213 protein-coding genes, 2 tRNA genes, 1 pseudogene and 1 riboswitch (1 of these 217 only partly in view) are annotated in these 225,642 nt (G+C 55.2%); of the genes and pseudogenes, 113 read left to right on the forward strand and 103 right to left on the reverse strand.

Going from position 1 to position 225,642, the window contains the following annotated elements; genetic code table 11:
• The 5 genes and pseudogenes from Q334_RS20480 to Q334_RS0116200 form a co-directional block, all read right to left on the reverse strand.
• Positions 1–284 (reverse strand): annotated as a pseudogene (locus Q334_RS20480) (hypothetical protein); the annotation flags it as partial.
• Positions 284–1,042, reverse strand: coding sequence for an ABC transporter ATP-binding protein (locus tag Q334_RS19565; RefSeq protein ID WP_051527887.1), 759 nt, complete (start codon positions 1,040–1,042; stop codon positions 284–286). The gene Q334_RS19565 and the pseudogene Q334_RS20480, both read right to left, overlap by 1 nt.
• A complete protein-coding gene (locus tag Q334_RS0116190) occupies positions 1,042–2,016 on the reverse strand; it encodes a FecCD family ABC transporter permease (RefSeq protein ID WP_027314119.1) in 975 nt (324 codons plus the stop codon). The genes Q334_RS19565 and Q334_RS0116190 overlap by 1 nt, the downstream gene beginning before the upstream one ends.
• Positions 2,009–2,839 (reverse strand): ABC transporter substrate-binding protein, encoded by an 831-nt coding sequence (locus tag Q334_RS20185; RefSeq protein WP_211249568.1) that lies wholly within the window; start codon positions 2,837–2,839, stop codon positions 2,009–2,011. The genes Q334_RS0116190 and Q334_RS20185 overlap by 8 nt, the downstream gene beginning before the upstream one ends.
• Complete coding sequence (locus Q334_RS0116200; protein WP_027314120.1) at positions 2,814–4,679, reverse strand: TonB-dependent receptor plug domain-containing protein; 1,866 nt, start codon at positions 4,677–4,679, stop codon at positions 2,814–2,816. Before Q334_RS0116200 ends, Q334_RS20185 begins: the two co-directional genes overlap by 26 nt.
• Positions 4,680–4,763: 84 nt before the next feature.
• Positions 4,764–4,959: riboswitch (cobalamin riboswitch) on the reverse strand.
• 80 nt (positions 4,960–5,039) lie between these two features.
• Between Q334_RS0116200 and Q334_RS0116205 the strand changes: the two genes are divergently transcribed.
• The 5 genes from Q334_RS0116205 (at position 5,040) to Q334_RS0116225 (ending at position 12,394) form a co-directional block, all read left to right on the forward strand.
• A complete protein-coding gene (locus Q334_RS0116205) occupies positions 5,040–5,486 on the forward strand; it encodes a GNAT family N-acetyltransferase (RefSeq protein WP_035461859.1) in 447 nt (148 codons plus the stop codon).
• A 178-nt stretch (positions 5,487–5,664) separates the two neighbouring features.
• Entirely contained in the window at positions 5,665–6,558 is an 894-nt protein-coding gene (locus Q334_RS0116210) for a nitrilase-related carbon-nitrogen hydrolase (protein WP_027314122.1), read from the forward strand.
• 159 nt (positions 6,559–6,717) lie between these two features.
• Positions 6,718–8,220, forward strand: a complete 1,503-nt coding sequence (locus Q334_RS19575) for an NCS1 family nucleobase:cation symporter-1 (RefSeq protein ID WP_035461861.1) — start codon at positions 6,718–6,720, stop codon at positions 8,218–8,220.
• A gap of 54 nt (positions 8,221–8,274) precedes the next feature.
• Positions 8,275–9,714, forward strand: coding sequence for a dihydropyrimidinase (gene hydA / locus Q334_RS0116220; RefSeq protein ID WP_027314123.1), 1,440 nt, complete (start codon positions 8,275–8,277; stop codon positions 9,712–9,714).
• A gap of 217 nt (positions 9,715–9,931) precedes the next feature.
• Positions 9,932–12,394 (forward strand): acyl-CoA dehydrogenase, encoded by a 2,463-nt coding sequence (locus tag Q334_RS0116225; protein WP_027314124.1) that lies wholly within the window; start codon positions 9,932–9,934, stop codon positions 12,392–12,394.
• A gap of 102 nt (positions 12,395–12,496) precedes the next feature.
• Here the strand turns inward: Q334_RS0116225 and Q334_RS0116230 are convergent, their stop codons facing one another.
• Positions 12,497–13,648, reverse strand: a complete 1,152-nt coding sequence (locus Q334_RS0116230; RefSeq protein ID WP_027314125.1) for an iron-containing alcohol dehydrogenase — start codon at positions 13,646–13,648, stop codon at positions 12,497–12,499.
• Positions 13,649–13,857: 209 nt separating this feature from the next.
• Between Q334_RS0116230 and Q334_RS0116235 the strand changes: the two genes are divergently transcribed.
• The 3 genes from Q334_RS0116235 (at position 13,858) to Q334_RS0116245 (ending at position 15,992) form a co-directional block, all read left to right on the forward strand.
• Positions 13,858–14,745, forward strand: a complete 888-nt coding sequence (locus tag Q334_RS0116235) for an AraC family transcriptional regulator (protein WP_035461862.1) — start codon at positions 13,858–13,860, stop codon at positions 14,743–14,745.
• 42 nt (positions 14,746–14,787) lie between these two features.
• Positions 14,788–15,231 (forward strand): GNAT family N-acetyltransferase, encoded by a 444-nt coding sequence (locus Q334_RS0116240; protein ID WP_245593704.1) that lies wholly within the window; start codon positions 14,788–14,790, stop codon positions 15,229–15,231.
• Positions 15,232–15,374: 143 nt separating this feature from the next.
• Positions 15,375–15,992 (forward strand): LysE family translocator, encoded by a 618-nt coding sequence (locus Q334_RS0116245; RefSeq protein ID WP_027314128.1) that lies wholly within the window; start codon positions 15,375–15,377, stop codon positions 15,990–15,992.
• On the opposite strand, the gene Q334_RS0116250 is transcribed toward Q334_RS0116245, so the two are convergent.
• Positions 15,993–16,610, reverse strand: a complete 618-nt coding sequence (locus Q334_RS0116250; protein WP_027314129.1) for a nitroreductase family protein — start codon at positions 16,608–16,610, stop codon at positions 15,993–15,995.
• Position 16,611: 1 nt separating this feature from the next.
• A complete protein-coding gene (locus Q334_RS19580; RefSeq protein WP_051527889.1) occupies positions 16,612–17,523 on the reverse strand; it encodes an EamA family transporter in 912 nt (303 codons plus the stop codon).
• Between the two features lie 102 nt (positions 17,524–17,625).
• Here Q334_RS19580 and Q334_RS0116265 point away from each other — a divergent pair, with 102 nt between their 5' ends.
• Positions 17,626–18,129, forward strand: coding sequence for a MarR family winged helix-turn-helix transcriptional regulator (locus Q334_RS0116265; protein WP_027314130.1), 504 nt, complete (start codon positions 17,626–17,628; stop codon positions 18,127–18,129).
• Positions 18,130–18,148: 19 nt separating this feature from the next.
• Here Q334_RS0116265 and Q334_RS0116270 read toward each other — a convergent pair whose 3' ends face one another.
• The 3 genes from Q334_RS0116270 to Q334_RS0116285 all read right to left on the reverse strand — a co-directional run bounded on the left by Q334_RS0116270 (position 18,149) and on the right by Q334_RS0116285 (position 23,393).
• Positions 18,149–20,380, reverse strand: coding sequence for a sensor domain-containing phosphodiesterase (locus tag Q334_RS0116270; RefSeq protein WP_162157442.1), 2,232 nt, complete (start codon positions 20,378–20,380; stop codon positions 18,149–18,151).
• A gap of 469 nt (positions 20,381–20,849) precedes the next feature.
• Complete coding sequence (gene narL / locus Q334_RS0116280) at positions 20,850–21,509, reverse strand: two-component system response regulator NarL (RefSeq protein WP_027314133.1); 660 nt, start codon at positions 21,507–21,509, stop codon at positions 20,850–20,852.
• A gap of 15 nt (positions 21,510–21,524) precedes the next feature.
• The gene (locus Q334_RS0116285; RefSeq protein WP_035461863.1) at positions 21,525–23,393 is read right to left on the reverse strand and encodes a histidine kinase; all 1,869 of its coding nucleotides are present in this window, start codon (positions 23,391–23,393) and stop codon (positions 21,525–21,527) included.
• A gap of 228 nt (positions 23,394–23,621) precedes the next feature.
• Here Q334_RS0116285 and Q334_RS19585 point away from each other — a divergent pair, with 228 nt between their 5' ends.
• From Q334_RS19585 to Q334_RS0116325, 9 genes are all read left to right on the forward strand, one after another.
• Positions 23,622–24,953 carry a nitrate/nitrite transporter gene (locus tag Q334_RS19585; RefSeq protein WP_051527890.1) on the forward strand — a complete coding sequence of 444 codons (1,332 nt, stop codon included), beginning with the start codon at positions 23,622–23,624 and terminating at the stop codon, positions 24,951–24,953.
• A 3-nt stretch (positions 24,954–24,956) separates the two neighbouring features.
• The gene (locus Q334_RS0116295; protein ID WP_027314135.1) at positions 24,957–26,363 is read left to right on the forward strand and encodes a NarK family nitrate/nitrite MFS transporter; all 1,407 of its coding nucleotides are present in this window, start codon (positions 24,957–24,959) and stop codon (positions 26,361–26,363) included.
• Positions 26,364–26,480: 117 nt separating this feature from the next.
• A complete protein-coding gene (locus tag Q334_RS0116300) occupies positions 26,481–27,494 on the forward strand; it encodes an adenosine deaminase (RefSeq protein WP_027314136.1) in 1,014 nt (337 codons plus the stop codon).
• A 220-nt stretch (positions 27,495–27,714) separates the two neighbouring features.
• Positions 27,715–28,467 (forward strand): TetR/AcrR family transcriptional regulator, encoded by a 753-nt coding sequence (locus Q334_RS0116305; protein ID WP_027314137.1) that lies wholly within the window; start codon positions 27,715–27,717, stop codon positions 28,465–28,467.
• Between the two features lie 56 nt (positions 28,468–28,523).
• A complete protein-coding gene (locus Q334_RS20580; RefSeq protein ID WP_281173009.1) occupies positions 28,524–29,426 on the forward strand; it encodes an MMPL family transporter in 903 nt (300 codons plus the stop codon).
• Positions 29,368–30,852: an efflux RND transporter permease subunit gene (locus Q334_RS20635; RefSeq protein WP_281173010.1), complete on the forward strand. Its 1,485-nt coding sequence runs from the start codon at positions 29,368–29,370 to the stop codon at positions 30,850–30,852. Before Q334_RS20580 ends, Q334_RS20635 begins: the two co-directional genes overlap by 59 nt.
• Positions 30,842–31,621 (forward strand): outer membrane lipoprotein-sorting protein, encoded by a 780-nt coding sequence (locus Q334_RS0116315; RefSeq protein WP_370328867.1) that lies wholly within the window; start codon positions 30,842–30,844, stop codon positions 31,619–31,621. The genes Q334_RS20635 and Q334_RS0116315 overlap by 11 nt, the downstream gene beginning before the upstream one ends.
• Before the next feature lies 1 nt (position 31,622).
• A complete protein-coding gene (locus Q334_RS0116320; RefSeq protein WP_027314139.1) occupies positions 31,623–32,810 on the forward strand; it encodes a hypothetical protein in 1,188 nt (395 codons plus the stop codon).
• A gap of 61 nt (positions 32,811–32,871) precedes the next feature.
• Complete coding sequence (locus Q334_RS0116325; protein WP_027314140.1) at positions 32,872–33,255, forward strand: peptidase associated/transthyretin-like domain-containing protein; 384 nt, start codon at positions 32,872–32,874, stop codon at positions 33,253–33,255.
• A gap of 33 nt (positions 33,256–33,288) precedes the next feature.
• Here Q334_RS0116325 and Q334_RS0116330 read toward each other — a convergent pair whose 3' ends face one another.
• Positions 33,289–33,498, reverse strand: a complete 210-nt coding sequence (locus Q334_RS0116330; protein WP_027314141.1) for a hypothetical protein — start codon at positions 33,496–33,498, stop codon at positions 33,289–33,291.
• An 87-nt stretch (positions 33,499–33,585) separates the two neighbouring features.
• On the opposite strand from Q334_RS0116330, the gene Q334_RS19595 reads away from it, so the two are divergent.
• Positions 33,586–34,023 (forward strand): hemerythrin domain-containing protein, encoded by a 438-nt coding sequence (locus Q334_RS19595; RefSeq protein ID WP_051527891.1) that lies wholly within the window; start codon positions 33,586–33,588, stop codon positions 34,021–34,023.
• On the opposite strand, the gene Q334_RS0116340 is transcribed toward Q334_RS19595, so the two are convergent.
• Positions 34,012–34,449, reverse strand: a complete 438-nt coding sequence (locus Q334_RS0116340; RefSeq protein WP_027314142.1) for an RrF2 family transcriptional regulator — start codon at positions 34,447–34,449, stop codon at positions 34,012–34,014. The genes Q334_RS19595 and Q334_RS0116340 overlap by 12 nt on opposite strands.
• Before the next feature lie 85 nt (positions 34,450–34,534).
• Entirely contained in the window at positions 34,535–35,191 is a 657-nt protein-coding gene (locus Q334_RS0116345; RefSeq protein WP_027314143.1) for a glutathione S-transferase family protein, read from the reverse strand.
• A 127-nt stretch (positions 35,192–35,318) separates the two neighbouring features.
• Here Q334_RS0116345 and Q334_RS0116350 point away from each other — a divergent pair, with 127 nt between their 5' ends.
• The 3 genes from Q334_RS0116350 to arfB are packed head-to-tail and all read left to right on the forward strand — an operon-like array spanning position 35,319 to position 36,273.
• A complete protein-coding gene (locus tag Q334_RS0116350) occupies positions 35,319–35,651 on the forward strand; it encodes a DUF2288 domain-containing protein (protein ID WP_027314144.1) in 333 nt (110 codons plus the stop codon).
• Entirely contained in the window at positions 35,651–35,848 is a 198-nt protein-coding gene (locus Q334_RS0116355) for a YqaE/Pmp3 family membrane protein (RefSeq protein WP_027314145.1), read from the forward strand. The genes Q334_RS0116350 and Q334_RS0116355 overlap by 1 nt, the downstream gene beginning before the upstream one ends.
• An 8-nt stretch (positions 35,849–35,856) precedes the next feature.
• The gene (gene arfB / locus Q334_RS0116360) at positions 35,857–36,273 is read left to right on the forward strand and encodes an alternative ribosome rescue aminoacyl-tRNA hydrolase ArfB (protein ID WP_027314146.1); all 417 of its coding nucleotides are present in this window, start codon (positions 35,857–35,859) and stop codon (positions 36,271–36,273) included.
• Positions 36,274–36,297: 24 nt separating this feature from the next.
• Here the strand turns inward: arfB and Q334_RS0116365 are convergent, their stop codons facing one another.
• The gene (locus Q334_RS0116365; RefSeq protein WP_027314147.1) at positions 36,298–36,906 is read right to left on the reverse strand and encodes a pyridoxamine 5'-phosphate oxidase family protein; all 609 of its coding nucleotides are present in this window, start codon (positions 36,904–36,906) and stop codon (positions 36,298–36,300) included.
• Between the two features lie 221 nt (positions 36,907–37,127).
• On the opposite strand from Q334_RS0116365, the gene Q334_RS0116370 reads away from it, so the two are divergent.
• The 12 genes from Q334_RS0116370 to Q334_RS0116425 all read left to right on the forward strand — a co-directional run bounded on the left by Q334_RS0116370 (position 37,128) and on the right by Q334_RS0116425 (position 46,836).
• Positions 37,128–39,458: a methyl-accepting chemotaxis protein gene (locus Q334_RS0116370; RefSeq protein ID WP_027314148.1), complete on the forward strand. Its 2,331-nt coding sequence runs from the start codon at positions 37,128–37,130 to the stop codon at positions 39,456–39,458.
• A complete protein-coding gene (locus Q334_RS0116375; RefSeq protein WP_027314149.1) occupies positions 39,458–40,246 on the forward strand; it encodes a substrate-binding periplasmic protein in 789 nt (262 codons plus the stop codon). Before Q334_RS0116370 ends, Q334_RS0116375 begins: the two co-directional genes overlap by 1 nt.
• Before the next feature lie 175 nt (positions 40,247–40,421).
• A complete protein-coding gene (gene mobB, locus Q334_RS0116380; RefSeq protein WP_027314150.1) occupies positions 40,422–40,958 on the forward strand; it encodes a molybdopterin-guanine dinucleotide biosynthesis protein B in 537 nt (178 codons plus the stop codon).
• Positions 40,959–41,120: 162 nt separating this feature from the next.
• Positions 41,121–42,125, forward strand: coding sequence for a GTP 3',8-cyclase MoaA (gene moaA / locus Q334_RS0116385; RefSeq protein ID WP_027314151.1), 1,005 nt, complete (start codon positions 41,121–41,123; stop codon positions 42,123–42,125).
• Between the two features lie 27 nt (positions 42,126–42,152).
• Positions 42,153–42,701: a molybdenum cofactor biosynthesis protein B gene (gene moaB / locus Q334_RS19600; RefSeq protein ID WP_035461864.1), complete on the forward strand. Its 549-nt coding sequence runs from the start codon at positions 42,153–42,155 to the stop codon at positions 42,699–42,701.
• Complete coding sequence (locus Q334_RS0116395; RefSeq protein ID WP_027314152.1) at positions 42,698–43,933, forward strand: molybdopterin molybdotransferase MoeA; 1,236 nt, start codon at positions 42,698–42,700, stop codon at positions 43,931–43,933. The genes moaB and Q334_RS0116395 overlap by 4 nt, the downstream gene beginning before the upstream one ends.
• The gene (locus Q334_RS0116400; protein WP_051527892.1) at positions 43,933–44,649 is read left to right on the forward strand and encodes a Crp/Fnr family transcriptional regulator; all 717 of its coding nucleotides are present in this window, start codon (positions 43,933–43,935) and stop codon (positions 44,647–44,649) included. Before Q334_RS0116395 ends, Q334_RS0116400 begins: the two co-directional genes overlap by 1 nt.
• Positions 44,646–45,020: a putative zinc-binding protein gene (locus tag Q334_RS0116405; protein ID WP_027314154.1), complete on the forward strand. Its 375-nt coding sequence runs from the start codon at positions 44,646–44,648 to the stop codon at positions 45,018–45,020. Before Q334_RS0116400 ends, Q334_RS0116405 begins: the two co-directional genes overlap by 4 nt.
• Before the next feature lie 27 nt (positions 45,021–45,047).
• Positions 45,048–45,551, forward strand: coding sequence for a cyclic pyranopterin monophosphate synthase MoaC (moaC, locus tag Q334_RS0116410; protein WP_035461865.1), 504 nt, complete (start codon positions 45,048–45,050; stop codon positions 45,549–45,551).
• Positions 45,544–45,792 carry a molybdopterin converting factor subunit 1 gene (gene moaD, locus Q334_RS0116415; protein ID WP_027314156.1) on the forward strand — a complete coding sequence of 83 codons (249 nt, stop codon included), beginning with the start codon at positions 45,544–45,546 and terminating at the stop codon, positions 45,790–45,792. Before moaC ends, moaD begins: the two co-directional genes overlap by 8 nt.
• 2 nt (positions 45,793–45,794) lie before the next feature.
• Positions 45,795–46,253, forward strand: a complete 459-nt coding sequence (locus Q334_RS0116420; protein WP_027314157.1) for a molybdenum cofactor biosynthesis protein MoaE — start codon at positions 45,795–45,797, stop codon at positions 46,251–46,253.
• The gene (locus Q334_RS0116425; protein WP_027314158.1) at positions 46,246–46,836 is read left to right on the forward strand and encodes a molybdenum cofactor guanylyltransferase; all 591 of its coding nucleotides are present in this window, start codon (positions 46,246–46,248) and stop codon (positions 46,834–46,836) included. Before Q334_RS0116420 ends, Q334_RS0116425 begins: the two co-directional genes overlap by 8 nt.
• Before the next feature lie 21 nt (positions 46,837–46,857).
• On the opposite strand, the gene Q334_RS0116430 is transcribed toward Q334_RS0116425, so the two are convergent.
• Positions 46,858–47,292, reverse strand: a complete 435-nt coding sequence (locus tag Q334_RS0116430; RefSeq protein WP_211249571.1) for an Lrp/AsnC family transcriptional regulator — start codon at positions 47,290–47,292, stop codon at positions 46,858–46,860.
• Between the two features lie 114 nt (positions 47,293–47,406).
• Between Q334_RS0116430 and yjeH the strand changes: the two genes are divergently transcribed.
• The 6 genes from yjeH to Q334_RS0116460 all read left to right on the forward strand — a co-directional run bounded on the left by yjeH (position 47,407) and on the right by Q334_RS0116460 (position 53,121).
• A complete protein-coding gene (gene yjeH, locus Q334_RS19605) occupies positions 47,407–48,690 on the forward strand; it encodes an L-methionine/branched-chain amino acid transporter (protein ID WP_051527893.1) in 1,284 nt (427 codons plus the stop codon).
• Positions 48,691–48,833: 143 nt separating this feature from the next.
• Positions 48,834–49,742, forward strand: coding sequence for a lysine exporter LysO family protein (locus tag Q334_RS0116440; protein ID WP_027314160.1), 909 nt, complete (start codon positions 48,834–48,836; stop codon positions 49,740–49,742).
• A gap of 34 nt (positions 49,743–49,776) precedes the next feature.
• The gene (locus Q334_RS0116445) at positions 49,777–50,088 is read left to right on the forward strand and encodes a cupin domain-containing protein (RefSeq protein ID WP_027314161.1); all 312 of its coding nucleotides are present in this window, start codon (positions 49,777–49,779) and stop codon (positions 50,086–50,088) included.
• Positions 50,089–50,963: 875 nt separating this feature from the next.
• Entirely contained in the window at positions 50,964–51,218 is a 255-nt protein-coding gene (locus tag Q334_RS0116450) for a hypothetical protein (protein ID WP_027314162.1), read from the forward strand.
• Positions 51,219–51,319: 101 nt separating this feature from the next.
• Positions 51,320–52,198 carry a hypothetical protein gene (locus tag Q334_RS0116455; RefSeq protein ID WP_027314163.1) on the forward strand — a complete coding sequence of 293 codons (879 nt, stop codon included), beginning with the start codon at positions 51,320–51,322 and terminating at the stop codon, positions 52,196–52,198.
• A gap of 506 nt (positions 52,199–52,704) precedes the next feature.
• Positions 52,705–53,121: a GFA family protein gene (locus tag Q334_RS0116460; protein ID WP_027314164.1), complete on the forward strand. Its 417-nt coding sequence runs from the start codon at positions 52,705–52,707 to the stop codon at positions 53,119–53,121.
• A gap of 129 nt (positions 53,122–53,250) precedes the next feature.
• Here Q334_RS0116460 and oppF read toward each other — a convergent pair whose 3' ends face one another.
• The 6 genes from oppF to Q334_RS0116490 all read right to left on the reverse strand — a co-directional run bounded on the left by oppF (position 53,251) and on the right by Q334_RS0116490 (position 59,730).
• Positions 53,251–54,252 carry a murein tripeptide/oligopeptide ABC transporter ATP binding protein OppF gene (gene oppF / locus Q334_RS0116465; RefSeq protein ID WP_027314165.1) on the reverse strand — a complete coding sequence of 334 codons (1,002 nt, stop codon included), beginning with the start codon at positions 54,250–54,252 and terminating at the stop codon, positions 53,251–53,253.
• Positions 54,249–55,220: an ABC transporter ATP-binding protein gene (oppD, locus tag Q334_RS0116470; protein ID WP_027314166.1), complete on the reverse strand. Its 972-nt coding sequence runs from the start codon at positions 55,218–55,220 to the stop codon at positions 54,249–54,251. Before oppD ends, oppF begins: the two co-directional genes overlap by 4 nt.
• 10 nt (positions 55,221–55,230) lie before the next feature.
• Positions 55,231–56,154, reverse strand: coding sequence for an oligopeptide ABC transporter permease OppC (gene oppC, locus Q334_RS0116475; RefSeq protein ID WP_027314167.1), 924 nt, complete (start codon positions 56,152–56,154; stop codon positions 55,231–55,233).
• An 8-nt stretch (positions 56,155–56,162) separates the two neighbouring features.
• Positions 56,163–57,083, reverse strand: coding sequence for an oligopeptide ABC transporter permease OppB (gene oppB / locus Q334_RS0116480; RefSeq protein ID WP_027314168.1), 921 nt, complete (start codon positions 57,081–57,083; stop codon positions 56,163–56,165).
• 162 nt (positions 57,084–57,245) lie between these two features.
• Positions 57,246–58,874 (reverse strand): ABC transporter substrate-binding protein, encoded by a 1,629-nt coding sequence (locus Q334_RS0116485; RefSeq protein WP_027314169.1) that lies wholly within the window; start codon positions 58,872–58,874, stop codon positions 57,246–57,248.
• Between the two features lie 253 nt (positions 58,875–59,127).
• Positions 59,128–59,730, reverse strand: coding sequence for a TetR/AcrR family transcriptional regulator (locus Q334_RS0116490; protein WP_027314170.1), 603 nt, complete (start codon positions 59,728–59,730; stop codon positions 59,128–59,130).
• A gap of 114 nt (positions 59,731–59,844) precedes the next feature.
• Between Q334_RS0116490 and Q334_RS0116495 the strand changes: the two genes are divergently transcribed.
• A complete protein-coding gene (locus Q334_RS0116495; RefSeq protein WP_027314171.1) occupies positions 59,845–60,690 on the forward strand; it encodes a crotonase/enoyl-CoA hydratase family protein in 846 nt (281 codons plus the stop codon).
• 45 nt (positions 60,691–60,735) lie between these two features.
• Positions 60,736–62,799: an NADPH-dependent 2,4-dienoyl-CoA reductase gene (locus Q334_RS0116500; protein WP_035461866.1), complete on the forward strand. Its 2,064-nt coding sequence runs from the start codon at positions 60,736–60,738 to the stop codon at positions 62,797–62,799.
• A gap of 79 nt (positions 62,800–62,878) precedes the next feature.
• Here Q334_RS0116500 and Q334_RS0116505 read toward each other — a convergent pair whose 3' ends face one another.
• From Q334_RS0116505 to Q334_RS0116540, 6 genes are all read right to left on the reverse strand, one after another.
• Entirely contained in the window at positions 62,879–63,772 is an 894-nt protein-coding gene (locus tag Q334_RS0116505) for a transglutaminase family protein (RefSeq protein WP_027314173.1), read from the reverse strand.
• Entirely contained in the window at positions 63,769–66,318 is a 2,550-nt protein-coding gene (locus Q334_RS19610; RefSeq protein WP_051527894.1) for a circularly permuted type 2 ATP-grasp protein, read from the reverse strand. The genes Q334_RS0116505 and Q334_RS19610 overlap by 4 nt, the downstream gene beginning before the upstream one ends.
• 36 nt (positions 66,319–66,354) lie before the next feature.
• The gene (locus Q334_RS0116515) at positions 66,355–69,696 is read right to left on the reverse strand and encodes a transglutaminase family protein (RefSeq protein WP_027314174.1); all 3,342 of its coding nucleotides are present in this window, start codon (positions 69,694–69,696) and stop codon (positions 66,355–66,357) included.
• The gene (locus tag Q334_RS0116520; protein WP_027314175.1) at positions 69,693–70,646 is read right to left on the reverse strand and encodes an alpha-E domain-containing protein; all 954 of its coding nucleotides are present in this window, start codon (positions 70,644–70,646) and stop codon (positions 69,693–69,695) included. Before Q334_RS0116520 ends, Q334_RS0116515 begins: the two co-directional genes overlap by 4 nt.
• 2 nt (positions 70,647–70,648) lie before the next feature.
• Positions 70,649–72,100, reverse strand: coding sequence for a circularly permuted type 2 ATP-grasp protein (locus tag Q334_RS0116525; RefSeq protein WP_027314176.1), 1,452 nt, complete (start codon positions 72,098–72,100; stop codon positions 70,649–70,651).
• A 486-nt stretch (positions 72,101–72,586) separates the two neighbouring features.
• A tRNA-Ile gene (locus Q334_RS0116540) sits at positions 72,587–72,662 on the reverse strand.
• Positions 72,663–72,865: 203 nt separating this feature from the next.
• On the opposite strand from Q334_RS0116540, the gene Q334_RS0116545 reads away from it, so the two are divergent.
• Genes Q334_RS0116545 through Q334_RS19615 form a run of 3 tightly spaced genes read left to right on the forward strand, consistent with a single transcriptional unit; the run spans position 72,866 to position 78,604 of the window.
• Entirely contained in the window at positions 72,866–74,371 is a 1,506-nt protein-coding gene (locus Q334_RS0116545) for a bifunctional metallophosphatase/5'-nucleotidase (RefSeq protein ID WP_162157443.1), read from the forward strand.
• Positions 74,372–74,380: 9 nt separating this feature from the next.
• Positions 74,381–77,341, forward strand: a complete 2,961-nt coding sequence (locus Q334_RS0116550; RefSeq protein WP_081414498.1) for a hybrid sensor histidine kinase/response regulator — start codon at positions 74,381–74,383, stop codon at positions 77,339–77,341.
• A gap of 45 nt (positions 77,342–77,386) precedes the next feature.
• A complete protein-coding gene (locus Q334_RS19615) occupies positions 77,387–78,604 on the forward strand; it encodes a diguanylate cyclase (RefSeq protein WP_051527895.1) in 1,218 nt (405 codons plus the stop codon).
• Between the two features lie 65 nt (positions 78,605–78,669).
• On the opposite strand, the gene rpoD is transcribed toward Q334_RS19615, so the two are convergent.
• The 4 genes from rpoD to rpsU form a co-directional block, all read right to left on the reverse strand.
• On the reverse strand, positions 78,670–80,517 hold the full coding sequence (gene rpoD / locus Q334_RS0116560) for an RNA polymerase sigma factor RpoD (protein ID WP_027314179.1): 1,848 nt from the start codon (positions 80,515–80,517) through the stop codon (positions 78,670–78,672).
• Positions 80,518–80,678: 161 nt separating this feature from the next.
• The gene (dnaG, locus tag Q334_RS19620; RefSeq protein ID WP_051527896.1) at positions 80,679–82,667 is read right to left on the reverse strand and encodes a DNA primase; all 1,989 of its coding nucleotides are present in this window, start codon (positions 82,665–82,667) and stop codon (positions 80,679–80,681) included.
• Positions 82,668–82,712: 45 nt separating this feature from the next.
• On the reverse strand, positions 82,713–83,168 hold the full coding sequence (locus Q334_RS0116570) for a GatB/YqeY domain-containing protein (protein WP_027314180.1): 456 nt from the start codon (positions 83,166–83,168) through the stop codon (positions 82,713–82,715).
• 56 nt (positions 83,169–83,224) lie between these two features.
• Positions 83,225–83,440 (reverse strand): 30S ribosomal protein S21, encoded by a 216-nt coding sequence (gene rpsU / locus Q334_RS0116575; RefSeq protein WP_027314181.1) that lies wholly within the window; start codon positions 83,438–83,440, stop codon positions 83,225–83,227.
• A gap of 209 nt (positions 83,441–83,649) precedes the next feature.
• On the opposite strand from rpsU, the gene tsaD reads away from it, so the two are divergent.
• Positions 83,650–84,690 carry a tRNA (adenosine(37)-N6)-threonylcarbamoyltransferase complex transferase subunit TsaD gene (tsaD, locus tag Q334_RS0116580; RefSeq protein WP_027314182.1) on the forward strand — a complete coding sequence of 347 codons (1,041 nt, stop codon included), beginning with the start codon at positions 83,650–83,652 and terminating at the stop codon, positions 84,688–84,690.
• On the opposite strand, the gene plsY is transcribed toward tsaD, so the two are convergent.
• Positions 84,678–85,262, reverse strand: a complete 585-nt coding sequence (gene plsY / locus Q334_RS0116585; protein ID WP_027314183.1) for a glycerol-3-phosphate 1-O-acyltransferase PlsY — start codon at positions 85,260–85,262, stop codon at positions 84,678–84,680. The genes tsaD and plsY overlap by 13 nt on opposite strands.
• A gap of 77 nt (positions 85,263–85,339) precedes the next feature.
• Between plsY and folB the strand changes: the two genes are divergently transcribed.
• On the forward strand, positions 85,340–85,696 hold the full coding sequence (gene folB, locus Q334_RS0116590; protein WP_027314184.1) for a dihydroneopterin aldolase: 357 nt from the start codon (positions 85,340–85,342) through the stop codon (positions 85,694–85,696).
• Positions 85,696–86,235: a 2-amino-4-hydroxy-6-hydroxymethyldihydropteridine diphosphokinase gene (gene folK, locus Q334_RS19625; RefSeq protein ID WP_051527897.1), complete on the forward strand. Its 540-nt coding sequence runs from the start codon at positions 85,696–85,698 to the stop codon at positions 86,233–86,235. The genes folB and folK overlap by 1 nt, the downstream gene beginning before the upstream one ends.
• On the opposite strand, the gene Q334_RS0116600 is transcribed toward folK, so the two are convergent.
• Genes Q334_RS0116600 through lptD form a run of 8 tightly spaced genes read right to left on the reverse strand, consistent with a single transcriptional unit; the run spans position 86,216 to position 94,760 of the window.
• Positions 86,216–87,304, reverse strand: coding sequence for a CCA tRNA nucleotidyltransferase (locus tag Q334_RS0116600; RefSeq protein ID WP_027314185.1), 1,089 nt, complete (start codon positions 87,302–87,304; stop codon positions 86,216–86,218). The genes folK and Q334_RS0116600 overlap by 20 nt on opposite strands.
• A gap of 2 nt (positions 87,305–87,306) precedes the next feature.
• Entirely contained in the window at positions 87,307–87,624 is a 318-nt protein-coding gene (gene glpE / locus Q334_RS0116605; protein ID WP_027314186.1) for a thiosulfate sulfurtransferase GlpE, read from the reverse strand.
• A gap of 21 nt (positions 87,625–87,645) precedes the next feature.
• Positions 87,646–88,464, reverse strand: a complete 819-nt coding sequence (locus Q334_RS0116610; protein ID WP_027314187.1) for a symmetrical bis(5'-nucleosyl)-tetraphosphatase — start codon at positions 88,462–88,464, stop codon at positions 87,646–87,648.
• Between the two features lie 6 nt (positions 88,465–88,470).
• Positions 88,471–88,845 (reverse strand): Co2+/Mg2+ efflux protein ApaG, encoded by a 375-nt coding sequence (gene apaG, locus Q334_RS0116615; RefSeq protein ID WP_027314188.1) that lies wholly within the window; start codon positions 88,843–88,845, stop codon positions 88,471–88,473.
• A complete protein-coding gene (rsmA, locus tag Q334_RS0116620; protein ID WP_027314189.1) occupies positions 88,838–89,665 on the reverse strand; it encodes a 16S rRNA (adenine(1518)-N(6)/adenine(1519)-N(6))-dimethyltransferase RsmA in 828 nt (275 codons plus the stop codon). The genes apaG and rsmA overlap by 8 nt, the downstream gene beginning before the upstream one ends.
• The gene (gene pdxA, locus Q334_RS0116625) at positions 89,662–90,666 is read right to left on the reverse strand and encodes a 4-hydroxythreonine-4-phosphate dehydrogenase PdxA (RefSeq protein WP_035461869.1); all 1,005 of its coding nucleotides are present in this window, start codon (positions 90,664–90,666) and stop codon (positions 89,662–89,664) included. Before pdxA ends, rsmA begins: the two co-directional genes overlap by 4 nt.
• Entirely contained in the window at positions 90,641–91,927 is a 1,287-nt protein-coding gene (locus Q334_RS0116630) for a peptidylprolyl isomerase (RefSeq protein WP_162157444.1), read from the reverse strand. The genes pdxA and Q334_RS0116630 overlap by 26 nt, the downstream gene beginning before the upstream one ends.
• Positions 91,908–94,760: an LPS-assembly protein LptD gene (gene lptD / locus Q334_RS0116635; protein WP_027314192.1), complete on the reverse strand. Its 2,853-nt coding sequence runs from the start codon at positions 94,758–94,760 to the stop codon at positions 91,908–91,910. Before lptD ends, Q334_RS0116630 begins: the two co-directional genes overlap by 20 nt.
• A gap of 67 nt (positions 94,761–94,827) precedes the next feature.
• On the opposite strand from lptD, the gene Q334_RS19630 reads away from it, so the two are divergent.
• From Q334_RS19630 to djlA, 3 genes are read left to right on the forward strand one after another with little or no spacing between them, the layout of a single operon-like run.
• Positions 94,828–95,919, forward strand: a complete 1,092-nt coding sequence (locus tag Q334_RS19630; protein ID WP_051527898.1) for an aminoglycoside phosphotransferase family protein — start codon at positions 94,828–94,830, stop codon at positions 95,917–95,919.
• Positions 95,916–96,596 carry an N-acetylmuramate alpha-1-phosphate uridylyltransferase MurU gene (gene murU, locus Q334_RS0116645; RefSeq protein WP_027314193.1) on the forward strand — a complete coding sequence of 227 codons (681 nt, stop codon included), beginning with the start codon at positions 95,916–95,918 and terminating at the stop codon, positions 96,594–96,596. Before Q334_RS19630 ends, murU begins: the two co-directional genes overlap by 4 nt.
• Entirely contained in the window at positions 96,593–97,417 is an 825-nt protein-coding gene (gene djlA, locus Q334_RS0116650; protein WP_027314194.1) for a co-chaperone DjlA, read from the forward strand. The genes murU and djlA overlap by 4 nt, the downstream gene beginning before the upstream one ends.
• 129 nt (positions 97,418–97,546) lie before the next feature.
• Here the strand turns inward: djlA and Q334_RS0116655 are convergent, their stop codons facing one another.
• Positions 97,547–98,632 (reverse strand): DUF3530 family protein, encoded by a 1,086-nt coding sequence (locus Q334_RS0116655; protein WP_027314195.1) that lies wholly within the window; start codon positions 98,630–98,632, stop codon positions 97,547–97,549.
• A 46-nt stretch (positions 98,633–98,678) separates the two neighbouring features.
• Here Q334_RS0116655 and rpe point away from each other — a divergent pair, with 46 nt between their 5' ends.
• From rpe to Q334_RS0116695, 8 genes are all read left to right on the forward strand, one after another.
• Positions 98,679–99,359 carry a ribulose-phosphate 3-epimerase gene (gene rpe, locus Q334_RS0116660; RefSeq protein ID WP_027314196.1) on the forward strand — a complete coding sequence of 227 codons (681 nt, stop codon included), beginning with the start codon at positions 98,679–98,681 and terminating at the stop codon, positions 99,357–99,359.
• Positions 99,356–100,048, forward strand: coding sequence for a phosphoglycolate phosphatase (locus Q334_RS19635; RefSeq protein WP_035461925.1), 693 nt, complete (start codon positions 99,356–99,358; stop codon positions 100,046–100,048). The genes rpe and Q334_RS19635 overlap by 4 nt, the downstream gene beginning before the upstream one ends.
• Before the next feature lie 160 nt (positions 100,049–100,208).
• The gene (trpE, locus tag Q334_RS0116670; protein ID WP_027314197.1) at positions 100,209–101,690 is read left to right on the forward strand and encodes an anthranilate synthase component I; all 1,482 of its coding nucleotides are present in this window, start codon (positions 100,209–100,211) and stop codon (positions 101,688–101,690) included.
• An 8-nt stretch (positions 101,691–101,698) separates the two neighbouring features.
• Positions 101,699–102,277 (forward strand): aminodeoxychorismate/anthranilate synthase component II, encoded by a 579-nt coding sequence (locus Q334_RS0116675; protein WP_027314198.1) that lies wholly within the window; start codon positions 101,699–101,701, stop codon positions 102,275–102,277.
• Between the two features lie 10 nt (positions 102,278–102,287).
• Positions 102,288–103,322, forward strand: coding sequence for an anthranilate phosphoribosyltransferase (trpD, locus tag Q334_RS0116680; protein ID WP_027314199.1), 1,035 nt, complete (start codon positions 102,288–102,290; stop codon positions 103,320–103,322).
• Entirely contained in the window at positions 103,319–104,122 is an 804-nt protein-coding gene (trpC, locus tag Q334_RS0116685; protein WP_027314200.1) for an indole-3-glycerol phosphate synthase TrpC, read from the forward strand. The genes trpD and trpC overlap by 4 nt, the downstream gene beginning before the upstream one ends.
• 101 nt (positions 104,123–104,223) lie before the next feature.
• Positions 104,224–104,646 carry an OsmC family protein gene (locus Q334_RS0116690; protein ID WP_027314201.1) on the forward strand — a complete coding sequence of 141 codons (423 nt, stop codon included), beginning with the start codon at positions 104,224–104,226 and terminating at the stop codon, positions 104,644–104,646.
• Between the two features lie 80 nt (positions 104,647–104,726).
• Positions 104,727–104,948 carry a VF530 family protein gene (locus Q334_RS0116695; protein WP_027314202.1) on the forward strand — a complete coding sequence of 74 codons (222 nt, stop codon included), beginning with the start codon at positions 104,727–104,729 and terminating at the stop codon, positions 104,946–104,948.
• A 91-nt stretch (positions 104,949–105,039) separates the two neighbouring features.
• Here Q334_RS0116695 and Q334_RS0116700 read toward each other — a convergent pair whose 3' ends face one another.
• From Q334_RS0116700 to Q334_RS0116725, 6 genes are all read right to left on the reverse strand, one after another.
• The gene (locus tag Q334_RS0116700; protein WP_035461870.1) at positions 105,040–106,242 is read right to left on the reverse strand and encodes an MFS transporter; all 1,203 of its coding nucleotides are present in this window, start codon (positions 106,240–106,242) and stop codon (positions 105,040–105,042) included.
• Between the two features lie 213 nt (positions 106,243–106,455).
• On the reverse strand, positions 106,456–107,322 hold the full coding sequence (locus Q334_RS0116705; RefSeq protein WP_027314204.1) for a LysR family transcriptional regulator: 867 nt from the start codon (positions 107,320–107,322) through the stop codon (positions 106,456–106,458).
• A gap of 14 nt (positions 107,323–107,336) precedes the next feature.
• On the reverse strand, positions 107,337–107,888 hold the full coding sequence (locus Q334_RS0116710) for a winged helix DNA-binding protein (protein WP_051527899.1): 552 nt from the start codon (positions 107,886–107,888) through the stop codon (positions 107,337–107,339).
• A gap of 9 nt (positions 107,889–107,897) precedes the next feature.
• Positions 107,898–109,199, reverse strand: a complete 1,302-nt coding sequence (locus Q334_RS0116715; RefSeq protein ID WP_027314206.1) for a TRAP transporter large permease — start codon at positions 109,197–109,199, stop codon at positions 107,898–107,900.
• Between the two features lie 4 nt (positions 109,200–109,203).
• Entirely contained in the window at positions 109,204–109,740 is a 537-nt protein-coding gene (locus tag Q334_RS19640) for a TRAP transporter small permease (RefSeq protein ID WP_051527900.1), read from the reverse strand.
• A gap of 51 nt (positions 109,741–109,791) precedes the next feature.
• Entirely contained in the window at positions 109,792–110,787 is a 996-nt protein-coding gene (locus tag Q334_RS0116725; protein ID WP_027314207.1) for a TRAP transporter substrate-binding protein, read from the reverse strand.
• A 317-nt stretch (positions 110,788–111,104) separates the two neighbouring features.
• On the opposite strand from Q334_RS0116725, the gene Q334_RS0116730 reads away from it, so the two are divergent.
• The 3 genes from Q334_RS0116730 to Q334_RS0116740 are packed head-to-tail and all read left to right on the forward strand — an operon-like array spanning position 111,105 to position 113,472.
• Entirely contained in the window at positions 111,105–111,854 is a 750-nt protein-coding gene (locus Q334_RS0116730; protein ID WP_035461871.1) for a 5-oxoprolinase subunit PxpA, read from the forward strand.
• Positions 111,851–112,558 carry a 5-oxoprolinase subunit PxpB gene (gene pxpB / locus Q334_RS0116735; RefSeq protein WP_027314209.1) on the forward strand — a complete coding sequence of 236 codons (708 nt, stop codon included), beginning with the start codon at positions 111,851–111,853 and terminating at the stop codon, positions 112,556–112,558. Before Q334_RS0116730 ends, pxpB begins: the two co-directional genes overlap by 4 nt.
• The gene (locus Q334_RS0116740; protein ID WP_027314210.1) at positions 112,546–113,472 is read left to right on the forward strand and encodes a 5-oxoprolinase subunit C family protein; all 927 of its coding nucleotides are present in this window, start codon (positions 112,546–112,548) and stop codon (positions 113,470–113,472) included. The genes pxpB and Q334_RS0116740 overlap by 13 nt, the downstream gene beginning before the upstream one ends.
• Before the next feature lie 42 nt (positions 113,473–113,514).
• On the opposite strand, the gene Q334_RS0116745 is transcribed toward Q334_RS0116740, so the two are convergent.
• From Q334_RS0116745 to Q334_RS0116775, 7 genes are all read right to left on the reverse strand, one after another.
• Positions 113,515–115,482: a methyl-accepting chemotaxis protein gene (locus Q334_RS0116745; RefSeq protein WP_027314211.1), complete on the reverse strand. Its 1,968-nt coding sequence runs from the start codon at positions 115,480–115,482 to the stop codon at positions 113,515–113,517.
• A 146-nt stretch (positions 115,483–115,628) separates the two neighbouring features.
• A complete protein-coding gene (locus Q334_RS0116750; RefSeq protein WP_035461872.1) occupies positions 115,629–117,494 on the reverse strand; it encodes a CocE/NonD family hydrolase in 1,866 nt (621 codons plus the stop codon).
• Positions 117,495–117,547: 53 nt separating this feature from the next.
• Positions 117,548–119,104: an ABC transporter substrate-binding protein gene (locus tag Q334_RS0116755; RefSeq protein ID WP_027314213.1), complete on the reverse strand. Its 1,557-nt coding sequence runs from the start codon at positions 119,102–119,104 to the stop codon at positions 117,548–117,550.
• Positions 119,105–119,117: 13 nt separating this feature from the next.
• The gene (locus Q334_RS0116760; protein ID WP_035461873.1) at positions 119,118–120,116 is read right to left on the reverse strand and encodes an ABC transporter ATP-binding protein; all 999 of its coding nucleotides are present in this window, start codon (positions 120,114–120,116) and stop codon (positions 119,118–119,120) included.
• Entirely contained in the window at positions 120,113–121,084 is a 972-nt protein-coding gene (locus Q334_RS0116765; protein ID WP_027314215.1) for an ABC transporter ATP-binding protein, read from the reverse strand. Before Q334_RS0116765 ends, Q334_RS0116760 begins: the two co-directional genes overlap by 4 nt.
• Before the next feature lie 8 nt (positions 121,085–121,092).
• On the reverse strand, positions 121,093–122,004 hold the full coding sequence (locus Q334_RS0116770) for an ABC transporter permease (RefSeq protein WP_027314216.1): 912 nt from the start codon (positions 122,002–122,004) through the stop codon (positions 121,093–121,095).
• Positions 122,001–122,978 (reverse strand): ABC transporter permease, encoded by a 978-nt coding sequence (locus Q334_RS0116775; RefSeq protein WP_027314217.1) that lies wholly within the window; start codon positions 122,976–122,978, stop codon positions 122,001–122,003. The genes Q334_RS0116770 and Q334_RS0116775 overlap by 4 nt, the downstream gene beginning before the upstream one ends.
• 139 nt (positions 122,979–123,117) lie before the next feature.
• Here Q334_RS0116775 and Q334_RS0116780 point away from each other — a divergent pair, with 139 nt between their 5' ends.
• The 7 genes from Q334_RS0116780 (at position 123,118) to Q334_RS0116810 (ending at position 130,041) form a co-directional block, all read left to right on the forward strand.
• Positions 123,118–124,023, forward strand: a complete 906-nt coding sequence (locus Q334_RS0116780) for a LysR substrate-binding domain-containing protein (protein WP_027314218.1) — start codon at positions 123,118–123,120, stop codon at positions 124,021–124,023.
• 47 nt (positions 124,024–124,070) lie between these two features.
• Positions 124,071–124,433 (forward strand): histidine triad nucleotide-binding protein, encoded by a 363-nt coding sequence (locus Q334_RS0116785; RefSeq protein ID WP_035461874.1) that lies wholly within the window; start codon positions 124,071–124,073, stop codon positions 124,431–124,433.
• 254 nt (positions 124,434–124,687) lie between these two features.
• A complete protein-coding gene (locus Q334_RS0116790; protein WP_027314220.1) occupies positions 124,688–125,632 on the forward strand; it encodes a bifunctional enoyl-CoA hydratase/phosphate acetyltransferase in 945 nt (314 codons plus the stop codon).
• Positions 125,633–125,635: 3 nt separating this feature from the next.
• A complete protein-coding gene (locus Q334_RS0116795) occupies positions 125,636–126,829 on the forward strand; it encodes an acetate/propionate family kinase (RefSeq protein ID WP_245593706.1) in 1,194 nt (397 codons plus the stop codon).
• Positions 126,830–127,008: 179 nt separating this feature from the next.
• Complete coding sequence (locus tag Q334_RS0116800) at positions 127,009–127,995, forward strand: sensor domain-containing diguanylate cyclase (protein WP_281173014.1); 987 nt, start codon at positions 127,009–127,011, stop codon at positions 127,993–127,995.
• A gap of 90 nt (positions 127,996–128,085) precedes the next feature.
• The gene (locus tag Q334_RS0116805) at positions 128,086–129,237 is read left to right on the forward strand and encodes a methionine aminotransferase (RefSeq protein ID WP_027314223.1); all 1,152 of its coding nucleotides are present in this window, start codon (positions 128,086–128,088) and stop codon (positions 129,235–129,237) included.
• A 24-nt stretch (positions 129,238–129,261) separates the two neighbouring features.
• Complete coding sequence (locus tag Q334_RS0116810) at positions 129,262–130,041, forward strand: amidohydrolase (RefSeq protein WP_027314224.1); 780 nt, start codon at positions 129,262–129,264, stop codon at positions 130,039–130,041.
• A 105-nt stretch (positions 130,042–130,146) separates the two neighbouring features.
• Here the strand turns inward: Q334_RS0116810 and purD are convergent, their stop codons facing one another.
• From purD to aroQ, 9 genes are all read right to left on the reverse strand, one after another.
• Entirely contained in the window at positions 130,147–131,421 is a 1,275-nt protein-coding gene (gene purD / locus Q334_RS0116815) for a phosphoribosylamine--glycine ligase (RefSeq protein ID WP_027314225.1), read from the reverse strand.
• A gap of 19 nt (positions 131,422–131,440) precedes the next feature.
• Positions 131,441–133,024 (reverse strand): bifunctional phosphoribosylaminoimidazolecarboxamide formyltransferase/IMP cyclohydrolase, encoded by a 1,584-nt coding sequence (gene purH / locus Q334_RS0116820; protein WP_027314226.1) that lies wholly within the window; start codon positions 133,022–133,024, stop codon positions 131,441–131,443.
• Positions 133,025–133,137: 113 nt separating this feature from the next.
• Positions 133,138–133,446, reverse strand: coding sequence for a DNA-binding transcriptional regulator Fis (gene fis, locus Q334_RS0116825; RefSeq protein WP_051527921.1), 309 nt, complete (start codon positions 133,444–133,446; stop codon positions 133,138–133,140).
• 6 nt (positions 133,447–133,452) lie between these two features.
• Positions 133,453–134,391 carry a tRNA dihydrouridine synthase DusB gene (gene dusB / locus Q334_RS0116830; RefSeq protein ID WP_051527922.1) on the reverse strand — a complete coding sequence of 313 codons (939 nt, stop codon included), beginning with the start codon at positions 134,389–134,391 and terminating at the stop codon, positions 133,453–133,455.
• A 103-nt stretch (positions 134,392–134,494) separates the two neighbouring features.
• Complete coding sequence (locus Q334_RS20510) at positions 134,495–135,283, reverse strand: DUF3426 domain-containing protein (RefSeq protein ID WP_051527901.1); 789 nt, start codon at positions 135,281–135,283, stop codon at positions 134,495–134,497.
• Between the two features lie 2 nt (positions 135,284–135,285).
• The gene (prmA, locus tag Q334_RS0116840) at positions 135,286–136,185 is read right to left on the reverse strand and encodes a 50S ribosomal protein L11 methyltransferase (RefSeq protein ID WP_027314229.1); all 900 of its coding nucleotides are present in this window, start codon (positions 136,183–136,185) and stop codon (positions 135,286–135,288) included.
• Positions 136,186–136,250: 65 nt separating this feature from the next.
• Entirely contained in the window at positions 136,251–137,594 is a 1,344-nt protein-coding gene (accC, locus tag Q334_RS0116845; protein WP_027314230.1) for an acetyl-CoA carboxylase biotin carboxylase subunit, read from the reverse strand.
• Between the two features lie 26 nt (positions 137,595–137,620).
• Positions 137,621–138,082, reverse strand: coding sequence for an acetyl-CoA carboxylase biotin carboxyl carrier protein (gene accB / locus Q334_RS0116850; protein ID WP_027314231.1), 462 nt, complete (start codon positions 138,080–138,082; stop codon positions 137,621–137,623).
• Positions 138,083–138,108: 26 nt separating this feature from the next.
• On the reverse strand, positions 138,109–138,552 hold the full coding sequence (aroQ, locus tag Q334_RS0116855; protein ID WP_027314232.1) for a type II 3-dehydroquinate dehydratase: 444 nt from the start codon (positions 138,550–138,552) through the stop codon (positions 138,109–138,111).
• Positions 138,553–138,891: 339 nt separating this feature from the next.
• On the opposite strand from aroQ, the gene Q334_RS0116860 reads away from it, so the two are divergent.
• The 4 genes from Q334_RS0116860 to Q334_RS0116875 all read left to right on the forward strand — a co-directional run bounded on the left by Q334_RS0116860 (position 138,892) and on the right by Q334_RS0116875 (position 143,086).
• Complete coding sequence (locus Q334_RS0116860) at positions 138,892–140,844, forward strand: EAL domain-containing protein (protein WP_027314233.1); 1,953 nt, start codon at positions 138,892–138,894, stop codon at positions 140,842–140,844.
• Positions 140,845–140,909: 65 nt separating this feature from the next.
• Positions 140,910–141,935 carry a DUF2333 family protein gene (locus tag Q334_RS0116865; RefSeq protein ID WP_027314234.1) on the forward strand — a complete coding sequence of 342 codons (1,026 nt, stop codon included), beginning with the start codon at positions 140,910–140,912 and terminating at the stop codon, positions 141,933–141,935.
• Positions 141,936–141,951: 16 nt separating this feature from the next.
• Positions 141,952–142,707, forward strand: a complete 756-nt coding sequence (locus Q334_RS0116870) for a ParA family protein (RefSeq protein ID WP_027314235.1) — start codon at positions 141,952–141,954, stop codon at positions 142,705–142,707.
• 172 nt (positions 142,708–142,879) lie between these two features.
• Positions 142,880–143,086: a hypothetical protein gene (locus tag Q334_RS0116875; RefSeq protein WP_027314236.1), complete on the forward strand. Its 207-nt coding sequence runs from the start codon at positions 142,880–142,882 to the stop codon at positions 143,084–143,086.
• Positions 143,087–143,193: 107 nt separating this feature from the next.
• Here the strand turns inward: Q334_RS0116875 and ppa are convergent, their stop codons facing one another.
• Positions 143,194–143,727 (reverse strand): inorganic diphosphatase, encoded by a 534-nt coding sequence (gene ppa / locus Q334_RS0116880; RefSeq protein ID WP_027314237.1) that lies wholly within the window; start codon positions 143,725–143,727, stop codon positions 143,194–143,196.
• Positions 143,728–143,877: 150 nt separating this feature from the next.
• On the opposite strand from ppa, the gene Q334_RS0116885 reads away from it, so the two are divergent.
• The gene (locus Q334_RS0116885) at positions 143,878–144,633 is read left to right on the forward strand and encodes a hypothetical protein (RefSeq protein ID WP_027314238.1); all 756 of its coding nucleotides are present in this window, start codon (positions 143,878–143,880) and stop codon (positions 144,631–144,633) included.
• A 75-nt stretch (positions 144,634–144,708) separates the two neighbouring features.
• Here the strand turns inward: Q334_RS0116885 and Q334_RS0116890 are convergent, their stop codons facing one another.
• Positions 144,709–145,692 carry a class 1 fructose-bisphosphatase gene (locus tag Q334_RS0116890; protein WP_027314239.1) on the reverse strand — a complete coding sequence of 328 codons (984 nt, stop codon included), beginning with the start codon at positions 145,690–145,692 and terminating at the stop codon, positions 144,709–144,711.
• Positions 145,693–145,807: 115 nt separating this feature from the next.
• Here Q334_RS0116890 and mpl point away from each other — a divergent pair, with 115 nt between their 5' ends.
• The 16 genes from mpl to lipA all read left to right on the forward strand — a co-directional run bounded on the left by mpl (position 145,808) and on the right by lipA (position 160,466).
• Positions 145,808–147,220 carry a UDP-N-acetylmuramate:L-alanyl-gamma-D-glutamyl-meso-diaminopimelate ligase gene (gene mpl / locus Q334_RS19650; protein WP_035461875.1) on the forward strand — a complete coding sequence of 471 codons (1,413 nt, stop codon included), beginning with the start codon at positions 145,808–145,810 and terminating at the stop codon, positions 147,218–147,220.
• Positions 147,207–147,869 carry a flavin prenyltransferase UbiX gene (locus Q334_RS19655; protein WP_035461876.1) on the forward strand — a complete coding sequence of 221 codons (663 nt, stop codon included), beginning with the start codon at positions 147,207–147,209 and terminating at the stop codon, positions 147,867–147,869. Before mpl ends, Q334_RS19655 begins: the two co-directional genes overlap by 14 nt.
• Before the next feature lie 34 nt (positions 147,870–147,903).
• Positions 147,904–148,506, forward strand: coding sequence for an LON peptidase substrate-binding domain-containing protein (locus tag Q334_RS19660; protein WP_051527902.1), 603 nt, complete (start codon positions 147,904–147,906; stop codon positions 148,504–148,506).
• Between the two features lie 108 nt (positions 148,507–148,614).
• Positions 148,615–149,871 carry a glutamate-5-semialdehyde dehydrogenase gene (locus Q334_RS0116910; protein WP_027314240.1) on the forward strand — a complete coding sequence of 419 codons (1,257 nt, stop codon included), beginning with the start codon at positions 148,615–148,617 and terminating at the stop codon, positions 149,869–149,871.
• Entirely contained in the window at positions 149,852–150,532 is a 681-nt protein-coding gene (gene nadD / locus Q334_RS0116915; RefSeq protein ID WP_027314241.1) for a nicotinate-nucleotide adenylyltransferase, read from the forward strand. Before Q334_RS0116910 ends, nadD begins: the two co-directional genes overlap by 20 nt.
• A 16-nt stretch (positions 150,533–150,548) precedes the next feature.
• Positions 150,549–150,887 (forward strand): ribosome silencing factor, encoded by a 339-nt coding sequence (rsfS, locus tag Q334_RS0116920; RefSeq protein ID WP_027314242.1) that lies wholly within the window; start codon positions 150,549–150,551, stop codon positions 150,885–150,887.
• Complete coding sequence (rlmH, locus tag Q334_RS0116925; RefSeq protein ID WP_027314243.1) at positions 150,887–151,354, forward strand: 23S rRNA (pseudouridine(1915)-N(3))-methyltransferase RlmH; 468 nt, start codon at positions 150,887–150,889, stop codon at positions 151,352–151,354. Before rsfS ends, rlmH begins: the two co-directional genes overlap by 1 nt.
• A 2-nt stretch (positions 151,355–151,356) precedes the next feature.
• Complete coding sequence (gene mrdA, locus Q334_RS0116930; RefSeq protein ID WP_027314244.1) at positions 151,357–153,303, forward strand: penicillin-binding protein 2; 1,947 nt, start codon at positions 151,357–151,359, stop codon at positions 153,301–153,303.
• 40 nt (positions 153,304–153,343) lie between these two features.
• A complete protein-coding gene (rodA, locus tag Q334_RS0116935) occupies positions 153,344–154,489 on the forward strand; it encodes a rod shape-determining protein RodA (protein WP_027314245.1) in 1,146 nt (381 codons plus the stop codon).
• A 16-nt stretch (positions 154,490–154,505) separates the two neighbouring features.
• Positions 154,506–155,501 (forward strand): lytic murein transglycosylase B, encoded by a 996-nt coding sequence (mltB, locus tag Q334_RS0116940; RefSeq protein WP_035461877.1) that lies wholly within the window; start codon positions 154,506–154,508, stop codon positions 155,499–155,501.
• A 1-nt stretch (position 155,502) separates the two neighbouring features.
• Complete coding sequence (locus Q334_RS0116945) at positions 155,503–156,489, forward strand: septal ring lytic transglycosylase RlpA family protein (RefSeq protein ID WP_051527903.1); 987 nt, start codon at positions 155,503–155,505, stop codon at positions 156,487–156,489.
• A gap of 37 nt (positions 156,490–156,526) precedes the next feature.
• Positions 156,527–157,693 (forward strand): D-alanyl-D-alanine carboxypeptidase family protein, encoded by a 1,167-nt coding sequence (locus Q334_RS0116950; RefSeq protein ID WP_027314248.1) that lies wholly within the window; start codon positions 156,527–156,529, stop codon positions 157,691–157,693.
• 11 nt (positions 157,694–157,704) lie between these two features.
• A complete protein-coding gene (locus Q334_RS0116955) occupies positions 157,705–158,547 on the forward strand; it encodes an aminotransferase class IV (protein WP_027314249.1) in 843 nt (280 codons plus the stop codon).
• Between the two features lie 8 nt (positions 158,548–158,555).
• On the forward strand, positions 158,556–158,834 hold the full coding sequence (locus Q334_RS0116960; RefSeq protein WP_027314250.1) for a YbeD family protein: 279 nt from the start codon (positions 158,556–158,558) through the stop codon (positions 158,832–158,834).
• Entirely contained in the window at positions 158,834–159,487 is a 654-nt protein-coding gene (gene lipB, locus Q334_RS0116965) for a lipoyl(octanoyl) transferase LipB (protein WP_027314251.1), read from the forward strand. Before Q334_RS0116960 ends, lipB begins: the two co-directional genes overlap by 1 nt.
• Complete coding sequence (gene lipA, locus Q334_RS0116970) at positions 159,480–160,466, forward strand: lipoyl synthase (protein ID WP_027314252.1); 987 nt, start codon at positions 159,480–159,482, stop codon at positions 160,464–160,466. The genes lipB and lipA overlap by 8 nt, the downstream gene beginning before the upstream one ends.
• 109 nt (positions 160,467–160,575) lie before the next feature.
• On the opposite strand, the gene holA is transcribed toward lipA, so the two are convergent.
• The 3 genes from holA to leuS are packed head-to-tail and all read right to left on the reverse strand — an operon-like array spanning position 160,576 to position 164,670.
• Positions 160,576–161,601, reverse strand: coding sequence for a DNA polymerase III subunit delta (gene holA, locus Q334_RS0116975; RefSeq protein WP_027314253.1), 1,026 nt, complete (start codon positions 161,599–161,601; stop codon positions 160,576–160,578).
• 3 nt (positions 161,602–161,604) lie between these two features.
• Positions 161,605–162,069, reverse strand: coding sequence for an LPS-assembly lipoprotein LptE (locus Q334_RS0116980; RefSeq protein WP_027314254.1), 465 nt, complete (start codon positions 162,067–162,069; stop codon positions 161,605–161,607).
• 9 nt (positions 162,070–162,078) lie between these two features.
• The gene (gene leuS / locus Q334_RS0116985) at positions 162,079–164,670 is read right to left on the reverse strand and encodes a leucine--tRNA ligase (protein ID WP_027314255.1); all 2,592 of its coding nucleotides are present in this window, start codon (positions 164,668–164,670) and stop codon (positions 162,079–162,081) included.
• Positions 164,671–164,839: 169 nt separating this feature from the next.
• On the opposite strand from leuS, the gene Q334_RS0116990 reads away from it, so the two are divergent.
• The gene (locus Q334_RS0116990) at positions 164,840–165,370 is read left to right on the forward strand and encodes a zinc ribbon-containing protein (protein ID WP_035461878.1); all 531 of its coding nucleotides are present in this window, start codon (positions 164,840–164,842) and stop codon (positions 165,368–165,370) included.
• On the opposite strand, the gene Q334_RS0116995 is transcribed toward Q334_RS0116990, so the two are convergent.
• Positions 165,348–168,212 carry a bifunctional diguanylate cyclase/phosphodiesterase gene (locus Q334_RS0116995; protein WP_027314257.1) on the reverse strand — a complete coding sequence of 955 codons (2,865 nt, stop codon included), beginning with the start codon at positions 168,210–168,212 and terminating at the stop codon, positions 165,348–165,350. The genes Q334_RS0116990 and Q334_RS0116995 overlap by 23 nt on opposite strands.
• A 327-nt stretch (positions 168,213–168,539) precedes the next feature.
• Here Q334_RS0116995 and Q334_RS0117000 point away from each other — a divergent pair, with 327 nt between their 5' ends.
• Positions 168,540–169,709 (forward strand): iron-containing alcohol dehydrogenase, encoded by a 1,170-nt coding sequence (locus Q334_RS0117000; protein WP_035461879.1) that lies wholly within the window; start codon positions 168,540–168,542, stop codon positions 169,707–169,709.
• A 22-nt stretch (positions 169,710–169,731) separates the two neighbouring features.
• Here Q334_RS0117000 and Q334_RS0117005 read toward each other — a convergent pair whose 3' ends face one another.
• Complete coding sequence (locus Q334_RS0117005; RefSeq protein ID WP_027314259.1) at positions 169,732–170,901, reverse strand: cytochrome-c peroxidase; 1,170 nt, start codon at positions 170,899–170,901, stop codon at positions 169,732–169,734.
• Between the two features lie 163 nt (positions 170,902–171,064).
• Between Q334_RS0117005 and Q334_RS19665 the strand changes: the two genes are divergently transcribed.
• Positions 171,065–171,391 carry a hypothetical protein gene (locus Q334_RS19665; RefSeq protein WP_051527905.1) on the forward strand — a complete coding sequence of 109 codons (327 nt, stop codon included), beginning with the start codon at positions 171,065–171,067 and terminating at the stop codon, positions 171,389–171,391.
• The gene (locus Q334_RS0117015; RefSeq protein ID WP_027314260.1) at positions 171,388–172,116 is read left to right on the forward strand and encodes a helix-turn-helix transcriptional regulator; all 729 of its coding nucleotides are present in this window, start codon (positions 171,388–171,390) and stop codon (positions 172,114–172,116) included. The genes Q334_RS19665 and Q334_RS0117015 overlap by 4 nt, the downstream gene beginning before the upstream one ends.
• A gap of 88 nt (positions 172,117–172,204) precedes the next feature.
• Here the strand turns inward: Q334_RS0117015 and Q334_RS0117020 are convergent, their stop codons facing one another.
• From Q334_RS0117020 to Q334_RS0117035, 4 genes are read right to left on the reverse strand one after another with little or no spacing between them, the layout of a single operon-like run.
• Entirely contained in the window at positions 172,205–173,218 is a 1,014-nt protein-coding gene (locus Q334_RS0117020) for a TRAP transporter substrate-binding protein (protein WP_027314261.1), read from the reverse strand.
• 29 nt (positions 173,219–173,247) lie between these two features.
• Entirely contained in the window at positions 173,248–174,525 is a 1,278-nt protein-coding gene (locus Q334_RS0117025; protein ID WP_027314262.1) for a TRAP transporter large permease subunit, read from the reverse strand.
• Positions 174,522–175,037 (reverse strand): TRAP transporter small permease, encoded by a 516-nt coding sequence (locus Q334_RS19670; protein ID WP_035461932.1) that lies wholly within the window; start codon positions 175,035–175,037, stop codon positions 174,522–174,524. The genes Q334_RS0117025 and Q334_RS19670 overlap by 4 nt, the downstream gene beginning before the upstream one ends.
• A 35-nt stretch (positions 175,038–175,072) precedes the next feature.
• Complete coding sequence (locus tag Q334_RS0117035; RefSeq protein WP_155889024.1) at positions 175,073–175,600, reverse strand: gluconokinase; 528 nt, start codon at positions 175,598–175,600, stop codon at positions 175,073–175,075.
• Positions 175,601–175,824: 224 nt separating this feature from the next.
• Here Q334_RS0117035 and Q334_RS0117040 point away from each other — a divergent pair, with 224 nt between their 5' ends.
• On the forward strand, positions 175,825–176,847 hold the full coding sequence (locus Q334_RS0117040; protein ID WP_027314264.1) for an HTH-type transcriptional regulator GntR: 1,023 nt from the start codon (positions 175,825–175,827) through the stop codon (positions 176,845–176,847).
• Between the two features lie 32 nt (positions 176,848–176,879).
• Here the strand turns inward: Q334_RS0117040 and Q334_RS0117045 are convergent, their stop codons facing one another.
• The 9 genes from Q334_RS0117045 to Q334_RS0117085 form a co-directional block, all read right to left on the reverse strand.
• Complete coding sequence (locus tag Q334_RS0117045; RefSeq protein ID WP_027314265.1) at positions 176,880–178,214, reverse strand: HD-GYP domain-containing protein; 1,335 nt, start codon at positions 178,212–178,214, stop codon at positions 176,880–176,882.
• A gap of 112 nt (positions 178,215–178,326) precedes the next feature.
• Positions 178,327–180,177, reverse strand: a complete 1,851-nt coding sequence (locus tag Q334_RS0117050) for a nitric oxide reductase activation protein NorD (protein ID WP_027314266.1) — start codon at positions 180,175–180,177, stop codon at positions 178,327–178,329.
• Positions 180,178–180,194: 17 nt separating this feature from the next.
• Complete coding sequence (locus Q334_RS0117055) at positions 180,195–180,995, reverse strand: CbbQ/NirQ/NorQ/GpvN family protein (RefSeq protein ID WP_027314267.1); 801 nt, start codon at positions 180,993–180,995, stop codon at positions 180,195–180,197.
• A gap of 19 nt (positions 180,996–181,014) precedes the next feature.
• Positions 181,015–181,275 (reverse strand): cytochrome C oxidase subunit IV family protein, encoded by a 261-nt coding sequence (locus Q334_RS19675; RefSeq protein WP_035461880.1) that lies wholly within the window; start codon positions 181,273–181,275, stop codon positions 181,015–181,017.
• A complete protein-coding gene (locus Q334_RS0117065) occupies positions 181,272–181,856 on the reverse strand; it encodes a cytochrome c oxidase subunit 3 (protein WP_027314268.1) in 585 nt (194 codons plus the stop codon). Before Q334_RS0117065 ends, Q334_RS19675 begins: the two co-directional genes overlap by 4 nt.
• A 168-nt stretch (positions 181,857–182,024) precedes the next feature.
• Entirely contained in the window at positions 182,025–183,749 is a 1,725-nt protein-coding gene (locus Q334_RS0117070) for a cytochrome D1 domain-containing protein (RefSeq protein ID WP_027314269.1), read from the reverse strand.
• Positions 183,750–184,006: 257 nt separating this feature from the next.
• Entirely contained in the window at positions 184,007–185,398 is a 1,392-nt protein-coding gene (locus tag Q334_RS0117075) for a cbb3-type cytochrome c oxidase subunit I (RefSeq protein ID WP_027314270.1), read from the reverse strand.
• A gap of 12 nt (positions 185,399–185,410) precedes the next feature.
• Positions 185,411–185,845: a c-type cytochrome gene (locus Q334_RS0117080; RefSeq protein WP_027314271.1), complete on the reverse strand. Its 435-nt coding sequence runs from the start codon at positions 185,843–185,845 to the stop codon at positions 185,411–185,413.
• A 123-nt stretch (positions 185,846–185,968) separates the two neighbouring features.
• Positions 185,969–186,415, reverse strand: a complete 447-nt coding sequence (locus tag Q334_RS0117085) for a pseudoazurin (RefSeq protein ID WP_035461881.1) — start codon at positions 186,413–186,415, stop codon at positions 185,969–185,971.
• A gap of 225 nt (positions 186,416–186,640) precedes the next feature.
• On the opposite strand from Q334_RS0117085, the gene yjjG reads away from it, so the two are divergent.
• On the forward strand, positions 186,641–187,321 hold the full coding sequence (gene yjjG, locus Q334_RS0117090; protein ID WP_027314273.1) for a pyrimidine 5'-nucleotidase: 681 nt from the start codon (positions 186,641–186,643) through the stop codon (positions 187,319–187,321).
• Between the two features lie 4 nt (positions 187,322–187,325).
• Here yjjG and Q334_RS0117095 read toward each other — a convergent pair whose 3' ends face one another.
• Positions 187,326–187,820, reverse strand: a complete 495-nt coding sequence (locus Q334_RS0117095; protein ID WP_035461882.1) for a GNAT family N-acetyltransferase — start codon at positions 187,818–187,820, stop codon at positions 187,326–187,328.
• Positions 187,821–188,025: 205 nt separating this feature from the next.
• On the opposite strand from Q334_RS0117095, the gene aroA reads away from it, so the two are divergent.
• Positions 188,026–189,303, forward strand: a complete 1,278-nt coding sequence (gene aroA / locus Q334_RS0117100) for a 3-phosphoshikimate 1-carboxyvinyltransferase (RefSeq protein ID WP_027314275.1) — start codon at positions 188,026–188,028, stop codon at positions 189,301–189,303.
• Positions 189,304–189,363: 60 nt separating this feature from the next.
• Here the strand turns inward: aroA and Q334_RS0117105 are convergent, their stop codons facing one another.
• The 5 genes from Q334_RS0117105 to Q334_RS0117125 form a co-directional block, all read right to left on the reverse strand.
• Complete coding sequence (locus Q334_RS0117105) at positions 189,364–189,957, reverse strand: YitT family protein (RefSeq protein WP_027314276.1); 594 nt, start codon at positions 189,955–189,957, stop codon at positions 189,364–189,366.
• A gap of 65 nt (positions 189,958–190,022) precedes the next feature.
• Positions 190,023–190,511 (reverse strand): GreA/GreB family elongation factor, encoded by a 489-nt coding sequence (locus Q334_RS0117110; protein ID WP_027314277.1) that lies wholly within the window; start codon positions 190,509–190,511, stop codon positions 190,023–190,025.
• A 210-nt stretch (positions 190,512–190,721) separates the two neighbouring features.
• The gene (locus Q334_RS0117115; protein ID WP_027314278.1) at positions 190,722–191,552 is read right to left on the reverse strand and encodes a sulfite exporter TauE/SafE family protein; all 831 of its coding nucleotides are present in this window, start codon (positions 191,550–191,552) and stop codon (positions 190,722–190,724) included.
• 85 nt (positions 191,553–191,637) lie between these two features.
• On the reverse strand, positions 191,638–192,666 hold the full coding sequence (locus tag Q334_RS0117120; protein WP_027314279.1) for a methionine synthase: 1,029 nt from the start codon (positions 192,664–192,666) through the stop codon (positions 191,638–191,640).
• Positions 192,667–192,677: 11 nt separating this feature from the next.
• Positions 192,678–193,670 carry a DUF1852 domain-containing protein gene (locus Q334_RS0117125; protein ID WP_027314280.1) on the reverse strand — a complete coding sequence of 331 codons (993 nt, stop codon included), beginning with the start codon at positions 193,668–193,670 and terminating at the stop codon, positions 192,678–192,680.
• Positions 193,671–194,080: 410 nt separating this feature from the next.
• On the opposite strand from Q334_RS0117125, the gene Q334_RS0117130 reads away from it, so the two are divergent.
• Together Q334_RS0117130 and Q334_RS19680 are read left to right on the forward strand one after the other, a co-directional pair.
• The gene (locus Q334_RS0117130; protein WP_027314281.1) at positions 194,081–195,667 is read left to right on the forward strand and encodes a peptide chain release factor 3; all 1,587 of its coding nucleotides are present in this window, start codon (positions 194,081–194,083) and stop codon (positions 195,665–195,667) included.
• A 204-nt stretch (positions 195,668–195,871) separates the two neighbouring features.
• On the forward strand, positions 195,872–197,437 hold the full coding sequence (locus tag Q334_RS19680) for a methyl-accepting chemotaxis protein (protein WP_051527906.1): 1,566 nt from the start codon (positions 195,872–195,874) through the stop codon (positions 197,435–197,437).
• Between the two features lie 63 nt (positions 197,438–197,500).
• On the opposite strand, the gene Q334_RS0117140 is transcribed toward Q334_RS19680, so the two are convergent.
• On the reverse strand, positions 197,501–198,520 hold the full coding sequence (locus tag Q334_RS0117140; RefSeq protein ID WP_051527907.1) for a lipid A deacylase LpxR family protein: 1,020 nt from the start codon (positions 198,518–198,520) through the stop codon (positions 197,501–197,503).
• A 118-nt stretch (positions 198,521–198,638) separates the two neighbouring features.
• Between Q334_RS0117140 and Q334_RS0117145 the strand changes: the two genes are divergently transcribed.
• Both Q334_RS0117145 and Q334_RS19685 read left to right on the forward strand, forming a co-directional pair.
• Positions 198,639–199,424: a TatD family hydrolase gene (locus Q334_RS0117145; protein ID WP_027314283.1), complete on the forward strand. Its 786-nt coding sequence runs from the start codon at positions 198,639–198,641 to the stop codon at positions 199,422–199,424.
• A 124-nt stretch (positions 199,425–199,548) separates the two neighbouring features.
• Positions 199,549–202,173, forward strand: a complete 2,625-nt coding sequence (locus Q334_RS19685) for a putative bifunctional diguanylate cyclase/phosphodiesterase (RefSeq protein WP_051527908.1) — start codon at positions 199,549–199,551, stop codon at positions 202,171–202,173.
• Between the two features lie 73 nt (positions 202,174–202,246).
• Here Q334_RS19685 and Q334_RS0117155 read toward each other — a convergent pair whose 3' ends face one another.
• On the reverse strand, positions 202,247–204,160 hold the full coding sequence (locus Q334_RS0117155; protein WP_027314284.1) for a beta-ketoacyl synthase: 1,914 nt from the start codon (positions 204,158–204,160) through the stop codon (positions 202,247–202,249).
• Between the two features lie 124 nt (positions 204,161–204,284).
• Here Q334_RS0117155 and Q334_RS0117160 point away from each other — a divergent pair, with 124 nt between their 5' ends.
• Positions 204,285–204,941, forward strand: coding sequence for an OmpA family protein (locus Q334_RS0117160; RefSeq protein ID WP_027314285.1), 657 nt, complete (start codon positions 204,285–204,287; stop codon positions 204,939–204,941).
• A 63-nt stretch (positions 204,942–205,004) separates the two neighbouring features.
• Here Q334_RS0117160 and zapB read toward each other — a convergent pair whose 3' ends face one another.
• Complete coding sequence (gene zapB, locus Q334_RS0117165) at positions 205,005–205,190, reverse strand: cell division protein ZapB (RefSeq protein WP_027314286.1); 186 nt, start codon at positions 205,188–205,190, stop codon at positions 205,005–205,007.
• Positions 205,191–205,247: 57 nt separating this feature from the next.
• Positions 205,248–206,447 (reverse strand): flagellar assembly protein T N-terminal domain-containing protein, encoded by a 1,200-nt coding sequence (locus tag Q334_RS0117170; RefSeq protein WP_027314287.1) that lies wholly within the window; start codon positions 206,445–206,447, stop codon positions 205,248–205,250.
• A gap of 145 nt (positions 206,448–206,592) precedes the next feature.
• Here Q334_RS0117170 and Q334_RS0117175 point away from each other — a divergent pair, with 145 nt between their 5' ends.
• From Q334_RS0117175 to Q334_RS19695, 3 genes are read left to right on the forward strand one after another with little or no spacing between them, the layout of a single operon-like run.
• On the forward strand, positions 206,593–206,895 hold the full coding sequence (locus Q334_RS0117175) for a hypothetical protein (RefSeq protein WP_027314288.1): 303 nt from the start codon (positions 206,593–206,595) through the stop codon (positions 206,893–206,895).
• 11 nt (positions 206,896–206,906) lie between these two features.
• Positions 206,907–207,572, forward strand: a complete 666-nt coding sequence (locus Q334_RS19690; RefSeq protein ID WP_051527909.1) for a FlgO family outer membrane protein — start codon at positions 206,907–206,909, stop codon at positions 207,570–207,572.
• Positions 207,573–208,007 carry an LPP20 family lipoprotein gene (locus tag Q334_RS19695; protein WP_035461884.1) on the forward strand — a complete coding sequence of 145 codons (435 nt, stop codon included), beginning with the start codon at positions 207,573–207,575 and terminating at the stop codon, positions 208,005–208,007. It begins immediately after the preceding gene.
• A gap of 64 nt (positions 208,008–208,071) precedes the next feature.
• Here Q334_RS19695 and Q334_RS0117190 read toward each other — a convergent pair whose 3' ends face one another.
• The 3 genes from Q334_RS0117190 to Q334_RS19705 all read right to left on the reverse strand — a co-directional run bounded on the left by Q334_RS0117190 (position 208,072) and on the right by Q334_RS19705 (position 212,958).
• Positions 208,072–208,446, reverse strand: a complete 375-nt coding sequence (locus Q334_RS0117190) for a HopJ type III effector protein (protein ID WP_211249573.1) — start codon at positions 208,444–208,446, stop codon at positions 208,072–208,074.
• 122 nt (positions 208,447–208,568) lie between these two features.
• Positions 208,569–211,703 (reverse strand): efflux RND transporter permease subunit, encoded by a 3,135-nt coding sequence (locus tag Q334_RS19700; RefSeq protein ID WP_035461885.1) that lies wholly within the window; start codon positions 211,701–211,703, stop codon positions 208,569–208,571.
• 4 nt (positions 211,704–211,707) lie between these two features.
• Positions 211,708–212,958, reverse strand: coding sequence for an efflux RND transporter periplasmic adaptor subunit (locus Q334_RS19705; RefSeq protein ID WP_035461936.1), 1,251 nt, complete (start codon positions 212,956–212,958; stop codon positions 211,708–211,710).
• Positions 212,959–213,117: 159 nt separating this feature from the next.
• Here Q334_RS19705 and Q334_RS0117205 point away from each other — a divergent pair, with 159 nt between their 5' ends.
• On the forward strand, positions 213,118–214,104 hold the full coding sequence (locus Q334_RS0117205) for a hypothetical protein (protein ID WP_027314290.1): 987 nt from the start codon (positions 213,118–213,120) through the stop codon (positions 214,102–214,104).
• 17 nt (positions 214,105–214,121) lie between these two features.
• On the opposite strand, the gene Q334_RS0117210 is transcribed toward Q334_RS0117205, so the two are convergent.
• Positions 214,122–214,844 carry a hypothetical protein gene (locus Q334_RS0117210; RefSeq protein WP_051527910.1) on the reverse strand — a complete coding sequence of 241 codons (723 nt, stop codon included), beginning with the start codon at positions 214,842–214,844 and terminating at the stop codon, positions 214,122–214,124.
• 227 nt (positions 214,845–215,071) lie between these two features.
• Between Q334_RS0117210 and pdxH the strand changes: the two genes are divergently transcribed.
• The 3 genes from pdxH to ccoM all read left to right on the forward strand — a co-directional run bounded on the left by pdxH (position 215,072) and on the right by ccoM (position 216,609).
• A complete protein-coding gene (gene pdxH, locus Q334_RS0117215) occupies positions 215,072–215,716 on the forward strand; it encodes a pyridoxamine 5'-phosphate oxidase (RefSeq protein ID WP_027314292.1) in 645 nt (214 codons plus the stop codon).
• On the forward strand, positions 215,716–216,348 hold the full coding sequence (locus Q334_RS0117220; RefSeq protein ID WP_035461886.1) for an alpha/beta hydrolase: 633 nt from the start codon (positions 215,716–215,718) through the stop codon (positions 216,346–216,348). The genes pdxH and Q334_RS0117220 overlap by 1 nt, the downstream gene beginning before the upstream one ends.
• Before the next feature lie 153 nt (positions 216,349–216,501).
• Positions 216,502–216,609 carry a cytochrome c oxidase subunit CcoM gene (gene ccoM, locus Q334_RS20640; protein WP_281173012.1) on the forward strand — a complete coding sequence of 36 codons (108 nt, stop codon included), beginning with the start codon at positions 216,502–216,504 and terminating at the stop codon, positions 216,607–216,609.
• Between the two features lie 81 nt (positions 216,610–216,690).
• Here ccoM and Q334_RS0117230 read toward each other — a convergent pair whose 3' ends face one another.
• The 3 genes from Q334_RS0117230 to rluA all read right to left on the reverse strand — a co-directional run bounded on the left by Q334_RS0117230 (position 216,691) and on the right by rluA (position 220,869).
• The gene (locus tag Q334_RS0117230; protein WP_027314294.1) at positions 216,691–219,036 is read right to left on the reverse strand and encodes a putative bifunctional diguanylate cyclase/phosphodiesterase; all 2,346 of its coding nucleotides are present in this window, start codon (positions 219,034–219,036) and stop codon (positions 216,691–216,693) included.
• Complete coding sequence (locus Q334_RS0117235) at positions 219,023–220,072, reverse strand: polyamine ABC transporter substrate-binding protein (protein ID WP_027314295.1); 1,050 nt, start codon at positions 220,070–220,072, stop codon at positions 219,023–219,025. Before Q334_RS0117235 ends, Q334_RS0117230 begins: the two co-directional genes overlap by 14 nt.
• Positions 220,073–220,239: 167 nt before the next feature.
• Positions 220,240–220,869 (reverse strand): bifunctional tRNA pseudouridine(32) synthase/23S rRNA pseudouridine(746) synthase RluA, encoded by a 630-nt coding sequence (gene rluA / locus Q334_RS19710; RefSeq protein WP_035461937.1) that lies wholly within the window; start codon positions 220,867–220,869, stop codon positions 220,240–220,242.
• 92 nt (positions 220,870–220,961) lie between these two features.
• Between rluA and Q334_RS19715 the strand changes: the two genes are divergently transcribed.
• The 3 genes from Q334_RS19715 (at position 220,962) to Q334_RS0117260 (ending at position 222,365) form a co-directional block, all read left to right on the forward strand.
• Positions 220,962–221,558 (forward strand): gamma-glutamylcyclotransferase, encoded by a 597-nt coding sequence (locus tag Q334_RS19715; RefSeq protein WP_081414509.1) that lies wholly within the window; start codon positions 220,962–220,964, stop codon positions 221,556–221,558.
• A 163-nt stretch (positions 221,559–221,721) separates the two neighbouring features.
• Positions 221,722–222,033, forward strand: coding sequence for a Nif3-like dinuclear metal center hexameric protein (locus Q334_RS0117255; RefSeq protein ID WP_027314296.1), 312 nt, complete (start codon positions 221,722–221,724; stop codon positions 222,031–222,033).
• 119 nt (positions 222,034–222,152) lie between these two features.
• Complete coding sequence (locus Q334_RS0117260; protein WP_027314297.1) at positions 222,153–222,365, forward strand: hypothetical protein; 213 nt, start codon at positions 222,153–222,155, stop codon at positions 222,363–222,365.
• 79 nt (positions 222,366–222,444) lie between these two features.
• Here the strand turns inward: Q334_RS0117260 and Q334_RS19720 are convergent, their stop codons facing one another.
• Positions 222,445–224,721: a YgiQ family radical SAM protein gene (locus Q334_RS19720; protein WP_051527912.1), complete on the reverse strand. Its 2,277-nt coding sequence runs from the start codon at positions 224,719–224,721 to the stop codon at positions 222,445–222,447.
• Positions 224,722–224,910: 189 nt separating this feature from the next.
• Positions 224,911–224,997, reverse strand: a tRNA-Leu gene (locus Q334_RS0117270).
• 255 nt (positions 224,998–225,252) lie between these two features.
• Between Q334_RS0117270 and queA the strand changes: the two genes are divergently transcribed.
• Positions 225,253–225,642: the start of a tRNA preQ1(34) S-adenosylmethionine ribosyltransferase-isomerase QueA gene (queA, locus tag Q334_RS0117275; RefSeq protein ID WP_027314298.1), read on the forward strand. The gene runs 663 nt beyond the window's last position; the window shows 390 of its 1,053 coding nt (coding positions 1–390); the start codon lies at positions 225,253–225,255; the stop codon falls past the right edge of the window.

Genomic DNA, 225,642 nt, shown 5'->3' on the forward strand with positions numbered 1-225,642 from the left:
GGCTGTGGCTGTGGCTGTGGCTGTGGCTGTGGCTGTGGCTGTGGCTGTGATGCGCCCTGTTCGCTGCGCTGGGCTACCGAGGTGGAGGGCGTGCTTTGGCTGGGTTCCACCACGGCGGTTGCAGGCTGGGGGCTGAGGCTCAGGGTGAGTACCTGGCTGCTATTGGCAGAGGGGGTTAGCAAAGTGGGGGGCAGCAGTACCAGCCAGAGCGCCAGCAGTGCATGGGCCAGCAGCGATAGCAGCAGCCAGCGCTTGAGGCGGTGGGTATGCCAGCCCGTCGGCATCAGGGCCCCAGCATTTCCACCAGGGGTGGCTGGCGTTGCCAGTCACAGGCAAAACGGGGGCCGTATACCTGCTGCAGGCGCTCGGCGGTTAACACCTCGGCGGGTGGGCCCTGGGTAAGCTGACCCTGTTCATCCAATAGCCAGATCTGATCGGCAAAGCGGGCGGCCAGGTTCAAGTCATGGAGTACCAGCAACACCCCTTGCTCACGGCTGTAATCCTGTAGTAGTTGCATCATCTGCAATTGATGGCGGGGATCAAGGCCGGCAATGGGTTCATCCGCCAGTAGCAGCGGGGCCTGTACCGCCAGGGCGCGGGCCAGTAATACCCGTGCCTGTTCGCCGCCGGAAAGTTGATGCAGGGAGCGCTGGCGCAGACGTTGGCAGTCGGTTTGGCTCAGGATGGCTTCCACCACGTTATCCAACTGGGCCTTGCCATGGGGCAGGCGGCCAAGGGCGACTACATCCTCCACCTGCAGGCCCCAGGCGCATTGGGGCTGTTGCGGCAGGTAGGCGAGCAGACGGCTGCGGGCCTGATAGTCCAATTGTTGCAGGGGCTGGTTAAGCCAGTGTAACTGGCCCTGGTAGTTGGCCTGCAGCCCGGCCAGGGTACGCAACAGGGTGGACTTGCCTGCACCATTGGGGCCGAGCAGGACACAAAGCTGGCCGCTGCGCAGTTGCAGATTAACCGGCGCTAACATCGGGCGCGGTTGTAGCGGGTGAGGCAGGCTGAGGTGTTGGGCATCAAGCAAGATGGGCATTACCACAGCTCCCGTTTTTTCTGCAGTAGCAGTTGGAAGAACACCGGTGCGCCGATCAGCGCGGTGAGCACCCCGAGTTTTAACTCGGTGCCGGTGGGTAATAGACGCACCCCCAGATCTGCCAATAGCAATAACAGGGCGCCACCCAGGGCGCTGGCGGCGAGCAGGGCATCGGGCCGCTGGCGTAACCAGGGGCGCAGCAGATGGGGAACGACCAGGCCAACAAAGCCGATGCCGCCACTCATCGCCACGCAACTGCCGACACTGAGGCCGCAGCCAAGCAGGATCTGACGGCGCAGCCAATGGGGGTTGATGCCGAGACTGGTTGCCGCTTCTTGTCCGAGTGACCAGGCATAGAGAGAGGGGCCCAGGCGTAGCAGCATCAGGTTGCCGAGCAATACCGGCGGCAGGATTAGCAGCACCTGTTCCAGACTGCGGTCGGCGGTGGAGCCAAGTAGCCAGAAGATCACTTCAAGCGCAGCAAAGGGATTGGGGGCCAGGTTCAGCGCCAGGCTCATCAAAGCACCGCCGAGGCTGGCCAGGGCCACCCCTGCCAGAATAAACAGGCTAACACTGGGGTGGCGCCCCGCCAGCCAGCTTAGGGCAGTCAGGCTGATCAGCGCGCCAATAATGCCACCGGCGGGCAACCACCAGGCCAGGGTTGCGACGGGGCCAAAATAAAACACCAACACTGCCCCCAGGCCCGCCCAGCTGGAAATGCCGAGCAGGCCCGGTTCCGCCAGGGGATTATGCAGGTAACCCTGCAGGGCGGCACCGGCCAGCCCCAGGCTGGCACCGCATAGCAGAGTGAGCAGGGTGCGGGGCAAGCGTACTTCGAGTAGCAGTTGCCATTGCCAGCCTTGGTTGGGCCAATGCAGGGTGCCACCGGGGCTGAGCAGTAATGACAGCAGCATGGCCAAGAGCACGGCGCCGGCCAGCAGGGCCATTAAACGGATAAAGGGCCGTTCAGCCATGGGGCAGCTTCTCCAGTAACAGGTTTAAACGCTCCAGGGTGTGCAGGGCGCTGGGTTCGGCGCAGCTTAGGCCAGTGCCGGGCAGCCGTAGCAGTTGCCAGGGACCACGGCTCAGGCTGGCCAGTTGCCAATAGGGGGCTCCGAGGGAGGGCAGGGGGCTATCGTCTTCCAGCACAATAATCAGCTGTGGCTGCAAGCGCCAGATTTGCTCCAGCGTCAGGCGTTGCCAGCCATGCTGGCCTGGGCCGCGGGCATCCCGTAGCTGCAGGCGTTGTAGCAGGTCGCCACTCAGAGTATCGGTGGCGGGGGTCCAGCCGCCCTGGCTGATGAGCAGGGTCTGACGTTGCTGGCCTTGGGGCCGGAGCTGTTGCAGACGCTCTTCCAGCTGCTGGGCCTGTTGTTGCCCGGCTTGATGCTGGCCAAGTGCTTGGCCGAGGGCACGCAGGCGGGGGGCAATATCGGCAAAGTTGCTGACCCAGTTAAGGCTGTGTACTGGAATATTGAGCTGGCGGAGCAAGCTCAGGGTGTGGGGCGAGGAAAACGAATCGGCCAAAACCAAATCCGGTTGCAGCCAGGCGACTTCATCGGCACCAGCATGGAGGGTAGGCAACTGACGGGCTTTGGCTTCATCGGCACTGAGATAGGACAGCGCTTGCAACTGGGAAGGGGAGGCCAGTTGCAAGGCCAGGCGGTCACTGCACTGGTGAATGGACACCACCCGTGCAGGGGCCACGCTACTGGCACTGGCCAGTAGCGGCAACAAAAGCAGCAGGCTGGCAAGGCAGCCTGCCAGGCGCTTAGAAGCGGGCATTGACCCCGGCATAGAAGGCGCGTTTAGAGGTGCCATAACCGTAAAGTTCTTCGTAGTCACGATCGAACAGGTTATGCACCCGGGCATGAACTTGCCAGGTTTCATTCAGCTCATAACGGCCACCCAGATTCACCAGGGTGTAGCTTGGCAATACCTTGCTGCCGGTATCCAGGCGGCGGCCCTTGAAGTGCACATCCAGATTCAGCGCTGCGGGGATAAAGCCTAAGCGGTAATCCAGGTTAAGGGCGGCTTCATGCCAGGGTTGGCGAAGCAGGGAGTTGCTGTCACCGGCATCGTTATCCACATCGGTGTAGGTATAGCTGGCCTGCAGATCCAGTTGCTCGCTCAGGGCGCCACGCAGGCTGGTTTCTACCCCTTGGCTGCGGGTAATGCCTGCTACGTTGAAGTAGCCGGTGGTGTAGCCAATCAGGTTATCGACGCGGTTATCAAACCAGGTCAGATCCAGTTGCCAGTCGCCCAGTTGTTGACTGACGCCCAGATCCCAACCCCTACTGCTTTGTGCTTGCAGGTTGGCATTGCCGCCCCAGGGGCCAAACAGCTGGTTAAGACTGGGGTTTTTGACCCCGGTGCCGTAGCTGGAGTGCAGGCGGGTACCGTCCAGCACTTGCCAGGACAGGGCAATACGGCTGCTGTCTTCATCGGCAAATTCGTGGTTGTTATCGAGGCGATGACTGAGGCTGGCGCTCAGGGTGTCCTGCCAGTTGGCCACATATTCCAGGGCCAGGGAGTCGGCGCTGACGCTCTTGTTGATGGAGCCGGTGTGGGCTGATTCGTTCTCATGCTCGGCAGCAAAAATCACGCTGTTTTCCAGCCCACCAAAGAGGTCGGAGGCAAAGTGATACTGGGTCTGGTAGTCGACCACTTCGCGCTCACCATCAAAGAAACCACCAAAACTGGTGTACTGGTGACGCAGGGTATTGCTCTTGCTGTACCCCAAGCGGTGCTGCCAGTCGCCGCCGAGCAGGTCCCACTCGCTTTGCAGGCGCAGGGTATTGCGCTCGGCTTTGCTCCAGTCGCGGTTGTCGCTAACGGTGGGCCAGCTGGCATCAATGTCATAGGTGCTGAGGTTATGGCTGAGATTGGCACTGACCTTCCAGCTATCGGTCAGTTGATAGCTGACAGAACCACTGGCCTGGCGGCTTTCAATGCCGTCCGCTTCGCTGGCGCCGCGCTTTTCGTTAGCCGCGGAGAAACCATTGGAGTGCAGGTTGCTGACGTTGATGGCATAACCCAGGCGCTCATACTGGGCGCGGCGGGATAGGCTGATCTGCTGGGTACCGTGACTGCCGACTTCGGTGTCAATTTCGGTCACCGGCTTGCCCTGGCCTTTGCGGGTAATGATATGCACCACACCACCAATGGCATCGCTGCCCCAGAGGGCGCTCTGCGGGCCGCGGACGATTTCGATTCGCTCGATATCAGCCACTTGCAGGGTGCCGATGTCCATGTCGTTTTCGACGTTGGAGGGGTCATTGACCGGTACGCCATCAATCACCACCTGGGTAAAGCGCTGGTGCAGGCCACGCAGACGAATCGGTGTCAGTGAGCCCGGGGTAGAGGTGGCAAATACGTTCACGCCGGGAGCACCATGCAGGGCATCAGCCAGGGTGCGGACTTGGCGTTTTTCCAGCTCAGCACGGGTGATTACCGTGACGCTGCTGCCGACGCTGGTCTGGCTTTGCGGCAGACGGCTGGCGGTGACCAGGACATCGGCTTCACTACCATGATCATTGGCTTGAGCAGGGTTGGCCAGTAAGGCCAGGGTCAGGGGGGCAAGGGCAAATAGCGGGCGTGCAGTAGCCGCCTGCAAGAGTGATGCAGAGTGCTTCACAGCGTCAGTCTCCAATCCGGTTCAGGAAAACTTTCGCCGTCGACGATGGGCTTCACCGGCCGCAAAACACCCCGTTTGCAGCATGACGACGTGAGGCCTTGGGCAGGTCTCCTGGCTCGGTTCAACGTCTGGTACCCCTTCCCATCAGCCTGGCTGACAGTGGCTCAATACCGACTCACCTTCACAGTTGCGGGGACAGCTAGGGATTTGCACCCTATTCCCTTTTCAGCTCGGCCGCCTTTCCCTTCGCTGGCCAAGCACCCATAGGCGGCGCGCACTTTACCTGATTTTGGCGCTAAAGGCGATGGAAGCTATTCAGGTTAGAATGAGCCAGATTCAGGATTAGCGGAGGAGCAGAGGATGAGCCTGTCATTGCAGTGGTTAGCTTTTAGTGAATTAAGTGCCAGCCAGCTTTATCAGGTCTTGGCGTTGCGTCAGCAGGTGTTTGTGTTGGAGCAGCAGTGTTTGTATCCGGATATTGATGGCAATGACCCCCAGGCTTTGCATTTGCTGGCCTGGCAGGGCAATGAGCTACAGGGTTACCTGCGGGTGTTTATGCAGGATACCCCGGTGCGGATCGGCCGGGTGGTGGTGGCGCCCGCCGGGCGTGGGCAGGGGCTGGCAGCGAAGTTAATGCAGGCGGCGTTAAAGCGGATTGCGCAGGAGCGTCCGGCCACCATGGTGGAGCTGGGGGCGCAGCAGTATCTGGAAGAATTTTATCGCCGTCTGGGGTTTATGCCAGTTTCCAATGTGTATCTGGAGGATGGTATTCCACATATCGATATGCGGCGTTTGTCTGCCAGTTAAGTATTTGAATTTATTCGAGTTAAATTTTTGTTTTGCCAATTGGCAAAAATAACCTTGCAGAGGTCAGAAAGCGGTCTAGTATTTACCATCAGGTAAAAACATGACGTTTTATTGACCAATGCAAGCACGTGTTTGCGGTCATGACGTCAGCCATCCAATAACAATAAAAGGCGACACCATGACAACATTGAAGGCGCCGACACTGAAGTGCGGCCTGATCCAGATGTCCCTCAAGGGGGACACCTCCATGAGCCCTGAGCAAATCCGCCAGCATATGCTGGAGGCCCATCTGCCCCTGATTGATGAGGCCGGGCGGCAAGGTGTGCAGGTGCTGTGTTTTCAGGAGGTCTTTACCCAGCCTTACTTTTGCCCCAGCCAGGACAGCAAGTGGTACGCTGCCGCCGAGTCGATTCCGGATGGCCCCACCACCCGCCTGATGCAGGAATATGCGAAAAAGCATCAGATGGTGATTGTGGTGCCCATCTACGAGGAAGACTTGCCCGGGGTGTATTACAACACCGCCGCGGTAATTGATGCCGATGGCCGTTACCTGGGCAAATACCGCAAGACCCATATCCCCGATACCGCTCCCGGCTTCTGGGAGAAGCTCTACTTCAAGCCCGGCAACCTGGGCTACCCCGTGTTTGACACCGCCTATTGCAAGTTAGGGGTGTACATCTGCTACGACCGCCACTTCCCCGAGGGCTGGCGCGCCCTGGCCTTGAATGGGGCGGAATACATCGTCAATCCCTCTGCCACCGTTGCCGGTAAAAGCAAATACCTGTGGGAGCTGGAGCAACCAGCTGCGGCAGCGGCCAACGGCGTCTTTATCGGTGCCATCAACCGGGTAGGGCGTGAAGCTCCCTGGGATGAGCGCATGGGGGAGTTCTACGGCTCCAGCTATATCGTCAATCCACTGGGCAAAATCGAAGCCCAGGCCAGCTATGGCGAAGATGAGCTGTTGGTGCATGAGATTGATCTCAACCTGATCCGTGAGGTGCGCAAGGGCTGGCAGTTTTTCCGTGACCGCCGCCCCGACCTCTATGGCGATCTGACCGCTCCTGATCATTGAATGTTATGGCTTGCCCGACTCCCCCGTTGGACGGTGGGAGCTGGGCAGGCTGTAGCCGCGGGATGGCAAGCCGGGCGGCTTGGCCATTCTAGTGCTGATCATCTGAAGGCCTGGCAGGGCTGACAGGTACCGCAAATAAGAACAAATAGAGGAACCACGATGAGTAGCCATCAATCCGGCAGCTCCAGCGCCGTTAAGGTTGGAGAGTTCTATGAACTGGAGGTGGGCCCGGATGTCGCTGACAGCGCCCACTTTAATGAGGATATTGCGCCGACGAAGGTGCAGGAGCGCACCTGGAATACCTGGAACGTGGCAGCCCTGTGGGTGGGGATGGCGATCTGCGTGCCAACCTATACCCTGGGTGGCGTGCTGACCGCCTACTTTGGTTTGTCAGTGGGGGAGGCGCTGCTGACCATCTTGCTGGCTAACGTAGTGGTCTTGATTCCCCTGACCCTGAATGCTTTTTCCGGTACCAAATACGGTATCCCCTTTCCGGTATTGCTGCGCTCCTCCTTTGGTGTGCTGGGCTCTAACATCCCCTGTTTGATCCGTGCCCTGGTGGCCTGCGGCTGGTTTGGTATCCAAACACTGTTTGGTGGCATTGCCATCCATATTCTTTTCTCTGCCCTGATTCCCGGCTGGGCCGCCTTAGGGGGTACCGGTGAGGTGATTGGCTTCTTCCTCTTTTTAGCCTTGAACTTGATGGTGGTCATCCGTGGCTCCGAGTCGATCAAGATACTGGAGACCCTGTCCGCACCCTTATTGCTGGCGGTGGGGATCGGCCTGATGCTGTGGGCGATGCCGAAGGTGTCCATCACCGAGCTGATGGCGGTGCCGGCTAATCGTCCGGAGGAGGCGTCCTTTGCCTCTTACTTCTTTGGTGGTTTGACTGCCATGGTGGGCTTCTGGGCCACCCTGTCACTTAACATCCCCGACTTCAGCCGTTACGTGCGCTCGCAGAAAGATCAGGTGATGGGGCAGATTATCGGCCTGCCGCTGACCATGTTCTTCTTTGCTGCCCTGGGGGTGGTGATGACGGCGGCTTCCGCCAGCCTGGTTGGCGAAACCATCTCTGATCCGATTAACCTGATCGGTAAGATCGACAGCCCCTTCTGGGTAGTGATTGCGATGCTGATGATCATCATCGCCACCATCTCTACTAATACGGCGGCCAATATCGTCTCCCCCACCAATGACTTCCAGAACCTGGCGCCGAAAAAGATCAACCAGACCCGTGGCGTGCTGCTCACCGGTGCCATTGGTGTGGCGTTGATGGGCTGGGAGCTGTTGAAAAAGCTTGGCTGGATTCAGTCCGATGTCAGTGTCGAGGCAATGTACACCAACTGGCTGCTGGGTTACTCCAGCCTGCTGGGGCCGATCGCCGGGATTATGATCGTCGATTACTTCCTGATTAAACGTCAGCAACTCAACCTGGCGGAGCTGTATAAAACCAATGGCATCTATGCCGGTTTTAACAGTGCCGGCCTGATTGCCTTTGCCGTGCCGGTGGGGCTGACCCTGTTCTCCCTCAGTACCGGTACCCTGGGCTGGTTCTATCAATATGGCTGGTTCACCGGCTCGCTGCTCGGTGGCCTGGTCTACTTCATGCTGGGTAATCGTGCCAGCAGCCCTGCACTGACCGGTGCGGCGGTTAACTCCTAACCCTGCGCCCCGGTGGCGCGGCTGCCGGGGCGACTTACTCAGAAGGAAATGCCCATGTCTGTCGTGATTCGTGGCGGGACAGTGGTCACCGCCGAGCATAGCTTTGAGGCCGATGTGTACTGTGCCGATGGGGTGATTAAGGCCATTGGCCCGAACCTGGAGGTGCCTGCCAATGCGGAGGTGATTGATGCCTGTGGCCAATATGTGATGCCAGGCGGCATTGACCCCCATACCCACATGCAGCTGCCCTTTATGGGAACGGTCGCCTCGGATGACTTCTATACCGGTACCGCCGCAGGTCTGGCGGGGGGGAATACCAGCATCATCGATTTTGTCATTCCCAATCCGCAGCAGCCGTTGATGGATGCCTTCCACCAGTGGCGTGACTGGTCGGCCAAGGCCGCGGCGGATTACTCCTTCCATGTGGCTATCACTTGGTGGGATGAGTCGGTGCACCGCGATATGGGTACCCTGGTGCATGAGCATGGAGTGAACAGCTTCAAGCACTTTATGGCCTATAAAAATGCCATCATGGCGGACGATGAAGTGCTGGTGAAAAGCTTCCGCCGCTGCATGGAGTTGGGGGCGATGCCCACCGTGCATGCGGAAAACGGCGAGCTGGTGTTCCAGTTGCAGCAGGAGCTGCTGGCCCAGGGCATTACCGGGCCGGAAGGGCACCCATTGTCACGGCCACCGGCGGTGGAGGGGGAGGCTGCCAATCGCGCCATCCGTATCGCCCAGGTGATGAATGTGCCTATCTATATCGTCCATGTCTCCTGCAAGGAGTCGCTGGATGCCATTACCCGTGCCCGCAATGAAGGCCAGCGGGTGTTTGGGGAGTGTCTGGCCGGGCATTTGATTGTCGATGACTCGGTCTATCGCCATCCCGATTTTGAGTTTGCTGCAGCCCATGTGATGAGCCCGCCCTTCCGTTCCAAGGAGCATCAGGAAGCGCTTTGGCGCGGTCTGCAAGGGGGGAATCTGCAAACCACCGCCACCGATCACTGCTGCTTCTGCGCCGAGCAAAAAGCCGCCGGACGGGATAACTTCACCAAGATACCCAACGGTACCGCCGGGGTAGAGGATCGCATGGCGGTGATCTGGGATGCCGGAGTGAACACGGGCCGCCTGACTCTGAATGAGTTTGTTGCCGTGACCTCCGCCAATGCCGCCAAGATTTTTAATCTCTATCCGCGCAAGGGCAGTGTCAGCGTGGGGGCCGATGCGGATCTGGTGGTGTGGGACCCACAGGGCACACGCACCATCTCCGCCAAGACCCATCACCAGAATATCGACTTCAATATCTTTGAAGGGCGCACGGTGAAGGGCATCCCCTCTTATACCCTCAGTCAGGGCAAGGTGGTGTGGGCCAAGGGTGACCTGCGCGCCGAACGGGGCGCAGGGCGTTACCTGCATCGTCCGGCCTTTAGCCCGATGTTTGATGCCATGCATAAGCAGGGTGAGTTGGCGGCGCCGAAAGCGGTGGCCCGTTAACGATAGGTTGACACCAGATAACAGCTCGGTGGCCGTTGTCCTCTACTGCCACGCCTAAGGGCGGGAGAGGACAGCGGATTCGGGAAGCCTGCGGGCTTCCCTTTTTTATGCGCAAAGCGCAAGAGGCTTGCTCCTGCTGCGCTTTAGGGCTACAGATACAGGGCGAATAAAAAAATGCCCCCTGTAAGCGGGTGCGCATAATAAGGAGCCTTAGCGCATGAATACCCTGATTTGGTTGGTGGTTACCTGGTTAGCTCTGTTGCTGGTGGCCCGGCAGGGCTGGGGCCTGAGAGCCGCAGCTGCCGTACTGTTAATAAGTGGTGTATTAGGTTTTAGCCTCAGTTGGGCCATTCTGGCGCTGCTGGTGTTGGTGGTGGGCGGGCTGTGTGCCTTGCTCAGTGTGGACAGCCTGCGCCGTCAGTGGTTAACACCGAAAGCCTTCGCTTTGTTTAAAAAGGTCGCCCCCCGGGTGTCCCCTACCGAACAGGTGGCGCTGGATGCCGGTACCGTTGGTTGGGATGGTGAGCTGTTTAGTGGGGCGCCGAACTGGGATGAGCTGATCAAGCAGCCTTACACGGGTTTGAGTAAAGAAGAGCAGGCTTTCCTCGATCATCAGTGTGAGGTAGCGCTGGGCATGGTGAATGGCTATGACGTCGCCATTGAACGTGCCGATTTACCGGAGGAGCTGTGGGATTACCTCAAGCAGGAACGCTTCTTCGGCATGATTATTCCCAAGGCCTATGGCGGTCTGGAGTTTTCCGCCAAGGCGCAATCGGCGGTGCTGCAGAAGCTGGCGGTTAATGAAACCCTGATGAGTACTGTTGGGGTGCCTAACTCACTTGGCCCGGGGGAGCTGTTGCTGAAGTACGGCACCCAGGAGCAAAAAGATTATTACCTGCCCCGTCTGGCGGATGGGCGGGAGATCCCCTGCTTTGGCCTGACCGGCCCACGGGCTGGCTCGGATGCGACCTCGATTCCCGATACCGGTATCCTCTGTCAGGGGGAATACAACGGTCAGTCGGTACTGGGCATTCGCCTTAACTTCGAAAAACGTTGGATTACCCTCGCCCCAGTGGCCACGGTGGTAGGGTTGGCCTTCCGCCTGTTTGACCCTGAACACTTGCTCGGTGAAGAGGAAGATTTGGGGATCACCTGTGCCCTGGTGCCCCGTGACATTGCCGGCATGCAGATAGGCCGACGTCATCACCCGATCGGCGGCCCCTTTATGAATGGGCCGATATGGGGACGGGATGTGTTTATCCCGCTGGAGTTTGTGATTGGTGGCCAGACCATGGTGGGGCAGGGTTGGCGCATGCTAGTGGAGTGCCTGTCGGTAGGGCGTTGCATTACCTTGCCCTCCTCGGCGGCGGGTAGTGGTCGCTACTGTTTAGGTTGGAGTGGCGGCTTTGCCCGGGTACGGCGCCAGTTCAAGTTGCCGGTGGCGGAGATGGAGGGGGTGCAGGCGCCCCTGGCGCGTCTGGCGGCCAATGTTTATGTGGCCTCGGCGGCGGTCAATCACACAGCACAGATGATCGATAACGGTCAGAAGCCCGCCGTACCTTCGGCGATCCTCAAATACCATTTAACCGAGATGCAGCGGCAGATGGCGATGGATGCCATGGATATCCATGGTGGTAAGGCAGTGACCTTGGGGCCGCGTAACTATCTTGGCATCCTGTTTGCCGCCACCCCGGTGGCGATCACGGTGGAAGGGGCCAATATTATGACCCGCAGCCTGATGATCTTCGGCCAAGGGGTCATTCGCTGTCACCCTTGGGTATTGAAAGAGCTGGCGGCCAAGGATACGGATGATCTGGCGGGCTTTGATCAGGCGCTGATGGGGCATCTTGGGTATGTCTATCGCAATGCGGCACGGGCTTTTTGTGGTGCCTTGGGGTGGCAGGCGTCGACCCCCTTCCGCGGGGAGGCGGGGCGCTATGCCCAGGAAGTGGAGCGTTTTAGTGCGGCCCTGGGGCTGTTGTCCGATGTGGCCATGGGCTTGCTCGGCAGCAGTCTGAAAAAGCGCGAGCTGATCTCCGCCCGCCTGGGGGATATCCTCGCCAATCTTTATTTGCTCTCCCTCACCCTGAAAGCCTGGCATGAAGGGGACAAGGTGGCGGACGAGGAGGCCTTGATGGAGTACAGCTGCCAGTGGCTGTTGCACCGTCTGGAAAGTGCCATTGATGAGTTGCTGAGCAATCTGCCCAATGCGTATATCCGCTTCAAACTGCGGGCCACTATTTTGCCGCTGGGACGACGCTGGGGAATGCCTAAGGATGAGCTGACCCGTCGCATTGCCCGTGCGGTATCGGTCAACTCACCCTTGAGACGCAAGCTATTACAGGGAGCCTGGCAAAACTGGCAGTCAGGGCAGAAGGATAATCCTTTGGCCAGTTATAACCAGTTACTGGAGGACTATGCCGAGGCGGAGCCCCTGTATAAGTTGATTAATCAGGCGGCGAATGAGGGCAAGCTGCCGCTGCAGGCGCTGCACCCTGAAGAGGCGATAGAAGCGGCGTTGCAAGCGGGGGTATTAACCGCCAATCAGGCCACCTTTATGCAGTATTTTGAGGCACGGGTGCTGGAGATGCTGACGGTGGATGACTTCGCCTTCGATGCCCTGGCACGGCCGCGCAAACAGAAGGAGCGGTTGGATGAGGAAGCATCGACAGCTAGCTAGCCCCGTTTGCGGCCAATGAGGCAAAACTAAAAGGCTGGTGCGTGAAGCATCAGCCTTTTTTCTGTCCCGGATTTAGCTTAGCCGGCAGGGCAAAGTTTGCTCTTACCAGGCATGTGCCAGCAGGTTTTTGACATCCTCAGGGGTGATGTCTCCGCGTTCGCCAATGGCGGTATAGCCGTGGCGTTGCAAGGCATCGGCAACCCTCTGTTGAACCTGCTCCAGGCTGTCATGCAGGCCATAGGGTTGCAGGCGCGTGGGCACCTCGACCCGGTGATAGAGCTGCTCAATGGCGGCAATCACTATGCTGGGGGTGGCATCTTCCTCCTCCAGGCCAAACACCTGCTGCCCCAGTTGTGCCAGTTTGGCGGCCTTTTCCTGCTCGAACTCTTTCAAGAGTGCCGGCTGCACAATGGCCAGGGTACGGGCATGGTCAATGCCGTAGAAGGCGGTCAGCTCATGGCCGATCATGTGGGTAGCCCAGTCCTGGGGTACGCCCAAACCAATCACCCCGTTGAGTGCCTGGTTGGCGGCCCACATAAGATTGGCGCGCCAAGCCGGGGTGTGACGCTCGTTAAAGGTTTCCGCCAGTTGGCGCAGAACCCGTAGCAGCGCTTCTGCCTGGGCATCCTGCACCAACGCGCCGGTCGGGTAGGTCAGGTATTGCTCACAGACATGGACGAAGGCATCCACCACGCCATTGGCCAGTTGCCGGTCTGGCAGGGTGCTCATGGTTTCAGGATCGAGCACGGCAAAACGTGGGTACACCGCCGGATGCATAAAGGACAGCTTCTCACCGGTGGCTTGGTTGCTGATCACCGCGGCAGGGTTGGACTCTGATCCTGTGGCTGGCAGAGTCAATACCACCCCCAGTGGCAGAGCCTGCTGAATCTGATAGGCACCGGTCAAAATATCCCAGCCTTCCCCCTCGTAGCAGGCTGCGGCGGCGATGTATTTGCAGCCATCAGCGACGGAGCCCCCACCTACCGCCAGGATAAAGTCCAGCTTTTCCGCGCGAATCAGCGCCACCGCCTTATCCAACGTCTCACGGGTAGGGTTGGCCTCTACGCCGGCAAACTCGTACCAGCTGAAGCTGCTGAGGGCCTGTGTCACCTGCTGGTACACCCCGTTGGCTTTAATGGAGCCGCCACCGTATACCATCAGTACTCTGGCACCAGCCGGAATCAGCTCAGCCAGGCTGGCAATTTGGCCCTGACCGAACTGGATGCGGGTTGGATTGTGAAAACTGAATTTCATGGGCTTCTCCACCGTTGGCTCAACAATTTATGAGGCTGAATACTAAGGGGCGCAAGCACAGGCTTGAATACCTATTTCTGGCAAAGTTTTGCCTATTTCTGCTTTATGGCAGGCCTGTTCTCGACATGAGTGGCGATAATTTTGTCTAATCATGCTCGGTTCTGGGCTGTCATATCAGCGCTGTCATGTCTGCGAAGGAAGGGTTCTTTATGCCGATTGCACAAGCCTTGCGCGCCCTGGCTCAGCAATATCAGCCGGAGTTAAAGCAGGGAGCGGTCAGCTTTAATCTGGCCGGCGTACGCCTGTTTCAAGTGACTCAATACTGCCCGCCCACGCCATTAGTGTATGAGGCGGGGCTCATTATTATTGGTCAGGGCCATAAGATTGGTCATGTTGGTGAGCGAGTGTTGCGTTATGACGCCAACAATTACCTGATTCTGGGGGTCTCTATCCCCTTTATGTGTGAAACCTTTGCCACTGAGCAAGATCCGTTGCTGGGTCTCAGTATTGATATTGACTTGGGGCTGCTGGGGGAAATGGTAGAGCGTTTACGGCAAACCGGTCTGCTGACTTCGGCTGAGGAACAGCTACCCTGTGCGATTGATGCGGTGCCCTTGGTTGGCGAGATGGAAGATGCGGTGGTGCGTTTGGCTAAGGTGCTGGCTAACCCGTTGGAAGCAGAATTGCTTGGCCCGGCGATCCTGCAGGAGATTCTGTACCGGGTGTTGACGGGGCCCCAGGGTGGGATTCTATCGGGCTTGGCCAGCTATAACGGTAAGTATGCGCAGATTGCCAAGGCGTTACTGCGGATTCAGCGTGATTATGCTGCGCCCCTGGCGATGGAGGAGCTGGCACAGGAGGCAGGCATGAGTGAGTCGGCTTTTTATCGGGCTTTTCGCCAGGTTACCCTGGAATCACCGTTGCAGTATTTGAAAAAACTGCGTCTGGATCGCGCCCGCCAAGGCATTGAGAGCCAAGGCTGGCGCGCCAGTGTGGCGGCCCAGCAGGTGGGTTATGAAAGCCTGTCGCAGTTTAGCCGCGAATTTAAACGGCATTTTGGTTACGCTCCCAGTAAAGGGCGGCTTAAGCATGCTTAAGGGCGCGAACTTATAATCCAGCAAACCTAAGGAAGGATGAAGATGATCAGAGCCATGCACCCACAGGATGCCGCCGCAGTGAGTCGGCTCTGTCTGGCGGCGTTTCAGCAGGCGGTTGCCCCCACCCTGAGTGCCGAGGGGGTAGCTACCTTTGCCAGCATCGCCGCTGCTGAGGCTTTTCTGGCCAGAATGGCCGGTGACAATCTGCTCTGGGTGGCGGAGCAGGATGGCCAGGTGCAGGGGGTGATTGAATTAAAAGCAGGGCGGCATATCGCGATGTTATTTGTCGATCCGCAGATGCAGCGCCAGGGGGTAGGCAAGGCACTGCTGGCCACCGCCTTGCAACATGCCCGCGTGACCCAGGTGACGGTGAAGGCATCTTTATCCTCGGTGCCAGCTTATCAACACTATGGGTTTGTCTGTTCTGATGAGGTGGGGGAGTCCGCCGGACTGATTTATCAGCCCATGGTGATACAACGACCTTAGTGTGGCTTGCGAGGTCTGCCTGGAGGCCTAGCCGGTTTGTTGGCCCTGCTCCAAGAGTAGGCGTTATCGGGGGGCTTCCCATTGCCCCTCTGTTTGCCTGAGTATAGGCATTTCAATTTGGCCGTTTAGATGAGATCGCTAGCATGACAGCCCAGGCCGCACTGACCTTTTTCCTTGCTGTTTTTATTTTTGGCATCACTCCGGGCCCAGGGGTGTTCGCTATTTTAGCCCGGGCTTTAGCGCAGGGGGCCTGGGCCTGTTCCTGGCTGGCGTTGGGGATGGTGATTAGCGATATCTGCTACCTGGTGATGGCCTGTTATGGCCTGGCGATGGTGGCTACCCACTGGGAGGAAGTCTTTACCTTAATCCGCTTGCTGGGGGCGGCCTATCTGCTCTATCTGGGTTGGAAAATGTGGCGGGCGGTGCCGGAGTTAGCCCAGGGCGAGGTTGATACCAGCCGACGGGGGGCGCTGTTGAGCTTTTTGCAGGGCTTTTTGATTTCCGCTTCCAATCCCAAGGTGATTCTGTTTTATATCGCCTTTTTGCCCACCTTTATGGATTTAAGCCAACTCAGCCATGAGGATGTGTTCCTGGCAGCGGTGCTGACCCTGATCGCCTTGATGTTGGGATTGATGCTGATTGCTTGGGCGGCTGCCCGGGCGCGCCGTTATTTCCGCTCCCCGCAAGCAATGCGAGGCCTGAATCGGGTAGCGGGTTCTATCATGGCTAGCGCCGGGCTTTATCTGGGTGTGAAAGGCTAATCAGTACAGGCTCATCACCTGTTCCAGCGGTTTACGAGGTTTCTGCGGCCAGGTATTGGCCGCTGGATAACCCAGGGTAATCAGCATCACCGGAAGCTCGTCCTGGCTTAGTTCAAAGGCCTTCGCTACGCCTGCTGCATCAAAGCCCCCCATGGCACCCGTTGCCAATCCCATTGCCTCGGCGGCATGCATCAATGTCATGGCTGCCAGGGAGGCGGAGCGAATCGCTTCATCACGTTGCAATTGTGGGTCCTGCTGGTGGCTGTCGGTGGCCATTTGCACCCAGGCTTGTTGAATCTCCGTATTGAGAATATTGGCGTCAACCGCTGGTTGCAGGGTCTGCTGCAAACCGCGATAAGCGCTCAGGGTGCCGCAGATAATAAAGGTGGCGGCGGCCTCTTCTACCTGGGGTTGGCCAAAGGCCAGGGCGCGCAGGCGGGCTTTGGCCTCGACACTGCGCACCACCAGAATTTTCCAATTTTGCAGGTTAAAGGCAGAGGGCGCGAGGGTGGCCAGGCGGGTCAGTTCGCGCAGGCAGTCATCGCTGACGGTACGATTGGCTTGGTAACGGCCAACAGAACGACGCTGGGCAATCAGGTTAAGGGCGGCAGTATTCATCTTAGGCTCCTGTTATTACAGAGTGGGAAGAAGAGCGGGGTTGAGGGCGGATAGCCCCCGGACGATTGAAGTGTTGGATAAGGAGGACGCTACTGAGCACAGCAAACATGCCGAACAGGGCGAGGCCGCTGAGGCTTTGCTGCAACCAGTACCAACCGAGCATGACGGCGGTGAGCGGGCTTAATAAGCCCAAGGATGACACCGCGACCGGCGACAGGCGGCTTAGGCCACGGAACCAGAGGCTATAGGCCAGCAGTGCACCTGCCAGACTGAGGTAGGCATAGCTCCAACCTTGTACGGCGCTGAGTGCAGGGAGGGCTGGGTCCCACCACCAGGCCAGGGGAGCCAGCATGATACCCCCCAACAGTAGCTGCCAGCCGGTGAAGGTCAGCAGCGGGATACCCAGTTGCCAGCGTTGGGCCAGATAGGTACCGGCGGCCATGCTGATGGCACTGGCAAAGGCGGCCAGCACACCGAGATAGTCCCAGCTGCTTTGCGGTGAGAGTAACAGCAGCGCCATCCCCACCACCCCGAGCGCGGCGGCAGCCAGGCTGTATGCACGGGGAATGCGCTGCTCAAACAGCCAGGCCAATAGCATGATCAATAACGGTTGCAGGGCACCGACAATGGCGGCCAGGCCGCCAGGCAGCCGATAGGCACTGATAAATAACAGGGCTTGGAATAGGCCAATATTGAGCAGCGCCAGAATCAGCAGCGGACGCCATTGCTGACGTTGGGGCCAGTATCGACTAGCTAAGACCAGCAGTAGCCCGGCTGGCAGGACGCGGATCACAGCGGCAATAAAGGGGCGGTCGGGTGGCAGCAACTCACTGGTGACGATGTAGGTCGAGCCCCAAATAATCGGCGCCAGCGCGGTGCTGAGGGTTAAGTAGAGGGTGCTGAAAGAAGTCATGATGTTATTTACCTTCAATTCAAGATAAAATGAGTCTGGCAGCTATTTATCTTGAGTTCAAGTTAATTTTGTTTGATTGGGATGATGAGAGAGGGGAAGGCAATGAGTGAGCAACGACAAGAGGATGCAGTGGATCGTATCCTCGCCCAGTGGCATCAGGAACGACCGGACTTGGATGTAGGGCCAATGGCGATTATCGGACGCTTAAGCCGCTCGGCGGCGTTGATGTCACGTCAATTGGAGTTAGCCTTTAGTCAATTTGGCATGACGGCGTGGGAGTTTGATGTGCTGGCGACCTTAAGGCGCAGCGGTGCACCCTACTGCTTGGCACCAACTGCGCTGTTTTCGACCCTGATGATCACCTCAGGCACCATGACCCACCGCCTCAAAAGCCTGGAAAACAGTGGCTGGATTGAACGCCTGGCGAACCCTGAGGATGCCCGTAGTATGTTAGTGAAGCTGACCCCTGCAGGGTTGCAGTTAATTGAGCAGGCAGCAGAGGCCCATGTGGCTAATCAGCAGCGGATTCTCGCTAATCTCAGTCCCCAGCAGCGTGAGCAGATTGACGCCAGCCTGCGTTTGCTGCTGGCGCAATTAGAGCCTTAGGGACGCCGCTGTGAGGGCGTTAGGCCTGCTGGTTGGCTGGCAGTGGCAGGAGTTCATCTAACGGACAGGGGCGGGCGTGGAAGTAGCCTTGTTGGTAGTCCACCTCCAGCTCTGCCAGTTTGCGGCTGGTGGCTTCATCTTCGACAAACTCCGCCACCGTGATTTTGCCCAGTGCCTTGGCGACTCCCTGAACCAGCTTGACCAGTTGCTGATCAACCTGACTGTTGGCGAGATGCTGGATAAAGGCTCCGTCAATCTTGAGGATATGAACCGGCAGTGATTTCAGATGACTCATGGAAGACAGCCCGGTACCAAAGTCATCCAGGGCAAAACGGCAGCCACAGGCAGTCAGCACCCGGATGGTATCCAAGGCTTCTTCGTAGTTACGGATCAGGGCGGTTTCGGTGATTTCGAAACAGAGTTTGCGGGCAATCTCCGGTACCTGCTGCAGACGCTGCTGGATATGGCTGATCAGCTCCTGATCACAGAGGCTGAGGCCGGACAGATTGATCGAGCAACAGCTGACCCGTTCCAGCATGCCGGGCTGCTGTAATTTGGTCAGGGTGTGTTCAAATACCCAATGGTCGAGTTTGGGCGCCAGGCCATAGCGTTCCAGGGTGGGAATAAACTCGCCGGGTGGAATCAAGCTGCCATCTTCTCGCCGCATCCGTACCAGCACTTCAAAATAGAGCCCTTGCTCGTCTCCATGAGCCTGAATCGGTTGTGCCCACAGAGTTAAGTCCGGTTGTTTGGGGCTGGCCTTAATGGTTTGCCCAAAGAGGGTGAGGCGTTCATTTTCCAGTGCGGAATGCACATCGGATAGCCAGTTGAGATCAAGAAACTGCTGTTGAAAACGACGGTCATCGGGGTTAGCCAAGTAACTACGATTCAGCCCCATATCCTGGGCTACCTGGGCCGCGCTGCTCGCTTCGTGAATTAACTGCCGCAGGCTGACATTGGCATCGAACTGAGTGCCTCCCAGGGCGAACTGCATCGGAAAGCTGGAGTCCTGCCAATTAAAGCGGAAGCCTTGTAAACGCTGGCGCAGCTCATTCAGTCGCTGCTCTGGCGCTTGGCAGTCCGGTACGATAATGACCAGTAAGCTGGCACTGACCTGCCCCAGAATATGGCGGCCACCGAGCAAGGGCTTGGTGTAGCGCACCAACTCCTGTTGCAACTTATCACCCGCAACAAAGCCACAGACGCGATAGATGTTATTCAGTTGCAGGTTGCGTATCGCAATCAACAGATGCTGGCCGGTGGGCAGCTCCTTTAACTGTTTTTCCAAGCCGCGACGGTTAAAGCAATGGGTAAGGGAATCATGCAGTGCCAGCCATTCTTGATGGGATTGGTCGCGTCGTCGCTCTTGGGTGTAACTGGAGGTAAACAGCATCAATAAGGATAGGGAGGACAGTACCAGCAACAGGCTGCCGCTTTGCTCGGCACTGACATAGTGCTGACTCAGTTGTTGGGGGTGATTGTGCAGCAGATGATAGGCAGCACTGGCCAGATTTAGTAGAGAGGCGCTGGCGACACAGCGGGGGCTGAAACGCAGGGCATTCCACAGCAGCATGGCAAAGCCAAGAATCACAAAGAGCAGATGGCTCCAGTTGTGGGCAATATCCTTTAACGGGGTGAAGTGATGCAAGACCACACCCAGAACCAGCAGGCTGAAGAACATCAGCTGCCAGCTGACCAGCTCGCGCCGACTGCCCACTCGTCCAGGCGGTTGGGGGACAGACCAGGTCAGGATGGGGGGCAGCACAAATAACAGGCTATAGAGATCGCCCTGAATGGAGCGCAGCCAGAGGTTAAAGAAAGAGTCGGCCCCTATGCTTAAACTTAAAATCAGCGATAAACCTGTGGCATTGATCAGGGTGGTGAGGCTGATGGCCAGCAGTAGGCTGACCACGTCTTTGACTCTGGCTAAGTCGGCACGAAAGTGCTGGCGTTGTAACAAATAGGCGCCGAGGCTGGGGGCAAGCAATGAGTTGGCTGCGAGTAGCGCGGTGAGAGGTAGGCTCGGCATGCCCCCCCACAACCCCTGACTGAACAGGTGTAAGCCGAAGAGCAAGGGTAACCAGCGCAGACCCAGCAAGTAGACCCCAGCGGTGGCAATGGCCAGTGGGGGCCAAAACAAGCTGGCACCGGCAAAGGTCGGAGCCAGCGCTAAGCCCAGTCCGTAGCCGCCAATAAACAGCAGGCTCAGAATCAGCCAGGCGAGTGTGCGCTGTTTAGGAGACTGGAGCATACCGCCATAACCACTCCCCATGAGCTTTGTATTTGTTGTTTTTGACACGGGCAACCCCAGACAACCGGACCATCAGGGGCGATCCGGTAACGCCAATAACACTATGAACTATATACAAAAAACCAGTGCACTCGGGGTGACCGGTAGGGCGCTAGTTTGGATTAATCAGCTTAGTAACACAAGTATACAAATAGAGAAGCTTGGTGATCTGCGCTGGCTTGCTAGCGAGAAGGCACTGGCAAGCAGGTGCAAGAGGTCGATAACAGGCTTCTTGGTGGGCAAGGGGTAACCCGAGTGGGTTAGCCCTGTTACCGCTTCAGAGCCATAGGCAGGCTAACCTGGATTCCCTAGACTCTGCCCTGTTCATGGGTGTCTGGGTCAGTGCAGGCACCACTGTTAAGCTCATCAGGCTTGCCATAGGCCACCCCATCCCGGCCTATGGCACTTTTTTCGCTTCTTTCTTGGTTTATTAGTTCAGCCCTTCCTGTACCGCCCACACGGCCACCTCTACCCGCGAGCGTAAACGCAGCTTTTTCAATAGATGTTTGACGTGGACTTTGACTGTGGCTTCGGTGATATGGAGCTTGCGTGCAATCAGCTTATTCGGCAGACCCTGGGCAATCAGTTTGATGATCTGCCGCTCGCGAGGGGTGAGGGAGTCGATATCCGGACGATTGTCTTTGCGGTTACTCTGTAAGGCCTGTGCCAGTAGGGCGGTGAGCTTTTCGCTAATCACGATTTTGCCGTGGGCGGCCTGGCGCAAATGGGCCAGTAAGTCTTCCGGCTCCATATCCTTGAGCAGGTAACCATCGGCACCGGCTTTGAGGGCGGCGATCACATCCTCTTCATTATCGGACACAGTAAACACCACAATACGGGAGTCCACCTCCGCCTCGCGCAGGCGGCGAAGGGTCTCTAAGCCGTTGATTTCCGGCATATTCAAATCGAGTAGGATCAGATCCGGCTCAAGCTCCTGAGCCTTGGCAATCCCCTCCAACGCATGGCTGGCTTCACCAATGACTTTAAGCTCGTCATCCAGTTCGATCAGTTGGGTCACCCCTCGGCGTAACAGGGGGTGATCATCAATCAACAGGACGGTGGCAGCGCCGGTGTGTTCTTCGTTATGCATAGTGGTTCCCTACGGTTAGCCTCGGTATATGAGGCTACGTTGCGGACTGAATTCGAGGCTGACCCGTACTCCGCCACCTTCGCGGTTGGCGACATGCAGCTGTCCGTGCAGGGTGTTGGTGCGATCACGCATGATCACCAGCCCATAATGGTTGGTCAGGTCTTTGCCTGCTGGCAGCCCCTGACCATCGTCATCGATATAAACCAGGATGCGATCCTCTTCATCCTGCACACTGACTTTAGCCCAGTTGGCGCGGGCATGTTTGACCACATTGGCGAGCGCTTCCCGCACAATTTGCAGGACGTGAATCTCCTCATTGGGGTTTAGCGCCAGACGACCCAGGCCGTATTCCAGCTCGACCTCAAAGTCCAGCCGTTCCGAAAACTCCCGCACTGTGCTCTGGAGCGCAGGCTCCAGACCCGGTTCGTCCAGCTTGAGGCGGAAGGTAGTGAGGAGCTCACGTAGTTGGCGATAGGCGTTGTTTAAACCTTCACGTAGTTCATCAACAACGGCATCCAGCTTGTCTTTACCACTGTCCTTGCTGAGCAGGATATGGAGACGTGATACCTGCATTTTCAGGTATGACAGTGACTGGGCCAGCGAGTCGTGTAGTTCACGGGCGATGACGGCCCGCTCTTCCATTAGCGAGAGCTGCTGCTGTTGCTCGGTTTTGACTTCCAGTAACAGGGCACGACTTAGATGGTCGGCAATGGTTTCCAAGAGTTTGATGGTGTTGTCGTTGGGGCTGAGGTGAGGGGGGTATTCTGCGCAGATTTCTCCAAAGCTGTAGTCCTTACTCTGCACCGGCAGCATGATGGCTTTTTGTCCTGGCATGGGTTGGCGGTGTGGGGTCATGCAGTCAAAACACTGATCATCGTGGCAATAGACTGGTCGCTCCTGTAACGAGGTGGTGACCTGCCGATAAGGGCGCTGGGAGTCTGGGTCGCGCAGTGTCACGCTGATCGGGCTAAAGGGGGTGACCTCCTCCAGGCGTTTGAGCACCGGGATTAAACGGCGGCATAGGTCATCACTGGAGTTAAAGTGTTGGCTGGTTTCATACAGCAGGCGTAGAGCATCATTGCTTTGCTGTAATTGAGCGGTCTTTCGCTCTACCCGTTGTTCCAGATCGCTGTAGATTTTTTGCAGCTCGGTGGCCATCTGGTTAAAGGTTTCGCTCAGTAACCCCAGCTCATCATCATTACTATAACTGGAGCGTTGCTTGAAATTGCCTCGGCTGGCCTCCCTCGCCATGCCAACCAGTTCCCGTAGCGGGGTGATCACGTTATTGCTGATATCAAACATGGCGATAAAGATGATCACCACTGTCATAAACAGGCTGATGCCCTGTACCAGACTCAAGAGTTTGATCTTGGCCTCAGTGCTTTGCTCCAGCTGATGCACCATCAAGTCCACCTGCTCGACGAAGGCATCCAGTTCCGCTAGCCAGGCAGGGGGGGTGTCTGCAGCGGCAATGGTGGCTGTATCAATGGCCGTTGTGGCAAAAAGCTGGGGGGCGAGTTGCTCACGCCAAAGACTCAGAATGAGCTGATACTGACGGTTGAGCTCGTGCTCTGCGGCAGAGGGTATGACCGAGGCCAGGTTGGCATGCTCTAGCCTTGCTTGCATGGCTTGTAAGCGCTGCTGTAATTGCGCTTGGGAGGCGGCAGTCGGGGCCTGGCTATGGAGTACCAGATCTTTGCCAATGCGATAGGACTGCATGCGCAGGGAGCCGGCAATATTTATCCCGGTCGCGGTGCCACGGGTGCTTTCCGCCACAATCACGGAACCAAGCATGCTGACCAAGGCCATCAGGCTGATGGCAAACATGGCCGAGCCTAAACGGGCCACAATGGATTTACGCAGGGATTTTAGCGGGATTGGCATGAGCTACTCACAAAGAGCGGTAATAGGGGTAGTTTTACCGCCTTGGTTTCGATAACCCCAGAAATTATCAGGCAAAACAGGCCTTTACAAAGGGCATAAGAGCTACCCCTTCAGGGGTATAGGGGTAAAAGCCTAGCAATTTCAGCCATTTAGAAGTTGATTTGAGTCAACTTTGCACCTGCCCGGCAGGCGTAGCTTGAGCACATTCCCGTGCTTTGCAGGTGCGCCATGACCCTCAATGACACCCAACATCAAAGTTCTGCCTTGCTGATGAGCACCCTCGCTTTTGTGGTGTGCTTTGCGGTATGGACCTTGTTGGCGGTGATTGGGGTGCAGATTCGCTCGGAGTTGCAACTCAGTGAAACGGAGTTTGGTCTGCTGCTTGCCAGTCCCATGTTGTCAGGGGCGCTGGCCCGTTTACCGGTAGGGATTCTGGTCGAGCGCATAGGCGGCAGGGCACTGATGCCTGTAGTGATGTTACTGGTGGCGATGCCGGTTTACTTCCTGAGCAAAGCACAGAGCTACCAGCAATTCCTGCTTGCTGGCTTTTTACTGGGCCTGGCGGGCAGCACCTTTGCGGTGGGGATTCACTATGTGTCCGCCTGGTTTGGTCCAGCACACCAGGGCCTGGTAATGGGCATCTTTGGTGCCGGTACCCTGGGGGCGGCGATCACCAACTTAATCGCCCCCCTGATTATGTTTGCTTACGGCTGGCGCATGGTGCCGGAGGTGTTTGCCTTGGGCCTGTTGGTGATTGCTCTGCTGTTTTGGCTGGTCACCAGTGAAGACCCCTTTACCGAGGGAATGAGTCGTGAGCGTCAGCCCAGTCTCAAGGAGCAATGCCTGCCCCTGGCGGATATGCGGGTATGGCGTTTTGGCCTCTATTACTTCTTCTGTTTGGGTGGTTATGTCGCCCTGGCCCTGTGGTTGCCGGGTTATTTGGTTTCTCATTATGAGCTGGATTTGCAAACCGCCTCTTTCTACACCCTGATCTTCACCCTGCCTGGGGCGCTAATGCGTATTCTCGGCGGTTGGCTGGCCGATAAGGTTGGCGCCCGCCAAGTCAACTGGACTGTGTTTTGGGTGGCTTTGGTTTGCCTGTTCTTCCTCTCCTATCCCCCCACCACTATGACCATCCACGGGATTAACACTGAAGTCAGCATCACCTTGGTGATGCCACTGTGGCTGTTTATGGCGCTGATTCTAGTGGTGGGGATGGTTCTGGGCCTGGGTCAGGCCAGTGTGTACCGAATTATTTATGACTACTACCCCGAGCGGATGGGCGTAGTGGGCGGTGCCGTCGGCGTATTTGGCGGTATTGGTGGTTTCCTGTTGCCAGTGCTGTTTGGTCTGGCGGCGGATTGGGTGGGGGTACGCAGCTCCTGCTTCATGTTGATGTATGGTCTGCTGGCGCTATGCATGGTGGTGATGTACTACGGCATACGCTGGGAAGAGCGCAGTCAACGGTGGCAGGACGCGGTAGCCAACAATTTTCTCTGGCTGGACGAGCGCACAAGCGGTTGGTCGGGTCAGGGTGGTTCGAGCGAACGTCAGGAGTAACCTATGTCTTCTACCATGATGACCAAGCCAGCCCAGGAAGGGCATGTGCTGCACGATTGGCGCCCGGAGGATGCCCAGTTTTGGGAGGCGCAGGGCCGCAAGATTGCTCAGCGTAATCTGTGGATTTCGATTCCCTGTCTGTTGTTGGCTTTCGCCGTGTGGATGGTGTGGTCAGCGGTGGTGGTAAAAATGGAGGCCATCGGCTTTCAATTTACCGTTGGTGAGAAGTTCTGGCTGGTGGCACTGCCTGGTTTGACTGGGGCAACCTTGCGGATTTTCTATTCCTTTATGGTGCCGATTTTTGGTGGCCGTCTGTGGACCACCCTCAGCACTCTGTCACTCGCTATTCCGGCCTTCTGGATGGGATTGGCAGTACAGAATCCGGATACCCCCTATTGGCAGTTCGTTGTGATTGCGCTGCTGTGCGGCTTTGGTGGTGGTAACTTCGCCTCCTCTATGGCCAACATCTCCTTCTTTTTCCCCAAAGCTCAACAGGGTACTGCCCTGGGATTGAATGCCGGTCTCGGTAACCTCGGTGTGTCCACCATGCAGTTCATGGTGCCGCTGGTGATTACTGCCGGTATCTTCGGCGCCTTTGGTGGTGAACCTCAGACCCTGAGTAGCGGTGCACAGATCTGGTTGCAAAACGCCGGCTTTATTTGGGTGCCCTTTATTTTGATCTTCGCGGTAGCGGCCTGGTTTGGCATGAATGACCTTTCCAGCGCTAATGCTTCCTTTAAAGAGCAGGCGGTGATCTTCAAGCGTAAACACAACTGGATTATGACCTGGTTGTATATCGCTACCTTCGGCTCCTTTATCGGCTATGCCGCAGGCTTCCCGATGTTGATGAAAACCCAGTTTCCGGATGTAGACGTACTCAAGTTTGCTTGGCTTGGCCCGTTCGTAGGTGCTCTGATTCGCCCTGTGGGTGGCTGGATGTCGGATAAACTGGGCGGTGCCCGAGTGACTTTCTGGAACTTTGTGGTGATGGCCGCCGCTGTCTTTGGGGTGCTGGCCTTCCTGCCAAGCAACGGTGAAGGTGGTAACTTCGTCGGCTTCTTCCTGATGTTTATGCTGCTGTTTGTGACCACTGGGATTGGTAACGGCTCTACCTTCCGCATGATTCCGATTATCTTCCGCACCGAGCGCAGCCGTGAAGCGGCTGGTAAAGGTGAGGCTGCCATGGCTCAGGCGATGAAAGATGCCGGTAAAGAGTCTGCCGCGGTACTGGGCTTTACCTCCGCGATTGCTGCCTACGGCGCCTTCTTTATTCCCAAATCTTACGGTACTTCTATTGCCATGACTGGTGGCCCTGAAGCCGCTTTCTACGCCTTTATCGCCTACTACGTAGTGTGCATCTTCGTCACTTGGTGGTGGTATGGCCGTAAAAATGCCGAGGTGCCCTGCTAAGCCTTAACTATTCAGCATATTAGATTAGAGCTACGCCAGGCGCTTGCCTGGCGTAGTTGTTTTTGACAGTCACGTCAGGAATGCCATTATGTAAAAAAGTGAACAGGAGCCGTAGAGATGGAACGCTTTATCCAGGGCTTGCCCAAAGCAGAGCTGCATTTGCATATTGAGGGTTCGTTGGAGCCGGAGATGCTGTTTAGCTTGGCGGAGCGCAATGGTGTGCAGTTGCCCTATGCCTCGGTGGAGGAGGTACGTCAGGCTTATCAGTTCAGTAATCTGCAATCCTTTCTCGATATTTATTACCAAGGTGCTCAGGTGTTGCTGCAGGAGCAGGATTTTTATGACCTGATGATGGCTTACCTGCGGCGCTGCCATGATGAGCGTGTGATTCATGCGGAGATTTTTTTTGATCCGCAAACCCATACCGAGCGAGGCGTCGAGTTCGCCACGGTGATCAATGGCCTGCAGCGGGCCATTGTCGATGCCGAGGCAGAGTGGGGGATGTCCGCTAAATTAATAATGTGTTTTCTGCGTCACTTAAGTGCTGAGTCGGCTATGGCCACGCTGGAGCAGGCATTACCTTTTAAAGACTGGATTTTAGGCGTGGGGCTGGACTCCTCTGAGCTTGGCCATCCGCCGAGTAAGTTTATTGAGGTGTTTGCCCGTGCTAAGGCAGAAGGCTGGCATCGGGTTGCCCATGCCGGGGAAGAGGGGCCGCCTGCCTATATTTATGAGGCATTGGATTTACTCCAGGTTGAGCGCATTGACCATGGCGTGCGGGCCATGGAAGACCCTTTATTGATGCAGCGCTTAGCACAAACCCGTATGCCCTTGACGGTATGTCCTTTGTCTAACGTTAAACTCAAGGTGTTTGAGCGGATGGAGGATCATAACCTGCGAGATCTACTAAAGCAGGGAGTCGCCGTCACGCTGAATGCTGATGATCCGGCCTACTTTGGTGGTTATCTCAATCAGAATTTTATTGCTGCCTGGCAGGCACTCAATTTAACTGAAGAGGAGCTGGTGGAGTTAGCCCGTAATAGTTTCCTCGCTTCTTTTATTAGTGATGAGCGCAAACGCAGTTTTATTGCCCGCCTTGAGACCTACGCCCAGGCTGCCCCTGCTCAATAAGGGAGCCTGACAACCCAGTGTACGCTCAGTTGGTACACTGGGTTTTCTGTCACAGCGTTAGCCTTACAGCGCTTTTAGATGGCTAATGTTGTTCAATTTCAATGGTTTAAGTGAGTTTGGCATTAATGCCAACATGTTGTTCTATAAATGGAACAATTTTGCCTTGTATTGTTGTTGTTAATTGTCTATTTTGACGAAGCGTCAATAGTGTGGAAGTCGTATGTCACCTAAGGTTCTTGATGATTTTACTCAGCAGCAGCGGGAAGAAGCCATTCTGACCGAGGCCTTACAGTTGATTGAAGAGCTGGGGATCGGGGCCGTCACCATGGATAAGGTGGTTGCTCGTGTGCCCTACTCAAAGGGCACGGTCTATGGCCACTTTTCCGGTAAAGAAGACCTGCTTTTGGCGCTGTGCAACCGAGGTATGGCCATTCTGGGTGAGTTGTTCTCACGGATAGCCAAGTTTGAGGGCAATACCCGTGAGCGTATGCAGGGCTATCACTTGGCTTATTTACTCTATGCCTTGCTGTACCCGACCCACTTTATGCTGGTGGTGACCATGAAAACGCCAGGCTTCCAGGATAAGTGTACGCCGGAGCGTTGGCAGGCACATGAGTGGCTGGAAGATCGCATGATGCAAGGGGCAATCAATATTATTGAAGAGGCAATGGATTTAGGTGAGCTTACCTTGCCTCCTGGTATTCCTGCTGCGTTTCCGGCTTTTTCTGCCTGGGCCATGGGGTTTGGCACTATTGCCTTGTTAAGTTGCCACAATGACATGCCCTGTGGTGCAGCGGATATCAGTATGGAACAGGTTTATATGGCCAACAGCACAGTGGTGTTGGATGGTCTGCGTTGGAATCCAATGAGTTGGCGGCAGTCCACCGCCGAGGTATTCCGGCGTTTGGGGGAAGAGCTTTTTAGTGCGGAAATGACACTACTGCAAGAACAGGGCAAGCCGTTGCATTTTTAACGGCGAGCCATTTTTTTTTAACTATAAGGTGACGATTCGTCAAAATAGGGGGCACAATGAAAGCGCGGTTCTTCAGCGCTGTGATTCGCTACCGCTGGTGGATACTGATTAGCAGCCTGGTGCTGGTAATGGCCGCCGCGATGGGCGCACAACGGTTAGTATTTAAAGGTGATTATCGGGTGTTCTTCAGTGAAGAAAACCCGCAACTATTGGCCTTTGAGGCCATGCAGAAAATCTATTCGAAAAGCGATAACGTCGCTTTTATTTTGTCGCCAAAGGATGGCGAGGTCTTCACTGCTTCTACCCTGCAGGCGGTACAGGAATTGACCGAAGCAGCCTGGCAAACTCCCTATTCCACTCGAGTGGATTCCATCACCAATTATCAGCACACCACGGCGGTGGAAGATGATCTGACGGTGGCGGATCTGGTCGATGATCCGGCTAACCTGAGCGGCGCAGAACTGGCTGATATTAAAGCTATTGCGACCACAGAACCCTTGCTGGTGCATAAGCTGATATCGCCCCAGGGGCATGTCACTGTGGTGAACGTGACGACCCAGTTGCCTGGTATCAGCCCGGTGACGGAAGTGCCTGAGGTGGTGGAAAAAGTACGGGAAATCAAAGCGGCCTTTGAACAGGCGCATCCGGATGTTGAGGTGCGTCTGTCTGGCATGATCATGATGAATCAGACCTTCAGCGAAGCCTCGATGAGTGATAGCGCTACGCTGGTACCGCTGATGTTCTTGATGGTGATTGTGGGCATCAGCCTGCTGCTGCGTACCCTGAGCGGCACCCTGTCGACGGTGGTGATCATTATTTACTCCATTGTTGCCACCATGGGTTTGGCTGGCTGGCTGGATGGGCTTCTATATCACCGGGCCTTCTGCCTCGGCGCCTACCATGATCCTGACCTTAGCGGTGGCGGACTGTATTCATATTCTTGCCACGATGTTCCATGAAATGCGCCAAGGGGTAGAGAAGCGTCTGGCGATTATCGATAGCTTAAAGGTCAACTTGCAGCCTATTTTCCTGACCAGTGCGACTACAGCGGTGGGTTTTCTGAGTATGAATTTCTCGGATTCTCCTCCCTTCCGTGATCTGGGCAATATGGTAGCGATCGGGGTAATGCTGGCGTTTGTGTTCTCAGTGACGGTATTTCCGGCGCTGTTAGCGGTCATGCCGATTAAGGTGCGTCAGGTGGAAGAGTCCAATGATCTGATGCATAAGCTGGCTAATTTTGTGGTAACCCAGCGCCGTTGGCTGTTGCCGGCCAGCAGTGCGGTCATCATTGGCCTGGTGTTGTTCTTGCCGAAAAACGTACTTAACGATGACTTCGTCAAGTATTTCGACGAGCGGGTCGCCTTCCGTCAGGCGACGGACTACATGCAGGATAATCTGTCCGGTATGACCACCATGGAAATCTCCATCGATTCAGGTGAAAGCAGCGGTATTAATAGCCCTGCGTATCTGGCTACCGTGGAAGAGTTCAGTCAGTGGTTGCGTGCCCAGCCAGAGACCGACCATGTCACCACTCTGACAGACATCATTAAACGCCTAAATCGCAATATGCATGGCGATGATGATAGTTACTACCGCCTGCCGGATTCCCAGGAGTTAGCGGCTCAGTATCTGTTGCTGTACGAGATGTCATTGCCCTATGGCCTGGATCTGAATAACCAGCTGAATGTGGACAAATCCTCCACCCGGGTGGTGGTGACCTTCCGTAACCTGACCAGCAATGAGCAGCTCGATCTGGAGCAGCGTATCTATGGCTGGTTTACTGAGCACCCCACCTCTTACCAGGTGCAGGTGGCCAGTCCCAGTCTGATGTTCGCCCATATTGGCCAGCGCAATATCGACTCGATGTTGACAGGTACTGCTCTGGCGTTGGTATTGATCTCGGCACTGTTGGGCATCGCACTACGCTCGGTCAAGTTTGGCTTGATCAGTTTGCTGCCTAACCTGGCGCCAGCGGCGATGGGCTTTGGCCTCTGGTATTTTATCGATGGCCAGGTGGGCTTGGCCTTGTCGGTGGTGGCGGGGATGACACTGGGGATTGTGGTGGACGATACCGTGCACTTCTTAAGTAAGTATCTGCATGCCCGTCGTGACAAGGGTAAAACCACCGAGCAGGCCGTACGTTACGCCTTTGCCAGTGTTGGCCGCGCCCTGTGGATTACCACCCTGGTTCTGGTGGCAGGCTTTATGGTACTGGCCCAGTCCAGCTTTAAGGTCAATGCCGATATGGGGCTGCTGACCGCTGTTACCATTCTGATTGCACTGGCGGTGGACTTCCTGTTCTTACCCCCGCTGTTGATGCTTCTGGACAAACACAAATCTGTTGCGCAACAAGAGGATGCGACTCATGTTAAAAATGCCGCTTAAAGCCTTCGTTATCGCCGCTGGCTTGAGTGCCAGCCTGGCCTTGGCTGCCACGCCAGAAGAGCAAGGGCTGCAAATTGCCCAGGAAACCAAACAGCGCGATCTGGGCTGGGGGGACATGCAGGCGGAGATGAAGATGATCCTGCGCAACCAGCAAGGTGAGGAGTCGATTCGTGATATCCGCATGCAGTCGCTGGAAGTGGAAAATGATGGCGATAAAAGTCTGACGGTGTTCGATAACCCCAAGGATGTGAAGGGCACGGCCTTTTTGAGCTTCTCTCATCCCCTTGAGGCGGATGAACAGTGGCTTTATCTGCCGGCGTTAAAACGGGTGAAGCGGATTGCCTCGAATAACAAGTCTGGTCCCTTTATGGGCTCTGAATTTGCTTATGAAGACCTGACCTCCTTCGAGGTGGAGAAGTACAGCTACAAGTATCTGCAGGATGAAAGCCTGAACGGTGTAGATACCTTTGTGGTGGAACAGTACCCGGTGGATAAAGACTCCGGCTACACCCGTCGGGTGGTTTGGACGGATAAGGCGGAGTACCGCATCCAGAAAGTTGAGTTCTATGACCGTAAAAATGCGCTGCTGAAAACCCTGACTTTTAGTGGTTATCAGCAGTACCTGGACAAGTTTTGGCGCCCAGACAGCATGAATATGGTGAATCACCAGACCGGCAAGAGTACTGAGCTGAAGTGGAGCAACTACCAGTTCCGTACTGGTTTGTCTGAGGCTGACTTTAACCAGAACTCACTAAAGCGGGCGCGTTGAGATGAATAAATGGCTTGTTGCAGGGCTGTTGGCCCTGCCTGGCCTGGCCCAGGCCGAGTTTGAACTGAGTGGCAAGGTAGGCACGGAGTTGCGTCTGTTTACCGAGTCGGCCCAGTTTAGCGGTCAACAGGGTACGGCCAACCTGTCCGTCTTTGCCCGGCCGGAGTTGTATTGGAGCTGGAATGAGGGGGCGGATGCTCTCACCTTTGTGCCTTACGTGCGACTTGATCAGCATGATCCAGAGCGTAGTCATGTGGATATTCGTGAACTGTCCTGGGTCCATGTCGGGGACGAATGGGAGGTGCGTGCGGGATTACGCAAGGTGTTCTGGGGGGTGACGGAGTTCCAGCACCTGGTGGATACCCTCAACCAGAGTGATCAGGTGGAAGACCTGGACGGTGAGGACAAACTCGGCCAGCCGATGCTGAACCTGTCGCGGGTGACGGATTACGGCATTATTGATGCTTATCTGCTGCCCGGCTTTCGTGAGCGTACCTTCCCTGGGGTGAAGGGCCGTTTACGTACTGGCTTGTTGGTGGATACCGATCTGACCAGTTATGAGTCGGGGGCGGAGGATAAGCATGTTGATCTGGCGCTACGCTGGAGCAATAGCATTGGTCCCTTTGACTTGGGGGTGCACTGGTTTAAGGGTACCCAGCGTGATCCGCTGTTGCAGGCTAAGACTAACGGCAATGGTCAGTTAGTGCTGGCACCGCACTACCTGCAGGTTGAGCAGGTGGGAGTGGATGCCCAGGCCACCCTGGGGAGCTGGTTATGGAAGCTGGAAACCCTGTATCGCGATAGCAGTCAGGCCAACTGGTGGGCCGCACAAGCTGGTTTTGAGTACACCTTTTATGGGGTGATGGACTCAGCGGCAGATGTGGGTGTCCTATTGGAGTATGGTTGGGATCAGCGTGGTGAAAAGGGCGGCGCCCTGGCCCAGCGTGATCTTTATCTCGGCAGCCGGATTGCACTCAATGATGAAGATTCCAGTGAGTTCCTCGGTGGCGTCAGCTATGACCTGGACTATCACAGCAAGTCGTTGATGCTGGAGGCCAGTACCCGTTTGGATGCTAACTGGAAAGTCAGTCTGGAAGGGCGCTTCTTCAGTGTCTCTGATCAGGCTGATCCAGCTTACAACCTGCGTAAGGATGATCACCTGCAGTTGACGCTGGAGCGCTTCTTCTAAGCAGGTGGCGCAGAAGAGGGAAGTCGGTATGATGGCGACAGGGATTCACCAGGAGGGAAAGATGCGTGTCGCTATCCTATTACTAACAGGTACGCTACTAGGTGGCTGTAGCTGGTTGACTTCAGAGCCTGCGCCTGAAGCCTGCACCCTGTCGATGGAGCCGGGGGTCAGTATCAAGGTGTTTGATCAGAGTAATGGTAAGCCGATTACCTGCGGAGCCTATATTCGCCTCATAGATGGCGATTATGTTGAGGAAATTCGCAGCCTAGAGCAGCTCGATTGCAACCCTGCTTTCCCCTTGGTGGGGGCACTGGAGCGTCCCGGAACTTATCAGGTCATGATCGAGCAACAGCAGTACCAACCCTGGCAGGGGGAGGTGACGGTGACGGCGGGTGCCTGCCATGTGCAGACCCAGCAGCTGGACGCCCATCTCACCCCTTACTAAAGCGGTCGTGTGGGTTGCCTGGGGCTTAGGGCCTCAGGCTGCTGTGCCGAACTGACTGAGCTGATAGCTGATAAATACCTTGGCTAACAGGGCAAATACACTGAGCCCAGTGAGGATGCCCAGGAAAAGCCACTTCCCTTCACGATTCGCTTGGGCGTCTTTAGCGACGCGCCAAACTGTCCAGAATTTCAGTCCAACCATAGCAATTAAGGCGGCCCCGACTGCGGTGGTTTCCAGCATCATCATTTGGCTCCTTTAAAATGTATTTTTAATGCATGTATTTTGCTGCTATAAAGTGTGCTGTCAATACATTTTATTTGGAGAGATAAAATGCCACGTCAACAAGCTCTGCAGCCGTTCAGTCATGATCATCATCAGGCTTTGGTGATGTGCTTACGTTTAGAGCGTGCCCTGCAGCGGGCAGAGGCTCGTCCGCTCTGGGCCTGGGTGCGGGAGTCTTTCACCGAGCTGGAGTTGCACTTTATTGAAGAAGAGTTGCAGCTGCTACCCGCTTTATTAGCAGTGGGAGAGCAGGCACTGGTGAGTCAGTTGGTGGTGGAACATGCCCGTTTGCGCCTGTTGGTACGGCAGGGGGATCTGAGTGCAGCCCAGCAGTTTGCTACCCTGTTACGTGCTCATGTCCGTTTTGAGGAGCGTCAGGTGTTTCCGCGTATCGAGGAGCTGGTGCAGCAGGGACGGTTGCACTGGCAGGCGGGACAACTTTGTCAGGGCGCAGCGCCACTGGCAGAGACGGGCTCAGCCTTCTAGTGGATGCAGACGAATCAGTTCCTGTTGCATGGCCGGGGTACTAAGCAGACTGGCCAGGGTGTATTGACGCAGGGTACTGATAAAGGCTTCCTGGGCTTTGGCTAAGACTGGTTGTAAAGAGCAGCTGTAGGTGAGGCAGCAATCCTGCTTGGCACAGTCCACTAAGGGGGTGCGGCCTTCTGAGGCGAGGATAACATCACCGATATTAATTTCCTGTGCAGGCCGGGCTAAGCGAATCCCCCCATTTTTACCGCGATAGGTCGCTAAATAACCTGCTTTACTGAGGTTATGCACAACCTTACGCAGATGCTCCAGGGAGATTTGGTAGAAGTCGGCAATTTCCGCCAGGGTGGTGAGGCGATCATTGTGGGTGCCCACATAGAACAACACCCGCAGGCTGTAATCGGTAAAACGGCTTAACTGCATGCTCGAACCTGTTTTAAGCGGGGCGGCGCAATAGGCCGCCCTGGGTGCTGCTTAGGCTACTCGTTCAGCACTGAGATGCAAGGGGTTAGTCCTGCACCTCGGCTGCACTAATGACTTCGGTTTCCGCCTGGGCGGCGGCCATCCACTCCTGCAGCGCGGGCAGGCTCAGTATAGTGTCCATGTAGCCTCGTAGCGGCTGATCTAACTCAACTTCATAACTGTAAAAGCGCAGTACCACCGGGGCATAAAACGCATCGGCAATACTAAAGTCGCCGAACAGGAATGGGCCTGCCGATTGCTCCAGGCAGTCCTGCCAGATTTGCTGAATACGGCGCATATCCTCCAGCAGAAACTCATTGCAATAGCTCAGTGCCTGACGACGGCGGCAATTCATTGGCATTTGATTACGTAATTCGAAAAAGCCGGAGTGCATCTCGGCCACGATAGCCCGTGCCTGGGCGCGGGCTTTGGCATCCTGTGGCCAGGCCTGGGGGTAGCGCTCGGCCAGGGTTTCGCATATGGCAAGACTATCCCAGACCCACTGACCATCTAGATAAAGGGCAGGTACTTTGCCGCTGGGGCTGTGGCGCATAATTTGCTCGCGTGTTTCGGTTTGATAGAGCGAAACGCGCTTTTCCTGGAAAGGCAGACCGAGTTGTTTGAGCAGCAACCAGGGGCGTAATGACCAGGATGAATAGTTTTTATTGCCAATCAGCAAGCAAAGTTCAGCGGAGGAAGTCATGGTGTAATCCTAGGCGATGGGCCACTGAGCATAGCGGTAAAACGATATTCAGCTCTAGCCTCTTTTTTGGCGATCAGCGCACAAGCGGGTATCCTTGGCGCATTGCATATTTGTTTGAGCCTTAACCATGACGGATACCTCACCTCTTTCTAGTGCCGATCAGCAATTACTGCGGGCAAAACTGAATACGGAAACGGCACGCATCCACTGGCAGGAGCTGCAGCGCTACTTTGCTGCGGGCAAGCTGATTAGCGTAGCGGCGGAACTGGATTTGATTGAAGTGGCCTACCAACTGGCCTCTGATAATGCGGCGCAGTTACAGCAGTGGTTAGCCGCTGGCTTGGTGCAGCGGGTGCAGGATGATCAAGCCAGCCAGTGGCAAGCGGATGAACAGGAATTTTGGGCGGTGGTGGTGCGCCCTTGGGTGGTGATCCAGCCGATGAAAAAGGAGGCACACTAATGCGTTTACTGTTAGCCCTGTTGCTGCCCTGGTTGCAGTTCTTCACCATTGGCCGTCCCTGGGCGGGAATCTTCTGCCTGATTTTACAGATTACCTTGATTGGCTGGTTACCTGCGGCGATTTGGTCGGTGTACGCCTTAAGCCAATACAAGACCGATGAGAAAATCGCCGCCGCCCTGCAACAGCGTTCCAAGTAGGTACGGCTTTGCTGCAGATTTCACGCTCAGTACAACTGGCTGAAGCCGAAGTGGAAATGACCGCCATCCGTGCCCAGGGGGCGGGTGGTCAGCACGTCAATAAAGTCTCGACGGCGATCCAGTTGCGTTTCGATATCCATGCCTCCAGCCTGCCGGAATTCTATAAAAGTCGCTTGCTGGCCTTACAGGATCAGCGCATCAGTCAGAGCGGCGTGATTGTGATTAAGGCGCAGCAGTATCGTAGCCAGGAGCAGAATCGTGAGGATGCCCTGGCGCGTTTGCTTAGCCTGATTCGCAGTGTCGCCCAGGTGGCGGCCAAGCGGGTGGCTACCAAGCCCAGCCGTTCTTCCCAACGTAAACGGCTGGATGGCAAGAGCAAGCGGGGTCAGGTCAAGGCCGGACGTGGGCAGGTGCGGGATTATTAAGCCGCGAAGGAGCAGGGTGGCGTGTTATAGCTCCTGTTGATAGCGCGCGAGCATCTGTGCTTGGCTTTCCTGAATCTCCTGCTCGCCAATGTGATCACGCATGATCTCACCCATGCTGGGAAAGCTGCTGCGTTCGATCTGACTGCCTGGGTCCCAGAGTTTGGCCCGCATCAGTGCCTTGGCACAGTGAATGTAGGCTTCTTCCACTTCAACACAGATCACCAGCTTGGGCAGACGCCGTTCATCTTGGCATAACTCCCGCCACTCCATGCGGGTATCCAGACTGGCTCGGCCATTGACCCTGAGGGTTTCATCGACTCCTGGTAATAGGAACAGGAGACCAAGGCGGGGGTTCTCAAGCAGGTTCGCCAGGCTATCCAGACGGTTATTACCGGGCGCATCCGGAATTAACAAACGTTGTTGATCCAATATCTTACAAAAACCAGGGGCACCCCCTCGGGGGGAGGTATCCAGCCAACCGGCCTGATTGCTACTGGCTAACAGCAATAGTGGGGAGCGTTGGATAAAGTGCTGGCAGTGTGGATCCAGGTAAGCCAACTGCTTTTGTACCGAGCGGGTTTTGGCTGGGCCGTAATACGCACGTAGTTGATCCAGACTGGTCAGGGTCGTCATGACAGGGCATCCAAGGTGGCTCAAACAGTGCCCAAACTAGCATAAGCCTGTCATTTCTCCCCCATTTTTTACCAATCAGGCTTGGGATTAGGGGCAAGTGTAAGTACTAACCGGTGAAGCACGCTGCAATAGCAGCTACAGCATGGGCAGGTGAACCTGACCCGGCCAGTAGGTAGTCGACCGGTAAAGGACCTGACCAGAAAAGGAAACTGGGGGCCCCTATGAGTATTCGTTGGAAGCTACTGATCGCTTGCCTGATTATGTCGATCGTGCCTGTGACGCTGGTTGGTCTGGTAGTCGGTGGTTACTCCATCAGTACAGGTAAGGCATCACTAGAAGCCCAGGCCGAGGCGCAGTTAATCTCGATTCGGGACATCAAGAAAAACCAGATTGAGTCCTATTTCGATACCATCAATAAACAGGTGCAGACCTTATCGATTAATCTGATGACGGTGGCGGCAATTGAGGACTTTCGTCGTGCGTTTGCCGCTTATCAGCAAGAGGTGGGCAATCAGAGTGGCTTGAAAGAGTCCCTGGCCAGCTATTACCAGCAGGAGTTTCTACCCGAGTATCAGCGTCGCAATGGTGGGCAGCAGACCGATGTGCAGGCGCTTTTGAATCAGCTCGATAGTAACGGGGTGGCATTGCAGCACGCCCTGATCCGGGCCAATGAGAATCCGTTAGGCTCTAAGCATTTGCTCGATCAGCCAGCATTAGCCAGTGCTTATCAGCAGGCCCATAGCCAATATCATCCGGTGTTTCGACAGTATCTGGAACAGTTTGGTTATTACGATATCTTCCTGGTGGAGCCGGAGAACGGCTATATCGTCTATTCGGTGTTTAAAGAGCTGGATTTCGCCACCTCATTAAAAAATGGCGCTTATGCCAATACCGGTATTGGTGAAGCTTTTAAACGGGCCATGGCGATTGAACAACCGGGCCAGGCAGCCTTAACTGACTTTGCTCCTTACCTGCCTTCTTATAATGATCCTGCTTCTTTTATTGGCATGCCGATCTGGCAACAGGGTAAGAAGTTGGGGGTGTTGATCTTCCAGATGCCGATTGATCGCATTAACAGCATCATGACCCATGATCAGCGCTGGCAGGAGTCTGGCCTGGGCAGCTCCGGAGAAACCTATCTGGTCGGCGCGGATTTCACCATGCGCAGTATGAGTCGTTTCCTGATCGAGGACCCCAAAGGCTATTTACAGCTGATGCAGGAGGTGGGGCTATCGAACCCGTTGTTAACCCAGCTAGCCAATAAGTTGACTTCCATTGGCCTGCAGCCGGTTCGTACCCAGGGCACAGAGGCAGCTATCAGTGGTAAAACGGACTTTGCCATCTTCCCGGATTATCGTGGGGTGCCGGTGTTATCTGCCTATGCGCCGTTGGCGATACCCGGTTTGCAGTGGGCGATTATGAGTGAGATTGACGAAGAAGAGGCCTTCGCCCCCAGTCGTGCCCTGGTGCAGGATGTGGGGTGGCTGGTCGCTGCCAGTATTCTGGGCACCATTGTGGTGGTGGCGCTGCTCACGAGTTGGCTGGCAGGCCTGCTGACGCGCCCCATCAATACCTTTACGACCTTGATTAGTGATATCAATGCCCATTCGGATTTGCGTCAACGCCTACCTGTCGAGGGCAACGATGAAATTGGGCAGAGTGCCAAGGCAATTAATAATCTGTTAGTGAAGTTTCAGGACACCCTCAAGTACCTGGATAAAACCATCCATACCCTGAATGACACCTCCGGACAGATGGAAAACATGACGGGGGAGCTCAACCATGGCGTGGCTGAGCAGTTGCAGGAGAGCCAGTTGGTCGCCACAGCGGCGACGCAGATGAGCCAGACCATACTGTCTATTGCCGATAATGCTGAACAAGCGGCTAAAGCCACCCATGAGGCCAACCGTTTAGGCAGTGAGGGGCAACGGATTATTCATAATAGTGTTGAGTCGATTGGCACCCTGGCCGGTGAAGTCGAGCAGGTGGGGGCGTTGATCTCCAAGGTTGCGGAAGACAGCAATAACATCAGCGGTGTGCTCGGGGTGATTCAGGGGATTGCAGAGCAGACGAACCTGTTGGCACTGAATGCTGCTATTGAGGCGGCTCGCGCAGGTGAACAGGGTCGTGGTTTTGCCGTGGTGGCAGACGAAGTACGCGCCTTGGCGCAGCGTACTCAGGATTCGACTAAAGAAATCCACGCCATGGTGGAACGCTTACAGGCTGGCACCAAGGATGCGGTTGCCAAAACCCAATTAGGGCGTGATCAGGCGCGGACAACGGTGGAACAGGCTGAGCAAATGCGCACAGCCCTGGCGGATATTATCCATTACATCAGTGATATTGCGCGGATGAATGCCGAGGTGGCGCAAGCCTCAGCGGAGCAACAAAAGGTCGCGGAGGATATCAGTACCCGTATTCACCGGATTAACCGCATAGCGGAAGGAAACAATGATGCCTCCAATCAGACCGCGCAAACCGGCGGGCGTATTGCTAACCTTGCCCATGAGTTGCAGAAATATATCGGGCAGTTTAAAGGGGCGGCGGATTGATGAAGGGCGTCAGTAGGAGTCTGAGTTGGTTATTTGCGTTGGGCTTGATGTGGTCACAGTCAGTCGCTGCGGAACATATCAGTTTTGCCTTTGCCGATGATGAGCCACCGGTCAGTTACCGCACCTTCCACCATGGTGAGGTTCAAGTTGTTGGAATTTTACCTGAGCTGTTACGTTTGATTTTTAGCCTGCAACAGGAGCATGACCCAGGCCTGCATGCCTATCCCTGGGCCCGAGCGCAGTACATGGTGGAGTCGGGCCAACATGATGGGTTGTTTACTTACCCATCTGCGAAGCGCAAGGGCTATATGCAATTTACCCCAAGCCCTGCCTACTTTCTTGATTTTGGTTATCTGGTTTTTCATAAAGACAATCCTTATCGCTTACAGCTAGAGCATGCCCGCTCGTTTGAGGACTTGCGTAGCCTGACCATGATCGGTCAGCTTGGCGCGGAGTGGGAAGATGACAATGTGCCAAGCTTTATTGTTCGGGCCTACGCCCCTGAGCTCACTACGCTGATGAAGCTCCTGCTGGAGCGGCGTAGTGGTGACTTTGCCATTATGCAGCCGGAGCAGGCTCGCTATCTTGCCCAACAACTGGGCATGGAGGAGCGCCTTGCCCTACAAAAGGTCGACTTTATTCCCGACTCTCTTATTCCCTTCCATTTAGGGATACGTAGCAATCATCCCAATGCCGCTAAGTTGGTGCAGGACTTGGAGCAAGTGCTGAATTCCTCCGCATATCAGCAGCAGCGTCAACAGCTGCTGGACGCCTATCTAGGCAAGTAAGTTAGGCAAGTCAGTCCGGCAAGTCAGTGAGATAAATAATTTAGGTAAATAAGAGTCTCTCAGTCTGGCTTGCCCCATCAGGGGTATTGTCTGCTTGGCACAAAGGCGGCACTGTGGTGCATAACTTTTGCATGGGGTAAGGTTCCTATGCGCGTTATGACACAGGCCCAAGCCCATGAATCCGCCCTTTGTGTTGATCTTCGCTGCCCATAGCGGCACCGGTAAAACCACCTTGCTCAGCCAGGTTATCCCTTATTTGGTGCAGGCTGGGGTACGGGTTGGCGTGGTTAAACATTCCCATCACGATCTCGACTTAGACCAACCCGGCAAAGATAGCCAGCGCCTGCGTGCTGCCGGCAGCGTGCAGACGGTGCTGGCCACCCCCTGGCGCAGTTTTGTCTTTAAAGAGAAGGGCAGTCGCAGCGAGCCAGACTTGGCGTCGGAATTGGCACTGCTGCAATGGGATGAACTGGATATGGTATTGGTAGAGGGCTTTCGTCATGCGCCCTGGCCCAAGCTGGAGCTGTACCGGCGGGAACTTGGCCACCCGTTTCTGTTCGAACAGGATAAGCAGGTACGCGCCTTAGTGTGGAACGGTGGTGACTGGCCCGATGGCCCAGCGCCCCTGCCGCTATTGGATATTAATGACCCGGCTGCGGTGGCACGCTGGATTTACCGTCATTGGCAGCATCAGCAGGGCCATCAAGACTAACAAGAAGTACTCCCGGCTGTGTCTGGATTAACCCTTCAGGGGTAGGGCGCAGCCGCCATGGCCTGACCTGGATCAAGCGTCGTCAGCCTCAGTCTTGCCTACACTGGCAAGGCTGCAAACCGCGCCTGATCCAAGTCAGCGGGATCAAGATAGGAATGGCATATGACAGAGCCCACTCAACTCATCGATAACTTTGGCCGCCGGGTCGACTATGTGCGTCTCTCGGTCACTGATCGTTGTGATTTTCGCTGTGTCTATTGCATGAATGAAGACACCCGCTTTCTGCGGCGGGCGCAAATTCTCAGTCTGGAAGAGCTGGCATTGCTTGGCTCCACCTTTGTCGGGCTGGGGGTGAAGAAGATTCGTCTGACCGGCGGTGAGCCACTGGTGCGTCCCAATGTGCTGAGTCTGGTGCAGGAACTGGGCAGTTTAAAAAGTCAGGGTTTGCAGGAACTGACCCTGACCACCAATGGCTCCCAGCTGGTGCGCTTGGCCAAGCCGCTCCAGCAGGCCGGGGTGGATCGTCTTAATATCAGCCTGGATACCCTCGACCCCCAGCGTTTTGCCGAGCTGACCCGCCGCGACAAATTGGCGGAAGTGTTAGCCGGGATTGAAGCGGCGCGTGAAGCGGGCTTTAAGCGGATTAAGCTGAATATGGTGGTGATGCAGGGGCGCAATGTTGATGAAGTTGAATCAATGGTCAACTTTTCCCTGGATCGTGGCCTGGATATCTGTTTTATTGAGGAAATGCCGCTGGGTGAGGTGCGTACCCGTCAACTGGCGCAGACGTATGTCGGTAATGACCAGTTGCAGGCACGCCTGGGTCAGCGCTTTGGCCTGGTGGCTTCAACCGAGAGCAGCGGTGGTCCGGCGCGTTATTTCCGCATCCCAGGGCAGAGCAGCCGTATTGGTTTTATCTCGCCCCACAGCCATAACTTTTGCTCCACCTGTAATCGGGTGCGGGTCACGGTGGAAGGGCGTTTGCTGCTGTGCCTGGGGAATGAACACTCGGTGGATTTGAAAAAGGTGATTCGCCAATATCCCGGCGAACCCGCCCGCCTGCGTCAGGCGTTGCTTGATGCGATGGCGCTCAAACCTGAACGGCATCATTTTGCCCTCAACGATGAGCCGCAGATTTTACGCTTTATGAATATGACCGGTGGCTGAGCCCAGGCACCGGTTGCAGGAGCCAGTATGGGACATGTAACCAAAGAGGTGGCCTTTGAGCCGCTGAATATCGCCGTCTTAACCGTTTCTGATACCCGCAACTTCGATACCGATAGCTCCGGTGATGCCCTGGTGGAAGGGCTGACCGACGCCGGTCACTTCCTCGGTGGACGGGCGATCGTCAAAGATGACATCTACCAGATTCGTGCCCAGGTTTCCCAATGGATTGCCGATGCTGAGGTGCACGCCATCCTGATTACCGGGGGCACCGGTTTCACCGCCCGTGACTCTACCCCCGAGGCCATGCTGCCGTTGTTTGATAAGGTGGTGGAAGGCTACGGCGAACTGTTCCGCCAGATTTCCTATGAGGAGATTGGTACCTCCACCATTCAGTCCCGCGCCCTGGCCGGGATTGCTAACCGGACGGTGATTTTCTGCATGCCGGGTTCGACCCGTGCCTGTCAAACCGCCTGGCACAAAATCATTCGTGAACAGCTCGATAGCCGTCATCGCCCCTGTAACTTTGTCGAGATGGTCAAGCCTCACACCCACACCGCCTGTGGTAGCCGCTCATGAGTGGCTGCGGTTGCGAGCGGGAATGCCTGCGTCCGGTACAGGAAGTGCTGGAACAACTGCTCAGCCGTGCCCGGCGGATGACCGAGTCCGAGGTGGTACCGCTATCCGCCGCCCTGGGGCGGGTGCTGGCGCAGCCGATTGCCTCCCAGGTGGATGTGCCTCCCTATGCCAACAGTGCGATGGATGGCTACTGCCTGCGCCTGCAGGATTGGCAAGCCGGTCAGCCTTTGCCGATTTCCCAGCGGATCCCCGCAGGGGTCTGGCCCCAGCCGCTGGAAGGCGGTAGCGCAGCCCGTATCTTTACCGGTGCCGCGATGCCCGCCGGGGCGGATACCGTGGTGATGCAGGAGGACTGCGAAGAGCGCGATGGCGCGCTTTACATCAAGCTCGATAGCCTCAAGCAAGGCCAGCATATCCGTGCCGCCGGGCAGGATATCCGCGCCGGTGCGGAGTTACTGCCCGCTGGAACTCGCCTGGGCCCGGCTCATCTGGGGGTGATTGCCTCCGTTGGCCATGCCGAGGTACGGGTGGTGCAGCCCTTAAAGGCCGCTATTCTTTCCACCGGTGATGAGCTGGTGATGCCGGGCCAGCCCCTGGCGCCGGGCAAAATCTACAACTCCAATGGCTTTACCCTGATTGGCCTGTTACAGGCACTGGGCTGCGAGATTCGTAACTACGGCATTATTGCCGATACCCCTGAGGCTACCCGCGCCGCCTTATTACAGGCCGCCTCCGAGTGCGATCTGATCTTCAGCAGTGGCGGGGTTTCGGTCGGGGAGGAAGACCATGTCAAGGCGCAGGTTGAGGCCCTCGGCCAACTGCATATCTGGAAACTGGCGATCAAGCCGGGCAAACCCTTTGCCTTCGGTGAGGTACAGGGCACCCCCTTCCTCGGCTTGCCGGGCAACCCCAGCTCCGTGCTGGTGACCTTCTGTCTGCTGGCGCGGCCCTTCCTGCTGCGTTGTTTAGGAGTCGAGCAGGTGTACCCCCTGGCGCTACGGATTCGTTCCGCTTTGCCTGCGGCCAAGCCTGGCAAGCGCACCGAATACCTGCGGGTCAGTGTGGCGCAGGGTGCGGACGGTCGCCCCGAGGCCGTGGTGGCGGGTAACCAAAGCTCAGGTGTCCTCTTCAGTGCCTGTCAGGCCCAGGGCTTGCTGGTGATTCCGGCAGGCCATGCGCTGAATCCTGGCGATGAGTTGGACTTTATTCCCTTGAGCGAGGTGTTTAACTGATGGATGCCATTCTCCGGGTCGGGACGCCACGCTCCCCCCTGCAACAGGCTTTAGCCAAGGCGCGTCAGCATATGCTGTTCTCGGCCTTTAGTGAGGAGCACTTTCAGGAGCTGGGAGAGCAGGCGCGTTTGCACCGCCTGGGGAATGAGGAAATCCTGTTTCGCCAGGGGGACAAGGCTAATCGCTTTTTCTATGTGGTCAGTGGCCATATCAAGCTCAATCGCCTCTCAGCCGATGGGCAGGAAAAGGTGATTGAGGTCTTCGGCCCCCAGCAAACCTTTGCCGAAGCCATTATGTTTATGGAGCAGCAGGCCTATCCGGTTAATGCCCAGGCATTGGGGGAGACGGTACTGCTCAGCGTGCACAATGGTTTCTATAAAAGCCTGCTGACCGAGCATGCCGACTACGCCACCCGTTTGCTGGCGGATATGGCCAAGCGTCTGCACATGCGTATCAATGAGATTGAAAACCTCACTATGCAGAATGCCACCCACCGGGTGGTACGCTACCTGCTCAACCAGTTGCCCTCGTTGCAGGTGGCCCAGGCACAGATTGAGCTGCCGATGGCCAAGCGCCTGATTGCCTCTAAACTGGCGATGCAGCCGGAGACCTTCTCGCGCATCATGCATGAGCTGAAAGAGCGGCAGATTCTCAGTGTGCAGGGGCGGCAACTGCAGATTCTCGATGTGCAGGCCCTGAAGGATTTTGGCGAATGAAAGCCCCCCAGCGCCCCCTGGTGTATGCCTGCTCCGGTTGCTCCAATGTGGCCCAGCTGGCCAATGATGCTGCCCTGGCGTTGGATCAGCAGGGGCTGGCGGAAATGTCCTGTATCGCCGGAGTGGGGGGCAATGTGCCTGCCCTGGTGCGGGTCGCGCAATCAGGGCGCGCCATTATTGCCATTGATGGCTGCCCGTTGCATTGTGTGCAGGCCTGTTTGGCCGAACGAGGGGTGCAGGCCAGTCATCCGGTATTGCTCTATGAGTTGGGTTATAAGAAACGCAAAGGGCAGCTGGCCCCGCCCGAGGATCTGGAGCAGGTATTGCGTATCCTCACCCCGCTGGCCGTCTCACTACAGGCACCTGCCTGAGCTGTTTGATTGTGTAAGAGTGTCATTATGAGCCAAGAATTTACCCATCTGGATGCCCAAGGGCAGGCCCATATGGTGGACGTCACCGCCAAAGGTGTGACCGAACGTGAAGCCCGGGCCGAGGCCTGGGTCAAGATGTCAGCCCAGTGCATGCAATTGTTGGTCGATGGCCAGCATCCCAAGGGCGATGTGTTTGCCGTAGCCCGCATCGCCGGTATCCAGGCGGCCAAGCGTACCTGGGAGTTGATCCCCCTTTGTCATCCGCTGTTATTGACCTCGGTGAAGGTGGAACTCACCGCCTTGCCGGAACAGCAACGGGTGCGGATCGAAAGCCGCTGCAAACTGGCGGGGCAAACCGGGGTGGAGATGGAAGCCCTGACCGCCGCCTCTGTCGCTGCCCTGACTCTGTACGATATGTGCAAAGCGGTGGATAAAGGCATGCTGATTGAGCAGGTGCGCCTGTTGGAAAAGCTGGGGGGTAAGTCCGGCCATTGGCAGGCAGGGCAGGAAGGAGAGCACAGCGATGATTAAAGTGCTGTTTTTTGCCAGCTTCCGTGATCAATTAGGGTGTGCTGAATTACGCCTGGAATGGCCCCAGGCTGCACCGCTTTCCAGCTTATTGGCGCAGCTGCAAGGCCGCGGAGAACGCTGGCAGGAAGTCCTTGGCCAACCCAATCTGCTGATGGCCCTGAACCAGGAGCTGGTGGATGGGCAGGCAGAAGTGGTGGATGGCGATGAAGTGGCCTTCTTCCCGCCGGTCACGGGAGGCTGAAGATGGAACCTGTACAGGTTACCTTTGCCCCTCTTGATCCCCAGGCGCTCTGTGCCCCCCTGTATGGCAATCCGAAAACCGGTGCCGTGGTCAGCTTTAGTGGTCTGGTGCGGGATTTTAATGAGCGGCCGGAGGTCAGCACCCTCACCCTGGAACATTACCCTGGCATGACGGAAAAGGTGCTGGAGAAAATCCGCCAACAGGCGCTTACCCGTTGGCCTTTGCAGCAGGTGATCATCGCCCACCGCGTGGGACCGATGCAGCCCACCGAAGTCATCGTAGTGGTGGCGGTGGCTGCCAGCCATCGTGCCGATGCCTTTGCCGCCTGTGCCTATGTGATGGATATTCTGAAAACCCAGGCGCCGTTCTGGAAGAAGGAAGATACCGACCAGGGCAGCTACTGGGTGGATGCGCGGGAGTCCGATACGGAGGCAGCCAAGCGCTGGATGAAGCATGACTGAGGCCAGCGCAACGCAACGAGTGGGGCTGATATTGGCCGGTGGTGCCGGGCGCCGGGTCGGCGGTCAAGATAAGGGCCTGCTGCGTTGGCAGGGACAGCCCCTGGTGAGCTATCCGGCAACAGCAATCCGTCCATTGGTGGATGAGTTATGGATCAGCTGTAACCGCAACCCGTCGCAGTATCAGCCCTATGCTGATCGCTTGTTGCAAGATGAGGAACCTGCCGAAACCTACGCAGGCCCCCTGGCAGGCATCTGTGCTGCCTTGCCACAACTTGCTGATTCGGTACAGGTGTTGCTGCTGAGCCCCTGCGATACCCCCGGCATGAGCCCAGCCCATTGGCAGCGGTTTGTCCTGCAGGCACAGGCCAATCCCCAGCGCTGGCATTATCTACACAGCGAGGCGGGCAGCCACTACCTGCATGCCTGGATTCCGCGGGCCTATTGGCCGCTGTTACTGGACTTTTACCGCAGTGGTGAGCGGGCGATGCATCGCCTGTTGGCACAGTTGCCCGAACCCGCTTTAACCGTGGAGATGGATGAGCAGGCGCTGCTGAATCTGAACCAGATGCCCACCGAAGCCTAGCGGCTGTCTGCACCGTCAGGCTTAAAGATTGCGGATATATTCCGCCAGGGTGACATGGGTCTTGACCCGGCCTACGCCGGGTATCTTCACAATCTGTTCGCGCAGGCGCTGTAGCGCCTCCATTGAACTGGTCTGCACCAGCAGCATCATATCGGTTTCACCGGACACCCCATGGCACAGCTTGATCTCCGGCAGCTGGCGCAAGCGTGCCGCCATATCGGCACAATCAATCTCGTTATAGCTGATCTCGATATAGGCACTCACCCCTTCGCTGGCCTCCTGGCTGAGCAACACCTGATAGCCCTTGATCACCCCCTGCTGCTCCAGTTTGCGCAGGCGCTCACTCACCGCCGTGCGGGATAAATTGACCTGCTCGGCAATTGCCGACAGGCTCTGGCGCGCATTGGCACGCAGGGCGTTGATAATCAGCTGATCAAACTTATCCAGACTGGGCATGGTGTAGGCTGCAAAGTGGCGGTGAAAGCGGCATTTTGACCGGCATAAGCGTCAGTTTGCAATCCTTGCATGCAGTAAGCTTGGCAACATAATCCGATCAGCAAGGAAGTGAGCATGAGTCCGCTACAGCCTTCACTAAATTTATACCAGGGCCTAGGCACCCTGATGGCGGCCCTGCTAGGCACGGGGGTCTTTATTGTGCCGGAGCTGACCGTTAAGGCTGCCCAGGCCGGGGCACTGTGGAGCTGGGCGTTGCTGGCATTGGCGATATTGCCGGTGGCTTTCGTATTTGCCCTGTTGGGGCGCGCCTATCCCCATGCTGGCGGTGCCTCCCACTACATCAGCATGGCGTTGGGCCAACAGCAGGGACGGCTGATCGGCTGGTTATTTCTGGCGCTGCTCAGTGTTGGTATGCCCGCCGCGATGGAAATGGCGCTGTGGTTTTTACAGGTGCTGTTGCCCCTTTCCCCCCTGCAAAGCTGGTTGACCAAATTATTGCTGCTGGGCCTGATGGTGTTGATTAGCATCCAGGGTATTAGCTTGTCCGGTAATGTGCAGGCGGTGATTGCCGCCCTGGTCAGCCTGTTATTGCTGGGCTTGGTGGTTGCCAGTTGGGGGCAGCCGGTTGCCCCTGCTCGCCAACTTGATGCGTTGCCCTGGCAGGGCTGGCTGAGTATGGCGCCGGCCCTGGCGTTGGGCTTTTGGAGCTTTATCGGTATTGAGGTGATTGCCCACCTGTCCACCGAGTTTAAGCGGCCTGAGCGTGACTTTCCGCTAGCGCTGATTTTAGGGGTGACTCTGGTGGGCGGGCTGTACTGGCTTGGCTCCTGGCTGGTGTACGCCTATGCCGCGGACTATCAGGGCCAGCAACCGGCGATGATCTACCTGGTGGAATCCCTGCTCGGCGGTTGGTTGGGCCAGCATGGTGCGCAAGTGATAGGCAGCTTTGGCTTTTTATCCTGCGTGGCCACCATGAATATCTACCTTGGCAGTGCTTCCCGCCTGTTGTGGAGCCTGGCGCAAGAGGAACCACGCTTATCCCGTCTAAGCCAGCTGAACCGCTATCGGGTGCCGGCCTGGGCACTCTATAGCCTGGCCTTAATGGCGGCACTGAGCATCAGCATCCTGACCCTGCTTGGCTTAGATCTGGAGGCGATGATCAAGGCTGCTAACGGCATTATCGTGCTGGTTTACATCCTCACCATGGTGGCGGGCTGGCGCCTGCTGGCCCGGCGCTACCGGTTGCTATCTCTGCTGGGGCTACTGGTATGCCTGGCACTGGCCTGGACGCTGGGGGCGGCCATGCTCTATGTGCTGGTGCTCTATCCCCTGTTGATGCTGTTGCAAAAACGTCTGGCGGCGCCCAGTTGGGGCAAGCCTCTGAGTGAGCAAGGTTAAGGGCGGTGATAATGCGGGAAGATCGCCTTTGGCGGCCGCCCTCATATCAATCACGCTAATCTGGCTTTAATAAAATTAGCTTGGCTGATGATAGCGGGCTGCTATGCTGCCAACTTTCCTCAGTCTGTTTGGAGTAAGCAAGGATGTACGGCGGCTTCTTATTAATCCTGGCGCCTCTTTTTATTGGCTATCTGTGCAAACTGCCGGAAGGGCGGTTGCGCCAGAGCATGAATCGCCTGATCGAATATCTGGTGTACCTGATTTTGGCCCTGATGGGGCTGAGTTTGGGGGCGCTGGATAATCTCGCTCTGCAGCTCAAACAGATGTCCAGCCAGGCCCTGGTGCTGCTGCTTGGTTTGGGGCTGGCCAACCTATTGGCATTAGGGGGCTGGGCACGCTTTAGTGGCTGGCGTTTACACACAGAGGAACAGGTACAGTTTTCCCGCCTGCATATGCTCAAGGGCTCACTGCAATTGCTGGGGGTGGTCGCCGCTGGTGTGGCCCTGGGTGCCTGGCTGCCGCTGCCCCAGGGCATGGCTGAACAGGGAGCGGAATATACCCTGATGCTGTTGTTACTGTTTATCGGCTGCCAACTGCGCTCCAGCGGTATTCCCCTTAAGCAAATCCTGCTTAATCCACAGGGGCTGATCATTGCCCTGGCGGTGATTGGCAGTTCCTTGCTGGCCGGTCTGCTGATGGCGCCCTACCTGCAACTGAGCTGGAACCAAAGCCTGGCGTTGGCCTCTGGTTTTGGTTGGTACAGCCTCTCCGCCATTTTGATTGGCGAGGGCATGGGCCCGGTGTGGGGCGGTGCGGCCTTCTTTAATGACCTGGCGCGGGAGCTGGTGGCCTTGTTGCTGATCCCCATTTTGATTCGTCGCGCGCCGCCGATGGCGATTGGCTACGGTGGCGCCACCGCGATGGACTTCACCCTGCCGATTATTCAGAAAAGCGGCGGTATGAGCTGCGTGCCGGTGGCCATTGTCAGTGGTTTTATCCTGTCACTGAGTTCACCGTTGTTGATCCTGTTCTTCCTTTCCCTCGGCAGCTAAGGTTGCCGTTTTTTTAGCTGCTGCAGGAGCCATAATGAAAACCATCCGTAGCCGTGAGTTTAGTGCTGAACGCGCCTGGGGGGCGTTGGATATCGCTAATATGAACGGCATCACCACTCGCCTGCACTGGACCGACCAACCCTATCAATGGCACATCAACCAGGGTGAGGAAGTCTTTGTGGTACTCGATGGGCAGGTGCGGATGCATTACCGCCAACAGGGGCAAGAGCAACAGGTGCTGCTGCAGGCCGGGGATATTTTTTATGCCTCGCTGGGGACGGAGCATGTGGCTCATCCGCTGGGAGTGGCGCGGGTGTTGGTGATAGAGGAAGAGGGGAGTATTTAGGGGGATCGTTCTGCTTGGCTGCATAGTGGATCGTCGGTTGGCAAAGCCGCAGGCGCCTTACAACGGATGCGGTTATGTCGGATGGCGCCACGCTGTGGCTTATCCGACCTACGTTCGTGGCCAAGTATTTGTGCGAAACGCTAAAGGGGTTCACCTTGCGGGCGAGTAACTCCCCACCCTTGTACCCATGCTCCCGCGTGGGTACACATACGGATGTTAGATCACTCACCGAAGCTGCATTCACAAGGCGCTGACTCCTGGGGCCGTTAATCGTCTGCCAATTCCGAGTTTGGTTGGATAGGTGTGGTGGTTGGGTTGCATAGGGATCGTAGGTTGGAAAAGCCGCAGGCGCCTTCCAACAGGAGGCGGCTATGTCGGATGACGCCACGTTGTGCTTATTCGACATACGTTCGTGTCCAAGGATCTGTGCGAAACGCTAAAGGGTTTCACCCTACGGGCGAGTCATCCCACACTCTTGTACCCATGCTCCCGCGTGGGTACACATACGGATGTTAGATCACTAATCGAAGCTGCATTTATGGCTATAGCTGTCATAGCTTAAATCGGTTGTATTGTTTCACCCTGCGGGCGAGTGACTTTTTTCAAGCGTCCCTCTTTACCTGTTAAACAAGGTCACCAAAAAGACTGCCCCGCGTCAGCGCAACTTGCTCCCGCTTGGTCTTGGTGCGGACGCTTAGATGCGCCATCCAGGCGCGCTAAGCTGGGCTCGCGTCCTGCTCGCCCCCGCAGTCGCCCTACGCGTCCACAAGGCGCTGACTCCTGGGGCGGTTAGTCGTCTGCCAATCCGAGTTTAGTTTGGCTGCTAGCGGATGTAGGTTGGAAAAGCCGCAGGCGCCTTCCAACAGGATGCAGCTATGTCGGATGGCGCCACGTTGTGGCTTATCCGACCTACGTTCCAGGGAGAACCAACCGAGTGCTTGATAAATATCAGCGTGAGCGATTTTCTACCAAAGTCTGCTTATATCCCTCTGGAATTTTTGGAAAAACTGGACGAATATCAGCCTGTTACGGAAGGCGAGCTGCAAGATAATGTGCAATGCTTGGCAGAAAAATGCGTATACGTGCTTTTGACGGAAAAGACCAGTTCTGAAGTTGTATTTTCTGTTTGAATATCAGTTGCTTAATTTGAAAATATCCGGCTTTGTTCGGGTATGAAAAGCATGACAGGATTAAAATTTACATTTCTAATTAGAGTGTTGGGGGGTGCTGAATGAAGATTGGAGCCGCAGGATTAATGAAAATCGCGGAAATGATTTGCGGCGATGATCCATTTCGAAGCTTTCCTTACCGCAGTTCTTCCTATTTAACTCGTTTCTTTGTAGATCTCGATCTTGATTATGTACACGATGGATCAACCCGCCGTGTATGGGTAAATGACGTACTTAAAGAGTTAAATGAACGCAAAGCGCTCCAAGAGAATATGCCATCTTCGGAAATGAAGAAGGTGATTGAATATCTCTTGCACCCGGACCACTTTTTATTTAATGAAAATGTAGACCGAGAAAAGTCGATTCAGGCGGTCGAAACATGCCTGAAAACCTATGAACTAACGGTTGCACAACAATCAAATGGGGTTGTAAAGCTTTGTCCTGCGCATGGGCAATTTGTATCTTCATCTCACGAAGAGGTTCCTACGGAACAACTGATCAGTTTTAAACCAAGTGTTTTTAATGTTCCGAAAAAGTCCCAAAATGAAAAGCTAATTTCAGTGATGATGCCTTTCAATGCCAGCTTTGCTGACACCTATGAGGCAATTAAGCGTGTAGCTGAGTATATGAAGTTGGAGTGCCTTAGAGCCGATGATATATGGGATAACTCCACGTTTATGCAGGATATATTTGATTTGATTTTTTGTGCAAAGGTCATTGTTGTTGATTTCACGGGCAGAAACCCGAATGTCATGTATGAAACTGGAATCGCTCATACTCTTGGAAAAACAGTAATACCAATAACGCAATCGCTAGATGATATCCCGTCAGATCTTGGACATCATAGGGCATTGAAGTATTTGCCAAATGGACAAGGCTACAGAGATCTGAGCAACGAGTTATATAAGAGATTAAAGGTGATCTACAAGATCGAAATGTAGCAAGGTGCTGTTGTCGGACTGGTTTTCCGCTGCGCTAGCCGAAAATGCGGGCTTTATATTTCCGAGTTACCAACGAAATCCAGTCACTTTCTATTATTCGATTTACTTTAACTCCAGCTACTATTTTCTAATGGTCTAACCCCAATCTAGCCGCGCGACCCTTGCTCCCTTCGTTATCGCCTTGAGGATACGCAGGGCGGCTGCGGGGGCGAGCAGGACGCGAGCCCAGCTTAGCGCGCCTGGATGGCGCATCTAAGCGTCCGCATTAAGCACCAGTAGACTCAAGAATCAGCGATAACGGGGGAGACGTTTTTTATCCACCTTTTTAACGATTGGAAAATGCGGGGCACCGGTGAAAGGCGAAATCATTACTTTGCCCACATCGACTAAGTGGCTTGGGTGCACTGATAAAAATATTAAGAGTGAACCCTGCGACGCTGGTTAGTAAGAAAAGCCTATGCCACTCTTATCAACTCAAAACCCATATCACATTAGACGGTTCAATAATGTATCAAGGCTCCTGCTTATGCGGTGCAATTAGGGTGGAATTAGTCGGCGCAATAACCGATATCATCCATTGTCATTGTTCCCTATGTCGTAAAAATAGCGGCACCGCTTATGCCACTAATGGCTTTATCAATACCAGTGAGTTTAAGGTGGTTGACCCCCAGAATAAGCTGGGCTTTTATGAGATGAAGCCGGGTAAAAAGCGGCATTTTTGTACAGTCTGTGCGTCGCCGATCTTTAGCTCGAATGCGGATAATCCCAGCAAGTTAAGAATTCGCTTGGGTATTTTGGATTCCGCGATTACGGAAAGGCCCCTTTCACATAATTTTGTTTCTTCCAAAGCCTGTTGGGATGATTTGGATGCGCAGTTGCCCCGCTACGATGGCCATGAGCCCAGCAGGGCGCAGGCTAAATAACGGCTCAAGCGGTATGCGGTGAGGGGGCTGTCAGTTGAGCAGCAAAGGGCAGAGATAGGCTGAAACAAGCCACCCCTCGGTTGAGGCGGTGGCTTGTCGAGCCTTAACCCGCAGAAGCAGGCCGCGCACTTAGGCGGCGGCACTTTCTCCACAGGTTTTGGGGCAGGCTACTTGATGGCGGTTATCCCCAAGTAGTTGCGGTCGCTGCTGGGCACACTGGGCTTCTGCCAGTGGGCAGCGGGTGCGGAACACACAGCCGGATGGCGGGTTGATGGGGGAGGGCAGTTCACCTTCGAGCAGCTGAATCTGCTTGCCCCGCTCAATATCCGGATCGGGGATGGGCACAGCGGACATCAGGGCACGGGTGTAGGGGTGCAAGGGGTCAGCATAGAGGGCTTTGCCTTCTCCCAGTTCCACCTGGTTGCCGAGGTACATCACCATGACGCGGTCGCTGATATGTTTCACCACGGACAGGTCGTGGGCGATAAACACCAGCGACAGTCCCATTTCTTTTTGCAGCGATTTGAGCAGGTTGACCACCTGGGCTTGGATGGAAACATCCAGCGCCGAGACAGGCTCGTCACAAATCACCAGCTTGGGCTCAACAATCAGGGCGCGGGCAATGCCAATGCGCTGGCACTGGCCACCGGAGAACTCGTGGGGGTAGCGGTTGATGACGTTGGGCAGGAGCCCCACTTTCATCATCATCGCTTTCACCCGGTCTTTTACTTCTTGCTTGGACAGCTCGGGGTAAAAGGTTTTCAGCGGCTCGGCGATGATGTCACCAATGGTCATCCGTGGGTTGAGGGAGGCCAGTGGGTCCTGAAATATCATCTGGATATCTTTACGAATCTCACGCCAGCCGTTTTTATCCAGGCTGGTGAGTTCCTGCCCTTGCCACTTCACACTGCCGGAACGGGCTTTGACCAGGCCGATCAGGGCGCGGGCAAAGGTGGATTTGCCGCAACCGGATTCCCCTACCACGCCCAGGGTTTCGCCGGGGTAGATGTCGAGATTGACGCCATCTACGGCTTTCAGGGTCAGGCTCGGTTGCCAGGGCCAGGCGCGATCGTCTTTGATGCTGAAATGCACTTTCAGATCGCGGATTTCCATAATGGGTTGCTGACTCATGCGCAGGCCTCCTGTGCTTGCCAATGGCAGGCGCGTTGACGCTCGTTACCGAAGAAGGTCAGTTCCGGTTCCTGTTGACGGCACTGCTCACTGACATGCTGGCAGCGTTCCTGGAAGGGGCAGCCTATGGGCAGTTTGAGCAGGTTGGGTGGGTTGCCGGGGATGGTGGGCAGCACTTCGCCTTCGGTATCTAGACGCGGGATGGCGCTCAGCAGGCCTTGGGTGTAAGGGTGGGTGGGACGATGGAAGATGTCCTGGGCGCTGCCGTACTCCATGGTGCGGCCAGCGTACATCACCAGTACTTTGTCGCAGATACCCGCTACCACCCCAAGATCATGGGTGATCATAATGATGGCGGTGTTAAAGTCGCGCTGCAGCTCACCCAGCAGGGTCAGAATCTGTGCCTGCACGGTGACGTCGAGGGCGGTGGTGGGCTCGTCGGCAATCAGTAGTTTGGGTCGACAGAGCAGAGCCATGGCAATCATCACCCGTTGACGCATACCGCCGGAGAATTCGTGCGGGTACATCTTCATGCGGCTGCGGGCCTCAGGGATTTTGACCGCGTCGAGCATGCGCACGGATTCTTCAAAGGCTTCGCTGTTGCTCATGCCTTTGTGCAGTTTGAGTACCTCCATCAACTGCTCACCTACTTTCATGTAGGGGTTGAGGGAGGTCATCGGGTCTTGGAATATCATGGCGATCTGTTCGGCACGAATGCGGTTGAGCATTTGCTCTGGCAGGCCGAGGATGGATTTACCCTGAAACAGGGCTTCACCACTGACACGACCATTGGCGGCCAGCAATCCCATCAGGGCAAAGGCGGTTTGGCTTTTGCCGGAGCCGGATTCGCCGACGATGCCGAGGGTTTGCCCGGCTTCGAGGGCAAAGTTGAGTTTGTTGACCGCAGTGACGGTGCCATCCGGAGTGTGGAAGTGCACCTGTAAGTCTTTCACTTCAAGCAGTTTCATCGGTGCCTCCTTAGCGATCTTTCGGGTCCAGGGCGTCGCGCAGACCGTCGCCAAGGAAGTTGAAACAGAACAGGGTGGTCACCAGGAAACCGGCCGGGAACAGCAGTTGCCAGGGGGCAATGTCCATGGTTTTGGAGCCTTCCTCCAGCAGGGCACCCCAGCTGGTCATCGGCTCTTGTACGCCGAGACCAAGGTAGCTCAAGAAGGATTCAAACAGGATCATTGAGGGCACTAGCAGGGTGGCGTACACCACCACAATACCGAGGACGTTGGGCACGATGTGGCGAATGATGATCGACCAGGTGCTCACCCCACAGACGTGGGCAGCTTCGATAAATTCCTTGCTCTTCAGGCTGAGGGTTTGACCCCGCACAATACGAGCCATGTCCAGCCAGGAAACGGCGCCAATGGCGATAAAGATCAGCAGGATGTTACGGCCAAAGAAGGTCACCAGCAGGATGACGAAGAACATAAAGGGGAAGGAGTTGAGGATCTCCAGGGTGCGCATCATCAGGGAGTCAACCCGGCCACCGATAAAGCCGGAGGCGGCGCCATAGACGGTGCCGATAATGATGGCGACCAGCGCCCCCAGTACCCCAACCATCAGGGAGATCTGCCCGCCCATCAGGGTGCGGACAAAGAGGTCACGGCCCAGGGTGTCGGTGCCAAAGTAATGGCCACTTTCCATATCGGGCGGCGACTGCATGTAGTTCCAGTCAATATCATCATAGGCGTGGGGGCTGAGATAGGGGGCCGCCAGGCACAGCAGGGTGATGATAATCAGGGCAATCAGACTGGCCATAGCGGCCTTGTTGCGCATAAAGCGACGACGGGCATCCTGCCACAGGCTACGGCCTTCCACTTCCATGCTGGAGTCGGCGAGTTGATCGGCAAAGCGTTCCACAGCTTCGCCAGAGATTTTGTTCGACAGCATCGGCAACCTCAGTAGCGAATCTTGGGATCAATGTAAGCGTAGAGAATATCTACGATGGCATTAAAGGCGATGGTCAGGGCGCCAATCAGGATGGTCAGACCGAGCACCATGGAGTAGTCGCGGTTAAGTGAGCCATTAACAAACAACTGACCAATACCGGGGAGACCAAAAATGGTCTCAATGACCACTGATCCGGTAATGATGCCGACAAAGGCTGGGCCTAAGTAGGAAATCACCGGCAGCAGCGCAGGCTTGAGGGCATGCTTGAAGATGATATGACGTGCCGGCAACCCCTTGGCGCGGGCAGTACGGATAAAGTTGGAGTGCATCACTTCGATCATGCTGCCGCGCATGATACGGGCGATAGAGGAGACATAGTGGGCGGCCATGGCAATCACCGGCAGCAATAGGAACATCCATTGCCCACCTTGCCAGCCACCGGCAGGTAACCAGCGCAATTTAATGGCAAAAATCAGTACCAACAGGGGGGCAAGGACGAAGCTTGGCACCACCACACCGGTCATCGCCAGGGACATGACGCTGTAGTCGACCCAGGTGTTTTGCTTGAGGGCGGCAACAATGCCGAACAACACTCCCAGCACCACTGCGGTGACAAAGGCCCAGATGCCGATTTCCGCCGAGACGGGGAAGCTCTGGCTGACCAGTTCATTGACGGTAAAGTCTTTGTATTTGAAGGAGGGGCCTAAATCCCCCTGGATTAAATTACCCAGGTAGGTGAAATACTGCTGATACAGGGGTTTGTCCAGGCCGTATTTGGCTTCGATATTGGCCAAAATTTCCGGTGGCAGGGCGCGTTCACTGGAGAAGGGACTGCCCGGAGCCATGTGCATTAACAGAAACGAGACGGTGATGAGGACCAACAACGTCGGAATCGCCTCGAACAATCGTCGCAGAATAAAGTTCAACATAAGGGATTACCTAAAATTCACCAAAGCAGATCAGCACGGCGTAAGGCAGTCTTCCTGCGCCTGTAGCCGATGACCTGAGTCCGAACGTCATGGTTATTATTGTAGAAGCAAATACCCGACTGCCGAGGGCAGTCGGGTGGGTCTCACAGGGAGGCTGCCAACTTAGTGGGCAATGATGTACAGGTCTTTGGAGTACACCATGTCTTCCGGGTTAGCAGTGGGGTAGCCGCCGACATAGGGCTTCACCAGACGTGCAGTCACGTACTGATAAATCGGTGCGACAGGCATATCACGGGCGAGGATTTTCTCAGCCTTGTTGTAATAGCTGGCGCGTTCGTTTTCATCGACGATGGCCTTGGAGTCAGACAGCAGCTTGTCATACTCAGCGTTGGAGTATTTGCCGTCGTTGTTACCGTGGGCAGAGGTCAGCAGATCCAACATGGTGGAGGCTTCGTTGTAGTCACCGATCCAGCCGGCGCGAGCAACGGAGAACTGACCGTTCTTCTTGGTTTCCAGGTAGGTTTTCCATTCCTGGTTCACCAGATCGACATTGACACCCAGGTTCTTTTTCCACATTGAGCTGATCGCCAGGGCGACTTTTTTGTGGTTTTCGCTGGTGTTGTACAGCAGTTCAAAGCTCAGCGGTTTGCCAGGGCCAAAGCCTGCTTCTTCCAGCAGTTTCTTCGCCATTTCATTACGCTGTTCTTGGGTCATGCCTGCCCACTGAGGAGTTTCAGGGGTGAAACCGGCGGTGATGTCGGGGGTGAAGTTGTAAGCGGCGATTTGGCCTTGACCCATTACCTTGTCCACGATGATGTCACGGTCGATGGACAGTGACAGTGCCTTACGTACACGAATATCGTCGAAAGGCGCTTTCTGAGTGTTGAACTGGTAGTAATAGGTACCGATCTGGCCGGTTACTTTAACTTCATTGGGGATTTCTTTTTGCAGGGTCTTGAAGTGCTCAATGGCGATTTCGTTGGTCAGATCCACTTCACCGGCCTTGTAGCGGGCCAGTTCGGAGTTCTGCGACTCGATCGGCAGGTAGGTCACTTCATTGATAACGGTTTTGGCGTTATCCCAGTAGTTGGTGTTGCGCTCTAATACGATGCGCTCGTTGACCACCCAGTCTTTCAGCTTGAACGCGCCGTTGCCGACGAAGTTTTCCGGGCTGGTCCACTTGTCGCCATGGGCTTCGATGGTGGCTTTATGCGCCGGTACCATGGTGGTGTGCGCCAGCATGCGGATAAAGTAGGGCACAGGCTTGGACAGGGTAACTTCCAGGGTGTGGTCATCGATGGCTTTTACCCCCAGCTCAGAGGCGGGCTTTTTACCAGCGATAATGTCGGAAGCATTGGCCATGGAGGTGTATTCCACGTACCAGGCATAGGGGGAGGCGGTAGCGGGATCAACCGCACGCTGCCAGCCAAATACGAAGTCTCCGGCGGTTACGGTGTCGCCGTTAGACCACTTGGCATCTTTACGCAGATGGAAGGTGAAGACGGTGTTGTCGCCGTTAACTTCCCATTTTTCTGCTACGCCAGGCAGGATGTCGCCCTGGCCGTTTTGAATCACCAGACCTTCAAACAGATCACGGGCGATGTTGGACTCGGGATGACCTTCAATCTTATGGGGGTCCAGGGTGGCAGGCTCGGCACCGTTACCTTTAACGACTTTTTGTACTTCGGCCAATTGGGTACCAGCGGGTACTTCAGCGGCCAGAACAGAGGTAGAAGCCAATCCTGCGGCCAGCAGTACGGCGACCGCCAGCTTGTTTTTGTTATGCACCATAGATGTGTTCTCCTGAGTGGGAATAGTTGCAACTGCACCGGATGGGACAACAACTAACCGGCATTCAGTGCAAGTGACCGAAAGCTAGCAAAAGGATTTTTTGTTTAAAAGGGAAATAATTTACGCCTTGTACGGATTCGTGGAAAAAAATCCACAGCCGCTGTAAGGGCTCCTAACAGACTAGTTGCAGACTCAAATATTTGCCGTTGTTTTGGATCAAGTGGAGAAAAAATATTGGTTGGACGGGGAAGCGTTATTCGCGCAGTAGCAGCCTGATGGTGCTTTGTGCCATCTCTTCCAGTTCATGGGCATCGACATAGATGCCGTCGTTCAATAACCGGCAAAGGCCATGCAGTGTAGCCCAGCTGGTTTGGGCCACCCGCAACGGACGGTCACTGGCGGGCAGAACGCCCTGTTGCTGCAGGGCCTCCACCCAGCTTACCCACTGGCGAAAACTGGCTTTGGAGACCTGCCGCAGGGAATCGGTGGGTTGGCCGTTTTTCCAGATCTCGCGACCGAACATCAGGTCATAGGTTTCGGTATGTTCCACAGCAAAGCGGATATAAGCTTGCACATAACGAGCAAAGAGTTCACGACCACTTAGCTCGGGGAAACGCTCGGGAATGGTGCGGACTTCCTGCTCGTGATAGCGAAAACCTTCTTCCGCCAGGGCGCAAAGCAGCTCGTTTTTATCCTTAAAGTGATGATAGGGCGCCATCCGCGATACCCCTACCTGATCCGCCAACTTGCGAATACTGAGGGCTTCTACCCCGCCTTCGCGCAACAGTTTGATCGCCGCATCCAGCAGGCTTTGTTTTAAATCACCATGGTGGTAGGGCTTTTTTTCATCGGACACGGAGGCATTCTCAAACTCAGGGAGGGCTGGCGGCAATCTAACAAGCAATCTTGACACTGTCAAAATGGCGGCCTATCTTGACGCTGTCCAGATAATTACTGACCGGGGTTTGTCATGCCTTATCAGAGCTTTGATCTTCACCTGCAAGGGGCGGTCGCCCATCTGCAATTTAATCGTCCCGAGCAGTTGAACGTGATGACCGCCGATTTTTGGGCGGAATTTGGTCAGGCGGTGCTTGAGCTGGATCAATCCGGTCAGGTACGGGCGCTGGTGATCAGCTCAACTGGCAAACACTTTAGCGCTGGGATGGATTTGAAGATTTTCCAGTCGCCTGACCCGCAGTTATTTCAGGGAGAGCCAGGCCGTCGGGCCGAGGCGATGCGCCGTTTGGTGCTGCAACTGCAGGAGGTTTTTAATGCTTTGGAGCAGGTGCGGATGCCGGTGTTGACGGCGATTCAGGGGGGCTGTATTGGCGGGGCGCTGGACTTGGTTTGCGCCAGTGATATGCGTTATTGCAGCGCCGATGCTTTTTTTACCGTCAAAGAAACCGAACTGGGCATGACGGCGGACTTAGGTACCTTGCAGCGTTTGCCACGCCTGATTGCTGATGGTATGGCCCGCGAGCTGATTTACAGCGGGCGTAAATGCTATGCCGAGGAAGCCCTGCGGCTGGGACTGGTGAACCAAGTATTTGCCGACCATGGCAGCCTGCTTGAGGGAGTATTGGCGCTGGCAGAACAGATCGCCAGTCATTCGCCTTTGGCGATAACCGGCTGCAAGCAGATGCTTAATTATGGCCGCGACCACAGTGTGGCGGACAGCCTGAAAATGATGGCCACCTGGCAGGCGGGCATGTTCCACCCCAATGATATGTTGCAGGGCTTTGCCGCCAAGATGCAGGGCAAAGCGGCCAGTTATGAGGACTTGCGCCCCCTGGCGCCTGAACCTTTCAAGCGCTAAGCGCTTTATACCTATAACAACCCTTAGCTGAACGAGAGAACCACCATGACCACTCCGCTGACCAGCCAGGCTGATTTGCAAGCCAGTTACCCTCATCTGCTTAAGCCCCTGGATTTAGGCTTTACCACCCTGAAAAACCGAGTGTTGATGGGCTCTATGCACCTGGGACTGGAAGAAGCCCCCAATGGTTTTGCCCGAATGGCGAGTTTTTATGCGGAACGGGCACGCGGCGGGGTGGCTTTGATTGTCACCGGCGGTATTGGTCCTAACAAAGAAGGCGCAGTCCATGCCCATGCGGCGGTGATGGCCAGTGAGCAGGATGTGGCCAATCACCGTCAGATTACCGAGGCGGTACATGCTGAGGGTGGCAAAATCTGTATGCAGATTCTGCACACTGGCCGTTATGCCTATAGCCCTAACTTGGTGGCGCCTTCTGCTGTACAGGCACCGATTAACCCTTTCCAGCCCAAGGCACTGGAGCAGGATGAGATTGAGCAGCAGCTCAATGATTTTGTCCGCTGTGCCAGCCTGGCTAAAGAGGCCGGCTATGACGGGGTGGAAATCATGGGTTCGGAGGGCTATCTGCTCAACCAATTCATCGTCCGCCGTACCAATAAGCGTGAGGATGAGTGGGGGGGGGAATATGAGCAGCGTATTCGTTTCCCGATTGAGGTGGTTCGCCGGGTGCGGGAGGCGGTGGGGCCTAACTTTATTATTATCTACCGTCTGTCGATGCTGGATCTGGTGGAAGAGGGCAGCAGTCTGGAGGAGATCATCCTGCTTGGTAAAGCCCTTGAGCAGGCCGGCGCCACCATTATCAACACCGGCATTGGCTGGCATGAGGCGCGCATTCCGACTATTTCCACCAAGGTGCCACGCGCCGCCTTTACCTGGGTGACGGCCAAGGTGCGTGAAGCCCTGAGTATTCCCACCATTACCTCTAACCGGATCAATATGCCCCATGTGGCGGAGCAGGTGCTGGCCCGTGGTGATGCCGATATGGTGTCAATGGCGCGTCCCTTCCTGGCGGACCCGGAATTTGTCATCAAGGCCGCGCAAGGGCGGGCAGATGAAATCAACACCTGCATTGGTTGTAACCAGGCCTGCTTGGATCATGTGTTTGCTGGCAAGTTGACCTCCTGTCTGGTCAACCCCCGTGCCTGTCATGAGACGGAAATTCTGCTGACCCCTGCCACTGAGGTGAAGCGCATTGCCGTGGTGGGAGCAGGCCCAGCCGGATTAGCCGCGGCTACCACCGCTGCCAAACGTGGCCATCAGGTCACCCTGTTTGATGCCGCCAGCGAAATTGGCGGCCAGTTTAATATCGCCAAGCGTATCCCAGGCAAGGAGGAGTTCTACGAAACCCTGCGTTACTTTTCCCGCCAGATTGAGTTAACCGGCGTGCAGCTGCGCCTGAATACCCGGGTGACGGCGGAGCAACTGTTGGCTGAAGGCTATGATCATATCCTCCTGGCGACTGGTATCGTGCCCCGGACTCCGGCCATTGAGGGGGTGGAGCATCCTAAGGTGCTGAGCTATCTGCAGGTGATGCAGGGGGCAGAAGTCGGGCAGAAGGTGGCGGTGATCGGTGCCGGTGGGATTGGTTTTGATATCAGCGAATACCTCAGCCATGACCCCAGCCATGGCGATGCCCCCAAGAGCATCAGTGAGTTTATGCAGGAATGGGGGGTGGATATGCAGATGCAGGCCCGTGGTGGCATTGAAGGGATGAAGCCGAGCTTTGCCCCCTCGCCGCGGCAGATCTACCTGCTGCAGCGGAAGAAGTCCAAGGTGGGTAAAAACCTGGGTAAAACCACCGGCTGGGTGCATGTGGCGGATCTGAAAAAGAAAGGTGTGCACTTTGTGGCGGGCTGTGAATACCAGCGTATTGATGATCAGGGTCTGCACCTGTTGGTCAATGGCGAGGAGCAGGTGCTGGAGGTGGATAACATCATTATCTGTGCCGGCCAAGAGTCAGAGCGTAGCCTGGCGCAGGCCTTAGCCGGCCAGCATGATAGTGTGCATCTGATTGGCGGGGCGGATCTGGCTTCCGAGTTGGATGCCAAACGGGCCATTGACCAGGGCACTCGCCTGGCTGTAACCCTCTAACTGAGCTAGCAAGCCGGGCAGTGTTGTCCGGCTTTATTTTCTACGGCACTGCTGCTGCCCTGTTGGGGTAGGGTAGGAATCAGCTGATCCGCATGACATCCACTGCGACCTTTAACGCCTGGGTGCCGCCCCCTTCAAAAATCACCCCTCTTAAGGGAGTGACATCGGCATAATCCCGTCCCCAAGCGGTGGTGATATGTTGCTCCGAGGGCATGATGTCGTTGGTGGGGTCAAATTCAAACCAGCCTTCACCGGGTGAGTAGACCGCAAACCACGCGTGGGAGGCATCTGACCCCACTAGTTTTTCCTGCCCGGGGGGGGGCAGGGTTTCGAGATAGCCGCTGACATAGCGCGCCGGAAAACCCAGCACCCGCAGGCAGGCAATGGCCAGATGGGCGAAGTCCTGACAGACCCCTTTGCGATGTTCAAATACCTCCGCCAGTGGTGTGGCCACACTGGAAAAACCTGGATCGTACTTAAAACCTTGGAAAATATGACTGTTAAAGTCACGTACGCAGGACAGTAACGGACGCTCTGGCTGGAAAAAGGGCTCAGCAAATTCACGTAGCTGTTGGCGCAGGCTGGGGCTGAGCTCCAACATCGGCGAGTCGAGGCAGTATTCCAGCGCCTCAATTATCTCCGGCTGTTGCCGTGCCGCCAGCAATTGTTTGGCCTGGGCGCAGCTGATACCTAGATCAAGGTTAAGGGATTCGCGTCCCTGATCGGTTTCGATCTCACTGATGATCTCGATGCTGAGCAGCTGGTGCGCCTCCTGAATCGAGAAATAGTGCGCATGGTTACCAAAGTAATCCAGGCGCGCCTGTTGATAGGCCGGACGTGGGCTGATCTCCAGCCGACTGCTTAAACAGCGCTGGTAGTGGGTATCCCGTGGGGCGAGGTGGGCCAGGTTGTAGCACAGGGAAACATGGCTGTGATAGCGATACTCGGTCAGATGACGCACCCGGTAGATCATAGCTCGCCCTCCCATTGGGAATGCACCAACTGTTGCGGCCCAGCGGTGTGGTCGAAGTATTTATCGCTTAATTGGGTGGCAAAGCGCTTCAGGCGGCGATCCAGCAGCTGCGTAAAGGCCTGCAGCTTGGCACGTTTGCCGGAGGGTTCCTCACTGCTGGCGAGAATGGCCAGATCGGCCAACTGCACCTGACTAAGCGCCTCCAATACCAGACGTTTCTCTGGCGGGAGTTGGGAGGGCAAGCCCACCGGCTGGGGCAATTCATCCAGATAACGGCGCAACAGTTCCAATTGATAGAGCAATGAGCGTGGATTGCTGGGGTCGACCAGCAGCAGGTCGAGGCCATGCTCGATTTTAGCGCGGGAGCGGTAGCGACGACGGAAGGAGATCATCGCCTCCATGGTTTGCAGAACCGACTCCAGCATCTGATGCTGGGGCAGCTCATCCAGGCGTTCGGTCAGGGTGGCGTTGAGCAGGCTGACAATCTGTAGTGCCCGCTCGGTGCGGCGGCCCATTTCCTGGAATTTCCAACTCACCCCACGCAACATGCTTTCATTGTTGAGCCCCGCCAGGGCCAACAGGGAAGTCACCAGCGGATCGAGGCTTTCCTCGGCGGCAGAAGGCAATCCCTCGGCAAAGGCCTGATCCAGTTCTTTTAAGTGATCGCGCAGGTCATTGACGATGCGACGGGTATCCGCCGACAACATTTCCTTCACTTCTTCAGTGCAGTTCAGTAAGGCATTGAGGGTAGCGCGGATGGAGTTGGGTTGCTTGGCATCCAACACATATTGGATCAACTCTGCTTCACTGAATGTCGCGTCCGTCTGGGGCGCAATCTGACCGGAAAGGGCGCGATACAGCATCGCCATGCCCTGTTCCGGCAGGGGATCAAGGTTATTCAGTTGCAGCAGCAGGGTGCGCATTAACCGCAGGCTGGCCTCGGCCCGCTCAGCATAGCGACCGAGCCAGAAGAAGTTTTCCAGTACCCGGCTGGGCAGAATCACCTGTTGAGCCACGTCCTGGAAAGGCGTGCTGGCGCTGCTGGCGCCCAGTACTTGCTCATGCTCGTCCGCCAGTACCCAGGTGTCCTTACTGACCGGGCTGCCTTGGCTTTTCACCAGTGACTGTTGATCCGAGAGCCCTACTCGGGTCAGGCCTCCAGCCATCAGGGTGTAGCTGTCCTGATAGGCAACGGCAAAGGTACGCAGCAGGGCCGGGCGGGAGTGCAGCTGTTGCTCATGCCAGGTAGGCACATGGGAGGCAGCCAGGTATGGCTGGGCCACATACTGATGGGGGGCGCGCTCAATTGCTGCTAATACCCGCTGTTGGTCTTTTTCGCTGAGGCGATGGCCATAGATGCTGGGCTTATGGGAGTGGCGTACCGCCGGCTTGATGATCAGATCCTGTAGGTTGCTTTCCACATAGGCGCGGTCTTCTGCATCACCACACCACCAGGTTTGTACCGAGCCGAGCTTGGGCTCATGGCCGAGTAGAAAACGGCTGATCTGCGGCAGGAATTTCAGCAGCGCCGGGGTTTCCAGCACCCCGGATCCCAGCGGATTGCTCACTACCACATTACCCGCCCGCACCACTTCCAGCAGTCCAGGTACGCCATGCAGGGAGTTGGAGCTCAGCTCCACCTGATCGCAGTGATGATCCACCACAAAGCGCAGAATGACATCGACACGGATCAGACCGTGCAGGGATTTCAGCCAGACATGGCCATTGCGCACACTGAGATCACCCCCTTGTACCAGGGGATACCCCAGGTAGTTGGACAGGTAGGCATGCTCGAAATAGGACTCGTTATAGGCGCCGGGTGTCAGTACCACGATCAGCGGGCTTTCGGTCTTTTTCGGTGCCAGATCGCTGAGGGTGTGTTTGAGGGTCTGGAAAAAGTGCGACAGCCGGTGCACCCGCTGGTTGCGATAAAGCAGGGGCATCACCTTGGAGCAAACGATGCGGTTCTCTAGGGCGAAGCCGGAACCATTGGGGGTCTGGGTGCGGTCGCCAATCACTTGGAATTGGCCGTTTGGTGCCCGGGCCAGATCGGCGGCATGTAGCACCAATTGCGGACTTTGGCTGTTAAACAAACCCTGGCAAGCGCGTAAAAAACCGGGATGGCCGTAGAGGATTTCCGCCGGCAGGATGCCCTCCTGCAGCAGCAAACGGGGACCATAGAAGTCTTTCAGAATCAGATCGAACAGCTGTGCCCGTTCAATCAGCCCTGCCTCCAGCTGATGCCATTCCTGGCTATCAATCAGATTGGGTAGCACATCCAGCGCCCAGGGCTGCTGGGCAAAGGAATCAGCGGAGAGGTTATAGGTGGCGCCATCATCGCGCAGAATGTGCTGGGCTTTCTTCTGCCGCTCAGCCAGCACACTGTTGCCCATCTGGCTAATCGCCTCATAGAGGAACTGCCAATGCTGGCGAGGCTGGCCGCCCGCGGCGAAGGCTTCGTCGAAGCTACCCGCTACGCCAGGATACCAGCCTGGCTGGCTGGCATCCTGAGTGGGTAGATTGGGCTGGGAGGGTAACTCCGTCATGGGCATCCACTACTACATAAGATTTGAAGCTGACATTTAGCCGCCTTTATAGGGACGGCGCAAATCTAATGTATGCGGATATTCTCCAGCGGGTTCCTCTGGCGGGGGAGCCATCGGCACCGGTTGGCGTTGATGGGGGAAGAACTGGCGGATTGCGCTGAATTCCGGCGGTGGGCTGAAGTGGCCCTGGCTAAATCCGCCTTCCTCAAAGCGTTTGACCCGGCGAGCTTCGGCTTCGTTGCCATTGACCGGCAAGGTGTCGTAATTGCGTCCACCAGGGTGGGAGACATGGTAGCTGCAACCGCCAATCGACAGGCCATTCCAGCTATCCACCAGATCAAATACTAGCGGGGTATGGACGCCAATGGTGGGGTGCAGGGCAGAAGGGGGTTGCCAGGCACGATAGCGCACTGCTCCGACATATTCCCCCTGGCGTCCGGTACTGCGTAGCGGCACCCGGCGACCATTGCAGCAGAGTACGTGGCGGCCGTCGGTCAGGCCACTTAGCTTGACCTGCAAGCGCTCTACTGAGGAGTCGACATAGCGGGCGGTACCAAAGCTGGAGATTTCTTCTCCCAGCACATGCCAGGGTTCAATCGCCCAACGCAGTTCCAGCTCGATATCGTCAATCTGTACCCGGCCATAGTGGGGGAAGCGGAACTCCTCAAAGGGCGCCAGCCACTCCAGCTGGAAGGGAATGCCATGCTGCTGCAGATCCTGCACCACCTCTTTAATATCCGCCCAGACATAGTGCGGTAGCATAAAGCGGTCATGTAAATTGGTGCCCCAACGTACCAGGGGCTGGCGATAAGGGGTTTGCCAGAAGCGCGCCACCAGTGCCCGTAGTAACAGGGTTTGTACCAGTGCCATCTGTGGATGTGGCGGCATTTCAAAACCACGAAACTCCAATAATCCCTGACGACCACTGGCGCTGCCGGCGGCGTAGAGTTTGTCGATACAGAACTCAGAGCGATGGGTGTTGCCGGTAATGTCGATCAGCAGATTGCGCATTAGTCGATCCACTAACCAGGGTTGCTGGACCAGGCCCTCAGGCATTTGAGCGAAGGCGATTTCCAGCTCATACAGCATCTCATCCCGTCCCTCATCCACCCGGGGTGCCTGGGAAGTGGGGCCGATAAACATGCCGGAGAACAGGTACGACAGGCCAGGATGATGCTGCCAGAAGGTTACCAGGCTACGCAGTAAGTCCGGCCGGCGCAGTAAGGGGCTATCCGCCGGGGTGCGCCCCCCCAGGGTGATATGGTTGCCACCGCCGGTGCCACTGTGGCGGCCATCGAGCATAAATTTCTCGGTGCCGAGACGAGCCTGATGGGCCTGCTCGTACAGGGTCTGGGTATGGTGCACCAGTTCCTGCCAGTTGCTGGAGGGGTGGATATTGACCTCAATCACCCCCGGGTCCGGGGTGATCTGGAAGCGTTGCAGGCGGTCATCCTTGGGTGGCTCGTAGCCTTCCAAAATCACCGGTAAGCCCAGCTTGGCGGCGCAGGCTTCAATTTGCCCCAACAAGTGCACATAGGGCTCCAGCTGATTCAGCGGTGGTAAAAACAGGTGCAGCTTGCCCTCTCGGGGCTCAATACAGAGCGCGGTACGGATCACCTCTTTGGCGCCGATTTGTTGCGGGTCCGCTGGCGGCATCAGGGTGCGTGGGTCCTGGCCTGCCGGTTGGGATGAAGCCAGGGGCTGGTGCGGGGCAAAGGGGTCCGGCTCGGGTTCCTGTTCGCGTTCCTCCGGGCTGAGCCAGGGCAGGGAGGCAAGCGGCAGGCGATAGCCCAGCGGCGAATCACCGGGAATGAGGGTGAGCAGGTCATGGCGGGTGGGCCAGGGGGAGCTGATCCAGCGTTGTTGCTGGGGATGCCACTGTAACGGCAACACATAGCCACTGGCTTGGTTGAGGCCACGGCTGAGCAGGCGGGCCAAGCGCTTGCGCTCCAATGCATCCGCCAAATCGGCCTTGCGCGGGTCGACATTGGCGGGCAGTTGTTGCTCCTTCCACAGGTAATAGAGGCTGTCCTCGTAGGCGGGTAACAGATAGTCCGTTGCCAGTCCCAGTTGCTGGCACAGTTGTTGGCCAAATTCCAGGCCGTGCTCAATGCCGTGGCGATAATCCTGATCCACCCGTGCCAGCAGGGATTTATCCTGCCACAGCGGTTGGCCATCGGTGCGCCAGAAGCAGCTCAGGGCCCAGCGTGGCACCTCTTCACCGGGATACCATTTGCCCTGGCCGTAGTGCAGCACGCCGTTGGGGGCAAACTGCTGGCGCAGGCGTAGCAACAGGTCTTTGGCCAGTCGCAGCTTATCGGCTCCCAGGGCGTGGGTGTTCCACTGGGCGGAGTCCATATCGTCGATGGAGATAAAGGTGGGCTCACCCCCCATGGTCAGGCGTACATCCTGTTGCTCCAGGCGCTGATCCACCGCATGGCCGAGGGCAAGAATATTTTGCCACTGCTCTTCGCTGTAGGGCTTGGTGACCCTTGGATCTTCGAGGATACGGGTGACCTTGTTGGAGAACTCAAACTCGGTTTCGCATTGATCGGTAAAGCCGGTAATGGGGGCGGCGGAGATGGGGTCAGGGGTGCAGCAAAGGGGGATGTGGCCTTCCCCCGCCAGCAGGCCGGAGGTGGGGTCGAGGCCGATCCAGCCTGCCCCGGGAATGTACACCTCACACCAGGCATGCAGGTCAGTGAAGTCTTGCTCCGGGCCGGAGGGGCCATCCAGGGCCTTAACATCGGCGGACAGTTGCACCAGGTAGCCGGAGGCAAAGCGTGCCGCCAGGCCAAGGTGACGCAACAATTGCACCATTAGCCAGGCACTGTCGCGGCAGGAGCCTTTGCCCAGGCTGAGGGTTTCTTCACAGCTTTGGATACCGGGCTCCATGCGGATGCCGTACTGAATCAGTTGGCTCAGGCGGATATTGAGATCGACCAAAAAGTCGATCATGGCGCGTTTTTCCCGGCTGACACTGTCGATCAGGGCGGACATCTTTGCCCCGGCCTCTTCGCACTCCAGATAGGGAATCAGCTCTTTCCGCAGTTGGGCGTCATAGCGAAAAGGGAAGTGCTCGGCATAGCTTTCGATAAAGAAGTCGAAGGGGTTGATCACCGTCATATCGGCAATCACCTCCACCGCCACGCTCAGCTCCTTGGTTTTTTCCGGAAACACCAGGCGAGCCTGATAGTTGCCGAAGGGGTCCTGCTGCCAATTGATAAAGTGCTGTTCGGGGGTGACCTTTAATGAATAGGCATGGATATGGGTACGGGAGTGGGGCGCGGGTCGCAGGCGTAAAATATGCGGGGAGAGGTTCACCAGACGGTCAAACTTATAGGTGGTGACGTGTTGCAGTGCTACCCGAATGGTCATGCCTTGCCACCTCCATTGCGGGAGTCAAAGTTAAACCAGGTGCGGGTAATGCAGCTATGCAGGTCGGCGAGCTGCAGTTGCAGATCATTAAGGTAGTCGTGGAAGTCGGCACCAAAATCGAGCTGTTCATCCACCGCATAACGGCTGGCGGCCAGCTTTTTCAGTTCCGGCAGGACTTCCTCCCCGTGGGGTAGTTTGAGGGTGGCCTGGCGCATCATCTCGGTACAGAACTGCAGGGTCCGCGGGAAGTGCGGGTCTTCCAGCAGATAGTGGGCAACCTGGTTGCCCCGTACCGAGGTGCGTACCGCACGGCGGTAGTTGAGGTAACCACTGAGGGAGCGCAGCACATTGCCCCAGATGACCTGGGCGAGATTGGTGCTGTTGCCCTCATTGGGTTGCATCAGAATGCTGGCGCCGGCATCGAGGATACGGGTGGTCATGTCGGCTCGCTCCAGGTTGCGGCCCAGCATGACGAACTGCCAGGCCGCATCGCGGCTCATTTCGCCGCTCAGCAGGCCGTTGATCTGCTGGCAGCCTTTGATGACTTCATCAAGGTAGACATGGCGCTGACTGCGGTTGATACCGTAGTTGATATTGTTGTTGGCGTAGAGATCCAGCTCGTTAATCAGCTCCCAGGTATCCTGAGGCACCACATCGCGGGTGGTGCGGATGTTCTCGCGGATCATCTTGAGGGAGGACAGCATGGAGCTGGGGTTAGTGTCATCGGCGAGGGTGAACTTCACCACATTGCGCTCGTCCCGCACCTTGTAGCGTTCGTTAAACAAATCTTCGCCACTGTTGATGGTGACCAGGTTAAACCAGCTGATATTGATGTCCCGTGGCAGGTCGAACAACAGGTTGTCATAGACGCTGACCAGACGGGCGGTGTTCTCTACCCGTTCTAAATAACGGGCGCTCCAGTAAATACGCTCGGCTACAGTCGACAGCATGGTTATACCTCCGTTTCCACAATCCAGGTGTCTTTACTGCCCCCGCCTTGGGAGGAGTTCACCACTAAGGAGCCCTTGCGCATCGCTACCCGGGTGAGGCCGCCGGTGGTGACGTAGGTTTTGTCGCTTTGCAAAATAAAGGGGCGCAGATCAAGGTGGCGCGGCTCAAACCGGCCTTTGCCCACCAGAGTGGGGGCAGTGGAAAGGCTGAGGGTGGGCTGGGCGATATAGTTACGTGGGTTGTCCTGGATCAGTTTGGCAAACAGGTTTTGCTCTTTCTTAGTGGAGTGGGGGCCAACCAGCATGCCGTAACCGCCGGACTCGTTAGCGGGTTTGACCACCAACTCGTCCAAATGGGCTAGCACATAGGCGCGTTGCTCCGGATCATCACAGAGGAAGGTTTTGACGTTGGGCAGAATGGGCTTTTCGTTCAGATAGTATTCGATGATTTGCGGCACATAGGCGTAAATCACCTTGTCATCGGCTACCCCAGCGCCTGGGGCATTGGCCAGGGCGACATTGCCCTTGCGCCAGGCCCGCATCAGTCCTGGCACCCCTAGCATGGAGTCTTTGATAAAGGCTTCCGGATCAATGAAAAGATCATCAATGCGACGGTAGATCACATCCACCCGCTCGGGGCCTTCGATGGTTTTCATGTAGACGCAGTCATCACTGGCGACGAACAGGTCACGACCTTCCACCAGTTCGGCCCCCATCTGCTGGGCTAAGAAAGCGTGTTCAAAGTAGGCAGAGTTGAAGATACCGGGGGTGAGCACCACGATTTCCGGTTGTTCAATTTCCCTGGGCGAGAGCGCCGCCAGGGTATCAAACAGCTGGGAGGTGTAGGTGTTGACCGGCAGAATGTTGTCATTCTCAAACAACTCCGGCAGTACCCGCTTGGTAATGGCGCGGTTTTCCAGCATGTAAGACACCCCGGAAGGCACCCGCAGGTTATCCTCCAGCACATAGAATTGGCCATCCACATCCCGCACCAAGTCGGTGCCGCAGATATGCGCCCAGACGCCAAAACGGGGATTAATGCCCACGCATTCGGGGCGGAAGTTTTTCGAGTGTTCAATCAGGTGGGCCGGGAGGATGCCATCTTTGATGATCTGCTGATCATGGTAGAGATCATCAATAAAGCGATTTAATGCCGTGAGACGCTGGGTGAGACCACGCTCGGTGGTACGCCACTGGCTGGCGGCAATCACCCGGGGGACGATATCAAAGGGCCAGGCACGGTCGATATTGCCCTCTTCGGTATAGACGGTGAAGCTGATGCCCATCTCACGGATGGTGGCCTCCGCCATCAGGCGGCGTTGTTCCAGCTCTTCATTATCCAGGCTGTTAAGGTAGCTGATCAGTTTTTCGGCGGGTTGTCTGGGGGCGCCCTGGTGGTCGATCAACTCATCAAACAAGCCGTTGATCTCGTAGTCGTTCCATCTGTTGATCATGGAGGAGTGTCCTCTTTATTGGCTAGGCAACGCGGCCTGAGTAAGGGCGATATAGCGCTCACCATAGCGCTTATGCTGATAAGGAGACTGCAACCGCTGTGCCACCGTCGTGTTGAGCCAGTTGCCTGGATAAAGGGCAGCAAAGCAGGGGCAGGCTGTATCGCTAGACTGGACTGACCCAGTAAGGGGTGATCCTCTTTGTTAGTGCCAGTGTGAATACAAGTTGAACTAAGGGGTTTGCTAGTCAGTGGATGCTGGATAAATGATCAAACAGGATGCACAAGGCTCCCAAGCAAGCAGCAGACACTGTATTAAAAGTAGAAGTTGAGGTAGCAGTCGGCAAGTTGAGCTGGGTGCTAGGCTGCTTTGCGGCAGCTTAGGAGGCCAGAGTTTTAGGGTGTGGATGGAAGGTGAAAAGAGGCAAAGAAAAAAGATGGAGCAGGAAAAGAAAAAAGCCAGTGCTCACATGAACACTGGCTTTGAATCTGGTGGGCCCACTAGGACTTGAACCTAGGACCAAGGGATTATGAGTCCCCTGCTCTAACCACTGAGCTATAGGCCCGGCGGGCGCGATTATACATATCCAATATCAGTGTGCCAACCGTTGTAGCGCCCAGGTGGTTTTTATTAGCGGGTTAAGGGAGTGAGCGAAATATCCCCCTCTTTGGATGTCAAAGACCCCTCTTATCTTGCCGCTCTGATTGTGCTTGGTCTGAGCTTGAACCAATCTAATTGTAGGCGGAGCAGATCATGAGGGAGGCTGCGATGGGCAAGCACAGAATAGGAGCATGGCTGGGGAAGATCAGGAGTTGGCGAGGTTGGTTACTGGGGTTGTGGTTATTCACAGGGGCAAGTTGGGCGGTGGATCGGGTGCATTTGGTTTATGTTGCCAATATGCCGGATGTATTAGCCCCTCAACCAGGGCTGGCAGAGTTAGCGACTTGGCTGGCGGAGCTACGTCGGCAAGGGGAGCCAGTGCTGTTTTTGCACGGTGGCGATTCGCTGGGGCCGAGTACCTTGGCGTCCTTTGATAAAGGGGCGCACATGATTGATTTGTTGAACATGCTTGAGCCCGATGCGATGGCTATTGCCAAGCGTGAGTTTGCTTATTTAGAGGATGAGCTGATCCTGCGGATGCAGGAGGCAAGTTTTCCTTTGCTATCCGCTAACCTGCTGGATATGCATGCGGATGAGCCTTTGCGTGGCAGTGAACAATCTCTGTTGCTGAGCAAGGGGGGGATTAGGATTGGCATCGTGGCGGTCACCTCAGAAGAGGTAAAAGCGGAGTACCTTGCTCCCCGTACTCAGGTGCTGGAGCCATTAGAAGTGCTGCGCCAGCAGGTTGCTCAGTTAAAGCAGCAGGGTGCAGAACTGGTTGTGCTGATGGCGGATTTTGCCGATGACAATCTACGCCAACTGGCACGGGATTTGGGGGTTAGTGTGCTGCTGGAGGCACGCTCACAGCAGCTGGAATTAAGTCAGGAACCTGACTTTATCCGAGTCGCCACAGGCTCCATGCGTACCTATGGTGTTTATCTGCAGCTGTGTCGAGGTTGTTCTAAGCAGGAGTGGCAAGTTGAAGCGCATCTTCGCTATCTCGGCCATTTAGGCGCCAGCCGGGAGTTTAGCCAGCGTGTGCAGGACTACCAGCAGCGCTTAGATGCGTTGCTCAGTGTCGAGTTAGGTATCAGCTTAATGCCACTGGATACCCGTCGCAGTAGCGTTCGTTCTGGTGAAACCGCCTTTGGCAATTTAGTGGCGGATGCCATGCGTCATCATGTGCAGGCTGAGCTGGCGTTCTTTAATGCCGGTAGTATCCGCGGTGATCGTCAGTACCCCGCGAAGACCCCCATTAGCCGAGGACTGTTACAGCGGGAGTTGCCATTTGCTAATCAGGTGGTGTTGGTTGAGCTCAGTGGCGAGCAGATTTGGCAGGCACTGGAGCATAGTGTCAGTCGTGTCGACGAACTGAAGGGGCGCTTTTTGCAATTGGCGAATATGCAAGTTGAGTGGGAGCCGTTGGCACCCCAAGGACAGCGTATTCGAGCGGTGACGGTGGCGGGAAAGCCACTTGAGTTAGCCAAAAATTATCGAGTGGCGACTTACGATTATTTAATTGCTGGGGGGGATGATTTTGCCATGTTAAATGCAGCCAAAATCTTGACGCCAAGTTATGAGCGTTTGCAGGTGTGGGAGGTTGTCGCTGCCTATGTCCAGCAGCAGGCTGAAATATCTCCACGCCTGGAAGGGCGCTGGAAAGTACTGAAATAGTAGGTGCTAATGGCTACCCCAATGGTTGCTTTACCCTGGTCTAGACGTATCGCCACTAAGGTGGGGGCTGGGGTGCTGTCGATGCTACTTGCCGTGTTCCTGATGGGCGGGCTCTATCTTTACGATATGAGGCGCTACCAGCAGCAGGTCGATGAGTTAGTGTCGATCGCGATGCCGAAGATGGTCAGTGCCAGTCAATTGGCGACGGCATTGCAGCAACTGTTGCCGTTGTTAGAGCGGTTGGAAAATGTGGATAGCCCCCCTTTGCGACGTTTGGTGGTGGTGGAAATTGAGTCGCACCTTCAGCAAGTGGAAGCTCTGCAGGAAGCGTTGGTTAGTCGTGCGCCCAATTGGACGCAGGCTGCCAGTTCGGCTGGTTTGTTAGTCACGTTGCGTGGCTCCGTGGAGGCACTCGATAGACAAGTGCAGATCGCATTAGAGCTGGCGCAGGGAGTGAAAATTCAGGTGCGGGAGCTGCGTGACTGGGTGGATGAGCTAGAGCGCGCTGAACAAGCGGGTGCAGGCAGTGTGTTGCCTTGGCGTCAGCATAGTAAACAGTTGATGGTGCACTTGTTGGCTGGTTTGGGGCCAATGTCATTACGTGAGTTGAAAAGCTTCAAGCAGGCGTTGCTATTGGAGTTACAGCAAAGCACTGCATTAGCCAAGGCCGTCCCGCCACCACTCCAGGGCTGGGTGACTAAACAGCAGCACCGTTTGCAGGCCTATGTGCAGGGCGAGCAGGGGTTGCTGTTATTACTGGAGCGCCAGCAGCAGGTACTGAGCCGTGTGCAAGGTCTGGGTCAGCAGGCACGGTTGCTGGTGGAAGAAGGGGTACGGGCCAGCAGTCTGTTGCAAAACCAAACAGCAGCGGCGATTGAGGAATCGGCGGCCGCATTGTCACTGCGACGCCAGCAAAGTCTGGGGGTGATTGCTGCCAGTGTCGGCGCTGCCTCAATCTTAGTGGTGGCATTGTTTTTTTATATCCGTCGCGCACTGAGTAACCGCTTGACCCGCCTGAATACTGTCATGTTGCAACGCTTGGAAGGGGTGCAGCAGGATTTTGATTTGGGAGGAGTGGATGAGCTGAATCAGATTGCAGCCACCATTGATTACTTTCAAAAAGAGAGTGAAGAGCGGCGGCGCCAGGTTGAGCAAAGTGAGCAGCAGTACCGACGGGTGCTGGATGGTGCCTCCCAGTTAATTTTAATTACCCGGGCAGAAGAGGTGCTCTATTTTAATCGGTCGTTCGCCGATACTTTTGCTGACTTTGCCGCCCAAGCCTATGCCCCGGTGTTACTCCAGTTGCTATCCCTGAGCCATCACGCCTCCATCGAGACCGAGCGTCACAATCGCTTTGAGTTGAACTTACATGGGCAACAATGGTGGTTTGAGGTGGAGGTGCGTCCACTGGCCTGGGGCAAGATTGCCGCCGTGCAGACCTCACTTAACAATGTGACGGATGCTGTGCAGGCAGAGCAAGCACTGCAGCAGGCCAAGCGTCAGGCTGAGCAGGTGGCGAAGATGAAGACTGACTTTTTAACCTCCATGAGTCATGAGCTGCGCACGCCGATGAATGGCATTATCGCCATGACGGAAATGCTTAATCAGCAAGTGACCGCTAGTGAACCGCGTCGTTTGCTCCAAGTGATTCATAACTCCTCGCAAGTGCTGCTCAATGTTATTAACGATGTTTTGGACTTCTCCCGTTTGGAAGCAGGTAAGTTGTCGTTAGTTGAGGATGAGTTTGATCTTTATCACCTGCATGAATCTGCCTTGGAAATGGTTGCCATGGCCGCGGCGGAAAAGAGCTTACAGCTGCAGCTCTTTATTGCCCCTGAAGTGCCGGAGCGGTTATGGGGGGATGAGGGACGATTGCGTCAGGTGTTGCTTAACCTGCTGGGTAATGCAATTAAGTTTACTGAGCAAGGTGAGGTGCAGCTGCGGGTAAGCTGGCAGCAGCAAGGTGAGTTAGGTGAGTTACAGGTGGCGGTGGTGGATACGGGCATTGGGATTCCCGCTGATGCTCAGGAGCGGTTATTTCAGCCGTTCTCTCAGGCAGATAGCTCTGTTTCCCGTCGCTACGGTGGCTCGGGTTTGGGCCTCAGTATCGCTAGCCGCTTATTAGAGCTGATGGGAGGGGCGATCAGTTTACGTAGCCAGGAGGGTGTAGGAAGCGAGTTCTTCTTTAGTGTGCCGATTAAAACCTATCAGCGCCTACAACCTGGCATTTGGCAGGGTATTAATCTTGGTCTGGCGTTGCCGCCTGCAAGGGCGACAGAGCTGGCGCAGGAGCTGCGTGGGCGAGGGGCCATTGTTCGCGTATTGCCGGTGATGCCGGCAGGGGAGTGGTGGCAGGCATGGCAAAGCTGTCGTCCAGGCTATTTGTTAGTGGATCAGCAGTATTGGCAGCAGGTGCCGCGACAACAGATGGGCTTAAAAGAGGGCGAACGAATTTTTGTATTGCGTCCTTTTAACCAATTAGAAGATGAGCGTGGCGTGGGGGTTGAAGCATTAACTTGGCCGCTTAACCGCAGTGAGTTGTTAGGACGGATTAAACGCCCGCAGCAGGCACAGAAAAAAGAGGAGAGCTTTCCGCGTTTGGGTGCGGCGAAGGTACTGGTGGTGGAAGACAACCAGGTGAACCAGTTTGTGATTATGCAAATGCTCAAGCGTTTAGGGGTCGCGGCGGTTTTGAGTCCGGAGGGTAAGGATGCGCTGACGAAGCTGCAGACGGGGGATTTTGGTTTAGTCATTACTGACTTGCACATGCCCGTGATGGATGGCTTAGCTCTTGCTCAGGCTATTCGAAGTCAATCAGGTCCGCAGCGGGATGTGCCTATTATTGCGTTATCGGCAGATATCCTGCCGGAAACCTTGCAAAAGTGTGAAGAGGTAGGGATAAATTTGCATCTTGGTAAACCTGTAACCTTTGCGAGTCTGTTGCAGGCTTTGCATCGTTGCCTGGGCTAAAGAGCGAGTGCAAGTGGATATCCCCGAGCATAAAGGAGTGAGCGGATGGCGGTAACGACAGCGATTGACTTGCTGTTACCAAAAGAGGAGGCGGAAGCCCTAAGTGGCATCATGCGCCCTTATGGTTATGAAGTCAGATTGCTTGCTGACTTGCAGGACTCCGTAGCGGCAGAGGCAGGGCAGAGACTGTTGGTGGCCGACATGCAGATGTTGGCGAACTCAGCCTCTTCCGATGGCTATGGCACAGTACTGTTAGTTGCCGATGAGCAAGATGTGCAAACCCGCCTACAGGCGATCCGGATGGGAGCGGAGGGTTTTTTCTATCGTCCTATCCAAGCGTTTCGGTTATTGGACCATATTGATCGCCTCTTGGAAGAGACAGACCCTTCCCCTTACAAAGTGTTGATGATGGAGGATGATCCTGTCTCGGCGATGTTGACCACCAAGCTCCTCACCAAGTCGGGGATGGAGGTTCAGCGTGTTGAAGATCCCTTGCAGGTACTGGATGTGCTTTACCGTTTTCGTCCTGACGTTGCGCTTTTGGATCTCTATATGCCGGATTGTACTGGGGATGAGTTGGCCCAGGTCATTCGTCAGCAAGAGGCTTTCGATAGTCTGCCGATCATGTTTTTGTCGGCAGAAAAAGAGTTGGGGCGTCAGCGCCAAGCGCTGGCTACTGGCGGTGATGACTTTATCAGTAAGCCATTTAAGCCGGATCAGTTGGTGTCTTTAGTGCTATCGCGGGCGCAGCGGATGCGGCAATTACGCAACCTGGTGCAACAAGATCGTATGACCCACTTGTTGACCCATGCCAGTTTTAAAGAGGTACTGGATCAGGAGTTGCGTGCTAAACAGGAACGCCCAGTGCTGAGCCTGATTATGCTCGATATCGATCGCTTTAAGAGCATTAATGATAATTATGGCCATGCAGCTGGTGACGTGGTGATTAAGTCACTGGCGCGCTTGTTGAAACAGCGTGGACCGGCTGGAGCCTATATCAGCCGTTACGGCGGTGAGGAGTTTGCGTTGGCCTTACCGGGTTATAGCAAAGAGCAGGCTGTGGCGGTGGCTGAACTTTTGTTGGCGCTTTTTGGCAGTATCAGTATGCCAGTCACTGATCAGGATAGAGTGTTTGTCACTTTTAGTGCCGGGGTGAGTAGTCTTCAGCCCGGTCAGCGGATTGAGCAGATGTTGGCAGAGGCCGATGCAGCTTTGTATGAGGCGAAAAAACAGGGGCGTAACCGAGTTTGCGCAGCTCCCTGATAGGCTGGATGTAGATAAACAAAAAGGCGCTAAGTGCGCCTTTTTGTTGTGCTGCCCGTTACGGCTTACTCGTCGAGGAAGGAACGCAGGTGTTCTGATCGAGTCGGGTGGCGCAGCTTACGCAGTGCCTTGGCCTCAATCTGACGAATACGTTCACGAGTAACATCGAACTGCTTACCTACCTCTTCTAAGGTGTGGTCAGTGTTCATATCGATACCGAAACGCATCCGCAGCACCTTGGCTTCCCGCGCAGTCAGGCTGGAGAGTACTTCACGGGTGGCTTCTCGCAGGCCTTCAGAGGTGGCTGCCTCCATCGGTGAGGCCAGGTTGGTATCCTCAATAAAATCACCCAGTGATGAGTCTTCGTCATCCCCAATCGGGGTCTCCATGGAGATAGGCTCTTTGGCGATCTTCAATACCTTACGGATTTTATCCTCGGGCATATCCATCCGCTCACCCAGCTCTTCCGGAGTGGGCTCACGACCCATTTCCTGCAACATCTGACGGGAAATGCGATTGAGCTTGTTGATGGTCTCAATCATATGCACCGGAATACGGATGGTGCGTGCCTGGTCAGCAATGGAGCGGGTGATCGCCTGACGAATCCACCAGGTGGCGTAGGTTGAGAACTTGTAGCCACGACGGTATTCGAACTTGTCGACGGCTTTCATCAGACCAATGTTGCCTTCCTGAATCAAATCCAGGAACTGCAGACCACGGTTGGTGTATTTTTTGGCGATTGAGATAACCAGACGCAGGTTCGCCTCCACCATTTCTTTCTTGGCGCGACGAGCCCGGGCTTCACCGATAGAAATGCGGCGATTGACTTCTTTGATGTCGGCCAGGTCGAGGCCCACTTCTTCTTGAATCTGGCGCAGTTTGCGCTGACAACGCTGCAGGTCTTCACGGTACTGCTTGATCAGGGCGGAGTAAGGCTGATTCGCGTCAATCAGTTTCTCAATCCACTCTGGGTTCACTTCGTTACCGGGGAAGCTCTTAATAAAGTCCTTACGGGGCATGCGCGCTTTACGGGTGCAAATCTGCATCACGTTACGCTCTTGTTCCCGCAGGCGCTCTACAGCCAGGCGTACACGGTTTACCAGCTTGTCGAAGATGCGCGGTACCAGCTTGATTGGTGCAAAGACTTCACCCAGGCGTTGCAGCGCTTCTTCCGCTTCTTTGCTGTTGCGGCCATGACGTTCAATGGCATCCAGCACCACGCCGTATTGATTCAGCAATTCACCAAAGCGCAGACGGGCTTCTTCAGGGTCTGGGCCCTTCTCGCCTTCATCTTTGCTGTCGTCGCCATCTTCGTCCTCGTCTTCGTCCTCGTCGTCATTGCTTTCATCGTCAACGAGATCCAGGTCTTCATCACTGGCTTCGTTCGGCAAAAACTCGCTGTCATCAGGGTCAATATAGCCACTGAACAGATCGCTTAGACGGCCTTCTTCACTCTGGGCGATTTCGTATGCTGCCAGCACCTCTGCTACCGAGCCGGGGTAATAGACCAGGGCTGACATCACCTCACGTATGCCTTCTTCGATACGTTTGGCAATGACGATTTCACCTTCCCGGGTGAGCAGCTCGACTGTACCCATCTCGCGCATGTACATTCGTACTGGGTCAGTGGTGCGGCCGACATCGGTTTCAACGGAGGCTAGTACCGCAGCGGCTTCTTCGGCGGCTGCGTCATCGGTATCGCTATCGCTGAGCATGAGGGAGTCGGCATCGGGTGCTTCTTCCACTACGGCAATGCCCATGTCATTGATCATGCGGATAATGTCTTCCACCTGATCCGGATCTGAAATATCCTCAGGCAGGTGATCGTTTACCTCGGCGTAGGTGAGGTAGCCCTGCTCTTTGCCACGGGCAATAAGCTCTTTGAGACGGGACTGCTGTGAATTTCCGGCCATAGGTACCCTTCAGAAGCAAGTGACGCGAGTGAAAACAAAGCCGCGTATTATAGCTCAAGCGACCACTGGGGTGCCAGACGCATGAGCATTGACAGCTATACTTTTTTGTGTTGTGAAACAATATTCTAGCTTAATTGAGCCGGGCTGCCGCCTTTTCAAGGCTAACCCTGCATTTTCAATTGTTGCTGTAGTGCTAAACGCTTGGGTTGAAGGTCGCGATACTCTTGCATCTCTGCTTCACTAAAGCGAATTCCCTGGGTGAGTTTTAGCTGCATGCTGTCAAATTGACGTTGAATAGCATCAATTTGTAGGCGAATCAGGTTATTGCGGAAAAAGCGCGCCTCTTCACCGGGAATGGCTTGATAGCTGATGTCCGATGACTGTTGCAGGATGCGCCGAGCGGGCTGCTGATCAAAGTCAAAGTGTGCTGCTAGTTCGGCAAAATCTGCTTGGGGTTGCTGTTTCAGGTAGTCCAGCAAGCTAAGCAGCAGGTCGATTTCCTCATCTGCTAACACCTTCAGGTAATCGAGTTCGTTCTCTTGTTCAGCAGCTAAGCCTGGATCCCGTAGCAACGCAATGATGGCTGCACGAGTTGGGGAGAAGTGGATACTGGCTTTGGGTAAGGGCGGCTGAGGGGGTTCATCCTGCTCCTTGAAGCCACGCTTATCACCATATCCTTGGCGCTTCTTAAAAGGCTTGCGCGGAGCTTTGCTGGCAGTGGCTGTCTCTGGTAGATAGTAATAATCCTGCTCATCCATCTCCATCGGTTGCCAATGAGCGGTGTCATCCCACTCATTGGGCTGGCTGACGGGAGCAGGGGTGGGTGGCGTAGCCACTGGGCTATGTTCAGCTAACTGCTGAATTTGCGCTTTATCTAAGCCAGTGCGGTGCGCCAGATTGTCCAGCATCAGGGGTTTGATAAAGCTATCGGCGGGCAACAGGTTGAGCAAAGGCAGGGCGCGTTTACAGAGCAGGGCTTTGTGTTCTGCCTGGTGTAGATCCAGGCCCTGCTGGGCAAAGTCGAACAGGAAGTCTGAGCAACTGAGGGCACGGTTAATGCGTCGCTCAAATTCAGCGAGCCCTTCCTGTTGTACCAAAGTGTCAGGGTCTTCCCCTTCGGGCAGGAATAAAAAACGGGCCTGGCGGCCATCTTTTAGGAGCGGTAAAACGCTGTGCAGTGCCCGTTCTGCAGCCTTGCGCCCGGCCTGGTCGCCATCGAAACAGAAGACGATCTCTTCCACCTGGCGATAGAGGACTTCCAAGTGGGTGCTGCTAGTGGCGGTACCGAGGGTGGCAACGGCGTCATGCAGGCCATATTGGGCGAGCATGATGACATCCATATAGCCTTCGACGATCAGGAAACGCTGTTGCTTACGGCCATACTTGCGTGCTTCAAAAAAGCCGTAGAGTTCCTGGTTTTTGTGAAAAACCGGGGTTTCCGGTGAGTTGAGGTATTTGGGCTTATCATCACCGAGTACCCGTCCACCGAAGCCGATAATACGCCCGCGTTTATCGCGGATAGGAAACTGAATGCGATCACGGAAGCGGTCGTAGGTTTTGCCTTCTTCTGGTTTATCTATCACCAGGCCGGCGTCAATCAGTGCCTGACGGCGGCTAGCACTCGTGCCTAAAGCATTGAGCAAGTTGTCCCAGCCGGGTGGGGCGAAGCCGAGGCGAAAAGCTTGCGCGGCTTGGCCGCTTAATCCGCGCCCTTTGAGGTAGTTAACTGCGTTTTGACGGGCGGGGTGATGTTTAAGTTGCTGGCTATACCATTCGGCAGCTTCTTCCAGGATGTCATAGATAGCCTGGTGTTGCTCCCGTTGCTGGGCAAGTTGCACGCTGTCTTGCTGTTCACGGGGGACTTCCATGCCGGCTCGTTTGGCCAGGGCTTCTACGGCGAGAGGAAACTCCAGGCGCTCAAACTCCATCACAAAACTCAGGGCTGTGCCAGAGGCGCCACAACCAAAGCAGTAATAGAACTGTTTGTCAGGGCTTACGGAGAAGGAGGGCGTTTTTTCCTGGTGAAATGGGCAACAGGCAACGTAGTTCTTACCGGCTTTTTTTAGCGGTACGCGTTCATCAATGATATCGACGATATCCACTCGGGCGAGCAGATCATCAATAAAATGCTGGGGTATTTTACCTGCCATGGTGTGGACAAGTGCGTGCTAGCGAGGTTGGCCGAGGCTCCAAGCTTAGCCGGGTAGAGATTCTTTAGCCAATTGGCTAACTGCGGTCATGTCGGCGCGGCCCTGTACCTGCGGCTTTAACAGGGCCATCACCTTGCCCAGATCACGTACTGAGGTGGCGCCAGAGGTGGCGATCGCTTGCGTGACCAGGACTATTAATTCGTCTTTTGTAAGGGGTGCTGGAAGAAAAGATTGAATCACCTCCATTTCGGCGTTCTCTTTGTCGACTAGGTCTTGGCGGCCGGCCTGACTAAACTGGCTGGCGGCATCGCGACGCTGTTTGAGCATTTTGTCCAGCACAACAAGAATGCGGGCGTCATCTAACTCGATGCGTTCGTCGACTTCAATACGCTTTACCTCAGCCAGCACTAAACGGATGGTGCCCAGACGTTGCTGTGCACGGGCGCGCATGGCGTCCTTCATCGCTTCAGTGAGCTTGAGTTTCAGGGCTGCATCGGCCATGACAATCTCGCGTATTGAGTGGGTGTAAAAGCCTGAGTGTTGTCTAAGTGTTTGGCTTAGTACAGACGCTGCATGCGACGCTGTTCGCGCTGCAGTTTCTTCAGGTGACGCTTAACGGCGGCAGCTGCTTCACGCTTACGAACGGTGGTGGGCTTTTCATAATGCTCGCGACGGCGAACTTCAGCCAGGATACCGGCTTTTTCACAAGAGCGCTTGAAACGGCGCAGGGCTACGTCAAAGGGTTCGTTATCTTTTACTTTTACGCTAGGCATCGACAAACCTTTGCTAATTTTAAGGGTTAAAAAACAAATAAAGCCCACTACGGGGCGCGAATATTCTAGTGCTGTGCAAGAGGGATGTAAACTGCATTTGTTTAAACTGGGTGCCAGGCAGGGGAACTGCTATCATAGCCGCCTTTGTCAGCTGGGCTGAATGACGGCCTGCAGTGTTAGCAAACATTAGTGTTAGAGAGTGGTAAGGCATGCGAGTCCTGGGTATTGAAACCTCCTGTGATGAAACCGGCGTTGCCCTGTATGACAGTGAGCACGGATTGTTAGGGGATGCGCTCTATTCCCAGGTGGCGATGCACGCCGAGTATGGCGGTGTCGTTCCTGAACTCGCCTCCCGTGACCATGTGCGTAAACTGCTACCTCTGATTCGTGAGGTATTTAAGCAGGCTGATCTGGCGCTCGGACAGGTGGATGGTGTGGCCTATACGAGTGGCCCTGGTCTGATTGGTGCGTTGTTGGTGGGGGCCTCCACTGCACGTGCGTTGGCCTATGCCTGGCAGGTGCCTGCCTTGGGTGTACATCATATGGAAGGCCATTTGCTGGCACCGATGCTGGAGGAAAATCCCCCGCAATTTCCTTTTGTTGCGTTGTTGGTGTCGGGTGGGCATACCCAGTTGGTACAGGTGATGGGGATCGGTCAGTATCGTCTGTTAGGTGAGTCCTTGGATGATGCGGCGGGAGAGGCCTTTGATAAGGCCGCCAAGATGTTGGATTTGGGCTACCCCGGTGGGCCGCGTTTGGCCGCTCTGGCAGAAAAAGGGCGACCAGGGCGTTTCCAATTCCCAAGGCCGATGATTAACCGCCCTGGCCTTGAGTTTAGCTTTAGTGGTCTGAAAACCGCGGTACTCAATACGGTGACGGAGTTACAGCAAACCTCAGCCCTGGATGAACAGGCCAAAGCAGATGTCTGTTATGCCTTTCAGGAAGCTGTGGTGGAGACGTTGGTGATCAAGTGCAAACGTGCCCTGCAGGAGAGTCGTCTGAAGCGTTTGATTATTGCCGGTGGTGTCAGTGCCAATCAGCATTTGCGCCAGCGTTTACAACAGGAGCTGGCACAGATTAACGCCCAGGTGTTTTATGCGCGACCGCGTTTCTGTACGGATAATGGCGCCATGATCGCCTATGCTGGCTGCCAGCGTCTGCTGGCTGGTGAGCAGGCCGAATTAAGCGTGCAGGTGCGCCCGCGCTGGCCGCTGCATGAGTTACAGGTACCGGGCCATCAGTCAGCCTGAGCCAGCCAGCGGCGGATATTGCTGCGGTGACGCCAGATCACTATGAGGCTTAGCAAGCTGAAGATTTGCCAATAGTCTGGACTGAGCCAGTAGCTGAGGGCTGGAGTGGCGAGTGCAGCGCAGAGGGCGCCAGCGGCGGAGCGATGAAAGATGCGGTTCGCACCCAGCCAAAGTACAAGTAGGCTCAGGGCCAGGCTGAGTTCAATCAAGATCAGGGCGCCGAAGGTTGTAGCGACGCCTTTGCCGCCCTGGAATTGGAAAAAAACCGGATAAAGGTGGCCTAATACGGCTGCCAGGGCAACCAGGGCAACGGCTTCTGCGGCGAAATGCTGAGTTAAGGCCAGCCAGGTGGGGAGGGCGCCTTTGCCCACGTCGCCAAGCAGGGTGATGAGGGCTGCACCCCGTCCGCCCAGGCGCAATACATTGGTTGCTCCTGGATTGCCTGAACCCTGTTGGCGAGGATCGCCGAGCTTGAAGGCGCGACAAACCAGAATGGCGGAGTTAACCGAGCCAATCAGGTAGGCCAGCAGCATCAGCAGCAAGGCTGAGCCAAGGGTGGCGTTTACTTCCACAGGTGCATCCTGCTTGTCAGTGAAGCCTGCAAGATAGCATTTAAAGGTCGTTAATGCAGCGGCCCGATGAGAGAGCGATGGATAAGGTATTTATCAAGGGGTTGGCGATTGAGACCCTGATTGGCATCTATGACTGGGAGCGGCAAATTCGCCAGCGCTTACTGTTGGATTTGGAGCTGGCGGTCGATATTCGCCAAGCCGCTGCAGGGGATGATATTGAGCATACTCTGAGCTACAAAACGGTGGCAGATCGTCTGCAACAGTTTGTCGGAGAGAGTGAGTTCTTATTGGTAGAGACTCTGGCGGAGGAAGTGGCGCGTCTGCTACAGCAAGAGTTCCAGGTGCCCTGGCTACGGCTGCGGGTGGCTAAACCCGGTGCAGTCGTAGCGGCGGAAACGGTAGGGGTGGAAATCGAACGGGGTGAGTGGCGCTGATGGTGAAGGTATGGCTGGGGCTGGGCTCGAATCAGCAAGCTGACTATCACATTGCCGCTGGCTTACAGGCTTTGCAGCAGGTGTTTGGTCATTTGCGGGTGTCGCCGATTTATCGCTGTGCGGCGGTAGGCTTTAGTGGCCCGGCTTTCTATAACCTGGTGGTGGAGTTGCATACGGATTGGAGCCTGGACTCCCTGGCGCAGTGGTTGCGACAGCTGGAGTATCGCTATGGTCGACCGGCGCAGGCGCAAAAATACAGTGGCCGCACCCTGGATATTGATATTTTGAGCTATGCCGATTATTGCGGCAGTTATCCTTTGGCCGGGCGGCAGCGCGTGCAATTGCCACGTGAAGACTTGCTCCAGCCCTTTGTCTTGGCACCCTTGGCGGCTCTGGCACCGGAGGCTTGTGCGCCTGGCCAGGCACAGAGTTGTCAGCAGTTATGGCAGCTACATTTTCCTGCGGGTCTGGCAGGGCTCAATTATGAGGAAGTGCGGCTCGACTGGCAGGCTCCCCTGGCTATCCCCCAGGCAAGTTAAGTGTTCTGAGGGCATCCAGGCGTAACTGGCGTAAGGCCGCACCAAAGGCTTTCCCCCGCAAGCCAGCCTGCTGCAGATCGCGATAATCCAGTTGTTGTAAGCACTCAAGTGCGTGTTGCCAGTCTGTTGCTGCTAGCTGGTCGTGACTGCATTGCAGTGTGGCTAAGAGCAGAGTAAAGCGCTCCGGGCGGCGTAGGGCATCACAGCCTTCCAGGGTGGCTAAGAGATGCTCGCTGCTGGGCTGGGACTGCAGCAGTGCCGGCCCCTGTTGTTGGCAGAGTTGTGCCAGTTGCAGGCAGTCTTTTGGGGGGCGTAAGGCGTTGGCCCAGTTGGCAGGAAAGTTAGCCAGTTCGCACACTAGGGCATAACGACCTGCCAGTGGCAGGGCCTGTTGCTGTGCACGTCGCAGCACGATATCGGCTTGCGCTGACCAGGGGATTAAGTCTGGCAAAAGATGAGGCAGCGCCTGACAGGCATCCAGTACCTGGAAGAAGGTTTCTGGATGCGGCTCTAACAGTGCCCGGCTCATTTCTTTCCAGATCCGCTCAGGGGTGAGGTAGCTGAGTTCACCGCTTTGACTCAGTTGGCTCATCAAGCTCAGCGTCTCTTCGGCAACCTGAAAACCATACTCCTGATAACGGGCGGCAAAGCGGGCTACCCGCAATACGCGCAATGGATCTTCGGCAAATGCGGGGGATAAATGGCGTAAGCGACGTTGTTGCAAGTCCTGCAGACCACCATAGGGGTCATGGAGTACGCCTTGCTGATCTTTCGCCATGGCGTTGATGCTGAGATCGCGTCTGAGTAAGTCTTGCTCCAGGGTAACGCTGGGGTCACTGATGCAGGCAAAACCGGTGTAACCGTGGCCGCTTTTACGTTCGGTACGGGCCAGAGCGTATTCTTCCTGGGTTTGGGGGTGTAAAAAGACGGGAAAGTCTTTCCCCACAGGCTGGTAACCAAGCGCCAGCATTTGCTCCGGTGTGGCCCCCACCACTAACCAGTCCCGTTCGCTGACGGGGCGACCGAGCAACTCATCCCGTACCGCGCCCCCAACCAGATAAATCTGCATGCTTAGTCCTGGCTGACCAGTTCAGGATAGAGCCCGCGCCATTGTTCAAAGCCACCGTTAAGGCTAAACACCTGATCAAAACCACGCTCCGCCAGGAAGTTAGCTGCACTTTGGCTGGAGTGGCCGTGATAGCACACCACCAATAAGGGCTGATCGGGGTCCGCCTCCTGCAAAAACTGCTCTAGGTTTTGGTTACTCAGGTGAACGGCGCCGGGCAGATGGCCCTGGGCAAAGCTGGCCGGATCTCGGATGTCGGCAATCTGCAGCGGCTGCTCCAGCATGGTTTTGGCTTGGGCCGGTTCAATGCATTGATAACTCATGGTGGGCTCCTGAGGGTTAGCTTATTCGAGAGACTGAGGTTGCTGGCTGGCGACGCTAAAGCGTTGTCCGTCTTCCAGGCGCTGAGCGGTCAGGCAATTGCCCCAAACACAACCGGTATCCAGCGCAATGGCGTCATGCATGCCGGTTTTCCCCTGCAGGGCTGCCCAGTGCCCAAAGTAAATATGGGCCCCGGCCCATTCCGGGTTGGGGTAATAAAACCAGGCCTGATAACCGAGGGGGGCCTTGTCGAGTTCGCTCTTACTCTTTAATTCGAGTTCGCCATGGGGGCCGACAAAACGCATGCGGGTGAAATAGTTGGTAATCAAGCGCAGCCGTTCGATCCCTTGTAAGTCAGGGCGCCAGCAGTCTGGTTGATTGCCATACATCTGTGCCAGAAAGCTCTGATAGCGGGGGCTGCGCAGCACTTGCTGAAGTTCCTGGGCGCGGGCTTGGGCTTCATTCACTGACCAAATGGGCGGCAGTCCGGCGTGGACTAACACCTGGCGTCCCTCAACGTGCAATAACGGCTGCTGGCGTAACCAGTCGAGCAACTCTTCCCGATCTGGCGCATCCAGAATCGCTTGCAGGGTGTCGCCTTTCTTCTGATGGGCTAAGCCTGCGGCCACGGCCAACAAGTGCAGGTCATGGTTGCCGAGGACGGTGACGGCGCGTTGGCCGAGACTTTTCACCAGGCGCAGGGTTTCCAGCGAGCCAGGGCCCCGGTTGACTAAATCACCGGTCAACCAGAGCCGGTCATCCTGATTGAATTCAATCAGTTCAAGGAGTTGGCAAAGTTCGGCGTAACAGCCTTGAATATCACCGATAACGTAGGTTGCCATAGCGCCTTAATGTAATGCGTGGGGGCGGGCCAGGGTAAAAGCAGGGATCTCTGCCTGGAATTCATGGCCATCCTCGGCCTGAAAGAGGTAGTGACCGCGCATGCTGCCAACTGCGGTGGCCAGGACGCAGCCGCTGGTGTATTCATAGCTCTCGCCAGGGGCGATTAGCGGTTGTTCGCCTACCACGCCCATTCCCTGGACTTCCTGTACTTCTTCGTTGCCATCAGTAATCAACCAGTAACGGCTAAGGAGCTGGGCGCTCAATTGGCCGGTATTGCGAATGTTGATGGTATAGGTGAAGACGTAGCGGTTTTCTTCTGGTACCGATTGGTCTTCCATATAGCGGGTACGTACCTCAACGGCAATGGCGTAATCACTCATCTGCCTCTCCTTGTTGCTGGCGCAGACTCACTAACAGGTCACTCAGGCGGACATAGTCGGCCAATGTTAGGTGCTCTGGACGATCAGAGGGATTAAGGCCAAGGCTTTCAATTTGCTCACTGCTGAGGAGTGGCTTGAGGGTATTGCGTAGCGTTTTGCGGCGCTGACTGAACGCAGTGCGCACGACTTCCTCCAGGGCTTTGCGGTCCTGGGCGGGATGGGGGCGTTCGTTATGGGGAACCAGACGGACAATAGCCGAATCCACCTTGGGGGGAGGGTTAAAGGCGCCGGGGCCGACAATAAACAGTGGCTGCACGGCACAGTCGTACTGGGCCATGATGCCAAGACGGCCATAGTTGGCATCACCTGGACCGGCGGCTAAACGCTCCACTACTTCCTTCTGCAGCATAAAGTGCATATCGGCCACCAGGCCGGTGTAAGACAGCAGATGGAAGATCAGCGGGGTTGAGATGTTATAGGGCAGGTTGCCCACGATGCGTAACTTCTCGCCGGGCTGCGCCAGACTGGCAAAGTCAAACTTAAGTGCATCGGCCTCGTGCACACGTAGGCCATCAATATGGCGGAAAAGGTTAGTGCGCAAAATGGGGATCAGATCACGATCCAGCTCCACTACATCCATTTCGCCTGCGGCGGCAATAATTTCCTGGGTCAGGGCGCCCATGCCAGGGCCGATTTCCACCAGGCGTTGGCCTGGTTGTGGATGTATCGCTTTGACGATGCGGCCAATGACGCCGGCATCATGCAAAAAGTTTTGGCCAAAGCGCTTACGCGCCTGAAATGCTTGGGGTTTGTTGCTCATATTGAATCGTTCATGGCAGCCATTTCGGCTGCATAGGCTAAAGCGGTGCGGAGGCTGCCACTGTCTGCTTGGCCGGTGGCGGCAAGATCTAGGGCGGTGCCGTGGTCTACAGAAGTGCGGATGATGGGCAGTCCAAGGGTGATATTGACGGCATTGCCAAAGCCTAGATGTTTCAGCACAGGTAGGCCCTGATCATGGTACATGGCCAACACGGCATCGGCATTCTGCAGATATTTGGGGGTGAACAGGGTGTCGGCAGGTAGAGGTCCGATCAGGTTCAGCCCCTCGTCGCGTAGTTGTTCAAGGGTGGGAATGATAATGTCCAGCTCTTCCCGACCTAAGTGGCCACCTTCTCCGGCGTGGGGGTTGAGGCCCGCTACCAGAATGCGTGGTGCGGGCAAACCGAACCAGCGTTGTAAGTCCTGCTGCAGGATGCGGCTGACCTGGCTGATACGGGCAGGAGTGATGGCATCGGCTACCTGGCGTAAGGGCAAATGGGTGGTGACCAGTGCCACCTTGAGGCCGGGGCAGGCGAGCATCATCACCACCCGTTCTACCCCACAGCGCTCCTGCAGGTATTCGGTATGACCACTAAAGGCAATGCCCGCTTCATTAATGACGCCCTTGTGTACAGGTGCGGTCACCATGGCGGCAAAGTCACCGGCCAAGCAGCCATCAATGGCTGTATCCAGGGTTTGCAGCACTGCCTGGGCATTGGCAGGGTTGAGTAGGCCTGCTTGCACGGGGCTGGAAAGGGGGATGTCAAGCACGCTGAGCTGACCGGCAGCGCAATAGCTGTCTTGCCCCGTTTGCCAGGGGTGGAGCTGAATAGGCAGCTGCAGTTGGGCAGCGCGTTGCTGTAACAACTCCGCCGAAGTCACAGCAACCCATCCCTGCTGACGATTTTGTTGTGCCAGTTGCAGCAGAATATCGGGGCCAATACCTGCAGGCTCGCCGCAGGTAATTGCCAGGGGTTTAGATCTTGTAGTCAATGTAGGCATTGGCCTGGATTTCTCGTAGCCAGTTCTGCAGCTCTTCGTCATAGCGACGCTTACGCAGAATATTGCGGGCTTCCGCTTCCAGCAGAGTCTGACTCATATCGGTATCACGGCGCTCCAGCACCTGGATAATATGCCAGCCAAATTCAGAGCGAACGGGTTGGCTCATGGCGCCGACAGCGAGGTTGTTCATGGTTTGCTCGAAGACTTCGACGGTCTGGCCAGGGTTGACCCAGTTAAGATCGCCGCCGGCTAGTTTGGAGCCGGTATCATCGGTGTACTCGCGCGCCAGGTTGCCAAAATCTTCGCCTTTTTGAATGCGGCTATGGATTTGCTCGGCCAATAAGCGGGCTTGCTCGTCAGAACGAATCGCGGTGGGCTTGATCAGAATATGACGAGCATGGGTCTGTTGAATGATGGATTGCTGTGCTCCTTCCCGCGCGACCAACTTCAGCAGATGAAAACCGCTGGGGGTACGAATGGGCTGGGAAACTTCACCAATGGTCATGTCTGGCACCACATCGGCAAAGATGCTGGGAATTTCTGCCGGGGCACGCCAGCCCAGATCTCCTCCTTCGAGGGCAGTCTGTCCGCGTGAGTGAGCAACCGCTAACTGGGCAAAGTCCGCCCCCTGTTGCAGCTGCTGATACAGAGTCTCAGCGGCTTGCTGTACCTGCTGAATCTGCTCAGGGGAGGGGGCATCAGGCAGGGGGAGCAAAATATGGGAGAGACGGTAACGCAGCGTGCCCAGAATGGAGTTAGGGCTGCTCAGCAGCTGTTTTACTTCCTGATCGGAGATCCGAATCCGGCTGTTGACTGCCTGGGCTTGCAGCCGTTGGATCAGCAGGGTATTGCGGATTTCATCGCGGAAATGCTCAAAGGAATTGCCCTCGGCCTGGAGCGCATCTCGGAATTGCGCCAGCGTCATGCCATTGCTTTCTGCAGTGCGCATTAGGGTTTGGTTGAGCTCGCTATCGCTTACTCGAATTCCCCGCTCTTTAGCGAGGTTAACCTGCAAACGCTCGACGGCCAGTTGCTCCAGCACCTGGCGTTGTAGCTGCTCCATGGGTGGCAGTGGTTGTCCCCGAAAACGGTCCTGCACAATGCGGACACGCTGTTGCAGATCACTGACCAAGACCACATCGTTATCCACGATGGCAGCAATAGCGTCAATGGTTTGTGCAGCTTGCGTTTGAGGGGCAAGCAGGGCGCCCACCAAGAGCAGTGGGCACAGAAGTCGGTGTTTAACGGCTGTTAAGTTCACGTTCATTGAATCCTGTAATGCCTTCCAGTACGGATTTAGTATTGGCGCCATCTCCCTGCACGGTGTCAAAGCCGGCCAATCCCTTCAAGATAAATTGTAAAAAGACGCCATTGCGGTTGCGCTCTGCCACCGGGGCGTCGCCGTCGTACCAGTGACGATGCATGCCACGGATGCGCCAGCAGCAGTTTTCATATTCCAAACCAATCAAGGTCTCAAGTGAGCGCTTTTCTTTCAGGTCGTGATTCCAGCGCGCCAGCAGAGAGTACTGTGCTGAGAGCGGCCAAATAAACGACAGATCAGTCTGATACTCTTCGTTATTTCTGTCCAGCCCATCGGCTTCAGGGTGGTCTTTGAAGTAGCGCCGTACCCGGAAACTGGCGATGTGATCCTGATCGCTTTGATAGCGTAGCGTTAAACTGCGGTCGGTGAGCAGGTCGTATTTGCCGCTGTAGACCAGATCGCCATAGAGGCGGACATTTTCATGCAGCCCAACCTCGGCTCGCCCAGCAATAGGTGACACTTGGGTTGTGAGGTCTGGATCGCTGGCGTTGAGGCGGACTTTGCGGTCGCTGAAATAGTAAGCCTGGCCGGCTCCTAGTAGCAGACGTTGAACCCCTTCATCGTCAAAGAAACGGGTAGTCAGGCCATAGGAAACCTGGTTCATGTCAGCTAAGCGATCTTCACCGCTGAAGCGTCGATCGCGCCAGAGTTGATCATAGTTAAAGCTGAATTGGTCAGTATCAAACAGCGGCAGTTGATCCTGATCTCGGTAGGGGGTGTACACATAGAATAAGCGCGGCTCTAAAGTTTGGCGCAGGCGTTGATTGCCTAGTTGGTACTCCCGTTCGGCGGCCAGTCCGGTATCCAAACTGAAGGTTGGCAGGAAAATACTAGGCGAGGTGTCTTGCCCGGCTTGGGTGTTTTCCAGCTGATAGAAACGTTGGTTTAAGCGAACACGAGGAATGACATGGGCCCAGGGGCGAATCCACTCATAACGACTGTTCAACTCAGCCAGACTGCGCTGCCCTTCGACTTTAGTGGTGGCAGTCAGATTTTGTGGATGACGGGTAAAGTAGGTGTATTGGCCACGATAGTTGGCGGCCAGGGCCCGATTATCTTCCGGAATTGTCCCTTGTACATCTAGACGGGGCATTTCCTGGTAGGGGCCTGTGGTGGTGGCATCCAGCGTTTGATAGCGCTTGAAGCGAATCCCCGCATTCCACAGGGGCTGGTAGTAGCGCAGACTGACTTCTTGGTCGAGGTGGCTATCCGTATCCACTTTTAGCTTAGTGGATAGATCACGCAGATAGTCTTTGTCACTGACTTTGGTCGCATTAATAGTGCTATGCCAACCCTGCCAGGGGGTGCCCTGGTGAGTGATGCCAGCTAGCCATCGAGCATCACCGGTTTTGTCATCGTAAGGCAGTAAGGCGGCGTTAAAGACGTTGTAAGAGTAGTGATTGAGGTAACGGAATTCACTCTCCACCAGCAGGCCGCGCTTTTCGATGATGCGAGGGGTCAGGGTGGCGTCATAGTTGGGCGCCAGATTAAGGTAGTAGGGTAATGCGATCTCCAGACCTGAATTCTTGGTGTGGCGCACGCTGGGGTAAAGGAAGCCTGACTTACGCTCATCGGAAATCGGGAAACTGAACCAGGGCAGGTAGAACACCGGCACATTGCCCAGGCGCAGGGTGGCGTTGCGAGCCTCGCCAAAACCTTCGGCATGATAAAGGTTGATCTCAGTGCCGAGAATTGACCAGCTGTTATTACCGGGTTCGCAGCGGGTAAAAGAGGCCTGGCGTAGCTGGGTGACGGCGCCTGGATATGTCTGGATGGCAACGGCTTCACCACGCAATTGGCGCGCCTGCTGGACATATTCCACATTGTTGAGCTGATTACGGCCATTGGCCATATCCAGTTGACCACTTTGCCCCACTACCAAGAGGCCTGGCTCTCGGTAGCGAATGTTGCCCTTCAAACTGACTAGCTCTTGCGCTTGGTCATATTCGGCATAGTCGGCGCTGATGCGCTGAGCACCACGTCGCATCTGCACTGGGCCGTACAGCTGAGTGTTTTCATTCAGTCGGGTTTCTGAGCGTTCTGCCAGCAAGTAGGTCTGTTGCTGGTCGCTGGGCAGCTGCAGATCATCTGCACTGAAAGCAGGCTCAATGTATTGGCCACTGCAATGGCTGAGCGGATCGACTCCCTGCGGATTAGCGTACCAGTCCAGATATGAATGCTGACCTGCAATGGCATTGGCCGGGGGGGATTCCAACGGCCAACCTTGGACGCCGGCATATTGCCGCGGTTGTGCCAAGGTGGGCGAGGCAACGCTGTCGGTGGCGCGGTTAGTGGTGGTGGCAGAGGCTTCCGCACTGTTTGTTGCTGTTGCAGTATTTGTAGTTGCCGCTGGTTCGGCAACGGCCTCTGGCAAAATACGGCTGCTGGTTTCCGCGGCCAGGGTGCTAGTAGCAGCTTCTGCTGTGGCATCACTCGCCTGCGCGCTGGGTTGGACTGCAGCAGGGGTAGGCTCAGGTGCGCTTGGCGGTGCTTGGGTGCTAGAAGGTGCAGGAGGCGCTTGCTCCTGACTAGCAGCGCTCATCTCTGGCGCCACTGCGTCAGTTGTCACTGCTGGTGCTGCGTCAATGGCATAAGACTGAACGGCACTGCCGGCCTCAGGGTTGGGGCTGCAATTCCATTGGCCATTGGCTAGTTGGCTGCACTGCCAGTCATTGCCTTGGGCAGCAGCGACACTCTGGGACTGCTGCATTACAATGAGGGCGGTGCTGATAGCCAACATCAAGGGTGTTTTGACGAAGCGAGGGGCTGCCATGCCGGTTCCATTTGTTGATGCGCTCGGGACAAGGTGGGCATGATAAACCAGATCGTAGATCAGAGGAATGACAGGGTTGGCTAGTGTGGTGGATAAGCAGGGGCGTGAGTGGGCACTGCAAAGATGGGTGAAACAGCAGCTCGGATTACAGCAAGAGCATACGGGCGGTTGGCCTGCGGGTTGGCATTGGTCGATAGCCTCTGCGGATGCGAGCTTTCGTCGTTATTTTCGCCTGTCCGCCGACGGTGGGCGGAGTTGGATTGCGGCTGATGCGCCGCCAGCAACGGAAAATAGTCAGGCATTCGTGGCGCTGGCTCAGCACTGGCGGGTTGCGAAGCTACCTGTGCCAGAAGTATTGGGTTGGGATTATCAACAGGGCTTTTTGTTGCTCGAAGACTTAGGTGATTGTGATCTGGCCAGTCAGATTCAGCCACAGAACGCCGCTCAGCAGTATCAACGGGCGTTACAGTTGTTGCCCTTGCTGGCGGTACAAAGTGATCCGCTGGCTTATCCGTTACCTCAATACGATGCCAAGATGCTGGCTTTTGAGTTGGGGATTTTTCAAGAGTGGGTATTAGAACGGGAGCTGTGCTGGGCACCGGGTGAATGGTTGCAGACTTATCAACAGGCTCAGGATTATTTGATTGATGCTGCTCTTTCCCAGCCACAGGTTTGTGTGCATCGGGATTTTCATAGTCGCAATCTGATGCTTGATCCCCAAGGCCAGTTACGTCTGATTGATATTCAGGGGGCGGTGCGTGGGCCTCTTGCCTATGATGCGGTATCGCTACTGCGGGATTGTTATTTACGTTGGCCGGTGGCACTGGTGCAAAGTTTGCGTCAAGAGGCGGAAGCCTTGTATCGTCAGGCAGGTGTGCTGACGTCCGAGCACAGCAGTGCTGATTTTGAACGTTGGTTCGACTTGATTGGGGTGCAGCGGCATCTGAAGGCAGTGGGGCTCTTTATTCGCCTTGCTCGTCGGGATGGCAAGCCCGGCTATTTAGATGCCATTCCCCGTACCCTGAGTTATGTTGTAGAACAGTGCCAGCGTTATGCTGGTCTGCATGCCCTGGGGGCGATGCTGCAGCAACAGGTGATTCCTGCCTTGCAGCACTCAGGGATGTTCAGCTGTGAAGCCCAGAAGGACTGGATACTATGAAAGCAATGATTCTGGCCGCCGGACGCGGGGAGCGTATGCGTCCGCTGACCGATACCCAGCCCAAGCCTCTGCTGCAAGTAGGGGGGCAAGCCCTGATTGAGTACCACCTGCAGCGTTTGGCGCAGGCGGGTATTAATGAGGTTGTTATTAACCATGCCTGGTTGGGTGACCAGATTGAGCAGCTACTGGGCGACGGTAGTCGCTATGGCGTGCAGATTCAGTACTCCGTTGAAGGTGAGCAGGTGCTGGAAACTGGCGGCGGCATTTTTAAGGCACTGCCTTTGCTAGGAAATGATCCCTTTCTGGTGATCAATGGTGATGTCTGGATAGATTATGACTTCAGCCAACTCCCCAGCCTGCATGACAAAGACGTGGCCCATTTGGTGATGGTGCCTAACCCTGCCCATAACCCGGATGCAGACTTTGCTCTCTATGAAGGCCGTCTATATCTGGATAAAGAGCTGGGTACTCCCTGTACCTTTGCGGGTTTGAGCCTGCTGCACCCCTTGCTCTTCACTTACTGTGAAGGGGAGGCCGAACGCTTCCGTCTCGCTCCCCTGCTGCGCTTAGCCATGCTGGAAGGGCGGGTGAGTGGTGAGCTGTTCCAAGGGGATTGGGTCGATGTCGGCACCCCGGAACGTTTGGCTGAACTGGATGCGCGAGTTAGTGCCAAGTGAGTAGTCCCTGGTTAGCTAATTTGCGTCAGCACCGTACCGGTGTCTTGATTGGTGGCTTACTGGGACTCAGTGGTGGTCCGGTAGGAGTCATCTTCGGTGCCGGTGTGGGCTATTGGTTGGATAAAAAGCTGCGCGAGCACCTGGATCCAGGTAGCCAGCTAGAGGTGCAGCGCACTTTCTTCGAGGCCACTTTTACAGTGATGGGCCGTTTGGCCAAGGCTGATGGGCGGGTAACCGAGCATGAGATTGCCTTTGCTGAAGAAGTGATGCGGCGGATGAACCTGACCGCCAGTCTGCGTCAGGAGGCGATTGCTCTCTTTAACCGAGGTAAGAGCGCAGAGATTGAGCTAGCTGAGGTGCTGGAGCCGCTGGAGCGAGCCTTTAAGCACAGCCTTTCGCTGCGTTTAATGTTTGTTGAGGTGCAGATCCAAGCAGCTTTGGTGGATGGACAGCTCTCACAGCCGGAGCTTGAAATTCTGCAGCGAGTCTGTGTCAGTCTGGGGATTGGGTTGCCTGAGTTCCAGCTGATGGTGCGTCGAGTGCAGGCGCAACAAGAGTTTCATCGCTGGCAGCACCAAAACGGAGGCCAGGCGAGCTCCAGCCAAGGCGGCTTGCAAGAAGCTTATGGGGTGCTGGGGGTAAGCGCTGAGAACAGCGATGCAGAGGTGAAAAAAGCCTACCGCCGTCTAATGAGTCAGCATCATCCGGATAAGCTAGTGGCAAAAGGGCTGCCGGATGAAATGCTACAGTTGGCTAAAGAAAAAACTCAGGAAATCCAAGCCGCCTACGAGCGAGTGAAAAGTGCCAGAGGTATGGTATAGCTCGTGGAGCCCTTCTGTTTGCCTTTACGCTCTGCTCTCTGTCGTGTGACGCCGCTTGGCGGTAAATAAGCGGCGTTTACCTATACTGTCAGCACTTTTCAATTAGCACTCTCAGTTAGTAATGCGTGGCTAGGTTGCAGCGGCGTTTGCACTGAGATCAACAGGGCGTTCTTGCTGACGTGTCTTTAGCCAGCCACGAATACGCTGGACCAAGACTTTGCCTTCTGCAGCTGGATGGTGAGGGCGAGGGCTAAGGCGCAGTTGTTCATAGCTTAAGCGGTTATAGCGGCGGGCATTGTCACGGCGTAACTTGGCGGCCCCCTGGATTTGATTAGCCAGGTAAAGGTCTAGCACTGGATTATCCAAGCCCGCCAGGGTACTGAGCAGATCAATGGGCTCTGGATCTCCCGCCTCTTTGGCATTCACCATCACTAGCGTCAGTTCTGCATCGGCGCGTGCAGCCAGGTAACGTGCGGCCAGGCTTGCCCCTGTGCCAACACCAATAAAGACCACCTTTTCCAGACCTCGGGCTTTGAGGTAATCCTCCGCTAATTGCAAACGTTGATTAATCAGCTCGGCATAGACGACTTCTTCGCCTAGCGGTTCGCTGGGGGAAGGGGGGGCAGCCTCCGCTGTAGCTGGTTTTCCCTCGGGTAGCGCAGGGTTTGCTACAGGGGGAGCGGCGCTATCCTGGGCTGCGCTGTTTTCCTCATTGGCAGCAGGTGTGACCTCGTCTGGATTGATTAAGACGGGCAAGTCCCGTTTGGGGTGGGGGTGAACGGGTAAAGGTGGGATGGCAATGCTCAGGGTCTGCCAGCCGTAGTCGGCTAAGCCTGTACGCAATGCCTGTACTGGTCCCGGCCAGTCGGGGTGGGTGCCATCCTCCGCCACCAAAACGATACCCCCCATGGCCTGGGGAGTGTTATGCAGTACATAGAGGCCGAGGAACGCATCCTCGGCTTCACCTAAACTCAGTACCTGAGTGGGGGGATGCTGCTGTTGCGCCAGCACAGCAAGCTGCAAGGCTTGAGGGTCAAGGTGGATATGCTCAGTAGGTGCGTTTGGGGCACTCTCATCACTGCCGGAGGGAGACTCGTTGGCAGCAGCGGCTTCGCTAGCGGGTTGTTCTTCGGCATGCGCTGGGCTCAACGCCAGGATAAGAGCAAGGCCCAGGCCAGCGATCCAGTCGCGTCCTGCAATTCGGCGGCTTTTCACGTACAATGGCGCCCCTGTTGCTGGTTTGCGAAAGCGGGAAATTCTCATGGCTGATTACCTGATTGCACCTTCCATCCTTTCTGCCGATTTTGCCCGTTTGGGCGCAGAAGTCGAGGCCGTCCTGGCGGCTGGAGCGGATATTGTTCATTTCGATGTGATGGATAACCACTATGTGCCGAACTTGACCATCGGTCCGATGGTCTGCCAAGCCCTGCGTAAGTACGGCATTCAGGCTCCTATCGATGTGCATCTGATGGTGAAACCGGTTGACCGCATGATCGGTGACTTTATCGAAGCAGGGGCCAGTTACATCACCTTCCATCCCGAAGCATCCGAACATATTGACCGCTCGCTGCAGTTAATTCGCGCAGGTGGGTGCAAGAGCGGTCTGGTATTTAACCCAGCGACGCCGTTGCATTGCTTGGAGTATGTGCTGGACAAGGTCGACATGATTCTATTGATGTCGGTTAACCCGGGATTTGGTGGGCAGAAATTTATTCCAGGGACGCTGGATAAGCTGCGCCAGGCGCGCGAGCTGATCGACAAGAGTGGGCTGGATATTCGTCTGGAAATTGATGGCGGAGTCGGGGTGGCCAATATTGCCGAAATCGCGGCCGCCGGAGCAGATACCTTTGTGGCGGGTTCCGCTATTTTTAACAGCCCTGATTATGCTGCCACTTTGGCAGCGATGCGGGCAGAGCTGGCCAAGGTGTCGTCTAACGGATGAGCCAGTTGCTGCGAACACTTTTTGCTGGTGATTTACCCCGGGCTATTCTGTTTGACCTGGACGGCACCCTGATCGACTCGGTGCCGGATTTGGCCTGGGCGGTACAACAAATGCAGGCAGGGCTGGGGATGCCCCCAGCCAGTGAAGAGCAGGTGCGTGCCTGGGTGGGCAATGGCGCGGCGGTATTGGTAGCACGCGCCCTCACGGGGCAGCAAGCGATAACAGCAGAGGCTGTTGATGCTGCGTTGTTCAGCCGTGCGATGGCGGCCTTTCGCCAGGCCTACGCAGCGACTGGTGCCAGCCGCAGCCGGTTATATCCAGGGGTGATGGCAGCGCTGCAACGCGCCCGTCAACAAGGCGTGGCGCTGGGCCTGGTGACTAATAAACCCTTGGAGTTTACCTTGCCGATCTTGGCGCACTTTGCCCTCAGTGACACCTTTGCGGTGGTATTGGGGGGGGAGTGCCTGCCAGAACGGAAGCCCCATCCTCTGCCACTGCTGGTGGCCTGTCAGCGCTTAGAGGTAGAGCCGCAGCAGGCGTTGATGGTAGGGGACTCGCGTCACGATGTGGCGGCGGCCAAAGCCGCTGGGATCAAAGTGGTGGCGCTGCCTTATGGTTATAACCACGGTGAACCTATCGAACTGAGTCAGCCTGATAAGGTAGTTGCGCGCCTGGATGCGCTGTTATAGTGTAGGGCCCGGTCAATCTTAGAGTTTTATTCTTCACCATGATGAGTCTGCACCACTGCTGCGCCCTGCAGGCGCGGTTAGGCAATGAACGTTGGCGATGGCGGGCCTGAGCTGAAGCTCCGCAGTACCTTCGTTTTCCTTTTGCTAGTGAGTGGACATCATGACCCGCGATGAATTTGCGGCCCTGGCTGACCAGGGTTTTAACCGTATTCCTGTAGCCAAAGAAGTCTTGGCTGATCTCGATACCCCTCTTTCCTGTTATTTGAAACTGGCCGATGGCCCTTATTCTTATTTGCTCGAATCGGTACAGGGTGGCGAGCAATGGGGGCGCTATTCCATTATCGGTTTGCCCTGCCGTACCCGCTTGCGCATCAATGGCAGCCAGATTCAGGTAGAGCAGGATGATCAGGTGCTGGAACAGACCGAAATGGCTGATCCCCTGGTGTTTGTTGAGCAGTTCCAACAACGCTACCTTGTTCCCCAGCGCCCTGAGTTGCCGCGTTTTACCGGTGGTTTAGTGGGCTACTTTGGCTATGACAGCGTGCGCTATATTGAGCCACGACTGCTGGCGGGCCAGCCTCAAGATGAGCTGCATACTCCAGATGTGCTGTTACTGGTGTCCGATGAGGTGGTGGTATTTGATAACCTCAGCGGCAAGTTGATGGTAATCGTCCATGCGGATCCGAGTGAGGCAGATGCCCTGGCCAAGGCGCATCAGCGTCTGGATGAACTGATTGCCCGTTTGCGGCAACCGTTGACGGCACGTCCGCTGTTGGCCCATCAACGTCAGGTTGAAGAGCAGGACTTCCGCTCCGGCTTTACCGAGCAGGGGTTCAAAACGGCGGTGGATAAAATCAAGGATTACATCCTCGCCGGTGACTGCATGCAGGTCGTGCTCTCCCAGCGTATGAGTGTGCCATTCAAGGCCAAACCGCTGGAACTCTATCGCGCCCTGCGTAGCCTTAATCCCTCTCCTTATATGTATCTGTTTAATCTGGATGCCTTCCATATTGTCGGCTCGTCACCGGAAATCCTGGCCCGTCTGGAAGATGGCATGGTTACCGTGCGTCCCATTGCCGGAACCCGTAAGCGTGGCGCCACCACGGAGCAGGATAAGGCACTGGAGCAGGATCTGCTGCAGGATCCAAAAGAACTGGCGGAGCACCTGATGCTGATTGACCTGGGCCGGAATGATGTGGGTCGGGTGGCGGAGATCGGCACGGTGCAATTGACCGACAAAATGGTGGTCGAGCGTTATTCCCACGTGATGCATATCGTCTCCAATGTACAGGGCCGTCTGCGCGAAGGCTTAGGGGCAATGGATGTACTGCGGGCTGCACATCCGGCGGGCACCCTGAGCGGGGCGCCGAAAATCCGGGCAATGGAAATTATCGATGAACTGGAGCCGGTTAAACGGGGCGTCTATGGCGGTGCGGTCGGCTACCTGTCCTGGAGCGGTAATATGGATACGGCGATTGCCATTCGCACCGCTGTGATTAAAGACGACACCCTCTATCTGCAAGCGGGTGCAGGGGTGGTCGCGGATTCGGTCCCTGAGCTGGAATGGCAGGAGACCCTTAATAAGGGCCGCGCACTTTTTCGTGCGGTAGCAATGGCTGAACAGGGTCTGGATGGGATTTGAGGTGCTTTATGCTGTTAATGATCGATAACTACGACTCCTTCACCTATAACGTGGTGCAGTACTTTGGCGAGTTGGGGGCCAAGGTCAAGGTGATGCGTAATGATGAAATTACCCTGGCGGATATTGAGGCGATGCAGCCGCGTCATCTGGTGATTTCTCCTGGCCCCTGTACACCGAATGAAGCGGGCATCTCAATGGCTGCCATTCGTCACTTTGCCGGTCAGCTGCCGATCCTGGGTATTTGCCTGGGACATCAGAGTATTGGTCAGGTGTTTGGTGGCAATATTGTCCGTGCTGGCCAGGTGATGCATGGCAAGACCTCCCTGGTACATCATAAGAATCTGGGGGTATTTGCTGGCTTGAATAACCCTCTGACCGCGACCCGTTACCATTCTTTGGTGATCGACAAAGCATCCTTACCAGAATGTTTAGAGATTACCGCTTGGACTGAGCGGGAGGACGGCCATATAGAAGAGATAATGGGCGTTCGTCATACTACCCTTGATGTGGAAGGGGTACAGTTTCACCCAGAATCCATTCTGACCGAGCAGGGACATGCACTGCTGGCCAACTTTCTGAAACGCTAGGGGGCAGCTAATGAATATGCAACAGGCCATCCGCCATGTGATGCAACGCCATGACTTCAGCACTGAACAAATGCAGGAAGTGGTGGAATTAATCATGACCGGCGAGGCGACCCCCGCCCAAATAGGCGGCTTTCTGATTGGCTTGGCCATGAAAGGCGAGACGGTGGCGGAAATCACCGGTGCCGCCAGGGCCATGCGCGGGTTGGCCACCAAAGTGAATCTGGCAGGACAACATCTGGTGGATACCTGTGGTACCGGTGGTGATGGTGCCCATGTGTTTAACATCTCTACGGCTAGTGCCTTTGTGGTTGCGGCGGCAGGTGGCCAGGTGGCCAAGCATGGTAACCGCTCGGTGTCTTCGTCCAGCGGCTCTGCCGATGTGTTGGAGGCGGCAGGAGTGGCGTTGAGCTTATCACCTGAGCAGGTGGCTGCTTGCGTTGAGCAAGTGGGTGTCGGCTTTATGTTTGCCCCCGCCCATCACAGTGCAATGAAGCATGCGATTGGCCCCCGGCGGGAAATGGGAGTGCGCACGATTTTCAATCTGCTGGGTCCCTTGACTAATCCTGCCCAGGCGCCGAATCAGGTGCTGGGCGTGTTCAGCCATCGTTGGATCCGGCCAATCGCCGAAGTGTTGCAGTCTCTGGGGGCAGAGCACGTATTGGTAGTTCACGCCTCCGATGGCTTGGATGAAATCAGCGTCGCTTCGGAAACCTTCGTTGCCGAACTCAAAGACGGTCGTATTCGTGAGTATCAGATTAACCCTGAGCAGTTTGGCATTGCCCGTAGCCCCTTGAATGAACTCTGTGTGGAAACCCCTGAAGCGAGTTTAGCGATGATTAAGCTGGCGCTATCCGGTGAGGGTGGCTCCGCCACGGATATTGTTCGCTTGAATGCCGGCGCAGCTATTTATGCCTGCGGTTTAGCGGACTCACTACAGCAGGGAATTGACCAGGCCACTGATGTGATTGTCAGTGGCGCCGCCCTGGCCAAGCTCAAGCAGCTGGCCGACTTTACCCAACAACTGACGGAGAATCAGGCCGGATGAGCAGCTGCGCCCCCACCGTATTACGCCGCATTATTGAGCGCAAAGTGCAAGAGGTGCAGGAGCGCCAGGCCAGCGTCAGTATCAGTGATCTACAGGCACGTATTGCCAGCCAATTGCCCTGTCGGGGCTTTTACCAGGCGATGCAGGCCAAGCTGGCTGCCGGTCAGTCGGCAGTAATTGCCGAGGCCAAAAAGGCTTCCCCCAGTAAAGGTTTGCTGCGGGCGGATTTTCGTCCGGCGGAAATTGCCGCCTCCTATGAGCGGGGTGGTGCGGCCTGCCTGTCGGTGTTGACCGATCGTGACTTCTTTCAGGGCCACGAGGACTATCTGATTGAAGCCCGTGCTGCCTGCCAACTGCCGGTGATTCGCAAAGACTTTATTATCGACCCCTATCAGGTCTATGAGGCCCGGGCGATTGGTGCGGATTGCATCCTGCTGATTGTTTCAGCGCTGGAGGATGGCCCCATGCAAGCCTTGCACGATCTTGCCCTGGAGTTGGGGATGGATGTGCTGGTGGAGGTGCATGATGAGGCGGAGCTGGAACGTGCTCTGCGCCTGTCGACTCCTCTGATCGGCATTAATAACCGTAACTTGCATACCTTCGAAGTCAGCCTGGACAACACCTACCGTTTGCTGGAGAAGATTCCAGCGGATCGTATCGTTGTGACCGAGAGCGGTATTCACTGCCGGGACGATGTGCAGGCGATGCGTGCCCATCAGGTCAACGCTTTCCTGGTAGGTGAAGCCTTTATGCGGGCGAGTGATCCTGGTGCCCAGCTGGCTGAGTTGTTCCAACCTTAATAGGGTGCAGACTGAACATCAGTGCCTGCTTGTTGCAGGCACTGTCATTATTAGGCAGCCGGCAGAAGTCCGGCTGTACCAATGAAGGAGCCTGAGTGTCCATGAAAGCCGTTATCAACTGGCAAGACAACGTTAACTTTCTGGCCGAAACCGGTAGTGGCCATCAGATTATGATGGATGGCTCACCAGACCACGGTGGGCAAAACAAAGGGGCCCGGCCGATGGAGTTACTCTTGGTTGGCCTGGGGGGCTGTACCTCCTTTGATGTGATGCTGATGCTGAAGAAATCCCGTCAGGAGGTCACCGATTGCCGTACCGAATTAACGGCGGAGCGTGCCGATGCGGTACCGGCGGTATTCACCAAGATCCATGTGCACTTTGTGGTAACCGGCCATAATTTGAAAGAAGCCCAGGTGAAGCGTGCGGTGGAGCTGTCAGCCGAGAAGTATTGTTCAGCCTCCATTATGTTGAGCCAGGGTGGGGTGGAAATTACCCATTCTTATGAAATCATCGCAGCAGCCTAACGGGGCTGGATCGCTGCCTGAAGGGAGCCCGGCCGCTATCTTGGGCCGGCTTGCCGAGGGGCCAATAACAAGGATTGAGAATGAATAGCCAAGCCAATAATCCCCTGCATGGCATTACCCTGGAGCAGGTTGTTACCCGTCTGCAGGCACACTATGGGTGGCAAGGGCTGGCTGAGCGGGTGGCATTGAACTGCTTTAAAAATGATCCTTCGATCAAGTCCAGCTTAAAGTTCTTGCGCAAAACACCTTGGGCGCGGGACAAGGTGGAAGCCCTCTTTATCGAGACCTTTGCCGGGCGCTAAGTCAGTCTGACCTGCCTGCTCCAGCCGTTATGGGGGCCAGCTTTGACCCCCACTCCCTTTGCTTGCGATGGCAGGCTTCCTGCTCGGATGATTACTTGGCGACGGCCAGTTCGCTAAAACGATCCTGATCTTTGATTGGCAGGTGAATAAACATAGCGAACAGCCCCAGGCCAATCGACAGCCACCACATCAGATCAAAGCTACCGGTAAGTTCCATCACCCAGCCCCCTAAGAAGGCGCCAAAGAAGCCGCCGATTTGGTGCGATAGCATCACCACCCCAAACAGTGTGGCCATATACGTAGGGCCAAACAGGTTGGCAACGGTGCCACTGGTTAAGGGCACGGTGGAGAGCCATAACAAGCCCATAGCGGCAGAGAACAGCAAAATCGTGGCCTGGGTTTTTGGGGCTAACCAAAACACCAGGATCACCAGTGCCCGCAGACCATAAATCAGTGATAACAGGTTTTTCGGTCGGTAGCGGCTGCCTAAATAGCCTGCACCTAAGGTGCCGACAATATTGGCTAAACCAATCATCGCCAATCCTTGAGCAGACACCTGACTGGGTAGACCACAGAGGCTGACAAACGCAGGCAAATAGGTGGCAATAAAGGCCACATGAAAACCACAGACAAAGAAACCCATATTCAACAGCCAGTAATTACGATCCTGGCCAGCTTGGCGCAGGGCCTGGCTAATGCTTTGGCTCGGAGCTTGCACACCCAGTTGTGCCTTACCTTTCAGCAGGTAAGCAGCGGGGATAATAGTCAGGCAGAGCAGGCCGAGGAAAATATAGGCATCTTGCCAACCGAGCTCGCGGTTGAGTAGATCCAGCAAGGGGGCCATTAAAAATTGGCCAAGCGAGCCACCTGCGGACGCCAGTCCAAGCGCTTGTGCCCGCTTTTGTGGCGGGAAGGCACGCCCCACTGCACCGAGAACCAAGCCAAAGGTGGTGGCGCCTACCCCTAACCCCAGCACAATGCCAAGTAGCATGTGTAACTGCCAGTTATAACTGACCCAGGCACAACCAATCAGACTCAGGCTGTAGAGCAGGGCGCCGATTGCTAGCACTCGTCCTGTGCCGTAACGGTCAGCGAGGATGCCGGCGAAGGGGGAGGCCAGTCCCCACATCAGGTTTTGAATGGCAAAGGCGAGGCCAACACCGGTCAGGGTCAGGCTGGTGGCGGCGACCATATCCGGGATTAGCAGGCTGAGGGTTTGGCGTACCCCCAGGTTTAAGCCGAGAATCAGACAGCCCGCGGCCAAGATGGCGCGAGGGTGGGATAGTACAGACATGCTGGCTCCTTGCATCAGCGCTGCTGCGTCGCAGCGGCAACGATCATGCTCTGCATTGTATGCATGGCTTGATGTTGAGGCTAATGCATAATTTGCAGCATCTTTATGCGTTTGCAGTATGAAGTGCAGGTGGAAAGATAAGTGTGTGATTCAGTCTGCAATACCGGTGTGCAGTGCAAGGAGTCGGCCATGCAAGCCAACTGCTGACCCTATTTAGTTTGCTTGGGTATGTAGGCTGAGCCAATCGAATAGGGGCTGCAACTCCCCCAGTTGTGGCCGACTGAATAGCCAGGCCTGGGCATTGTGATCATCCTGTGCCCAGTCCAGAGCTTCTACCCCGCGGGGGGCTTGATGACGCAGCAGATTAGTAGGGATATAACCGTAACCGGCACCGGCGGCAATCCATTCCAGCTGCAAATTATAGCTACCCACCTCCAGCAGACCGCCGGGACTGGCCTGATGTTGTTGTAAGCGGTGTAACAGCAGACGACGCTGGCCACAGCCCTGGGGCAATACCACAAAACTGGCGCCATCCAGCTCGGCCCAACTTTGCGGATGCTCGCTGCCCAGTGGGCCAATCAGGCTAAGGGATTCTTTATGCAGGGGATGATGATGGATAGCGCTGGGTAGTTTGAGTCGTGGGCCAACCATGGCAAGCAGAATATCCAATTGGCCTTCCGCCACCTGCTGCAATAACTCATGGCTCCAGCCGCAGCTGATGCTTAACTCCAACTGGGGAAAATGTTGCCGCAAGCGCTGTAGTTGTGGGCCATCCAGCAAGTGGGTGGCACCATTGCTGAGACCCAGGCGGCAGCGGCTGGCCAGTTGAGGCTGAAAGAGTTGCTGTAACTGCTGCCACTCTTGCAACAGTTTGCGGCACTGGGGCAGGGCTTTGCGTCCCTGTGGGGCTAACCGTGGCGGCTTGACGCTACGATCGAGCAATGTGGTGCCCAGGAATTCTTCCAAGCGTTGTATCTGGCGCGAGACCGCGGGTTGACTCAGGTGCAGCTGCTTGGCAGCCGCCTGAATCGAACCACTATCACAGAGGGCAACGAAGGCTCGCAGCTCACTTAGGTACATGCGGTAGGCTCAGCCTAGAGGGAAGCCGCGGCACGGGCTGCCTGATCATAAATCCCCGACAGGGCGCGCAGAAAGGCTCCTGTGTTGCTGATATCCTGCGGCGCAAAACCCAAGGCTTTCACCGACTCCAGCAGGCAGTCTTCACGAATTTCACGATAACGCTGGCACATTTGCTGGCCTAGCTCGGTGGTGCGATAGAGGGCCTCTTTACCGCGTTTTTCCGAGCTGACCACCTTCAGTTTCACCAGCTTTTTCAGCGCATAGGAAACGGTATGGGTGTCTTCGATATTCAATACCAGACAGATATCCGCTACCCGTTTGGCTCGCTCGCGGTGATTGATTGAGTGCAGCACCAGAATATCCAGTGAACCCAGCTCCGGCAGGCCACTGGCCGCCATACAGCGCACCATCCAACGGTTGAAGGCATGGCTGGCCATAATCAAACCAAACTCAAATTCAGACATTTCCGCCGCCTTGGCAGAGAGATGAGCAGAAGACACGATCGGCCCCACCAGCGAGGCTTTAAAGGCCGCTGCTTGGATGTCTTTATTGTTGTCTTCGCTCATCGTGACTCCTTAATTACCCATCTGATTTGGCAGGTAGGTAACTATATCCGGAAACAGGGTGATTAAAACCACTGCACTGAAAATCAACAGGAAGTAAGGCAATGCTGCCTGGGCAACCCGCAGAATATTTTGTCCGGTGAGCCCCTGGATGACAAAAAGGTTAAAGCCAACCGGTGGAGTGATCTGTGACATTTCCACTACGATCACCAGGTAGACACCAAACCAAAGCAGATCTATCCCTGCTGCCTCAACCATCGGCAGAATCACTGAAGTGGTCAGCACCACCACAGAAATACCATCGAGAAAGCAGCCCAGCAGGATAAAGAACAGGGTCAGTGCCAACAGCAGAGCATAGGGAGAGAGCTCAAACTGGCCAATCCAGGCTGCCAGTTCGCGTGGCAGACCACTAAAGCCCATGGCGGTGGTGAGATAGGCGGCCCCCAGCAAGATAAAGGCGATCATGGTGGAGGTGCTGACAGTCCCCATCAGGGCTTCTTTAAAAGTACGCAGGCTAAGGGAGCCATAACGCCAGGACAGTAAGTGAGCCAAGGCCACCCCAACGGCGGCAGACTCGGTCGGGGAGGCGAAGCCTGCATAGATACTACCGATGACACCGATGATTAAGAGCAGCACCGGAATCAGCCGGCGGGAGCGATACAACTTTTCCCCCAGGCTTAAATGCTCGTGTTCTTGCGGGACTTTGCTCGGATTGAGCCAGGACCAGATACAAAGGTAGCCAGCAAACATGGCCATCAGCATTAAGCCAGGCAGTACCCCGGCAATAAACAGGCGGGCAATCGACTGATCGGTGGCCACCCCGTACACAATCAGAATGATGGAGGGGGGAATCAGCAAGCCCAGGGTAGCGGAGCCTGCCAGGGTGCCGAGGATCTGTTTCTGGTCATAACCGCGTTTGGTCAGCTCAGGAATCGACATCTTGCCAATGGTGGCGGCGGTGGCGGCGGAAGAGCCGGAAACCGCCGCAAAAATACCGCAGCCCAGCACGTTGGTGTGCAGTAAACGACCCGGTACCCGGCCGAGCCAGGGGGCTAAGCCAGTAAACATGTCTTCCGACAGTTTGGAGCGAAATAGCACTTCCCCCATCCAGATAAACATCGGTAGGGCGGCCAGCTCCCAGGAGCTGCTGTGGCCAAAGAGAGTGAGGGCCAGGCTGTCACCAGCGGGAATCGAGGTAAACAGAGAAAGGGTCAACCAAGCTACCCCAGTCAGGGCAAAGGCCACCCATAACCCCGCACCCAACAAGAGCAACAGGGCACAGAGTAAAAACAGGCTGATACTGAGCATATCCATCGACTTACTCCTGATGGCCGCTGAGTTCGAGGGTGTGGAAATCACCTTGCCAGACTTCAACCCAGGTGTGTGCCAGCGCCAAACTTAACAGCGCAAGGCCGAGGGTCATCAAGCTTTGTGGGATCCACAGCAGAATCGGCACCATGCCAATGGAAACATCATTAAATTGGTAACTTTCCAGGGTGAGGGTCAAGGCAAACCAGCAGGCATAGAGGCTAAGCGCCAAGGCAATGGCCAGAATCAGTAACTCCAGGCGGCGGCGCCATAGCCAGCCAAGGCGTTGAATCAGCAGAGTCACGCGAATATGGCCACCGACACGAAAGGTATAACTAAGGCCGGCAAAGGTGGCGGTTAACAGCATAAAACCGGTGATTTCAGCGAGGCCCGGGATATGTAATCCCCAGGGTTGCTGGCCGATCAGACTCAGCAACTTATCCCATACCCGGCCTAATACCTGTAACAGAATTAACCCCATGATGGCGCACAGGTTGAGCGCGGCCAGGGCGCCACTAAAGCGATAGAGATTATTTAGCGCGTGCATAGAACACTCCTGGCCCACCCTTCCCAATCCTGAGAATGGTGGGCCCCAGGCTTATTGACGGTAAGCGTCCAGCACCGCTTGACCTTCGGCACCAGCGTTTTCCAGCCAGTTCTGCTCCATCTGCGCGCCTACCTTTTTCAGATCGGAGGTCAGATCCGCATTGGGCTCGGATACTTTAATGCCATTGGCTTTCAGCTCGTCTAGCATTTTGGCGGTCTCTTGACGGCTCATTTCCCAGCCACGCTGTTCGGCGGTTTCGGCAGCCTTAAGTAGTTTGGCCTGGGTGTCGGCGTCCAGACGCTTAAAGGCCTTGGCATTCACAATCACCATATTTTTCGGTAGCCACAGCTGAGCATGGTTGAAGTCACTGAGGAAATCCCAGGCTTTGGAGTTCACCCCAGTGGAGGGAGAGGTGATCATGGCATCTACCCGGCCAGTGCTGAAGGCAGTGGGGATATCAGGCACTTCCACCTGGGTGGGCACTGAGCCGAGCAGCACCGCCAGAGTTTCACTGGACTCGTTATAGGCACGCATTTTTACCCCGGCCAGGTCTTCGATCTGGTTGACCGGGAATTTGGTGTAAATCCCCTGGGGAGGCCAGGGCACAGCAAATAGTAGTTGTAGACCTTGGGCTTCCAGCTTGGTGGACAGGGCTTGTTTGGAGGCTTGCCAGAGTTTCCAGGCTTCATCGTAGTTGGTTGCCAGGAAAGGCACGGAGTCGACCTCAAAGAGTGCATCTTCATTGGCCAGGCGCGACATGATCAGTTCGCCAATAGGAACCAAGCCCTTGCGCACGGCATTTTTAATTTCCGGATGTTTAATCAGGGAGCCGTTAGAGTGCACGGTGATTTGCAGCTCACCTGCGCTGGCCTCTGCTACTTCTTTGGCAAACTCACGGATGTTTTCGGTATGGAAGGTTTTATCGCCATAGGGAGTTGGCATATCCCAGGTGGTGGCAGCCTGCACGCTACTTGCCAGCAGGGTGGCGCTGAGGCCCAGAGCGCTGAGCATCGCGGTGAAGGTCAGGCGCGGAGTTCTGGTTTGCATCGTTGTTATCCTTGTTAGTGTTGTTGGATAACTCCCGACATGCAGGAGGGTGCGCATGCAGGAAGTGGTTAGCTTTTGTACAGAGACCCTTATCAAAGTAGACAGCTGTGAAGATGTCGTCAAACAGTTTTAAAGTATTTTTAAAAAAATATGAATATTGTTTGCCAACAATTTATTAATAAATTATTAGTTAAGTCTGGTGATTTACTAGTCAGTGCTGGGCGGCAGAATCGGATACACTGCTCGGCAGGCCTACAGCAAATAAGAACACAGCCAGGTGCCGCGGGAAGCGCTACCTGAGCGGGGGAGAGGTACCTATGTGGCTGAACTGTGATCTCGGTGAGAGCTTCGGCAACTGGCAGATGGGCTGTGATGCGGAAGTCATGCCCTTTATCGATCAGGCCAATATCGCCTGTGGTTTTCATGCGTCGGACCCGTTAACCATGCAGCAAACCGTGCGCCTGGCACTGCAGCACGGGGTAATGTTGGGAGCTCACCCTGGCTATCCGGATCTGGTGGGTTTTGGTCGCCGTTCCTTGGCCTGCAGTCATGCAGAGCTGGTGGCTTTGATTCGCTATCAAGTGGGGGCATTGCAGGCCATCGCTGCAGCGGAGGGGGGGCAGGTACGCTATGTAAAGCCTCACGGTGCGCTCTATAACGACATGATGGCGCAGCCAGAAGTATTTCGTGCCGTGTTAGAGGCGGTAGCAGGTTTACCTGGCGAATTACACCTACTGGCGATGGCGGTGCCAGATCATGCCCGTTTTCAGCAGTTAGCCGATGAGCTTGGCGTGCCACTGTGGTGGGAAGCCTTTGCCGATCGTGCCTATACCCCTGAGGGACGTCTGCAGCCACGCAATCAGGCCGGAGCGGTATACCATGACTCCAGCCGGATTCTGCAGCAGGCGCTTGATTTCGCCAGTGGCCAGGTGAAAACCACGGCAGGGACTTGGCTCAGCCTGCCGGTGCAGAGTCTCTGTGTACATGGCGATAACCCGGAGTCTGTTGCTGTGGTGCGTGGTATTCGTCAGGTGTTAAAACAGGGCCAGAGTGGAGCACAGGGATGAACTGGCGGATTGAAATTGGCGGCGTCGATACCCTGCTGATTTATGCCGATGCCCCTGTTGCAGAGCAGACCTCTGCCCGTATCCAGCAGGCTGCCCAGGCACTGCGTGCTGGCCTCGCCCAGCAGTTAGTGGAGCTGGTGCCGTCCTACACCAGTTTATTGCTGCAATATGATGTGTTGCACGCTGACTATGCTGCGATGCGCCAGGCAGTGCTGGCCATCCTGGCACAGCTGCCGGAACAGCTGCCTCAGGATGAAGGGCAGCTAATCGAAATCCCGGTTTATTACAGCGCCGAAACCGGCCCGGATTTATTGCCCCTGGCGCAGCGTACTGGCCTCAGTGTGGAGGAAGTCATCGCCTTGCACACGGCAACGATCTATCGGGTCTATGCCATCGGCTTTGCTCCTGGTTTCGCTTACTTGGGTCAGGTGGATGAGCGTTTGGCGAGTCCCCGTCTGGCGACTCCCCGTTTGCAGGTGCCTGCAGGCAGTGTCGGGATTGCCGAGCGGCAAACCGCCATTTACCCCCTTAACTCGCCTGGCGGCTGGAATTTGCTTGGCCGCACACCCCTACGCATGTTTGATGCTGGCCGTGTGCCAGCCAGCCTATTGGCAGCGGGCCAGCGGGTGCGTTTTCAGGCGATTAGCCAAGCAGAGTTTGTTGCCTTGGGTGGGCAGCTAGAGGAGGGCACATGCAAGGTTTAAAAGTACTGCAGGCCGGCCCTTTAGCCCTGGTTCAGGATGGCGGGCGCCGTGGTGTGATGCATACGGGCTTGACCCAGTCCGGGCCGCTAGACCGCCATGCCTTTGCCTGGGCTAATCGTTTACTGGGCAATCCCTGGCGTAGTCCGGCTGTTGAGATCACCCTCGGTGGACTCAAGCTGGAAGCTCAGGTTGATACCTGGGTGGCCGTCACAGGGGCGGATCTGCAACTGCGGCTGAATGGTCAGCCTCAGCCGATCTGGCAAAGCTTCATGGTTAAAGCGGGTGATGTGCTGCAGTTTGCCCAGCCACGTCAGGGTTTACGAGCCTACTTGGCGGTAGCAGGTGGACTGCAACTGGCCCCAGGCTTGGGGGGCAGCTGTGCCAGTGTCAGTCGTGAAGGCTTGGGTGGCAGCCGCAATGATGGTCAGAAACTGCAGAGTGGGGAGGTATTGCCCTGCTTGAGCGTGCGCGAAGGACAGATGCGCCGGGTGCCTGCCCAGTATGTGCCGGACTATCAGGCTGAGCATGCTTTGCCGGTGGTGTTGGCGGCGCAGTGGCAGCACTTCAGCAGCGCCGCTCTGCAGACGTTTTTTAACAGCGACTACCTGCTGTCTCCCCGATCTGACCGGATGGGGGCTCGGTTGCAGGGGCCTGCGGTGGAGGTAAAGCTGCCGGGTATGGTGTCCGAAGGGATTGCCCTTGGCAGTATTCAGATTCCGGCAGATGGTCAGCCCATCATCCTGTTACAGGATCGGCAAACCATCGGTGGCTATCCGAAGTTGGGGGTACTCACCGCCGCCGGCATTAGCGCATTGGCCCAGAGGATGCCTGGAGCCAAGCTGCGTTTCACCCCCCTGAGTTTATTTGCCGCCCAACAGCAGGAGCGGCAGTTCTTAAGCTTTTTTGCCAGCTAAGCCAGGCGCACAGGCAGGGATGCCTACCTGTGCCTGTGCGTATTAAGCGGCGGCAAGTCCGAGCATACGGCTGATTTCACTGGCCTTGGTGCTGACCTGCTGTTCCAGCTGGCTGACCTGTTGGCCGGTTTGGCTGGCTTGCTGGCGCAGGTCATGCATCGCCTGGCGGAAGCGGGCCACCTGCAGGCGTTGGGCCTGGGCCAGGTCTTTGCCTTCCTTCGACAGGGAGGCGACATTCTGCGCTTGGTTTTTGACCTCATGGGCGTTGTGACTTAAGCGACTGGCGACCTGCTGTTGTTGCTCGGAAGCAGTGCGAATCCCTTCCATGGTCTGGGTCAGGCCTGCGGCAGCATCACGTAGTTGACTTAGGTTTTGCTGGATGTCCTCCAGCGATTGCTGGGTCTTTTGCGATAATCCCCGTACTTCATCGGCGACCACGGCGAATCCCCGCCCTGCTTCACCGGCCCGTGCGGCCTCAATCGCCGCGTTCAGTGCGAGCAGGTTGGTTTGCTCGGCGATATTACGGATGGCATCCAGCATGCCGGTGGCACTCTGCACCGAGCCTTGTAAGGACTCCAGCGCTTGGCGACTATGGCTGACCCGCTCGTGGGTGAGGTCACTGACATGGCGTGCCTGCTGGGTATCCTGGTGGCTGGCCTCCATGGTGTGTTCGGTCTGCAGGGCAACTTCTTCAACCTGATTGGAGCGGGCACTGACCTGATCTGCTAGGTGATCCAAATCCTCTACCTGGGTGTAGACTTCCGCCAGGGTGAGCTCGCTTTCATCGGTAGATTGGCGGATATGGGCAAAGGCTTGCTGCATTTCTGCCAGGGCCGCCTGCACCATCTGTAGCTGTTCGGTACGGCGTTGCTGTTCGGCCTGATTATGCTCGGCAAACAGATTGAAGTACTGGGCAATCTCCCCCAACTCAGAGCGGCGGTTACGCACCTTGATTGGATGAATGATGCGGGTTTCCACCAACTCCCGGATGGCACGGCGTAATTCACGCAATCCGGACAGCACCATGCGATGCAGAAAAATATGCATACCCACGGCCACGATCACCATCAGCATGATCAACAGGGCAAAGGCCAGCATCACACTATCGATAACCTGGGCACGCTGTTGATCCAGCAGTTGCTGGGCAGTGGCAATAGCGGCACTGAGTTGGGCAATTTGCTGATTGACCTGGGTATGGCTGTCCAGGCGTAGTTGTAGCAGACGCTCGGTATTTTCCAGTTCGGCCTGGTAGCGCTTGAGTAGCGATAATAACTCCTGACGAATCTGGGGCAGCTTATCGGCGGCCTCTTGCTGCTGATTATCACGCTGGATACCGAGCAGGGCGGCAAAGTCGTCCTCTTGCTGTTTCTCTTTTACCCCCAGGGTCGGCAGTTTATTCAGACTTTCCGCCTGCTGACGTAACTGGGTCAGGGAGGCCAGCAAAATGGTACGCATGTCGCTGTTTTGTTGTTGGAAATAGCGGCTACGGTCATTGGTGAGTTTTTGCAGGCCGCCGAGTAACTCAACATTGAGATCGACAAAACGGAACAGCACCTCCTGTCTGGCATTGCTGCGTCCCGCCACAATGTAATCTTTCAACTGATCAAGGTGTTGGCGCTGCTCCCGTTCGTTCTGTGCCAGCAGGGCTTGCGGATCGCCCGCCAATTTGCCAGCGCCTCGCAGGTTAATCGCCATCTGTTGTTCCAGCGACTCAAATTGCGGCAGCAATAGTTCAACGAGCTCAAGGCGATACTGTGCCTGGAGGTCGCTGCGCAACTGTTGCAGGTTTTGTTCGGCGGCGGTGAGGGTGAGGGCATCACCCGAGCGTAGATAACTGGCCAACACATCCTTGAGTTCTAACTGAATCCGGTCTTTCAGTTGATTGAAGTGATGCAGCTCGGTGAATGCCTGTTGCAGGCGCATCAGTCCCCAACTGAGGGTGGTGGCCAGCAGAATCACCAGCAATACATTAATAAAGGTAGAAACCCGGGTGGCGGTGGAGATTCGCATAAGTGTCCTACGGCTGAAGAGAGAACGCGGGCAGCTTATGAAGGTTGGATGACAAAGGTATGACAATGAGTCTGTTTGGCGGGATAGAGTGATGGATTCGAGCGCAGCATGAGGAGCCAGCAGAGGAGCTCTGCTGGCGAGGTGGTTTAACAGTAGCGGCCCCATAGCTGCAGGCGGGAGGGGGTATGGCCCCCCAGGTGGACGCGGTTGAGGGCCACGCGCCAATGGCTGGCCTGTACCGGGTTTTCGCCGGTGTTGGGGTTGACATCAAAATGGGGAAATTTGGAGCTGGAGATTTCCAGACGCAGACGATGACCCGATTTGAACAGATTGCTGGTGGGCATCAGCTGCAGGGTGAGTGGGTAGCATTTACCGGGCTCCAGCAGGCTGGGTTGTTGCCAGGACGAATGGAAACGGGCACGCATAATGCCATCGCACAGGTTCATCGCGTAGCCCTGGGGCAGGTTGCTGCTGGAAGGATAGACATCGACTAATTTGGCGGTGAAGTCGGTATCAGGGCAGTCGGAGCTGATCCACAGTTGTACCTCGACCGGGCCGGTGACTTCCAAATCCCGCTGCAGGGGCTCGGTCTCAAAAATCAGTACATCGGCACGGGAGCTCAGCGGCAGGTAAGGTGGGGTGCAGCCATAGAGTCCTTCCCGTTCAACCTGGTTGAAGGCCCCGCCCTCCATCAAGGGGGCACCGGAGGTAATGGCGCCCCCAATAGCGGGCACCGGGTGGCTGGGGTCAAAGCGGAACTGGCGCAGGCTGGCTTGGGGCTCAGGATGATGGCTTAAGTTACCCTGACTGCTCAGGTAAAACTGTAAGGGACTCAGTTGTTCCGGTGGCCATTGTTGGCTTTGCAGCCATTCCCCGCCATGCTGCAGGTGACCTTTATCATTCAGCTGGGCTGGCCCCCCTCCCATACGGAAATACTGCACTTTGGGGGTTTGAGGACTCCAAGCGGGCTGCTCATCGAATAGCCAACGGCGGAACCAGTTAAGGCGTAGCTGGAAGTAGTCCTCGGCTAATTGGCCATCGAGGACTGCGTTGTGGCCAAAGTCCACCTCACCTGCATGTTGTTCACTGCGTGAGCCGTGAATCCAGGGGCCCATGGCCATGTAGTAAGGGCCGCGATGATGTTGGCTCAGGCCAATAAAGTTGGCTGGAATGGTGCCGGCATAGGGGTCATACCAACTGCACAGCATAAAAGTAGGCACATCGGCACACTGCTGATAATAGCCCTCCGCCCACAGTCCAAGGCGCTGCCATTGTTCATCAAAGTTAATCGACTGCCACTGTTTAAACAGATATTGCTCATATTGCGGATGCCAGCGTAGCGGCGAGTGGCCAGGCTTCCAGGGCAGGCGGCTAAACCAGGCCCGTAAGTCTTCCTGGGCCAAAGCCTGATGCAGGACAGGATCGTTTTGTGCCTCTGGGCTGGCCAGAGCATGGCGATAGGCCCAGGTGACCTGCTTGAGTTCAAAGGCACCCCCTTGGCGAATGCCCGCCTGGTAGGCATTGGCAAAGCCGCCGGAGTCCATAAACATGCAGGCCAAACCCGGTGGATTCAGGCAGGCGGCAGCCAGTTGGGTATGGGCGGCATAGGACATGCCGGTCATGCCGATTTTGCCATTGCACCAGGGTTGTTGGGTGATCCACTCGAGGGTGTCGTAGCCATCTTCCGCTTCGTTAATGTATTTGCTGAATTCGCCCTCTGACTCATAGCGGCCACGACAGTCTTGCATGACCACAGCAAAACCGGCGGCGGCAAAACGCTTGGCCAGTTGCTCCCGGGTTAAAGGAGTGGGCTGGGCACGACTGTACTCACGCTGGGAAATGGCCTGTTTGCCGTAGGGGGTACGCTCGAGGATGACGGGCCAGGGTTGCTGGTGACTGGAGCCGGGCAGATAAATGTCAGTTGCCAGGCGAATGCCGTCACGCATGGGGACCATGATGGAGCGCAGGATCTGGATATCCTGTTGAGGTGCAGTTGCATCCTGGGTGTGCATGGTATGGATTCCATTGCAAAAAGGGCGGAGGGGCTGTTGCCAGCCCCTGGGTATTACTGGCGGATGTCAGCGGCCAGGGTGGCCTCTTGGCGACCGGTTTCGAAAATCAGACCCTGACGCGCCGCCCAGGTTTGTTTTTCAAAATACAGCGGCAGAATGCCGTAATCTTCCATCGCCACCTGGGTTGCGAGCTGCAGCAGTTCTTCATGCTGAGCGGGGTCGGCCTCCTGCTCGGCGGACTCAATCACCCGGTCAAATTCGCTGTTGCTGTAGCGGCCTCGGTTAAACAGACCATGACCGAGGTCTTTGTCATAGCTATGCAGCACCTGGTTGAGGCCCCGCAGTGAGCTGCCGGTGCTGGAGCCAAAGCCCATCAGGAACATGCTGAAATCCAGTGCGGAGGCACGTTTGAAATACACGTTGGCGGGCATCACCTCAACGGCAACCTCCAGGCCACCCCGGCTCAATAATTGGGCGACGGCTTGAATCACCTGGGCATCATTCTGGTAGCGGTTATTGGAGCTATGCAGCACCATTTTGAAGCCATCACCATAACCGGCTTCCGCCAGCAGTGCCTTGGCCTGCTCGACATTGGCTTGGGGCACGGGGAAATTATCAATAAAGCCTTCTAAGCCGGCGGGGACAAACTGGCCGGTAGGTTCGGCGGCACCGCGCATAATCCGCTCACTAATGGCCTGGCGGTCGATTAGTAGGCTGAGGGCCTGACGTACTCTGGCATCACGCAGGGGGTTGTTAATGGCGCTGCCATCTTTAGCGGTAATAAAGGGCGTTTGTTCGCGGTTGGAGTCCATGTGCAGGTAGATCAGGCGGGCAGAGGCTTTTTGCCATACCTGTAGCTCGGCTTTGCTCTGCAGGTTGGGTAAGTCTTGGGTGGGGATGTCCTCAATCATGTCGACACTGCCAGACAGCAGCGAGGCTACCCTGGAGGCGCCATTAGTAATGAAGCGGAAGGTGACTTCATCAAAGTGAGGTTGTTTGCCCCAGTAGTGTGGATTGCGTACCGCTTTAACAAACTCCCCACGGCGCCACTCCACAAATTGGTAAGGGCCAGTACCGATCATCGCCGGGCCGTTATTGAAGTCATCGCTGCTGACATCCAGTGCCAGTTCGGAGGGCAGGATATAGAGGTTGCCGATTTCCTTGATAAAGCGCGGGGAGGCCTCGCTGAGTTTGATCACCAGGGTGTGGGCATCCTTGGCTTCGATACTAATAATTTTGGCGACATCGCTATCGAAGGAGGCCGGGCTATTCTGCACCTGGGGAATGCGCTTGACAGTGTAGACCACATCAGCGGCATCAAAGTCACTGCCGTCACTGAACTTGACCCCTTGGCGCAGTTTGATTTCCCAGGTGAGCAGATCCAGCTGGCGCCAGGATTCCGCCAGGTGCGGCTGCATGCGCATGTCCTGGTCATAGCGCACCAGTCGCTCAAAAAACTGTGAAGCGGTGGCCTGATTGGGGGAGGTGCGCGAGTAATGCGGGTCCATAGAGGGTTGCTCGGCGGCAATGCCCAGGGTCAGGCTGGCGGCCTGCACGCTGGTTGCCAAGATGCTGGACAGCAATAAGGATGTGGTCAGGATGCTTTTCATTGTTGTACTCCTGTTAGGCCTCGATTAAATGGCAGGCAATGCGCTGGCCGCTGCTAAGGGTGCGCAAGGGGGGGCGTTTTTGGCTGCATTCGGGCATGGCCTGAGGGCAGCGTGGGTGAAATGGACAACCCGCAGGTGGGTTGAGCGGTGAGGGGATTTCCCCCTGAATTGGTTGATAGTGTTTTTTGCCCAGGCTGATTTGCGGGATGGCGTTGAGCAAGGCCTGGGTATAGGGATGCAGGGGGCGGCTGAAGAGGGTCTCCACCGGCGCCTGCTCGACAATGCGGCCCAGGTACATGATCACCACTTCATCGCAGAGGTGTTCCACCACCCCCAGATCATGGCTGATAAACAGGTAGGTAAGCTGTCGCTGCTGGCGCAGCTCCATCAGCAGGTTGAGTACCTGAGCCTGAATGGAGACATCCAGAGCCGCCACTGACTCATCGCAGATAATCAGTTCAGGATTGACCGCCAGGGCACGGGCAATGCCAATGCGCTGGCGTTGCCCACCGGAAAACTGATGGGGGAAGCGATGGCGGATGCCCATATCCAGCCCCACCATCTGCAGCAGTTGCTCCAGCCGGGCTGGTGCCTCCTGCTTGCTGACCAAACCGTGCACCAAGGGGGCTTCCATAATGATGTCCGCCACACGGCGGCGCGGGTTCAGGGAGGCATAGGGATTCTGAAAAATCATCTGTACCGCTAACTGCACCTGGCGCTGCTGTTGTGCTGACATCTGGGCACGATCCTGGCCCTGAAAGCTGACCTGACCGCTGCTTGGGGTTAATAACTGCGCGATCAAACGGGCCAGGGTCGATTTGCCACAGCCGGACTCACCGACAATGCCCACCACCTGACCCTTGTTGATCTCCAGGTTGACCTCACTGACGGCATGCAGGGAGCGTGCTGGTTGGCTGAGGCCAATCCGGGTGAGGAGCCTGTCGGTAAAGTCCTGCGGAGGGGTGAATACCTTGCTCAGATTTTGCAGTTGCAATAAGGGGGCGTTATTCATGCCGATGCCTCCGGATGCCAGCAGCGGTATTGGTGATGTGGGGTGGCCTGGCGGATATCGGGCATCTGCTGGCACTGACTGTCAGCCTGGGGGCAGCGGCTGCGGAAGGGGCAACCCTCTTCCAAGGCAAGCAGGTTGGGGGTGCTGCCAGGAATTTGGTAAAGCGCCTGACCACGGCTGTTTTGGCTGGGCAGGGAGCGCAGCAGGCCCGAGGTATAGGGGTGATGCGGTTGCTGCAACACTTGTTGGGCGGGGCCGGACTCAATCAGTCGACCGGCGTACATCGTCAGAATACGATCCGCCAAGCTGGAAACCGCCGCCAGATCATGGCTGATCCACAACAGGGCAGTGCCCTGTTCGGCACAGAGCTGCTGGAATTGGTAGATGATCTGCCCCTGAATGGTGACGTCCAGGGCAGTGGTGGGCTCATCACAGATAATCAAGGCCGGGTTGTGCAAGAAAGCGATAGCAATGGCGACCCGTTGGCGCATGCCACCGGAAAACTGATGGGGGTAGGCGCTTAAGCGCTCATTGGCCGCCGGAATGCCGACTTGCTCAAGCACCTGCAGGGCCCGTGCCCGAGCAGCTTTGTGGCTGATCTTGTCATGGGCTTGCAGGGCTTCCACCATCTGCGTTTCGATGCTCAGCACGGGGTTGAGGGTCATCATCGGGTCTTGAAACACCATGGCGATTTGACGGCCACGCAGTTGGCGCAAAGCCTCATCCTCCAGCCCGAGCAAGGACTGGCCGCGAAAGCGGATGTCACCGGAGACGATGCGTCCTGGCTGATCGATCAACCCCAGAATAGAGAAGCCAAGGATGGACTTACCGGAGCCAGACTCCCCCACCAGACCGACCACTTCGCCGGGCTGGATTTGCAGGCTGACATCGTTAACCGCTTTGACGATCCCTGCTTCGGTAAAGAAGTGAGTGTGCAGATGCTGGATATCGAGTAATGGCGTGCTCATCGATGGCCTCACTTCTGCAGGCGTGGATTGAGGAGGTCGCGTAGGCGATCCCCAAGGATGTTGATGGAGAACAGGGTCAGCAGCAGTACCAGACCTGGGTAGAGGCTGATCCAATAGCTGCCGGACAACAGAAACTGGGAGCCATTGGCAATCAGCAAGCCTAGCGAGGGTTCGGTAATGGGCACGCCCAGGCCAAGAAAGCTTAGGGTCGCTTCGGTGCTAATCGCGCTGGCGGTTTGGATGGTGCCAATGACGATCAGGGGCGACAGACAATTGGGCAGCAGGTGGCGTAGCAGAATCCGTTGGGAGGGCAGGGCCAGACAGCGGGCAGCCTCCATGTACTCTTGGTTGGACTCCACCAGGGCACTACTGCGTACCGCGCGGGTGTAATAGGCCCACTGCACCACGACTAAGGCAAAGATGACCTTTTCTACCCCCTGACCGAGCATGGCCAGCAACAGCAGGGCTACCATGATGGTGGGGAAGCCGAGCATGATATCCACCGCCCGCATGATCAGGGTGTCAGTGCGGCCACCATAGTAAGCGGCGATCAGGCCGAGAAAGGTGCCGATAGTCATGGCGATCAAGCCGGAGAACACTCCCACAAAGAGACTGGTGCGCAGGCCGTACAGAATCGCGGAGAACATGTCACGGCCCTGGCCGTCAGTGCCCAGGTAATAGGTCAGGGTGGCGGCAAAGTTCTGGCTGCCGGGGGCCAGCTGGGCATCCATGATGTCGATGCTGGCTAAGTCATAGGGATTTAGCGGCGCCAGCCAGGGGGCAAAGAGCGCAGCCAGGATGACCAGCAGGCAGCAGAGCAAAGCTAAGGCGGACAGCGGCTTGCTCAACAGTTGGCGGACAATGCGCAGGGCAGCAGTGGAGCCCTGTAGCGAGGCGTGCGATGAAGTGGGGTGGGTCATTGTTGCGAGCCTCCCAGACGAATACGGGGATCAAACAGGGAGTAGAGGATGTCGACGATCAGGTTGATGGTGATAAACATGAACACCACCAGCATCAGATAACCCACCACCACCGGGCGATCGAGGTTGTTGATACTGTCGATGGTCAATTTGCCCATGCCGGGCCAGGCAAAGATGGTTTCCGTCACCACGCCATAGGCAATCAGCGAACCAAACTCCATGCCGATGATGGTGATCAGCGGAATCATGGTGTTCTTCATCGCGTGCACCAGCACTATGCGCCGCGGGGTTAAGCCCTTGGCACGGGCGAACTTGATGTAGTCGCTGAGCATCACCTCGCGCAGGCCGCTGCGGGTCATGCGCATGACAATGGCGATTTTGAACAGCGCCAGATTGAGGGCTGGCAGCAACAGATGGCGCAGGCCATCCCAGGTGACCAGGCTGGTTTCAATACCCAGTAAGGTGCCGGTTTCGCCACGGCCGTTGGGCGGCAGTACGCCCAAGATCACCGAGAACACCATGATCAGCATTAGCCCCTGCCAGAAGTTGGGGATACTGAAACCGAGGATCGAACCTGTCATCAGGCTGCGATCCAACCAAGTATCAGGATAGAGGCCAGCCAGCATCCCTAATGGCATGCCGATCAGCAGGGCAAGGAGCAGAGCCACCAAGGCTAACTCAAAGGAGGCGGGCATCCGTTCGATCACCAGCTCCAGGGTTGGGCGGTTATAGACGAAGGAGGTGCCCAGATCGCCCTGCAAGGCATTGCTGACAAAGGTCAGATACTGCTGCCAGATGGGTTGATCGAGCCCTAGATTGCGAATGGCTGCTTCGATTTCCGCCTGAGTCGACTCAGGGTGAATCATCAGCTCAATGGGGTCGCCAATGGCGTAGATGCCAAAGAAGACGATCATGGACACCAACCAGAGCACGACCAGACTCTGTAGGAGTCGGCGCACAATAAACACAGCCATAGTTTTTCCTCAGGCTGGCCAGAATCGCTTCTGACCTGTTGTTGTTATTTGCATGACTAATAAATAACCCCCTCTTGACGATGGGGAAATAGGATGGCTAATTCCTGTTGAGCTATCGAAAAAACCAATAGGGTCGCGTATGAAACTGGGGCAGCTTAAGGCATTCCATGCCATCCATACTTTGGGCAGTACCGTGGCAGCGACCCGGCAGCTGGGTTTATCGCAATCGAGTATCAGCAGCCTGCTGAGTCAATTCGAAAAGGAGTTAGGTTTTCCCCTCTATGAGCGGGAAAAGGGCCGTTTACAGATGCGCCCGGAGGCAGAGGAAATTTTTCAGCAGGTGCAACTGGTGTTGCAGGAAGTCGATACCCTGACCCGTTTAGCCGACAGTTTGAAGCAGCAGCAGGATGGGGTGTTACGGGTTGCGGTACCCGGCAGCTTGACCGAGCGGGCGCTAATTAGCGTATTAAAACAACTACAGCAGGAAGCCCCCAAGGCCAAGCTCAGCGTTTACGTCAAACCCTATGAAAATATTCAGGAAATGGTGGCAGAGCGGAAAATTGATGTGGGGGTGGTGAAGCTGCCATTGATTCAACGGGAGCTGCAGGCGATTCCCCTCTGCAGTGCCCAGACGGTGGTGATTCTGCCTAAAAATCATGCGTTGGCGCAGTTGGAGGTGGTCACCCCGCGTGATCTGCAAGGGCAGCGCCTGATTGTGCTGGGGGGAGCGGTGACCTTTTGGCAGGATATTGCGAACCTGCTGAAAACCCGTGAAATCGAGGTGGAGATGTCATTAGTGGTGCATGACACCCGGGCGGCCTGTGCGCTGGTGGAGGCAGGCCTGGGGATCTCCTTGGGCAATGCGCTGATGGTGTCCCAATATGAGCGGATGGATATTTGCTGGCGACCCTTTAAGCCAGCAGTGATGCATGAGTTTTGTCTGATTCACCATCCAGCCCTGGCCCGTACTCGCTTGTTTGAGCGCTTTCACCGCCTGCTTGAGCAGGAGATACAGGCCAGCTTTCAACCCACTCCCAGTGATTGACCGTCACCAGCAGCGGGGTAAGATGGCACAACAGACAAGGAGAGATTATGGCCACTATTTTTAGCAAGATTATCAGCCGCGAGATTCCAGCGGATATCGTCTATGAAGATGAACAGGTGCTGGCGTTTCGCGATATTAATCCGCAAGCGCCGATTCATGTGCTGATTATCCCCAAGAAGGAAATCCCCACCATCAATGACATTCAGCCAGAAGATGAGGCGTTGGTCGGTAAGCTCTACACCACGGCAGCCAAGTTGGCGAAGGAGTGGGGGGTCGCTGAGGATGGTTACCGGGTGGTGATGAATTGCAATCAGCAGGCGGGGCAGACGGTGTATCACATCCATCTGCATATGCTGGCGGGTAAGCCCCTGGGTTGGCCACCCTATACCGAGGTGATGAAACAAGGGTAAGTCATTGCATGAAGGGGCTGTCGCTGGGCAGGTTGCAGCGGTGGCGCCCTGCATCCCTGATATGGACAGGTGATGTAGCAGTGCCAGGTTGGAAAAATCCTCTCTGACTACCCTGATTGCGGCTTTCTTTTCCAGCCATCTGGTTAATCTTTTGATGTGGGTCAGGCAGTTCTTTGTGCGTTGCACCATGGAACTGCTTCTTTGCTAAGCTTGAGGGCATCTTTGCACTTGCGCGCAGCGCGAAGGAGCCCTCAATGCACGCCAGTATCCATAATGCCCCCGCCCATGAGCAGCTTGAATATTTTGTTCGTATGGCGGAAACCACGCCACCGATGCCGACTGCGGTGGTGCATCCGGTTGATCCTAACAGTTTGGAAGGTGCGATAGAGGCGGCCAAACATAACTTGATTGAGCCAGTGCTAGTGGGGCCTGCGCATAAAATCGAGGCCTGTGCCAAGCAGTTGGGCCTGGATCTCTCCCCCTATCGTTTGATTGATGTGGAACACAGCCATGCGGCGGCAGCGATGTCTTGCCAGCTAGTGCGCAAAGGGGAAGTGCAGGCCTTGATGAAGGGCGGGATTTCCTCCGATGAGTTTTTGTCAGCGGTAATGGATAAAGAGGCCGGCATCCGCACCGCTCGTCGTTTATCCCATGTCTTTGTGTTGGATGTACCGCTTTACCATAAGCCGCTATTTATTACCGATGCGGCGATTAATATTGCCCCTGATCTCAGTGCTAAGCGGGATATTCTGCAAAATACCATCGACTTCTGTCAGCGCCTCGGTATTCAGACCCCTAAAGTTGGCATTCTGGCGGCGATTGAAAAGGTCAATGCGCGGATGCCCAGCACCCTGGATGCCGCCGCCCTGTGCAAGATGGCGGACAGAGGGCAAATTCAAGGCGCTATTCTGGATGGCCCCTTAGCCTTCGACAACGCCATCTCCGCCGAAGCGGCACGGGATAAGCATATTGAGTCACCGGTCGCAGGGGATGTGGATATCCTGCTGGCTCCTGACTTGGAAGCAGCCAATATGCTGGGTAAACAGCTGATTTACCTCTCTGGCGCCAAGTCGGCTGGTTTGGTGTTGGGGGCACGGGTGCCGCTGATTTTGACCAGCCGTGCGGAGAAAACCTTGGGGCGCTTAGCCTCTTGCGCCTTGGCTGCACTCTTTATGCATCCCAAACAGGACGAGGAATAAATGATGCTAGTGCTCACCATTAATGCTGGTTCTTCCAGTCTTAAGACAGCGCTTTATCAGCGTCAGGGTGCGCACTGGCAGCCGTTGAGTCAGGCTCATATTAGTGGCTTGACCCAGGCGGAGCCCCAGTGCCAGTGGCAAGAACATGAAAGAGTCGTGAAGGAGCCGCTGCCCTGGCTGGGTCAGCAGCCACAGTCAGAGCGAGCCAAGGCAGCGCTGGACCATCTGTTCAGTCACTGGCGCAGTAAGGGGTGGCTTGCCCAGGTACAGGTAGTGGGACATCGGGTGGTGCACGGTGGGCAGCGCTATCAACAGCCCATACGGGTGACCAAAGCGGTGTTGGCAGAGCTGCGTACGTTTAACTCTCTGGCCCCCTTACATCAACCCTATAATCTGCAACTGCTGGAGTTGGCGGCTGAGGCGCTGCCTGGGGTGGCTCAGGTGGCTTGTTTTGACACCATGTTCCATGCAGGGATGCCTAAGGTTGCCACTCGTTTTGCTATTCCCCGCGAGTTAACGGAGCAGGGCATCCTGCGTTATGGCTTTCATGGCTTGTCTTATGCCTATGTTTATCAGCAGTTACAGCAGCTATCGCCACGGCAGGCCCAGGGCAAGGTGATCATTTGTCATCTGGGGGCAGGGGCGAGCATGTGTGCGATTAAGAATGGTCAGTCGATTGCCTCCACCATGGGGTTTACCGCGGTAGAGGGACTACCGATGGGTAGCCGCAGTGGCAGCCTGGATCCGGGGGTGTTGGTGCACCTCATGCGGGAACATGGCTGGGATGCACAGCGGTTGGAGCAGTTCCTCTACAAGGAGTGTGGTTGGTTTGGTATGTCCGGCGGGATCAGCAGTGAAATGAAAACCCTGCGCGCCAGCCAGGATCCTCGGGCAGAGGAAGCGATTGAGGTATTTATTTATCGCTGTGTGCGGGAAATTGGCAGTTTGGTGGCGGCGTTACAGGGGCTGGATGCTTTGGTCTTTACCGGCGGGGTGGGGGAGCACGATGCTCAAACCCGGGCAGAGATTTTGCAGCAGCTAGGATGGCTAGGGGTGCAAACGGATGAGTTGGCAAACCAGCAGCACCAATTACACCTGCATACCGAGTCCTCTCGGGTGGGGGTTTGGGTGATTCCCACTAATGAGGAGTTAATGTTGGTACAACATGCCAGTGCTTGTATCCCTAGTGCTGGTTAGCGGGGTTAAGCAGGCATAAGGGGTAAGCAGGGCATATATGCGGATTAGCCCTGATGTTGCGTCCCAGCTGATTTGCCGATAAGAAGGAGTGCACATGCACTCCTTTTGCGTTTGAAGAAGGTCGAAAACCCGTGGTCGCACAGGTACCCCCTCGCGTTGGTTTGAAGTTTGGCCGTCAGATGTATTTGCTCAGGTTATTAGCCTGTAGCATGCAGTCTATTGCCTGTAGCGCACTATTGTGGGAGCAGCAGTCTCCCTGGTGGATGTGGTGGGGGATTCTCGGTACAGGCGTGGTTTGGCCGCATCTGGCCAGGCGTCGTACGCTGCGCCATAGCAAGCCCTATTTAGCTGAACGACAACATGTGCTGATTGATAACCTGATTGGCGCTGTGGTGGTGGCATTATTGGGCTTTAGTCTGGTTCCCAGTGTGATTCTGTTTACCATCTTAATGATGGAATCCGGTTCCGTCGGTGGACAGCGTTTTATGCTGAAAAGCCTGGGGAGCTGGTTACTTGGTTTGCCCCTAGGGGCGCTTATCAGTGGCGGGCTGTGGTTGCCGCAGAGCAGTCTGCTGGTCTCGCTGGCGGCCTTACCGATGTTGTTAACCTGCAGTCTGGCCTCGGCCATTATCACCTATGCGCAGGCGCGGCATTTAAATGAGCAGAAAAATCAATTCAGAGAGCTGAGCCGGCGTGATGGGCTGACAGGCTTGTTCAATCGTCTGTACTGGGAAGAAATGGTCGCGATGCATTTTCTCCAGTGTGGGGGTAAGGGCGTCTTGGCGATGTTGGATATTGATCACTTCAAGAAAATTAATGACCAACATGGTCATCGCCAAGGTGATGAAGCCCTGCGGCTGTTGGCAGAGGTGCTGCAGCAACAGGTGAAAGCCGGTATCTGTGGCCGTTATGGTGGTGAGGAGTTCGGCATCCTATGGCGGGAAATCAGCAGGGAGGAGGCGATCAAGCAGATGCAAAGGGTGCGTCGAGAATATCAGCAACGAATGGCAGCCCAGGGGCTTGAGTCTACGCTTAGTGTAGGAATGGTGGCGGCGGAAGTGGGTTGGCGTCGCTACGATGACTGGATTGAGGCCGCGGACCAAATGTTATATCGAGCCAAAGATGATGGGCGTGATCGTTTGGCTTGCTGGGAAGAAGCTGCCTGATACAGGACGAAACGCCCTGAGATCTTGCTGCTGGACTAGGCTTGCAGGCACAATCCCTAATATTCGCACCTAGGCTGATGATGATTCCCCATGCGCTATCCTGCTTCTAAGCTGCCCCAGGTGGGCACGACCATCTTCACGCAGATGTCCCAGTTGGCTGCCGAACACGGAGCCATCAACCTGTCGCAAGGCTTTCCGGATTTTGATGGCCCGGCCCTGTTGAAGGCCAGGGTCAGTCATTACCTTGAGCAGGGGTTTAACCAGTACGCGCCGATGACCGGTGTGCCCGCGTTACGCCAGGCGCTGGCGCTGAAGACCGAGCAGCTGTATGGCCGTAAGACTTGCCCAGATACTGAGGTCACCATTACCTCGGGGGCGACGGAGGCGATTTTTGCGGTGATCAGTGCGTTGGTGCGCACGGGGGATGAGGTCATCGTGTTTGATCCTGCCTATGACTGCTATGAGCCGGCGATCAGCCTCAATGGGGGCTTGACCCATCATCTCCCCTTGATGCCGCCTGATTTCAGCATTGACTGGCAGCGTTTGGCCGAAGCGATTCATGCGGGCACCCGGCTGATCATTCTGAATAACCCCCATAACCCCACTGGTGCGTTGCTCAGCGCTGCTGACTTGCAGCAGTTGGCGGAGTTACTGCGGGATACGGACGTGTTGCTGCTGGGGGATGAGGTGTATGAGCACATTGTCTTTGATGGGCAGCCCCATGCCAGTCTACTTAGCCACCCAGAGTTGGCGCAGCGCTCACTGGTGGTATCTTCGTTTGGCAAAACCTATCACACCACTGGCTGGAAGGTGGGTTATTGCATTGCCCCAGCGCCCTTAACCGCCGAGGTACGCAAGGTTCACCAGTACCTGACCTTTAGCACCATTACTCCGGTACAGCTGGCCCTGGCGGACTTTGTGCAGCAACAGCCGCAGCATTATCAACAGCTACCGGCTTTTTATCAGACCAAGCGTGACGAGTTTTGTCAGTTAGTCAGTGGCGGACGTTTCCATTATCGCCCCGCCCAGGGCACCTATTTCCAGTTGCTGGATTACAGCGAAATCAGTGATAAGGGCGATGTGGAAATGGCACGTTGGTTAACCACTGAGATCGGGGTAGCGGCGATACCCATATCGGTGTTTTATGCCGAGCCGCCACAGGAGCTGCGTTATTTGCGTTTCTGTTTTGCCAAAAATACTGACACCTTGCAGCAGGCGGCGGCACGCCTGAACGCCATTTAGGCCTGAGACGAAAGAGAGATCACCATGGATGAATTGCGTTTAAGTTTGCTGCAGACCACCCTGCATTGGCATGACTGGCAGGCCAACCGTGCTCATTTGCAGGGGCAAATGCAGCCCCTCTATGGTCAGACGGATGTGATCGTGCTGCCGGAGATGTTTAGTTCCGGTTTTACCATGGAGGTGGCCAGCCAAGCGCAAAGTCTGGATGGGGAGGTGATGCAGTGGCTGCGTGAGCAGGCGGAAGCCAGCGCGGCGGTAGTCTGTGGCAGTGTGGTGATGGCGACTAGCGAAGGCTATGTTAACCGCTTTATTTGGATGCCCCCCAGTGGTGCCTTTAGCTATTACGACAAGCGCCATCTGTTTCGGATGGGCAATGAGCATCAGCATTATCAGGCGGGGCAGCGCCGAGTGGTGATTGAACACCAGGGCTGGCGGATTATGCCTTTGATTTGCTATGACCTGCGTTTTCCGGTGTGGAGTCGTAATCGCAATGACTATGACCTGTTGCTGGTCACGGCCAATTGGCCGGAGCGCAGACGCGCCCACTGGCTGGCATTGGGACAAGCCCGGGCGATCGAAAACCAGGCCTATGTAGGGCTCTGTAATCGCATTGGTGAGGATGGTAATGGTTGGCAGTTTAGCGGTGATTCCTGCATTTTTGCCCCCCAAGGGCAGAGTCTGGCAGGGTTGCCCCCTCATCAAGCAGGGGTAGTACAGGCCAGTCTGAGCCTGGCGGAGCTACAAGGTTATCGACAAGAGTTTCCTGCCTGGCAGGATGCGGATGACTTCAGCTTGCAGCTGTAGTCCAGACTGGATAAATCAAGGGGAGCAGTGGCTCCCCTTATTTTATTAACAGAAAAGTTATTGTCAGAGTGGTTACTGTCGAATATCGCTAGATGCTGACCAGGCTTAGCGCTGCAGCGCACGCCAGCCGATATCTTTGCGATAGAACATACCCTCCCAACTGATTTGTTCCGCCAATGCATAGGCTTGACGTTGGGCAGCGGCGATGTCTTCTCCCAGTGCTGTTGCGCAGAGTACCCGGCCACCGTTGGTTAGCACTTGCTCACCGTCCAGACGGGTTCCAGCATGGAATACCTTGGCTTCATGGCTATTAGATTGAGGTAGGCTGATCGCATCCCCTTTGGGGTAGTTGCCAGGATAGCCCGCTGCCGCCAAGACCACTCCCAAGCTTGGGCGTGGGTCCCACTGTGCTTCTACCTGATCCAGCTGCTTCGCCAAGGCAGCTTCGCAGAGGCTGACCAGGGAGGTTTGCAGGCGTAGCATGATCGGTTGTGTCTCCGGATCACCAAAGCGGCAGTTGTACTCGATGACCTTGGGGGCGCCGCTGGCATCAATCATCAAACCGGCATAGAGAAAACCGGTATAGGGAGCACCTTCTGCCGCCATACCCCGCACGGTGGGCAGAATGACTTCTTCCATCACCCGCTGATGCACCTCAGGGGTCACCACAGGAGCGGGAGAGTAAGCACCCATACCGCCGGTATTGGGGCCGGTATCACCATCTCCGACACGCTTATGATCCTGGCTGGTGGCCATCGGCAGCACATTTTCGCCATCGACCATGACGATAAAGCTGGCCTCTTCACCCTGCAAAAATTCTTCGATCACCACCCGGCAACCGGCATCACCAAAGGCATTGCCAGAGAGCATGTCTTTGACCGCGGCTTCGGCTTCTTCCAGCGTCATGGCGACGATCACACCCTTGCCCGCAGCGAGACCATCGGCCTTAACCACGATGGGGGCACCCTGCTCGCGTAGATAAGCCAGGGCGGGTTCGATCTCGGTGAAATTACCATAGTTGGCGGTAGGAATTTGGTGGCGTGCCAGAAAGTCTTTAGTAAAGGCTTTGGAGCCTTCCAGCTGCGCGGCGGCTTGACTAGGCCCAAAAATAGGCAGGCCACGTTGTTGGAATAAGTCCACCACTCCAGCAACCAAGGGCGCCTCTGGGCCAACGATGGTCAGGGCAACCTGCTCACGCTCGGCAAAGTTGGCCAGCTCTTCCAGTGCCAGAACATCAATCGCAATGTTTTCCAACTTGGGCTCAAGGGCTGTACCAGCATTACCGGGAGCCACGTAAACGGTGCTTACCCGGGGGTCTTGGGCGGCTTTCCAGGCCAGTGCATGTTCACGACCGCCATTACCAATCACTAGAATTTTCATCAAGGACTCCTACTCAGGATTAGTGGCGGAAGTGGCGCATGCCAGTGAAGACCATGGCAATGCCATGTTCATTAGCCGCATCAATCACTTCCTGATCACGCATGGAGCCACCGGGCTGGATCACGGCGGTGATACCGGCTTTGGCAGCGGCATCAATGCCATCACGGAAGGGGAAGAAGGCATCAGAAGCCATCACCGAACCCGCGACTTCGAGGCCTTCATCGGCGGCTTTAATGCCGGCGATTTTAGCGCTGTACACCCGGCTCATCTGGCCTGCACCAACGCCAATGGTCATGCCCTCTTTGGCGTAGACGATAGCGTTGGACTTGACGAACTTGGCCACTTCCCAGGCAAACAATAGGTCACGCAGTTCTTGTTCGCTGGGTTGGCGCTTGCTGACAATTTTCAGGTCCTGCTGGCTGACCATGCCCTGGTCACGATCCTGTAACAGCAGGCCACCACAGACACGCTTGTAGTCCAGCTCGGGCTGGCGTTCGCTGTCCCAGCTGCCGCAAGCCAAGACCCGTACGTTCTGTTTGGCTGCCAGGATGTCCTGGGCCGCTTTGCTGACGCTGGGGGCAATGATGACTTCGACAAACTGGCGGTCGATGATGGCCTGGGCAGTATCACCATCCAGTTCGCGGTTAAAGGCAATGATGCCGCCGAAGGCGGAAGTGGGATCAGTTTTGTAAGCGCGGTTATAGGCGTCCAGCAGATCAGTGCCAATGGCCACTCCACAGGGATTAGCGTGTTTGACGATGACGCAGGCGGGGTCCTTGAAGGGTTTGACACATTCCAAGGCGGCATCGGTATCGGCCACATTGTTGTAGGACAGCTCTTTGCCTTGTAACTGCTGGGCAGTGGCGACACTGGCTTCCCCTACCTGGTGTTCCACATAAAAGGCGGCGCGCTGGTGGGGATTCTCGCCATAGCGCATGTCTTGCTTCTTCACTAACTGGGTAGAGTAAGTACGGGGGAAATCGCTGACCTGTTCGCCTACTTCGTTACGGGCACCAAAGTAGTTGGCAATCATGCCGTCATAGCGGGCCGTGTGCTCAAAGGCTTTGATGGCCAGATCATAGCGCAGCGCTTGGCTGAGTTGACCCTGATTGGCCTCCAGCTCGGCGAGTACGCGCTCATAGTCTGCAACATCGGTGACGATGGCTACATGGGCGTGGTTCTTAGCGGCAGAACGCACCATGGTGGGGCCACCGATATCAATATTTTCAATTGCATCGGCGAAGCTGCAGTCTGCGCGGGCAACGGTTTGGGCAAAGGGATAGAGATTGACCACCACCATGTCGATAGGGGCGATACCGTGCTGCTGCATGACGTCATCGTCCTGACCGCGACGGCCGAGGATACCGCCGTGCACTTTGGGGTGCAGGGTTTTGACCCGGCCATCCATCATTTCCGGAAAACCGGTGTAGTCGGAGACTTCGGTAACGGCCACACCCTGTTCCTTGAGCAGGCGATAGGTGCCGCCGGTAGACAGCAACTCGACGCCACGGGCGCTGAGGGCACGGGCAAAGTCCAGCAGGCCAGCTTTATCAGAGACGCTGAGCAGGGCGCGGCGTACAGGGCTAAGGTGTTGGTCTGACATGGTGTGAATCCCCACAATATGCTAAAGAGTGTTCGCCGTGACTGGCACGATCACGGCGAAAATAAACCTACAGGTTAAAAAAGCAAAAAGGCGGACAAGCCGCCTTTTCAGGATTAGAGCAGATCGTACTGCTTGAGTTTTTTACGCAGGGTACCGCGATTCAGTCCCAGCACCTTGGAGGCTTTGGTCTGGTTGTCTTTGGTGTAGTGCATCACCGTTTCAAACAGGGGTTGTTCAATTTCCGCCAACACCATTTGATAGACATCTTGTACTTGCTGACCGTCCAGTTGCTTGAAGTAGTTTTCCAAGGATCGGGCCACGGTATCGCGCAGAGTTTGTGAAGTCTCTGCGGGCACAACAGGCGTCAGTGTCTTTTTAACTTCGCTCGGCGTTTCTTGAGTATTCAATTTCGTCAGTGCCATATTCATTTATGCCGCTACCTCGGTTATCTCGCTGAGGTGGTTAAAGTACTTGCTCAGCGCTTCCACTTGCTGTTCTGCGGAATCGATAGTGTTGAACTCTTTGCGGAAGTTCTGTCCGCCTGGCTGCTGTGCCAGGTACCAGCCCACATGCTTACGGGCAATGCGGGCTCCCTGCTCTTTACCATAAAAGGCGTGCAGGGCGGCCAGATGCTCCAGCAATAGTTGCCTGACCTCCGCCAGAGGCGGTGGGGACAGCAACTTACCTTCCCGTAAATAATGATCTATCTCGCGAAAGATCCAGGGGCGTCCCTGCGCAGCCCTGCCTATCATCACAGCATCGGCTCCTGTATGAGCTAGAACCGCTGCTGCTTTGGCGGGGCTGTCGATATCTCCATTAGCAAAGACAGGTATGGACACAGCGGCCTTGATGGCAGCCAGGGTGTCGTATTCTGCTTCACCACGAAAACCATCTGCCCGGGTGCGCCCGTGAACTGCTAGGGCAGCGATCCCACAGGATTCCGCTAACCGGGCGACAGTGACCCCGTTACGGCTGTCTTGACACCAGCCGGTGCGAATCTTGAGGGTGACGGGCACATCTACGGCCTGAACGACAGCGTTCAGGATGTCAGCAACTAAGGCTTCGTCTTTTAATAAGGCGGAACCTGCTGCTTTATTACAGACCTTTTTGGCCGGACATCCCATGTTGATGTCGATGATCTGAGCGCCTCGCTCTGCATTGAGGCGAGCCGCTTCAGCCAGCATTTGGGGATCGCCGCCGGCGATCTGCACCATTCGGGGTTCGGGTTCGTCTGCGTGCACCATCCGTAATTGTGACTTACGGGTATGCCAGAGACGATGATCCGCGGTGAGCATTTCTGCTACTACCAATCCTGCTCCCATGCGACGGCACAGGTGGCGAAATGGTAAGTCGGTAACCCCGGCCATCGGCGCCAGAATAACCTGGCTATCCACTCGGTAGGGACCGATCTGAAACACTCAAACCTCCCCAAAATAAGGTTGCTGGTGGCCACTTTCTGAACAAGGGCGCCTATTCTACTCTTTCGATGGGAGCGGTTAAAGAGGGAATGTCGCTATTCGTTGGGTAGAACTGCAGGGTATAGCTGATGCTGGGCAAACCTGGGTCTTCTAGGCCGAGCTCCAGCTGAATCGGAGTATGGGCGGGCATCAACTCCAGGTTGACCAGCTCGCCTTGCAGATAGTCCTGTGGGCGTAGATAGCGTTGGGCGCTGGGGCGACCTTGTAGGTCATAGAAGGTGAGACCAAGCACAGGAAAGGGTTGGGCAAAGTCCGCCTGGTTTTCAATCAGGGTGCTGACCAGCAGCATTTTTTCGTAATCGGGATGATCACGAATGTACAGGTGCTGGCTGCGGATGGCCGCTAGATTTGAGCGGGCTTGCAGTCCACAGGGTAGATATTGACAAGCCCACTCGAAAGCAGGAGCCAGCGGTGCTTGCCAGGCCAGTTCCTGGCGCCACCACCAGAGTGCTTGCAGAGGAATGGCTAAGAGCAGTAATCCATTCAGCCAACGACCTTTGCTCTTTTTCTTGCGCTGCGGCAGAAGCGGAGGCTCGGCACTAAGCTGACCTAACACCTCTAAAGGTGCTAGAGGCTTGGGTAGTGGATCGAGGGCCAAGCGTTCTTTAGCAAAAGAGCGGGGCGTGTTGGCAGCGGAGGAGGCTAGGCCTGTAGCCGGTTGTGCGTGAAAAACTTGCATACACACCCCGCAGCGCACTCGTCCAGCGGCCTGTTGCAGCTGAGTCTGGGTGACTCGAAACTGGGTTTGGCAATGTGGGCAGCGTGCGATCACGGGGTTCATGGTTACTGACTCTTGCGAATGCCTTGGATACGTATCCAATCTTCTTTGCTGGCGGCGGGGCTCAGTTGGAAGTCCTGGCAATAAGCGGCTTCCACTTGCTCACGCTGATGACTGAGCAGGCCCGATAGTGCGAGTTGACCATGCTCTGCAACCAGTGCCGTTAACGTAGGGGCAAGGCTGGTAAGTGGGCCCGCCAGGATATTGGCCACCAGAACGTCTGCATGCAGCTCAGGCACTTGCTCTGGGTAGAGGGTCAATAAGCGCGAAGAGGCAATCTGGTTACGCTCGGCGTTATCACGAGTAGCCTCCAGGGCCTGGGGGTCAATGTCGATGGCATATACCTGCTTAGCGCCGAGCAGGAGCGCTGCAATACCTAGGATGCCGGAACCGCAGCCATAGTCGACGACAACCTTATCCTGTAAGTCGAGGCCAGCCAGCCACTCTAAACACAGAGCGGTGGTGGGGTGGCTGCCGGTGCCAAAGGCGAGGCCTGGATCCAGCATCAGGTTAGCGGCGCTTGGATCGGGTACCTCTTTCCAGCTCGGACATACCCACAAACGCTGACCAAACTGGATGGGATGAAAGTGCTCCATCCAGGCACGCTCCCAATCCTTATCCTCAAGAATCTCCACCTTGGCGGGTGGGAAGGCCTGATCGGGATAGTGCGCGGCAAAGAGCAGTTGTAGTTCAGTTAATGCAGCATCAATGTCGGTATCGCCGCTAAACAGACCGAGCAGATGGGTCTGTTGCCAAAGCGGGGTGGTGCCTAAATCAGGCTCAAAAATCGGCTGGTCTGCCGCATCCTGATAAGTGACGGATACAGCCCCCACTTCCAGTAACAGGTCTTCCAGTTGGCTGGCCTGGGCAGGCTCGATATCCAGGCGCATTTGTAACCAGGACATAGCAATCTCCAAAAAAAAGCCTCTTCACGGCGTGCCGCAAAGAGGCTGATAGGGCCGAAGCAGCCTCACTTAGCGGCTAACTTCTTCTCAAGATAGTGGATATTAACCCCGCCTTCGGCGAAGTGAGTATCCCGTACCAAATCCTTATGCAAGGGGATATTGGTTTTAATGCCATCCACAACCATCTCTTCCAGGGCAACCCGCATCCGTGCCAGGGCGGTGCTGCGATCTTCACCATGGGTGATCAGCTTGGCGATCAGAGAGTCATAGTAGGGCGGTACGCTGTAGCCACTATACAGATGGGAGTCGACACGAACCCCGAGGCCACCGGCGGCATGGTAGGTTTTGACCAAACCGGGGCTGGGCATAAAGGTTTTCGGGTCTTCTGCGTTGACTCGGCACTCGAAAGCATGGCCCCGGACCTTGACGTCTTCCTGCTTGATCGAGAGCGGCTGGCCTGCAGCAATCCGCAGTTGCTCTTTAACAATGTCGATACCAGTGATCATCTCGGTAACAGGATGTTCAACCTGAACCCGGGTGTTCATTTCGATAAAGTAGAAGCCGCCATCCTCATAAAGGAACTCAAAGGTGCCTGCGCCGCGGTAGCCAATCTTGATACAAGCATCCACACAGGCCTGCAGTACCTGAGCGCGGGCGGCAGGATCGACGTGAGGCGCCGGGGCTTCTTCCAATACCTTTTGGTGACGGCGCTGCAAAGAGCAGTCACGGTCATAGAGGTGGATCGCATTGCCCTGACCATCTGCCAATACCTGAACCTCAATGTGACGAGGATTTTCCAGGAATTTTTCCATGTATACCGTGCTATCGCCAAAAGCGGCTTTAGCTTCGGTGCGGGTGACATGGATGGAACTCAGCAGGCTGGCTTCAGTGTGTACCACGCGCATACCACGACCACCACCACCGGCGGCCGCCTTGATAATAACGGGGTAGCCGATGCGCTTGGCAGTAGCCATGATCTCATCGGGGTTGTCATTCAGCGGGCCGTTAGAACCGGGAACGGTTGGCACTCCAGCAGCACGCATGGCTTCAATCGCTGAAACCTTGTCACCCATCAGGCGAATAACGCTGGCGGTGGGGCCAATAAAGACGAAGCCGCTTTTTTCGACCTGTTCGGCAAAGTTGGCGTTTTCCGCCAGGAAACCATAGCCAGGATGGATGGCGGTGGCATCGGTGATCTCTGCCGCAGCAATCAACCGGGGAATGTTCAGATAGCTGTCGCTGGAGGAGTTGGGGCCGATACAGACGGCCTCATCAGCCAGGCGCACATGCTTGAGGTCCCGGTCGGCTTTGGAGTGAACCGCCACGGTCTTGATGCCCAGTTCTTTACAGGCACGCAGAATGCGCAGGGCGATCTCACCGCGGTTGGCAATCAGAACTTTTTCCAACATGAAGGAATCCTCAGCCGGTGAGTGGATTAGACGATGGTGACCAGCGGCTGATCAAACTCGACAGGCTGACCGTCTTCAACCAGGATAGCGCCAATGGTGCCGGACTTATCGGCTTCAATGTGGTTCATCATCTTCATTGCTTCGATGATGCAGATTACATCACCTGCTTTTACGGACTGACCCACTTCAACGAAGGATTTGGCGCCAGGGGCAGGTGAGCGATAACAGGTGCCGACCATGGGGGAGGTCACAACGTGGCCACTCAGAGCTTCGCTGGCAGGCGCCGCTGCGGGGGCAGCAGCAGGAGCGGGAGCGGCGGCAGGAACAGGAGCCGGGGCAGCAGGAGCGGCATAAGCCATCTGGGGCTGAACGGCTACGGTAGAGACACGACTGATGCGAACAGACTCTTCGCCTTCCTTAATCTCAATCTCGTTAATGTCAGACTCTTCCAGCAACTCAATCAGTTTTTTTACTTTGCGGATATCCATGCTTTCGTTCTCGTTTTTTGCGTCACTCAGGCAGCCTGCAGCTGATTCAGCGCGGCAGCCAGTGCTAGGTTGTAACCTTGGGCGCCCAAACCACAAATCACCCCTACGGCCAGGTCGGAGAAGTAAGAGTGATGACGGAAGGGCTCTCGCTTGTGCACGTTGGAAAGGTGCACTTCGATAAAAGGAATCGCGACAGCAGCCAGGGCATCGCGCAGGGCAACGCTGGTATGGGTAAAGGCGGCAGGGTTAATCAGGATAAAACTGATGCCCTGCTGGCGTGCCTGATGAACACGTTCGATCAGCTCATGCTCAGCATTGCTTTGAAAGGCATCTAGCTCGTGGCCAGCCTGCTGGGCTTGAGCCTGCAGGCTTTGATTAATGTCAGCCAGGGTAGTGGCCCCGTAAATCTGGGGTTCTCTCGTGCCTAACAAGTTCAGATTGGGACCATGAAGAACTAGCAGTTTTGCCATCTTTTCCCGCTTTGTTGACCCATTTTGCTCTAGACCAGCTACCTTTTTGACTCAGGGAAAAGGTAACCGACAATCTTGTTCCTGCAAGGCGCGCTTATGACCGCTGTTACAGTGGCGGCTAAGTTTGCCGAAAAACATAAACATAGTCTAGTTCGCTGTGATTTCACTTCATTACCCCGACTTTTCCTGCCAAATTTGCCCTATATTTTTTCTTAAATGGGCTGCGCAATGATCGTTTTTGCCGCAGGTTAAGGGCTGGCATCCTCGGGGGGGCTCTGTCAGACTTAGCAAAACCTTATATAAGTAGCCTCAGCTTGAGGTATGGCGGGAGAAGACTGCATGAGTTTGCGTAATCTGCTGTTTTCCTTTTTGGTTTGCCTCTTTCTGGCATTGCTCGGATTGAATCTGTTGTCGGCGGTACAAAACTATCGCAGCTATTTGCAGAATCAGTTGCAGGCACATGCGCAGGATGCGGCGACCTCCTTGGGTATCGTATTGACGACTGCAGTAGCAGAGGGGGATAAGGCGACGGCAGAGCGGATGATCGATGCAGTGTTTGATCGCGGCTACTACCAGCGTATCGAGTACCTGGATACTAATGGCAAGGTGCAGGTAGTGCGTCAGACTGGACGCGGAGTAGAGGATTTACCGGGTTGGTTTGTACGTTATGCTGATTTGCCTGCACCTCTGGCGGAGGCGCATGTTACCAGTGGTTGGTTGCAGCTGGGGCTAGTAAAAGTACAGGGGCATCCGGCGCAGGCGTACCATGACCTTTGGAGCTACCTGGTTAAGGTGTCATTGCAGTTTGGCGGTGCGCTACTGGTAGCCTTTATCTTGTTACATGTGCTGCTTAGCTGGGCGGTATTGAAACCGTTACATGTCTTGGAGTTGCATGCAAAGGCTTGGGCAGAGCGCCGTTTTAGTCCGATCAAGATGGAGCCCACTACGCGTGAATTGGGTAGCTTGGTCGGCGTGATGAATAAGATGGTACAGCGCCTGGAGTCGATGTTTTCCGATCAGTTGGGTGTCATTGACCATCTGCGTCATCAAGTCTGTGAAGATCCTTTGACGGGGCTGCTCAACCGTAGTGCCTTTGATGAACGCTTGCGCTCATTGTTGACTCTGCGTGAAGAGGGCGCGCGTTCTGGCTTATTGGTTCTAGTGCAGGTACGAGGCCTGGAGGACTTTAACAAGCGTTTTGGACGTGAAGCAGGGGATGATGTGCTTAAACGTCTGGCGGTGCGATTGCAGGAGAGTACCGATCAGAATGATGCCCTGGTGTGCCGTCGTACAGGTACCGATTTTGCGGTATTTGTGCCGGGTATCGCACAGGATCAGGCAGCCGACACTCTGCGTACTTTGTTTCAGCATTTGGTGCAGTTGGAGGTGATGTCAGAAAGTATCTGGCGTGATCGTCTGCACTTAGGCGGGGTATACCTCTACCCGCAAGAAGCTTTTGAGTTAGGGGCAGCATTTTCAGAAGCAGATTTAGCACTGCGCCAAGCCCAGCAAGAGGGACTGAATGCCTGTCATTTGGCTACCCCGCAAGAGCATGCGCGTAGTGCATCGGAGTGGCGTCAGTTCCTGGAAGGGGTGATTGCCCGTAATGAACTGCTGCTTTATTACCAGCCAGTCTACGATGGGCAGCGCAAACTGTTACATCATGAAGTCTATGTCAGGGTGCAGGATAGCCAGGGAGTGCTGGCTGCTGGGCAGTTTTTGCCAATGGCGGAGCAGTTTGGCTTGATGCCGGCATTAGATCGTCAGGTGCTGCAATTGTTGATCAATAACCTGAGCCTGAGTCGCAATCAGGGTAAGTTTTGCGTCAACCTGTCGTTGGCCTCTTGGCAGGATGAAGGCTTGGTCAGCTGGATGAAGTCCATTCTGGCAAGTCATCCGCAGGTAGCGAAACAGTTGTTACTTGAAGTGCCGGAATTTGCCTTGCGCCAATATCAAAGCTTGATTCAGGGGCAGATGGAACGCCTGCGTAGCCTGGGTATTGGTTTCTCGGTAGATCACTTTGGTACTGGCGGGGTGGCATTCTCCTACCTGAAATTGCTTCCCCTGAGCTGCGTCAAGGTACATCGCAGCTTTGTTAAGGATATTCAGGCTAAGCGGGACAGTCAGTTTTTTATGTTGTCGATGGCTCAGATTGCTCACGGCCAGGATATTTTGCTGTTGGCAGAGGGCATTGAGCATGAAGGGGAATGGGAACAGTTGCAGACCCTGGGGGTTGATGGGGGAATGGGTTATCTATTAGGACGTCCCCAGGCAGTGCCGATTAAAAGTTAACTTTTAGCCGAATTAGGCTAGCCGGGCAGGAAGCAGCTGCCCCTGAGCAAAGGATGAGGAAGCAGATGCGCGATTGGCTTAAAGCATGGTTGTTTGACGCAGAAGGACGTTTCTACTGGAGGATTATTGGCGTAGCGCTGGGTGGGTATCTGGTGCTGGCGATTCTGGTGGGGTTGGTGTGGTCCTTCACGCCGAGTGGGTTTGATGCCAAACAAGAGGCGCAAGCCTTGGCTGAACAGCGCCAGGAAAAGTCCGTAACCGGTTACACCACTACTGCTACCCTGGTGAAAGTGGCGCAAACGTTGCTGGATAAACCAGGCGGCTATCTGCATAACGATCGTCTGCCCCCTGGTGTGTGGCTGGATAATATGCGTGCGTGGGAGTTTGGCGTGCTGGTGCAGGTGCGCGATCTGGCGCGCGCTATGCGCAAAGATTTCAGTCGCTCGCAGTCACAGTCACGTGAGCAGATAGATTTGGCTGAAGCGGAACCTCGCTTTTCTTTTAATGCCTCCAGTTGGATGCTGCCCTCTTCCGAGAGTCAGTATCGCGATGGTATCGGTTTTCTCGAGGCTTATCTGGCAAAGTTAGCGGATAAGCAGACGCCAGGGGCACAATTCTATGCCCGTGCTGATAATCTCAATAACTGGTTGGGAGATGTCTCAACTCGTTTGGGTAGTTTGTCTCAGCGCTTATCTGCCAGCGTTGGGCAGCGCCGCTTAAATACCAGCATGGCCGGTGAGGTAGGAACCGAACAGGCCGCCGAGCCCATGTTGGAAGTCGAAATTAAAACGCCTTGGTTGGAAATTGATGATGTGTTCTATGAGGCACGAGGGACGACCTGGGCGCTGCTGCATCTGCTGCAGGCGGTAGAGGTTGACTTTGAAACGACTCTGCAGAAAAAGAATGCCCTTATCAGTCTGCGCCAGATTATTCGTGAACTGGAAGCAGCACAGCAAACCGTGTGGAGTCCGGTCATTTTGAATGGCACGGGTTTTGGGGTGTTTGCCAATCATTCGTTGGTGATGGCTAACTATATTTCCCGTGCTAATGCGGCCATTATTGATCTGCGTGAGTTGTTAGCGAAAGGCTAAGCCAAGGAGAGCGTTGATGATCAGGGTGGTATTTAACCAAAAAGGTGGGGTGGGCAAGTCCAGTATTGCGGTGAATCTGGCGGCGCAGGCGGCTAGTGAAGGCAAGCGTGTCTTGTTGGTCGACTTGGATGTGCAAGGTAATGCAAGCCACTACTTGTTGGATCAGGTAGCGGAGCCCACTCTCTATGATTTTTTTGAGTCTACCCTGGCTTTTCGTTTGCAACCGCCTACTTTGGCAACGGTAGTGCAGCCTTCAAAGGTCAGTGGCCTGGATGTCGCTGCCGCCCATGCTGAGCTCGGTAATCTGCAGGCCAAATTAGAGGCTAAGCACAAGATTTATAAGTTGCGTGAAGCCTTGGCAGCAGTGCGTAGGGATTATGACCACATTCTGATTGATACCCCACCCGCGCTTAATTTTTATTCTCTTTCTGCTCTGGTAGCCGCTGATCGTTGTCTGATCCCGTTTGATTGTGATGAGTTTGCTCGCCAGGGGCTCTATACCCTGTTGGATAACCTCCATGAGGTGCGAGCCGACCATAATCCGGACTTGCAGGTTGAGGGGATCGTGGTGAATCAATATCAGCCTCGTGCTGCTCTGCCACAGCGCTTAGTGGCGGAACTGGAGCAAGAGGGACTGCCAGTTTGTCAAATTAAGCTGCCGGCTTCGGTGATTATGCGGGAATCGCATCAGCGTCGTTTGCCTTTGCTGCAGTTTGCCCCCAAGCATAAATTAACCCAGGCATTTGCTGATTTATGGCGTGAGCTGGGTTAAGGGTTCCTTGTGTGGATGTGACCTCTGAGGATTGGCAAGGCCAGGTAGTTGGCGGTAATGCGGTATTTTTTACCGAGATGGACAGGATTCGCTTGTGAAGTCCAGGGGATGCCTTTAGAGTAGTAACATAAAGTTACGTTCCAAGCTTTCCTCAGATACCCCTGGAGGTTCGATGCAGTACCAGGAACTGATGGATCGGCTAAGTGCAGTGGAGGGGGAGCTCCAGTTGTTGGCCGAGGCTATCCGCAAACTCAGTACCGATACGGAAGAAGCTTTTTTTCTAGAAATGCATGCAGGGCAGCTAGAGCATTGCTCGAAAGAAGTGCAAAAAACTCAGAAGTTGCTTGCCAGCTTCAGGCGAGCATCGCCTGAGGGTTAGCGAGACAAGGAGCCATGAAATAGGCCTGTAAAGGACAGGACTGCACGGCGACTAGGCGAGCGCAGTGATAAAAAAGGCCAGCTTTGCTGGCCTTTTTGCCTTGTGTCTTACTTGGCGTTTTCGTATGCCTTGGCAGACTCAAGAATGGCTTGGCGAGCACTTTCTGCATTGGACCAGCCATCTAGCTTGACCCACTTGCCCTTATCCAGGCCTTTGTAGTTTTCGAAGAAGTGCTTGATCTGTTGCAGCAACAGCTCGGGCAGATCTTCGATTTCTTTGACGTTGGTGTAAAGGGTGCTCAGCTTGTCATGGGGCACTGCCAGCAATTTGGCATCCTGGCCGGCTTCGTCGGACATATTCAGAATGCCGATCGGACGGGCACGGATAACGGAGCCAGGGACGACGGGATAAGGAGTGACTACCAGCACATCCAGGGGGTCACCGTCATCAGCTAGGGTGTTGTTGATATAGCCATAGTTGGCCGGGTAGAACATGGGGGCGCTCATGAAGCGATCTACCATAAGGGCATCGGCATCTTTGTCGATTTCGTATTTTACCGGGCTGCTGTTGGCCGGGATTTCGATGATGACATAGATGTCATTGGGCAGGTCTTTACCTGCAGGAACCTGAGTAAAGCTCATGGAAAGGCCTTCTTAGTCTTGAACAGTCAAATGGCTGGCGCAGATTATAAAAGGCTGGGGGCTTGAACACCAATAAGACCAAAGCAATTATTGCGGGGTCAAAAGGATGGTGTCTGAATAGGGCGCTGGGGTGAAGGGCACGGAGGATGTATGCCGGTATGGCTTAAAACGATGTTGGTCGCCTCAATACTGCTGATTTTAGTAGGGGTGTTGGGGGTGTGGCTGCAGGGCTACTGGCGTCGCTGGCAAATTAAAGAAAAGCGGCGGCGTCTTTATGTCCAGCATGCGCGTGAGTTGATTGATGCACTGGATGCGTTGCATGACTGTTGTTCTGAGGAAGTGCTTTATGAGCCTTTTCGGACGCTTCTGCGTCGAGTTGTGGCGGAGCTTAAGCCCTACGGTGCATCTCAGGCTGGGTTGGTGAGTGAAATGGAAGATGTACTCCAGCTTAAGCCGCAAAATAAAGATGAAGTGCTCTATTTGACCAAGCAGTCGCTGCGGGAGGTCGAATACTTACAGCTTAAGCTGCTGCAGGGCTTGCATGGTTTGCAGGCGTTAGCGCAGGCGATGGGGATTGCCGATGTTCATGCTAAAGCACTGCAGCAACGTTTAAAGCGTTTAACCTCGCGGATGAAAGTTTGCACCCTGATGCATCAGGGGCAGTTATTGGAAGATGAAGCCCGGGTAGAGCAGGCGTTGATTATGTATCGCCATGCTCAGCGAGAGTTGGGGCGTTGGGTAAACCCTGATGCATTTATGCGAGGGTTACAGAATAGGATTCGCGATAGCATGACCCGTTTGGGGCAAATAGAGCCTAATGAGTTAAGTCGGGAGCTAAATACACTGGAGCAGCAAGAGGCTGCTGAAGCTGCGAGATTGCGGGCGGCAAGGCAGCTTGATTCTTAGTTGGTTTGTAATTGGGGACAGCAGTGTTGCTGTCCCTGCCCTCTCACGAGGTTGTAGCATGGGCGATGCGGCGGTTTAGCCGCGGCCCGCATGCTCACGATGATAGCGTAGCGCTATTTCCACTTCGTCTTTTGAACCTAATACAACCGCCACTCGTTCGTGAATACCTTCAGGTTCAATCTGCATGATGGGCTCATAGGCATTAGTGCTGAGTCCACCGGCCTGCTCAATCAGAAAGCTCATGGGGTTGCCTTCATACATCAGGCGCAGTTTGCCGGGTTTCTTGGGCTCACGGTAATCGTAGGGGTACATGAAAATACCACCACGGGTCAGGATGCGGTGTACTTCCGCCACCATGGAGGCAATCCAGCGCATGTTATAGCGCTTTTGCAGAGGGCCTTCTTCCCCTTGCAGCATGTCTGCCACGTAGGCTTGCATGGCGGGCTCCCAGAAGCGCTGGTTCGACATGTTGATGGCGAATTCTTGTGTGGTGCTGGGTACTTTAATAAGCTCGCGCGTCAGGAAAAAGTCACCGGTTGGTGACAGGGTAAACATATTGACCCCTTTGCCAGTAGTCAGGGTCAGGATGTTAGCGGGGCCATAGAGTACATAGCCGGCAGCAATCTGCTTAGCGCCTGCCTGTAAAAATGCGCTCTCATCATCGCCGCGCAAATCTTTGGGGGCTTGCAGAATAGAGAAGATGGTCCCGACAGAAACGTTGATGTCAATGTTGGATGAGCCATCCAGCGGGTCGAAGGTGACCAGATATTTGCCCTCTGGGTTGCCGGCAACCGGGAAGTCTTCCTCTTCAGAGGCGAGTCCCTTGACCAGATGGCAGTTCAGCAGGCTCTTTTTGAGCAGGTCATTGGAGAGCACATCCAGTTTCTTTTGGGTTTCCCCCTGGATGTTCTCTGCATCGGCGGAGCCTAAAATCCCCGCCAGGGCGCCCTGTTGGAGTTTGTAGGCGACATCTTTGCAGGCCACCAAAATGGTATCGATGAGTTCGATCAGGTCAGGAGAGGTTTGTTGCTCACGCAGAAACTGATGCAGCCTTTTCATGAGATTGGTATCCCGGCGGTGACATGGAAAATAGAGGCCCGTTCTTGAACAGCCTTGCTGGGCGCGTAATGATACGTTATCAAGAGCAACTTTTCATGCAATCCAAGGACGCTTTATGTCTGATTCGCGTACAGGCCATGTTCATATTCTCGGTATTTGCGGCACCTTTATGGGCAGTTTGGCCTTATTGGCCAAGCAGTTAGGCTGGCGGGTCAGTGGTGCAGATGCCAATGTTTATCCACCGATGAGTACGCAATTGGCAGAGGCAGGGATTGAGGTGTTCTCCGGTTATGAGCGGCTGCAGTTTGAGCAGCGGCCCGATATGGTGGTGGTGGGTAATGCCATGTCGCGTGGTAAACAGGCCGCGGTTGAGGAACTGCTAAATAGTGATATTCCCTATTGCTCTGGGCCTGAGTGGTTGGCGCAACATGTGTTGCCAGGGCGCTGGGTGCTGGCGGTGGCGGGCACTCATGGCAAAACAACAACCGCCTCAATGTTGGCCTGGATTTTGGAATCAGCAGGGATGGCTCCGGGATTTTTGATTGGCGGGGTGCCACGTAATTTTGGGGTTTCTGCTCGCTTGGGGGGCACGCCTTTTTTTGTGGTGGAGGCGGATGAGTATGACAGCGCTTTTTTTGATAAGCGTTCCAAGTTTGTGCATTACCGTCCTCGTACCCTGGTGATGAATAATCTGGAGTACGATCACGCGGATATTTTTCCAGATCTGGCGGCAATTCAGCGGCAGTTTCAGCATTTATTGCGCACGGTGCCTGGTCAGGGGCGGGTGATCTATCCAGAGGATGATCAGGCGTTGCAGGAGGTTGTAGCGACGGGTTGTTGGAGCGAGGTGGAGGCCTGTGGCGGGGCAAGTGGGGCAGGTTGGCAGATACGTGCCTTGCAGTCAGATGGTAGTGAGTTTGCGCTCTATCAAAATGGAGAAGAGGCTGGGCGAGTATGCTGGGGCTTGACGGGTCAGCATAATCTGCAGAATGCCTTACATGCGATTTTGGCTGCGCGTCATGTGGGGGTGCCGGTAAGTCAGGCACTGGCTGCTTTGGCTGAGTTTCAGGCGCCGAAGCGGCGTATGGAAAAAATAGGACAGCCCGCAGGCGTTCATGTATACGATGATTTTGCTCATCACCCCACCGCTATTGAGATGACTCTGGCGGGTATTCGGCGGCAAATAGGCTCGACTCCTTTGTGGGTGTTAATTGAGCCACGCTCCAATACGATGCGTTTAGGGGTACACAAAAGTCGCTTAGGTGAGTCGGTGCGGGAGGCGGATCAGGTATGCTGGTATCAGCCGCCAGGTCTGGACTGGGATCTGCAGGGGGTGGTGGCTGAGTCGCCGGTGCCAGCCCAATTATTTAGTGATATCGACCAGTTAATCTCCCGGGTGGTGACAGACGCCCCTGCGGGCAGTCATGTGGTGATCATGAGTAATGGCGGCTTTGCCGGGGTGCACCAGCGCCTGCTCACCGCCTTGCAACAGCGAGAGCAGCAGGAGGCGAGCAATGTGGCAGACTAATCCTGGGCGGGTCAGTGTGGCCCTGACAGGGGCTTCTGGGTTGCAGTATGGGTTGCGCTTGTTGCACTGCCTGGTGCAGGCGGATAAACAAGTGTTGGTAATGATCTCCAAGGCTGCGCAAGTGGTGGCAGCAACCGAAACTGATTGGCAGCTACCGGGCCAGCCCCAGGCGGCTGAGGAGTATTTGAGTGCGCGCTTGGGGGCCAAACCTGGTCAGTTAAGAGTGTTGGGGCGGGAGCAGTGGTTAGCGCCCGTGGCCTCAGGCTCAAGTGCTCCTTCGGCTATGGTGGTTTGTCCTTGTAGTACCGGTACGTTATCGGCAATTGCGACAGGGGCGAGTAATAATCTGATTGAGCGTGCTGCCGACGTCGCGTTAAAAGAGCGGCGTCAGCTGATTTTAGTCCCTCGGGAAAGCCCGTATTCAGCCATTCATCTGGAACATATGTTGAAGTTGACTCAGATGGGGGCAGTGATTTTGCCAGCCAGTCCCGGTTTTTATCATCGTCCACAACGGATTGAGGACCTTATCGACTTTATTGTGGCCCGTATTCTTAATCAGTTGGGCATCAGTCAAGAATTGATGCCTGCCTGGGGGGAAGCTTGGTTGCAACAGGGCTTGCAAGAGGTGCAGGGGCATCCCCAAGAATAGGGAAGGCCCCGCCAGAGAAATAATTAGATAAACAATGCAAATACTGCCGTTGTTCCCGCTGTCTGTGGTGACATTCCCTGGAGTGACGCTGCCTCTGCGCCTGTTTGAGCCTCGTTATTTACGCATGCTGAGCCAGGTGCTGCGTGGGGAAGGTTGCTTTGTGTCCAGCCTGTTGCTGGCAGGGGAGGAGGCCAGCCCAAATGGACAGCGTTTTGCGGCAGTGGGTTGCAAACTCAAAGTATTAGATTTCCATGAGCTGAATGAGGGATTGCTGCATATTAGTGTGCAGGGAGTAGAGCGTGTGCGTCTGCGGCACTGGTGGGTGGAGCGTGATGGCTTATGGATGGGGGAGGTTGAGCCTTGGTTAGAACCGGAGATCCCTCTACTGGAAGAACATCAATACCTCTATGAACTCTGGCAGGCACTCTATAGTCATCCCCTGTTATTGAATGCCAATACTGCGCCCCTGAGCCAGCCTGCTATTGCGCAAGTGGACTCGGCTACGATGCTGAGTTGGCAGTTATCCTCGTGCCTGCCTTTGTCTGCGGACTCGCAGTTGGGTTTGCTTAGCGCAGAGTGCACCAGTACTCGCTTGAATATGCTCCATGCTTGGTTAGAGCGTGGAGATGACGAGTGATGGGGCTCCCTATCTCAACATGTTTCAACGATGGAGCCTTGCCCAGCCTGCAGGTATAATCCCCCTTCGCTAAAAAACTGTGCCTGAAAACAGTGGAGGATTATCCAGATGACAGTGCAGGCTTATATGCTCGGCCTGGGCCAGGCAGCCAGACAGGCTTCCCGGGCGATGGCGCGTGCCACCACCGAGCAGAAGAACAATGCACTCCTGGCCATCGCCGCGGCGGTGGAGGCGCAGCAAGCTCAATTGCTGCAGGCTAACCAGGAAGACCTAGTGCGTGGGCGAGACAATGGTCTTGATGCCCCACTGCTGGATCGTCTGGAACTGACTCCCGCACGTATTCAAGGCATTGTTGAGGGGCTGCGCCAAGTTGCGTCTCTGCCTGATCCAGTCGGCGCGATCACTAATATGACCTACCGTCCCACCGGCATTCAGGTTGGTAAAATGCGGGTGCCTCTGGGAGTCATCGGCATCATTTATGAATCTCGTCCCAATGTAACGACCGAAGCAGCTAGCCTGTGCCTGAAATCCGGTAATGCCTGTATTTTGCGTGGTGGCTCAGAAGCGATTGCCTCTAATCGCGCATTAGCCGCTTGTATCGCGCAGGGCTTAGAGCAAGCAGGTTTGCCTGCCGCCGCAGTACAGGTAGTGGAGACCACCGATCGGGAGGCAGTCGGTCAGTTGATCAGCATGCCGGAGTATGTGGATGTGATCGTCCCCCGTGGTGGTAAGGGCCTAATTGAGCGGATTAGTCGTGATGCGCGGGTGCCGGTCATCAAACACTTGGATGGCATCTGCCATGTGTTTATTGATGAGGCAGCTGATGCCAGCAAGGCGATCAATATTGCCATTAATGCCAAAACCCATCGTTATGGCACCTGTAACACGATGGAGACGCTGCTGGTTGATGTTGCTCGCGCGGCAGAGTTGTTGCCACTACTGGCACAGCGTTACCTGGAGCTGGGAGTAGAGCTGCGTGGCTGTGCGCAAACTCAAGCGTTGGTGCCCCAGGCTCTGGCGGCGACAGAAGAAGATTGGCGGACGGAGTATTTAGCCCCCGTGCTGGCGATTCGGGTCGTGGCTGGTTTAGATGAGGCGATCGCTCATATCAACGAGTACAGCTCACAGCATACCGACGCCATTATTACTGAAAATCACAGCCGAGCCATGCGCTTCCTGCGCGAAGTGGACTCCAGCTCAGTGATGGTGAATGCCTCAACACGTTTTGCCGACGGTTTTGAGTATGGCCTGGGTGCTGAAATAGGCATCTCTACAGATAAGATTCATGCGCGGGGACCGGTTGGATTGGAAGGGCTCACGTCGCAGAAATATATCGTGTTGGGTGATGGCCATATCCGTCGTTGAGTTGTCCCCCCTAGTGGTGCTCGGGGGGACGTTTGACCCTGTGCATCATGGCCACTTGCGTGCAGCCTTAGAGCTGCACGAATGGTTTCAGGGGCGGGCAAAAGTCTGTTTGTTACCCTGTCAGCAGCCGGTTCATAAGGTCGCAACAGGGGCCAGTGCAGGGCAGCGTTGGCAAATGTTGCAGTTGGCGGTTGAAGGATCGCATTTGGCCTTGGATGGGCGGGAACTGCAGCGTGAAGAGCCTTCGTATACCTATCTCACCTTGCAGGAGATGCGCGCCGAATATGGCCAACAGCGTCCACTGTTTTGGGTGATGGGAGAGGATGCGTTTTTAGGGTTGAACCGCTGGTACCGTTGGCAGGAACTGCTCGGTCTGGCCAATTTGTTAGTCGTTAGCCGGGCACAGACGCCATGGCAACCTAATTCAGAGTTAGCGGAATGGCTTGCTCGGCAAGAGTGGCGGCAGCTTGAGGCCCAGCAGCCACCTCCCCAGCCGCCGGCAGCGGGTGCGCTCTGGCGTGTGACATTGCCGCCTTTGGGGATTAGTTCATCCGAGATTCGCGCGCGTATTGCGCGGCACGCTTCGGTGCAGTATCTGCTGCCCCAGGCAGTGATAACCTTTATCCAACAACACCAGCTCTACCAGAGCGGTGATTCATGACATTGAAAGAGGTCAAATGGAAATCCAAGCATTGCTGGCACAGGTAAATGACCTGCTGGCTGATATGAAAGCAAAAGATGTGAAAGTTCTGGATGTGCAGGGCTTATCAACAATTACCGACTACATGGTAGTGGCCTCCGGTACCTCCAGTCGTCATGTGAAAGCGATTGCTGACTACCTCACTGAAGAAGTGAAGAAGCGTGGCGTGCAGCCGATGGGCGTTGAAGGGACAGATGCAGCAGAGTGGGTGCTGGTAGACCTGGGTGATGTGGTGGTGCATGTCATGCAGCCTCAAGCACGTAACTTCTATGATCTGGAGCGCCTCTGGGGTAAACCAGAAGGGCAAGCGCACTAATGCGTATTCGGGTGCTGGCCGTTGGTACCAAAATGCCAGCCTGGGTGGAGCAGGGAGTAAAGGAATACACCAAACGCCTGCCCCCGGATATGCCGTTGGAGTTTCAAGAACTGGCACTCGGGCACCGTGGCAAGAATGCGGATCTGGCTCGTGCGATTCGTCAGGAAGGTGATGCCATGCTAGCCAGTATTGGACAGCAGGACCATGTGATTGCTTTGGATGTACAGGGTAAGAACTGGAGCACCGAAGACTTGGCTGCCAGGTTAGGGGAATGGCGTATGGATGGTCGCCCTCTGAGCTTCCTGATTGGCGGCCCCGATGGGCTTGATCCGCGTTGTGTGCAAAGGGCGGAAGCACGTTGGTCGCTGTCTGCTTTGACCCTGCCTCATCCGCTGGTACGTATCGTACTGGCGGAACAATTTTATCGGGCCTGGACCATTCTCCAGGGTCATCCATACCATAAGTAGCTATGCCGCCGAGTTCCTTTAATCGCGATAGTCTCACCCTGCGCAATCATCGCCAGGAGGGGCAGCTTTATACCAGTCGAGTCTGGGCTGCCGCTGCGGTGGTGGCTGTGCTGGTAATGGTATTGATCGCCCGTCTAATTTATCTGCAGGTTTGGCAGCACGAGCGCTATGTCACTCTGTCCGACGAAAATCGGGTGCAGCTGGTGCCAGTTGCACCCACCCGTGGGTTAATTTACGACAGTAAAGGCACATTGCTGGCGGATAATCGCCCTAACTTTTCATTGACCCTAACCAAGGAAAAGGTAGGGGATATGGAGGCCATGCTGAACCGCCTAGGAACCCTGATCGAAATCAGTGAGGCGGATCGTGAGCGTTTTAAGCGTCGGCTTAAACTTCGTCGTCGTCCTTATGAGTCGGTGCCATTAAAGCTCTCTTTGAGCGAAGAAGAGATCGCTACCCTGTCGGTCAATCTCTATCGCCTGCCTGGAGTACAGGTTGAAGCGGACTTAGTCCGTCATTACCCCTTTGGTAAGGATTTGGTGCACGCCCTGGGTTATGTGGGACGCATCAATGAACGTGAGCTGCAGCAGGTGGATGCTGAGAATTACTCGGCTACCCACTATATCGGCAAATTAGGGGTCGAGAAGTATTACGAAGACGCTTTGCATGGTCGGGTGGGTTTGCAAAAGGTGGAAACCAATGCCCGTGGGCGCATTTTACGCGTGTTGGAGAAAGATAACCCTGCCCCTGGCCTGGATTTGACCCTGTATATGGATTTGGATTTGCAGCGTGTGGCCAAAGAAGCGCTGGCGGGGCAGCGGGGGGCGGTGGTGGCGATGGACCCGAAAACCGGTGGCATTCTCGCGTTGGTGAGTGAGCCCGCCTATGACCCCAATGAGTTTGTGACCGGCATTAGCTTCGAGCGCTATAAGGCGTTACAGGACGATGTGGATTTGCCCCTATTTAATCGTGCCCTGACCGGGCGATATCCACCGGCTTCGACGGTTAAACCGATGATAGGCATTGCCGGTATTGAGTCAGGTACCGTTGGTTTTAACTACAAAGTCTGGGACCCAGGCTGGTATCAGATCAATCAGAAAGGGCGCTTTTATCGGGACTGGAAGCGTTGGGGGCATGGTACCGTTGATTTAAATAAAGCGATTGCGGAGTCCTGTGATACCTATTTTTACGATGTGGGTCATCGCATGGGGATCGATGTGATGTCTGACTACCTGGGACAGTTTGGTTTTGGCCAGGTAACAAGTCTGGATTTGCCCGAAGCAAGCCGTGCCGTTTTGCCCTCGCGGGAGTGGAAAAAACGCATGTATCGGCAATCCTGGTATCCAGGAGATACAGTGAACCTCAGTATTGGTCAGGGTTTTATGTTAGCAACGCCCCTGCAGTTGGCCGCCGCGACGGCGGTGGTGGCCAATCGTGGCACCTGGGTGGTGCCTAGAATGCTCAAGCATTTTGGTGCGCCTGCGCAGGAAATCGGTTATGAGCATCCCCTGACCCAGGACTATGCTCGCCTGGAGCAGGAACACCTGGCGGGAATGCCAGGCAATATTGAATTGAAGACGCCACAACTGTGGGACTACATCCACAACTCAATGGTTGATGTGGTGCATGGGCGCAGTGGCACCGCACGTAAAATTGGCGAGGGGATCCCCTACCGTATTGCAGGTAAAACCGGTACGGCGCAGGTAGTGGGGATTAAGCAAGATGAAAAATATGATGCCAGCAAACTGTCCAAGCGTTTTCATGACCATGGCCTCTTTATCGGTTATGCCCCTGCGGAAGATCCCAAGCTGGTGGTCGCTGTCATTGTGGAAAACGGTGGGGGGGGCAGCGCGGCGGCGGCGCCTGTCGCGCGGCGCCTGTTTGACGCCTATTTGTTGGGCAAAGTGAATACCAATATTGAAAACCTGCAGGACTTTTCCTCGGAGTGATGCGTTTGGACAGCCTGGTGATGGATAAGGAGCAGTCTGAGTGAAGCAAACCGACTTTCAACGCTCCTTACATGGCGGACTACAGGGATTATCGAGTCCCCCGTCCTTTTGGCAGCGAATCCACTTGGATCCTTGGCTGATGTTGCCACTGTTGCTGCTGATGGGGTATGGCTTGGTGGTGCTCTATAGTGCTTCAGGTGGCAGCATTGAAGCGGTGGAAAAACAAGGACTCCGTTTTGGCTTGGCATTAGCCATTATGTGGGGGGTGAGCTGGATATCCCCGCGTAACTTACAGCTTTTGGCGCCTTGGTTATATTTGGCGGTAGTGGGGTTGCTGGTGGCTGTGTTGTTAGTAGGAGTGCATGCCAAGGGGGCGCAGCGTTGGTTGCAATTGCCGGGTGGGCCGCGCTTTCAACCTTCCGAACTGATGAAGCTGATTCTGCCGATGGTCATGGCGCTGTGGTTTGCTTACAAGCCTATTCCTCCTAAGTTGTCCCATGTGCTGGTGGCGTTGCTGATTATCGCGATTCCGGTGGTATTGATTGCCAAACAGCCCGACTTGGGAACGTCCATACTGATCGGTGCCTCAGGCATCTTCGTCATTTTGCTGGCAGGGATTCCCTGGCGTTGGGTATTTTCTGCAATGGGGGTGGGGTTAGCCTGTCTGTACCCTTTATGGATGGTCATGCATGACTATCAGCGTCAGCGGGTACTGACTTTCCTTGATCCTGAGAGTGACCCATTGGGAACTGGCTGGAATATTATCCAATCGAAAACGGCTATCGGTTCGGGGGGCATTGAAGGAAAGGGATGGATGCTCGGCACCCAATCACAGTTAGATTTTCTGCCGGAAAGCCATACGGACTTCATTATTGCAGTGATGGCCGAGGAGTTTGGCCTGCTTGGAGTGCTGCTGTTATTGGTGCTTTATGCCCTGATCGTTGCTCGTGGACTCTATCTTTCAACCCAAGCTGGCGATGCCTTTGGACGATTGTTATCCGGTAGCTTGGTGTTGACCTTTTTCGTTTATGTTTTCGTTAATATTGGAATGGTGAGTGGCTTGCTACCAGTGGTGGGGGTGCCTCTGCCCTTGGTCAGCTACGGCGGTACCTCGGTGGTTACTTTGCTGACCAGCTTTGGTATGGTGATGTCCATTCATGCCCATCGAAATATCCGAACGCGCTAGGAGCGTCGATTTATCCATGTTGAGGATTGCAAAAGTTGCAGGTGCACTCTGTGGCCTGTTGATGAGCAGCCAGGTGATTGCTGGCGGTTATGCCGATCACCAGTTGGCTTCCGAGTTTGTTGCTAAGCTGGAAAAGGAAGGATTTAACCGTGCAGAACTGCTGCACATCCTCTCTCAAGCTGAGCGTAAAGACAGCATTTTGGAAGCGATGAGCCGCCCTGCAGAACGGCGTCTTACCTGGGGAGAATACCGTGACATCTTTATTAAGCAGGCACGGATTCAGGGTGGGGTAGCCTTCTGGGATCAGTATGCCAATAGCCTGAGTCGGGCTGAGCAGCAGTTTGGTGTACCAGCAGAGATTATCGTGGCCATCATTGGTGTAGAAACCAATTTTGGCCGCAATATGGGCCGCTACCGTGTGCTAGATGCGCTGGCTACGCTAGGGTTTGACTATCCCAAACGTTCCGAGTTTTTCCTCAAAGAGCTTGGCGAGTATTTACGCTTAACCCGAGAAGAGAAAGTCGATCCGCTGAAGCATGTGGGCTCTTATGCTGGCGCCATGGGGTACGGTCAATTTATGCCCAGCAGTTATCGACACTATGCAATCGATTTCGATGGCGATGGTCGCCGTGATATTTGGGACAACCCAGTGGATGCGATTGGTAGTGTTGCCAACTACTTCGTGGCACATGGTTGGAAGGCCAACGGTGTGGCGGTATTACCGGTGAAACAGCCTGAAACACAAGAATGGCGTGGCTTGCTGGCGGAGGGTTTGAAACCCAGCACGCCTCTCTCTAGTATGCGCAGCCAGGGTTTAAGTGTGCCCGCTTTTCTGGGAGACCAGGATGGCTTGCTGATGGAAATGGAAACAGCTTCCGGTCCTCAGCTGTGGTTAGGTCTACATAATTTTTACGTGATTACCCGTTACAACCATAGCCGCCTGTATGCCTTGGCGGTACATGAGTTGGCGGCGGAGATTCGCAATGCGCGTGCAAATGCAAAAGGGGGCTGAGATGCGCCTGTCGCTGCTATTCGTCACCCTGTTGGCACTAGTGCTCAGTGGGTGTTCCTCAACGCCTTCGAGTAAGTCTTCTGGTGGGCGCTATGCCATGGATAAAGACCGTGGTCCGAGTGTGCAGCGTGACGTGTCTCTGATTCCCGATGCGGAACCGCAAGTGGAACCCTACTCCAAGTGGGGTAACCGCAATCCATATCAGGTATGGGGAAAGAGCTACAACGTGTTGCCCAGCCATATCGGTTACCGTAAAGACGGTATTGCCTCCTGGTATGGAGAAAAATTTCATGGTCATAAAACCTCTAATGGTGAGCTTTATGATCTTTATGGAATGACAGCAGCACATAAGAGCTTACCGATTCCCAGCTATGTGCGGGTCACGAATCTGGACAATGGCCGTTCGGTCATTGTGCGGGTCAATGACCGTGGTCCTTTCCACGATGATCGTGAAATTGACCTGTCCTATGCCGCCGCCGCCAAGCTTGGCTATGCTGACAAAGGCACTGCGCGGGTACGGGTAGAGGGTATTGATGCTGCCCGCTGGCAGCGAGAGGTTGGCTCAAGCCAGGTGGCCAAAGCGACAGCGATTGGCAGTACAGGGATCACAGCCGAAGTGATTGAGTCTCGTCCTGTTGAACAGCGCGTGAGTCATTCGGTGGTGAAACCTACTCAGCCACAGGTGACGATTAATAAGCCACAACCGGTGATTAAGCCTGCTACTCCGACCGCAACGGTTAACCCTGGCACAGGAGACTACCTGCAAGTTGCTGCATTTAGCTCTGAACAGGCAGCACAACAGTTGCAGCAGCGGGTGAAGGTCGAGCTTGGCGAAGGACGCACCCGGGTGTTTCCCGTCAACATCAATGGGCAAACCTTCTATCGAGTGAAAATCGGCCCTTTAAGCTCCGGTGAAAACATCGGCGCATTGGAGTCGGGATTACTGAATATAGGCTTGGGACAGCCCCATCTGGTGCATGTGCCCTAATTCTTTCTCAATACTGAAACGCAACTAAAAAACTATCATGAGATTGCTACGTTCGCTGAGTAACCGTTTCTTTGCTGTTTCCGTATGGGCTGCTGCAGTGCTGGCAAGTCCAGTACAGGCGCAAACGATTGTGCCGAGTGCACCCCAGATTGCAGCCTCCTCCTATGTGTTAATGGAAGCCAGTTCCGGGCGGGTGCTGTTGGGCTCGAATGAGCATCAACCCCTGCCGCCTGCCAGCTTGACCAAGCTGATGACCGCCTATGTGGCTGAATTTGAGTTGGCTCGAGGCCGGATCAAGCCCGATGACATGGTTAATGTTAGTGTTAAAGCCTGGAAGACCGGTGGCTCACGGATGTTCCTGCGTGAGGGCACTCAGGTATCGGTAATGGATCTGATGCGTGGCATTGTGATCCAGTCTGGTAATGATGCCAGTGTTGCCATGGCGGAACACATTGCAGGTTCCGAAGGGGCCTTTGCCGATCTGATGAACCAGCATGCCAAGCAGCTGGGCATGAATAACAGCCACTTTGTTAACTCAGATGGTTTGCCGGCAGATAATCACCTATCCAGTGCCTATGACATGGCGTTGCTGGCCCAGGCGATCATCAACAAGTTCCCAGAGCACTACACTATCTATTCCGAAAAAGAGTTCACCTATAACAATATCCGCCAGCCCAATCGTAACCTGTTGCTCTATCGCGACCCCACAGTTGATGGTTTGAAAACGGGTTATACCGAAGCGGCAGGTTATTGCTTGGTGGCTTCCTCCAAGCGCGATGATATGCGTTTGATTGCAGTGGTGTTTGGTACCAAGAGCCCTGAAGCTCGGGCCCAGGAAGTATCTAAGCTCTTTGCTTACGGCTTCCGTTACTTTGAAACCCAGACTCTCTATGCTGCCGGGCAGCCTCTTGAACAGCTGCGTGTGTGGGGCGGGGATGTTGATCAGGTCGCCATTGGCTTGAATGAACCGCTAACAGTACTGATTCCACGCGGGCAGGCGGCTAATCTGCAAGCTACGATGGAAGTGACCAGCAGCCTGGATACGCCGATTGAGGCAGGTCAGCAACTCGGTGTTGTTCGCGTCAAATTAGGCGAAGAAACCATTCGTGAACTGCCTCTGGTCGCATTGAATGCGGTAGCGGAAGGCGGTTTCTTTAAGCGGGCTTCTGATGCGGTACTGCGTCGAGTTCAAAGCTGGTTTTGAGGTTACAGGCGATGGCTATCGTCTACCTGAATGGTGAGTTTATTGCAGCAGAGCAGGCAAAAATCTCGGTATTTGATCGTGGTTTTTTGTTTGCTGACAGTGTTTACGAACTGATTCCGGTGATTGATGGCCAAGGGCTGCAAATGGAAGAGCATTTGCAGCGCCTGCAGCGTAGCCTGAGTGAGTTGGACATTCGTGCGGAAGCAAACTGGCAATGGATTTGTACAGAGCTTGCTGCACGTAATGGTGGTGGTAACCAGAGTATTTATCTACAGGTGAGCCGGGGAGCTGACAGTCGGCGCCGAGCTGACTGGCCGGTAGATATTCGTCCGACCATCTTTGCCTGTGCACAACCCATTAGCCGCCCCTTGGCATTGCCCCCTGAACAGACCCAGGGCATTAAGTTAGTTGTGCAAGAGGATCTGCGCTGGGGACGTTGCGATATTAAGTCCACCATGCTGCTACCTAATGTCATGGCTCGCCAGGCGGCTAAGCGTGCTCAGGCAGAGGAAGCCTTGCTGGTTAAGCAAGGACGGGTAATTGAAGGGGCCAGCTCATCCATTTTTATGGTGCAGTATGGTCAGCTTATTACCCCTCCCCTGGACCAAGAGCGTTTACCCGGTACTACGCGCGCCTTAGTCTTGCGTCTGGCGGCGCAGGCCAACATTAATCTGCAAGAGCGGGAGTTTACCCTGGCGGAATTGCTGCAGGCCGAAGAGGTCTGGATCAGTAGTTCCAGCCGAGGCGTGCTTCCCGTGGTTCAAATTGATCAGCATGTCATTGCCGATGGGCAGCCTGGGTCGTTATGGCGACAACTGGCGGCACTCTATCAGGCGTGGGCTATGCAGGAGTAATGATTTTCATGACTGATGAGCAACAACCCGCTCCTAAAATTGAGTTTCCCTGTGAGAATTATCCGATCAAAGTGATGGGGGACAATGTTCCTAACTTTCGTGAGCAGGTGACTCAAATTATGCTCAAGCATGCCCCTGATCTGGATATACAACAGATCAGCGAAAACCTGAGTCGTAATCAACGTTTCAAGTCGATTCGTTTCCTGATTACCGCTACTGGCGTGGAGCAGTTACAGGCCCTGTTTGATGAGCTGCGCACCTTACCGCAAGTCAAAATGGTGCTCTGATGAGTACCTTGATCATCCGTGAGCTAGGCCTGCAACCTTATCAGCCGATTTGGCAGGCCATGCAGCATTTCACCGACACCCGCACCCCTGAACAGCCAGATGAGCTGTGGTTATTGCAGCATGAACCGGTGTTCACCCAGGGGCAGGCGGGCAAAGAAGAGCATCTGCTAGCGCCGGGTGACATTCCTGTTGTGAAGGTGGATCGTGGTGGTCAGGTGACTTACCACGGACCAGGTCAGTTGATTGCCTATTTGTTGCTGGATCTGCGTCGCGGGGGCTTAGGCGTGCGGGAGTTGGTCACCCTGATGGAAGAGGGGGTGGTAGCGGTATTGGCACAGTGGGGGATTGAGGGCTATCCGAAAAAGGATGCGCCTGGTGTTTATGTAGATGAGGCCAAAATTTGCTCGCTAGGCTTGCGTGTGCGTCGTGGCTGCTCCTTCCATGGCTTGGCCTTGAATGTGGATATGGATCTGACGCCTTTTCAACGGATTAATCCCTGTGGCTATGCTGGCCTACAAATGACCCATATGAGAAACTTGGTTTCCGATGTGAAACTTGAATCGGTAACTCAGGCCTTGGAAAAATACTTGATCGAAAGAATAGGGTATACTCAGGCGCTTCGTTACCCCAGTCTGGATGCACGCTATGTCTGAGCACGTACAAGCCGAAACCAAACCTGAAGCCCCCGCTAAAGTTGAACAAGGGGTGAAGTTGCGTGGCGCTGATAAAATGGCGCGGATTCCGGTTAAGGTGCTACCTACCGAAGAGATGCCACGTAAGCCGGCTTGGCTAAAAGTGCGTTTGCCAGCTTCGCCTGAAGTACAGCGGATTAAAAACAAGCTGCGCAAGCATAAGCTGGCTTCGGTATGTGAAGAGGCAAGTTGCCCTAACCTGGGGGAGTGTTTCAGCAAGGGTACAGCCACCTTTATGATCATGGGCGAAATCTGTACTCGCCGTTGCCCTTTCTGTGATGTTGCTCATGGTCGACCCAATGCTTTGAGTCCTGATGAACCCCGTGAACTGGCCGCTGCGATTAGTGATATGGGGCTGCGCTATGTGGTGATTACGTCGGTGGATCGCGATGATTTGCGCGATGGTGGTGCCAATCACTTTGCTGAGTGTATTCGAGAAGTCCGAGCGGCGAGCCCAGGGATTGAGATTGAAACTTTGGTACCGGATTTCCGTGGTCGGATGGATGTTGCGCTGGAAGTCCTGGCTGCTACCCCTCCTGATGTGTTTAACCACAATATGGAATCGGTACCGCGTCTCTATCGCAAGATTCGTCCAGGCTCAGACTATCAGTGGTCGTTGACACTGCTGCAGCGCTACAAGGCATTGCGTCCTGAAGTGCGTACCAAATCTGGTTTAATGCTGGGATTGGGGGAGACCAACGAGGAAATCGTGCAGGTTATGCGTGATTTACGTGCCCATGATGTGGATATGTTAACTCTGGGGCAGTACCTGCAACCCTCTAAGCATCACTTGCCTGTTGCGCGCTTTGTGCCGCCAGAGGAGTTTGCTGAGCTGGGGCGGATCGCAGAGGAAATGGGTTTCAGCCATGTCGCCAGCGGCCCTCTGGTACGTTCCAGCTACCATGCGGACAAACAGGCGCATGGCGAAAAAGTTAGCTAAGGGCTGACCCCAAAAATAGTTAGCTTAGTTAGAAATGCTCCATTACAAGAAGCTGCCTTTGGCGGCTTCTTGCATTTTTGCTGCTGCCTTTATTTGTGCAGAGTAGTTCTTAATGAGCAAAGGGCAGAGGTAACGGCCTACCACATAGATGACTTAGCCACAGCTGCAACTCTTGCCAGAACAATGCATGCTGGCCGGTTTTGCTGTAGCTATCGAGGTAGTGGGTCTGCTTTTGCAGTGCCAGTAGCAGATTGGGGCGGCAGCGTTGGAGGGCTTGGCGTAAGGGGGCTTGGCGTTGATTCCAAATTTTTAACTGACGGCAGGCCTGGTCAAAGGACTGGCCCTGGCGAGTGACCTGACTCAGTTCAAGCAGTGCCCGTAGTTCGCGACTCAGGGCCCAAAGCAACAGGGTAGGTTCTGTTTCTTCGAGTTGCAGACTACGCAGAATCCGCAGGGTGGCAGGCCAGTCACCACTAAATGCCTGCTTACAGAGGTCAAACACATCATGGCGGGCATGATGGGCGACCACTTCTTCAATTTGTTCTGCCTGCAACACGCCCGGTTCACAGAGCAGCGCTAACAGATTAAGTTCCTGAATAGCTGCTAGCAGGTTGCCTTCCACTCGCTGCGCCAATAATTGTGCAGCATCTGGACTGAGCTGTAAGCCCAGCTGACGTGCCCGCTGACTGAGCCAGCCAGGTAGCGCCTGGGTGTCAAGGGGCCAGATTTGCACCAGAACCCCTGCTTGTTCCAAGGCGGTAGCCCATTTGGCTTTGAGAGCACTACTATCGAGCTTGGGAGCAGTGAGCAGCAGCAGGGTGTCGGCAGGGGGGGAATTGGCATAGCTCAGCAGAGTTTGCATGCCTTTATCATTCGGCTTGCCCTGCAGGCGAATGTCGAGCAGCTTTTGTTCTGCAAAGAGAGAGAGGCTGTTGGCACTGGCCAATACTTCTTCCCAGGCGAATCCAGCTTCGACATGAAACACTTGGCGGTCGGCAAAGCCACGCTCACGTGCAGCTTGGCGTACCTGATCAGCGCATTCCTGGAGTAACAAGGGCTCGTCTCCACAGATAAAGTAAAGTGGAGCGAGCCCTTTTTGCAGCTGGCTGGCCAGCTGCTCGGCTTTCAGTTTCATCCGTTATTGACGCTTAAACGCCTCAAACCGCGCTTGTAGCTGGATCAGCAGTTCGCGTAGCATTTCTTCACGGATTTGGCCAGCCTGGGTGTCTGAAGCCAGTTGAGCATTCTCATCGACGCGATAAGTACGCTCTACCTGCAGATGCTTGGGTACCTCAGGGAACTCAGCGCCAGGGCGAACCATGCGATAACTGATACGGGTTACCAACAGGTTTTCGGTGGCATTGCCTCGGCTGTCGATCAGACTGCGATCCTGACGTTCATCCAGCAGCAGAACTTGCACATAGTCACCGCTACCCTGTTCGGTGTTAATGCCCATTTGGCTCAGTACCGCAGTCAGGCGATCCTGTAAGGCACTGTCAGAGGTGGCGATAGGCAATCCGCCTTCTCCACCACTTTGATAGCCGCGTAGTTGAAAACCACAACCTGCTAATACCAGGGCCAGTGCCCAAACCAGAATACGCATGCTTACTCCTTAGCTTCCTACCACGATGTTGACCAGCTTACCGGGAACGACGATGACTTTGCGGACAGTCAGGTCAGCGACATGGCGTTGGACATTATCTTCCGCCAAGGCCAGTTGCTGGATGACGTTGCGGTCTGCATCGGCGGCTACTTGGATTTTGCCACGCACCTTGCCATTGACCTGTACCACCAGTTCCAGGGTGTCTCGTACCAGGGCACTGGAGTCAACCGCAGGCCAGCTAGCACTGCAGATGGCATCCTGATGGCCGAGGTCGGTCCACAGTTGATGGGTGACGTGTGGAATAATCGGCGACAGCATCAGCACGGCCAGCTCCAGTGCCTCGCGCTCAACGGCCAAGCCCTGAGGGCTATGGTCTTCGAATTTGCTAATGGCATTACACAGCTCCATCACTGCGGCAATCGCCGTGTTGAAGGTGTGGCGACGCTCGATATCATCCGTCACTTTCTGCAAGGTTTCATGGGCCTTGCGGCGCAGCTCTTTTTGCTCGTCAGTCAGGGCGTTTTTATCAAGGTTACCAGCCTGACCTTTGTTGAGATGATCCGTTACCAGTTTCCACAGACGGCGGATGAAGCGGTGAGCACCCTCAACACCGGTATCTGACCATTCCAGTGACAACTCAGGAGGCGCTGCAAACATCATAAACAGTCGCACGGTGTCGGCACCGTAACGGTCGATCATCACTTGTGGATCGATACCGTTATTCTTGGATTTGGACATCTTGCTCATGCCAGCTGGCAGCACGGGCTCACCGTCGCTGAGCAGGGTGGCACTGACAATGTTGCCTTTCTCGTCGCGCTTGACTTGTACATCCTGCGGAGAGAACCAGTGCTTACCGCCTTTCTCGTCTTCGCGATAGTAGGTTTCTGCCAGCACCATGCCTTGGGTCAGCAGGCGCTTGAAGGGCTCGTCGGAATTAACCAGGCCCAGGTCACGCATCAGTTTGTGGAAGAAGCGAGCGTAAAGCAGGTGCAGAATCGCATGCTCAATCCCCCCAACATACTGATCGACAGGTGCCCAGTAGTTGGCTTCACCATCGAGCATGGCTTCATTGCAGTTACGGCTGGCGAAGCGTGCGTAGTACCAGGATGACTCCATAAAGGTGTCAAAGGTATCGGTTTCACGCTGGGCATCGGCGCCGCACTTGGGACAGCTGGTCTGATAGAACGAAGGCATCTTTTTGATTGGCGAGCCCACCCCATCAAATTCGATATCCTCCGGCAGCACCACCGGCAGTTGATCTTCCGGCACGGGGACCGGGCCACAGTGATCGCAGTTGATCACTGGAATGGGCGCGCCCCAGTAACGCTGACGGGATACCCCCCAATCGCGCAGACGATAGTTCACTACTACCTTGCCTTTTTTCTGCTCTTCCAGGGTGGCGGCAATGGCTTTAAAGGCAATATCAAAGCTAAGGTCATCAAAGTCGCCGGAGTTAACCAGTACACCTTTTTCAGTGTAAGCGCCTTGGCTGAGGTCGACTTGGGTTTCACCGTCTTCGGGGCGAATCACTTGCTGCAATGGCAGCTGATACTTGTGCGCAAATTCCCAGTCGCGCTGGTCGTGGGCGGGAACCGCCATCACGGCACCAGAGCCGTAGTCCATCAGGACAAAGTTAGCTGTCCAGACAGGGACTTCTTTGCCTGTTAGGGGGTGAATGGCACGGAAGCCGGTATCAAAACCCTCTTTCTCCAGCTTGGCCATTTCCGCCTCTGCCACCTTTAGGTGTGAGCAGCGCTCAATAAAGTCAGCGATGGCAGGGTTGTTTTGGGCCGCTTTGAGAGCCAAGGGGTGTTGGGGCGCAACCGCAACATAGGTGACGCCAAAGAGGGTGTCAGGGCGAGTGGTGAACACTTCCAGTGACTTCTCACCGACCACCTCAAAGGTCAGCTCAACCCCTTCGGAGCGACCAATCCAGTTACGCTGCATGGTTTTGACCTGCTCCGGCCAGCCTTCCATCGCGTCGAGATCGCTGAGCAACTCTTCGGCATAGGCGGTGATCTTAAGGAACCACTGGGGAATCTCTTTGCGTTCAACCGGTGCGCCGGAGCGCCAGCCTTTACCATCAATAACCTGCTCGTTGGCCAGCACGGTTTGATCAACCGGGTCCCAGTTAACCACAGCGTTCTTTTTGTAAACCAGGCCCTTTTCCAGCAGTTTGGTGAAGAACCACTGTTCCCAGCGGTAATACTGCGGATGGCAGGTGGCGATTTCACGATCCCAGTCATAACCAAAGCCCAGACGCTTAAGTTGGTTACGCATGTAGTCAATGTTTTCGTAGGTCCACTTGGCGGGGGGCACGTTGTTTTTGATGGCGGCGTTTTCCGCCGGCAGACCGAAGGCATCCCAGCCCATTGGCTGGAGTACGTTCTTACCAAGCATGCGCTGGTGACGGCTGATTACATCACCAATGGTGTAGTTACGCACATGGCCCATGTGCAGGCGGCCGCTGGGGTAGGGGAACATGGATAGGCAGTAGAACTTCTCTTTGGAGTCGTCCTGCTGGACTTTGAAAACCTGCTCGGTTTCCCAGAATTGTTGCGCGCTGGCTTCAATCTCGTGCGGCTGATAGTGCTCGTTCATGCTGGCTGTTGTCGTTTGTCCTTGGAATTGACGCCCGGCCACTTGACGCCGGTTAGGCGGTGGGTCGCGGTTCACGAAGGAATGCATTATAACCTAGTGATAGGGTTGCGCCACTGTAGTGGTGTGCGGATTGCCAAGGCTTTCGCCAATGGCGAAGGAGGAGCGAGAAATGAGTGAACAGCAACAACGGGATCAAGCCAGAGTTAAAGGTTACCAGCGTATGCTGGCGCGCCTGCACGCTAGCCTGGACACCTTGGAGCAGCGTTCCTGGCAGGCGATTAATCAGGCATTGGAGGATGCCGCAAAGCTGGAGTTAGCGGCGGAGGAGCTGACCCGCGAGGAGGTGGATCTGCTCAAGGCCTGGATTAGCCGCGATTTACGTGCATTAGGGCAGGAGGCTATAGAGACACAGGAGGATCTTAAAGCCTGGTTACGTTTTGATTTGGACTTGCTTGAACAGCAGATGGCGGATTGGTTATTAGGCTTGGCCGACCCCACTTTGGTGGAGTGGGTCGAGTTACAGCATCGCCTACAGCATGGTGAAGAAACCTATATGCAGGGCGAAGTGGCCAGTCCTGGCACTTTTACCTGTAGCCACTGTGGTCATATGCTCTGTTTGACCAGCGCTGCGGTATTGCAGCCCTGCCATATTTGCCAGGGCCACTATTTCGCCAGAATTACGCGTTTGGAGGATGCTTAAGCCGCTCTTCCAGTTGGGCAGGGGTTAGGGGGCGGGCATAGAGGTAGCCCTGACCGGCATCGCAGCCTACCTGACGGAGGAAGTCCCATTGCGCCTGATGCTCGATACCTTCAGCTACTGTTTGCAGTTGCAGGTGGCGGGCAATGTCGATAATGGCACGGGTGATAGCAGCGTCATCCTGGTTGCTCGGTAGGTTGTCGATAAAGGCTTTATCGATTTTGAGTTTATCCAGGGCAAAGCCTTTCAAGTACGCCAGACTGGAGTAGCCGGTACCAAAGTCATCCAGCGCAATGCTAACCCCTAGCTGTTTAAGTTGGGCGAGCACAGCGGCGGCGGTATTGGCATCTTCCATCAGCATACTTTCGGTGACTTCCAGTGTCAGACGGGTGGCTGGCATACCGGTTTGCTTAAGGGTACTGGCTACCCAGTCGACCAGGTCGGTGGAGAACTGGCTCGCAGATAGATTGACCGCAATGTTGCCAAACTCCAGGCCGGCATTCAGCCAAGCAGCTCCCTGACGGCATGCCTCCTGTAGCACGAACTGGCCAATGCCGTGAATCAGGCCGCTTTCTTCTGCCAGCGGAATGAACACCCCTGGTGAAACCATGCCACGGCTGGGGTGTTGCCAGCGTACCAGTGCTTCACAACCCTGCAATTGGCCACTGGCCAAGTCAAACTGCGGTTGATAATGGAGTAACAGTTGGTGGTAGGCCAGGGCCTCATGCAGGTCAGTCTGGAGTTGCAGATATTCACTGGCATGGGCATTCAGGGACTGGGTGTAGAACTGGAAATTATTCCGCCCCAGGTGTTTGGCCTGATAGAGCGCCGCATCGGCATTGCGCATCAGCTCTTCGAAGCTTTCCCCATCTTCGGGATGACAGGCGATACCAATCGAGGGAGTAGTAATAATGCGGTGGCCATCAATATCCACCGGCATACTGATTGCCTGTTGCAGGCGGTGGGCTATCTTGGCCGCCGCCTCAGGAATATCGAGGTCGTGCATTAAAACAATAAACTCATCACCACCAATACGGCTGACCGTGTCGCAGCTGCGGGCGACATGACGTAGGCGTTGTGCCATAGCTTGCAGTAGTTTGTCGCCACTGCGATGACCGAGGGAATCATTGATGGTTTTGAAGCGATCCAGGTCAATAAATAGCAGGGCTAGTTTGCGCTCAGGATGGCGTCGGCTGATTTGGATGAGCTGGTTGGCTCTATCCTCTAACAGGCGACGATTGGGCAGGTTAGTAAGGGGGTCATACTCGGCCAGATAACGTAACCGCGCCTCCACTTTTTTGCGCTCACTGATATCAGCAATTGAGGCAATAAAATTCAACACCTTGCCTTGGGCATCTTTGTACAGAGTGATCGATAACCATTCCGGATAGATGGTGCCATTTTTGCGGCGGTTATAGATTTCTCCCTGCCAGTGCCCATGGGCTGTCAAATCCTGCCAGAGTTGCTGATAAAACTCGGCATCATGTTTACCGGACGAGAGGATAGACGGATCCTGCCCCAGTACTTCCTCACGGCTATAGCCGGTGATCTCGGTAAAGGAGGCATTACAGGCAATGATCTTGTTGCGCGCATCGGTAATCAGAATGCCTTCATTGGCGGCCTCGAAGACTCGGGCAGCGACTTCTAGCTGGTGAGCATTGTCACGCAGGCGCTGATGTTGATGTTCGATGTTAAGTTGGTAACGCTTGAATTGACGCCTTAGCCAAGCGGAGTAAGCCAGCGCCAATACTAGCGTCAGTAACAACGCCACTCCCATTACCAATAGAAGATGCTGGGTGTCACGGCGAAAATCCGCCTGTAACTCCTGGCGTTGTTTGGCGATCAGTTGATGCAACTGGCTGGGGTTAATGCCCGCAACGATTACCCAACCCCACTCCTCCATGGTGGTGATTAAGGACAAACGCGGTTGGCCCGGCTGTTCACTGAGCAGACTACTATGTTCGAGGATGCCGCCCCCTTGGCTGGCCTGCATCAGAATATTTTCCAAATTTTGTTTCAGCTCTTTGGAGCGCAGTTGTTGGTAGTTTTGTCCTAGTAAGGCGTTATCCCCAATGTTCACCAGCAACTGACCATGTTGATCCAACACACTGATATAGCCATCCATACCAAAGCGCATGCGCTTTAGGCGTTCTAGAGCAATCAACTTGAGATCATTTTCAATCTGGAAAATGTAATCGCCGGTACCGATGATCCAGTCCAAAGGCTCGAAGCGCGCCACGTAGGAGATTTTGTCGCGCATTTGCTGGTTATTGCCGGGGGCGTACCAGCGGTAACGGGAGTAGCCTGCCCCTTCTGGGTTATCCACTGCGTCTAACAGCCCCCGCATAATGTAGTGACCACTATCATCCTGGTTATCCAGTAGTGATTGTCCCTCCAGATGAGGCGCTGTGGGTAGGAGGACACAGTTACCGGCTAAGTCATCAATGAACAGATAGCCGCGCCCGCTGAAGAAGCGAATGTCGCGTAGCGTCTCGCGGATCAGACCTTCCAGCTCGGAGCGGGAGGCTTGGGGGTGTTGCCGCTGTAGGGTGCGGGCAATACTAAGAGCTTGCTCGACTTGGTTTTTTGACTCTTTTTTCAGCACTTCCTCTGCACGCTGGCGCATATAGCTCAGGTATTGCAGGACAGAGTGCACTTCGGTTTCCAGGTTTGCCTGCTGGGAGTGGCGAATATCCTGCTCCAGTTGCTGCAAGCGTTGTTCGTTATTGAACAGATTTTTACTGAGGAAGTAGGCAAAAATACTTAGCGAGACCAGCAGTACCAGGCCCACCATAGCAAAAACTTGGTAGTGCAGAACACGCTCAGTGGAGGATCGGTTAGACATGCTGGGGGGCTTCAAATTGGGGAAGAAAAACAGTTGCTCACTCTAGCATGGGCGCTAGACTCGACCTAGGACGGAAGTTGATCAAGATCAATGTTCCGCAAGCTAGTCATCATTACTTCAACTTATGGCTTATCGTGCTGCTTCATAACAAGCGTTATTTTGCTAGGCGTGAAGCAGGATTAGCGAGTTTGAATATAAGTACAGCATAACAATAACAAGACTGATGGAAGCCTCCGGAGGGTCAGGAAAGTGGCTTAGCCCGAGCGGTCAAATAGACAGCCAGAAGGGCTATAGCAAATAGCAGCGACCCGTTATAGCGAGATCAATATGAATGCCTTTAGTTTTACCACCAGCCAGCGTATCGAATTTGGTTGGGGGCAGCTCGCCCATTTAGCTTCCTGGATGCCCTCTGGCGTCAGCCGCTTGGCGGTGCTCTGTGGCAGTCGTGTAGCCCAGTGCCAGGACTTGCTTGCTCCCTTACAGCAGCAGGGCTTTGAGTTAGCGTTCTACCCGGTGACGAAAGAGCCTGATGTGCAGATGGCTCAGCAGCTGCTGGCTGAGGTGGCGAATTTTGCCCCCCAAGCGGTGATAGGTTTGGGTGGGGGCAGCGTTATTGATTTGGGTAAGGTGGTGGCGATTATGCTGCGCCAGCAAGGCCCTCTTTTGGACTATCTGGAGGTGGTGGGCGCCGGGCGACAAATAGAACAGCCAGGACTGCCTTATATTGCGATTCCCAGTACTGCCGGTACGGGAGCCGAGGTGACCCGTAATGCGGTATTGGATGTGCCGGAACAGGGGGTGAAGGTGAGTCTGCGCTCGCCGTGGATGTTACCCAGCCTGGCATTGATTGATCCACAACTCACCCTGAGTTTACCTGCCAGTGTCACCGCCAGTACCGGGATGGATGCTCTGACCCAGGTGATCGAACCCTATGTCAGTGCCAAGGCCAATCCGCTTACCGATGCCCTGGCGCTTGCTGCTATTGAACAGGCCGCCTGGGCTTTGCCGCGACTGCGGCAGGAGCCTGATAGTCGTCCCGCTCGAGAAGCCATGGCCTATGTCAGTCTGAGTGGGGGGCTGGCGTTAGCCAACAGTGGTCTCGGGGCTGTTCATGGCTTGGCGGGACCACTGGGGGGGATGCTAGGCGCGCCCCATGGCATGCTCTGTGCGGCACTCCTGGCTCCGGTGATGCGGGCCAATATTAACCAATTGCGCCAGCAGTCAGATGCCAACAGCCAGGCCGGTCTGGCGCGCTACCAGCGGGTTGCCGCGCTCTTGACTGGTCAGCCTGATGCTCGGGCCGAGCAGGGGGTAGAGTGGGTGGAGCAGTGCTGCCAACACTGGCAAATCCCCAGCTTAACGACCTGGGGACTGACCCCGGCCCGCTATGCCGAGGCCGTCAGCAAGGGGCAGCGGGCATCCAGCATGAAGGCCAACTGGCAAGTGTTAGAAGATCATGTCTTAACCCAGGTATTGGTCGAGGCGAGCGCGATTTAAGCGCCCGCTCGGTTTACTGGGTTTAGCGGGTGAGCAGGTGCTCATAGCGTTGGTCGGTCAGCATGTTAAGAAAGGCGACCAGCGCCTCTACCCGTTTATCATCCAGCGCAGGGCCGTGCTCTAACTCTGGCAGTGCCAGGTTTGCCGCCACCTCTGGTGGGCCCCAGGGCTGCCCTGTTTCCGGATTGATCTGGCGTCTGGCACTTTTGCTGTTGTACTTATCGTAAAACAGCACCACGGTGCGTAAATCGGCAAAGACGCCGTTATGCATATAGGGCGCGGTGACCGCTACATTGCGCAGGCTGGGCACTTTGAATTTGCCGGCCTGTAGGGCTTGCTGCGCTGGGCTGAGTTTGGGGTTTTGTCCCAAACCTTGATCCTGGCTGCTAGAGGCCACGCCATTGTTGACCCTTAATGCGGTGTTAGTGGGGACGCCAATATTGTGGTAGCGGTAATTAGTGAAGGTTTCCTCCGCCATTTGTGCCCGGGGTTGCAGTTGATGACACTGGTTGCAATTGGTGAATTGCTGGGAGAAAAACAGCGTCATCCCTAACTCTTCCTGTTCAGTAGGCTGGTATTCGCCCCGCAGATAGCGGTCATACTTGGAGTCAAAGGGGCTAAACAGTTCTGACTGTTCAAAGGCAGCAATACTTTGACGCAGCGCCGTATAGGCGGTATCGGCTTGATGCAACACCTGGGGGCCAAAAATAGCCGGAAAGCGCTCAACATAAAGCGGATTTTCCAACAGTCGAGTGAGCACACTGGCCTGATCCGCCATGGCCATTTCCCCTGGATTCAGGGGAGGACCGCCTGCCTGTTCGCTGAGATCCTGTGCACGGCCATCCCAAAACTGTCCTCCGACATAGTCTCCATCACTGTTCTGATGAAATTCAGGGCTGAAGGCGGCATAGGCAGCCATCGGAGCCTGACGATCCCCACGGGAATGACCATCGGCCCCCAAGGAGCCAGCCAGGGCAGGAGTGGTGCTGCGAGGATCGACAAAAGCGGCAGCCGGATCATGGCAACTGGCACAGGCCTGACTACGGTTTGCGGATAAGTTCTTGTCAAAGTAGAGCTGCTGACCGAGCGCTGCCATGGCGCTCTGCTCGGTGCTAGTCGTATCGCTGAGTGCGCTAACAGGCAGGCAGCTTAAGAGCGCGAGCAGGCAGGAGTACAGATGAGGCTGGAACACGGGCTATCCTAGTACAGAGAAAGAGAATAAGAACGCTTCGTGTTGGCATTCTAGGCGAGTTTGCTGCTGAGGTCTTGATCTGTAACAGGAAAAGAGTCCTGACAGGAGATGTCAGGAGGAGGGGGGCACACTGTGGGCTGTTCACCCAGTAAAGGAAAAGACAATGGAAGCGTTAGAGTTAGCCTTGTTTCGTAGCCGTCAGGGCGTGAGTCAGGCCGAGGTGTTAGAGGCCAGCCAACAACTGAGCCCCTGGTTGCAGCGTCAGTCGGGCTTTTTGTACCGTAGTCTGTCCCAGCAAGAAGACGGCCTGTGGGTCGATGTGGTCTATTGGCAAAGCCTGGAGCAGGCGCAAGCCGCCAGTGCTGGTTTTATGCAGGCCAGTGAAAGTCAGGCTTTAATGGCTTTAATTGAGCCAGACTCTGTCCACCTCAGTCATAGCCAGATAGCCTATCGACTGGAAGGGACGATGCGAGATAGCGGAGCAGCATGAGCAAGGCAGAGCGACTGTTATTAATCCTGACGTTATTAAAGGGCAGACGTACAGTGCTGACGGCGGAACAGCTGGCGGCGCGTTTGGAAGTGTCAGTCCGTACCCTTTATCGGGATATGCAGGCGCTCAGCTTAGCCGGCTTTCCAATTGAAGGTGAGGCCGGGGTAGGTTATCGCCTGCGCCCCGGCAGCGCCTTGCCACCGATTATGTTTGATGCCGAAGAAGCCCTGGCGCTACTGCTGGGTTGTCATATGGTTAAGGCCTGGAGTGACCCGACTCTGGCGGCAGGGGCACTGCGGGCGATCGACAAAATTCGTGCAGTGTTACCAGAAGAAGCCAAGCAGCGTGCCGAGCGTACCCCCTATTTAGTGCCGGATATCTGCCAGACGCCAGTGCAGGCCGCGTTGCATCAGCAGCTAAGGGAGGCCTGCGAGCAATACCGGGTAGTGCAGGTGGACTATCGGGATGCGCAAGGGCAGCACAGTCAGCGTAGTCTTTGGCCGTTGGGATTGGTGTTTTGGGGACAGTGTTGGACGCTAGTAGGTTGGTGCGAGCTGCGTCAGGATTATCGCAACTTTCGTTTGGATCGCATTCATCAGCTGGTAACCCTCACCCGTCATTACCCGAAACTGGCGGAGCCGAGCCTGGCCCATTTTATTGCGCAGTTGCCGGCCCCTGATCAAGAACCGCTAGCTAAGGGGCAGGGCAATGCGCCGCAGAGTTGAGATAAAACAGCATCCTGACAAAGACCGCACAGTACAGGTCAGGGCCTAATACTGTGCGGGGTGAGTCCACTATGGGTTGATGAGTGGGTTAGTGGCGGGCGCTGTCGATGGCAGCAAAGAGTTCAGCCACGAGTTCAGGGCCAATTTCCTGGGCTTGGGCTTCGATAGTGGCCTTAGCCTGGGCACGCATCCGTTCCAGTTCTGCCGGGCTGACTTCATTAATCTGCATGCCTTGTGCTTTGAGGAAGTCCATCGCCGCCAAGCTCTGGGCACGACTGTCCTGACGCTCATAGTCCCGGGCTGCCAGCGCGGCCTGTTGGATCAGCTGCTGTTCATCGGCGCTGAGCTTATCCCACCAGCTTTTACTCGCCAGCATAATCCAGGGGCTATAAACATGACGGGTGAGGCTCAAGTACTGCTGCACTTCATAGAACTTGCTGGATTGAATGGTGGTCACCGGGTTTTCCTGGCCATCCACGGTCTTGGTTTCCAGTGCGGTAAACAGCTCGGAGAAGGACATCGGCACCGCATTGGCACCCATCCGGTTAAAGAGGTCGAGGAATACCGGGTTCTGCATGACGCGCAGTTTGATGCCGTGCAGATCTTCCAGTTTTTCCACCGGACGCTTGCTGTTGGTCAGGTTACGAAAGCCGTTTTCCCAGTACACCAGACCCACCAGACCCTGTTCATCAAGCTTGGCCAACAAGGCTTGGCCAAAGGGGCCATCCAGCACCTGATCGGCTTCCTGTTCGTTATTAAACAAGAAGGGCAGATCCCACACGGCAAAGTCTTTGACGATACCGACCAGGGTGGCGGTGGAGCCTACCATCATTTCCTGGGCACCGCCGATCAAGGCATTTTGCATCTGCATATCACTGCCTAGGCTGGCACCGGCAAAGCCTTTGACCTTGAGTTTGCCGTCAGACAGGCGCTTGAGCTCCTCGGCAAAGTAGTTCACCGCGCGGCCTTGGTTACTGTCTTCATTCAGGCCGTAGCCGAAGCGAATAATGCGGTTTTGTACCTCGGCGGCTTGCGCCAGGCTGGTTAGACCCAGGCTGGCCCCCAGGGCCAGAGCAGTCAGAGTTTTCACGAGTTTTTTCATTGTTGTTGTCCTTCAGTGATAGGCATGGGTTAGTTGAGCAGGCTGGCCGGCACAGTGATCAGTTGTGGGAACAGCACAAACAGGGCAATCAGGCCCAGGTACATGAGCAGGAAAGGCAGAATGCCCTTCACCAGGGTTTCCATCGGTTCGCGCGCAACACCGGAAACCACACTCAAGACGGTTCCAATTGGCGGGGTAATCAGGCCAACACAGCCGACCATGACAAACATCACGCCAAAGTAGATAGGGTCGATTCCGGCCTTGATGACGAGCGGCATCAGTACGGGGCCAAGAATCAAAATGGTTGGAGTCAGGTCCATCACCATGCCGATCAGCAGCATGGCGATGACGATTGCCAGCATCAGGGTGCGGGGGCTGTCGAGTAAGGGGGAAAGCAGCTCAATCAGCTCCTGGGGCAGATCCGCCAGGGTAATCATATAAGAGGAAACGATGGCGGCTGCGCAGAGGAACATGACGATGCTGGTGGTGTAAGCCGCCTGGATAAACAGCGGCAACAGCTGTTTCAGGTTCAGTTCACGATAGACCAGGGTGCTGATCAACAAGGCATAGGCGGCGGCCACTACAGCGGCTTCGGTTGGGGTAAAGATGCCCCCACGCAGGCCACCGATGATAATCACCGGCATCAGCAGGGCGAGCAGGCCATCCTTCACCGCCAGCCAGCGTTGCTGGCGGCTCTGTTTGGGCTGCAGTTGCAACTCAATGCCCCCCAGGCTCCAACGCCATGCCAATACCAAGCCGAACCCCATCAGGATGCCGGGAACGATGCCGGCCATAAATAACTGGCTGATCGACAGGTTGGTGGTCACGCCAAAGATAATGAAGGGCATACTGGGGGGAATAACCGGTGCAATGATGCCACCGGCGGCAATGAGCCCACCACTGCGGCCAACGGGGTAACCATGATTACGCATCATCGGTAACAGCAGAGTAGCCAGGGCCGCGGTGTCGGCGATGGCGGAACCAGACAGGCTGGCGAGGATGATGGCGGCAATGATGGCGACATACCCCAGACCGCCGTGGCGATGGCCGACGCAGCTGATCGCCAGGTTGATAATGCGGCGGGATAGACCGCCGGCGTTCATGATTTCGCCCGCCAGGATAAAGAAGGGGACGGCCATCAGGGGGAAACTATCGGCCCCGTTAAGCAGGTTTTGGGCGACCAATTGGGCATCGAAAAAGTCCAGATGCCACATCAGTACGACCCCCGCCAAGATCAGGGCAAAGGCAATGGGCATGCCGAGGCTCATCAAACCAAACAGGGAGCCGAGAAACAGCGCCAGTGTCATGCCTGTTCCTCCTGCTGAAGACGGGGGGCACCGGCTAAGTACGCCTGGGGATCACCCCTGAGCAGTCGGTACAGATTAAGCAGCAAGCAGCAGGCCATACCAAAGGCGGTGAATAAACCGGCGGCGGCCATCAGGGCGAGGGGGTATTGCATAACGGTAGAGCGGACGCGCCAACCAATCTCAAATTGCACCCAGCTGCCCTGCCAGAGTAACCACAGGGCATAAAGCATCAGAGCATGGCTGATCAGCGCGCAGGCGAAACGCAAGGGGGCAGGCAGGCGCCGCTGCAGCAGGTCAAACCCCAGGTGGGCATGGCGGGCCATGGCTAATACGGCACCAATGAAAATCAGCCAGACAAAAAGTAAGCGGGCCAGTTCTTCGGAGACAGCCAGACCGGAGTTAAAGCCATAGCGCAAAATGACATTGCCGAGCACGGCAATAAACATCACCGCTAACGCGGCGGCCATCAGGTATTCCAGGGTGCGGGTGAGTAGGGTGTGCAATTTGATCATCTTATTCTTATCCTCGTCGCGATCCTGAGCCTGCTTTAACATGCGCCGCTACGGGGCAGTTGCGGCAGGAGTTGGGCTAGCAGTTGTTCGGGGGTGTCACGCACATCCAGTTGCCATACCCGAGGTTCGTTATGGGGAATCTCTAAATCTGCAAATTGGCTGGCAAGCAGCGCAGGAGGCATAAAGTGCCCCTGACGTTGTAATAGGCGGGACTCAATGGTGCTGTAATCGCCGTGTAAATAGACAAAGCCCAGCCGGGGACAGTGGTGGCGTAGTTGCTCACGGTAGCGCAGCTTGAGGGCAGAGCAGCTGAGCACTGCGCCTTGCGGATGGGCCGCAAGTAACTGGCCTAAGCGCTCTAGCCAGCCCTGACGATCACTGTCCTGTAAAGGAATGCCTTGGCGCATTTTGTGCAGATTTGCCTCTGGATGATGTTCATCCCCTTCAATAAAGGGCAGGCCCAGTTGTTGTGCCAGGCGTTGTCCCATCAGGCTCTTGCCACTACCGCAGACTCCCATCACGACCAAATGACAAGGCTGTTCGGGGGGGATTGAAGCTGTCATGTTAGCGCTAACATCCTTCTTGCTAAAAAAACGCCGGGCTAACAGATCACTCAGACTGGCTTTAGCCAGAGGGTTGCACCTGTTAGGGTGGCGTGATGATCATCCTGCTGCGCAAGATGACTAGGCTGGAGATAATGTTAGCGGTAACATTGGCGCTGTCAAGTGTGAAAATTCCTTAGTCAGCCAGCAAAACAGCCAACAAGAACAACCGTCAAGGATGTGCGATGAAGATCCCAGCCAGGGCCAAACGCAGTGCGGCCGGTAAAGTCACCCTGAATGAGGTGGCGGAAAAAGTAGGGGTAAGCGCGATTACCATCTCCCGGGCGTTGCGCACCCCGGAGAAAGTCTCCGCAACGTTGCGTCAGCGAATTGAGGAAGTGGTCGAGGAATTGGGCTATCGCCCCAATCAGGCCGCCCGCGCATTAGCATCGGCCCGTTCCAATACGGTTGTGGTATTGGTGCCATCGCTGGCGAACGAGGTATTTGTGGATACCCTGGCGGGGATCTATGACGTGCTGCACCCCCAGGGTTATCAGGTACTGATCGGTAATACCCGCTACTCCAGTGAGGAAGAAGCCAAGTTGCTGCGTGCTTATCTGGCCCATAATCCGGATGGCATCCTGATGACGGGCTTTGAACACACGGCGGAGGTGGAGGCACAACTGGCCGGCAGTGGTTGCCCGGTGGTGCATATGATGGAACTTGATCCACAACGCCCCTGCGTGGGTTTTTCCCAATTGGATTGCGGCAGAGCCATGACGGAGTATTTGCTGGCGCAAGGCTACCGCCGCATTGGTTTTATTGCTGCTCAGTTAGATGCCCGTACCCTGAAAAGACGGGAAGGCTATCGGCAGGTACTGCAGGAGCAGGGATGTTATCGGGCAGAGCAGGAAATCAGTGTGGCGGATGCCTCCTCGGTGGGGTTAGGGGCGCGCCTGGCCCAGCAACTACTGCAACAGGCTCCGCAGTTGGATGCGCTGTTTTGCTGTAACGATGACTTGGCCCAGGGAGCCTTGTTCTTTTGCCAACGTCAGGGGATTGCCGTGCCTGAGCAGTTGGCTATCGCGGGTTTTAACGACTTGGCTGCATCGGCCTGGACAGTACCCTCCATCACCAGTATTGCCACGCCACGTTATGAAATCGGCAAGCAGTCCGCTCAGCTTTTACTGCAGCTGTTGGTTGGGCAGGGGGAGGCGCAGCGGGTGCGGGATCTGGGCTTTGAGTTAGTGGTACGGGAGAGTACCTGACAGCCCTGCCTACTCTGGCAGGATAGGCAGGACTAGGCACTTTTTGCTTGGGTGGCCTGGGGCTCCATTTGAGCATACAGGGCGCTGAGCTGAGTTTTCAGGGGTTCAGGGGCTTCTTGCTCAACGATATGCAGTACCCGTTTTTGTTCGCGAAAACGCCAGAGTAACTCGTCATACATCAGAATGATTTCTTCCATCTCCGCATAGGAGCTATCAAGTTTGTTTTGATAGACGTGGGCGATCCAGCGTTGAATGCCATCGGTCAGAATGCCCGAACGGGAGACCAAGGCATCCAACGCTTGAGTGATAGCCTGCAAACTGCGTAAGTAGCGGTGCTTGGAAGGCTCTTTGGGGAGGAGTTCCAAGAGTTTGATGGTTTGTTCGGCATAGCTGTTTAACTGTTTGGCGGTTTTAACCAGTTTAGGTAGCGCCGCCAGTAAATCTTCATCGTTGCCAAATAGACGGCTGGGGCGAATACCCGCCAGTTTGATCAGGCTGCGGCTGGCTTCATAAACCTCCGGCTGAAACCAAAAGTCGTTGATTTGTAATACCGGCAGTAACATCAAAAAATCATGCTGGGCATGCCCCTTACTAAAGCGCAGAGCATAGAGAGTATCGGCGATGGCGATGACCTGACTGGCGGTGCTGATTTCCTCTTTAAAGCGGGCACTGGGGTAGCCTGAACCATCACAACGCTCATGGTGTTCCAACACAGCACTGATCACCGTTTTGGGTACTTCTTTGATGGTCTCCAGAAACATTTTGCCAATCAGCACATGGCTTTGAATGGCGCGCCATTCTTCCGGGCTAAGTTCCCGTTCTTTATTGAGAATTTCCGGCCGCAGATGCAGCATGCCAATGTCATGTACCAGTCCCGCGAGGAATATTTCCCGTGGAATCACATCAGGCCGTTGTAGCCGGCTGGCAATAGCAAAGCCAAACCAGGCACAGAACAGCGCTTTGCGATACTGATCAGGCAGGCGGGCACGTAATACCGTCAGCTTTTGCACCACCAGTGGCAGGCGCATCACCCAGTCGCGGGCCTCAAGCAGGCTGGCTTCAGTTAAATGCTGGCTTAAGGCCAATAAGTCAGCGGAATGTTTGAACTGCTGGTTGAGGTCTGCCCAGAGCTGCTCACGAGTCAGGCTATGGGCCAGGGTGACGCTTTGTTCCAGCGGCTGTTTAAGCTTGTGACGGATTAAACGCTCGGCAGTTTTGCTGTTAATGGCCATGCCTTTTTTAGCCAGCAGCACCCCTTGCTCGTTATACAAGTCATCGGATGCCAGCACCGTATTGTGGTTATTAACCTCAGCCAGGTGCTCGACATAAACATCAACTTTGGTGGTTTCGTATTCCAGTAAAGGCATGGGAGGTGAATCAGTTGTGGAAGCTGTAACCCACTTCGGGGACAGCACCACACCCGAAGCATCCATTCAAGTTAGGCTTATGGGTGTGGCTGAGGGGGTTATCAAGCCCTGGCTACTGACCAAGGCTGGCGGTGAGGCGTGCGTAGAGTTTGGGGAGGGCTCGGGGTAATTGGGCCGGGCGGCGCACATGGGCATAGTGACCCTGGCCGAATAAGTAGGGCAAATAATCTTCGGCACGATCATCGATGGTCAGGCAGAAGGGAATCAGCCCTGCCTGGCGGGCTTCCCGTATCGCCATCCGGGTGTCTTCAATGCCATAGCGCCCTTCATAGTGGTCAAGATCATTGGGCTTGCCATCGGTCAGGATCAACAGCAGCCGATGCTGCGCATCCTGCTCCAGCAGCAGTTGGCTGGACTGGCGAATCGCTGCTCCCATGCGGGTGTAGTAGCCGGGTTCAATCGCCTGGATGCGGCCGCGGATTTGGGCGTTATAGGGTTCGTGAAAATGTTTCAGGCAGCTAAAGCGTACCTGTTCGCGGGTGCGCGAGGAAAAACCATAGAGGGCAAAGGCATCGCCGCTGCGATTCAGGCTTTCACTAAACAGCAACAATCCATCGCGGATCAGGTCGATGATGCGGCTTTCCTTGCCGACCCAGGCATCGGTGGAGAGGGATAGATCGGCCAACAATAAGCAGGCCAGATCCCGCTCTTGCTTATGCAGTTGGCGATAGAGCTTGGGACTGGGCTGGCTGTGGCCAGTGCCAAGTTGACCACGGAAGTTAAGGTAGGCTTCCAGGTCAATCTCACTGCCATCTTCTTGCTGACGGAGCCACTGGCGACGGTTTTGCAATGCCTCAAACTGGCGGCGCAGACGCTTGGCCAGAACCTGCAAGTGTGATGGCAGGGGCTGGGCTGGGCAGTTAAGAGGAGCGAGGGTGTGGAGTAAACACTGATTGGGCAGCAGGCGTTGTTGGCGATAGTCCCACTCCGGCAGGCTGATAGGGCCCGCCAGGGGGCGGGCATCCACTGCGGCAGCGGGCAGGTCGAGGTCAAAGCGAATGCGGGAGGCGAGGCTGTCCTGGTCGCGGGCGATGCTGAGGCGTTCACTGTCGTCAGCATTCTGCTCGGCCTGGCTGAGGTCATCGTCCTCTTCGCAGCGGCGGTCCAGCTTGATGAAGTCGGCCAGGGTAAAGAGGCTGGTTTCATGGCGCAGGGCCAAGAGCCCGCCTTCATCCTTGGGCATCTCTGTGCGTTCGGCCTGACGCTTTTGCGCCCGGCTGTCCTGCTGAGGGCCACCCGCAGGAGTCTGGCCGCCGTCCTGCACGGCATCGGCCTGACTGGTGTCCAGGGCACTGAGGGGGGGGACAGGATGTAACCAGAGTGCAACGGGCTGGGGCTGGTAGCGGCAGTGGGGCAATTGGCTGACGGAACCGGGCTGGGTCAGCGCTTGGCGGAGCAGGCGTTCTTGCTCGGCCTCCGGGCTTGGCAGGGTGGCAGGAGCTGGACGTTGGGCGAGATGGGCCTGCACCAATTGAGCGTAGCTGTGGACTAGGCCGGGAAAGTGCACCAGCACCCAGTTGACCTGGGCCTGACTGCGTTGATACCAGTGACCAGGCAAGGCGGGGGCACAGGCCAGGGCGGCTAACCAAAAATACAGTTGGCGGTTGAGATCAGCCTCGGCAAAGAGGGCCAGTTGGGCGGGCAGATGCAGGGTATTGCCGTCGCGCCAGGCCAGTTCTACCCGGGTGTGGCTGCCCGCCAGCCGTTGCAGCCAGTTACGCCTTTGCTGATAACGGGTTGGGGTGGCGGCACTGAGGCTGAGGCCTGCATCGCCCCCCAGAGCGCGAAAGTAGATGCCCAGGACTTTACGCATCTGTTCCAGACTGACCTGGGCCTGGCTATGACGGTTATCCGCCAGGCGGGTAATCCACTTGTCCCAGTATTGGCCAACCGCTTCTTCCATCACATTTTCCTTACAGGCTAGAGATCCAGATTGGCCGCCACCACTGCCCGCAGGGCGGCCAGGGTGTCTTGATCATCCGATAAGGGTTCGATCAGGGCAGCTTGGCAGGCGGTCAGGGGGGCGATACCGGAACGAATCAGGCTGGCGGCGTAAATTAGCAGGCGGGTGCTGGCGGCTTCTTCCAGGTCAACATCCTGTAATTTGCGTAGCCCCTGGGCGATGCGTACCAGGGGGCGGCAACGCTGTGGGTCCAGCCCTGACTCCTGGGCGACTACGGCGATTTCCTGTTCGAGGGGGAGATAGTCGAAGCTGATGGCGATAAAGCGTTGGCGGGTACTGGGTTTGAGTCCTTTCATCAGTGACTGGTAGCCGGGGTTGTAGCTCATTACCAGCATAAAGTTTGCGGGGGCCTGCAGCAGCTCACCGGTGCGGTCAAGCGGCAACAGGCGGCGGTCATCGGTCAGGGGGTGAATGACCACGGTGGTGTCCTTGCGTGCTTCCACCACTTCATCGAGGTAGCAAATACCCCCCTGGCGTACTGCACGGGTGAGGGGGCCATCCTGCCAAAGCGTATCACCCTGGCCGATCAGATGGCGGCCAACCAGGTCGGCTGCGGTCAGGTCATCATGGCAGGCTACCGTGTGCAGGGGCAGAGCCAGGCGGGCGGCCATATGGCAGATAAAGCGGGTTTTGCCACAGCCAGTCGGCCCCTTGAGCAGTACCGGCAGACGTTGTCGGTAAGCGTGTTCGAAGAGGGCGATTTCTTCCCCCTGGGGTTGATAGAAGGGCAAGTCAGTAAGTTGAGGGGCAGTGTGCATGAAGGGCTCCTAAGCAGGATTAGGCATAGAGCAGTAGCCAGGCGGCCAGAGCGATGCTGGGGCAATAGGCTTGCAGCAATAAGCGCAGCCAGCCGGGGGCCTGACGTAACTGCATAAAGTGATCGACCACCAGGGCGGCCTTGAGCATGCTCAGGGTGAGAATCGCTGCGGCGATCACGGGGCGTTGCGGCGGGGATAGCAGAGCGGCACTCAGGGTCAACAGCAGTAGAATGGCCCAGAGCAGGGTAAGGCGATGGCCGCCGCTGAGGAGCGCGCTCATAACAGGTATACCAGCGGAAAGAGAATCAACCAGACCAGATCCACCATATGCCAGTAGCTGGCACCGGATTGCAGCCCTTGACTGTGGTTGCTGTCAGCATGGTCAGCGTAAAGGTGCCAGGCCATCCAGGCCAGAATCAGCATACCCAATATGACGTGCAGCAAGTGGAAGGCGGTGAGCAGGTAATAACTGCTAAAGAAGGCATTGCTATCGAGTTGCCAGCCCTGTTGCCACAGTTGCTGGTATTCCCAGCCTTTGAGCAGGCAATAGGCCAGGCCACAGAGCCAGGCGCCAAGCAGCCAGGCTGCTGCCTGCTTGGGGCGCGGTTGTGTTTGTTGCAGCTCCATGGCCATGGCGACGGCATAGCTGCCACTGAGCAGCGCTAGGGTATTGATGACACCAAGCCAGGGGTGGAGCAAATCCTGGCCGTTACTAAACAACAGAGGCTGTTGATGGCGGAAAATCAGCCAGACCAGAAACAACAGGGCAAACACCGCCAGCTCGGCCAGAATAAAGCACCACATCGCCAGATCACCGGGGATGCTGGGTTTGGTGAGGCTTGGGCTTAGGGCAAGGGACATAGACACTCCATTCAACTGCCCTGATGCTAGCCTGGCGCGGCTGTGATGGGGTTGATAAGGGTCAATGCTTGACTGAAATACTGGGTTTTTGGGGAGGAAAAACCCCCGCCGAAGCGGGGGGAAGGGGCGTTTGCAGCAACTTCTCAGGTTGCTTCCTTGAGGTAGTGATTAGTAAATATCGTGCATTGTGTTGTACATATTGAATTTGCCGGTGGGGGTGATCAGACGCTCATCCTTGATGACTTTCTTGAGTTTGAGGGTTTTGTCATCGACCACCACGATGGCAGATTTTTGCTCTTTGCCGTTCCAGACCGAGAACCAGACTTCATCCCCGGCTTGATTGTATTCCGGCTGTACAACCCGCTTGGGGCCTTCGCCCAGATCGGCCCATTCAGCGATGGGGAGTACCTGATAGGGTTGGTCGAGCTGATCGACACGCCAGACGGCGACGGATTGGCTGATTGCTTCCAGGGGATTAAGCGCCGTATCGGCATAGATATGCTTGGACTCTGGATGGGTCTTGACGAACAGATTGCCACCGCCCTGACCCTTCAGGGTGCGTACTACTTGCCAGGCTTGCTGCGGATGTCCGCTAGGATCTGTACCGATCAGGGAGAAGGTCTCATCACCCAGGTGGCCTGTCATCCATACAGGACCAAACTCAGGATCAACAAAGTTGGCTCCGCGACCTGGATGAGGAATTTTACCTACATCAACCATGGCGGTGATTTTGCCTTCTTTCGAGTCTAAGACGGCGACTTTATTCGACTGGTTGGCGGCGGTCATAAAGTAACGGTGGGTCGAGTCCCAACCGCCATCATGCAGGAAGCGGGCTGCCGGGGCTTCAGTCACGCTAAGGTTATCGATGTCCTCGTAGTTCACCATCAGAATTTTGCCGGTCTCTTTGACGTTGACAATAAACTCAGGCTTTTCGTGGGAGGCCACAATAGCGGCGACCCGGGGCTCAGGATGGTATTCCTGGGTGTCGACGGTCATGCCACGGGTGGAGACAATTTTAAGTGGCTCCAACGTATTGCCATCCATGATGACGTATTGAGGTGGCCAGTATGAGCCAGCAATAGCGTACTTATCCTCAAAGCCTTTGTATTTTGAGGTTTCCACCGAGCGGGCTTCCAGGCCTATTTTAATCTCCGCTACCCGATCAGGTTTTTCCATCCACAGGTCGATCATATCGATCTTGGCATCACGACCGATGGTGAACAGGTAACGACCTGAAGAGGAGGGGCGAGAGATGTGCACGGCGTAACCGGTTTTGACGATGTTGATGATTTCTTTGCTATCCCCATCAATCAGGGCCACCTCGCCGGAATCGCGCAGGGTGACGCCAAACACATTTTTGAGATTGTATTTATTCATTTGTTTACTGGGGCGCTGTTCCGGCGCAACCAGCACCTTCCAGCTATTTTTCATCTCCGGCATGCCCCACTCTGGTGGCGTTGGGGGTTCGTGCTGAATATAGCGGGCCATGATGTCGATTTGTTGCTCGGATAGCTCACCGGAGGTGCCCCAGTTAGGCATCCCGGCGGCAGTGCCATAACTGATCAGGGTTTTCAGATATTGGCTACCCTTGGGCTGAGTGACATCGGGGGTGAGGGGTTTGCCAGTTGCCCCCTTGCGGAGCACCCCGTGGCAGCCTGCGCAGCGTTCAAAGAAAATCTGCTTGGCTTGTTCAAACTCTTCAACCGTCATATCGGGGGCGCCTGGGGTCATGACCAGATTGGCACTGTCGACGGTGGAAGGAGCGCTCTGGTAGGTGGCTTCGGCAGCGCTTTGCGTGCTGTGTTTGGTTTCGGCCTGGGCAGTGCCGATGGCGATAGCGAGTGCGGTCAGGGTCAGCAAGCTGACTTTTCCTGGACGGAAACGGGCATGCATGGTCTCTCTCCTTAATCCTGCATCACGGGCTTCACGGCGGGCTCCTACAACCGTGGAGCCATGCTAGGTAGGTTGGCTGTAAACTAACTTGATGGTCATCAAATCAGCTCGGCAGCTGGAAATATCCTGTAGCAAAGTTGACCAGGATCAGCTTTAGGCAGCATCGACATAAGAAAAAGCCCGCCAGAGTTGGCGGGCAAGACTCCTAGCATGAGCGTGCAGAGGAGTGGACAGTGCTAGGTTGTAACGCGGACGGATTAAACAGGCTGGGCGAGGGCGACCTCCTCTTCCTTACCCTTGACGAAGAAGGAATAGAAATACACCACCAGACCAATCAGGAAGGTTGCCCCCGCGGCTAAGCGCAGCCAGTAGAACAGGGCAATTTTGTCCTGGGTGAGCATGAAGGGCAGCGGTGTTTCGGTATAGCGTTGCAGCCACACTTGCAGGACGCCTGCGGCGGTAAGGAATAGGGTGATGAATACCATGGAAATGGTCATCAGCCAGAACCCCCACATTTCCCATACCTGGGCGGCATTCGAGTTGGCAACCCGGCCGCGCATAATGGGCATGGCGTAGGAAATCATGCACATCACGATCATGGCGTAGGCACCATAGAAGGCCATGTGACCATGGGCGGCGGTAACCTGGGTGCCGTGGGTATAGAAGTTGACCGGGGCCAGCGTATGCAAAAAGCCCCATACCCCTGCACCGAGGAAGGCCATCACCCCGGTGCCCATGGCCCAGAGTACGGCAGCCTTATTGGGATGTTCACGGCGGCGCTGATTGACCATATTGAAGGCAAACAGGGTCATTAAAAAGAAGGGAATGGGCTCCAGTGCGGAGAAGATCGAGCCGAGTATTTGCCAGTATGCTGGGGTGCCGATCCAGAAATAATGGTGACCGGTGCCGATAATGCCGGTGATCAGCGCCATGGCGATAATCATATACAGCCACTTCTCAATCACCTCCCGATCCACACCGGTGGTTTTGATCAGTACAAAGGCGAGGATCGCCCCGAGGATCAGTTCCCACACCCCCTCTACCCACAGATGCACCACCCACCACCAGTAGAATTTGTCTTTGACCAGGTTGTCCGGGTTATAGAAAGAGAACAGGAACATCAGCGCCAGCCCGACCAGGCCAATCATCAGCACCAGGGTAATGACGGTCTTGCGGCCACGTAGCATGGTCATGCCGAGGTTAAACAGGAAACCCAGGGCAACGATAACGATGCCGATTTTGGTAATGGTGGGTTGCTCTAAAAACTCCCGTCCCATGGTGGGCAGCAAATCATTGCCAGTGAGTTTGGCCAGGCCGGCATAGGGAACGAGGAGATAGCCCAAAACAGTCAAGGCACCGGCCACCAGGAAAATCCAAAACAATGCCATCGCCAGTTTGGGGCTATAGAGTTCGGTTTCGGATTCCTCCGGAATCAGGTAATAAGCGGCGCCCATAAAGCCAAACAGCAGCCAGACAATCAGTAAGTTGGTATGCACCATGCGGGCGACGTTAAAGGGGATTTCTGGAAAGAGAAAATCCCCTACCACATATTGCATGCCGAGAATCAGGCCAAACAGAATTTGCCCGGCAAACAACGCCAGGGCGGCAATAAAGTAGGGCATCGCCACTTTTTGTGAAGCATATTTCATGGTCGTCTCTCCTTAGCCCTGAATATTGGGTGGCCAGCCAGCGGCATTAATCTGCGAGCTGTACTTGAGGAATTCCGCCACGGCCTGTAGCTCTTCTTCGCTCAGGTTGAACTGGGGCATGGAGCGGCGGCCCGGAATGCCTTCGGCAGGGCGACTCTTGATAAAGGCGACGATGGCATCGGTCGAATGGCCGAAGCGCTGGTAAACATTGCCCAGCTCCGGTGCGTAGTAAGCACCCTCACCGAGCAGGGTATGGCAACCGATGCAGTTATTTTCTTCCCAGACTTTTTTGCCCAGGGAAACCTGGGGAGTGATGTTGGCCCGGTTATCGGTCTTGGGTAGTACCGATTCGGTATGCAGGGTCAGGCCTAAAAACACCAAAATGAAGAACAGGCTGCCTCCATAAAAGATGTTTCTGGCCATGGATTTGGTAAAGGTTTCATTCATCACGGCTCTCCTCATCCTTGGCATCAAGTGATACCCGAGCGGGATTGTCGGAAAAGCCAGGTCATGCGGCATTGACGATAATCAAGAAGCCTTAGCCGCATGGGGCTAAGGCTGTTGGCGGGATTACTGTACTTGGCTTAGATAGCCCTGCAGACGGTCTTTATTCATCACAAAGGTGCTGCTCAAAGCGGGGGCATTGGCTTTGATTTCAGCCAGGTTGCTGGCCTCTCCGGCGACAATGACCCCCACCATGGCCATGATGCTATGGGGCAGGCACTGATACAGGTAGACCCCCTCTTTATCCAGAGTGATGGAGACTTTCTGGCCCATTTCACCCTTCCAGCCCGTTGCACCTGCAGGGCTAAGTGCAGGGATGGACTCGGCATTATGGCCAGGATCACTCGGCTCAAAATGAACGGTGTCGCCTACCGCCACCTTCAACACGGCAGGCTCAAACACCATGGTGCCGTCACTGCCTTTATTTTTCATTTGTACGATATGTTCGGCGGCCAGCGCGCTTTGAGTGCAGCTGCTGAGCAGCAAAGCAGTGAACCAGGGCTTGATTGACATGGGAGACTCCTTGGGTTTGTTGACTAAATGCAACTAATTATCATTTGTGTATTGCCTTGACCATGCTTCTTTACGTTGTGCCGCCTAGCACCTAGGTGTTGATACGGAAGTGCTGTGAATGAAAAAGGGGGCAATGCCATCAGAGGGGAGCTGCGTTGACAGCACAGGGAGGGGCTGCCAAGGTAGCCGCTATTAAAGAGCGGTGTTGGCAGTGAGGTGGTAGTAATGCAGTACGAATGGATTCTGTTTGATGCGGATGAAACCCTGTTTAGCTTTGATGCCGAGGCGGGCTTGCGCCATATGTTTGCTCAGCTTGGCTATCATTTCGGCGTGGAGGACTTTGCTGCCTATCAAGCGGTAAATAAGCCTCTGTGGGTGGCCTACCAGGATGGGCAGATCACTGCCGCACAGTTGCAAACCGAGCGTTTTACCCCCTGGGCGGACAAGCTCAAGGTGACAGCGGCGGAACTGAACTCACGGTTTTTGGCCTCGATGGCGGACATTTGTGCACCCTTGCCGGGGGCGCGGGAGCTGGTGGAGGCTCTGCACGGTCGGGTCAATCTGGGCATTATTACCAATGGTTTTACGGAGCTACAGCAGGTGCGCTTGCAACGCACGGGGCTGGCCCATGCCTTCTCCACCCTGGTGATCTCGGAGCAAGTGGGAGTGGCCAAGCCGGATAAAGCCATCTTCGAGCATGCCTTTAGCCTGATGGGACAACCGGATAAACAGCGGGTATTGATGGTGGGGGATAATCCACATTCGGATATTCTGGGTGGTCTGAATGCCGGCATTCACACCTGCTGGATCAATGCCAGGCAAGAACCTGCCCCAGCGGGAATCGCTCCCCACTATCAGGTGCAAAACCTGTTTGAGTTAAAAGCCTTGCTGCAGCCTTCTGCCTGAGCAGTCAGAGGGCTTTCTGCCAATAGCCCACATCAATCCAGCGCTCAAACTTAAAGCCCACCTGATGAAAGTGGGCAACCTTGACCATGCCGAGTTTTTCATGCAGCGCCACGCTGGCGTCATTGGGTAGGGCAATCACCCCAATAAACTGGCGTTTCCCCAGTGCTTGCAGTTGCTCAAGCAACTGTTGATAGAGGCGGCTGCCTAAGCCCTGACCCTGGGCAGTCGGCTGTAGGTAAAGGGTACCTTCCACGGTATAGCGATAGCCCTGGCGCTCTTTCCATTGGCTGGCATAGCTATAGCCCAGCAGCTGTCCCTGATGCTCTGCCACTAACCAGGGCAGCCCCTGCTCCTGTTGCACCTTTTTGAGACGTATTGCCATGGTCTGGGCAGATACCGGCTCCTCCTCAAAGGTGATAATGCTGTGGCGGATATAGTGGTTATAGAGGTCAGCCAGGGCGGGGGCATCGTGCGGGGTGGCAGGGCGAATCTGTTGCATGAGGATTACCATCTATCAGGGTGAGGTATGTCATGCAGCATAGGCAAATATCAGGCCGGATAGTGAGGAATGAACAGCCAGGGGCAGGCCGCTATCCTCTTATCCGAATCTAAACTTGATGCCAGCCCGGCATAGCGGCATTATCCATGCTCTTATAAAGGGCGCGGCCCTGATACCGACCTGTGCAAGATAGAAACGCTGATCCATGGAAACCCTGACTCTTTCTCCGCTTAGCCACGCCGAAGGCGAGGTGCAATTGCCCGGCTCCAAGAGCCTGTCAAACCGTTTACTGTTATTGGCCGCCCTGGCCGAAGGCCAGACCAAAGTCGTTAACCTGCTCGACTCTGATGATGTGCGCCACATGCTCAATGCCCTGAGCAAATTAGGGGTGAGTTATGAGCTGGCTGCTGACAAGCGTAGCTGTGTGGTGAATGGTGTGGGCGGGGCCTTTGCTGCCGAAGCGGCAGAACTGTTCCTGGGTAATGCCGGGACAGCGATGCGCCCGTTGACCGCCGCCCTTTGCCTGGGCAAAGGCGAGTTTGTCCTGACCGGTGAACCGCGTATGTATGAACGCCCCATCGGTGACTTGGTGGATGCGCTCTTACCCCTGGGGGCCGAGGTGGAATACTTAGGTGAGCCAGGCTTTCCACCGCTGCGGATCAAGGCAAATGGCCTGCAAGGCGGCAGCGTCAGTATTAAAGGCAATATCTCCAGCCAGTTTTTAACCGCCCTGCTGATGGCGGCGCCCCTGGCGCAAACCGAGCTGGTGATTGAGATGGATGGCGAGTTGGTCTCCAAGCCTTATATCGACATTACCCTGCACGCCATGCGCCTGTTTGGGGTGAGTGTGGACAACCAAAACTATCAGCGCTTTGTGGTGCAGGGTGGACAGCGTTACCGTTCACCTGGTGAGGTTATGGTGGAGGGGGATGCCTCCTCGGCCTCATACTTCCTGGCCGCTGCCGCCATTGCTGGTGGCACTGTGCGGGTGTACGGCGTTGGCTCCGAGTCAGTACAAGGAGATAAAGCCTTTGCCGAAGTACTGGGCAAAATGGGCGCCAAGGTGACCTATGGCCCTACCTGGGTGGAAGTCAGCCGGGGTGAATTGAAAGGGGTGGACCTTGATCTGAACGCCATTCCTGATGCGGCGATGACCATTGCCACCACCGCGCTCTTTGCCGAGGGTAAAACCGCGATTCGCAATGTCTATAACTGGCGGGTAAAGGAGACGGATCGACTCCATGCCATGGCGACGGAACTGCGCAAAGTAGGAGCAGAGGTAGTAGAAGGGCACGACTTTATCGAGATTACTCCGCCAGCTCAGCTCACCTCCGCGGCGATCGACACCTATGATGATCACCGGATGGCGATGTGCTTTTCCCTTGCCGCCTTTGGTAGCGTGCCTATTACCATCAATGACCCGGGCTGTACCCGCAAAACCTTCCCCGAATACTTCGACCTGTTTAAGCGAATTACCCGTTAAGCTTGCTCTGGGTTAATAAAGCCGCCTGATCGGGCGGCTTTTGTTTTTGCGTCATCCCAATCAGGCAATCTGATAGCGCCCTGGCTTGTGGTTAAGCGTCAAAACAAGGTTGCACATAATGGCGGCCAATACTGACAGTGCGAGCACCCACCAGGGCACAATAAAGAATGAGGCCACTACAATCAGGCAGTCCAGCACCATCTGTACCAATCCTGCTCGCACACCTCGGCTTTTTTGCAGGTAGAGCGCCAGAATCCCAAAGCCACCGAGGCTGGAGTGATGGCGAAACATCACCAGCATTCCCACCCCAATTAACATGCCGCCGGCTAAGGCGGCATAGATGGCATCAATCTGCTGCAGTTGAATAAGCCAGTGCAGGTTATCGACACAGATTGACACCACGCTGACCGATAAAAAGGTATTGAGGGTGAAGCGTCGCCCCATTTGTTGCCAGGCCAGGTAATAGAATGGCAGGTTCAACACAAAGAACCATTGGCCAAAACTGAAGTCAGTGAGATGGGTGAGCAGCAAGGTTAACCCAGCGGTGCCGCCAGTCAGCAGCCCCACTTCTTTAAATAGAAAGACCCCCAGTGAGACCAGGCTGGAGGCGACGATGAGTGCTAATAAATCTTCATAAAGGGGATGGCGTGGCATCGTGATAACACCCTGATCAAATAAGGGCGCCATTATCCGCAAGACAGGCCTTTTGAGCAAAAACTTTACAGGGTGTTGCTTATATTTATCACTTCCAGCTCCAGTCTCTGCCCATCCCGTTGCCAGAGGAGTTGATCCCCACACTGTTTGGCTAGCAAGCTCTGCCCCAGTGGGGAGAACAGGCTAATGCGCCAATGATTGGGATCGGCTTCGTCCTCACCTACCAACTGAAATTGCCAACGATGGCCTTGTTGATCCAGGCACTGTACCCAGCAGCCGAAGCTGACCTGGCTAGGCTGTGCTGGCACCTCTATCACCTTGGCGCTGGTCAGTCGCTGTTGCCAAAAATCCCGGAGCTGGCGCAGTCGGGGTAATTGTCGCTGAGCTTCCAGGTTGTCACGCTGTTGCTGTAAACGCAGGTAGTCCTGCTGGTATTGGCGTAGTTGTTCACTGAGGCGCAGATAACCTGATGTTGTCAGATAGCAGGGGTGCTGGCGCACTAAGCTGGGCAGGCTATCGTCGTAGTGTTCTTCATTGACAAAGGCGCGGCTCATCTAGCGAACTCTCATACATGGACGGTGGTCCAGGGTTATGCCTTAACCACTAAGGGGTCGGCAAGCCAGGTGTCGGTTGAGTGCTTCTGCAGGTCGTAAAAAGGAACCTAGGCACTGCACTCCTCGTCCCGATACTGCCCACTAGACGGACAGTATGGGATGGCGTTTCAGCAAAAGAGGGGAGTGGGTGACGGGAGCTCTAAAAGGCGCTTATAGCAATAGCTGTATCAACATCCGCATGCCGGTGATCAGCAAGACGACAGCAAACACTTTTTTCAGTTTGGCGGAGTCTAATTTAGCGGCTAACGATGCCCCTAAGGGAGCGAATAAGACCGTTAGAGGCACAATACATAGGAAGCCCAGCAGATTGACTAGGCCAAACGTGCCTACCGGGGCATCGGCAGGCGCGCTGCCAAAAACAAGCATCGTTAAGGCACCAGGTAATGAAATGATGAGACCTATTGCCGCTGCGGTACCAACCGCTTTATGGGCGGGATAGTTATAAAGGGTGAGGAGCGGAACAGAAATAGTGCCGCCGCCAATGCCAACCATTGAGCTGAAAAAGCCAATGGATGTGCCCATGGCAGTTTGCCCAGCCTTGCCTGGTAGCGCTGGGAACAGTGCGGACTTACCTGTTCTGAAGAGCATATTCAGCGCCGATAAAGTCGCAATGATCCCGAACAGGGCGGTAAGCCAGGTGCCATCAACACGAGTGACCAGCCAGCTTCCTGCTAATACGCCTATAAAAATAAAGACGGTCCAGCGCCGTAACAGAGCAAAGTCAACGTTGCCTTTTTGCTGGTGCGAGCGAATGGAACTGATTGATGTCGGTACAATGGTGGCTAATGAGGTAGCGGTGGCGATGACCATGGCGGACTCCGGCGAAACGCCAAAACCCTGAAATACAAAAAACAGCACCGGCACAATGACGATGCCGCCACCTACGCCTAGTAAGCCTGCCAAAATCCCTGCAAATGCCCCGGTGGCAACCAACGCTAAAAGCGTTGATATATTGCTTGTTAAAAACTCAATCATGTTCATTCGCCAATTACTTCAATTGGTGTGACATCAAAATGACGTCAACGAGTAGGGCATTTGCCGATCTCTAATGGGCCTGAGTAGCGAGTTAGGTTGAAAGCTCGTTTCTCACAATTTCCGCACCTGCCGCAAGTGCATCCAGCTTGGCTCTTGCCAGCTCCCGTGACAGGGGGGCCATACCACAATTGGTACATGGATAAAGTTTGTCTGCCTCGACATACTTAAGTGCTTCGCGCAGGGTAGCGGCCACTTCTTCCGCGGTTTCAACCACATCGGTAGCGACATCAATTGCGCCAACCATGACTTTTTTACCCTTGAGCAACCCGAGCACTGCAAAGGGGACACGACCGTTGTGGCATTCCAAAGAAACAATATCAATACTGGATTTTTGAATGGCGGGGAAAGTTTGTTCGTAGTGGCGCCATTCCTCCCCCAGGGTCTTTTTCCAGTCGGTATTGGCTTTAATGCCATAGCCATAGCAAATGTGTACGGCTGTCTCGCATTTTAGTCCTTCTGTCGCTCTTTCTAGCGCTTCGATACCCCATTCATTGACTTCATCGAGAAATACATTAAAGGCGGGTTCATCAAACTGGATTATGTTAACGCCGGCGGCTTCCAGCTCTTTGGCCTCTTCATTCAAGGCTTTGGCGAATTCGAATGCCAGCTTTTTGCGATCTTTGTAATAGTCATCATAGAGTGTATCCACCATGGTCATCGGACCCGGCAGTGCCCACTTAATAGGTTGGTTGGTTTGGCTGCGCAGGAATTTGGCGTCTTCAATAAATACCGGTTTCTGGCGGCTAACAGGGCCAACAATTCCTGGCACACTGGCATCGTAACGGTTGCGAATCCTCACGGTTTTCTTATTTTCAAAATCTACCCCGCTCAAATTCTCAATAAATGTCGTTACAAAATGCTGACGGGTTTGTTCGCCGTCACTGACAATATCAATTCCGGCTCTTTCCTGCTCTTGCAGGGTGATGCGCAGGGCGTCCTGCTTGCCATTAATGAGTGCTTCGCCTTCTAGTTTCCAAGGAGACCAGAGTTTTTCAGGTTCAGCCAACCAGGAGGGTTTAGGCAAACTACCGGCAGTGGAGGTAGGAAGTAGTTTTTTCATAAAAGTACCCATTAATATTGAATTGAGGGGTCGGAAAAGCTGGCCGCCCATTTTTCTAGTATTGACTGGTAGCGCTGAATGAAGTTTTCTTCACACCACTTGCCTTGCTCAATCGCTAGGCGTGTACGCTCCTCCCGGTCATAGACAACTTGTGTTAGCGAGCAGTCCTGGTTTTTCAAGCTTGGTTGATACACTTCCCCTGCAACGGAGTTGGCATTGTAAATCTCTGGACGATAGATTTTTTGAAAGGTTTCCATGGTGCTGAGCGTGCTGAATAACTCCAGTGTGCTGTAGTCGTTTAGCAAATCGCCAAAGAAATAAAAGGCGTAAGGTGCGACGCTATTGGGCGGCATAAAATAACGCACTTCCATTCCCATTTTTTTGAAATACTGCTCTGTCAAAGAGGACTCATTCGGTAGATATTCAATACCTAAAATAGCGTGCTGATTACTGGTGCGATGGTAAATCTTATTGTCAGAGACACTCAGGCATATAACCGGCAGTTTTTTGAAATGCTTTTTATAGGTATCTGAGTTGATAAAGTCTTTAAACATCTTGCCATGTAAATCACCATAGTGCTCCGGCACAGTAAAGTGCTCTTTTCCCTTATTGTGGTTGCGCAATGCAACGCTAAAGTCGTAATCGCGCACATAGGAGGAGAAATTATTGCCTACGATGCCTTCAATACGTTTATGGTTCTTGTGATCAATGATGTAGGTTTTTAGCATTTCAATGGTGGGGAAGGTCTCGCCATTACCCTCTACATCGATATCTACATGGATGATTTCAAGCTCAACGGAGTAGCGGTCTTTACTTGGATTATCCCAATGCGCCAGGCTATTAAAGCAGTTGTTAATCATGTCGATGGCTCGGCGCAAGTTTTCCTGGCGCTTTTCGCCGCGAGCGAGATTGGCAAAGTTGGTTGTCAGGCGCGTGTTGTCGGTAGGCTGATAGTGCTCATCAAACCGAATACTCTTAATGGTGTATGTGAAGCCCTTACTCATGGTTACTAGGTATCCCAACCTTCAAATTTAATCTGGTTTTGAAAATGTTGAGGATGTTATACAGGGACTTCATGTATGAGTTAAATTGATTTATTTTTTGTTATTCTTGAATATCTCTCACTTTGTGGTGCTGAGCCAGTGTAGAGGGGTTGATCTTGGCAGCGGCTATGGCGGTTATCAGTGACGAAGGAGGCTGTCACTCTGATGAGCGGAGGAAGCAAGTGATAAATAATACCGCTGCGCGCCAGCACAGGCCGAGAGTCAAGGGCAATGGATCGGGTGAACATTGATTGTTTATCAACTCACGATCAGCGAAAATGGCCGCCAATTACGATTCACACAACGGATTTGACCCGCGTAACGTTGCACAAGTGTGTGCAAATCCGCGTACAGGCGAAAAGAATTTATACATGGCAACCCAAGATTTTCTGAATGAAATCAACAAGCGCAGGACTTTTGCTATTATCTCGCACCCTGATGCGGGTAAAACAACGATTACTGAAAAGCTGCTGCTGTTCGGACAGATCATCCAAAAAGCAGGTACGGTAAAAGGCCGTAAAAGCGACCGTCATGCAACCTCGGACTGGATGACGATGGAGCAGGAGCGGGGTATTTCGATTACCTCTTCGGTGATGCAGTTTCCTTATCGGAATGAAGTCGTCAACCTGCTCGATACCCCCGGACACGAAGACTTTTCCGAAGATACCTACCGCACTCTGACCGCGGTGGATTCTGCGCTGATGGTGGTGGATGGCGCCAAGGGTGTTGAAGATCGCACCATTAAACTGATGGAAGTCTGCCGTTTACGTGATACGCCGATTTTGTCCTTCGTCAACAAGATGGACCGCGATATCCGCGAGCCAATTGAGCTGTTGGATGAAATTGAAACCGTCCTCAATATCGAAGCAGCTCCCATCACCTGGCCTATCGGTATGGGTAAGCTGTTCCGTGGGGTGTACAACCTCTATAGCGACACTATTCACGTCTTTACCCCTGGTCAGGGTCACACCATTCCTGAGGATATCCAGATTAAAGGGATAGAGTCAGATGAGGCCAAGCAGTTCCTTGGTGATCAATGGCAAGAGCTGTTGGATGAGGTGGAGCTAGTGCGAGGCGCCAGCCATACTTTTGATTTGGAAGCTTACCGGGCTGGTAAGCAAACGCCGGTATTTTTCGGTACCGCCCTGGCTAACTTTGGTGTGCGGGAAATGCTCGATGGTTTCGTCGAGTGGGCCCCGGCTCCTGCTACCCGTCAGACCGAGCAGCGTCCGGTTGAGGCCAGTGAAGCCAAGTTCTCTGGCTTTGTGTTTAAGATTCAGGCCAACATGGACCCGAAGCATCGTGACCGCATTGCCTTTTTGCGAGTCTGCTCCGGGAAGTACACCCAGGGTATGAAGATGCGCCACTGCCGTACAGGTAAAGATGTGCGTATTGCCGATGCGGTGACCTTTATTGCGGGTGAGCGTGAAGCGGTGGAAGAGGCCTGGGCCGGAGACATTATCGGCCTGCATAACCATGGCACGATTCAGATCGGTGATACCTTTACTGAAGGGGAAGAGCTGAAGTTTACCGGTATTCCGCACTTTGCTCCCGAGCTGTTCCGTCGTGTACGCCTGAAAGATCCGTTAAAGATGAAGCAACTGCAAAAAGGCTTGCAGCAGTTGTCGGAAGAGGGCGCAACTCAGGTATTCCAACCGTTAAATAACAATGACTTGATCCTGGGAGCGGTGGGGGTGCTGCAGTTTGAGGTGGTGGCCTACCGCTTGAAAGATGAATACAAGGTGGAGTGCATTTACGAGCCGGTTAACGTTGCCACGGCCCGCTGGGTTGAGTGCAGTGATGCGAAGAAGTTGGAAGACTTTAAGCGTAAGTGTGCCGATAACCTGTCGATTGATGGTGGTGGCTTGCTGACCTATCTGGCACCGACCCGGGTCAATTTGAGCCTGGCGCAAGAGCGTTATCCGGATGTGCGCTTCCGCGCCACCCGCGAGCATTAAGCTCAGTATCCTTCCCCGTCTTCGGCGGGACGCAAAGGGCGCAACGGCGCCCTTTGTTTTTAATAGCTTTTTGTCAGCAGTTTTGGCCTTGTGTTGCATTGATCTAAATTAGGAAACTTGGCATTTTGCAGCCATACTCAAGGTCGAGCAAAAATGGATGGCCGAACTTGACAGGATGTCAGGAGCCCAAGCGAGAAGTAGGTTATGAAGAAAAATTTGCCGGTCACCCAGAAGGCGATCCAGATGCGCCCTGGGCAGGTATTGATTTCTGGAACGGATTTAAAGGGTATTACTACCTACTGCAATCAGGATTTTATTGATATCAGCGGATTCACTGAAGATGAGCTGCTGGGGAAGAACCACAACGTGGTGCGCCACCCAGATGTACCGCCAGCGGTATTTGCTGATCTGTGGAATAACCTCAAAGCGGGCCGCCCCTGGATGGGGATCGTCAAAAACCGGGCGAAAAGTGGTGACCATTACTGGGTTGATGCCTATGTCACGCCGATTTGGGACAAGGGGCAGGTGGTGGGCTATGAGTCTGTGCGCCACCCGGCAACGCCGGAGCAGATTGCCCGAGCGGAAACCCTGTATAAGCGTATTGCTGAAGGTAAGGCGCCGATTAAGTGGAGTGAGCGCATCCCCACGGCCTTTATTAGCCTGGTTTGGGCCGGTGCTGGAGTATTGGCCGGTGCGGGTTTGGGGCAAGGCTTACATGACTCACCCTGGTTATGGCCAGCGGCTGGAGCCTTGGCTGTGGCGGGGGCGGGGGCTGCACTCTATAACCTGCGCATGGGACTGGGTGAGATGATCGACAGCGCTAAGTCGATTTTTCACAACCCCTTGGCCAGTTATATGTATTTTGGCCGTGATAATCCGGTAGCTTCAGTGCGCATGGCCCTTTATGCCCTCCATAGTCGTGCACGGACGGTGATCTATCGTTTGTCTAGCAGTGCAGGCAAAGTCGCTAAAGAGGCGGATCGTTCTCAGGCCCTGGTTAAAGGGGTACAGGAAGACATTCGTCGTCAGCACTATCAGGCGGATCAGCTGTCGACGGCGATGCATCAGATGGCAGCTTCTATTGCTGAGGTTGCGCGCCATGCCCGTGACTCTGCCGGGGTGACAGACGAGCTGGGGGGAGAGTCGGAAAAGGGGCGTAAACTGTTGTTGCGCACCATTGATACGATAGAAGGCCTCAATACTCATGTGCAGCACACCGCGACGGTGGTCGAGCGTTTGGCTAGTCAGGCGGATGAAATCGGCAACTTTGTTAATGCGATCCGAAGCATCGCTGAGCAGACTAACTTGCTGGCATTGAATGCTGCGATTGAGGCGGCCCGTGCCGGTGAACAAGGGCGTGGTTTTGCTGTGGTGGCCGACGAGGTGCGCAGTTTGGCGACACGTACCCAAGAGGCAACTCAGCAAATTCAAGAGATTATCGGCAAACTGCAGCAGGAAGCGGAGCAGGCAGTAGGCGCTATCCAGCAAAGCCGTGAAGGCACCGAGCAAGGGGTGGCCAGTGTTCGTGATGCTGGCGATATGTTGGCGCGTATTGCCCAGGGCATGGATGATTTGGGGGATCGGGCACAGAATATTGCTGCCGCCGCTGAGCAGCAAAGCCAGGTGGCGGATACGATCAACCAAAGTGTGGGGGAAATCTCCACTGCTGCAGACCGCATGACTGCCAAGATCAGTGATACCGCTGGGGCGGTGACTCATGTGGCGGATCAGGCGCAGGAACAGCAGCGTCTGGCTGAACGCATGGGTTAAGCAGCCATCTGTAAAACAAACCCGGCTTGGGCCGGGTTTGTTTTTGCTACGATCAACTAGGCCTTAATAGGTGTAAGACAGCGCCAGCGAACCGTAGCTATGGGCATTGCCCTGTGTCTTAAACTCGCGACTGCGCATTACCCGTGAAAAAGTCAGCTTCAAACTGCCATAGTTAAGTGCCAAGCCGGCGCTAATATCTCCAACGATATGCTCTTTATCCACCGAGTGGCTGTCGCGGAAGGTGTTGCCATCGAGGAAGATGTTGCGTGCCACTAAGCGCCCCTCAGCGGAAACGAACAGATGCCAGCCCCAGCCTTTATCCAGAATGCGACTATCCCAACGCTCTCCGGGTGCACTGTTATCACCTGCCGGGCGAATAGAGGAGGAGCCAAAGTCAGAGGGCAATCGGTAACCAATGCGGTACTCAAAGCCTGTGCTGGCTTGAGTGAGCACATTACCAAGGGATACACCGGCGTGGCCGATGAGGTCATGGCTATAGCGTCCCCCCAAGCCATAGCGGAATAAGCGGGCCTTGCGGGTTAGGTGCAGGTTGATGCCCGGTTCGTTATGCAGTTGGTTATGCCAACCATCAAAGCGTTCAATGCCGCGCAAATCATGGACGATATCCTGTGATTCTTTAGCCAGAGCGGCTGGCCCAACGATGCCCAGGTTGAGTTCGGCAATATCGAGTAAATTGTCGTGGCGACGCTGATAAGCCAGACCCATATACAGCCAGCCGGCGTAGGGACGGTCGTTAGCAATAATGTCCGTGGCATAACGATCCCCAGGGGTATACATGGTTTGTGCCAGGGAAATCACCAGGTTGCGCTGTTCCCGTGGTTTGTTGCCATGCAGCAGAGTCAGTTGCTGGTTGATATTGCGCACCCAGGCAGGTAACTGAGGATCATCTACATAGTTTTGCAGATCAGGCGAAATCCAGGAGGCTTTAATGCCGTTGGTATAGTCCTGGTCAGTGTTGGTAAAGAGGTCATTATCCAGGTAAAAGTTTGCCGTCCAGTGTGCGCCTGGATCAGCTAAAGGCTGCGGACGAGCAGGCGCATCACTATTGGCTAACGTGGCCATAGGAAGGCTGAGGAGCAAAACAACAGGAAGCAAAGTACGCATGATCAGGACAAGAGGGTATGGGTAACGGAACGGACTATGCTAATGCATAGCGGGGCTTTTCCAAAGAGGAAGCTGAATGAGAGTCATCGATAGTCATTGCCATCTGGACTTCACCGAACTGCGACCTTGGCTGCAAACAAGCTTAGCCCAAGCCAGGGCAGCGGGGGTGGATACCTGGTTGGTGCCTGGCGTCACAGCGGCGACTTGGCAGAGTTTGCTGGAATTTTGCCAGCAGCAGCCAGGAGCCTATCCCGCGCTGGGTTTGCATCCTTACTTTATTGCTGAACATCGCCCTCAGGATGTGGTGTGGCTGGCGCAGCTATTGAAGCAGCAAGCGCCGCTGGCAGTCGGGGAGATTGGGCTGGATAAGTGCATCGAGCCGCTACATTGGCAATGGCAGCTGCAACTCTGTGAGCAGCAGTTGCGCCTGGCGGAACAAGCAGGGCTGCCGGTGATTTTACATGTGCGTAAGGCTCATCAAGAGATGCAGGCATTACTGAAACAGGTGGGTTTTAGCCACGGTGGGATTGTTCATGCCTTTAGTGGCAGTGCTGAGCAAGCTGAGCCCTATTTGCGTAGGGGGTTTAAATTGGGGGTGGGCGGTGCGTTGACCTACCCCAGAGCACAGCGTTTACATCGTTTGGTAAAAGCGTTGCCGGATGCCTGGGTATTGGAAACGGATGCGCCTTCCATGCCGCTGATGGGGTATCAAGGGGAGCCTAATTTGCCGCATCGGATCCTGGAGGTGCTCCAGCATATTGCTCAGTTATGGCAGCTGAGTCCTGAGCAGGCGGCGGCACGCTTAACTGCACAAACCCTGCAGGTGCTACCTGGTTTGGCAGCAGCTAAAACACCATGTTAAAGAAGGCTGATCTGTCTCAAGGTACTGATAAAGGATAACTATAGGATACTGGCGTTTTGAGCTGAACATGGCATAGTGACCAGAGTTTCAGATGAAGTAACTGAACGAGTGTCAAGTAGAAATCATGCCAAAAAGCAACACGCTTACGATAAAGGGATTTATTTTACGCACCTCGCTGTTGTTTTCGGCGCTGGGCTTTATGGTTATTTTCTGGGCAGCATCAACTGCCTATCAGGCTTCGATCCGCCATAGTGCCGAGCAGGTGGCTCATACCCTGGCGAATAACACCTTCCTGACGATGATGCAGGTAATGAGTCAGGGCTGGTCAAAATCCCAGTTAGAACAGCACCTTAGCAGCCTGCAGCGGCAACAGCCGAATGGTTACAGCACCCGTATATATGCCAGCCCCACTGCCAGTATTCCGCCGGGTTTAAGCACAGATATCAATGCCCCTGTTGCGACACCAGCAGCGGAGATTCAGCAGGTGTTCCGCAGTGGGCAGTCCAGCACGCTCGAGCGTGGGGATGAGTTCCTGTACTTCTATCCATTGGTGGCCCAGGCTGACTGTACGACCTGCCATAGCCAAACAGCGGTGGGGGAAACCCTGGGGGTGATCGAAGTTCGCCAACGTCTGGCGCCCCTGTTAGACCGTGCCAATGCCGACTTGTTGCTCTATTTGTTGGCGATAGCGCCCTTCCCGATACTGCTCTCGTTGCTGGTTATCCGTTTTATGGATCGGCGCATTCGGCGTTCGGTGACCTTCCTCGAAGACAGCATTGATAAGGTCAAAACGGTATCTGATTTGACTCAAATGGAGCTGCGCACCACGCATTTGGGCTTCAAAGAACTCAGCGACATTTTCTGGCGTATCGATAGCCTGACCCGCAAGATGCGTGAGGTGGCGGTGGATAAGGATCTGCTGGAGTTCGAGATCCGTTTGTTGGAAAAGTTCGTGATTACCTCAGAAGTGGTGCGTGACTGGCGTGAATATGTCTGCATCCTGCTGCGCGATATCAATCAGGTGATTCATGCCTACACCCTGTTCTCCATCTTTAAGGTCGATGAGGAGATTTTTGACCTGGAAATCTTCTGGCTGTATCCGCCCAGTGAGCAGACCAAGCAGATGATGGAGCACAGTGTGCGCCGCAGTCTGCAGCAGGGGACAGCCTTTATCGATACCAGTAACTTGAAAGTAGTGCATAACATTGCCAATCGTGATGGGCCCTTGTTGGAGCTGGCGGCAGCAGAGGTTGAGGTACAAACCAAGTCCTTGTTGGTGGAGGCACCCAAAATTGGCGGGATTGTCGGTATCGGTGTCCATACTGATATCGTCAAAGACCAAACACGGGTGCTGGTGGTGGAGAGTATTCTCTCCACCCTGTTGAATGTGGTGGGCTCGGTGAAAGCGATTTACAAGTACACCAAGGACTTAGAGTACTACGCGACCCGTGATCCCTTGACCCATCTGTATAACCAGCGTCTGTTTTGGGAGTTGTTGGAGTATGAAGCAGACCGTAGTCAGCGCCATGACTACAAATTTGGTTTGCTGATTATCGACTTTGATAACTTTAAAACCATTAACGATAGCCATGGTCATGCTTTTGGTGATCGTTTCTTGCAGGAATTCGCTCAGCGGCTACAGATTGCTTTGCGCCATGGGGATGTATTGGCCCGTTATGGCGGCGACGAGTTTGTCATTATTCTGCCGGAGGCGGAACTTGAGCAGGCCAGCATGATTGCCGAGCGAGTCTTGAGCCAGGTGCGGGATATAGTGCTGTTTGCCCCCAGTGGTGATGAGGTGAAGGCGACGATCTCTATCGGGATGGGCATTTTTCCGGATCATGCGGGCAGTACCCGTGATCTTTTCATGTTTGCCGACAATATGATGTACAAGGCCAAATCACTGGGGAAAAACCAAGTGTGCCTGCCGACCTCGGAAGATGTATTGGAAGTGTTCCGTGGCCTGAGTGAAAAGAGTCTGCTGGTGCAGAAGGCGATTGAAAAGCGTCTGATTATTCCGTACTTCCAGCCTTTGATGAGTATGGCAGATGGTAAGTTGGCGGCGGTGGAGGTGCTTAGTCGTATCGACCTGGGGGCCGATGGCATTATGGGGGCCCATGAGTTTATTGAAATAGCAGAGTCACTGGGGGTGATCCATCAGATTGATTACATCGTGATGGACAAGGCTTTTGCGTTGGCTCAGCAGCAGGCTTATGAAGGGATGCTGTTTATTAACCTTTCTCCTAAATCATTGTTAATCGGAGAGTTTATTTTGCAGGTGAAAAATCTGGTGGAGACCTACCAGATTGCCCCTGAGCGTATCGTATTTGAAATCACTGAGCGGGATACGGTGAAGAACCTAAGCCTGCTAGAGAAGTTCATTGCCAATCTCAAGAGCGTTGGCTTTCAGTTGGCGATAGACGACTTTGGCTCGGGTTTCTCTTCTTTCCACTATCTCAAGCGCTTCCCGATTGATTTCGTCAAGATTGAAGGGGAGTTCATCGCCAATGCCATCCATGATGATCGTGATGGCGCTTTTGTCCGCTCGATTGCGGGGCTGGCTCGTGAGCTTGGGGCGAAAACGGTGGCGGAGTATGTTGAGAGTGCTGAAGTCTTGGCCTATGTGCAGTCGGTAGGGATTGATTTAGCCCAGGGCTATCACATTGGTCGGCCAGGGCCGCAATTACCTGCTTGGCGTCAAGCCTTGTTGGAGGCGGAGGAGCCTTTGTCGCTAGGTGACGGGATTTAAGCTTTAAGCGGAGAGAGTGTTATTTAATACAAACGGCGCCTAGGGCGCCGTTTGTATTAGGGGGGCAAGAGGGTTAGCTCATGTCCCCATAGGGATTTTCTTCATCCAGATTGATTGGGTTGAGATAACCCGGTAGTCGGATCGATTTGGCATCAATCTGTAAATCTTCCCCTTCCAAGACGTTATGGCCAAACAGATACAGTGGGCGAGTTTCGCCGCGGCTGCAGGCTTGATCATATTGCTCGGCTTGGGCCTGGGTTTGTTGTTGACGGTCACGGAAGGCATGCATGGCTGCCTGGCCGTGTTTGCGCTCCAGCATGCGTAGCGCAATATGGGGGGCTAATACCGCGGAGCTGGCATTGTTGCCGCCAAAACCTTTGGAGTTGAGGAAAACCGCATCAATGCCATCGTTACCAACCTGATAGTGTTCAGCCTGAATGCTGAGATTGGAGCGATGAACATCCTCGGCAACGTGATTAATGGTGGCAATGCCGGGAATCAGACCATAGCGCCAGACACCTAGCGCTGTGCTGAGCTGATCGCCACCGGCGGTGCCCTGGGAGTGACCGAGGAAACACTTCACGGCCGACACCTTCCAGGCCGGGATATTAAAAGCTTTGGCAACTTCATTCAGGACATGGGACTCGGTCACTCGATTTTGCGGAGTGCTGGTGCCGTGTGCCTGGATAAAGGTGCGTTGCTTGAGTGCATCGCTGCCAATAATTTTTTCCACCAGCGAGGTGATTTTGCCCAGGGTGACATAGTTACCAATACCGGGAGCGGAGATGGACTTTTTATGGCCATCGGCGCTGACAAAGACATCGGGAACTGCACCATAGATTTGCGCCCCGAGCTGCAGGGCCAAGTCATCTGCCATCAGCATTACAAACTGCGAGGATTCACCAATGGTGAAGCCACAGTTGGTGGAAAAGGGGCGGCAGGCGCGGCGATAGTGTTCATCGCTCAGCTCGTCCAGATTATCCAGGGCGCGCAGGTCTTTATCCTCTGCCAGTGCACCCATTGCACGGAAGCCTTCAATCACTTCCGGCAAAATCGGAGCATCGCTGCCGCCAACTAATACTACCTTGCGTTTGCCGGAGCGGATGGCATCCACCCCCTGTTGCAGGTTGTAGAGGAAGGAGGCGCAGGCCCCGAGAGAGGCACCGGTAGCACCGACACTGCCCAGTACATAGGCATTAATAAAGTCGGCGGGCATCTGGCCGTAGCCTAAGGGTAGCTGCTTGGAGGTAATGCGTTTGCCCTGATAGTGCGACTTCAGCATGCCGCCAAAGCCATTATCATCCATTTGACCAATGGAGTTACCGGCATAGACGGCGATTTGGTCGGGGGCGACATGATCGCGAATTAGATTCCAATCCAAACCAGTGGAGCCTAAGCAATCCGAGGCCGAGTAAATCGACATTTGCAAATTGCGCGGGTGATTGCGGGACTGGTAGAGGTCGCCGGGCTGAAAACCAGTGGGTAGTTGGCCAGCACTTTGCACCGGAGCGCAGCGGTAGTCGTATAGCAAGACATCCAGAGCTTCACTGGTGTTAACCTGGACATAACCATTACCCAGGTCATCCATGCGCCAGTTAACTGGGATGTGTTCAGGCAGGTGGCGTTTACGAATTACAAACTGGTGATCTCCGTTGAAGGAGGGGGCCAGCTTGGTCGCCACATGATAGGGCACATTGTTAACATCAAAGGCTTCGTGATTAATACGGCGAATCAGGGTGTTGGCTCGAATGTAATCACTCAGCTGAGCGGTGACTTCAGCGGGGGTTAACAGCTGATTTTGTGAATCGCGCAGCTGGCCATCCACTGACTTGACCAGCCCCATCATGGTTGCCAGACTGAGCCAGGTTTCCTGTGCGGCTGCCTCGGGGATATGATCGATTACCAGACGGCGGTAAGCATGGTGAAAAGAGGACCGTCCGGCGGGGTTAACCCCACCAAAACCGACAATCACGGGTAAGTAAGACAAGGATACATCCTCTCGAGGGTGATTGGCTGATAAGGTGTAAAATATCCCGCATTGTATAGAGCGTAGCGCTTTGTGACCAGAGCATGACGCAAATGGGAATTAAGTCGGATACAGGAGCACGACAATGCAAGCAAAGAAACTTTTAGGTGTGGCCGTTATCACCAGCCTGCTGGCTGGCTGTATGACAACCGACCCCTATACACGTGAACAGAAAGTGGGGCAAACGGCTAAGGGCGCCGGTATTGGTGCAGTAGCAGGAGCGGTATTGGGGGCGGCGGTTTCCAGTAAGAGTGATCGCGGTAAAGGGGCGGCTACAGGGGCCTTGGTCGGGGCTGCTGTTGGCGGTGGCATTGGTTATTACATGGATCAGCAAGAAGCAGCGCTGCGCCAGGAGTTGGAAAGCTCTGGGGTGTCGGTGGTACGTAATGGCGATAACATCAACCTGATCATGCCGGGCAATATTACCTTTGCTACTAATAGCGAACAGATTTCTCCTACGTTCTACCAAACTCTGGATGGAGTGGTGCGGGTGTTGGCTAAGTTCGAAAAGACCCACCTGGATGTGATCGGCTATACCGACTCTAAGGGCTCGTTTGAGCATAACCAAATGCTGTCTGAACGCCGCGCTAATTCGGTGGCGACCTATCTGATGCAGTCTGGTATTCCTGGCAGCCGGGTAACCAGTCGTGGCCTGGGTGAGCGCTACCCTATTGCCAGCAATGACACTGAGCAGGGCCGGGCGCAAAACCGCCGGGTTGAGCTACAGATTCGCCCCATGTAACAGCGGGCAGGGAGAAAGTATCATCAAGGGCGCTTAGGCGCCCTTGATCGTCAAGAGGCAGGATTAAGCGTTTTCGATTTGTTCAAACTTGCTCAGTAAGCCTTTTACTGAGGTTTCCCAATCACTGCGCTCTTGTTCCAGGTGGCTTTTTGCCTGACGCAGTTCATTGACTTCCAGGCGCAGTAATTCAACCTCTTCAATCAGGCTTTGGATTTTACGGTCAAGGTTAGCTAAGAGTTCGTTAGGCATAATGTCATCCTGCGAATGGAATGAATGTGCGGGCATTATAGGAAAGCCGGGCTCCGGCTACCATGCCATCACCCGGTCATCTTGTTGAATATTGATGGAGATCGCTTCCACCGGCAGTTCGAGCCAGGCAGAGTCCCCCTGAACCTGACTAACCCGCGCCGCGGTCTGGGTATCTTCTAGTTGGGAGTAGCGCTCACCACTAGGGCCATAGTCATAACGCTGGCGATAGACCACCAAGGTATCCCCGGTACGCAATCCTGCCCGACTGCCAGCGGCTACCAGCAATCGTCTACCTTCGGTGCGAACAATACGGGCGCTAAAGGGCTGACAGCTAAGGGTGTCATCCAGGCGGTTGCTGATTTTGTTGAGTAGCTTTTGCACCTGATTGCCGTAATCACTACTCCAGAAAGCATCAGTAGCGAAGCCGGTTTTGAGGTGATGATCTTTCAGCCAATAGCCGCTGGTAGAAAATTGATCCTGATACAGCAGCTGGCCGGAAAGCGCATCATGGACATATACCTCCAAGGCAAAAAAACGCTGGTGGTCAGGATGCTTAGGTAGGACACGGCGCAGGGCGTCGGTGACAAATAAACGGTCCTCATTGACGCCAGCTTGACTCAAGGACATATCCAGAATGCGCCCGGAGACCACATAGTGGATCCCCATCTGATGCAGGCGGGGAACCACAGCGCTAATATCGGTGGGGTCTTTATTGGCATAGGGGGGAGGCAGTACCAGTAACTGTCCATTGGGGCGTAGCTCCAGCCCCTTGCTATTTTGCAGACGCCGCGCCAGCTCCAGACTTAACCCAGAAACAATATTATCCAGACGCCCCAGAGTAGCGTGATCAGGCTGATTGAGGGGGAAAGCCGTAATTGCCACCTGTTTACGATAATTGCTAGTGCCTGCCTGGGCACACTGAGGTGCTGGTGCCACTTCGGCACGAATCCACACTTTGAGCACATCCCCCTGCACTTGCTCGCGTAGTACCTGTACATCCTCAATGCGGCCTTCGCTGCTCATGCGCAGGGTTTCGAGCTGGAGCACGCCATTTTGCATTTGCTGGGTACTGCTAAACCAACTACCTGCCTGCAACAGGGCCAGCTGTGAAGCATCGCGGATCGCCAGCTCCCGCGCCAAGCGTTTGTCCCCTTGCGTAATAAGCGCTTGCCCTTCAGCTTCGACGGTTAGCGCACTGGCAACCTGACCCCAGCCAAGTAACAGTAGTAAAAGGAAGCTATAGCTTTTCCAGCTCATGTTTTATCCTTGTGTGGGCCTTGTACGGCTTGCCGCTATTCACTATAGAGAGAATCATCCGGTAAAGTTGTTCGCCTGCTGGCCGATAGCCTGCGAACTTGGCGGACTCCAGGCCGCCACTATTATAGGCAAAGGAATACTGATTATGATGCTGCGAACCCTGTTTGCCCTCATTCTTATGCTGGGGATGCTGCCCCTAAGCCAGGCAAATGACAAGCCCTGTACCGGTAACCAATGTCAGCAGCAACCTCATGCCATGAGCCAGCCGCAAAATTGTCCCGAGTGTCGTGAGCGCGTACTGGTTGTACCCAAGATTACCACCCAGTGCGCCAAAGAAGTGGCCCGTGTGAATTATCGAGCCGCGTGTTCAAGTTGTGGCAACTTTAGTGTGACGGTGCGCCAGGACGATCGTTACATGGGCCCGCCCTGTATTAAGGCTGGCAACTAAGGAGACGTACCATGAAATCTTCGCTGCTGTTGCTCTGCGCTACCAGCCTGCTGCTTACCGCCTGTACTCAGCCTCCTCAACCGCAACAGGCCATGCCTAGCCGCTTTATGGGCGGGATGGTCTATGACCGAGCGGGGGCAGGTGGCTCAGCGCCTAGCGTATTGACCGACATGGTCAGCTTTATGGCAGATCAACTGTCGGTTAATAAAGACTTTGCCAATATCCAGGATACCCCGGTTGCGATCACCTCCTTTGTCAATGTAGAGAACCTGGGCGAGACCAATAAACTTGGCAACCAGTTGTCGGAAAATATGATCCACGAGCTGCAGGTTCGGGGTTACAAAGTAGTGGACTTTAAAACCACTGGGGTGATTAAGGTCACCGAAACCGGTGACTTTGCTTTTAGCCGGAAACTTGAAGAACTGACTCGCCAGTATCGGATCAACTATGTGGTGACGGGGACCTATACAGGTTTCCCCGATGGGGTATTGGTCAATGCGCGGGTCATCGACTTGCAAACCAAGGTGGTGATGTCGACAGCTCAGGGCTTCTTACCCACAGATGAAGTCGAAGGGATTATGGGCGGCTATGATGCCACTCGTCATTTCAAGGGGAAAATCATTGAGCAGCATGTCGCGCCCAAGGTTTACCTCTACAACACCAAGCTGGTGAAGTAAGTGCGTATTCTGCTGCTTACTCTGGCCATGCTGAGTCTGGTGGCCTGCCAGCCGGTGACCCAGCAAGCCTATGCCCCGGCAGCACCTGAACCCTGCTGTGGTTATGCCAATCAACCCCAGGTGATTACGGTGGTGGGCTACGCCCCCATTAGTTTGCAGCCTGGGCAAAATCAGCAGCATAAGATTCTGATGGCCATGCGTGCCTCGAAACTGCAGGCCTACCAAGAATTGGCGGCGGTGGTGCATGGCCAGGTGATTCAGTATCAGACCGGTGCCCGGGATATGGTGTTACAGGGTGAGCAACTGCAGTCGGCGGTATCGGGGATTGTCCGGGGTGCTCGGGTAGTGAAGACCTATCCGGTGCAAGAGGACGTTTATGCCACGGTACTGGAACTGGATGTAAAGGATATTCAGCGCGCTTACGTGCGTATGTAAGGCCAGCAGTAACATGCCAAGGGTCGGTCAGCAATGACCGGCCCTTTTTAATGGCCGTAGCTATCTAGTGTGGGAAAACTTTGGGGCGCAGAGGCTCTTGGAAAAAGTTGATACCTTCCCAGCCATAACGCATAAACAGGCGGATATTCTGGTGATCCGTACCTTCTGGGTGCTGTAATACATCGACCCGATAGTAGCGCCCAAAACAGGCTAGGGTCTGGGCTTCAGATAGCTTATGCAGTCGAGCAAAGGCGAAAATTTTGCAAGAGCCTTCATTGCGCCCCGCGTCGTTCACGATCAGGTCACCTTCCAGACCATTACTGAAGGCGGTCGGAGTGTAGTCATAGTGTTGCTGGATCACTTGCATGCAGTGTTCAAAATCCAGTTGTGGGTCTGTACCTATGTTTTGCAAAAAGGCATCCAGGGATAGGCTGCTCATGCGGGCGACTTCCTCACTCAGCCGTGGCGGTATCCTCTGCGCCAGGGCATCACTAGCTAGGGAGTCCCTAGGCAGTGCGCCTAGGGGGTGTCGGTGGCCAGCGTTCCCTTGCTGGCAGGGCGCTATACCTTAGAGGAGTTTGCCAGGCTCTGCACGGATTTCCGTCCTTGCCAGCGTTGCTGGCCGTGGTCCAGCATGAGCAGTACGGAGGGCACCACCAGCAGAATCAGCAACGTGCCAAAACCCAGGCCAAAGACGATTGAGGTGGCCATGGGAATCAGGAACTGTGCCTGCAAAGAGGTCTCAAACAGGATCGGTGTGAGGCCTGCAATGGTCGTGAGGGAGGTCAGCAGCACCGCTCGTAAGCGCTGACAGGCAGCCTCCTCCACCGCTTGCAGGGCACTCATGCCCTGGCCCCGCAGCTTTTGATAGAAGCTGATTAAGACGATGGAGTCGTTGATCACTATCCCCGATAGGCCAAAGCATCCGAACAGAGACAGGATGGTGAGGTCAAAGCCCATCAGCCAATGGCCAAACAGGGCTCCGCTCAAGCCAAAAGGGATGGCGAGCATGACGGCGATTGGCCACAGATAGCTGGCAAATACCCAAGCCAGAATGATGTAAATAAGACAGATCGCCAGGATCAGCCCCAGGCGCATATCGCTGAGGGTTTCGCGTTGATCAGCCTGACTGCCACCAAATTCATAGCTGATGCCATAACGGGCGGCGAGCTCTGGCAAGACGCTTTGGCGTAAGCTGGCCAGGATTTCGTTGGCATTACCGACATTGTCATCCAGATCGGAGCTGACCACGATGGCTAAGCGCCCATCGACACGGTTAAGGGAGTCCAGCCCAGGCTGCACCTGAAACTCGGCGACATTGCTGAGCAGGGTGGTCTGCCCTGAGGGCAACAGCAGCGGCAGGTTAAGCAGGGTGCTGAATTGGTGGCGCTGTTGGTCAGGCAGGGTGAGTCGCACTTCAACCTCGTCCAGGTGGTCGTAGAACACCTGTACCTTACGCCCATCAAAGGCGTGGCGTAGCTGGCGGGCCACTTCATTAAGGGTCAGGCCAAGCGCTTCGCCATTGGCCGTTAAACGCAGAATCCACTGCTCACGGCCATAGGGCAGATCATCATCGACATTGGTCACGCCGTTATAGGGCCGCAATGCCTGCTGTAATTCCAGGGAGGCATTCTTGAGAGCCTGCACATCGCTGCCGAAGAGCTGTACTTCAATGGCTTTACGACTGGGCCCTGCCATCTGTTGGGTGATTTCAAAGCGCTCAACTCCCTGGGGCAAGGCCAGCGCCTGGCGCCAACGCCGGATCAATTCTAGGTTGCTGATCGGACGCTTATCGGAGTAAAGCTCAACATAGAGGCCGCCGAGGCTATCACCTTGATTGACACCCCCACTGCTACGGGCAAAGAAGCCACTGCCATGGTGTTGCACCAGGGTACGTACCAGCGGACGCCCCACTTCCTGTTCTACCTGTTTTAGACTCTGTTCGGCCCGTTCAAGAAATTCGGGGACGGCGCTGGCGGGGGTGCCACTGCTAAATTGCACACTCAGGCGCAGGGTATCGCCATCCACATTAGGGAAGAAGGTAAAGCGCAGGATACCTCCGGCAAATAAGCCCATGGCCAAGATAAAGGCGGCAATGGCGAGGGCGAGGGTGAGCTGCCGGTAGGTCAAGCAGGCGCGTACCAAACGCCGAAAGGGACCGTCACGAAAGCGTTCGAAGCCTTTATCCAAGCGTTGACGCAGTTTACTCGGTGCTGCACCTGGTTTGTTCAGGCTGTGATAGAGGTGACCCGGCAGAATCAGGAAGCACTCCAACACCGAGGCAATGATGACGCAGATGACCACCAGGGGAATGTCACCGAGAATGGCACCAAAGCGTCCGCCGACTAACAGCAGGGGTAAGAATGCAGCAATGGTAGTCAGGGAGGAGGCGACTACCGGGGCAAACATCCGCATCGCTCCGCCCAATGCGGAAGAGAGGCTGGGTTCGCCGCGTTGCACATGGCTGAGAGTGTCCTCGCCCACCACGATGGCGTCGTCGACGATGATACCCAGCGCCATGATCAGGCCAAAAAGGCTGATCATGTTGATGCTGCCACCGACGAGCCAGAGAATGGCAAAGGTCGCCATGAAGGAGACGGGAATACCAAAGGTGACCCACCAGGCCACTCGGGCATTGAGGAACAGGTACAGCATCAGCACCACCAGAGCTAGTCCACCCAGTCCATTGGTGATCAGCAAATCAATACGGTCCTCCAGCGCCCGCCAGCTTTCATCGTAAACCACCAGTTCGACATTGGGGGGCAGGGTGGGGCGGGTTTCGGCCAACCAGGTGTTCAGGAGTTCGGCGGTGTTCAGCGTGTCTTCATCGGAGTTACGGCGGGTGTAGAGCTCAATCGCCGGGCGGCCCTGGTACCACAACAGGGTCTGGTTCTCCCGGGCGCGTTTGCTGACGCTGGCAATATCCCCCAGGCGTAGTAATTGTCCCTGGGCATCTGCCATCAGGGGCAGTTGACGAAAGCCTTGCTCATCACGCTGCTGGTTTTGCGTGCGCAGGCTGCGTTCGCCATCGTCCAGGCCGGCGTTACCCGCTGGCGTATCGAGGCTGCGATTTTGAATGTGCTGGGCCAGTTGCTCCAGGCTTAAGCCCAGACCATGTAAGGTTTCCAGCGGTACCTGCAGGCTAATTTCCTGCTCCGGTAAGCCGCTAATATCGACTTTGCTAATGCCTTGATCCAGTAAGGACTGCTCCAGCAAACGGGCCTGGTAGCGCAGCTCTTCGAGGTTATCCCCCACCACTAACACCCGGGCAATGCCCTCATAGCGGCTCAGTAGGCTGACCTGCGGGCGCTCAGCCTCGGTGGGCAGGCTACTCAGTGCCAGCACCCGTTGTTCGATATCATCCTTGGCCTGGCTGGCATTGACACCTTCATGCAGCTCAATGCGCATGCTGCTAATGCCCTGGCGAGAGATGGTGGTGAGCTGTTTAATCTCCCCCAAGCCTTTCAGGCTTTGCTCGATAGGAATGCTGATACTGTTTTGTACGTCTTCGGCGGCGGCCCCCGGCCAGACCACGGACACATTGACAATATCGAGCTCAAAATCGGGAAAGAACTGGGTATTGAGTTGACGTAACCCCCACACCCCTGCCAGTAACAGGATCACCATAAAAAGGTTGGCGGCAACCGGGTGGGTGGCAAATAGCGTAATGAGGTTGGTTGGACGGGGGTGGCTCATCTTGTTATTCCTGTACCCGTACTTTCAGACCGGTCATGGCATTGGCCAGGGCGGTGGTCAGGAGGAGTTGGCCAGCCTGCAGCTCAGGGGCGATGACCAGCGGCCAGCGCTGGCCGCTGGGATGGCGCCATTCTCCCAGTACGCGGACTTCGACCCCTTTTAGGCGGCTGTCCTCAATAATGAAAACACGGCTATTGGCATAGAGTGCCTGCGGGGGGACGGCGAAGCTGTCCTGTCGGGGCGGCAGCTTTAGGGTCAGCTGCAGGCGTCGGCCAAGTTCCAGTTGGGTGTCACCAGGCAGGGCAAAGAAGGCATCCACCCCGCCGCGGCTGGGGTTCAGCTCGCTGGCGAGACGTAATAATGGCAGCTTGGATTGCTCGCTATTTAGTTCGGCTTCAATACTGATGCCCTGCTGCAACAGGGGCTGAAGCTGGGCGAGGAGCTTATCGGCTATCAAAGCACGGACTTCTAAGCGGTCACGAGGGTAAAGGCTGACTAAGGCAGTGCCAGGGCTGACCCGTTCCCCCTGGCTGACATTGACCTTGGCAATGCGCCCGGCAAAGGGGGCGGTGATGGTGGTACGTGCCAGATCCAATTCGGTTTGCTGTAGTTGCGCGCGCAGGCGACTGTGTTGTGCTTTTAACTGCGCCAGGCGGGCGGGGTGATCAGCAATATTTTGGCGCCGACTCAAGAGACTGAGTTGTTGCTGGTGCAGGGCACGCTTGGCTTCATCCAGGTTGACCTGGGCACTGACTTTGCTGGAGGCCAGTTGTTGTTGGCGCTCAACACTCTGTTGGGCCAGTTTGACCAGTTGTTGCTCGCGCTCCAGGGCGCTGAGGTCATTCTGGTGGCGGTTGTATTCTTGCTCGATGCGGGCATCCAGCTCGGCCAACTCGGCCTGGCGCTGTTGCAGTTGCAGTTGCAGGTCGCGTTCATCCAGTTTGATCAGCGGCTGGCCCTGGCGCACGCTGTCGCCTTCCAATGCCAGCACCTCCACCACCTCGCTGCTGCTGGCAGCACTCAGGGTGCTGTAAGCCGGGGTTTCCACTGCACCAAATAGATCGCTCTCCGCTGGGTATTTACCACTTTGCAGGCGCATCGATTGCACCGGCCAGACTTTTTCCTGGATGGGACGGGCAGGAGGTTTGGTTTTACTCTGCTTCAACCAATAAAAAGCGGCCAGAGCCAGTGCGATAACCAAGACGGGTAACACCGCCTTGCGGCCCCAGTCAGATAAACGCCAGGATGCTCCCATGAGCGATAATTCCCTATCAGAGTGGTCAAAAAGGTCGGGGCGAGTATTCCCGTCTCGGGTTACTATAGCTGCCGCACCCATTAGCAGGCAGGGTATTGTGAATTTTCCTATGCAAAGTCGGTGCAAGTAGATGTTGCAAAATGCTACTGAGGAGTCGACATGACTGCTACCTGTGTTTGGCCAGCGGAGTTTCTGGCCCTGTCAGAGCAACAGCGTCATCAGGCAACAGAGGCCACGCTACAGGCGTTTTCCCGCACTCTTGCCAGTCTGCAATTGGATATCGGCCTCAGTCGGGTACTGGAGTCTGTCTATGTGCCTCTGGCTGCTTGGTTGGCGCAGCGCCAGCAGCAGTTGGGACGGCCGATGATTGTTGGAATCAATGGTGCCCAGGGGGCGGGTAAATCTACCCTGAGCAATCTGCTCGAAATTATCCTGACCCAGGGGTTGGCCAAGCGGGTGGTGAATTTTTCCATTGATGATTTGTATAAAACCCGTAAAGAGCGGCAAGACCTGGCGGAGCAGGTGCATCCCCTGCTGCTGACCCGTGGTGTGCCCGGTACCCATGATGTAGAGCTGGGCTTGGATTTGTTGGATTCGCTGGTACATGCCAAGCCTGGGCAGGCAACCAAAATTCCGGTCTTTGATAAGTCGATTGATGATCGCTGTGAGCCTTTGTTCTGGCAGGAGTGGGAAGGCAGTGCCGACTTAATCCTGTTTGAAGGTTGGTGTGTTGGGGCGAGCGCTCAACCTGAGCAGGCGTTGCAGCAGCCGGTGAATAGTTTGGAGGCTGAGGAGGATAGCCAAGGCATTTGGCGGCATTACGTTAATCAGCAATTGCAGGGACGTTATGCCCAGCTGTTTGCCAAGCTCGATACCCTGGTGATGCTGCGAGTGCCGGATATGGAGTCTGTCTACCGCTGGCGTACTCAGCAGGAGCAAAAGCTAGCCGAGCGGGTGCGGATGGTGGGCAGCCATCATGCCACCGAAGGGTTGCGGATTATGGATGAAGCACAGATTCGGCGTTTTATCATGCATTACGAGCGAATTACCCGTTACCAATTAGAAGAAATGCCGCAACGGGCGGAGGTGACCTTGCATCTCAATGCTTTTCACCAGATAGCGCAAATTGATTTGCGCCCGCTGTAGCGAGGTGGCGGGGGCCGTCAAATACCCAAGGGGAATAGCGTCGCGGTGGCCAGGCTTTGGATGGCACGGTTAACGCCCCGTTCCACACCGCCACCACCAATGACGGCCATCATGTCTTGCAGGGCGATCATCTTGCCAAATAGCCGCTCGAAACTCAGGTTGGGGTGGTCAGGGTCAAGGCTGGTACTGAGGAGCCAGGGCTGGCCATCTGGGCCAAGTTTGTTGTGCAGGCGCCAGAGGATAATCTCCAGATTGCGGGCACTTTGATAAAGAGCACGGTCATCTAGACTATCCAGCAGAAAAAATTCGGTACGGTTGCCATAGGCGGCATCCAGCATACCGTTAATACCGGACATCAAGGCAAACACCCGGTCACCCTTAAAGGCAGGATCAAAGGCCAGCTCTACTGCCTGGGTACCGGTTTTCATTTCCAACTCATAAAAGCGCAGAATTCGTGGACGGCGAAATAACATACCAAGCCGGCGTTCCAGACTCATCTGTGGATGTTTGCGCAGTTCTTTTGGGTTGCGTTTGTAGAGTTTAACGGTCAGCTCACGGGTCAGGGCTTCCAGCTCGTCGATGTAGGCATCGGCAATCATATCGACATCGCTCTTGGCCAAATTTTGTAGCCGGGGTTGGGGTAAGGTTTGGCAGCCACCGAGGAGCAAGCTCAACAACAGGGTAGCTAGCAGGGCCAGGGGGAGTCTGAATCTTAGCAAGGCGATATCGAAGTTTGTCATACGGGTGCGGCCAAGATTAGCATAAATTAACTATCCATGAGGGAGGCAGGCTACCTGCCACTACCTAGCGGTGCTAGGCTGCCGACCCTGATATGAGATTATCGGTTAGCCACGACAGAGCTTGATTAATATCAACAGTGTAGTGGGCAGGGAGTCATACCATGCCCTGCTTGGCGGTGCCCAAACCGATCCTTAGGCGGATGCCTGAATACAGAATAGGTAACAATATGAGCGAACAGGATTATCGTGACCTTCGTCGCGAATACGATGCCGAGGCGTTACGCCGCACCATGTTAGCGGCAAGCCCGATGGAACAGTTTGGTCAGTGGCTAGCGGCCGCTCAGGAAAAACATCCGGATGATGCAACCTCAATGTCTCTGGCAACCGTGGACAGCCAGGGTTGGCCCAGTGCACGTATCGTGCTGCTGAAGCATTTTGATGAGCAGGGGCTGGTCTGGTACACCGATACACACAGCCGCAAGGGGCAGGCATTAGCGGCTAACCCACGTGCGGAACTGCTGTTTTATTGGAAAGGACTAGAGCGTCAGGTGCGGATTCAGGGACGAGTGGAGGCGGTCTCCGCTGCCGAAGCGGATCAATACTTTAATAGTCGCCCTTTGGGCAGTCGCTTAAGTGCGGCAGCTTCACAGCAGAGTTCAGTGGTGCCGGATCGTGCGGTGCTGGAGGCGGCGGTGGCGGCAATGCAGGAACGTTATCCGGATGGGCAGGTTCCCCGCCCGGCGCGTTGGGGCGGCTATCGTTTACTGCCACAACGTTTTGAGTTTTGGCAGGGGCGTACTTCCCGCTTGCATGATCGTTTTGAATATGTGCGTCAGGATGACGGCTGGTTGATTCAACGGTTGGCCCCCTGATGCGAGTGCTTGAACCTCAGCAGCCGGCTCGCGCCGCCGTGATTTGGTTGCATGGCTTGGGGGCGGATTGTCACGACTTTGTCGATGTGGTGCCCTTACTCAAGCTTAGCGGCGTGCGTTTTGTTTTCCCGCAGGCGCCGGTCAGGCCTGTCACCATCAATGCGGGCTACGCGATGCCTTCCTGGTATGACATTCTCGCCAGTGGTGCGGACTTTCGCCGTACCGATGTCGCTCAGTTGCAGGAGTCGGTCACGCTGGTGAAGCGCTTGGTGCAGGAGCAGCTTGATGCTGGCATCCCCTCAGAGTCCATCGTGCTGGTGGGCTTTTCCCAGGGTGGGGCGGTGGCGCTGCAGGCGGGGCTAAGCCTGCAGCTGCCCTTGGCGGGGATTATGGCGCTGTCGACTTACTTGCCCTGTGCCGAGTTGCTCAACCCGCCATGCCCACAGCGGGTGGTACAGATGCATGGCCATTACGATACGGTGGTAGGGCCTGAGTTGGCGAAGGCTTGCCAGCAACAATTACAGCAATGGCAGCTGCCCCTGACGAGCTATTGGTATCCGATGGAGCATGAGCTTTGTATGCCTCAAATTGAGGATATGGCTAACTTGCTCCAGCAGTGGCTGCCGACATAAAACGTCTAAAAATTGATCTGGCGCAAGCCTATGCCTGCTTCGCCTGGTTATGCCCCTAAGCGCTATAAGGGATTTGATAGAGGTCAATATTTTTGCCCTCTGCCTGCCCTAGGATGACTGCATGATTTAGCGCTTCGGAGGTTGGTTATGTACATGGATACCATTGTATTCGCAGGTGTGGGCACGGTAGGTTTGATGTTGCTCTTTATGGGTGGCCTGTATCTAGTGCTGAAAAAACAAGCGGAGAAAAAGGGTAAGTAACCCCCGCTCATGCTTGTCCACTTCTCTATACCTGTTATTAAGAGCCTCACCGAGGCTCTTTTTTTATGGCAGGATTTCCCCCTAGAGGCTATTGAGGAAAGGGGTGCCTAGTTGCTGGCGTAGTTGTGGGTAATCCTGCTTTAACCATTCTTGCAACTGCTCCAGACTCATTGGTTTGCCAAGATAATATCCTTGTAAATAGTCGCACTGGCAGGCAATCAGTTGGTGCGCTTGTTCAAGTGTTTCAACTCCTTCTGCAACCACCTCAATTTGCTGGCTATGGCAAAGTTGAATCAAGGCTTGTAATAACCCTTGTTTGTCTGGATGGCAGAGGCGGCTAATAAAGCTACGGTCTAGTTTGATCCGATCTACCGGGTAGTGCACCAGTTGTAAGAAAGAGGTGTAGCCGGTGCCAAAGTCATCAATGGCAATACTGAAACCCAGTTGACGCAGTTGGGCTAGCATCTGATGGGTGTGCTGGTGGCTATGTACTTCGACGGTTTCCGTGACCTCAAGCTCTAGCATGCCTGCTGCCTGGGGGTGAAGGCTGATAAGTTGCTGGCAGTACTCAACAAAACTGCTATTGGCTAACTCGGCTGCTGACAGGTTAATAGCCAGTCTTATCGGGGTGGCATGCAGGGGTTGTAACTTGGGAAAGAGGGAGACTGCCTGCCGCAATACCCATTCATCGATACGTTGATAGAGACCGGTTTGTTCGGCAATCGGAATAAATTCATCCGGCCCTACCCAGCCAAGATGGGGGGAATGCCAGCGTAGTAGCGCTTCAACTCCCTCCAACTCCCCCTGTTTGGAGCAGATAGGCATCAGCACCAGTTTGAATGCCTGGTCATAGTCCATATGGCGTAGCTCATGCTCAATATCCTTATAACGCCGTGAGCGAATGGCCAGCTCCTGTGAGTAGTAAGCGAGTTGGTTACGACCACTGTGTTTGGCTTGATACATTGCCGTATCGGCATTGGTGATGAGCTGACTCAGGCTGTGACCGTCCTGCGGGTAGCGAGCAACCCCGACACTCAGGGTGACGGGAAACTGTCCCAGCTCAAAACGGAAACCTTGGCGAAACAGTTGCAGGAGGCGCTGGCAATATTGCTCGACTTCACCTGGATTGATGTGGCTCACCAGCAAGGCAAACTCATCCCCGGCCAGGCGGGCCAGTATTCCCGGATGTTGCTCAAGCCAGTGTTGGCTGAGTTGTTGTAGTCGCAGCGCGACGGCTTTGAGCAAGGCATCACCGGTTTCATGACCATGTTTATCATTGACGAATTTAAAGTTATCCAGATCAAGATACAGCAGCACGACTTCCTGCTGCTGTTGATGTGCCTGTTCTAGCAGCTGGCAAGCGCGTCGTTGAAAGCTATGGCGGTTCGGTAGTTGGGTAAGGGGGTCGGTATCGGCTTGCTGTTGAGTATTCTGATAAAGGTCAAGCAAGCGGTTATAGAGCTGTTGGAAGCGTCTGGCCAGCTGGCCGATTTCATCATTGCGGGTCACCAGGGTGAGGGGCTGTTGCTGATGCTCCAGTGAGGACATTTCCAGCTCAAGTCGGCTGACAGGATCGGTCACATGTCGCCGCAGTAGATACAGTAATAGCAAGGCTGAGCAGAGGACTAACACGAGTAAACCTAAACTTAAACCCAGTTTTAGGGGGCGCAAGCGTTGGTCTAAATAGTCAGCCGAAGGGGTGAAAATCAGCCAATAGTTCTTATCAAGTGCGAGCTGTTGTTGCAGTGGTGAGCGGCTGGTCGGGAGTGCCTGGGTGCTAAAGTGCCAGCTGGCTAAGTATTGTTGTTGTAAGTCTTGCAGAGCGTTATCGAAGCTTTGGGGTTCGATGGCGGCTTGTAGCACGATGGCGAAGTCGAGTTGGCCGGGCAGTGGGGGCTGTAAGGTGCGGCGATCTAACAGGACGTTGGTGAGTAATAGTGAGTGGCCGGTAGGATCGGACAGATGTTGCCAGTTCTTACTCGTTTTCTCGTTCAACAGGTGCTTAGCCAATTGTTGTTGAGCTGGTGATAGGCTGCTAAAGGGCGAGGCACTTTGCTCATAGTAGTAGAGCGGTTCCGCTTGATTATTGAGTAGTGCCACGGAGACAAAATTGGCTTTCTCGTGGTTTAGCTCGCGAATGCTTTCCTGCAGTTGACGTCCCATCACCATATCCCGCATGGGGGTGCCGGGGGATTGGATCAGGCTACTGAGGTGAGGGTCGCGGCGCACGCTGAAAATCAGGCTGTCGAGAAAGCTGCGGTAACGCTTGAAGTGACTGGCAAGCTCGTGGGTGGCATTACTCAGGCGAGCCTGCTCCATACTGAGGATGGCATCTTTCTGGACCCAGTACACACCCATGGCAACCAATAAATAGCTGCTCAAGAGTACCGGTAAAATAAGGAGAGGGACGCGCTTACTGAGCTTCATGGAGATTTTTTAATGTGCTGAGGATTCGGCTGCGGGTGTTAAGTGCCGCTGGGCTCATGGATGGATAACTTTGGCTTTTTTGCAGGTACTCAGCCGGTGGGTAAATACCGGGGTCTTGTTGAATGTTGAGCGGTAGTAATTGGCGAGCGGTAGCATTGGGGGTTGCGGTACCCAGGTATTCGGCATTGATACGAGCGACGTCAGGCTCCATCAGGAAGTTTTGAAACTGCCAAGCTTGCTGCTGTTGTCTTGAGCTGTTGAGTACTGCCAGGCAGTCAGTCCAGATCAGAGTGCCTTCTTGTGGCAAGCTGAAGCCCCAGGCATCCTCCTGTTCACTCAGGCTATTAAGGGTCAGGTGGTCACTGCTATAGGCCAGTCCCATCACGAGTTTGCTACCCCGTTCAGGTTGTTGAATCAGGCTAATAGGGTAGTCATAGCCAATCAGCATGGGAGCTTGCAAGCGTAACAGTTCAAAAGCATGACGTAGCTCCGACTCAGTTTCGCTATTGATTGAATAACCTAGAGTGAGTAAAGCGGCGCTCAGGGTGTCGCGGCTATCATCTAGCATGCTGATCCGTCCTGCGTAGCGCGGATCAGGTTGCAGTAGCGTTTGCCAGCTTTGTGGCGGAGTGGAGAACTGGTCTTTGCGATAGACAATACCCAGGGTTCCCCACATGTAGGGTAAGGCACTGGTACCACAGCGTTGTTGCCACTGGGGTTCGAGATGCACAAGGTTGCTAAGAGGAGGTTGGGGAGCTAGCCAATCTTGTTGTTGGAAACGTCTAGCTGATTGGGCACCCAGCATGACTAAGTCGAGTTGCAAGCGCTCGGCATCCAGCAGAATTTGGTCTCGAGCTTCATCGCTGTCAAACAGGATCATATCCAACCCTAAGCCACTGCGCTGGTGCCATAGCTCAATTACTTCCGGGCTGAGATAGTCTTCCCAGGTGAGAAATTTCAGTTGGCCCAGATGCGCCGCTTGCGCCGAGACCGCGCAGAGGAACCAAGCTGATACAGCAATGGTGAGGTTACGCATAGCCAATCACCCCGAGTCAGAGCAGGCTCTTTATTTAGCATGCCTAGCATGGTTAATGGGTGCATCGGAGTTTCCTTCAAAGTCAGGAAGATGCCAGATAACACCCCTAGCAGGCGAAGCTGAATTGAAACTGAATAGAGACTGTTTTGGCCGTTACGGCAGGAGAGTTAGAAGGGAATAGGGGCTTCAATACGCAGCTGCATATCATGTTCTGGATGACGGACACTCAGTTGCCAGGCATGTAGATGCAGACGTGGCGCAGCAGCGAGGGCTTGATCATGGGCATAAAACTCATCCCCTAGAATGGGATGGCCCAACGCCTGCATGTGAACTCTAAGCTGATGGGAGCGTCCCGTAATTGGGCGCAGCAGCAGACGTTGGCCGCAGGTATGCTGGGCCAGCACCTGATAGCGGGTTTGAGCGTTTTTGCCGTGCTCGAAGCAGACCATTTGGCGCGGGCGGTTGGGCCAGTCGCAGCGCAAAGGGAGATCCACCAGACCCTGCTCGGCGTTCATGTTTCCCCATACATCGGCAATATAAGCCTTGCTGGGTTGGCGTAATTCAAATTGACGTTTGAGGTGGCGCTCTGCGCTCTTGGTTAGTGCCAGCAGCATGATGCCACTGGTACTCATATCCAGCCGATGCACCGCTTCGGCTTGCGGATGAAGTTGACGGATGCGGCTTAACACCGAATCATGGCGTTCGGGGCCGCGCCCCGGCACTGAAAGGAGGCCACTGGGTTTGTTGACGATGACGAGATGCTCATCTGCAAAGAGAATGGTTAAATCCGCGCTCAAACCGCTGTTCCTCTGGTTTTGAATGACCTCGCTCATCGCCAATAGTAACTCTATGCCGGGGCATCCTGGTAGTTGCATCAATAGGAGCGTTTATGACTTTGGCCATACCTCAGCCACCCGCACAGCAGGAATTATGGGTGTTTGCCTATGGCTCGTTAATCTGGAATCCGGGCTTCCATTATCAAGAAGTGCGGGAGGCTCGTTTGTATGGTTACCATCGAGCCCTTTGTGTTTGGTCGATTGAGCATAGAGGTACTCCAGAGCAGCCAGGGTTAGTGTTTGGCCTGGATAAGGGTGGTTGTTGCCGTGGCCGGGTATACCGGGTGGAGGATGCTCAGCAATGGCAGGTATTAAGTTACTTAGCCAAACGAGAGTTGCTGACAGCGATCTATCAGCCGCGTTATCTGCGCGTACATACCGCTGAAGGCGTGGTAACGGCGCTGTGCTTTTTGGCTAATGCTGAACATCCCCAGTATGCCGGACGTTTATGTCCGGAGCAGGCAGCATTGGCGGTGGCAATGGCGGCGGGACATAGTGGACGTAGCTTGGATTATTTGCGTAATACCCTGTCAGAGTTAAATTTACGTGGCTTGCGGGATGCTCGTTTAGAGCATATCTGTGCTCAGGCTCAGCATTGGGATAGTCAGTCCGAGCGGCCGCTAGTTGAGTTTCCCAGTTTTGCGAACTAAACCCTGATTGAAGTCTGGGGCTGAGCAAAAGGTGAATGATGAAGGAAGGCAAAGAGGCTAAAGCACGTTCAACCTGCATGCTTTGCCGCCGTTTAAGGGTGCTGGTTATCTTGGTGGTGATTGGCATGATCCTGTTGGTTTTACAGATGAGTCCTTGAAGTCGATGTATAAGTTGGCGTTTTTTGTTCCCGAAAGTCATTTGGAAGTGGTCAAGCAAGCCTTGTTTGCCTGCGGAGCAGGGCGCATAGGTGAATATGACTGCTGCTGTTGGCAAGTTAAGGGGATAGGGCAGTTCCGCCCGTTAGCGGGTAGTCAGCCTTATCTTGGTCAGCAGGGGCAGATTGAGCAGCTAGAAGAGTGGAAAGTAGAGCTAGTCGTTGAGGATGCTTTGGTTGCTAATGCAGTGACTGCATTGAAGGCTGCGCATCCCTATGAAGAGGTGGCCTATGAGGTGTGGGCACTGGCAGATTTTTAACCAAAATCGGCACAAGGGGGCTGTACTCAGCGGCTTAAGCTAGATATAAAGATCGCGCTTGCCTGCTGGTGGCGTCCGTCACTGGCTACTGGATTCTGTGTTCTCATGTGGTTGGAGGTATGGCAGCCATGCGTTGGGAGATTGAACGCCTTGAAGAGCAAATCGCCCAGGTAGAAAAGCGTCTCGATTGGGCGTTGTCACGTGATGATGAAGTTGCTCAGCAAAAGTTAGAGACGCAGCTAGAGGGGTTGGAGCGTCAACTTAGGCAATTATTAGGAGCGCGTGAGCCAATGATTGTTGCTGAGGTTGAGAGTAGCGAAGCGGAAGATTAGCACGGCGTTTAACCTCATGGGGATTAAACGCCGTACTAGTGCTGGCAAGCCCAACACTAGGTGCAGACGGGAAAGTAAATTACTGCCCGGGACGAGGCTGGGACTTCTTCGGTTTACGTTTAGCCACTGGCTGGGCAGGCTTAATGGCTTTGCCGGTTGCTGGGGCTTTGCTGCTGTTTTTACTGCCAGGCTTCTTAGTCGTACCGGAGTGAGTGCCAGCGCGGCCAGTATTGGCCTGTGCTCGGTTGCCCTTGTTGGCTCCCTGCCCATGGGGGCGCTGACTACCGGCCTTACCGCGTTGGTAGGCAGGCTCTTCCGGTGGCACCAGGCAGTGTTCCCCGTGACCAATCAGATCGCTACGGCCCATGTCGGTTAATGCTTGACGCAGTAAGGGCCAGTTACGCTCATCGTGATAACGTAAAAAGGCTTTTTGTAAGCGTCGCTGCTCGTATTCCCTGGGAATATAGAGCTTCTCTGACTTGTAGTTTACCTGACGCAAGGGATTGCGACCGGAGTGGTACATGGCAGTAGCCAGAGCCATCGGTGAGGGGTAAAAGGTCTGCACCTGATCGGGGCGGAATTTATATTTCTTCAGCCAGCGGGCCAGATTCATCATGTCTTCATCTTCACAGCCAGGGTGGGCCGCGATGAAGTAGGGGATCAGATACTGCTTCTTACCTGCTTCTTTGGAATAACGCTCAAACATCTTTTTGAAGGCGTCATAGGTGCCCATGCCAGGCTTCATCATTTTTGACAGGGTGCCTTCTTCGCTGTGTTCAGGAGCAATTTTCAGATAACCCCCCACATGGTGGGTGACTAGCTCCTTCACATACTCCGGATCTTCAACGGCAATGTCGTAACGTAAGCCTGAGGCAATGGATACGGTATGTACCCCATCTATCTTGCGGGCTTTGCGATAAAGCTCGGTAGTGGGGCTATGGTCGGTGTTCAAATGACTGCAGATGGTCGGATACACACAGGACAGCTTACGACATGAAGACTGGATGTTCGGGTCTTTGCAGTTGAGCCGGTACATATTCGAGGTGGGGCCACCCAAATCGGAAATGGCGCCGGTAAAGCCTGGCACTTTGTCACGAATCTCTTCAATTTCATTAAGAATCGACTCGTGGGAACGGCTTTGAATAATCCGCCCCTCGTGTTCTGTAATCGAACAGAAGGTACAGCCACCAAAGCAACCGCGCATGATATTGACCGAGAACTTGATCATGTCATACGCCGGAATCTTATGGCCATCATACTTGGGATGGGGAACGCGTTGGTAACTGAGACCAAAGACAGCGTCCATTTCCTCGGTTTCCAGCGGAATGGGAGGCGGATTGATCCAGAGCTCCTGATTACCGTGGCGCTGCATTAATGCCCGGGCGTTATGGGGGTTGGATTCCAGATGCAGAATGCGTGATGCATGGGCATAAAGCGCAGGATCCTTGCTGACCTTCTCATAAGAGGGCAAACGGATATAGGTGGTTTCCGGTAGGCGTTCTTTGCCTTTAAGTGGCGCAGGAATAATGCGTAAAGGCTGAGCTTCGGTGCTGTTTTGCTTGTTGCTTTTGCAGCTTTCTGGCTCGGCGGGCTGTTGTTCATACTCGTAGGGGTTGGGCAGCTTGTCGATATTGCCGGGCCAATCAATACGGGTAGAGTCGACTTCAATGTAGCCGGCAGGCGGTGCATCCCGCAGTACCGCTGTTCCGCGCAGATCGGTAATGTCGCGGGCTTGCTCGCCACGGGCAATGCGATGACTCAGTTCGACCAGTGCACGTTCGGCATTGCCGTATAGCAAGATATCGGCGTTGGCATCAATAAGGACGGAGCGGCGAACTTTGTTGCTCCAATAGTCATATTGCGCGATACGGCGCAGACTGGCCTCGATCCCGCCAATGACTACGGGGGTGTCTGGATAGACTTCTTTACAGCGCTGGGTGTAGACGATGACCGCCCGGTTGGGGCGTCGGCCAGGTTCGCCGTCCGGAGTGTAGGCGTCGTCGTGGCGCGGTTTGAGATCAGCGGTGTAATGGTTGATCAAGGAGTCCATGTTGCCGGCAGTGACGCCGAAGTAAAGATTGGGTTTGCCCAACGCCATAAAGGGCTCTGGAGAGCGCCAATCCGGCTGATCAATAATGCCAACACGAAAGCCCTGCGCCTCCAGCAGGCGACCGATGACCGCCATGCCAAAACTGGGATGATCGACATAGGCATCCCCGGTGACGATGATGATGTCACAGCTATCCCAGCCAAGGGCGTCCATCTCCGCACGGGTAGTCGGTAAAAAGGGTGCAGTGCCGAAACACTCTGCCCAGTACTTGGGATAGGAGAAGATATGGGGGGCTGTTTTGACCATGGTCACTACTGGAGACTAATTAAAAGAAGGGGCTAATAATGCCAGAAAATAGCCAGGATGTCTTAGTAAAGCTGAGCTAATTGGTCAGGAATTAAGCGCAGGTATGGTGCAGCAAAGAGAACGAACGGGATGGTAGAAGTCTGTATGGGAAAACAAAAAAGGCCTGCATCGCTGCAAGCCTTTTAAGTTTGGTACCAGTGGCCGGACTCGAACCGGCACGCTTTTAAGGGCAGTGGATTTTGAATCCACCGTGTCTACCAATTCCACCACACTGGCAACATTGTCAGACTATGCGTACTCAACACACATCTGTCAGACCGCGACTGCGGTATGTGCGGCGTATTATAGGGAGTTGTTGCTGTTGGTCAATCGTCTTTAATAAAAAATTGTTAGATCAGTGGTTTAGCCACAACGAAGAGGAAAGTACGGGCGTCTTCAGGTAGCACAATAGAGTGAGAAATGTTGTCAGACTCCACTCCTGGCGGTGTTTGGCTTAGAATAAGCGCCTTTTTGGCTGGCGGGTCAGGTTTTATGCAGGTTAAAGACTTTTATTTCGAGCTACCCGATGAGCTTATCGCGCGCTATCCGATGCCCGAGCGTTCGGCCAGTCGTATGCTTTGCCTGGATGGGGAGAGCGGTGCGCTGGAGCTGCGTGTCTTTAAAGAGCTGCTAGCGTTAGTGCAGCCAGAAGACTTGTTGGTGTTTAACAACACTCGGGTTATCCCGGCCCGATTGTTTGGGCAAAAGGATAGCGGTGGCAAGGTTGAGGTGCTGGTGGAACGGGTGCTGGATCAGCATCGGGTTTGGGCGCATGTGCGCGCCAGTAAAGCACCGAAAGCGGGTACGGAGCTGATATTAGAAGGTCAGGTACGCGTTAAAGTATTGGGGCGTCAGGATGCCTTGTTTGAACTCGAGTTTGTG

It is taken from the genome of Balneatrix alpica DSM 16621 (assembly GCF_000619885.1).
GTDB classification, from domain to species: domain Bacteria; phylum Pseudomonadota; class Gammaproteobacteria; order Pseudomonadales; family Balneatricaceae; genus Balneatrix; species Balneatrix alpica.

What these genes read in the sequence shown, in the direction of transcription:
- Q334_RS19615 (WP_051527895.1), top strand. Translation starts at nt 77,387, where the DNA reads ATGGCGGTAACGACAGCGATTGACTTGCTGTTACCAAAAGAGGAGGCG.
- Q334_RS0116705 (WP_027314204.1), bottom strand. Translation starts at nt 107,322, where the DNA reads ATGTACCTAAGTGAGCTGCGAGCCTTCGTTGCCCTCTGTGATAGTGGT.
- Q334_RS0116455 (WP_027314163.1), top strand. Translation starts at nt 51,320, where the DNA reads ATGAAGATTGGAGCCGCAGGATTAATGAAAATCGCGGAAATGATTTGC.
- Q334_RS0116800 (WP_281173014.1), top strand. Translation starts at nt 127,009, where the DNA reads ATGTATTTGCTCAGGTTATTAGCCTGTAGCATGCAGTCTATTGCCTGT.
- mrdA (WP_027314244.1), top strand. Translation starts at nt 151,357, where the DNA reads ATGCCGCCGAGTTCCTTTAATCGCGATAGTCTCACCCTGCGCAATCAT.
- Q334_RS0116225 (WP_027314124.1), top strand. Translation starts at nt 9,932, where the DNA reads ATGAATACCCTGATTTGGTTGGTGGTTACCTGGTTAGCTCTGTTGCTG.
- Q334_RS0116955 (WP_027314249.1), top strand. Translation starts at nt 157,705, where the DNA reads ATGGCTATCGTCTACCTGAATGGTGAGTTTATTGCAGCAGAGCAGGCA.
- accC (WP_027314230.1), bottom strand. Translation starts at nt 137,594, where the DNA reads ATGTTGGAAAAAGTTCTGATTGCCAACCGCGGTGAGATCGCCCTGCGC.
- accB (WP_027314231.1), bottom strand. Translation starts at nt 138,082, where the DNA reads ATGGATATCCGCAAAGTAAAAAAACTGATTGAGTTGCTGGAAGAGTCT.
- Q334_RS0117110 (WP_027314277.1), bottom strand. Translation starts at nt 190,511, where the DNA reads ATGAGCCGCGCCTTTGTCAATGAAGAACACTACGACGATAGCCTGCCC.
- Q334_RS0116405 (WP_027314154.1), top strand. Translation starts at nt 44,646, where the DNA reads ATGAAAGCCCCCCAGCGCCCCCTGGTGTATGCCTGCTCCGGTTGCTCC.
- Q334_RS0117065 (WP_027314268.1), bottom strand. Translation starts at nt 181,856, where the DNA reads ATGTCCCTTGCCCTAAGCCCAAGCCTCACCAAACCCAGCATCCCCGGT.
- Q334_RS0116600 (WP_027314185.1), bottom strand. Translation starts at nt 87,304, where the DNA reads ATGCAGATTTATCTGGTTGGGGGCGCGGTACGGGATGAGTTGCTCGGT.
- Q334_RS0116375 (WP_027314149.1), top strand. Translation starts at nt 39,458, where the DNA reads ATGAAGGGCGTCAGTAGGAGTCTGAGTTGGTTATTTGCGTTGGGCTTG.
- Q334_RS19655 (WP_035461876.1), top strand. Translation starts at nt 147,207, where the DNA reads ATGTGGCAGACTAATCCTGGGCGGGTCAGTGTGGCCCTGACAGGGGCT.
- Q334_RS0116345 (WP_027314143.1), bottom strand. Translation starts at nt 35,191, where the DNA reads ATGACTTCCTCCGCTGAACTTTGCTTGCTGATTGGCAATAAAAACTAT.
- Q334_RS0117055 (WP_027314267.1), bottom strand. Translation starts at nt 180,995, where the DNA reads ATGCACACTGCCCCTCAACTTACTGACTTGCCCTTCTATCAACCCCAG.
- Q334_RS0116500 (WP_035461866.1), top strand. Translation starts at nt 60,736, where the DNA reads ATGACCACTCCGCTGACCAGCCAGGCTGATTTGCAAGCCAGTTACCCT.
- Q334_RS0116780 (WP_027314218.1), top strand. Translation starts at nt 123,118, where the DNA reads ATGAAACTGGGGCAGCTTAAGGCATTCCATGCCATCCATACTTTGGGC.
- fis (WP_051527921.1), bottom strand. Translation starts at nt 133,446, where the DNA reads ATGGCACTGACGAAATTGAATACTCAAGAAACGCCGAGCGAAGTTAAA.
- Q334_RS0116760 (WP_035461873.1), bottom strand. Translation starts at nt 120,116, where the DNA reads ATGAATAACGCCCCCTTATTGCAACTGCAAAATCTGAGCAAGGTATTC.
- Q334_RS0116745 (WP_027314211.1), bottom strand. Translation starts at nt 115,482, where the DNA reads ATGCGAATCTCCACCGCCACCCGGGTTTCTACCTTTATTAATGTATTG.
- mpl (WP_035461875.1), top strand. Translation starts at nt 145,808, where the DNA reads ATGTCTGATTCGCGTACAGGCCATGTTCATATTCTCGGTATTTGCGGC.
- Q334_RS0116400 (WP_051527892.1), top strand. Translation starts at nt 43,933, where the DNA reads ATGGATGCCATTCTCCGGGTCGGGACGCCACGCTCCCCCCTGCAACAG.
- Q334_RS0116740 (WP_027314210.1), top strand. Translation starts at nt 112,546, where the DNA reads ATGCAAGGTTTAAAAGTACTGCAGGCCGGCCCTTTAGCCCTGGTTCAG.
- Q334_RS0117235 (WP_027314295.1), bottom strand. Translation starts at nt 220,072, where the DNA reads ATGCGTAACCTCACCATTGCTGTATCAGCTTGGTTCCTCTGCGCGGTC.
- Q334_RS0117075 (WP_027314270.1), bottom strand. Translation starts at nt 185,398, where the DNA reads ATGAAATATGCTTCACAAAAAGTGGCGATGCCCTACTTTATTGCCGCC.
- Q334_RS0116990 (WP_035461878.1), top strand. Translation starts at nt 164,840, where the DNA reads ATGAGTGAACAGCAACAACGGGATCAAGCCAGAGTTAAAGGTTACCAG.
- Q334_RS20635 (WP_281173010.1), top strand. Translation starts at nt 29,368, where the DNA reads ATGATCCTGACCTTAGCGGTGGCGGACTGTATTCATATTCTTGCCACG.
- oppF (WP_027314165.1), bottom strand. Translation starts at nt 54,252, where the DNA reads ATGAGTCAGCAACCCATTATGGAAATCCGCGATCTGAAAGTGCATTTC.
- Q334_RS0116695 (WP_027314202.1), top strand. Translation starts at nt 104,727, where the DNA reads ATGAATAGCCAAGCCAATAATCCCCTGCATGGCATTACCCTGGAGCAG.
- Q334_RS0116450 (WP_027314162.1), top strand. Translation starts at nt 50,964, where the DNA reads ATGTCGGATGGCGCCACGTTGTGGCTTATCCGACCTACGTTCCAGGGA.
- Q334_RS0117025 (WP_027314262.1), bottom strand. Translation starts at nt 174,525, where the DNA reads ATGACACTGGCGCTGTTTCTCGGCTCCCTGTTTGGTTTGATGAGCCTC.
- Q334_RS19640 (WP_051527900.1), bottom strand. Translation starts at nt 109,740, where the DNA reads ATGCACGCGCTAAATAATCTCTATCGCTTTAGTGGCGCCCTGGCCGCG.
- Q334_RS0117230 (WP_027314294.1), bottom strand. Translation starts at nt 219,036, where the DNA reads ATGAAGCTCAGTAAGCGCGTCCCTCTCCTTATTTTACCGGTACTCTTG.
- Q334_RS0117045 (WP_027314265.1), bottom strand. Translation starts at nt 178,214, where the DNA reads ATGCCTTTACTGGAATACGAAACCACCAAAGTTGATGTTTATGTCGAG.
- Q334_RS0116325 (WP_027314140.1), top strand. Translation starts at nt 32,872, where the DNA reads ATGCGTGTCGCTATCCTATTACTAACAGGTACGCTACTAGGTGGCTGT.
- rlmH (WP_027314243.1), top strand. Translation starts at nt 150,887, where the DNA reads ATGCGTATTCGGGTGCTGGCCGTTGGTACCAAAATGCCAGCCTGGGTG.
- Q334_RS0116750 (WP_035461872.1), bottom strand. Translation starts at nt 117,494, where the DNA reads ATGCACACCCAGGATGCAACTGCACCTCAACAGGATATCCAGATCCTG.
- Q334_RS0116240 (WP_245593704.1), top strand. Translation starts at nt 14,788, where the DNA reads ATGATCAGAGCCATGCACCCACAGGATGCCGCCGCAGTGAGTCGGCTC.
- Q334_RS19670 (WP_035461932.1), bottom strand. Translation starts at nt 175,037, where the DNA reads ATGATCAAATTGCACACCCTACTCACCCGCACCCTGGAATACCTGATG.
- Q334_RS0116545 (WP_162157443.1), top strand. Translation starts at nt 72,866, where the DNA reads ATGGGCAAGCACAGAATAGGAGCATGGCTGGGGAAGATCAGGAGTTGG.
- Q334_RS0116805 (WP_027314223.1), top strand. Translation starts at nt 128,086, where the DNA reads ATGCGCTATCCTGCTTCTAAGCTGCCCCAGGTGGGCACGACCATCTTC.
- Q334_RS0116910 (WP_027314240.1), top strand. Translation starts at nt 148,615, where the DNA reads ATGACAGTGCAGGCTTATATGCTCGGCCTGGGCCAGGCAGCCAGACAG.
- nadD (WP_027314241.1), top strand. Translation starts at nt 149,852, where the DNA reads ATGGCCATATCCGTCGTTGAGTTGTCCCCCCTAGTGGTGCTCGGGGGG.
- Q334_RS0116305 (WP_027314137.1), top strand. Translation starts at nt 27,715, where the DNA reads ATGTCACCTAAGGTTCTTGATGATTTTACTCAGCAGCAGCGGGAAGAA.
- tsaD (WP_027314182.1), top strand. Translation starts at nt 83,650, where the DNA reads ATGCGAGTCCTGGGTATTGAAACCTCCTGTGATGAAACCGGCGTTGCC.
- Q334_RS0117015 (WP_027314260.1), top strand. Translation starts at nt 171,388, where the DNA reads ATGAGCAAGGCAGAGCGACTGTTATTAATCCTGACGTTATTAAAGGGC.
- Q334_RS0116795 (WP_245593706.1), top strand. Translation starts at nt 125,636, where the DNA reads ATGCTAGTGCTCACCATTAATGCTGGTTCTTCCAGTCTTAAGACAGCG.
- Q334_RS0116570 (WP_027314180.1), bottom strand. Translation starts at nt 83,168, where the DNA reads ATGGCCGATGCAGCCCTGAAACTCAAGCTCACTGAAGCGATGAAGGAC.
- Q334_RS0116485 (WP_027314169.1), bottom strand. Translation starts at nt 58,874, where the DNA reads ATGGTGCATAACAAAAACAAGCTGGCGGTCGCCGTACTGCTGGCCGCA.
- Q334_RS0117035 (WP_155889024.1), bottom strand. Translation starts at nt 175,600, where the DNA reads ATGACAGCTTCAATCCCCCCCGAACAGCCTTGTCATTTGGTCGTGATG.
- Q334_RS0116300 (WP_027314136.1), top strand. Translation starts at nt 26,481, where the DNA reads ATGGAACGCTTTATCCAGGGCTTGCCCAAAGCAGAGCTGCATTTGCAT.
- trpC (WP_027314200.1), top strand. Translation starts at nt 103,319, where the DNA reads ATGAGCAGCTGCGCCCCCACCGTATTACGCCGCATTATTGAGCGCAAA.
- Q334_RS0117260 (WP_027314297.1), top strand. Translation starts at nt 222,153, where the DNA reads ATGGCAGCCATGCGTTGGGAGATTGAACGCCTTGAAGAGCAAATCGCC.
- oppD (WP_027314166.1), bottom strand. Translation starts at nt 55,220, where the DNA reads ATGAAACTGCTTGAAGTGAAAGACTTACAGGTGCACTTCCACACTCCG.
- Q334_RS0116870 (WP_027314235.1), top strand. Translation starts at nt 141,952, where the DNA reads ATGATCAGGGTGGTATTTAACCAAAAAGGTGGGGTGGGCAAGTCCAGT.
- dnaG (WP_051527896.1), bottom strand. Translation starts at nt 82,667, where the DNA reads ATGGCAGGTAAAATACCCCAGCATTTTATTGATGATCTGCTCGCCCGA.
- Q334_RS0117190 (WP_211249573.1), bottom strand. Translation starts at nt 208,446, where the DNA reads ATGAGCAGCCTATCCCTGGATGCCTTTTTGCAAAACATAGGTACAGAC.
- Q334_RS0116205 (WP_035461859.1), top strand. Translation starts at nt 5,040, where the DNA reads ATGAGCCTGTCATTGCAGTGGTTAGCTTTTAGTGAATTAAGTGCCAGC.
- rpoD (WP_027314179.1), bottom strand. Translation starts at nt 80,517, where the DNA reads ATGGCCGGAAATTCACAGCAGTCCCGTCTCAAAGAGCTTATTGCCCGT.
- Q334_RS19715 (WP_081414509.1), top strand. Translation starts at nt 220,962, where the DNA reads ATGACTTTGGCCATACCTCAGCCACCCGCACAGCAGGAATTATGGGTG.
- Q334_RS0117255 (WP_027314296.1), top strand. Translation starts at nt 221,722, where the DNA reads ATGTATAAGTTGGCGTTTTTTGTTCCCGAAAGTCATTTGGAAGTGGTC.
- Q334_RS0116420 (WP_027314157.1), top strand. Translation starts at nt 45,795, where the DNA reads ATGGAACCTGTACAGGTTACCTTTGCCCCTCTTGATCCCCAGGCGCTC.
- pdxA (WP_035461869.1), bottom strand. Translation starts at nt 90,666, where the DNA reads ATGCCTACATTGACTACAAGATCTAAACCCCTGGCAATTACCTGCGGC.
- Q334_RS19635 (WP_035461925.1), top strand. Translation starts at nt 99,356, where the DNA reads ATGAGCCAGTTGCTGCGAACACTTTTTGCTGGTGATTTACCCCGGGCT.
- Q334_RS0116210 (WP_027314122.1), top strand. Translation starts at nt 5,665, where the DNA reads ATGACAACATTGAAGGCGCCGACACTGAAGTGCGGCCTGATCCAGATG.
- lptD (WP_027314192.1), bottom strand. Translation starts at nt 94,760, where the DNA reads ATGGCAGCCCCTCGCTTCGTCAAAACACCCTTGATGTTGGCTATCAGC.
- Q334_RS0117080 (WP_027314271.1), bottom strand. Translation starts at nt 185,845, where the DNA reads ATGAATGAAACCTTTACCAAATCCATGGCCAGAAACATCTTTTATGGA.
- Q334_RS0116785 (WP_035461874.1), top strand. Translation starts at nt 124,071, where the DNA reads ATGGCCACTATTTTTAGCAAGATTATCAGCCGCGAGATTCCAGCGGAT.
- murU (WP_027314193.1), top strand. Translation starts at nt 95,916, where the DNA reads ATGAAAGCAATGATTCTGGCCGCCGGACGCGGGGAGCGTATGCGTCCG.
- leuS (WP_027314255.1), bottom strand. Translation starts at nt 164,670, where the DNA reads ATGAACGAGCACTATCAGCCGCACGAGATTGAAGCCAGCGCGCAACAA.
- Q334_RS0116960 (WP_027314250.1), top strand. Translation starts at nt 158,556, where the DNA reads ATGACTGATGAGCAACAACCCGCTCCTAAAATTGAGTTTCCCTGTGAG.
- Q334_RS0117070 (WP_027314269.1), bottom strand. Translation starts at nt 183,749, where the DNA reads ATGCATGCCCGTTTCCGTCCAGGAAAAGTCAGCTTGCTGACCCTGACC.
- Q334_RS20580 (WP_281173009.1), top strand. Translation starts at nt 28,524, where the DNA reads ATGAAAGCGCGGTTCTTCAGCGCTGTGATTCGCTACCGCTGGTGGATA.
- Q334_RS0116495 (WP_027314171.1), top strand. Translation starts at nt 59,845, where the DNA reads ATGCCTTATCAGAGCTTTGATCTTCACCTGCAAGGGGCGGTCGCCCAT.
- Q334_RS0117125 (WP_027314280.1), bottom strand. Translation starts at nt 193,670, where the DNA reads ATGAGTAAGGGCTTCACATACACCATTAAGAGTATTCGGTTTGATGAG.
- Q334_RS0117130 (WP_027314281.1), top strand. Translation starts at nt 194,081, where the DNA reads ATGGCAACCCAAGATTTTCTGAATGAAATCAACAAGCGCAGGACTTTT.
- yjjG (WP_027314273.1), top strand. Translation starts at nt 186,641, where the DNA reads ATGCAGTACGAATGGATTCTGTTTGATGCGGATGAAACCCTGTTTAGC.
- zapB (WP_027314286.1), bottom strand. Translation starts at nt 205,190, where the DNA reads ATGCCTAACGAACTCTTAGCTAACCTTGACCGTAAAATCCAAAGCCTG.
- Q334_RS19680 (WP_051527906.1), top strand. Translation starts at nt 195,872, where the DNA reads ATGAAGAAAAATTTGCCGGTCACCCAGAAGGCGATCCAGATGCGCCCT.
- Q334_RS0116350 (WP_027314144.1), top strand. Translation starts at nt 35,319, where the DNA reads ATGACGGATACCTCACCTCTTTCTAGTGCCGATCAGCAATTACTGCGG.
- Q334_RS0116790 (WP_027314220.1), top strand. Translation starts at nt 124,688, where the DNA reads ATGCACGCCAGTATCCATAATGCCCCCGCCCATGAGCAGCTTGAATAT.
- Q334_RS0116700 (WP_035461870.1), bottom strand. Translation starts at nt 106,242, where the DNA reads ATGTCTGTACTATCCCACCCTCGCGCCATCTTGGCCGCGGGCTGTCTG.
- moaA (WP_027314151.1), top strand. Translation starts at nt 41,121, where the DNA reads ATGACAGAGCCCACTCAACTCATCGATAACTTTGGCCGCCGGGTCGAC.
- Q334_RS0116230 (WP_027314125.1), bottom strand. Translation starts at nt 13,648, where the DNA reads ATGAAATTCAGTTTTCACAATCCAACCCGCATCCAGTTCGGTCAGGGC.
- Q334_RS0116460 (WP_027314164.1), top strand. Translation starts at nt 52,705, where the DNA reads ATGTATCAAGGCTCCTGCTTATGCGGTGCAATTAGGGTGGAATTAGTC.
- Q334_RS0116860 (WP_027314233.1), top strand. Translation starts at nt 138,892, where the DNA reads ATGAGTTTGCGTAATCTGCTGTTTTCCTTTTTGGTTTGCCTCTTTCTG.
- Q334_RS0117040 (WP_027314264.1), top strand. Translation starts at nt 175,825, where the DNA reads ATGAAGATCCCAGCCAGGGCCAAACGCAGTGCGGCCGGTAAAGTCACC.
- folK (WP_051527897.1), top strand. Translation starts at nt 85,696, where the DNA reads ATGGTGAAGGTATGGCTGGGGCTGGGCTCGAATCAGCAAGCTGACTAT.
- narL (WP_027314133.1), bottom strand. Translation starts at nt 21,509, where the DNA reads ATGCATAACGAAGAACACACCGGCGCTGCCACCGTCCTGTTGATTGAT.
- Q334_RS0117220 (WP_035461886.1), top strand. Translation starts at nt 215,716, where the DNA reads ATGCGAGTGCTTGAACCTCAGCAGCCGGCTCGCGCCGCCGTGATTTGG.
- Q334_RS0116995 (WP_027314257.1), bottom strand. Translation starts at nt 168,212, where the DNA reads ATGTCTAACCGATCCTCCACTGAGCGTGTTCTGCACTACCAAGTTTTT.
- Q334_RS19685 (WP_051527908.1), top strand. Translation starts at nt 199,549, where the DNA reads ATGCCAAAAAGCAACACGCTTACGATAAAGGGATTTATTTTACGCACC.
- Q334_RS0116945 (WP_051527903.1), top strand. Translation starts at nt 155,503, where the DNA reads ATGCGCCTGTCGCTGCTATTCGTCACCCTGTTGGCACTAGTGCTCAGT.
- Q334_RS19630 (WP_051527898.1), top strand. Translation starts at nt 94,828, where the DNA reads ATGACAGGGTTGGCTAGTGTGGTGGATAAGCAGGGGCGTGAGTGGGCA.
- Q334_RS0116885 (WP_027314238.1), top strand. Translation starts at nt 143,878, where the DNA reads ATGCCGGTATGGCTTAAAACGATGTTGGTCGCCTCAATACTGCTGATT.
- Q334_RS0116865 (WP_027314234.1), top strand. Translation starts at nt 140,910, where the DNA reads ATGCGCGATTGGCTTAAAGCATGGTTGTTTGACGCAGAAGGACGTTTC.
- Q334_RS0116330 (WP_027314141.1), bottom strand. Translation starts at nt 33,498, where the DNA reads ATGATGCTGGAAACCACCGCAGTCGGGGCCGCCTTAATTGCTATGGTT.
- Q334_RS0116875 (WP_027314236.1), top strand. Translation starts at nt 142,880, where the DNA reads ATGCAGTACCAGGAACTGATGGATCGGCTAAGTGCAGTGGAGGGGGAG.
- Q334_RS0117120 (WP_027314279.1), bottom strand. Translation starts at nt 192,666, where the DNA reads ATGAAAAAACTACTTCCTACCTCCACTGCCGGTAGTTTGCCTAAACCC.
- purH (WP_027314226.1), bottom strand. Translation starts at nt 133,024, where the DNA reads ATGTCAGACCAACACCTTAGCCCTGTACGCCGCGCCCTGCTCAGCGTC.
- Q334_RS0116675 (WP_027314198.1), top strand. Translation starts at nt 101,699, where the DNA reads ATGCTGTTAATGATCGATAACTACGACTCCTTCACCTATAACGTGGTG.
- ccoM (WP_281173012.1), top strand. Translation starts at nt 216,502, where the DNA reads ATGGATACCATTGTATTCGCAGGTGTGGGCACGGTAGGTTTGATGTTG.
- mltB (WP_035461877.1), top strand. Translation starts at nt 154,506, where the DNA reads ATGTTGAGGATTGCAAAAGTTGCAGGTGCACTCTGTGGCCTGTTGATG.
- Q334_RS0116190 (WP_027314119.1), bottom strand. Translation starts at nt 2,016, where the DNA reads ATGGCTGAACGGCCCTTTATCCGTTTAATGGCCCTGCTGGCCGGCGCC.
- Q334_RS19610 (WP_051527894.1), bottom strand. Translation starts at nt 66,318, where the DNA reads ATGACGGAGTTACCCTCCCAGCCCAATCTACCCACTCAGGATGCCAGC.
- Q334_RS0116250 (WP_027314129.1), bottom strand. Translation starts at nt 16,610, where the DNA reads ATGAATACTGCCGCCCTTAACCTGATTGCCCAGCGTCGTTCTGTTGGC.
- Q334_RS0116315 (WP_370328867.1), top strand. Translation starts at nt 30,842, where the DNA reads ATGCCGCTTAAAGCCTTCGTTATCGCCGCTGGCTTGAGTGCCAGCCTG.
- Q334_RS0116690 (WP_027314201.1), top strand. Translation starts at nt 104,224, where the DNA reads ATGAAAGCCGTTATCAACTGGCAAGACAACGTTAACTTTCTGGCCGAA.
- oppC (WP_027314167.1), bottom strand. Translation starts at nt 56,154, where the DNA reads ATGCTGTCGAACAAAATCTCTGGCGAAGCTGTGGAACGCTTTGCCGAT.
- yjeH (WP_051527893.1), top strand. Translation starts at nt 47,407, where the DNA reads ATGAGTCCGCTACAGCCTTCACTAAATTTATACCAGGGCCTAGGCACC.
- Q334_RS0117095 (WP_035461882.1), bottom strand. Translation starts at nt 187,820, where the DNA reads ATGCAACAGATTCGCCCTGCCACCCCGCACGATGCCCCCGCCCTGGCT.
- Q334_RS0116610 (WP_027314187.1), bottom strand. Translation starts at nt 88,464, where the DNA reads ATGGCAACCTACGTTATCGGTGATATTCAAGGCTGTTACGCCGAACTT.
- Q334_RS19675 (WP_035461880.1), bottom strand. Translation starts at nt 181,275, where the DNA reads ATGAGCGCGCTCCTCAGCGGCGGCCATCGCCTTACCCTGCTCTGGGCC.
- apaG (WP_027314188.1), bottom strand. Translation starts at nt 88,845, where the DNA reads ATGAGTGATTACGCCATTGCCGTTGAGGTACGTACCCGCTATATGGAA.
- prmA (WP_027314229.1), bottom strand. Translation starts at nt 136,185, where the DNA reads ATGTCCTGGTTACAAATGCGCCTGGATATCGAGCCTGCCCAGGCCAGC.
- Q334_RS0116245 (WP_027314128.1), top strand. Translation starts at nt 15,375, where the DNA reads ATGACAGCCCAGGCCGCACTGACCTTTTTCCTTGCTGTTTTTATTTTT.
- Q334_RS0117105 (WP_027314276.1), bottom strand. Translation starts at nt 189,957, where the DNA reads ATGCCACGCCATCCCCTTTATGAAGATTTATTAGCACTCATCGTCGCC.
- Q334_RS0116770 (WP_027314216.1), bottom strand. Translation starts at nt 122,004, where the DNA reads ATGACCCACCCCACTTCATCGCACGCCTCGCTACAGGGCTCCACTGCT.
- Q334_RS0116715 (WP_027314206.1), bottom strand. Translation starts at nt 109,199, where the DNA reads ATGGATATGCTCAGTATCAGCCTGTTTTTACTCTGTGCCCTGTTGCTC.
- hydA (WP_027314123.1), top strand. Translation starts at nt 8,275, where the DNA reads ATGTCTGTCGTGATTCGTGGCGGGACAGTGGTCACCGCCGAGCATAGC.
- Q334_RS19580 (WP_051527889.1), bottom strand. Translation starts at nt 17,523, where the DNA reads ATGACTTCTTTCAGCACCCTCTACTTAACCCTCAGCACCGCGCTGGCG.
- Q334_RS0117210 (WP_051527910.1), bottom strand. Translation starts at nt 214,844, where the DNA reads ATGACAAACTTCGATATCGCCTTGCTAAGATTCAGACTCCCCCTGGCC.
- Q334_RS20185 (WP_211249568.1), bottom strand. Translation starts at nt 2,839, where the DNA reads ATGCCGGGGTCAATGCCCGCTTCTAAGCGCCTGGCAGGCTGCCTTGCC.
- Q334_RS19575 (WP_035461861.1), top strand. Translation starts at nt 6,718, where the DNA reads ATGAGTAGCCATCAATCCGGCAGCTCCAGCGCCGTTAAGGTTGGAGAG.
- Q334_RS19660 (WP_051527902.1), top strand. Translation starts at nt 147,904, where the DNA reads ATGCAAATACTGCCGTTGTTCCCGCTGTCTGTGGTGACATTCCCTGGA.
- Q334_RS0116295 (WP_027314135.1), top strand. Translation starts at nt 24,957, where the DNA reads ATGTCTTCTACCATGATGACCAAGCCAGCCCAGGAAGGGCATGTGCTG.
- lipA (WP_027314252.1), top strand. Translation starts at nt 159,480, where the DNA reads ATGTCTGAGCACGTACAAGCCGAAACCAAACCTGAAGCCCCCGCTAAA.
- Q334_RS0116365 (WP_027314147.1), bottom strand. Translation starts at nt 36,906, where the DNA reads ATGACGACCCTGACCAGTCTGGATCAACTACGTGCGTATTACGGCCCA.
- Q334_RS0116810 (WP_027314224.1), top strand. Translation starts at nt 129,262, where the DNA reads ATGGATGAATTGCGTTTAAGTTTGCTGCAGACCACCCTGCATTGGCAT.
- moaC (WP_035461865.1), top strand. Translation starts at nt 45,048, where the DNA reads ATGAGCCAAGAATTTACCCATCTGGATGCCCAAGGGCAGGCCCATATG.
- aroQ (WP_027314232.1), bottom strand. Translation starts at nt 138,552, where the DNA reads ATGGCAAAACTGCTAGTTCTTCATGGTCCCAATCTGAACTTGTTAGGC.
- lipB (WP_027314251.1), top strand. Translation starts at nt 158,834, where the DNA reads ATGAGTACCTTGATCATCCGTGAGCTAGGCCTGCAACCTTATCAGCCG.
- Q334_RS0116775 (WP_027314217.1), bottom strand. Translation starts at nt 122,978, where the DNA reads ATGGCTGTGTTTATTGTGCGCCGACTCCTACAGAGTCTGGTCGTGCTC.
- Q334_RS0116980 (WP_027314254.1), bottom strand. Translation starts at nt 162,069, where the DNA reads ATGCGTATTCTGGTTTGGGCACTGGCCCTGGTATTAGCAGGTTGTGGT.
- purD (WP_027314225.1), bottom strand. Translation starts at nt 131,421, where the DNA reads ATGAAAATTCTAGTGATTGGTAATGGCGGTCGTGAACATGCACTGGCC.
- rpe (WP_027314196.1), top strand. Translation starts at nt 98,679, where the DNA reads ATGGCTGATTACCTGATTGCACCTTCCATCCTTTCTGCCGATTTTGCC.
- Q334_RS0116355 (WP_027314145.1), top strand. Translation starts at nt 35,651, where the DNA reads ATGCGTTTACTGTTAGCCCTGTTGCTGCCCTGGTTGCAGTTCTTCACC.
- folB (WP_027314184.1), top strand. Translation starts at nt 85,340, where the DNA reads ATGGATAAGGTATTTATCAAGGGGTTGGCGATTGAGACCCTGATTGGC.
- Q334_RS19700 (WP_035461885.1), bottom strand. Translation starts at nt 211,703, where the DNA reads ATGAGCCACCCCCGTCCAACCAACCTCATTACGCTATTTGCCACCCAC.
- Q334_RS0117145 (WP_027314283.1), top strand. Translation starts at nt 198,639, where the DNA reads ATGAGAGTCATCGATAGTCATTGCCATCTGGACTTCACCGAACTGCGA.
- Q334_RS0116550 (WP_081414498.1), top strand. Translation starts at nt 74,381, where the DNA reads ATGGCTACCCCAATGGTTGCTTTACCCTGGTCTAGACGTATCGCCACT.
- Q334_RS20510 (WP_051527901.1), bottom strand. Translation starts at nt 135,283, where the DNA reads ATGAACCCCGTGATCGCACGCTGCCCACATTGCCAAACCCAGTTTCGA.
- Q334_RS0116320 (WP_027314139.1), top strand. Translation starts at nt 31,623, where the DNA reads ATGAATAAATGGCTTGTTGCAGGGCTGTTGGCCCTGCCTGGCCTGGCC.
- rsmA (WP_027314189.1), bottom strand. Translation starts at nt 89,665, where the DNA reads ATGAGCAACAAACCCCAAGCATTTCAGGCGCGTAAGCGCTTTGGCCAA.
- Q334_RS19665 (WP_051527905.1), top strand. Translation starts at nt 171,065, where the DNA reads ATGGAAGCGTTAGAGTTAGCCTTGTTTCGTAGCCGTCAGGGCGTGAGT.
- Q334_RS0117170 (WP_027314287.1), bottom strand. Translation starts at nt 206,447, where the DNA reads ATGAGCTGGAAAAGCTATAGCTTCCTTTTACTACTGTTACTTGGCTGG.
- pxpB (WP_027314209.1), top strand. Translation starts at nt 111,851, where the DNA reads ATGAACTGGCGGATTGAAATTGGCGGCGTCGATACCCTGCTGATTTAT.
- Q334_RS0116440 (WP_027314160.1), top strand. Translation starts at nt 48,834, where the DNA reads ATGTACGGCGGCTTCTTATTAATCCTGGCGCCTCTTTTTATTGGCTAT.
- Q334_RS0116950 (WP_027314248.1), top strand. Translation starts at nt 156,527, where the DNA reads ATGAGATTGCTACGTTCGCTGAGTAACCGTTTCTTTGCTGTTTCCGTA.
- Q334_RS0116395 (WP_027314152.1), top strand. Translation starts at nt 42,698, where the DNA reads ATGAGTGGCTGCGGTTGCGAGCGGGAATGCCTGCGTCCGGTACAGGAA.
- Q334_RS19690 (WP_051527909.1), top strand. Translation starts at nt 206,907, where the DNA reads ATGAAATCTTCGCTGCTGTTGCTCTGCGCTACCAGCCTGCTGCTTACC.
- Q334_RS0116285 (WP_035461863.1), bottom strand. Translation starts at nt 23,393, where the DNA reads ATGCCAATCCCGCTAAAATCCCTGCGTAAATCCATTGTGGCCCGTTTA.
- Q334_RS0116725 (WP_027314207.1), bottom strand. Translation starts at nt 110,787, where the DNA reads ATGCAAACCAGAACTCCGCGCCTGACCTTCACCGCGATGCTCAGCGCT.
- moaD (WP_027314156.1), top strand. Translation starts at nt 45,544, where the DNA reads ATGATTAAAGTGCTGTTTTTTGCCAGCTTCCGTGATCAATTAGGGTGT.
- Q334_RS0117085 (WP_035461881.1), bottom strand. Translation starts at nt 186,415, where the DNA reads ATGTCAATCAAGCCCTGGTTCACTGCTTTGCTGCTCAGCAGCTGCACT.
- moaB (WP_035461864.1), top strand. Translation starts at nt 42,153, where the DNA reads ATGGGACATGTAACCAAAGAGGTGGCCTTTGAGCCGCTGAATATCGCC.
- Q334_RS0117115 (WP_027314278.1), bottom strand. Translation starts at nt 191,552, where the DNA reads ATGAACATGATTGAGTTTTTAACAAGCAATATATCAACGCTTTTAGCG.
- Q334_RS0116270 (WP_162157442.1), bottom strand. Translation starts at nt 20,380, where the DNA reads ATGCTCCAGTCTCCTAAACAGCGCACACTCGCCTGGCTGATTCTGAGC.
- Q334_RS0116730 (WP_035461871.1), top strand. Translation starts at nt 111,105, where the DNA reads ATGTGGCTGAACTGTGATCTCGGTGAGAGCTTCGGCAACTGGCAGATG.
- Q334_RS19595 (WP_051527891.1), top strand. Translation starts at nt 33,586, where the DNA reads ATGCCACGTCAACAAGCTCTGCAGCCGTTCAGTCATGATCATCATCAG.
- Q334_RS0116515 (WP_027314174.1), bottom strand. Translation starts at nt 69,696, where the DNA reads ATGACCATTCGGGTAGCACTGCAACACGTCACCACCTATAAGTTTGAC.
- rsfS (WP_027314242.1), top strand. Translation starts at nt 150,549, where the DNA reads ATGGAAATCCAAGCATTGCTGGCACAGGTAAATGACCTGCTGGCTGAT.
- rpsU (WP_027314181.1), bottom strand. Translation starts at nt 83,440, where the DNA reads ATGCCTAGCGTAAAAGTAAAAGATAACGAACCCTTTGACGTAGCCCTG.
- Q334_RS19720 (WP_051527912.1), bottom strand. Translation starts at nt 224,721, where the DNA reads ATGGTCAAAACAGCCCCCCATATCTTCTCCTATCCCAAGTACTGGGCA.
- Q334_RS0116370 (WP_027314148.1), top strand. Translation starts at nt 37,128, where the DNA reads ATGAGTATTCGTTGGAAGCTACTGATCGCTTGCCTGATTATGTCGATC.
- Q334_RS19565 (WP_051527887.1), bottom strand. Translation starts at nt 1,042, where the DNA reads ATGCCCATCTTGCTTGATGCCCAACACCTCAGCCTGCCTCACCCGCTA.
- Q334_RS19585 (WP_051527890.1), top strand. Translation starts at nt 23,622, where the DNA reads ATGACCCTCAATGACACCCAACATCAAAGTTCTGCCTTGCTGATGAGC.
- Q334_RS0116235 (WP_035461862.1), top strand. Translation starts at nt 13,858, where the DNA reads ATGCCGATTGCACAAGCCTTGCGCGCCCTGGCTCAGCAATATCAGCCG.
- glpE (WP_027314186.1), bottom strand. Translation starts at nt 87,624, where the DNA reads ATGAGTTATCAATGCATTGAACCGGCCCAAGCCAAAACCATGCTGGAG.
- Q334_RS0116425 (WP_027314158.1), top strand. Translation starts at nt 46,246, where the DNA reads ATGACTGAGGCCAGCGCAACGCAACGAGTGGGGCTGATATTGGCCGGT.
- Q334_RS0116520 (WP_027314175.1), bottom strand. Translation starts at nt 70,646, where the DNA reads ATGCTGTCGACTGTAGCCGAGCGTATTTACTGGAGCGCCCGTTATTTA.
- pdxH (WP_027314292.1), top strand. Translation starts at nt 215,072, where the DNA reads ATGAGCGAACAGGATTATCGTGACCTTCGTCGCGAATACGATGCCGAG.
- Q334_RS0116445 (WP_027314161.1), top strand. Translation starts at nt 49,777, where the DNA reads ATGAAAACCATCCGTAGCCGTGAGTTTAGTGCTGAACGCGCCTGGGGG.
- Q334_RS0117140 (WP_051527907.1), bottom strand. Translation starts at nt 198,520, where the DNA reads ATGGCCACGTTAGCCAATAGTGATGCGCCTGCTCGTCCGCAGCCTTTA.
- Q334_RS0116890 (WP_027314239.1), bottom strand. Translation starts at nt 145,692, where the DNA reads ATGAAAAGGCTGCATCAGTTTCTGCGTGAGCAACAAACCTCTCCTGAC.
- Q334_RS0116755 (WP_027314213.1), bottom strand. Translation starts at nt 119,104, where the DNA reads ATGAAAAGCATCCTGACCACATCCTTATTGCTGTCCAGCATCTTGGCA.
- Q334_RS0116265 (WP_027314130.1), top strand. Translation starts at nt 17,626, where the DNA reads ATGAGTGAGCAACGACAAGAGGATGCAGTGGATCGTATCCTCGCCCAG.
- Q334_RS0116710 (WP_051527899.1), bottom strand. Translation starts at nt 107,888, where the DNA reads ATGAGCGAAGACAACAATAAAGACATCCAAGCAGCGGCCTTTAAAGCC.
- Q334_RS0117160 (WP_027314285.1), top strand. Translation starts at nt 204,285, where the DNA reads ATGCAAGCAAAGAAACTTTTAGGTGTGGCCGTTATCACCAGCCTGCTG.
- Q334_RS0117175 (WP_027314288.1), top strand. Translation starts at nt 206,593, where the DNA reads ATGATGCTGCGAACCCTGTTTGCCCTCATTCTTATGCTGGGGATGCTG.
- Q334_RS0116430 (WP_211249571.1), bottom strand. Translation starts at nt 47,292, where the DNA reads ATGCCCAGTCTGGATAAGTTTGATCAGCTGATTATCAACGCCCTGCGT.
- holA (WP_027314253.1), bottom strand. Translation starts at nt 161,601, where the DNA reads ATGAAACTGAAAGCCGAGCAGCTGGCCAGCCAGCTGCAAAAAGGGCTC.
- Q334_RS0117000 (WP_035461879.1), top strand. Translation starts at nt 168,540, where the DNA reads ATGAATGCCTTTAGTTTTACCACCAGCCAGCGTATCGAATTTGGTTGG.
- aroA (WP_027314275.1), top strand. Translation starts at nt 188,026, where the DNA reads ATGGAAACCCTGACTCTTTCTCCGCTTAGCCACGCCGAAGGCGAGGTG.
- Q334_RS0116505 (WP_027314173.1), bottom strand. Translation starts at nt 63,772, where the DNA reads ATGATCTACCGGGTGCGTCATCTGACCGAGTATCGCTATCACAGCCAT.
- trpD (WP_027314199.1), top strand. Translation starts at nt 102,288, where the DNA reads ATGAATATGCAACAGGCCATCCGCCATGTGATGCAACGCCATGACTTC.
- Q334_RS0117020 (WP_027314261.1), bottom strand. Translation starts at nt 173,218, where the DNA reads ATGAAAAAACTCGTGAAAACTCTGACTGCTCTGGCCCTGGGGGCCAGC.
- Q334_RS19705 (WP_035461936.1), bottom strand. Translation starts at nt 212,958, where the DNA reads ATGGGAGCATCCTGGCGTTTATCTGACTGGGGCCGCAAGGCGGTGTTA.
- trpE (WP_027314197.1), top strand. Translation starts at nt 100,209, where the DNA reads ATGACCCGCGATGAATTTGCGGCCCTGGCTGACCAGGGTTTTAACCGT.
- oppB (WP_027314168.1), bottom strand. Translation starts at nt 57,083, where the DNA reads ATGTTGAACTTTATTCTGCGACGATTGTTCGAGGCGATTCCGACGTTG.
- mobB (WP_027314150.1), top strand. Translation starts at nt 40,422, where the DNA reads ATGAATCCGCCCTTTGTGTTGATCTTCGCTGCCCATAGCGGCACCGGT.
- ppa (WP_027314237.1), bottom strand. Translation starts at nt 143,727, where the DNA reads ATGAGCTTTACTCAGGTTCCTGCAGGTAAAGACCTGCCCAATGACATC.
- Q334_RS0117205 (WP_027314290.1), top strand. Translation starts at nt 213,118, where the DNA reads ATGACTGCTACCTGTGTTTGGCCAGCGGAGTTTCTGGCCCTGTCAGAG.
- Q334_RS0116340 (WP_027314142.1), bottom strand. Translation starts at nt 34,449, where the DNA reads ATGCAGTTAAGCCGTTTTACCGATTACAGCCTGCGGGTGTTGTTCTAT.
- dusB (WP_051527922.1), bottom strand. Translation starts at nt 134,391, where the DNA reads ATGGCCGGGGTTACCGACTTACCATTTCGCCACCTGTGCCGTCGCATG.
- Q334_RS0116525 (WP_027314176.1), bottom strand. Translation starts at nt 72,100, where the DNA reads ATGATCAACAGATGGAACGACTACGAGATCAACGGCTTGTTTGATGAG.
- Q334_RS0116765 (WP_027314215.1), bottom strand. Translation starts at nt 121,084, where the DNA reads ATGAGCACGCCATTACTCGATATCCAGCATCTGCACACTCACTTCTTT.
- Q334_RS0117050 (WP_027314266.1), bottom strand. Translation starts at nt 180,177, where the DNA reads ATGGAAGAAGCGGTTGGCCAATACTGGGACAAGTGGATTACCCGCCTG.